150 protein-coding genes, 4 tRNA genes and 1 pseudogene (1 of these 155 cut by a window edge) are annotated in these 169,116 nt (G+C 73.8%); 124 read left to right on the top strand and 31 right to left on the bottom strand.

What is annotated here, in order from left to right:
- The 7 genes from G8D98_RS05890 to hemB form a co-directional block, all read left to right on the top strand.
- The coding region (locus G8D98_RS05890; RefSeq protein ID WP_338088740.1) for a lysophospholipid acyltransferase family protein at window positions 1-1,056 on the top strand (1,056 nt) is incomplete at its 5' end.
- 8 nt (window positions 1,057-1,064) lie between these two features.
- Window positions 1,065-1,325, top strand: coding sequence for a glutaredoxin family protein (locus G8D98_RS05885; RefSeq protein ID WP_166100276.1), 261 nt, complete (start codon window positions 1,065-1,067; stop codon window positions 1,323-1,325).
- A 180-nt stretch (window positions 1,326-1,505) separates the two neighbouring features.
- Window positions 1,506-2,171, top strand: a complete 666-nt coding sequence (locus G8D98_RS05880) for a redox-sensing transcriptional repressor Rex (protein ID WP_166100273.1) — start codon at window positions 1,506-1,508, stop codon at window positions 2,169-2,171.
- A complete protein-coding gene (locus G8D98_RS05875) occupies window positions 2,168-3,478 on the top strand; it encodes a glutamyl-tRNA reductase (RefSeq protein WP_166100270.1) in 1,311 nt (436 codons plus the stop codon). The genes G8D98_RS05880 and G8D98_RS05875 overlap by 4 nt, the downstream gene beginning before the upstream one ends.
- Complete coding sequence (hemC, locus tag G8D98_RS05870) at window positions 3,475-4,425, top strand: hydroxymethylbilane synthase (protein WP_166100268.1); 951 nt, start codon at window positions 3,475-3,477, stop codon at window positions 4,423-4,425. Before G8D98_RS05875 ends, hemC begins: the two co-directional genes overlap by 4 nt.
- Window positions 4,422-6,044, top strand: coding sequence for a bifunctional uroporphyrinogen-III C-methyltransferase/uroporphyrinogen-III synthase (locus G8D98_RS05865; protein ID WP_166100265.1), 1,623 nt, complete (start codon window positions 4,422-4,424; stop codon window positions 6,042-6,044). The genes hemC and G8D98_RS05865 overlap by 4 nt, the downstream gene beginning before the upstream one ends.
- Window positions 6,041-7,039, top strand: a complete 999-nt coding sequence (gene hemB, locus G8D98_RS05860) for a porphobilinogen synthase (RefSeq protein ID WP_229661816.1) — start codon at window positions 6,041-6,043, stop codon at window positions 7,037-7,039. Before G8D98_RS05865 ends, hemB begins: the two co-directional genes overlap by 4 nt.
- Before the next feature lie 187 nt (window positions 7,040-7,226).
- Here the strand turns inward: hemB and G8D98_RS05855 are convergent, their stop codons facing one another.
- Window positions 7,227-7,766 (bottom strand): YceI family protein, encoded by a 540-nt coding sequence (locus G8D98_RS05855; protein WP_166100263.1) that lies wholly within the window; start codon window positions 7,764-7,766, stop codon window positions 7,227-7,229.
- A gap of 112 nt (window positions 7,767-7,878) precedes the next feature.
- On the opposite strand from G8D98_RS05855, the gene G8D98_RS05850 reads away from it, so the two are divergent.
- From G8D98_RS05850 to G8D98_RS05815, 8 genes are read left to right on the top strand one after another with little or no spacing between them, the layout of a single operon-like run.
- Entirely contained in the window at window positions 7,879-8,370 is a 492-nt protein-coding gene (locus tag G8D98_RS05850; RefSeq protein ID WP_166100261.1) for a MarR family winged helix-turn-helix transcriptional regulator, read from the top strand.
- A 34-nt stretch (window positions 8,371-8,404) separates the two neighbouring features.
- Window positions 8,405-9,730: a glutamate-1-semialdehyde 2,1-aminomutase gene (gene hemL, locus G8D98_RS05845; RefSeq protein ID WP_166100258.1), complete on the top strand. Its 1,326-nt coding sequence runs from the start codon at window positions 8,405-8,407 to the stop codon at window positions 9,728-9,730.
- Window positions 9,731-9,790: 60 nt separating this feature from the next.
- Window positions 9,791-10,465: a histidine phosphatase family protein gene (locus G8D98_RS05840; protein ID WP_166100255.1), complete on the top strand. Its 675-nt coding sequence runs from the start codon at window positions 9,791-9,793 to the stop codon at window positions 10,463-10,465.
- Window positions 10,462-11,055: a TlpA family protein disulfide reductase gene (locus G8D98_RS05835; RefSeq protein ID WP_166100253.1), complete on the top strand. Its 594-nt coding sequence runs from the start codon at window positions 10,462-10,464 to the stop codon at window positions 11,053-11,055. Before G8D98_RS05840 ends, G8D98_RS05835 begins: the two co-directional genes overlap by 4 nt.
- The gene (locus tag G8D98_RS05830; RefSeq protein ID WP_166100251.1) at window positions 11,052-11,813 is read left to right on the top strand and encodes a cytochrome c biogenesis CcdA family protein; all 762 of its coding nucleotides are present in this window, start codon (window positions 11,052-11,054) and stop codon (window positions 11,811-11,813) included. The genes G8D98_RS05835 and G8D98_RS05830 overlap by 4 nt, the downstream gene beginning before the upstream one ends.
- Window positions 11,810-13,420: a cytochrome c biogenesis protein ResB gene (resB, locus tag G8D98_RS05825; protein WP_229661815.1), complete on the top strand. Its 1,611-nt coding sequence runs from the start codon at window positions 11,810-11,812 to the stop codon at window positions 13,418-13,420. The genes G8D98_RS05830 and resB overlap by 4 nt, the downstream gene beginning before the upstream one ends.
- Complete coding sequence (gene ccsB, locus G8D98_RS05820; protein WP_166100248.1) at window positions 13,417-14,457, top strand: c-type cytochrome biogenesis protein CcsB; 1,041 nt, start codon at window positions 13,417-13,419, stop codon at window positions 14,455-14,457. Before resB ends, ccsB begins: the two co-directional genes overlap by 4 nt.
- Entirely contained in the window at window positions 14,454-14,783 is a 330-nt protein-coding gene (locus G8D98_RS05815) for a DUF4229 domain-containing protein (RefSeq protein ID WP_166100245.1), read from the top strand. The genes ccsB and G8D98_RS05815 overlap by 4 nt, the downstream gene beginning before the upstream one ends.
- Before the next feature lie 37 nt (window positions 14,784-14,820).
- Here G8D98_RS05815 and G8D98_RS05810 read toward each other — a convergent pair whose 3' ends face one another.
- The 3 genes from G8D98_RS05810 to menE are packed head-to-tail and all read right to left on the bottom strand — an operon-like array spanning window position 14,821 to window position 17,192.
- On the bottom strand, window positions 14,821-15,705 hold the full coding sequence (locus G8D98_RS05810) for a 1,4-dihydroxy-2-naphthoate polyprenyltransferase (RefSeq protein ID WP_166100242.1): 885 nt from the start codon (window positions 15,703-15,705) through the stop codon (window positions 14,821-14,823).
- 7 nt (window positions 15,706-15,712) lie between these two features.
- Window positions 15,713-16,024 (bottom strand): PLDc N-terminal domain-containing protein, encoded by a 312-nt coding sequence (locus tag G8D98_RS05805; RefSeq protein ID WP_166100239.1) that lies wholly within the window; start codon window positions 16,022-16,024, stop codon window positions 15,713-15,715.
- A gap of 4 nt (window positions 16,025-16,028) precedes the next feature.
- Entirely contained in the window at window positions 16,029-17,192 is a 1,164-nt protein-coding gene (menE, locus tag G8D98_RS05800; protein WP_166100237.1) for an o-succinylbenzoate--CoA ligase, read from the bottom strand.
- 89 nt (window positions 17,193-17,281) lie between these two features.
- Here menE and G8D98_RS05795 point away from each other — a divergent pair, with 89 nt between their 5' ends.
- Entirely contained in the window at window positions 17,282-17,737 is a 456-nt protein-coding gene (locus G8D98_RS05795) for a hypothetical protein (protein ID WP_166100235.1), read from the top strand.
- 80 nt (window positions 17,738-17,817) lie between these two features.
- Here G8D98_RS05795 and G8D98_RS05790 read toward each other — a convergent pair whose 3' ends face one another.
- Complete coding sequence (locus G8D98_RS05790; RefSeq protein WP_166100232.1) at window positions 17,818-18,759, bottom strand: 1,4-dihydroxy-2-naphthoyl-CoA synthase; 942 nt, start codon at window positions 18,757-18,759, stop codon at window positions 17,818-17,820.
- 95 nt (window positions 18,760-18,854) lie between these two features.
- On the opposite strand from G8D98_RS05790, the gene G8D98_RS05785 reads away from it, so the two are divergent.
- Window positions 18,855-19,853: an o-succinylbenzoate synthase gene (locus G8D98_RS05785; protein ID WP_166100229.1), complete on the top strand. Its 999-nt coding sequence runs from the start codon at window positions 18,855-18,857 to the stop codon at window positions 19,851-19,853.
- 49 nt (window positions 19,854-19,902) lie between these two features.
- On the opposite strand, the gene G8D98_RS05780 is transcribed toward G8D98_RS05785, so the two are convergent.
- Window positions 19,903-21,300 (bottom strand): mycothione reductase, encoded by a 1,398-nt coding sequence (locus G8D98_RS05780; protein WP_166100227.1) that lies wholly within the window; start codon window positions 21,298-21,300, stop codon window positions 19,903-19,905.
- A 152-nt stretch (window positions 21,301-21,452) separates the two neighbouring features.
- On the opposite strand from G8D98_RS05780, the gene G8D98_RS05775 reads away from it, so the two are divergent.
- The 4 genes from G8D98_RS05775 to G8D98_RS05760 all read left to right on the top strand — a co-directional run bounded on the left by G8D98_RS05775 (window position 21,453) and on the right by G8D98_RS05760 (window position 25,926).
- Window positions 21,453-21,716 carry a hypothetical protein gene (locus G8D98_RS05775; protein ID WP_166100224.1) on the top strand — a complete coding sequence of 88 codons (264 nt, stop codon included), beginning with the start codon at window positions 21,453-21,455 and terminating at the stop codon, window positions 21,714-21,716.
- Window positions 21,713-22,861, top strand: a complete 1,149-nt coding sequence (locus tag G8D98_RS05770) for a hypothetical protein (RefSeq protein WP_166100222.1) — start codon at window positions 21,713-21,715, stop codon at window positions 22,859-22,861. Before G8D98_RS05775 ends, G8D98_RS05770 begins: the two co-directional genes overlap by 4 nt.
- Window positions 22,858-24,573 carry a 2-succinyl-5-enolpyruvyl-6-hydroxy-3-cyclohexene-1-carboxylic-acid synthase gene (menD, locus tag G8D98_RS05765; RefSeq protein WP_166100219.1) on the top strand — a complete coding sequence of 572 codons (1,716 nt, stop codon included), beginning with the start codon at window positions 22,858-22,860 and terminating at the stop codon, window positions 24,571-24,573. The genes G8D98_RS05770 and menD overlap by 4 nt, the downstream gene beginning before the upstream one ends.
- A gap of 117 nt (window positions 24,574-24,690) precedes the next feature.
- Window positions 24,691-25,926, top strand: coding sequence for a geranylgeranyl reductase family protein (locus G8D98_RS05760; protein ID WP_166100217.1), 1,236 nt, complete (start codon window positions 24,691-24,693; stop codon window positions 25,924-25,926).
- A 420-nt stretch (window positions 25,927-26,346) separates the two neighbouring features.
- Here G8D98_RS05760 and G8D98_RS05755 read toward each other — a convergent pair whose 3' ends face one another.
- The gene (locus G8D98_RS05755) at window positions 26,347-27,657 is read right to left on the bottom strand and encodes an isochorismate synthase (protein WP_166100215.1); all 1,311 of its coding nucleotides are present in this window, start codon (window positions 27,655-27,657) and stop codon (window positions 26,347-26,349) included.
- A gap of 90 nt (window positions 27,658-27,747) precedes the next feature.
- Between G8D98_RS05755 and G8D98_RS05750 the strand changes: the two genes are divergently transcribed.
- From G8D98_RS05750 to G8D98_RS05665, 18 genes and pseudogenes are all read left to right on the top strand, one after another.
- On the top strand, window positions 27,748-28,452 hold the full coding sequence (locus tag G8D98_RS05750) for a demethylmenaquinone methyltransferase (RefSeq protein WP_166100213.1): 705 nt from the start codon (window positions 27,748-27,750) through the stop codon (window positions 28,450-28,452).
- A 244-nt stretch (window positions 28,453-28,696) separates the two neighbouring features.
- Window positions 28,697-29,059: an NADH-quinone oxidoreductase subunit A gene (locus G8D98_RS05745; protein ID WP_166100210.1), complete on the top strand. Its 363-nt coding sequence runs from the start codon at window positions 28,697-28,699 to the stop codon at window positions 29,057-29,059.
- Window positions 29,060-29,099: 40 nt separating this feature from the next.
- On the top strand, window positions 29,100-29,699 hold the full coding sequence (locus G8D98_RS05740) for a NuoB/complex I 20 kDa subunit family protein (protein WP_166100207.1): 600 nt from the start codon (window positions 29,100-29,102) through the stop codon (window positions 29,697-29,699).
- Window positions 29,696-30,532 (top strand): NADH-quinone oxidoreductase subunit C, encoded by an 837-nt coding sequence (locus G8D98_RS05735; protein ID WP_166100205.1) that lies wholly within the window; start codon window positions 29,696-29,698, stop codon window positions 30,530-30,532. Before G8D98_RS05740 ends, G8D98_RS05735 begins: the two co-directional genes overlap by 4 nt.
- The gene (locus G8D98_RS05730; protein ID WP_166100202.1) at window positions 30,532-31,938 is read left to right on the top strand and encodes an NADH-quinone oxidoreductase subunit D; all 1,407 of its coding nucleotides are present in this window, start codon (window positions 30,532-30,534) and stop codon (window positions 31,936-31,938) included. Before G8D98_RS05735 ends, G8D98_RS05730 begins: the two co-directional genes overlap by 1 nt.
- Window positions 31,938-32,792: pseudogene (gene nuoE, locus G8D98_RS05725) on the top strand (NADH-quinone oxidoreductase subunit NuoE); the annotation flags it as partial. The gene G8D98_RS05730 and the pseudogene nuoE, both read left to right, overlap by 1 nt.
- Window positions 32,793-33,124: 332 nt before the next feature.
- Window positions 33,125-34,450 carry an NADH-quinone oxidoreductase subunit NuoF gene (nuoF, locus tag G8D98_RS05720; RefSeq protein ID WP_166100199.1) on the top strand — a complete coding sequence of 442 codons (1,326 nt, stop codon included), beginning with the start codon at window positions 33,125-33,127 and terminating at the stop codon, window positions 34,448-34,450.
- Window positions 34,447-36,921, top strand: a complete 2,475-nt coding sequence (locus G8D98_RS05715; protein WP_166100196.1) for an NADH-quinone oxidoreductase subunit G — start codon at window positions 34,447-34,449, stop codon at window positions 36,919-36,921. Before nuoF ends, G8D98_RS05715 begins: the two co-directional genes overlap by 4 nt.
- Window positions 36,918-38,297 (top strand): NADH-quinone oxidoreductase subunit NuoH, encoded by a 1,380-nt coding sequence (gene nuoH / locus G8D98_RS05710; RefSeq protein WP_166100194.1) that lies wholly within the window; start codon window positions 36,918-36,920, stop codon window positions 38,295-38,297. Before G8D98_RS05715 ends, nuoH begins: the two co-directional genes overlap by 4 nt.
- Entirely contained in the window at window positions 38,290-38,907 is a 618-nt protein-coding gene (gene nuoI / locus G8D98_RS05705; RefSeq protein WP_166100191.1) for an NADH-quinone oxidoreductase subunit NuoI, read from the top strand. Before nuoH ends, nuoI begins: the two co-directional genes overlap by 8 nt.
- Complete coding sequence (locus G8D98_RS05700) at window positions 38,904-39,674, top strand: NADH-quinone oxidoreductase subunit J (protein WP_166100189.1); 771 nt, start codon at window positions 38,904-38,906, stop codon at window positions 39,672-39,674. Before nuoI ends, G8D98_RS05700 begins: the two co-directional genes overlap by 4 nt.
- Entirely contained in the window at window positions 39,671-39,970 is a 300-nt protein-coding gene (gene nuoK, locus G8D98_RS05695; RefSeq protein ID WP_166100186.1) for an NADH-quinone oxidoreductase subunit NuoK, read from the top strand. Before G8D98_RS05700 ends, nuoK (G8D98_RS05695) begins: the two co-directional genes overlap by 4 nt.
- A gap of 39 nt (window positions 39,971-40,009) precedes the next feature.
- On the top strand, window positions 40,010-41,923 hold the full coding sequence (gene nuoL, locus G8D98_RS05690) for an NADH-quinone oxidoreductase subunit L (protein ID WP_166100332.1): 1,914 nt from the start codon (window positions 40,010-40,012) through the stop codon (window positions 41,921-41,923).
- Window positions 41,920-43,458: an NADH-quinone oxidoreductase subunit M gene (locus G8D98_RS05685; RefSeq protein WP_166100184.1), complete on the top strand. Its 1,539-nt coding sequence runs from the start codon at window positions 41,920-41,922 to the stop codon at window positions 43,456-43,458. Before nuoL ends, G8D98_RS05685 begins: the two co-directional genes overlap by 4 nt.
- 11 nt (window positions 43,459-43,469) lie before the next feature.
- Entirely contained in the window at window positions 43,470-45,029 is a 1,560-nt protein-coding gene (nuoN, locus tag G8D98_RS05680; RefSeq protein ID WP_229661814.1) for an NADH-quinone oxidoreductase subunit NuoN, read from the top strand.
- A complete protein-coding gene (locus tag G8D98_RS05675) occupies window positions 45,026-46,054 on the top strand; it encodes a polyprenyl synthetase family protein (protein WP_229661813.1) in 1,029 nt (342 codons plus the stop codon). The genes nuoN and G8D98_RS05675 overlap by 4 nt, the downstream gene beginning before the upstream one ends.
- A 130-nt stretch (window positions 46,055-46,184) precedes the next feature.
- Window positions 46,185-47,348 carry an alanine racemase gene (locus G8D98_RS05670; RefSeq protein WP_166100180.1) on the top strand — a complete coding sequence of 388 codons (1,164 nt, stop codon included), beginning with the start codon at window positions 46,185-46,187 and terminating at the stop codon, window positions 47,346-47,348.
- Window positions 47,345-48,649: a D-arabinono-1,4-lactone oxidase gene (locus tag G8D98_RS05665; protein ID WP_166100177.1), complete on the top strand. Its 1,305-nt coding sequence runs from the start codon at window positions 47,345-47,347 to the stop codon at window positions 48,647-48,649. Before G8D98_RS05670 ends, G8D98_RS05665 begins: the two co-directional genes overlap by 4 nt.
- A gap of 23 nt (window positions 48,650-48,672) precedes the next feature.
- On the opposite strand, the gene rarD is transcribed toward G8D98_RS05665, so the two are convergent.
- From rarD to G8D98_RS05650, 3 genes are read right to left on the bottom strand one after another with little or no spacing between them, the layout of a single operon-like run.
- A complete protein-coding gene (rarD, locus tag G8D98_RS05660) occupies window positions 48,673-49,608 on the bottom strand; it encodes an EamA family transporter RarD (RefSeq protein WP_166100174.1) in 936 nt (311 codons plus the stop codon).
- Window positions 49,605-50,672 carry a 2-oxoacid:ferredoxin oxidoreductase subunit beta gene (locus tag G8D98_RS05655; protein WP_187566835.1) on the bottom strand — a complete coding sequence of 356 codons (1,068 nt, stop codon included), beginning with the start codon at window positions 50,670-50,672 and terminating at the stop codon, window positions 49,605-49,607. The genes rarD and G8D98_RS05655 overlap by 4 nt, the downstream gene beginning before the upstream one ends.
- Before the next feature lie 17 nt (window positions 50,673-50,689).
- Entirely contained in the window at window positions 50,690-52,555 is a 1,866-nt protein-coding gene (locus G8D98_RS05650; protein ID WP_166100170.1) for a 2-oxoacid:acceptor oxidoreductase subunit alpha, read from the bottom strand.
- Window positions 52,556-52,737: 182 nt separating this feature from the next.
- On the opposite strand from G8D98_RS05650, the gene G8D98_RS05645 reads away from it, so the two are divergent.
- The 7 genes from G8D98_RS05645 to G8D98_RS15600 all read left to right on the top strand — a co-directional run bounded on the left by G8D98_RS05645 (window position 52,738) and on the right by G8D98_RS15600 (window position 66,821).
- Complete coding sequence (locus G8D98_RS05645) at window positions 52,738-53,103, top strand: NADH-quinone oxidoreductase subunit A (protein WP_166100168.1); 366 nt, start codon at window positions 52,738-52,740, stop codon at window positions 53,101-53,103.
- Window positions 53,100-53,705, top strand: coding sequence for an NADH-quinone oxidoreductase subunit B (locus G8D98_RS05640; RefSeq protein ID WP_166100165.1), 606 nt, complete (start codon window positions 53,100-53,102; stop codon window positions 53,703-53,705). Before G8D98_RS05645 ends, G8D98_RS05640 begins: the two co-directional genes overlap by 4 nt.
- A 143-nt stretch (window positions 53,706-53,848) precedes the next feature.
- A complete protein-coding gene (locus G8D98_RS05635) occupies window positions 53,849-55,915 on the top strand; it encodes a PhoX family protein (protein WP_166100163.1) in 2,067 nt (688 codons plus the stop codon).
- 141 nt (window positions 55,916-56,056) lie between these two features.
- A complete protein-coding gene (locus G8D98_RS05630; RefSeq protein ID WP_166100161.1) occupies window positions 56,057-62,269 on the top strand; it encodes an Ig-like domain-containing protein in 6,213 nt (2,070 codons plus the stop codon).
- A 49-nt stretch (window positions 62,270-62,318) separates the two neighbouring features.
- Window positions 62,319-63,296: an AAA family ATPase gene (locus tag G8D98_RS05625; RefSeq protein ID WP_166100157.1), complete on the top strand. Its 978-nt coding sequence runs from the start codon at window positions 62,319-62,321 to the stop codon at window positions 63,294-63,296.
- Between the two features lie 13 nt (window positions 63,297-63,309).
- Complete coding sequence (locus tag G8D98_RS05620; protein ID WP_166100154.1) at window positions 63,310-64,509, top strand: DUF58 domain-containing protein; 1,200 nt, start codon at window positions 63,310-63,312, stop codon at window positions 64,507-64,509.
- A 20-nt stretch (window positions 64,510-64,529) separates the two neighbouring features.
- The gene (locus tag G8D98_RS15600; protein WP_166100151.1) at window positions 64,530-66,821 is read left to right on the top strand and encodes a transglutaminase domain-containing protein; all 2,292 of its coding nucleotides are present in this window, start codon (window positions 64,530-64,532) and stop codon (window positions 66,819-66,821) included.
- Here the strand turns inward: G8D98_RS15600 and G8D98_RS05610 are convergent.
- Entirely contained in the window at window positions 66,810-67,244 is a 435-nt protein-coding gene (locus tag G8D98_RS05610) for a hypothetical protein (protein ID WP_166100149.1), read from the bottom strand. The genes G8D98_RS15600 and G8D98_RS05610 overlap by 12 nt on opposite strands.
- 107 nt (window positions 67,245-67,351) lie before the next feature.
- Between G8D98_RS05610 and G8D98_RS05605 the strand changes: the two genes are divergently transcribed.
- The 9 genes from G8D98_RS05605 to htpX are packed head-to-tail and all read left to right on the top strand — an operon-like array spanning window position 67,352 to window position 76,009.
- On the top strand, window positions 67,352-67,873 hold the full coding sequence (locus tag G8D98_RS05605; protein ID WP_229661812.1) for an NADH-quinone oxidoreductase subunit C: 522 nt from the start codon (window positions 67,352-67,354) through the stop codon (window positions 67,871-67,873).
- Window positions 67,870-68,826, top strand: coding sequence for a complex I subunit 1/NuoH family protein (locus G8D98_RS05600; protein WP_166100147.1), 957 nt, complete (start codon window positions 67,870-67,872; stop codon window positions 68,824-68,826). Before G8D98_RS05605 ends, G8D98_RS05600 begins: the two co-directional genes overlap by 4 nt.
- Window positions 68,823-69,440, top strand: a complete 618-nt coding sequence (locus G8D98_RS05595) for a NuoI/complex I 23 kDa subunit family protein (RefSeq protein WP_229661811.1) — start codon at window positions 68,823-68,825, stop codon at window positions 69,438-69,440. Before G8D98_RS05600 ends, G8D98_RS05595 begins: the two co-directional genes overlap by 4 nt.
- A complete protein-coding gene (locus G8D98_RS05590) occupies window positions 69,437-69,955 on the top strand; it encodes an NADH-quinone oxidoreductase subunit J family protein (RefSeq protein WP_166100141.1) in 519 nt (172 codons plus the stop codon). Before G8D98_RS05595 ends, G8D98_RS05590 begins: the two co-directional genes overlap by 4 nt.
- Complete coding sequence (gene nuoK, locus G8D98_RS05585; RefSeq protein ID WP_166100139.1) at window positions 69,952-70,266, top strand: NADH-quinone oxidoreductase subunit NuoK; 315 nt, start codon at window positions 69,952-69,954, stop codon at window positions 70,264-70,266. Before G8D98_RS05590 ends, nuoK (G8D98_RS05585) begins: the two co-directional genes overlap by 4 nt.
- On the top strand, window positions 70,263-72,140 hold the full coding sequence (locus G8D98_RS05580; protein ID WP_166100135.1) for an NADH-quinone oxidoreductase subunit 5 family protein: 1,878 nt from the start codon (window positions 70,263-70,265) through the stop codon (window positions 72,138-72,140). Before nuoK (G8D98_RS05585) ends, G8D98_RS05580 begins: the two co-directional genes overlap by 4 nt.
- Window positions 72,131-73,612, top strand: a complete 1,482-nt coding sequence (locus G8D98_RS05575) for a complex I subunit 4 family protein (protein ID WP_166100133.1) — start codon at window positions 72,131-72,133, stop codon at window positions 73,610-73,612. Before G8D98_RS05580 ends, G8D98_RS05575 begins: the two co-directional genes overlap by 10 nt.
- Window positions 73,609-75,069 (top strand): proton-conducting transporter transmembrane domain-containing protein, encoded by a 1,461-nt coding sequence (locus G8D98_RS05570; protein WP_229661810.1) that lies wholly within the window; start codon window positions 73,609-73,611, stop codon window positions 75,067-75,069. Before G8D98_RS05575 ends, G8D98_RS05570 begins: the two co-directional genes overlap by 4 nt.
- Window positions 75,070-75,127: 58 nt before the next feature.
- A complete protein-coding gene (gene htpX, locus G8D98_RS05565; protein WP_166100131.1) occupies window positions 75,128-76,009 on the top strand; it encodes a zinc metalloprotease HtpX in 882 nt (293 codons plus the stop codon).
- A gap of 21 nt (window positions 76,010-76,030) precedes the next feature.
- Here the strand turns inward: htpX and G8D98_RS05560 are convergent, their stop codons facing one another.
- The 6 genes from G8D98_RS05560 to G8D98_RS05535 form a co-directional block, all read right to left on the bottom strand.
- On the bottom strand, window positions 76,031-76,819 hold the full coding sequence (locus G8D98_RS05560; RefSeq protein WP_166100128.1) for a glucosamine-6-phosphate deaminase: 789 nt from the start codon (window positions 76,817-76,819) through the stop codon (window positions 76,031-76,033).
- Window positions 76,820-76,915: 96 nt separating this feature from the next.
- A complete protein-coding gene (locus tag G8D98_RS05555; protein WP_166100125.1) occupies window positions 76,916-78,307 on the bottom strand; it encodes a glycoside hydrolase family 3 protein in 1,392 nt (463 codons plus the stop codon).
- Window positions 78,304-79,143 (bottom strand): carbohydrate ABC transporter permease, encoded by an 840-nt coding sequence (locus G8D98_RS05550; protein ID WP_166100122.1) that lies wholly within the window; start codon window positions 79,141-79,143, stop codon window positions 78,304-78,306. The genes G8D98_RS05555 and G8D98_RS05550 overlap by 4 nt, the downstream gene beginning before the upstream one ends.
- Complete coding sequence (locus G8D98_RS05545) at window positions 79,143-80,123, bottom strand: carbohydrate ABC transporter permease (RefSeq protein WP_166100120.1); 981 nt, start codon at window positions 80,121-80,123, stop codon at window positions 79,143-79,145. Before G8D98_RS05545 ends, G8D98_RS05550 begins: the two co-directional genes overlap by 1 nt.
- Before the next feature lie 81 nt (window positions 80,124-80,204).
- The gene (locus G8D98_RS05540; protein ID WP_166100117.1) at window positions 80,205-81,554 is read right to left on the bottom strand and encodes an extracellular solute-binding protein; all 1,350 of its coding nucleotides are present in this window, start codon (window positions 81,552-81,554) and stop codon (window positions 80,205-80,207) included.
- 30 nt (window positions 81,555-81,584) lie between these two features.
- A complete protein-coding gene (locus G8D98_RS05535; protein ID WP_166100114.1) occupies window positions 81,585-82,721 on the bottom strand; it encodes an ROK family protein in 1,137 nt (378 codons plus the stop codon).
- A gap of 106 nt (window positions 82,722-82,827) precedes the next feature.
- On the opposite strand from G8D98_RS05535, the gene pepN reads away from it, so the two are divergent.
- On the top strand, window positions 82,828-85,308 hold the full coding sequence (gene pepN / locus G8D98_RS05530) for an aminopeptidase N (RefSeq protein WP_166100111.1): 2,481 nt from the start codon (window positions 82,828-82,830) through the stop codon (window positions 85,306-85,308).
- 4 nt (window positions 85,309-85,312) lie between these two features.
- Here the strand turns inward: pepN and G8D98_RS05525 are convergent, their stop codons facing one another.
- From G8D98_RS05525 to G8D98_RS05515, 3 genes are all read right to left on the bottom strand, one after another.
- Window positions 85,313-87,343, bottom strand: coding sequence for a VWA domain-containing protein (locus G8D98_RS05525; protein ID WP_166100109.1), 2,031 nt, complete (start codon window positions 87,341-87,343; stop codon window positions 85,313-85,315).
- Window positions 87,336-88,760: a magnesium chelatase ATPase subunit I gene (locus tag G8D98_RS05520; RefSeq protein ID WP_166100107.1), complete on the bottom strand. Its 1,425-nt coding sequence runs from the start codon at window positions 88,758-88,760 to the stop codon at window positions 87,336-87,338. Before G8D98_RS05520 ends, G8D98_RS05525 begins: the two co-directional genes overlap by 8 nt.
- 202 nt (window positions 88,761-88,962) lie before the next feature.
- Window positions 88,963-89,457 carry a YajQ family cyclic di-GMP-binding protein gene (locus tag G8D98_RS05515; protein WP_166100104.1) on the bottom strand — a complete coding sequence of 165 codons (495 nt, stop codon included), beginning with the start codon at window positions 89,455-89,457 and terminating at the stop codon, window positions 88,963-88,965.
- Window positions 89,458-89,519: 62 nt separating this feature from the next.
- Between G8D98_RS05515 and G8D98_RS05510 the strand changes: the two genes are divergently transcribed.
- A tRNA-Tyr gene (locus G8D98_RS05510) sits at window positions 89,520-89,603 on the top strand.
- Between the two features lie 58 nt (window positions 89,604-89,661).
- Here the strand turns inward: G8D98_RS05510 and G8D98_RS05505 are convergent.
- Window positions 89,662-90,261: a TetR/AcrR family transcriptional regulator gene (locus tag G8D98_RS05505; protein ID WP_166100102.1), complete on the bottom strand. Its 600-nt coding sequence runs from the start codon at window positions 90,259-90,261 to the stop codon at window positions 89,662-89,664.
- A 47-nt stretch (window positions 90,262-90,308) separates the two neighbouring features.
- Between G8D98_RS05505 and G8D98_RS05500 the strand changes: the two genes are divergently transcribed.
- Window positions 90,309-91,481, top strand: a complete 1,173-nt coding sequence (locus G8D98_RS05500) for an MFS transporter (protein ID WP_166100099.1) — start codon at window positions 90,309-90,311, stop codon at window positions 91,479-91,481.
- A gap of 37 nt (window positions 91,482-91,518) precedes the next feature.
- On the opposite strand, the gene G8D98_RS05495 is transcribed toward G8D98_RS05500, so the two are convergent.
- Window positions 91,519-92,454 carry a LysR family transcriptional regulator gene (locus G8D98_RS05495; protein ID WP_166100096.1) on the bottom strand — a complete coding sequence of 312 codons (936 nt, stop codon included), beginning with the start codon at window positions 92,452-92,454 and terminating at the stop codon, window positions 91,519-91,521.
- A 109-nt stretch (window positions 92,455-92,563) separates the two neighbouring features.
- Between G8D98_RS05495 and G8D98_RS05490 the strand changes: the two genes are divergently transcribed.
- From G8D98_RS05490 to G8D98_RS05410, 17 genes are all read left to right on the top strand, one after another.
- Window positions 92,564-93,718 carry an acyl-CoA dehydrogenase family protein gene (locus G8D98_RS05490; RefSeq protein WP_205859710.1) on the top strand — a complete coding sequence of 385 codons (1,155 nt, stop codon included), beginning with the start codon at window positions 92,564-92,566 and terminating at the stop codon, window positions 93,716-93,718.
- Window positions 93,715-94,506 carry an HpcH/HpaI aldolase/citrate lyase family protein gene (locus G8D98_RS05485; RefSeq protein ID WP_166100093.1) on the top strand — a complete coding sequence of 264 codons (792 nt, stop codon included), beginning with the start codon at window positions 93,715-93,717 and terminating at the stop codon, window positions 94,504-94,506. The genes G8D98_RS05490 and G8D98_RS05485 overlap by 4 nt, the downstream gene beginning before the upstream one ends.
- Window positions 94,503-95,660, top strand: coding sequence for a CaiB/BaiF CoA transferase family protein (locus G8D98_RS05480; protein WP_166100090.1), 1,158 nt, complete (start codon window positions 94,503-94,505; stop codon window positions 95,658-95,660). Before G8D98_RS05485 ends, G8D98_RS05480 begins: the two co-directional genes overlap by 4 nt.
- Window positions 95,657-96,496, top strand: a complete 840-nt coding sequence (locus G8D98_RS05475) for an HTD2 family dehydratase (RefSeq protein WP_166100087.1) — start codon at window positions 95,657-95,659, stop codon at window positions 96,494-96,496. The genes G8D98_RS05480 and G8D98_RS05475 overlap by 4 nt, the downstream gene beginning before the upstream one ends.
- 80 nt (window positions 96,497-96,576) lie before the next feature.
- Window positions 96,577-98,040, top strand: a complete 1,464-nt coding sequence (locus G8D98_RS05470) for an aldehyde dehydrogenase (protein ID WP_166100084.1) — start codon at window positions 96,577-96,579, stop codon at window positions 98,038-98,040.
- Window positions 98,041-98,047: 7 nt separating this feature from the next.
- Window positions 98,048-99,283, top strand: a complete 1,236-nt coding sequence (locus tag G8D98_RS05465; RefSeq protein WP_187566545.1) for an alpha/beta fold hydrolase — start codon at window positions 98,048-98,050, stop codon at window positions 99,281-99,283.
- Entirely contained in the window at window positions 99,280-100,059 is a 780-nt protein-coding gene (locus tag G8D98_RS05460) for an ABC transporter ATP-binding protein (protein WP_166100081.1), read from the top strand. The genes G8D98_RS05465 and G8D98_RS05460 overlap by 4 nt, the downstream gene beginning before the upstream one ends.
- Window positions 100,060-100,132: 73 nt before the next feature.
- Window positions 100,133-101,368 (top strand): ABC transporter substrate-binding protein, encoded by a 1,236-nt coding sequence (locus tag G8D98_RS05455; protein WP_166100078.1) that lies wholly within the window; start codon window positions 100,133-100,135, stop codon window positions 101,366-101,368.
- A 43-nt stretch (window positions 101,369-101,411) separates the two neighbouring features.
- Window positions 101,412-102,155, top strand: coding sequence for an ABC transporter ATP-binding protein (locus G8D98_RS05450; RefSeq protein ID WP_205859709.1), 744 nt, complete (start codon window positions 101,412-101,414; stop codon window positions 102,153-102,155).
- Window positions 102,152-103,009: a branched-chain amino acid ABC transporter permease gene (locus G8D98_RS05445; protein ID WP_166100075.1), complete on the top strand. Its 858-nt coding sequence runs from the start codon at window positions 102,152-102,154 to the stop codon at window positions 103,007-103,009. Before G8D98_RS05450 ends, G8D98_RS05445 begins: the two co-directional genes overlap by 4 nt.
- The gene (locus G8D98_RS05440; protein ID WP_166100073.1) at window positions 103,009-104,148 is read left to right on the top strand and encodes a branched-chain amino acid ABC transporter permease; all 1,140 of its coding nucleotides are present in this window, start codon (window positions 103,009-103,011) and stop codon (window positions 104,146-104,148) included. The genes G8D98_RS05445 and G8D98_RS05440 overlap by 1 nt, the downstream gene beginning before the upstream one ends.
- Window positions 104,145-104,942 (top strand): N-acyl homoserine lactonase family protein, encoded by a 798-nt coding sequence (locus tag G8D98_RS05435; RefSeq protein WP_166100070.1) that lies wholly within the window; start codon window positions 104,145-104,147, stop codon window positions 104,940-104,942. Before G8D98_RS05440 ends, G8D98_RS05435 begins: the two co-directional genes overlap by 4 nt.
- Window positions 104,939-105,859: an NAD(P)-dependent oxidoreductase gene (locus G8D98_RS05430; protein WP_166100067.1), complete on the top strand. Its 921-nt coding sequence runs from the start codon at window positions 104,939-104,941 to the stop codon at window positions 105,857-105,859. Before G8D98_RS05435 ends, G8D98_RS05430 begins: the two co-directional genes overlap by 4 nt.
- A complete protein-coding gene (locus G8D98_RS05425; protein WP_166100065.1) occupies window positions 105,856-106,263 on the top strand; it encodes a cupin domain-containing protein in 408 nt (135 codons plus the stop codon). Before G8D98_RS05430 ends, G8D98_RS05425 begins: the two co-directional genes overlap by 4 nt.
- A complete protein-coding gene (locus G8D98_RS05420; RefSeq protein WP_166100062.1) occupies window positions 106,256-107,179 on the top strand; it encodes an NAD(P)-dependent oxidoreductase in 924 nt (307 codons plus the stop codon). Before G8D98_RS05425 ends, G8D98_RS05420 begins: the two co-directional genes overlap by 8 nt.
- 186 nt (window positions 107,180-107,365) lie before the next feature.
- Window positions 107,366-108,079, top strand: a complete 714-nt coding sequence (locus G8D98_RS05415; protein WP_229661809.1) for a GntR family transcriptional regulator — start codon at window positions 107,366-107,368, stop codon at window positions 108,077-108,079.
- A gap of 14 nt (window positions 108,080-108,093) precedes the next feature.
- Entirely contained in the window at window positions 108,094-108,480 is a 387-nt protein-coding gene (locus G8D98_RS05410; protein WP_166100061.1) for a carboxymuconolactone decarboxylase family protein, read from the top strand.
- Between the two features lie 61 nt (window positions 108,481-108,541).
- Here the strand turns inward: G8D98_RS05410 and G8D98_RS05405 are convergent, their stop codons facing one another.
- Complete coding sequence (locus G8D98_RS05405; RefSeq protein WP_166100059.1) at window positions 108,542-109,480, bottom strand: D-2-hydroxyacid dehydrogenase family protein; 939 nt, start codon at window positions 109,478-109,480, stop codon at window positions 108,542-108,544.
- Window positions 109,481-109,631: 151 nt separating this feature from the next.
- Here G8D98_RS05405 and G8D98_RS05400 point away from each other — a divergent pair, with 151 nt between their 5' ends.
- Window positions 109,632-115,139, top strand: a complete 5,508-nt coding sequence (locus G8D98_RS05400) for an ATP-binding protein (RefSeq protein ID WP_166100056.1) — start codon at window positions 109,632-109,634, stop codon at window positions 115,137-115,139.
- A gap of 67 nt (window positions 115,140-115,206) precedes the next feature.
- On the opposite strand, the gene G8D98_RS05395 is transcribed toward G8D98_RS05400, so the two are convergent.
- On the bottom strand, window positions 115,207-116,934 hold the full coding sequence (locus tag G8D98_RS05395; RefSeq protein ID WP_166100053.1) for a sodium:solute symporter family protein: 1,728 nt from the start codon (window positions 116,932-116,934) through the stop codon (window positions 115,207-115,209).
- Window positions 116,931-117,209: a DUF4212 domain-containing protein gene (locus G8D98_RS05390; protein WP_166100049.1), complete on the bottom strand. Its 279-nt coding sequence runs from the start codon at window positions 117,207-117,209 to the stop codon at window positions 116,931-116,933. The genes G8D98_RS05395 and G8D98_RS05390 overlap by 4 nt, the downstream gene beginning before the upstream one ends.
- Before the next feature lie 288 nt (window positions 117,210-117,497).
- Here G8D98_RS05390 and G8D98_RS05385 point away from each other — a divergent pair, with 288 nt between their 5' ends.
- Window positions 117,498-118,016 (top strand): hypothetical protein, encoded by a 519-nt coding sequence (locus tag G8D98_RS05385; RefSeq protein WP_187566543.1) that lies wholly within the window; start codon window positions 117,498-117,500, stop codon window positions 118,014-118,016.
- On the opposite strand, the gene G8D98_RS05380 is transcribed toward G8D98_RS05385, so the two are convergent.
- Both G8D98_RS05380 and G8D98_RS05375 read right to left on the bottom strand, forming a co-directional pair.
- Window positions 117,953-118,930: a permease gene (locus G8D98_RS05380; protein ID WP_166100047.1), complete on the bottom strand. Its 978-nt coding sequence runs from the start codon at window positions 118,928-118,930 to the stop codon at window positions 117,953-117,955. The genes G8D98_RS05385 and G8D98_RS05380 overlap by 64 nt on opposite strands.
- A gap of 46 nt (window positions 118,931-118,976) precedes the next feature.
- Window positions 118,977-119,330, bottom strand: a complete 354-nt coding sequence (locus G8D98_RS05375; RefSeq protein ID WP_205859708.1) for an ArsR/SmtB family transcription factor — start codon at window positions 119,328-119,330, stop codon at window positions 118,977-118,979.
- A 67-nt stretch (window positions 119,331-119,397) separates the two neighbouring features.
- Here G8D98_RS05375 and G8D98_RS05370 point away from each other — a divergent pair, with 67 nt between their 5' ends.
- The 10 genes from G8D98_RS05370 (at window position 119,398) to G8D98_RS05325 (ending at window position 128,643) form a co-directional block, all read left to right on the top strand.
- Window positions 119,398-119,997 (top strand): nucleotidyltransferase family protein, encoded by a 600-nt coding sequence (locus tag G8D98_RS05370; RefSeq protein WP_166100045.1) that lies wholly within the window; start codon window positions 119,398-119,400, stop codon window positions 119,995-119,997.
- Window positions 119,998-120,004: 7 nt separating this feature from the next.
- Window positions 120,005-120,382: a YidH family protein gene (locus G8D98_RS05365; protein WP_229661808.1), complete on the top strand. Its 378-nt coding sequence runs from the start codon at window positions 120,005-120,007 to the stop codon at window positions 120,380-120,382.
- Window positions 120,379-120,717: a DUF202 domain-containing protein gene (locus G8D98_RS05360; protein ID WP_166100040.1), complete on the top strand. Its 339-nt coding sequence runs from the start codon at window positions 120,379-120,381 to the stop codon at window positions 120,715-120,717. The genes G8D98_RS05365 and G8D98_RS05360 overlap by 4 nt, the downstream gene beginning before the upstream one ends.
- A gap of 45 nt (window positions 120,718-120,762) precedes the next feature.
- Window positions 120,763-121,653 carry an AAA family ATPase gene (locus G8D98_RS05355; RefSeq protein WP_166100038.1) on the top strand — a complete coding sequence of 297 codons (891 nt, stop codon included), beginning with the start codon at window positions 120,763-120,765 and terminating at the stop codon, window positions 121,651-121,653.
- The gene (locus tag G8D98_RS05350; protein WP_166100035.1) at window positions 121,650-122,777 is read left to right on the top strand and encodes a vWA domain-containing protein; all 1,128 of its coding nucleotides are present in this window, start codon (window positions 121,650-121,652) and stop codon (window positions 122,775-122,777) included. Before G8D98_RS05355 ends, G8D98_RS05350 begins: the two co-directional genes overlap by 4 nt.
- A complete protein-coding gene (locus tag G8D98_RS05345; protein ID WP_166100033.1) occupies window positions 122,770-123,912 on the top strand; it encodes an XdhC family protein in 1,143 nt (380 codons plus the stop codon). Before G8D98_RS05350 ends, G8D98_RS05345 begins: the two co-directional genes overlap by 8 nt.
- Before the next feature lie 148 nt (window positions 123,913-124,060).
- Window positions 124,061-124,546: a (2Fe-2S)-binding protein gene (locus G8D98_RS05340; RefSeq protein ID WP_166100030.1), complete on the top strand. Its 486-nt coding sequence runs from the start codon at window positions 124,061-124,063 to the stop codon at window positions 124,544-124,546.
- Entirely contained in the window at window positions 124,543-127,026 is a 2,484-nt protein-coding gene (locus G8D98_RS05335; protein WP_166100028.1) for a xanthine dehydrogenase family protein molybdopterin-binding subunit, read from the top strand. Before G8D98_RS05340 ends, G8D98_RS05335 begins: the two co-directional genes overlap by 4 nt.
- Entirely contained in the window at window positions 127,023-127,871 is an 849-nt protein-coding gene (locus G8D98_RS05330; RefSeq protein WP_166100026.1) for an FAD binding domain-containing protein, read from the top strand. The genes G8D98_RS05335 and G8D98_RS05330 overlap by 4 nt, the downstream gene beginning before the upstream one ends.
- A gap of 7 nt (window positions 127,872-127,878) precedes the next feature.
- Window positions 127,879-128,643, top strand: coding sequence for an SRPBCC family protein (locus tag G8D98_RS05325; protein WP_166100023.1), 765 nt, complete (start codon window positions 127,879-127,881; stop codon window positions 128,641-128,643).
- Here the strand turns inward: G8D98_RS05325 and G8D98_RS05320 are convergent.
- Window positions 128,627-128,887: a hypothetical protein gene (locus G8D98_RS05320; RefSeq protein WP_166100020.1), complete on the bottom strand. Its 261-nt coding sequence runs from the start codon at window positions 128,885-128,887 to the stop codon at window positions 128,627-128,629. The genes G8D98_RS05325 and G8D98_RS05320 overlap by 17 nt on opposite strands.
- A gap of 83 nt (window positions 128,888-128,970) precedes the next feature.
- Here G8D98_RS05320 and G8D98_RS05315 point away from each other — a divergent pair, with 83 nt between their 5' ends.
- From G8D98_RS05315 to G8D98_RS05240, 16 genes are all read left to right on the top strand, one after another.
- Window positions 128,971-129,918, top strand: coding sequence for a GlxA family transcriptional regulator (locus G8D98_RS05315; RefSeq protein WP_166100018.1), 948 nt, complete (start codon window positions 128,971-128,973; stop codon window positions 129,916-129,918).
- Between the two features lie 62 nt (window positions 129,919-129,980).
- Window positions 129,981-130,664, top strand: coding sequence for an NADPH-dependent F420 reductase (locus tag G8D98_RS05310; protein WP_166100015.1), 684 nt, complete (start codon window positions 129,981-129,983; stop codon window positions 130,662-130,664).
- Between the two features lie 84 nt (window positions 130,665-130,748).
- Window positions 130,749-131,444, top strand: coding sequence for a response regulator transcription factor (locus tag G8D98_RS05305; protein ID WP_166100012.1), 696 nt, complete (start codon window positions 130,749-130,751; stop codon window positions 131,442-131,444).
- A complete protein-coding gene (locus G8D98_RS05300; protein ID WP_166100010.1) occupies window positions 131,441-134,059 on the top strand; it encodes a DUF4153 domain-containing protein in 2,619 nt (872 codons plus the stop codon). Before G8D98_RS05305 ends, G8D98_RS05300 begins: the two co-directional genes overlap by 4 nt.
- 43 nt (window positions 134,060-134,102) lie before the next feature.
- A complete protein-coding gene (aroQ, locus tag G8D98_RS05295; protein WP_166100007.1) occupies window positions 134,103-134,549 on the top strand; it encodes a type II 3-dehydroquinate dehydratase in 447 nt (148 codons plus the stop codon).
- Window positions 134,542-135,549 carry a phosphotransferase gene (locus tag G8D98_RS05290; protein ID WP_166100004.1) on the top strand — a complete coding sequence of 336 codons (1,008 nt, stop codon included), beginning with the start codon at window positions 134,542-134,544 and terminating at the stop codon, window positions 135,547-135,549. The genes aroQ and G8D98_RS05290 overlap by 8 nt, the downstream gene beginning before the upstream one ends.
- Before the next feature lie 55 nt (window positions 135,550-135,604).
- Entirely contained in the window at window positions 135,605-138,850 is a 3,246-nt protein-coding gene (icmF, locus tag G8D98_RS05285; RefSeq protein ID WP_166100002.1) for a fused isobutyryl-CoA mutase/GTPase IcmF, read from the top strand.
- A 109-nt stretch (window positions 138,851-138,959) separates the two neighbouring features.
- A complete protein-coding gene (locus tag G8D98_RS05280; RefSeq protein ID WP_166099999.1) occupies window positions 138,960-140,000 on the top strand; it encodes a P1 family peptidase in 1,041 nt (346 codons plus the stop codon).
- A gap of 26 nt (window positions 140,001-140,026) precedes the next feature.
- On the top strand, window positions 140,027-140,788 hold the full coding sequence (locus G8D98_RS05275; protein WP_166099996.1) for an SDR family NAD(P)-dependent oxidoreductase: 762 nt from the start codon (window positions 140,027-140,029) through the stop codon (window positions 140,786-140,788).
- A 5-nt stretch (window positions 140,789-140,793) separates the two neighbouring features.
- Window positions 140,794-141,546, top strand: coding sequence for a helical backbone metal receptor (locus G8D98_RS05270; protein ID WP_262500207.1), 753 nt, complete (start codon window positions 140,794-140,796; stop codon window positions 141,544-141,546).
- Window positions 141,547-141,597: 51 nt separating this feature from the next.
- Window positions 141,598-141,670 (top strand) — tRNA-Thr (locus G8D98_RS05265).
- 40 nt (window positions 141,671-141,710) lie between these two features.
- Window positions 141,711-141,784, top strand: a tRNA-Met gene (locus tag G8D98_RS05260).
- A 130-nt stretch (window positions 141,785-141,914) separates the two neighbouring features.
- Window positions 141,915-142,085: a 50S ribosomal protein L33 gene (gene rpmG, locus G8D98_RS05255; RefSeq protein WP_166099994.1), complete on the top strand. Its 171-nt coding sequence runs from the start codon at window positions 141,915-141,917 to the stop codon at window positions 142,083-142,085.
- A 139-nt stretch (window positions 142,086-142,224) separates the two neighbouring features.
- The gene (locus tag G8D98_RS05250; protein ID WP_166099991.1) at window positions 142,225-142,677 is read left to right on the top strand and encodes an FAS1-like dehydratase domain-containing protein; all 453 of its coding nucleotides are present in this window, start codon (window positions 142,225-142,227) and stop codon (window positions 142,675-142,677) included.
- Window positions 142,674-143,105, top strand: coding sequence for a MaoC family dehydratase (locus G8D98_RS05245; RefSeq protein WP_166099989.1), 432 nt, complete (start codon window positions 142,674-142,676; stop codon window positions 143,103-143,105). The genes G8D98_RS05250 and G8D98_RS05245 overlap by 4 nt, the downstream gene beginning before the upstream one ends.
- The gene (locus tag G8D98_RS05240) at window positions 143,102-144,175 is read left to right on the top strand and encodes a UDP-N-acetylmuramate dehydrogenase (RefSeq protein WP_166099986.1); all 1,074 of its coding nucleotides are present in this window, start codon (window positions 143,102-143,104) and stop codon (window positions 144,173-144,175) included. Before G8D98_RS05245 ends, G8D98_RS05240 begins: the two co-directional genes overlap by 4 nt.
- 101 nt (window positions 144,176-144,276) lie before the next feature.
- Here the strand turns inward: G8D98_RS05240 and G8D98_RS05235 are convergent, their stop codons facing one another.
- The 3 genes from G8D98_RS05235 to G8D98_RS05225 are packed head-to-tail and all read right to left on the bottom strand — an operon-like array spanning window position 144,277 to window position 147,138.
- The gene (locus tag G8D98_RS05235; protein ID WP_268238613.1) at window positions 144,277-145,338 is read right to left on the bottom strand and encodes an adenosine deaminase; all 1,062 of its coding nucleotides are present in this window, start codon (window positions 145,336-145,338) and stop codon (window positions 144,277-144,279) included.
- Window positions 145,335-145,835, bottom strand: coding sequence for a DUF5709 domain-containing protein (locus G8D98_RS05230; RefSeq protein ID WP_166099984.1), 501 nt, complete (start codon window positions 145,833-145,835; stop codon window positions 145,335-145,337). The genes G8D98_RS05235 and G8D98_RS05230 overlap by 4 nt, the downstream gene beginning before the upstream one ends.
- A gap of 4 nt (window positions 145,836-145,839) precedes the next feature.
- Window positions 145,840-147,138, bottom strand: a complete 1,299-nt coding sequence (locus G8D98_RS05225) for an aspartate aminotransferase type Ic (RefSeq protein WP_166099982.1) — start codon at window positions 147,136-147,138, stop codon at window positions 145,840-145,842.
- 174 nt (window positions 147,139-147,312) lie between these two features.
- Here G8D98_RS05225 and G8D98_RS05220 point away from each other — a divergent pair.
- The 21 genes from G8D98_RS05220 to rplB all read left to right on the top strand — a co-directional run.
- Window positions 147,313-147,385: transfer RNA gene (locus G8D98_RS05220), tRNA-Trp, on the top strand.
- 110 nt (window positions 147,386-147,495) lie between these two features.
- Window positions 147,496-147,762: a preprotein translocase subunit SecE gene (secE, locus tag G8D98_RS05215; protein WP_166099980.1), complete on the top strand. Its 267-nt coding sequence runs from the start codon at window positions 147,496-147,498 to the stop codon at window positions 147,760-147,762.
- 56 nt (window positions 147,763-147,818) lie between these two features.
- On the top strand, window positions 147,819-148,694 hold the full coding sequence (gene nusG, locus G8D98_RS05210; protein WP_229661807.1) for a transcription termination/antitermination protein NusG: 876 nt from the start codon (window positions 147,819-147,821) through the stop codon (window positions 148,692-148,694).
- 86 nt (window positions 148,695-148,780) lie between these two features.
- Complete coding sequence (gene rplK, locus G8D98_RS05205; protein ID WP_166099978.1) at window positions 148,781-149,212, top strand: 50S ribosomal protein L11; 432 nt, start codon at window positions 148,781-148,783, stop codon at window positions 149,210-149,212.
- A 79-nt stretch (window positions 149,213-149,291) separates the two neighbouring features.
- Complete coding sequence (gene rplA / locus G8D98_RS05200; RefSeq protein ID WP_166099976.1) at window positions 149,292-150,008, top strand: 50S ribosomal protein L1; 717 nt, start codon at window positions 149,292-149,294, stop codon at window positions 150,006-150,008.
- 182 nt (window positions 150,009-150,190) lie between these two features.
- Window positions 150,191-151,003 (top strand): SCO4651 family lipoprotein, encoded by an 813-nt coding sequence (locus tag G8D98_RS05195; RefSeq protein WP_166099973.1) that lies wholly within the window; start codon window positions 150,191-150,193, stop codon window positions 151,001-151,003.
- Window positions 151,004-151,278: 275 nt separating this feature from the next.
- Window positions 151,279-151,836: a 50S ribosomal protein L10 gene (rplJ, locus tag G8D98_RS05190; protein ID WP_166099971.1), complete on the top strand. Its 558-nt coding sequence runs from the start codon at window positions 151,279-151,281 to the stop codon at window positions 151,834-151,836.
- A gap of 65 nt (window positions 151,837-151,901) precedes the next feature.
- Window positions 151,902-152,297: a 50S ribosomal protein L7/L12 gene (gene rplL, locus G8D98_RS05185; RefSeq protein ID WP_166099967.1), complete on the top strand. Its 396-nt coding sequence runs from the start codon at window positions 151,902-151,904 to the stop codon at window positions 152,295-152,297.
- 389 nt (window positions 152,298-152,686) lie between these two features.
- Complete coding sequence (rpoB, locus tag G8D98_RS05180) at window positions 152,687-156,175, top strand: DNA-directed RNA polymerase subunit beta (protein ID WP_166099964.1); 3,489 nt, start codon at window positions 152,687-152,689, stop codon at window positions 156,173-156,175.
- 94 nt (window positions 156,176-156,269) lie between these two features.
- A complete protein-coding gene (locus G8D98_RS05175; protein ID WP_166099962.1) occupies window positions 156,270-160,157 on the top strand; it encodes a DNA-directed RNA polymerase subunit beta' in 3,888 nt (1,295 codons plus the stop codon).
- A gap of 93 nt (window positions 160,158-160,250) precedes the next feature.
- The gene (locus tag G8D98_RS05170; protein WP_166099960.1) at window positions 160,251-160,946 is read left to right on the top strand and encodes a spermidine synthase; all 696 of its coding nucleotides are present in this window, start codon (window positions 160,251-160,253) and stop codon (window positions 160,944-160,946) included.
- Window positions 160,943-161,434, top strand: coding sequence for a mycothiol transferase (locus tag G8D98_RS05165; protein WP_166099958.1), 492 nt, complete (start codon window positions 160,943-160,945; stop codon window positions 161,432-161,434). Before G8D98_RS05170 ends, G8D98_RS05165 begins: the two co-directional genes overlap by 4 nt.
- A 351-nt stretch (window positions 161,435-161,785) precedes the next feature.
- Window positions 161,786-162,160: a 30S ribosomal protein S12 gene (rpsL, locus tag G8D98_RS05160; protein WP_128365668.1), complete on the top strand. Its 375-nt coding sequence runs from the start codon at window positions 161,786-161,788 to the stop codon at window positions 162,158-162,160.
- Window positions 162,160-162,630: a 30S ribosomal protein S7 gene (gene rpsG / locus G8D98_RS05155; RefSeq protein ID WP_166099956.1), complete on the top strand. Its 471-nt coding sequence runs from the start codon at window positions 162,160-162,162 to the stop codon at window positions 162,628-162,630. Before rpsL ends, rpsG begins: the two co-directional genes overlap by 1 nt.
- A 111-nt stretch (window positions 162,631-162,741) precedes the next feature.
- Window positions 162,742-164,856, top strand: coding sequence for an elongation factor G (fusA, locus tag G8D98_RS05150; protein WP_166099953.1), 2,115 nt, complete (start codon window positions 162,742-162,744; stop codon window positions 164,854-164,856).
- A 118-nt stretch (window positions 164,857-164,974) separates the two neighbouring features.
- The gene (gene tuf / locus G8D98_RS05145; RefSeq protein ID WP_166099950.1) at window positions 164,975-166,171 is read left to right on the top strand and encodes an elongation factor Tu; all 1,197 of its coding nucleotides are present in this window, start codon (window positions 164,975-164,977) and stop codon (window positions 166,169-166,171) included.
- Window positions 166,172-166,797: 626 nt separating this feature from the next.
- Entirely contained in the window at window positions 166,798-167,106 is a 309-nt protein-coding gene (rpsJ, locus tag G8D98_RS05140) for a 30S ribosomal protein S10 (RefSeq protein ID WP_012867945.1), read from the top strand.
- Window positions 167,107-167,114: 8 nt separating this feature from the next.
- Window positions 167,115-167,771 (top strand): 50S ribosomal protein L3, encoded by a 657-nt coding sequence (rplC, locus tag G8D98_RS05135; RefSeq protein ID WP_187566541.1) that lies wholly within the window; start codon window positions 167,115-167,117, stop codon window positions 167,769-167,771.
- Window position 167,772: 1 nt separating this feature from the next.
- Entirely contained in the window at window positions 167,773-168,441 is a 669-nt protein-coding gene (gene rplD, locus G8D98_RS05130; protein ID WP_166099948.1) for a 50S ribosomal protein L4, read from the top strand.
- Window positions 168,438-168,737, top strand: coding sequence for a 50S ribosomal protein L23 (rplW, locus tag G8D98_RS05125; RefSeq protein ID WP_166099946.1), 300 nt, complete (start codon window positions 168,438-168,440; stop codon window positions 168,735-168,737). Before rplD ends, rplW begins: the two co-directional genes overlap by 4 nt.
- A gap of 23 nt (window positions 168,738-168,760) precedes the next feature.
- Window positions 168,761-169,116: the beginning of a 50S ribosomal protein L2 gene (rplB, locus tag G8D98_RS05120; RefSeq protein ID WP_166099943.1), read on the top strand. The gene runs 481 nt beyond the window's last position; the window shows 356 of its 837 coding nt (coding positions 1-356); the start codon lies at window positions 168,761-168,763; its stop codon lies beyond the right edge, outside the window.

The following is a 169,116-nucleotide window of genomic DNA, read 5'->3' as shown; positions in this document are numbered from 1 at the left end:
GAGGCGGCGGCCCGGCCCCGCCTGCGCCTGGCCGAGCCCGCCGCGCCGGCCCCGGGGGAGTCCGGGCCGTCCGGGGCCGAGGCCGCGCCCCCGTTGGACCCGACGGTGACCGGCGCACCGGGCCGCTCCGGGCTGCCCGTGCCCGACCTCGCCGACCTCGTGGAGGCCCTCGTCGGGGCGCTGCGGCTCGCCGCCGAGGCGGCCGGGGTCGAGCCCGAGGACGTGGAGCGCCGGGTCGCGCAGGTCCTGGCCTACCTGCGCCGGCGGGTCGAGGGTGACTACACCGTCGACGACTTCGGCTTCGACGAGGACTTCACCGAGCACGTCTTCTACCCGCTGCTCCGGCCCCTGTACCGGCACTGGTTCCGCGTCGAGGTGCGCGGCATCGAGAACATCCCCGCCGAGGGCCCCGCCCTCGTGGTCTCCAACCACTCCGGCACGGTGGCCCTGGACTCGCTCATGGTGCAGCTGGCCATCCACGACGAGCACCCGGCGCACCGGACCATGCGGGCGCTCGGGGCCGACCTGCTCTTCCAGACCCCGGTCGTCAGTGCCGTCGCGCGCCGTTCGGGGTCGACCCTGGCCGCCCACGAGGACGCCGAGCGGCTCTTCCGCGGGGGTGAGCTCGTCGGGGTCTTCCCCGAGGGGTTCAAGGGCATCGGCAAGCCGTTCAGCGAGCGCTACAAGCTGCAGCGGTTCGGCCGGGGCGGGTTCGTCTCGGTCGCCCTGGGCGCCGGGGTGCCGATCGTGCCCTGCTCGGTCGTCGGGGCCGAGGAGATCGCCCCCATCCTCGGCAACATGGGCTCGCTCGCGCGGCTGTTCGGGCTGCCCTACGCCCCGGTGACGCCGACCTTCCCGTGGCTCGGCCCGCTCGGGCTCGTGCCGCTGCCGAGCAAGTGGATCATCGAGTTCGGGACGCCGGTCGAGACGGCGGGGCACGAGCCGGGCGCCGCCGAGGACCCGATGGTCGTCTTCGACCTGACCGACCAGGTCCGCGAGACCATCCAGCAGACCCTGTACGCGCTGCTCACCCAGCGCCGGTCGGTCTTCTTCTGAGGCCGGCGATGAGCGAACCTCCCGTCCGGGTCACCCTCGTCGGCCGCGCCGGCTGCCACCTGTGCGACGTCGCCCGCGAGGTCGTGGCCCGCGTCTGCGCCGACGTCGGTACGGGGTGGGAGGAGGTCGACGTCGACACCGACCCGCAGCTCCTCGCCCGCTGGTCCGAGGAGGTCCCCGTCACCCTCGTCGACGGCCGGCAGCACGACTTCTGGCGGGTCGACGAGGCTCGGCTGCGGGCCGCGCTCGCCACCCCACCGCCCCGCTGAGGCCGGTACCGGCGGGGGCTTCTAGCACACCGTGCCGGTGGAGCATCTCGCAGGGTCGTGCGCAACTTTGTGCCTCCCTTCACAAAGTCGTACGCTGTCGGGGTTCCGCGGTCCTGTGGCCGGCACCGCCCTGCCCGCCGCCCCGCGACCGCAACCTGGGAAAGGAGCCGGTGACCGCTCGTGTCCACCGCAGCAGCCACCCGCCGGGGGGTCCCGGAGGCATCGGTGGCCCGTCTGCCGGTCTACCTGCGGGCCCTGGCCGCCCTCGCCGACGAGGGCACCGAGTCGGTCAGCTCCGAGGAGCTCGCCGCCGCGGCCGGCGTCAGCTCGGCCAAGCTGCGCAAGGACCTCTCCCACCTCGGTAGCTACGGCGTCCGGGGCGTCGGCTACGACGTGGAGCGGCTCGCCTCCGAGATCGCGACCGCGCTCGGGCTCACCCAGGACTGGCCGGTCGCCATCGTCGGGATGGGCAACCTCGGGCGGGCGCTCGCCGCCTACCGCGGCTTCGCCGAACGGGGCTTTCGGGTCATCGCCCTCCTCGACCGCGACCCGCGCGTCGTCGGTGAGCGGGTCTCCGGCTCCCGGGTACGCCCGATGGCCGACCTCGCCGCGCTCGTCGAGGGCGAGGGCCTGGCCATCGGCGTCATCGCGACCCCGCCGGAGAGCGCCCAGGAGGCCTGCGACGCGCTCGTCGCCGCCGGGGTCCGCTCCGTGCTGAACTTCGCCCCCGTCGTCCTCACCGTGCCCGACGCCGTCGTCGTCCGGAAGGTCGACCTCTCGACCGAGCTGCAGATCCTCGCCTTCCACGGGCAGCGGCTCGCCGTCGCCGAGGCGGTGGCGCCGTGAGCCTCGTCGTCCTCGGCCTCTCCCACCACCAGGCCCCGCTCTCGCTCCTGGAGTCGGTCGCCCTCGACGGCTCGGCCGCGACGGCGCTCGAGGCCGACATCCTGCGCTCGGAGCACGTCACCGAGGCGGTCGTGCTCTCCACGTGCAACCGCACCGAGGTCTACGCCGAGTCCCTGACCTTCCACGGTGCGCTGGTCGACGTGACCAACGCCCTGGCCGAGGCCTGCGGGGTCGAACGGGCCGAGCTGCAGCCGCACCTGTACGTGCACTACGAGGACCGCGGCATCTGCCACGCGTTCACCGTCGCCTCCGGGCTGGACTCGATGGCCGTCGGCGAGGCCCAGATCCTCGGGCAGGTGCGCCGCAGCCTCTCGCGGGCCCAGAAGCACGGCCACGTCGGTCCGGCGCTCAACGCGCTGCTCCAGCAGGCCCTGCGGGTCGCCAAGCGGGTGCACTCCGAGACCGAGATCGACCTCGTGAGCGGCTCGCTCGTCCTCGCCGGGCTGACCCGGGCCGAGGCCGTCCTCGGGGGGCTCGGCGCGCGGTCGGTCCTCGTCGTGGGGGCCGGCGGGATGGGCGCCCTCGCCGCGGCGACCGCCGCACGGCACGGCGTCGGAGGGCTCGTCGTCGCCAACCGCGACCCGGACCGCGCCCGCACGGTGGCCGAGCGGGTCGGGGGACGGGCCCGCCCGCTCACCGAGCTGCGCGCGGCCCTCGCCGAGGCCGACGTCGTCCTCGCCTCGACCGGTGCCCGGGGGCGGGTCGTCACCGCCGCCGACGCCGGCGCGGCGCTGGCGGCCCGCGACGGGCGCCCGCAGGTGTACGTCGACCTCGCTCTGCCGCACGACGTCGACGTCGACGTCGCCGCGCTGGCGGGCGCCACCCGCGTCGGCCTCGCCGAGCTCGGGGAGGACCTCGCCGAGGCCGGTTCGGCGCCTCAGGTCGCGGTCGCCAACGAGCTCGTGACCGCCGAGGTCGCGGCCTACCTCGTCGAGCGCTCCGCACAGGCGGTCGCCCCGACGGTCACCGCGCTGCGCGCCCGGGCCGGCGAGCTCGTCGCCGCCGAGCTGGCGCGCCTCGAGCGGCGGACCCCGGGGCTGGACGCGGCGGAGCGCGCCGAGGTGCGCCGGGCGGTCGAGCGGGTCGTCGACAAGCTGCTGCACACCCCGACGGTGCGGGTCAAAGAGCTCGCCCAGGAGGGCCAGGGCGGCAGCTACGCCCGGGCGCTCTCGGAGCTGTTCGACCTCGACCCGCGCGACGTCTCGCTCGTCAGCGCCCCGCCCACCCTCCCGGGGGAGGAGCGATGAGCGCCCTGCGGCTCGGCACCCGGCGCTCGGCCCTGGCCCGCACCCAGTCGACGTGGGTGGCCGAGCGGCTGCGCGCGCTCGGGCACGACGTGGAGCTCGTCGAGGTCACCACCGACGGGGACCGTGACCGCACCACCCCCCTCGCCAGCCTCGGCGGCACCGGCGTCTTCGTCTCGGCGCTGCGCGAGGCGCTGGCCGCCGGGGAGGTCGACCTCGCGGTGCACTCGCTCAAGGACCTGCCCACCGCCGCCGACCCGCGGGTCGAGGTCGCCGCCGTCCCCGTGCGCGAGGACGTGCGCGACGCCCTCGTCGCCCGGGACGGGCTCACCCTCGGCCAGCTGCCCGCCGGGGCCACCGTCGGCACCGGGTCGCCGCGCCGGCGCGCCCAGCTCGCGGCGCTCGGCCTGGGGCTGCAGCTCACCGAGCTGCGCGGCAACGTCGACACCCGGCTCCGTGCCGTGAGCGAGGGCCGGCTCGACGCCGTCGTCCTCGCGGCGGCCGGGCTGCGCCGCCTCGGCCGCGCCGCCGAGGTGACCGAGCTGCTCGACCCCCTCCAGGTGCTGCCGGCCCCCGGGCAGGGCGCCCTGGCCGTCGAGGTCCGCCGCGGCACCGAGGACGTCCGCGCCGCCGTGGCGACCCTCGAGGACGCCGAGGCCCGCGCCTGCGTCACCGCCGAGCGTGCCCTGCTCGGCGAGCTCGAGGCCGGCTGCTCGGCACCCGTCGGCGCCCTCGCCGAGGTCGTCGAGGGGGTGGACGGCCCCGAGCTGTCGCTGCGAGCGGTCGTCGCCGCCCCCGACGGCTCGGCCGACCTGCGCCGGTCCCTGACCGGCGACCCGGCCGCCGCGGCCGAGCTCGGCCGCCGGCTGGCCCGCCTCCTCCTCGAGGACGGCGCCGCAGAACTCATGCCCACGTCCACCGACCGACTTCTCACGGAGCGTGCCCAGTGAGCACCACGCGCTCGACCACCCCGTCCACCTCCCGCGTCCCCGCGCGCGTCGCCTTCGTCGGCGGCGGCCCCGGCGACCCCGGGCTGCTCACGGTCCGTGCGGCCGAGCTGCTCGCGGCGGCCGACGCCGTCGTCATCGACCAGGTCGCCCGCGAGGAGCTCGCCCTGCGGCACGCCCGCCCGGACGTCGAGGTCATCGACGCCGGCCACGGTGACCACGGGGAGCGGCTGACCCAGGCCTCCCGGGCCAAGCTCGTCGTGCGGGCCGCCAAGGCCCACCCCGGCGGGCTCGTCGTCCGGCTCATGGACGGTGACCCGGCGGTGTTCAACGGGCTCGCCGAGGAGGCCCAGGCGCTCACCAAGGCGGGGATCGCGCTCGAGATGGTCCCCGGCGTCAGCAGCCTCACCGCGGTACCGGCCTACGCGGGCGTGCCGCTGACGACCAAGTCCACCTCGGCCGTCCACGTCCTCGCCGCCGGTGCGGCGTCCCCGGACGTCTCCGGTGGCCTCGACCCCGCGGCCACCGTCGTCGTCCTCGGGGCTCCCGACCGGGCCGCCCGCACCCTCGCCGCCCTGCTCGAAGCCGGGCGGGAGGCCTCCACCCCGGTGGCCGTGACCGAGCGCGGGACGAGCACCGAGCAGCGGACGGTCGTCACGACCCTCGGCGAGGCGCCGGAGGTGATGGCGTCCGGGCGGTTCCCCGTGCTCGCCGTCGTCGGCGACACCGTGCCGCTGCGCGAGACCCTCTCGTGGTTCGAGACCAAGCCGCTGTACGGCTGGTCGGTCCTCGTCCCGCGGACCAAGGAGCAGTCCGGGTCGATGACCGCGCGCCTGGAGCACCACGGCGCGCACGCCGAGATCGTCCCGACGATCTCGGTCGAGCCGCCGAGGACCCCGCAGCAGCTCGAGCGGGCGGTCAAGGGCATGGTCACCGGCCGGTACGAGTGGGTCGGCTTCACGTCGGTCAACGCCGTGCGGGCCATCCGCGAGAAGTTCGACGAGTTCGGTCTGGACGCCCGCTCCTTCGCCGGGCTCAAGGTCGCCGCCGTCGGCGGCGTCACGGCCGAGGCGCTGCGCGAGTGGGGCATCAACCCCGACCTCGTCCCGGTCGAGGAGCAGTCCGCCCGCGGGCTGCTCGAGGTCTGGCCGCCGTTCGACGCCGACCTCGACCCGATCAACCGGGTCTTCCTGCCCCGGGCCGACATCGCGACCGACACCCTCGTCGCGGGGCTGCAGGAGACCGGCTGGGAGGTCGACGACGTCACCGCGTACCGGACGGTGCGGGCCGCCCCGCCCGCCGCGCCGGTGCGGGACGCCATCAAGGCCGGTGCCTTCGACGCCGTCCTGTTCACCTCGAGCTCGACGGTGCGCAACCTCGTCGGGATCGCCGGCAAGCCGCACCCGAGCACCGTCATCGCCTGCATCGGCCCGGCGACCGCCAAGACCGCCGAGGAGCACGGCCTGCGGGTCGACGTCCTCGCGCCGGAGCCGAGCGCGGTCGCCCTCGTCGACGCGCTCGCCGACCACGGGCGATCGCTCGCGCTCGACGCCGCCGAGGCGGGCGAGCAGGTGGTCCGGCCGAGCCAGCGCCGCAGCGGCGGCCGGAAGCGCGCGACGTGACCGGGGCGCTCCCGCTGCCGGGCGCCCCCTTCCCGGCCGGCCGGCCGCGCCGGCTGCGGCGGACGCCTGCGCTGCGCCGGCTCGTCACCGAGACCCGGCTGCACCCCGCCGAGCTCGTCCTGCCCGTCTTCGTCCGCGAGGGCGTCGAGCAGCCCGTGCCCGTCGAGGCGATGCCGGGGGTGGTCCAGCACACCCTGGACTCCGTCGTCAAGGAGGCCCGGCGGTGCGTCGCGGCCGGGCTCGGCGGCATCATGCTCTTCGGGGTGCCCGAGGCCAAGGACGCCTGCGGGTCGGGGGCCGACGCCGAGGACGGCATCCTCAACCTCGCCCTGCGGCGGGTCGTCGAGGCCGTGGGCGAGGACCTCGTCGTCATGGCCGACCTGTGCCTCGACGAGTTCACCGACCACGGGCACTGCGGGGTGCTCGCCGCCGACGGCACGGTCGACAACGACGCGACCCTGGAGCGGTACGCCTCGATGGCGCTGGCCCAGGCCGCGACCGGCGCCGCGGTGCTCGGCCTGTCCGGGATGATGGACGGCCAGGTGGGACACGTCCGGACGGCCCTGGACGACGCCGGGTTCCGGGACACGGCGATCCTCGCCTACGCGGCGAAGTACACCTCGGGGCTCTACGGGCCCTTCCGGGAGGCGGTGCGCTCCTCGCTCGTCGGCGACCGGGCCAGCTACCAGCAGGACCCGGCCAACGGCCGTGAGGCCCTGCGCGAGCTCGAGGCCGACGTCGCCGAGGGCGCCGACATCGTCATGGTCAAGCCCGCCGGCCCGCACCTCGACGTGGTCGCCGCCGCTGCTGCGCTCTCGCCCGTGCCCGTCGCGGCCTACCAGATCTCGGGGGAGTACTCGCAGATCGTCGCGGCGGCCGAGCGCGGCTGGGTCGAGCGCGACCGGGTCGTCGACGAGTCGGTGCTCGGCATCCGCCGGGCCGGGGCGAGCATCGTCCTCACGTACTTCGCCCTCGAGGTCGCCGCCCGCCTCTGAGCGCGCGCCCCCTTACCCCCTACCCACCCCCCCAACCCACCCCCCCATCCCGCCTCGAGTGCGCAGGTGGTCGCCAGAGCGACCACCTGCGCACTCGAGGCGGGAAATAGAGGGGGGGAGAGACGTCGAGGCCGGCGTCGCACCCCCCTACGGGGCGACGCCGGCCTCGACGGGTCCGGGGGGTTGCTCAGGCCTGCTTGGCGAGCTGGAGGTCGATGACGACCTTGACCTTCTCGGAGACGAGGACGCCGCCCTTCTCCAGCGGGGCGTTCCAGGTCAGGCCCCAGTCGGTGCGGTCGATCTCGCCCTCGGCCTCGAAGGCGGCCTTCTCGTTGCCCCACGGGTCGGTGGCGACGCCGCCGAAGTCGACCTCGAGGGTGACCGGCTTGGTCACGCCCTTGATCGTCAGGTCACCGGTGAGGGTCGTGCCGTCGAAGGACGTCGAGCGGAAGGTCATGTGGGGGTGGTTGTCGACGTCGAAGAAGTCGCCGCCGCGCAGGTGGGCGTCACGGTCGGGCGTGCCGGTGGAGACCGAGCCGGTCCCGATGGTGACCTCGGCGGTGGAGTCGGCGAGGTTCTCCCCGACGACGACGGTGCCGCTGACGTCGGTGAACGAGCCACGCACCTTGCTCACCATGAGGTGACGCGCGACGAAGCCGACCTCGGTGTGCGTCGGGTCGATGGTCCAGGTGCCGGCGCTCAGGCCGGTCAGGGTGTCGGTGCTCATGTGCTGCTCCTTCGATGAGGGGGTCTAGTTGACGCTTCAACTATGCACGACGCGGATCTGTTCCGCACCCCGGGGCCACGAGGGCGGGCCAGGCGCGTGGGACGATGGCCGGATGGACGAGGGCGTGCGCTGGCTCAGCGCGCAGGAGCAGCAGTGGTGGCGCGCCTACCTGCGAGCCACCCGCGAGCTCGACCTCGCCCTCGACCGCGACCTGCAGTGCCTCGGGCTCAGCCTCTCGGAGTACGAGCTGCTCTCCATGCTCTCCGAGGCGGAGGGCGCGCGGCTACGGATGTCGGCGCTCGCCGCGCTCATCGTCCAGTCCCGCAGCCGGGTCACGCACACCGCGGCTCGGCTCGAGCGCCGGGGCTGGGTACGCCGCTCGCCGGCACCCGACGACGGCCGAGGCGTGCTGCTGGAGCTGACCGAGCAGGGCCGCGACGCGCTCGAGGGCTTCGCCGTGGCCCACGTGGCGAGCGTGCGCCGGCATCTCGTCGACGTGCTCACCCCGCAGCAGCTGCGTGGCCTCGGCGAGGCGATGCAGGCCGTCCGGGACGCGTACGCGCAGGACCCCACCACCCCGGCCGAGCCGGCGGGACCCTGCTGAGCCCCCGGGACCCCGCCGCACCGACAATGGAGGGGTGACCGACCACCCTGCCGCCCCGTCCGCCGGTGACGACGCCCCCGCCTCCGCCGCACTCCTCGCCCGTGCCCGGGCGGTGACCCCGGGAGGGGTGAACAGCCCGGTCCGCGCCTTCCGGTCGGTCGGCGGCACGCCCCGGTTCATGGCCCGAGGGTCCGGACCCCTGCTCACCGACGCCGACGGGCGCGAGTACGTCGACCTCGTCGGCAGCTGGGGGCCGATGATCCTCGGGCACGCCCACCCGGCGGTCCTCGAGGCCGTCCACGACGCGGCGTCCCGGGGGACCTCCTTCGGCACCCCGAGCGAGAACGAGGTCGCCCTCGCCGAGGAGATCGTGCGTCGGGTCCCCCCGGTGGACCAGGTGCGGCTCGTCTCGAGCGGGACGGAGGCCACGATGAGCGCGATCCGGCTGGCCCGGGGGTTCACCGGACGCTCCCTCGTCGTGAAGTTCGCCGGTCACTACCACGGGCACGTCGACTCCCTCCTCGTCGCGGCGGGGTCGGGGGTCGCGACCCTGGCCCTGCCCGACTCCGCCGGCGTGCCCTCCGAGATGGCGGCCGAGACCCTCGTCCTGCCCTACAACGACGTCGCCGCCCTCGAGCAGGCCTTCGCCGAGCGGGGCGAGCAGGTCGCGTGCGTCATCACCGAGGCCGCCGCGGGCAACATGGGGGCGGTCCCCCCGGCGCCCGGGTTCACCGAGGCGCTGCGCCGGGTGACCGCCGAGCACGGCGCGCTGCTCGTGTCCGACGAGGTGATGACCGGCTTCCGGTGCAGCCGCGCCGGCTGGTGGGGGTACGAGGACGTCGACGTGCGGCCGGACCTGCTCACCTTCGGCAAGGTGATGGGCGGAGGCTTCCCCGCCGCGGCGTTCGGCGGGCGCGCCGACGTCATGGCCCTGCTCGCACCCGACGGGCCGGTCTACCAGGCGGGCACGCTCTCGGGGAACCCGGTGGCCACGGCCGCCGGGCTGGCCACCCTGCAGCACTGCGACGAGGCGGTGTACGCCCGGCTCGCCGAGGTGGCCGGCACCCTCGGCGGGGCGGTCTCCGAGGCCCTCTCGAGCGCCGGGGTCGCGCACCGGGTGCAGTCCGCGTCCTCGATGTTCTCGGTCTTCTTCCGCGAGGGCGAGGTGCGCGACTACGACGACGCCCGGGACCAGGACACCGCGGCCTTCGCCCGGTTCTTCCACGCCATGCTCGACGCCGGGGTCTACCTGCCACCGAGCGCCTACGAGTGCTGGTTCGTCTCCGCCGCCCACGACGACGCAGCGGTCGAGCGGATCCTGGCGGCCCTGCCCGCCGCGGCGGCCGCCGCGGCCGGCTGAGGGCGCCGGGAAGCGCCACCCGGTCCGCGGCACTCAGGCGGGTTTGCGACAATCCCGGCCATGACCTCCTCCCCGGGCGGCGCCGCGCCGACCGAGCCGCGGCGCACGACGGTGCACCTGCTGCGGCACGGGGAGGTGCACAACCCCGGGCACGTCCTCTACGGCCGGCTGCCCGGCTACCACCTCTCCGAGCTCGGGCGCCGGATGGCAGACCTGGCCGCCGAGCACCTCGCGGACCACGACGTCGTCCACGTCGTCTCGAGCCCGCTCGAGCGCGCCCAGGAGACCGCAGCCCCGGTCGCGGCCGCCCACGGCCTCGAGACGACCCTCGACGAACGGCTGATCGAGGCCGAGAACGCCTTCGAGGGCCTGCCCGTGGCCGGCGGGCGGGGGCTGTTGCGCCATCCCAGGCTCTGGCCGCGGATGCTCAACCCGCTGCGCCCGTCGTGGGGGGAGCCCTACCCGGCCGTCGTCGAGCGGATGCGCGACGCGGTCCTCGACGCGCGGGCGGCGGCCTACGGCCACGAGGCGGTCCTCGTGAGCCACCAGGCGCCGATCTGGATGATCCGGCTGGCCACCGAAGGCCGCTCCCTCGTGCACAACCCCGGGCGGCGGGAGTGCTCGCTGGCCAGCCTGACCTCGCTGACCTTCCTCGGCGAGGAGCTGCTCTCGCTCGCCTACTGCGAGCCCGCTGCGGCGCTCCTGCCGCTGGCGCACAAGGGAGCCGGCGCGTGACCCCCTCCCGCCGGGTGCTCGTCGGCCTCGCCGGCCTCGCCGCGCTCGCGCTCGCCGGCTGCACGGAGGACCCGAACTCCGTCGCGGCCCAGGCCAAGGCGGGCGACCAGAAGGGCTACGTCTCCGGTGACGGCACCGTCGAGACCATCCCCGAGGCACAGCGCGACGAGCCGGTGACGATGTCGGGCAGCCTGCTCGACGGCACCTCCTGGGACATCGCCTCCACGCGCGGTGAGGTGCTCGTGCTCAACGTGTGGGGCTCGTGGTGCGCGCCGTGCGTCGCCGAGGCCCCCGACCTGCAGAAGGCGTGGGAGCAGGTCCAGCAGGAGAAGGTGCCCGCGCAGTTCGTCGGCATCGACTTCCGCGAGGAGGCCGAGCGGGGCGCGGCGTTCGCCCAGAAGGCCGGTGTCACCTACCCCAGCCTCACCGACGAGTCGGGCGTGCTCGTCCTCAGGCTCCAGGGCAAGGCGCCGACGGTGCCGACGACCCTCGTCCTCGACCCGAAGGGGCGCATCGCCGCCCGCGTCAACGGCCCGGTCGACACGAGCACCCTCACCGGGCTCGTCGACGACGTGGTCGCGCAGTCGTGACGGCCGCCCTCGCGAGCGCCGCCGGGGACGCGGTGACCAGCGGTGCCCTGCCGCTCGCGGTGGGGGTCGCCGCCCTCGCCGGGCTCGTGTCGTTCGCGAGCCCCTGCGTGCTGCCGCTCGTCCCCGGGTTCCTCGGCTACGTCACGGGCCTCACCGGGGAGGCAGCGGACGAGCGTGCGCGCGGCCGCACCCTCGCCGGCGCGTTGCTGTTCGTCGCCGGGTTCACCGCCGTCTTCGTCCTCGGGTCGCTGTTCGTCACCGGCGCCGGGCGGGTCCTCGTCGAGCAGCGGGGGGTGCTCATGCGCGTCGGTGGGGCGCTCGTCGTGCTCATGGGCCTGGTCTTCGTCGGCCTCGGCACCCAGCGGGAGGTCCGCCTCCACTGGCGCCCGCGGGCCGGGCTGCTCGGTGCACCCCTCCTCGGCGCGGTCTTCGCGCTCGGCTGGGCCCCGTGCACCGGGCCGACCCTCGCCGCCGTCCTCGTCATGGCCACGGCGACCACCGACCCGCAGCTGGCGCGCGGCGTCACCCTCGCGGTCGCCTACGGCCTGGGTCTCGGGGTGCCCTTCCTCCTCGTCGCCGCCGGCCTGGACCGGGCCGGCCGGGCCTCGGGGTGGCTGCGGCGGCACACCCGCACCATCCAGGTGCTCGGCGGGGCACTCCTCATGGCCGTCGGGCTGCTCCTGCTCACCGGCGTCTGGGAGGACCTCAACCGCTGGGTGCAGACCGAGCTGGTCTCCGGGTTCGAGGTGTCGCTGTGAGCACGACGCGTGACACGCCCCTGAGCACCCAGCCGCTGCCGGACGACGGAGGCCGGGGGCCGGGGGCGCCGCTCGCCCAGCCCCGTCTCGGGCCGCGCGGCTGGCTGCGCTTCCTGTGGCGCCAGCTGACGAGCATGCGCACGGCGCTCTTCCTCCTCCTCCTGCTCGCCGTCGCCGCGATCCCCGGCTCGACCTTCCCGCAGCGCTCCATCGACGCGACGCGCACCGCCCAGTGGATCACCGAGCACCCGAGCGCCGGGCCCCTGCTCGACCGGCTCGGCTTCTTCGAGGTCTACGCCTCGCCGTGGTTCGCCGCGGTCTACCTCCTGCTGTTCGTCTCGCTCATCGGCTGTGTCGTGCCGCGCACCCGGATCCACTGGCACCAGCTGCGGTCGCGCCCGCCGCGTGCCCCGCGACGCCTCGAGCGGCTGCCGGCGCACGCCGAGGAGACCCTCGACGGGACGCCGGAGGAGGTGCGCGAGCGTCTCCGCGAGAGCCTGCGCCGCCGTCGCTACCGGGTGCACGCCCACGACGACACGACGCTCTCGGCGGAGAAGGGCTACGCCCGGGAGACCGGCAACCTCGTCTTCCACCTCGCGCTCGTCGGGGTCCTCGTCGGCGTCGCCTGGGGGCACCTGCTCGGCTGGAAGGGCGACGTCATCGTCCCCGTCGGGCAGACCTTCGCGAACACGCTCTCGCGCTACGACACGTTCAGCCCGGGGCCCTGGGTCGACCCGAACGACCTGGCGCCCTACACGATCCGGCTCGACGCGATGGACGTGACCTTCGAGACCGAGGACACCGGGCGGGGCCAGTTCGGGATGCCCCGCGACTTCCGGGCGAGCACGACCTTCACCGACGCGGACGGGAGCTCCTCGAGGCGCGAGATCTCCGTCAACCACCCGCTGGAGACGGGCGCGGGGTCGGTCTTCCTCCTCGGCAACGGGTACGCCCCGCACATCACGGTCAAGGACGCCGACGGCACGGTCGTGTACTCCGACGCCACCCCCTTTCTCGCGCAGGACAACAACTACACCTCGGTGGGCGCGGTCAAGGTGCCCGGCGCCGAGCCCGACGACCTCGGGTTCGCGGGGTTCTTCCTGCCGACGGGGGTCATCGACGACGAGAGCGGCCCGCACTCGGTCTTTCCCGACACCCTCGACCCGCAGCTCGTGCTCACCGCCTTCAGCGGCGAGCTGTTCCCGGACGGCACACCCCAGTCGGTCTACACCCTCGACACGACCGCGATGACGCCGCTGAAGGGCAAGGACGGCGCGGACCAGCTGCGCATCCTCCTGCGTCCCGGCGAGTCCTACGAGCTGCCCGGCAACCGGGGCACGGTCACCTTCGACGGCGTCGAGCGTTTCGCGGGCCTGTCGATCCGTACCGACCCGGGCAAGACCCTCACCCTCGTCTCGGCGCTGCTCGCGCTCGCCGGGCTCGTCCTCAGCCTCGTCGTCCGGCGGCGGCGGGTCTTCGTGCGGGTTGGGCCGGCCGAGGCCCCAGGCCGTACGGTGGTCTCCGTCGGCGGCCTGGCCAAGGACGACGACGAGGGGATGGCCGACGAGGTCGCCGCCGTCCTCACCGCACCCGAAGGAACCCGATGACCGACACCACGTACGCCCAGCTGTCGAACGACGCCGTGTACTCGGCGATCCTCGTCCTCTTCCTCGCCCTCGTCGGGTACGTCGTCTACCTCGCGAAGGTGGCACCGGCACGCGCCCGCGGCGATGCGTCCAGGGCGCCCGCACGCGAGCTGGTCGCCGCCGGTGGCGCCCTCTCGAGCACTGACGGCGCGCCTGCGTCCGGAACCGCTGACGGCGCCGGGGCGGCGGCAGGCCGGGCCGCCGGCCCCGCGGCGTCCGGCGCGGACGAGGCGGGGGAGGAGTCGCTCGGCGCGCGCAAGGCCGCCGGCATCGCCCGCTCGTTGACCGTCCTCGGGACGCTGCTCCTCGTCGCCGGGGTGGTCCTGCGGGCGGCCGAGGTGCACCGCTGGCCGCTGGGGAACATGTACGAGTTCGCCCTCGCCGGCGCGATGTTCACCCTCCTCGGCTACGTCGCCTGGTCCACGCGGCGCGACCTACGGTGGATGGGCGCCTTCGTCATGGCTCCGGTCCTCGCCGTGCTCGGCTCGGCGGTGAGCGTCTGGTACACCGACGCCTCCGCCCTCATGCCCTCCTTGCGCTCGTACTGGCTGGCCGTGCACGTGACGATCGCGACGCTCTCGGTCGCGGTCTTCACCCTCGGCGCGGTCGCCGGGGTGCTCTACCTCCTCCAGGACCGCATCGAGTCCCGGGCCGGGGCGGGCGGCTCGTTCATGACCCGGCTGCCCCCCGGCCGGGGCCTGGAGCGGATGGCGTACTCGGCGCACGTCGTGGCCTTCCCGCTGTGGACCTTCACCGTCATCGCCGGGGCGATCTGGGCCCGCCAGGCCTGGGGCTCGTACTGGAACTGGGACCCCAAGGAGGTGTGGAGCTTCGTCATCTGGGTCGTCTACGCGGCCTACCTCCACGCCCGCGCGACGAGCGGCTGGAAGCGCCAGAACGCGACGTGGATCGCGCTGGCCGGCTTCGTCTGCCTCATCCTCAACTTCGCCGTGGTCAACGTCTTCGTCGTCGGCCAGCACTCCTACTCCGGGCTGTGAGGGCGCCCGCCACGATGAACGCCGTGCTGCGCTACTCCGTCCTGCGCCTGCTCGTCTTCCTCGGGTGCCTCCTGCTCCTCTGGCTGCTCGGGCTGCGCGACCCCGAGGACTACCTCCTCCTCGTCGTCCTCGCGGCGCTGCTGTCCATGGCCATCTCCTACGTCGCCCTGCGCCGCTTCCGCCAGGACTACTCCGCGCAGCTGGCGGAGTCGCTCGAGCGCCGCTCGGTCGCGCGCCGGGAGCACCAGGCGAGCCACCCGAGCGACGAGGACGTCGAGGACGCCGAGACCGAGGCCGGAACGCCGGACGAGGACGACTTCCGCTGAGGCTCCACCGGGTGAGGCTGCGCCCCCGGGGCGGCGCTCAGCCCAGGGCGGTGCCCACTGCCACGCCGGCGAGCACGAGCACCGCGTAGGCCACCTCGTACAGGCTCGTCGAGGCGATCACCGGGACGAGGGCGGGCCCCGTCGTCCCGGAGCGCACGACGCGCACGCCGCGGGCGGCCAGGGGCGCTGCCACCAGGCCGAGCAGCGCCCACGGCTGCCAGGCGGCCATCACGGCGAGCGCGAGCACCGAGGCGCCGAGCAGCTCGACGTAGAGCGAGCGGGTGCGCTCGTCCCCGAGGCGCACCGCGAGCGTGCGCTTGCCGTGCTCGGTGTCGGTCGGGATGTCGCGCAGGTTGTTCCCGACGAGGATCGCCGAGGCGACCGCACCGACACCGACCGCGCCGGCGAGCCCGAACCACGACACCGCGCCCGCCTGGGTGTACTCGGTCCCGAGCGTGGCCATGAGCCCGAAGAAGACGAAGACGTACACCTCGCCGAGGCCGCGGTAGCCGTAGGGGTTCGTGCCCCCCGTGTAGCGCCAGGCGGCGAGGACGGCGAGCGCGCCGAGAGGCAGCATCACCCAGGCCGACGAGAGCACGACGAGGGCGAGCCCCGCCACGCCGGCGACCCCGAAGGCCGCGAAGGCCGCGCGCTTGACGACCCGCGGCTCGGCGAGCCGCTGGCCGACGAGCCGGACCGGCCCGGCCCGCACCTCGTCGGTGCCGCGGACGCCGTCGGAGTAGTCGTTGGCGTAGTTGACCGCCACCTGGAGGGCGAGCGCGACGAGCAGCGCGAGCACGGCGAGGCCGACGTGCGCGGCCCCGACGCGCACGGCTGCGGCGGTCCCGAGGACCACAGGGGCGACGGCGGCGGGCAGGGTGCGCGGGCGGGCGCCCGCCACCCACTGGGAGGGGGTGGCCATCGCTCGCTCAGAGTCCCTTGAGGAAGTCGGGGTCGTCGTCGGGGCCCCGCGGTGGCCGCTGCGGCGGCTGCTGCCGGTCGCGGGAGCGGCGGTGGTCCTCCCAACGCTGCTGCTGGCCGGCGGCGGGGGCCGAGGCCGAGCGCTCCGGCCGGCCGGCGACGAGCCAGGCGACCGGGCCGACGACCGGGAAGAGCAGGACGAGCAGCACCCAGGCGATCTTCGGCAGGTTGCGGATGACGAGCTCGTCGCTCTGGAGGGCGTCGACGAGGCAGTAGACCGTCAGCGCGAGGCTGAGGAGGTAGGGCAGGTACCGCAGCACGGCGTCATCCTCCCACGGCGAAGAGCGCGGCGACGGCGGCGCGGTCCGGCTTGCCGGGGCCCCGCAGGGGTACCGCGGGGGCGCTGACCACCCGCCGGGGCAGGGCGTGGTCGGGCAGGTGGCCCCGCAGGCGCTCGCGCACCTCGGGCAGGGGGAGCGGCCGGGCCCCGGGCGCCGGGACGAGGAGCAGGCTGACCGCCTGGCCCCACTCGGCGTCGGGGGTGGCGACAGCCACCGCCTCGAGCACCCCGGGCAGGTGCTCGAGCGCGGCCTCCTCGACGCCGCGGGGCGCGACCTTCATCCCGCCGGTGTTGACCAGGTCGTCCAGCCGGCCCTCGACGTGCAGCCGACCGGCGTCGTCGACGTGGCCCGCGTCGTCGGTGCGGAACCAGCGTGAGCCGTCGGGGTCGGTCGTGAAGGAGCGTGCCGTGAGCTCGGGACGGCCGAGGTAGCCGTGCGCGAGCGTCGCACCGCCGAGGTGCACGCGCCCCTCGTCGTCGGTCCGCACGCGAGCCCCGGTCAGGGGGAGGCCGTCGTAGACGCAGCCGCCGGCGGTCTCGCTCATCCCGTAGGTCAGGTGCAGGGTCACCCCGGCCTGTTCGGCCCGTCGCCGCAGGGCCGGCGGCGTGGCCGCACCGCCGACGAGCACCCCCTGCAGCGCCCTGAGCGCCCGGGTCGCCGCGGCGTCGGCGAGCAGGCGGACCAGCTGGGTGGGGACGAGCGAGGTGTAGCCCCGCAGGCCGGGGTCGAGCCGGCCGACCGCGGCGGTGAACGCCGCCGGGGTGAAGCCGTCGCTGAGGTCGGTGGTGACCGGCTCGCTGCCGGCGTCGAGGCTGCGCAGGAGGACCTGGATGCCGGCGACGTGGTGGGCCGGAAGGGTGAGCAGCCACTGCCCGGGGCCCCCGAGCCGCTCGTGGGTGGCACGGGCGCTCGACGCGAGCGCCTGCGAGCCGAGCAGGGCGAGCTTGGGCGACCCGGTCGATCCGGAGGTCCCGACGACGACGGCGAGGTCCTCGGGCAGGGCGCCGACGGGCTCGGGCACGGCCGGGGGAGGCGAGTCGGGCGGGTGGGGGAGCACGGCGCCCTCACCGGCCAGGGCGCGCCGGAGCCGCTCCAGGACGCCGACGGCGGCCCGCCCGGCGGGGACGGGCAGCGGCTCGAGGTCCATGCCGCCACTGTAGGAGCCGGACACCGGCACCCGCGGGCTGGCCACCACCGTCGATCGGCGCGAGGATGGCGGGGTCGCGAGGAGGCGCCATGGACGAGTCCTTCGCCCGCCACCTGGAGCGCGTGCGCGCCCACCGGGCCGAGCTCGGGGAGTCGATGGCGGCGCTCGACGCGGCCCTCGCCCTGCCGGTCGGGCTCGGGTCGGTCTGGCGCCGACGGGTCAGGGCCGCCCTCACCGAGCTCGCCCACGACCTGCGCGACCACGTCGACCTCACCGAGGCTCCCGACGGCCTCTACGCCGACCTGCGGGAGCGGGAACCACGGCTGTCGGCGGGGGTGCAGGCGCAGCTCACCGACCACGCCGAGCTGCTCGCCGAGGTCGACCGGCTGCTCGGCGAGCGGGACGAGGGGGTGCCGGGGGCGACGGCGGTCCAGGAGCACCGGGAGGCGGCGACCCGGCTCATCGGGCGGCTGGTGCGGCACCGGCAGCGCGGGTCCGACCTCATCCACGCCGCGTACGACGTCGACATCGGCGGCTCGGGCTGAGCCGCCGGCCGGGTCCCCGAGGCCGGCTCACGCGCCGACGGCTCGGCGGGCCGGGCGCGGGCTCCGACGGGGGTGCGCGCTCAGAAGTACCAGGGGAACGGTGACCAGTCGGGGTCGCGCTTCTCGAGGAACTGGTCGCGCCCCTCGACGGCCTCGTCGGTCATGTACGCCAGCCGGGTGGCCTCGCCGGCGAAGACCTGCTGACCCATGAGCCCGTCGTCGACGAGGTTGAAGGCGAACTTGAGCATCCGCTGCGCCTGCGGCGACTTGCCCATGACCTCACGCGCCACGGTGAGCGCCTCCGCCTCGAGGGTGGCGTGGTCGGCGACGAGGTTGACCGCGCCCATCCGCGCCATGTCCTCGGCGGAGTACGTCCGCCCGAGGAAGAAGATCTCGCGGGCCCGCTTCTGGCCGACCATCCGGGCGAGGTAGGCCGACCCGTAACCGCCGTCGAAGGACCCGACGTCGGCGTCGGTCTGCTTGAACCGGGCCTGCTCGCGGGAGGCGATGGTCAGGTCGCACACGACGTGGAGGCTGTGCCCGCCACCGGCCGCCCAGCCGCCGACCACGGCGACGACGACCTTGGGCATCGTGCGGATGAGGCGCTGGACCTCGAGGATGTGCAGCCGCCCGCCCTCGGCCTTGGTGCGCAGGGCGTCGACGGTGTCGGCCGTCTCGTCCTCGGCGTACTGGTAGCCCGAGCGCCCGCGGATGCGCTGGTCGCCGCCGGAGCAGAAGGCCCACGCCCCCTCGGCGCCGGTCCCTGCGGGCCCGGGGCCGTTGCCGGTGAGCAGCACGACGCCGACGTCCGGGGTGCGGCGGGCGTGGTCGAGGACGCGGTAGAGCTCGTCGACGGTGTGCGGGCGGAAGGCGTTGAGCACCTCGGGCCGGTCGAAGGCCACCCGGACGCAGCCGAGGCCGACCGCGCGGTGGTAGGTGACGTCGGTGAGGTCCTCGAAGCCGGGGACCTCCTGCCACGCCGAGGGGTCGAAGGTCTCGCTCACGCCGTCGATCGCCGTCACGCCGCAAGGCTAACGGCCGGGCGCTCGGCCCCGGAGCGGGGTGAAGACGGTCACCGGCGAGCGACGTGCCGGACGGGCCCGCCTACGGTGGACGCGTGACCGCACCGCCGCTGGAGGAGATCCTCGCCGGGCTGCGTGTCGTCGCCATCCCGATGCGGGTGCCCTTCCGCGGCGTGCGGGTGCGCGAGGCCGCGCTCGTGCAGGGGCCGGCCGGGTGGGGGGAGTTCGCCCCTTTCCTCGAGTACGGCGCTCCCGAGGCATCCCGGTGGCTGGCCGCGGCGCTCGAGGCCGCGTACGACGGCCTCCCGACGCCGGTGCGCGACGTGGTGCCGGTCAACGCCACCGTGCCCGCGGTGCCCGCCGATGAGGTCCCGGCGGTCCTCGGGCGCTTCCCCGGCTGCACGACGGCCAAGGTCAAGGTGGCCGAGCGCGGGCAGGGGCTCGCGGACGACCTCGCCCGGGTCGCGGCCGTCCGGGCGGGCCTGGGCCGCGGTGGCCGGGTCCGGGTCGACGCCAACGGGGCCTGGTCGGTCGAGGACGCTGCCGATGCGCTCGGCAGGCTGGCGCGCTACGACCTGGAGTACGCCGAGCAGCCGTGCAACACGGCCGTCGAGCTGCGCGACCTGCGGAGGCTGCTGGCCCGGCGGGGCCTGGAGGTCCGGGTGGCGGCCGACGAGTCCATCCGCAAGGCCGCCGACCCGCTGCGGGTGCGCGAGCTCGGCGCCGCCGACGTCGTCGTCGTCAAGGTCTCCCCCCTAGGCGGCGTCCGTGCGGCCCTCGGCATCGTCGAGCAGTGCGGGCTGCCCGCGGTCGTCTCCTCGGCGCTCGACACGAGCGTGGGCATCGCCGGCGGCGTGGCCCTCGCCGCGGCCCTTCCCGACCTCGAGTTCGCCTGTGGGCTGGGGACGGTGGCCCTGCTCGGCGGGGACGTCGCAACCGACCCGATGGTGCCCGCCTCCGGCTCGCTGCCGGTCCGCCGGGTCGGCGCCGACGAGGGCCTGCTGCAGCGATGGGCCGCCGCACCCGAGCGCGACGCGTGGTGGCGCGAGCGGGTCGCCGCCGCCTACGAGCACCTGCCCGACCGCGGTCGCTGACCAAGACCCCGTGCGGGCTCCGGCCCGGCCCGCGCTCGCGGCGGCGTCCTCAGGAGCCGAGGGGCAGCCCGAGCAGGGCGTTCTCGACGACCTCGGCGAGCGCCGGGTGGATCCAGTACTGGCCCCGGGCGACCTCGTGGGCGTGCTGGCCGAGGCTCACCGCCTGGATGAGGGGCTGGATGACGGTGGACGCGTGCGGGCCGGCCATGTGCGCCGCGAGGATGCGGCCGTCCGGGCTGGCGTGCACCGTGAGGACGCCGGTGGTGTCCTCGAGGGCCCACCCGTACGCGACGTCGCCGACCTTCTGGGTGTAGGTGACGAACTCGGTTCCCGCCGAATGCAGCTGGGCGGCAGTCGGGCCGAAGGAGGCCACCTGGGGGTGCCCGAAGACGGCGTGCGGCACGGGGCGCCCGTCCTCCTCCCACGGGGCCCCTTCGACCCGGCCGAGGTCGACGGCCAGGTTGTGCGCGACCCTGCGCGCCTCGTGGTTGGCGACGTGCTTGAGCTGGTGCGCCGAGCTGACGTCCCCGAGCGCCCACACCTTCGGCACGCTCGTGCGCTGCTGGGCGTCGACGACGAGCCGACCGTCGGGGTGGGTGTCCAGGCCGCCCGCGGCGGCGTCGACGAGGTCGCTGTTCGGGCGTCGCCCGACGGCCAGGAGCACCGCCTCGGCCTCGACGTGCGCGTGCCCCTCGGGTTCCTCGGTCTCCAGGCGCCACACCCCGGCCACGTGCTCGGCCCGGGTCACCGTGCTCGACAGGCGCAGGTCGTAGCGGTGGCGGGCGGCCTCGGTGTACCGCTCGGAGACCTCGTACTCCTCGGCCATGAGCAGCCGGGGGGAGCGCTGCACCTGGGTGACGTGGACGCCGAGGCCGGCGAGGACGTGGGCCATCTCGCACGCGACGAAGCCGCCGCCGACCACCGCCATCCGCGTCGGCAGGGACGCCATGCGCATCACGGTGTCCGAGGTGTGCACGCCGCGGTCCGGGTCGGGGCCGGTCAGCCCCTCGACGGCCAGACCCACCGCGCGGCTGCCCGCGGCGACGACCATGCGCTCGGCGGTCAGCTCCTCGCCGGTGTCCAGCACGAGCCTCCGCGGGCCGGTGAACCGGGCCCGGGTGCGGTAGAGGGTGACGCCGTCCTGGCCCTGCCGGTACTCCTCACCGCCGCGGGAGATCGGGTCGATCCGAGCGAAGATCCGGTCGCGGATGGCCGGCCAGTCGACGGACGGCGGGTCGAAGGTGACCCCGAGGCGGTGGGCGTCCTGGGCGTCGACCACCCGGTCGGCCGGCACGACGAACATCTTCGTCGGGATGCACCCGACGTTGAGGCAGGTGCCCCCGAAGGTGCCCTTCTCGACGATGGCGACGTCCAAGCCCTCGAGCTGCGGCGTGAGCAGGGAGTTGCCCGAGCCGCTGCCGATGATGACGAGGTCGTGGTGGGGCATGGGGCTCAGGGTAGGTCGCCGGGGGTGCGTCCACAGGCGCCGGCTCCGGTGCCGTCCGTCCACATCCGCGTTGCCCGCCCTGGTGGCCGGGCGCGGCCGGGGGTGGCATGGAGCCCTCGGCGGGAGCGCCGTCGACGTCGGAGGGAGGGCCCGTGGAGGCCGTGGAGCTGGAGCGCCTCGCCGCGCGGGTCGAGGCCGCGGCGGAGGTCGTCGCGCTGCGCCGGGCCTCCCTCGGGCGGGCCGCGACCGCCTGGTGGGAGGGGCCCGCGGCGGACCGGTACCGCGCCGCCGTCGAGGACCGCTCGGCCCGGCTGGCCGCCCTGCAGGACGAGCTCGGCTGGCTCGGTGCGTCGGTGCGCGCGCTGGCTCGGGCGGTGGCGGAGGCCTCCGGCGACGAGGTCGGGCGGGCGTCGTGACCCGGGTGGCGGTCCGCTCGGCGGCGCTGCTCGCGGCGGCCCAGCGGCTGTCTCTCGGGGCGGAGGAGCTGCGCGCGCAGGGGGAGAGCGTCGGCGGGGCGCTCACCCGGTGCCGCTCACCGGGCGTGGCCACCGTCGGGGACCTCGGCCTGCTCGCGGCCTGGGTGCGGCTCGAAGGCGACGGGCTGCGCCTCGTCGGGCCGGCCGGGCTGTGGGGTGAGGCCCTGGCGCTCGACGCCCTCGCGGTGCGGCTGCGGGTGGCGGCGCGGGCCTACGCCGAGGTCGAGGAGGCGGCCGCGTCGGTCCTCGCCGGCGTGCACTCGGGGGCCGACGCCGCCGGTCGCGCCGGGCTGTTCGAGGAGTCCGGGGCGCACCCGGTGCTGCGCCGGGTTGCTCCGACGTGGTCACCCGCCCCGGTGCAGCGGCCGGCCGACCTCGTGGCCCTCGGTGAGGGGCTGGACGGCGGCCGGGTGCGGGTCGTCGAGGTCGCCGACCCGGGGGGTGGGTCGGCCTGGGTGGTCGCCGTCCCCGGCACCCAGACGTGGTCCCCGCGGGCGGGGGCCAACCCCTTCGACCTGACGGCCGACGTCCGGTCGGTCACCGGGGACGCGACGCTGGCCGCCGCAGGGGTCACGGCGGCGCTCGACGCGGCGATGCGGGCATCGGCCCGGCGCCGGGGAGTCGGTGCCGCGCGTGTCGCCGGCGAGCCGGTGCTGCTCGTCGGGCACAGCCAGGGCGGCATCCACGCGGCCGCCATCGCCGCCGACCCCGACTTCGGCTCGACACACCGGGTGACCCACGTCCTGACGACGGGAGCGCCCGTCGGGGTCTTCGCCGTCCCGGAGCGCGTCCGGGTGCTCTCGGTCGAGCACGCGGACGACCCGGTGCCGACGCTCGACCTCACGCCCAACCCCGCCCGCGCCTCGTGGCTGACCCTGCGGGTCGGCGACGGGCCGGCCACCGACCCCGGCCGGCACGCCCTGGGCGAGTACGAGTCCACGGTGCGGGCGGCGCAGGACGCGCCGCGGGGGACGGTGCCCGGTCTCGCGGGCTGGGAGGTGTCGGCGGCGGCCTTCCTGCGCCGCCCGGTGCGCTCGGTCAACGAGGTCGCGATCGAGAGGGGGTGGCAGAATCCACGGCCGTGACCCCCTCCTCGGCGCTCGCGAGCGTGCTCGTCGACGAGCTCGTCCGCGGCGGGGTCACCGACGTCGTCCTCTCCCCGGGCTCGCGCTCGGCCCCCCTCGCGTACGCCGTCCTCGCGGTCGAGCGCACGGGCCGGCTGCGCCTGCACGTCCGGGTCGACGAGCGCTCCGCGGGGTTCCTCGCCCTCGGCCTCGCCCGGGGCAGCGGGCGCCCGGCGGTCCTCGTCACGACGTCCGGGACGGCGGTGGCCAACCTGCACCCGGCCGTGCTCGAGGCCCACCACGGGGGCGTCCCCCTCGTCGTGCTCTCCGCCGACCGACCGCACGAGCTGCGTGGCAGCGGTGCCAACCAGACGACCTCGCAGCCGGGGATCTTCGGGCCGGCGGTGCGCTTCGAGGCCGACCTGCCGGCCGTCGCCGCGGTGCCGGCCTCCGGTGAGCCCGTCGGCGCGTGGTGGCGCTCGAGCGTCTGCCGGGCGCTCGTGGCCGCGCGCGGTGACCTCGGGGCGGCCCCCGGCCCGGTGCACCTCGACGTCGCCTTCCGCGAGCCGCTCGTGCCCGAGGAGGACCGAGCACTGCCGGAGCACCTCGCCGGCCGGCCCGGCGGGCAGCCGTGGGTCGCGGTGGCGCCGGTGACGAGCCCGGCCGCGCCGGCACTGGAGGACCTCGAGCGCACACTCGTCGTCGTCGGCGACGGCGTGGACGGCGACGCGGCCCTGGCCTGGGCGACGGCCCGCGGCTACCCCGTCGTCGCCGAGCCGTTCGCCGGCCCGGCGGCGCGCGCGGCCAGCCTGCCCCACGGGCCGCTGCTGCTCAGCGCCACCGACTGGCTGGTCGACCACGCCCCCGAGCGGGTCGTCGTCGTCGGTCGGGTCACCCTGGCGCGCCCGGTCGCCGCGCTGCTGCGTCGTCCCGGGGTGCGGGTGGAGGTGGTCACCCGCGGTAGCACCTGGCCGGACCCCTCGCACCTGGCGGCACAGGTCCACCCCTGGAGCGCGCTCGCGGCCCACGACGAGCCCGCGGCCCGGCCGGCGCCGCGAGGGCCGTGGGCGCGGGCCTGGGACGAGGCCGGCCGGCGGGTGGCCGAGGCGGTCGCGGCGCGAGGGTTCCCCTGGCCGAGCGGGCTGGCCGTGGCCGCCACCGTCGACGCGGCCCTGCCCGACGACGGCGTCCTCGTCGTCGGCTCGTCCAACCCCGTGCGCGACCTCGACCTCGCGAGCGCGGGCCGGCCCGGGAGCACGACGCGGGTCCTCGCCAACCGCGGCCTCGCCGGCATCGACGGCATCGTCTCGACCGCCACGGGGGTGGCCCTGGGGGCCGGGCGACCGACGCACGCGCTGCTCGGCGACCTCACCTTCCTCCACGACGCGGGGGGCCTGCTGGTCGGTCCGGACGAGCCGCGCCCCGACCTCACCCTCGTCGTGGTCAACGACGACGGGGGAGGCATCTTCACCACGCTCGAGCCGGGCGCGCCGCAGCGGTCCGACGCCTTCGAGCGGGTCTTCGCCACCCCGACCGGCACCGACCTGGCCGCGCTCTGCCGGGCCCACGGGGCTGACCACGAGGTGGTGCGCTCCGCGCAGGACCTGGCCCGGCTCGTCGGCGCCACGCCGCGCGGGGTGCGGGTCCTCGAGGTGCCCGTCGAGCGATCGAGCCACCGGCAGGCGCACGCCGACCTGCGGGACCTCGCCGTGCGGGCCGTCTCCACCGGCTGAGGGTCGCGGTCCTCCGGCGCGTCCCGGGCCGGGGGCTCGAGGGCGGCCCCGGAGCCTGCGGCCGCTCCGCCGCACCCCGGCGCCCCACCGTCCGGGTGGCGTTGGGAGAATCCTCGTGTGCCGACCACCCCCACCCGTACCGACGTCCTCGTCGTGGGCGCCGGTCCCGCGGGGTCCGCCGCCGCTGCCTGGGCCGCGCGCGCCGGCCGCGAGGTCGTCCTCGCCGACGCCGCGACCTTCCCTCGGGACAAGACCTGCGGCGACGGGCTGACGCCCCGCGCGGTCGCGGAGCTGGACCGCCTGGGGCTCGGCGACTGGGTGCGTGGGCACACGGTCAACCACGGCCTGCGTGCCCACGGCTTCGGCCAGACCCTGCACCTGCCGTGGCCGGGTGGGACGCTGCCCGACCACGGCTCGGCCGTCCCGCGGACCGAGCTCGACGCCGGCATCCGCGCCTGCGCGCTCGAGGCGGGGGCCACCGGGCTCGAGGGTGCCAAGGCGGTCGACGCGAGGGTCGAGGGCGGACGGGTTCGGGCGGTCACCTTCCGCGGCGCCGACGACACGACCTTCGAGGTGGCCTGCGAGCGGCTCGTCGTCGCCGACGGCGTCCGCTCCGGGCTCGGCAAGGTCCTCGGGCGGGAGTGGCATCAGGACACCGTCTACGCCGTCGCCGGCCGGTGCTACGTCGACTCCGAGCGCTCCGAGGACCCGTGGATCAGCAGCCACCTCGAGCTGCGCGGCGAGCACGGCGAGGCCCTGCCGGGGTACGGGTGGATCTTCCCGCTGGGCGGCGGCCAGGTGAACGTCGGCGTCGGCACCCTCGCGACGACGAGGCGGCCCGCCGAGGTGGCGATCAAGCCGCTGATGCGGCACTACACGCAGGAGCGTCGAGCCGAGTTCGCGCTCGTCGGAGAGGCGCGCCGGCCGACCAGCGCGCTGCTGCCGATGGGCGGCGCGGTGAGTAACGTCGCCGGCCCGAACTGGGCGCTCGTCGGCGATGCCGCGGCGTGCGTCAACCCGCTCAACGGCGAGGGCATCGACTACGGGCTGGAGACCGGTCGGCTCATCGCCGGTCATCTCGAGGAGGATCTCGCGTCCGCATGGCCCGCGCTGCTGCGCGAGCACTACGGCGAGGCGTTCTCCATCGCCCGCAGGCTCGCCGGCGTCTTCACCGTGCCGCGCACGCTCGCCGCGCTCGGCCCGGCCGGGATGCGCAGCGACTGGCTGATGACGCTCGCGCTGCGCTGGATGGGCAACCTCGTCACCGACGAGGACCGCGACCGGGCCGCCCGCGTCTGGCGCTGGGCCGGCCGGCGTTCGGTGGCCCTCGATGCCCGCCCCCCCTTCACCTGACCCACCCCCCTTCACCCGACCCACCCCCGTCATCACCTGACCCACCCCCGTCCCCGAATCGACCAATAGGTCACGTCAGGCACACCGACCCGTGTGCCTGAATCGACCAATAGGTCACGAGAAGTACGTGGATGGTTGTCGCTGACGTGACCTATTGGTCGATCTGGCGACAGGTGGGCTGGGTGGGGCGCCGGTGGGTGTCGCTGACGTGACCTATTGGTCGATCTGGCGACAGGTGGGCTGGGTGGGGCGCCGGCGGGTGTCGCTGACGTGACCTATTGGTCGATCTGGCGACAGGTGGGCTGGGTGGGCGCCGGCGGGTGTCGCTGACGTGACCTATTGGTCGATCTGGCGACAGGTGGGCTGGGTGGGGCGCCGGCGGGTGTCGCTGGCGTGACCTATTGGTCGATTCGGGGACGGTCAGGGGGTGGCGGTCAGGGCGTCGCGCATCGGGACGAGCTTGGCGGAGGACTCGGCGAGCTCGTCGTCCGGGTCGGAGCCGGCGACGATGCCGCACCCGGCGAACAGCCGCATCCGCGTCGGGTCCCGAGGGTCCACCGCCCCGCACCGCAGCGCGATGCCCCACTCGCCGTCGCCGTCGGCGTCGATCCAGCCGACCGGCCCGGCGTAGCGCCCACGGTCCATGTGCTCCAGCTCGGCGATGACCGCGTCGGCCGCCGCCCGGGGCGTGCCGCAGACCGCCGCCGACGGATGGAGCGAGGCCGCCAGGGCCAGCGAGGAGGCGTCGTCGACGAGCACCCCGGCGACGTCGGTCGCGAGGTGCATGACGTTGGAGAGGTGCAGGACGAACGGGGCCTCGGGCACGTTCATCGACGAGCAGTGCGGAGCGAGCGACTCGGCCACCGAGCGCACGGCGTACTCGTGCTCCTCGAGGTCCTTGCTCGAGCGTGCCAGCGACGCGGCGAGCGCGAGGTCGTGGGCGTCGTCGCCGGTCGGGCGGATGGTGCCGGCGAGGACGCGCGAGGTGACCAGGCCCTTCTCACGGCGCACGAGCAGCTCCGGGGTGGCGCCGACGAGACCGTCGACGGCGAAGACCCACGTCGTGTCGTAGCGCTCGGCGAGACGGTGCAGCAGCCACCGGACGTCGAGCGGGGCGCGCGTGGTCACCTCGAGGTCGCGGGCGAGCACGACCTTGTCGAGCTCCCCGCCGGTGATCCGCCCCAGGGCCGTCGCGACGGCGGCCGACCAGCCCGACGGCGTGAGCGCGCCGTCGGAGAAGGCGACCCCGTCGGGCCGCTCGGGCTGCGGGTGCGCCTCCACCTCGGCGGGCCCGGGCACGGCGGCCACCGCCGGCCCGGCGCTCACCGTCGTCAGCCACGCGTGCTCACCGCGCCGCCCGACGAGCACCTCGGGGACCACGAGCGTGCCGCCGGCGGCGGACCCGTCGGCGTAGGCCACCGACCCGAAGGCCACCGGGCCGCTCCCGGGCTGGCGGACCTCGTCGCGGACGACGGCCGAGGCGACGAGCTCGCGCCACCACCGCTCGAGCTCGGCGAAGCGCTGCGGCCCGGACGCGACGTGCGAGGCGGCCCGCCCCCACCCCACGAGCCCTTCGCCGCGGCGCACCCACGAGCACGGGTCGGTCGCCGGGCCGGGGGGCAGGACGCGCAGCAGGTCCTCCGCCAGCGACGGGTCGACGGGCACCGTCCGGGCGACGAGGGGGGCGGCCGACGCCGACGCGTCCGGCCGGCCCGCGGGGAGGGAGGTCATCAGGTCGCCACGATACGGCGGCGACCCGGCCCGTCCGGCCACCGGGCCCGTGGCGGCGCAGCGCCGTGCCGCGGTGGGAGGATGGCGCGCATGTCCCGCGCCTCCCTCGAGAAGGACCCCCGCGACGTCGCCACGATGTTCGACGACGTCGCCTCCCGCTACGACGTCACGAACGACGTGCTCTCCCTCGGCCAGGACCGGCTGTGGCGACGGGCCGTCGTCGCGGCGTGCGACGCCCGACCGGGCCAGCGCGTCCTCGACATCGCCGCGGGCACGGGGACGAGCAGCGAGCCGTTCGCCGACTCCGGCGTCGACGTCGTCCCCGCGGACTTCTCGCTCGGCATGCTCCGGGTCGGGCACCGGCGCCGCTCGGACCTGGGGTTCACCGCCGCCGACGCGATGCACCTGCCGTTCGCCGACGACTCCTTCGACGTCGTGACGATGAGCTTCGGCCTGCGCAACGTCGCCGACCCCCCGGCGGCGCTGCGCGAGTTCCACCGGGTGACCCGCCCCGGCGGCCGGCTCGTCGTGTGCGAGTTCAGCACGCCGACCAACCCGGTCCTGCGGCGCGTGTACTCGACCTACCTCATGGGCCAGCTCCCGCGCATCGCGCGCCGGGTCAGCTCCAACCCGGAGTCCTACGTCTACCTCGCCGAGTCCATCCAGGCCTGGCCCGACCAGCGCGGCCTCGCCGAGCAGGTCGCGGCGGCCGGCTGGAGCGAGGTGCAGTGGCGCAACCTCACCGGCGGCATCGTGGCCCTCCACCGCGCGACGAAGGCCCCGGTCGAGGGTTAGGCCAGCCTTAGTGCACGGCCCCCGGGGCGCGGCCTAGACTGCCGACGTTCGTGAAGGCGTTCACAAGCAGCAGAGGACCCGTGACCAGCACGCCGCGCGCGGTGACCCGCGCCGAGACCGGGGGCGCGACGCCCCCGAGTGCGACGTACCTCACGCGGCCTAGGATGGCCCGGACGCCGCACGCGGCCCCGGCACCCGTCGACCACCCGACGCACCCGAGCAGCGAAAGGGGAGTTCTCCCGCGATGAGCAACCCCTACGTCCCCCTCCTGATCCTCCTCGCGTTCGGCTTCGGCTTCGCGGTGCTCTCGGTGGGGACGAGCCTCGTCGTCGGGCCCCGGCGCTACAACCGCGCCAAGCTCGAGGCCTACGAGTGCGGCATCCAGCCGACCCCCCGGGCGGAGGGCGGCGGCCGGGTGCCGATCAAGTACTTCCTCACGGCGATGCTCTTCATCATCTTCGACGTCGAGTCGGTCTTCCTCTACCCGTTCGCCGTCGCCTTCGACCAGCTCGGCCTGTTCGCGCTCGTCGAGATGTTCCTGTTCGTCCTCACGGTCTTCGTCGCGTACGCCTACGTCTGGAAGCGGGGCGGCCTGGAGTGGGACTGAGCACCGCACGCACACCCGCCAACCCCGCCGAGGAGGCGTGATGGGACTCGAGGAGAAGCTGCCCGCCGGCTTCGCGCTCACGACGCTCGAGAGCGTCGTCGGCTACATGCGCAAGGCCTCGATCTGGCCGGCGACTTTCGGGCTCGCCTGCTGCGCCATCGAGATGATGGCCGTCGGCACCCCGGACTACGACATCGCCCGGTTCGGGATGGAGCGGTTCTCCGCGACGCCCCGGCAGGCGGACCTGATGATCGTCGCCGGCCGGGTCAGCCAGAAGATGGCCCCGGTCGTGCGCCAGGTCTACGACCAGATGCCCAACCCCAAGTGGGTCATCTCGATGGGCGTGTGCGCCTCCTCGGGCGGCATGTTCAACAACTACGCGATCGTCCAGGGGGTCGACCACGTGATCCCCGTCGACGTCTACCTGCCCGGCTGTCCGCCGCGGCCGGAGATGCTCCTCAACGCGATCATCGAGCTGCACGAGCAGATCCAGCACAGCAAGCTCGGCGTCAACCGGGTCGCCGCGGCACGCGCCGCCGAGCAGGCCGCGCTCCGGGCCGTCCCGACCTCGCAGATGCCCGCCACGCACGACCACCTCGCGCACCTCGCTGCGCCGGCCGGGAAGAACCTCCTCGGATGAGCGACGACGAGACCACCGACCCCAAGCACCTCGAGAGCGGCGAGGGGGCGCCGGTGCCCGACAAGGCCGCCGACACCCCGGCCACCCGCACCGACGACGACCCTCGCTCGGCCGACCTGGCCCAGCACACCGGCGGTGGCCGGGTACCCGAGCTGTCCGCCGCCGACGCCGAGCCGGTGCAGATCGGCGAGCGGCGTGGCATGTTCGGTGCCACCCGCGGCCAGGACACCACCGGCTACGGGGGGCTCGTCACCCCGACCCTGATGCCGGGCGCGAGCCCGCGCCCCTACGGCTCCTTCTTCGACGAGGTCGCCGACACCCTGGCGGTGGCGCTCGCCGACGGCACCGGCTACGAGAGCGCCGTCGAGCGGGTGGTCGTCGACCGCGGTGAGATGACCCTCTTCGTGCGCCGGGAGCACCTGCTCGAGGTCGCCCACGCGCTGCGCGACCACCCCGGCCTGCGCTTCGAGATGTGCCTGGGCGTCAGCGGGGTGCACTACCCCGGGGAGGCCGGTCGTGAGCTGCACGCCGCCTACCCGCTGCTGTCGATCACCCACGGCAGCCGGCGGATCCGGGTCGAGGTCACCTGCCCCGACAGCGACCCGCACATCCCCTCGGTCGTCGAGGTCTGGCCCGGCAACGACTGGCACGAGCGCGAGACCTGGGACATGTTCGGCATCGAGTTCGACGGTCACCCGGCGCTGACCCGCGTCCTCATGCCCGACGACTGGCCCGGCCACCCGCAGCGCAAGGACTACCCGCTCGGCGGCATCCCCGTCGAGTACAAGGGCGGCACCGTCCCGCCGCCGGACGAGCGGAGGGCGTACACCTGATGACGACCCAGGACGAGACGACCTACGACGACTCCGCGCCGAGCCCCGGCCTCGACCCGAGCCTGCCCGGCGCCGACCCCTACGGCGCGTCGGTCGACGACGACACCGAGGGCGCGCGTGTCTTCACCGCGTCCGGCGGTGACTGGAACGACCTCGTCGACGAGGCCACCGCCCTCCACGAGGAGCGGATCGTCGTCAACATGGGTCCGCAGCACCCGTCCACGCACGGCGTGCTCCGGCTCATCCTCGAGCTCGACGGCGAGACCGTCACCGAGGCGCGGGCCGGGGTCGGCTACCTGCACACCGGGATCGAGAAGACGATGGAGTTCCGGACGTGGACGCAGGGCGTGACGTTCTGCACCCGGATGGACTACCTCACCCCGATGTTCCAGGAGGCCGCGTACTGCCTGGCGGTCGAGCGGCTCCTCGGGGTCACCGACCGCATCCCCGAGCGGGCCTCGATCATCCGGGTGATGATGATGGAGCTCACCCGGGTCAGCTCCCACCTCATCGCCCTCGGCACCGGTGGCATGGAGATGGGCGCGACCACGGTGATGACCGTCGGCTTCCGTGAGCGCGAGCGCATCCTGCGGGTGTTCGAGGCGATCACCGGCCTGCGGATGAACAACGCCTACATCCGCCCCGGCGGTGTCGCGCAGGACGTCCCGCACGGCGCGGTCGACATGATCCGCGGCGTCGTCGGTGAGCTGCGCACGGGCATCGGCGAGCTCGAGAAGCTGCTCGTGGAGAACCCCCTCCTCAAGGGCCGCACCGTCGGCGTCGGGTACCTCGACCTCACCGGGTGCGTCGCCCTCGGTGTCACCGGCCCGATCCTGCGCTCCACCGGCCTGCCGCACGACCTGCGCAAGTCGGCGCCGTACTGCGGCTACGAGACCTACGACTTCGAGGTCGTCACCCGCACCAGCTGCGACGCCTACGACCGGCTGCGGATCCGGATCGACGAGATGTACGAGTCGCTGAAGATCGTCGAGCAGTGCCTCGACCGGCTGCAGCGCACCGAGGGGCAGCCGGTCATGGTCGAGGACAAGAAGATCGCCTGGCCGGCCCAGCTGGCCATCGGCGGCGACGGCCAGGGCAACAGCCTCGACCACATCCGCGAGATCATGGGCACCTCGATGGAGGCCCTCATCCACCACTTCAAGCTCGTCACCGAGGGCTTCCGGGTGCCCCCGGGGCAGGCGTACGTCGCCGTGGAGTCGGCCAAGGGCGAGCTCGGCTGCCACGCCGTCTCCGACGGGGGCACCCGCCCCTACCGGGCACACTTCCGCGACCCGAGCTTCAACAACCTCCAGGCCGTGGCCGCGATGTGCGAGGGCGGCCAGGTCGCCGACGTCATCGTCGCCGTGGCCTCCATCGACCCCGTCATGGGAGGTGTCGACCGCTGATGACCGACGACTTCGGTCTGCAGTCCGCTTCCGGTCACCTCACGGTGCCCGAGGAGTCCAAGCAGCCCTACCCCGCCGACGTCGAGGCGACCTTCCGCGCCGACGCCGCGCAGGTGATCGCGCGCTACCCGCACAAGCGCTCGGCGCTGCTCCCGCTGCTCCACCTCGTGCAGTCCGTCGACGGCTACGTCACCGGCCGCGGCATCGACCTGTGCGCCGAGCTGCTCGACCTGACCACCGCCGAGGTCTCCGGCGTCGCGACCTTCTACACCCAGTACAAGCGCCACCCCAACGGCGAGTACACGGTCGGGGTCTGCACGAACACGCTGTGCGCGATCATGGGCGGCGACGAGATCTGGGAGTCGGTCTCCGAGCACCTGGGCGTCGGCCACGACGAGACGACCGACGACGGCAAGATCACCCTCGAGCGGGTCGAGTGCAACGCGGCGTGCGACTACGCCCCGGTCGTCATGGCCAACTGGGAGTTCTTCGACAACCAGACCCCGGAGTCGACCAGGCAGCTCGTCGACGACCTGCGCGAGGGCCGTGAGGTCCGCCCGACCCGCGGCCCGAACCGCGTCTGCACCTTCAAGCAGGTCAGCCGCACCCTCGCCGGCTTCGGTGACGGCCTGGCCGACGAGGGCGTCGGTGCCGGGCCGGCGTCGCTCGCCGGGCTCGAGCTGGCGCGGCGCAACGGCTGGACCGCCCCGGAGGGTGAGGGCGCGCGCTCGGGCTCGGCGCCGAGCGCCGACGCCCCGGGCAGCACCGAGGTCACCCCGGGCCACGACGAGGCCCAGGCCGACAAGGCCGAGCCGGCCGCCGAGCGGGACGAGTCCGACGACGCGCCGGGGGAGAAGCACGAGTCCGACGCCGGCAGCAAGTCCCCGACGGGCGGGACGCCCAAGAGCGAGCCGGCCGCCGGGCCCCCGGTGGTCTCCACCGGCGACGGCGTCTCCGGTGTCGCGCGCCAGGCCGAGGGCCGCGCCGACACCGTCGACGTCGCCCCGACCCAGGAGGCCGACCCCGCGAGCGCGCAGGGGCGGGCGAGCAACGTCTCGGCGCAGAGCGCCAACGTGCCGGTCGGCCACGACGCCTCCCCCGAGGCCACCCTCTTCGACGCCGACGACCCCGCGGACGGCGACGCCGCCGACGACCCCGACGACCCCCGTGACGGGAAGGGCCAGCGATGACGACGCTCACCCCCATCCTCACCCGGACCTGGGACCACCCACGCTCCTGGACCCTCCAGGCCTACCGGGAGGCCGGCGGCTACCGGGCGCTGGACAAGGCCCTCGGCATGGAGGCCGGCGAGATCCTCACCATGGTCAAGGACGCCTCGCTGCGTGGCCGTGGGGGCGCGGGCTTCCCGACCGGGCTGAAGTGGTCCTTCATGGCCCCGCCGGACGGCGGGCCCCGCTACCTCGTCGTCAACGCCGACGAGTCCGAGCCGGGCACGTGCAAGGACATCCCGCTGATGATGGCCAACCCGCACGCTCTCATCGAGGGTGTCGTCATCTCCTCGTACGCCATCGGCTGCGAGCACGCGTTCATCTACCTGCGCGGCGAGGTCGTCCACGTCTACCGCCGGCTGCTGCAGGCGGTCGAGGAGGCCCGCGCGGCCGGGCTGCTCGGCGACGACATCGGCGGCTCGGGGGTCACGGTCGACATCACCGTGCACGCCGGGGCCGGCGCCTACATCTGCGGCGAGGAGACCGCGCTGCTGGACAGCCTCGAGGGGCGACGTGGCCAGCCGCGCAGCAAGCCGCCGTTCCCCGGTGCGGCCGGCCTCTACGCCCGCCCCACCTCGGTGAACAACGTCGAGTCCATCGCCTCGGTCCCCGGCATCGTCCTCGAGGGCGTCGACTGGTTCACCGGGATGGGCACCGAGAAGTCCGCCGGCTTCGGCATCTTCAGCCTCTCCGGCCACGTCCGCACCCCCGGCCAGTACGAGGCCCCGCTCGGCATCACGATGCGCGAGCTGGTCGACATGGCCGGCGGGATGCGCGACCCGGACAAGGAGCTGAAGTTCTGGACACCGGGCGGGTCCTCGACGCCGATCTTCACCGCCGAGCACCTCGACGTGCCGCTCGACTTCGAGTCGGTCGCGGCAGCGGGGTCGATGCTCGGCACCCGTGCCCTGCAGGTCTTCGACGAGACGGTGTGCGTCGTGCGGGCGGTCGACCGGTGGACCGAGTTCTACAAGCACGAGTCCTGCGGCAAGTGCACGCCGTGCCGCGAGGGCACCTGGTGGCTCAAGCAGATCCTCGGCCGGCTCGAGCGGGGCGAGGGGTCCGAGGAGGACCTCGACAAGCTGCTCGACATCAGCGACAACATCCTCGGGCGCAGCTTCTGCGCGCTCGGTGACGGCGCGACGAGCCCGATCACGAGCTCGATCCAGTACTTCCGCGACGAGTACGTCGCCCACCTGACCCACGGCGGCTGCCCCTTCGACCCGGCCGCGTCGACGCTGTGGGCCAAGGACGGCGGCACGAAGGAGACCGTCTCCGCATGACTGCCACGCCCGAGATCCAGGCCCCGGTCGAGCTCGTCACGCTGACCATCGACGACGTCGAGGTGTCGGTGCCCAAGGGCACCCTGATCATCCGCGCCGCCGAGCAGGCCGGGATCGACATCCCGCGGTTCTGCGACCACCCGGGCCTGGACCCGGTGGGTGCCTGCCGCCAGTGCCTCGTCGAGGTGTGGATGCCCGGGCGCCCCGGCCCCGACGGCACCCCCGGCGAGCCGACCCAGATGCAGGGCCCGCCCGGCCGGATGAAGCCGCAGGCCTCGTGCACGATGACCGTCGCCCCGGGGATGGTCGTCAAGACGCAGTACACGTCCGAGGGCGCCGCCAAGGCGCAGAAGGGCGTCATGGAGCTGCTGCTCATCAACCACCCGCTCGACTGCCCGGTCTGCGACAAGGGCGGCGAGTGCCCGCTGCAGAACCAGGCGCTGAGCAACGGGCGCGGCGGCTCGCGCTTCGAGGACGTCAAGCGCACCTACCCCAAGCCGGTCAAGATCAGCAGCCAGGTCCTCCTCGACCGCGAGCGCTGCGTCCTGTGCGCCCGGTGCACCCGCTTCTCCGAGCAGGTCGCCGGCGACCCGTTCATCGCCCTCGTCGAGCGCGGGGCGCTGCAGCAGGTCGGCATCTACGAGGAGAAGCCGTTCGAGTCCTACTTCTCCGGCAACACCGTCCAGATCTGCCCGGTCGGGGCGCTCACCGGCGCCGCCTACCGCTTCCGCTCGCGCCCGTTCGACCTGGTCTCCACCCCGAGCGTCTGCGAGCACTGCGCCAGCGGCTGCTCCCAGCGCACCGACCACCGGCGCGGCACCGTGCTGCGCCGGATGGCCCAGGCCGACCCCGCGGTCAACGAGGAGTGGAACTGCGACAAGGGGCGGTGGGCGTTCGCCTACACCCAGGTCGGTGACCGTCTCGAGCTGCCGATGGTGCGCGACGACGACGGCGAGCTGCGGGTCGCCTCGTGGCCCGAGGCCCTCTCCCGTGCGGCCGCCGGGCTGCGCTCGAGCGCGGCCGGCGTGCTCGTCGGCGGACGGGTCAGCGCCGAGGACGCCTACGCGTACGGCAAGTTCGCCCGCACCGTCCTCGGTACCAACGACGTCGACTTCCGCGCCCGGCCGCACTCGGCCGAGGAGGCCGACTTCCTCGCCTCGAGCGTCGTCGGGACCGGCCCCCAGGGCGGCGGCGTGACCTACGCCGACCTCCAGGGCGCCTCGAGCGTCCTGCTCGTCGGCCTCGAGCCCGAGGACGAGAGCCCGATCGTCTTCCTGCGGCTGCGCAAGGCCTACCGACGGTCCAAGACGCGCGTCTTCGCCGTGTCGCCGGTCGCCACCCGCGGCCTGGCCAAGATGGGCGGCACGCTCATCCCGACCGCCCCGGGCACCGAGCCCGAGATCCTGGCCGCCCTCGGCTCCGGCTCCGGCTCCGAGGTCGTCACCGAGGCGGCGCAGGCCCTGCGCGACGGCGGCGTCATCCTCGTCGGTGAGCGCCTGGCCATGGTCCCGGGCGCGCTGAGCGCCGCCCTGGCCCTCGCCGAGTCCACCGGTGCCCGCCTGGCGTGGGTGCCGCGACGGGCCGGTGAGCGCGGCGCCCTCGAGGCCGGCGCCCTGCCGACCCTGCTGCCCGGTGGCCGCCCGGCCGCCGACCCGCAGGCCCGCGCGGAGGTCGCCGCCGCGTGGCAGGTCGACTCGCTGCCGACGACCCCCGGCCGCGACACCGCCGGGATGCTCGCCGCGGCCGCCTCCGGCGAGCTCGGCGCGCTCGTCGTCGCCGGCGTCGACCCGGCCGACCTCGGCATCGAGGACGCCATGGCGGCACTCGCCGCGCCGTTCGTCGTCTCGTTCGAGATCCGGCGCTCGGCCGTCACCGAGGTCGCCGACGTCGTCCTGCCGGTCGCCGCGCACGCCGAGAAGGGCGGCTCGTTCCTCGACTGGGAGGGGCGCGTGCGTCCCTTCGAGGCGGCGCTCGAGACCTCCTACGTCAGCGACTACCGCGCCGTCGAGATGCTCGCCGACGAGATGGGCGTCTTCCTCGGCACCCGCACGCTGCGCGAGGTCCGCGCGGAGATGCAGCAGCTCGGCCCGTGGTCGGGCGCGCGCGCCGCGGCTCCGAGCGCCGAGCCGGGCGACGTGCCCGAGCTCACCGAGGGGACCCTGGTCCTGGCGACCTGGCGGCACCTGCTCGACCGGGGCAGCCTCCAGGACGGCGAACCGTTCCTCGCCGGGACCGCCCCGGCGCCGGTGGCCCGGCTCTCCGGGCCGACCGCCTCCGCCCTCGGGGTGGCCGACGGCGACCTGCTCACGGTCCGGGCCGCGCAGACCACCGTCACCGCGCCCGTCCTGGTCAGCGAGATGGCCGACCACGTCGTCTGGCTGCCGACGAACTCGCAGGGCTGTGACCTGCGGGCCACCCTCGCGGGCGCACCCGGTGCGCTCGTCACCGTCACCAAGGAGGGTGCGGCATGAGCACCGTCAGCGCGCTGCCCGACCTCGCGGCACTCCTCGCCGCGGGAACCGACAACCCGCGGGCCGACTTCAGCGACACCCCGGTCTGGCTCAGCCTCGTCAAGGCCGCCATCATCTTCGTCTACCTGCTCATCTCGACGCTCATCGTCATCTGGTTCGAGCGCCGGGTCATCGGCCGGATGCAGCAGCGCCCGGGCCCGAACCGCAACGGGCCGTTCGGCCTGCTGCAGACCCTCGCCGACGGCATGAAGTCGATGCTCAAGGAGGACGTGCGGCCCAAGGCCGCCGACGCGTTCGTCTTCACCCTCGCGCCGCTGATCACCGCGACGATGTGCTTCGTCTCGTTCTCGATCATGCCGCTCGCCGGCGAGGTGTCGATGTTCGGCCACCGCACCCCGTTCCAGCTGACCGACACCCCCGTCGCGGTGCTCCTCGTGCTCGCCGTCGCCGGCGTCGGCATCTACGGCGTCGTCCTCGCCGGGTGGTCCTCGGGCTCGACCTACCCGCTCATGGGTGGGCTGCGCTCCTCGGCCCAGATGATCTCCTACGAGATCGCGATGGGGCTCTCGCTCGTCGCGGTCTTCCTCTACGCCGGCTCGATGTCGACCTCGCAGATCGTGGGCGCCCAGCAGGACCTCTGGTTCGTCATCCCCGCCTTCTTCAGCTTCTTCGTCTACGTCATCACGATGGTCGGCGAGACCAACCGCCTCCCGTTCGACCTCGCCGAGGGCGAGGGCGAGCTCACCGGTGGCTTCCACACCGAGTACGGCGCCATGCGCTTCGCGATGTTCTTCCTCGGGGAGTACATCAACATGTTCAGCGTCGCCGCCCTCGCCACGACGATGTTCCTCGGCGGGTACCAGGCTCCTCCCGGCATCGCCGCGATCGGCGACGGCATGTTCAACGAGGGCTGGTGGGGCATCCTCTGGTTCACCGTCAAGCTGTGGATGTTCATGTTCGTCTTCGTGTGGCTGCGCGGCTCGCTGCCCCGGGTGCGCTACGACCAGTTCATGCGCTTCGGCTGGAAGTTCCTCATCCCCTCGACCTTGGCCTGGGTCGTGCTCGTCGCCTTCTTCCGCGCCGCGCGCAACGGCTGGCTCGGGGGGACCGTCGACGTCGCCGGTCGCAGCTTCCCGGCCATCTCGCTCGCCCTCGTCGGGATCATCGCCGTCGGCGCCCTCGTGGCCGGGTGGATGTGGGACACCCGGGCCGAGCGTCGCGAGGCGGCCGCTCGCGCCGGCGCCCCGGACGAGGTCGACCCGTACGCCGGTGGCCACCCGGTGCCCCCGCTGCCCGGCCAGCGGCTGCGCGAGCCCTCGCTCGCCGCCCCCGCCCTGTCCTCGACCGCCGAGACCAAGGAGGCCTCCCGTGGCTGACGAGCAGAGGAGCTCCGGCTTCCTCTCCGACCTGTTCGCCCCGGTCGCCGGCTTCGGGGTCACCTTCTCGACGATGTTCCGCAAGGTCATCACCGAGGAGTACCCGGAGGAGAAGCGCCCGACCCAGCCGCGCTTCCACGGCCGCCACCAGCTCAACCGTCACCCCGACGGCCTGGAGAAGTGCGTCGGCTGCGAGCTGTGCGCCTGGGCGTGCCCGGCCGACGCGATCATGGTCGAGGGCGCGGACAACGACGACTCCGAGGGCGGGACCGGCCGGTTCAGCCCGGGAGAGCGGTTCGGGCGCGTCTACCAGATCAACTACCTGCGGTGCATCTTCTGCGGCCTGTGCATCGAGGCCTGCCCGACGCGCGCGCTGACGATGACCAACATCTACGAGCTCGCCGACGACAACCGCGCCGACCTGATCTACACCAAGGAGCAGCTGCTCGCGCCGCTGCAGCCCGGGATGCTGCGACCCCCCTTCCCCATGGCCGACGGCATGGAGGAGCGCGACTACTACCTCGGGAAGGTGACCGAGGCGACCGACAGCCAGCGCGAGTACGTCGCCGCGCGCACCCGCACCGAGGACGACGCGGAGGTGACCTCGTGACCGGCACCGGTGAGGAGGTGATGTTCTGGATCCTCGGCCCGCTGGCCGTGGTCGGCGCGCTCGGGCTCGTCTTCGCCCGCAAGGCGGTCCACGCCGCGCTCGGGATGGCGATGACGATGATCATCCTCGGCGTGTTCTACATCGCCCAGGACGCCGAGTTCCTCGGGGTCATCCAGATCTTCGTCTACACCGGCGCCGTGATCATGCTCTTCCTCTTCGTGCTCATGCTCGTCGGGGTGGACTCCAGCGACAGCCTCGTCGAGACCCTGCCCGGTCAGCGCTGGGCGACCCTCGTGCTCGTCCTCGGCCTCGGCGGCCTCCTCGGCTTCTCGGTCGGGCACGTCGCCTGGGGCGACCCGGTCGGGGTGGCCTCGGTCAACGCCGACACCGGGAACGTCTCCGGCGTGGCCCAGCTGATCTTCGGGCGCTACGTGTGGGTCTTCGAGATCACCAGCGCCCTGCTCATCACCGCGGCCCTCGGCGCGATGGTCCTCGCCCACCGGGAGCGTCTCGGGAAGGGCCCGGACCAGAAGGAGTGGAGCACGCGGCGGTTCAAGGAGGGGCGCTACCTCGCGGGCCTGCCCGCCCCCGGCGTCTACGCGCGGCACAACGCCGTCGACACCCCGGCCCTCCTGCCCGACGGCACGCCCTCGCAGCTGTCGGTCTCCCGGGTCCTCACCGCCCGCGAGCAGAACGTCTCCCCCGAGCTGTGGGTCGAGGGCGAGCGCGAGATCGAGCACGACGTCACCGAGGGGAGCGAGCGATGAGCCTCGTCAACTACGTCTACCTGGCGACGATCCTCTTCGCGATCGGCGGCGCGACGGTGCTCACCCGCCGCAACGCGATCATCGTCTTCATGGGCGTGGAGCTGATGCTCAACGCGGCGAACCTCGTCTTCGTGACGTTCGCGCGGATGCACGGCACGCTCGACGGCCAGGTCCTCGCCCTCTTCGTCATGGTCGTCGCCGCCGCCGAGGTCGTGGTCGGCCTCGCGATCATCATGGCGATCTTCCGGTCCCGCCGCTCGGCCTCGGTCGACGACGCGAACCTGCTGAAGCTGTAAGGAGCGAACGTGCACTCACTGATCACCGAGGGCGACGCGATGACCGCGGGCGCCGCGACCGGCGCCGCGTCGGTCGCGTGGCTGCTCGTCGCGCTGCCCCTGCTCGGTGCCGCCATCCTCCTGCTCGGCGGGCGGCGGACCGACCGGTTCGGCCCGGTCCTCGCGACCGGGCTGTCCTGGGGGAGCTTCGTCGTGGGCGCCGCCGTCCTCGTCCAGATGCTCGGCCAGGACGCCGGGGAGCGCGCGCACCACATCGCGCTGTGGAGCTGGGTGCCGGCAGGGTCCTTCGACCTCGACCTCGGGCTGCTCGTCGACCCGCTGTCGCTGGCGTTCGTCCTGCTCGTGACGTTCGTCGGCTCGCTCATCCACGTGTACTCGCTGGGGTACATGGAGCACGACCCCGACAAGCGGCGCTTCTTCGCCTACCTCAACCTGTTCGTCGCCTCGATGCTCCTGCTCGTGCTCGCCGACAGCTACCTGCTGCTCTTCGTCGGCTGGGAGGGCGTGGGCCTGGCCTCCTACCTGCTCATCGGGTTCTGGAACTGGAACCCCGCCTTCGCGGCCGCCGCGAACAAGGCCTTCTTCGTCAACCGGGTCGGCGACCTCGGGCTGTCCATCGCGATCATGACGATGTTCGTGTCCTTCGGCGGCGTCGACTACGCGACGGTCAACGAGGGCGTCGGCACCGCCGGCCAGGGCACGCTCGTGGCCATCGGCCTGCTCCTGCTCGTCGGAGCCACCGGCAAGTCCGCGCAGTTCCCCCTGCAGTCCTGGCTCGGCGACGCGATGGCCGGCCCGACCCCCGTCTCGGCGCTCATCCACGCGGCGACGATGGTCACCGCGGGCGTCTACCTCGTCGTGCGCTCGCACGTGGTCTACGACGCCGCGCCGGACGCCGCGCTCGCCGTCGCCATCGTCGGGGCGATCACCCTGCTGTTCGGGGCGATCGTCGGCTGCGCCAAGGACGACATCAAGAAGGCGCTCGCGGCCTCGACGATGAGCCAGATCGGGTACATGATGCTCGCCGCCGGGCTCGGTCCGGTCGGGTACGCCTTCGCGATCTTCCACCTGCTCACCCACGGCTTCTTCAAGGCCGGGATGTTCCTCGGCGCCGGCTCGGTCATGCACGGCATGGACGACCAGGTCAACATGCGCCGCTTCGGCGGGCTGTCCACGGCGATGCGGGTCACCTGGGCCACCTTCGGCCTGGGCTACCTCGCGATCATCGGCTTCCCGTTCCTGTCCGGCTACTGGTCCAAGGACGCCATCATCGAGGCCGCCTTCGTCGGCGACGGCTGGCGCCCGTGGGTCCTCGGCGGGGCGGCGATGCTCGGTGCCGGGGTCACCGCGTTCTACATGTCGCGGCTGTTCTTCATGACCTTCCACGGCGAGCGGCGCTGGACCGAGGAGGTCCACCCGCACGAGTCGCCGCTCGTGATGACCGTGCCGATGATGGTGCTCGCGCTGGGCTCCGGGCTGCTCGGTCTCCTGCTCGCCTGGCCGTTCTCGGACGAGAAGCCGATCGTCTCCTGGCTCGCGCCGGTCGTCGGCGAGCACGCCGAGGAGCACCCGGTGCTGCCGGTGTGGGTCATCACGGTCACCACCCTCGTCCTCGTCGCGGCCGGCGCCTTCCTCGCCTGGCAGCGGTACTGGCGGGAGGAGGTGCCGGAGGTCGCGCCCCGCGCCTCGGCGCTCACCCGGGCCGCGCGGGTGGACCTCTACCAGGACGCCGTCAACGAGGGCCTGTTCATGCGCCCGGGCGTCCACCTGACCCGCTCGCTCGTCTTCGCCGACGCCAAGGGGGTCGACGGCGCCGCGGGCGGCCTGGCCGCTCTCGTCGGCGGGGTGTCCTCGAGGCTGCGTCGCCTCCAGAACGGCTACGCACGCTCCTATGCCCTGACGATGCTCACCGGCGTCGTCGCCGTCCTCGGTGCTCTGTGGGTGATCCAGTGAACTCCCTGCCCCTGCTCACGCTCATGATGGTCGTGCCGGTCCTCGGCGCGCTCGTCGTCGCGGTGCTGCCCGCGGGGTCGGCCCGGCTGGCCCGCCCGGTGGCGCTCGGGGCCTCGCTGCTCACCCTCGCGCTCGCGGTCGCGGCCTGGGTCGCCTTCGACACCGGCAGCGACGCGGTGTTCCAGCTCACCGAGACCCACTCGTGGATCCCGCAGTTCGGGGTGTCCTACGGGCTCGGCGTCGACGGGATCGCCCTGGCGCTCATCGTCATGGCCGCCGTGCTCACGCCGGTGTGCCTCCTCGCGGCGTGGAACGACGTGCCGGCGCAGGAGACCGGCTCGCTCAAGCGCTACTTCGCCCTCATGCTCGTCCTCGAGGCGTTCATGGTCGGGGTCTTCGCCGCCACGGACGTCTTCCTCTTCTACGTCTTCTTCGAGGCGATGCTCATCCCGGTCTACTTCCTCATCGGGCTCTACGGTGGCCCGCAGCGGCAGTACGCGGCGATGAAGTTCCTCCTGTTCAGCCTGGCCGGCGGGCTCGTCATGCTCGTGTCGGTCATCGCGGTGTACTTCGCCGGCCCCGGTGGCTCGGACGGCTTCCTCGTGCAGAACCTCATGGGCAACCTCGACGGCTCGACGGGCGCGCTGCGCTGGATGTTCGTCGGCTTCTTCGTCGCCTTCGCCGTCAAGGCCCCGATGTGGCCGGTCCACACCTGGCTGCCGGACGCCGCGACCGAGTCCCGCCCGGCGACCGCGGTGCTGCTCGTCGGGGTGCTGGACAAGGTCGGGACCTACGGGATGATCCGGTTCTGCCTCCAGCTCTTCCCCGAGGCCTCGCACTGGGCGACGCCGGTCGTCATCACCCTCGCCGTGGTCTCCGTCGTCTACGGCGCGCTGCTCGCCATCGGCCAGACCGACATGATGCGGCTCATCGCGTTCACCTCGGTGAGCCACTTCGGGTTCATCGTCCTCGGCATCTTCGCGATGACGAGCGTCGGCGGTGCGGGCTCGACCCTGTACATGGTCAACCACGGGTTCTCCACAGCGGGCCTCTTCCTCGTCGCGGGCTTCCTCGTGGCCCGCCACGGCAGCAAGCGCATCCCGGACTACGGCGGCTGGCAGCGGGTCACCCCGGTGCTCGCCGGCACCTTCCTCGTCGCCGGCCTGTCCTCGCTCGCCCTGCCCGGGCTCTCCTCGTTCGTCTCGGAGTTCCTCGTCCTGCAGGGCACGTTCATGCGCTACAAGGTGGCCGCCGTCATCGCCGCGCTCGGCATCGTCCTGGCGGCCCTCTACGTCCTGCTCATGTACCAGCGGGTCATGACCGGGCCCAAGCCCGCGTTCGTCGACGGCGAGTCGCCGCATGACCTCTCCGCGCGCGAGCGCTGGGTCGTGGCGCCGATCATCGTCTCCTTCCTCGTCCTCGGGGTCTTCCCCAAGCCGGTCCTCGACCTCGTCAACCCGGCCGTCGACAAGACGCTGCAGATCGTCGGCGTCACCGACCCGGCCCCGACCGAAGCCTCCGGGAGTGCCCAGTGATGCCCGCCCTGATGCCCGCCGCAGTGCCCGCCGCGTTCGAGGCGGTCACGGTCGACTACGTCGCCGTGCTGCCGATGCTCATCGTGGTCGGCGGCGCCCTGGTCGGCGTCCTCGTCGAGGCGTTCGCGCCCCGGGCCCACCGGCACACGATCCAGGTGTGGCTGACGCCGCTCACCCTCCTCGCGGCCCTGGTCAGCCTCGTGCTGTGGAGCCGCGAGCACCAGGCGGTCACCCTCGGCGGCTCGGTGGCCATCGACCCGGTCGCGCTCTTCCTCCAGGGCACCCTGCTCGGCCTCGCGGTCATCGGGGTGCTCGTCATGGCCGAGCGCTTCGGCGGGGTCGGCTCGGACGCCTTCACCCCGATGGGCGCCTCGACCCCCGGGTCGAGCCAGGAGGACGCGGCGACCCGTGCCGGGTACGCGACCTCCGAGGTCTTCCCGCTGAGCCTTTTCGCGGTGCTCGGGATGATGGTCTTCGTCGCGGCGAACGACCTGATCACCCTCTTCGTCGGCCTCGAGGTGCTCTCCCTGCCGCTGTACGTCATGACCGGCCTCGCCCGCCGGCGGCGGCTGCTCTCGCAGGAGGGTGCGCTGAAGTACTTCCTCCTCGGGGCCTTCTCCAGCGCGTTCTTCCTCTTCGGCGCGGCGCTGCTGTTCGGGTACGCCGGGTCCTCGGACCTGAAGGAGATCTCCCGGGCGATCACGACCAACTCCGGCGACCTCGACGGGCTGCTCCTGCCGGGCGTCGTGCTCACCCTCGTCGGCCTGCTCTTCAAGGTCGGCGCCGTGCCCTTCCACTCCTGGACCCCCGACGCCTACCAGGGCGCCCCGACCCCGGTCACCGGGTTCATGGCGGCGTGCACGAAGCTGGCCGCCTTCGGTGCCATCCTCCGGCTGACCTACGTCGGCATCGGCCCGGATCGCTGGGACTGGCAGTTCGGGGTCGTGGCGATCGCGATCCTCACGATGGTCGTCGGCGCCGTGCTCTCGGTGACCCAGACCGACGTCAAGCGCCTGCTCGCCTACTCCTCGGTCGCCCACGCCGGGTTCATCCTCGTCGGTGTCCTCGCCTTCTCGCAGGCCGCCATCGGCGGGGTGATGTTCTACCTGCTCGCCTACGGGGCCGCGACGATCGCCGCGTTCGCCATCGTCACGATGGTCCGCCAGGACGGCTCGGAGGCCTCCCACCTCTCGCAGTGGGCGGGCCTGGGCCGGCGCCACCCGGTGGTCGCCGGCGTCTTCGCCTTCCTCCTGCTCGCCTTCGCCGGCATCCCGCTCACCTCGGGGTTCACGGCGAAGTTCGCCGCCTTCGCCCCGGCCGTGCAGTCGGGGACGACGGGGGTCGTCATGGTGGTCGTCGGTGTGCTGGCCTCCGCGGTCACCGCGTTCGTCTACGTCCGGCTCATCGTCCTCATGTACTTCACCGACCCGGTGGAGGGGGTCGTGGCCCTCCAGCCGTCGGTGCCCTCGACCATCGCGATCACCCTCGGTGTCCTCGTGACGCTCGTCGCCGGCGTCGCGCCGGCCTGGATCCTCCAGCTCGCGGGTGACGCCTCGACCTTCCTCCTGTGAGCCGGGCAGCGAACGTGCCGGCACAGCAGGGGACGCCGTCGGTCCTCGCCCTCCCGGGGGCGAGCGACGGGCTGCGTGAGCGGCTCGTCGAGGGGCTGCGCCGGGTCGAGGACCTCATCGCCGAGCGGGTCGACCACGAGGACCCGTTCATCGCCGGCGCGAGCTCGCACCTGACGCTCGCCGGTGGCAAGCGCTTCCGGCCCCTGCTCACCCTCCTCGCGGCCGAGCTGGGTGCCGGCGCGAGCGAGGAGGTCGTCGCGGCGGCCGCGGGGGTCGAGCTGACGCACCTGGCCTCGCTCTACCACGACGACGTCATGGACGAGGCCGACGTGCGCCGCGGTGCCCCGTCGGCGAACGCGCGCTACGACAACTCGACCGCCATCCTCGTCGGGGACCTGCTCTTCGGGACGGCGTCGGACATCGTCGCCGACCTCGGCCCGGAGGCGGTCAAGATCCAGGCGCAGACCTTCGTGCGGCTGTGCGCCGGGCAGATCCGCGACGAGCGGCCCTGCCCGGAGGGGGAGGACCCCGTCGAGTACTACCTGCGGGTCCTCGAGGACAAGACCGGCGTGCTCATCGCGACCGCCGCCCGCTACGGGGCGATGTTCGCCGGCTGCCCGGCGCCCGTCGTGGAGACGATGCGCGAGTACGGCGAGCGGCTCGGCATGGCCTTCCAGCTCGCGGACGACCTCATCGACATCGCCTCGCAGGCCGACGAGACCGGCAAGACCCCCGGGACCGACCTGCGCGAGGGCAAGCGCACCCTCCCGGTGCTCCACGTGCTCGCCTCGAGCGACCCCGCGGACGGCCGGCTGCGCTCGCTGCTGCTCGGGGACCTCTCCGACGACGACCGTCTCGAGGAGACCCTCACCCTGCTGCGGGCCCACCCCGCGATGGAGCGGGCCCGGGAGCAGGCGCTCGAGGTGGCCGCCCGCGCCCAGGAGGTGCTCTCCACCCTGCCGGCCGGTGAGGCCCGCGAGGCGCTGCACGCCCTCGCCAGCGGCGTCGTCACCCGCGTCGGCTGACCGGCGCCCTCCCGCCGGGTGCCGCAGACCCCGAATTCGAGGGCGGAGCGCCCGATGCGGCCCGAGGGTTCTCCGGGACGCTGCACCCAGCTCCCGGGCCGCGCCCGGGTGGCGCACTAGGGTCGGCGTCGTGAGCTCGAGGCCGGAGGACGTGACCGCGCGGTGGGACGCCGCGACCGCGGGGCTGCCCGTGCCGCTCGTCGTCCTCGACCTGGACGCCTACGAGGCCAACGCCGCCGACCTCGTGCGTCGCGCGGGCGGTCGCCCCGTGCGGGTGGCCTCGAAGTCGCTGCGCTGCCGCTGGGTGCTCGAGGACGTCCTGGCCCGCCCGGGCTTCGCCGGGGTCATGGCCTACGCGGCGGCGGAGGCGGTGTGGCTGGCGCGCGAGGGCGTCCGCGACGTGTTCCTCGCCTACCCCTCGGTCGACCTCGACGCGCTGCGCGCGGTGGCCGCCGACGACGACCTGCGCCGCGAGGTGACCGTGACGGTCGACTCCGTCGAGCACGTGCGCTGGCTGCGGGACACGCTCGGTGCGGGCCTGCACGGGGTGGGGGTGGCGGTCGACGTCGACTGCTCGGTCCGGGTGGGGCGCCTGCACCTCGGGGTGCGGCGCTCGCCCACCCGGACGCCGGCGCAGGCGCTCGCGGTGGCGCGTGCCGCCCTCGGGGTCGGGCTCGAGGTGCGCGGGCTGATGTTCTACGACGCCCAGGTCGCAGGCCTCCCGGACTCGCCGGCCGTGCGGGTGCTCAAGCGCCGCTCGGTCGCCGAGCTGCTCGAGCGGCGCGCCGCCGTCGTCGCCGCCGTCAGCGCGGAGGCCGACCTGCGGTTCGTCAACGGCGGGGGGACGGGGAGCCTGCACCGGTTCGTCGACGACGCGGCGGTCACCGAGCTCGCCGCCGGCTCGGGCCTGTACGCCCCGACGCTCTTCGACGGCTACGACGACTTCACGCCGCGTCCGGCGATGGCCTACGCCGTCCCCGTCGTCCGGCGCCCGGCCCGCGGCATCGTCACGACGTTCGCAGGGGGGTACGTCGCGAGCGGCCAGCCCGGGTGGTCCCGGGTACCGCGCCCCGTCCGGCCCGGCTGGTCCCTGGTGCGCAGCGAGGCCGCGGGCGAGGTGCAGACGCCGGTCAGCGGGGACGTCGACGGGCTGGCCCTCGGCGACCGCGTCTGGCTGCGCGGCGCCAAGGCCGGCGAGCTGCTCGAGCGTTTCGACCGGCTCCATCTCGTCCGGGGCGAGGAGCTGGTCGCCTCGGTGCCCACCTACCGCGGAGAGGGACGGAACTTCGGATGAGCGCGACCTGGCGCAACTGGGGCGGCAACGTCAGCGCCCGCCCCGGACTGGTCACCGAGGTCTCGAGCATCGAGGGCGTGCGCGGCGCCGTCCGGACGGCGCGCGAGCGCGGTGTCCCGCTGCGGGTCGCCGGCAGCGGGCACTCCTTCACCCCGCTCGTCGCCACCGACGGCGTGCTCCTGCGGGTGGACGGCCTGCGTGGCGTGCTCGACGTCGACCGCGAACGCGCCCGGGTGCGCGTCGCGGCGGGCACCCCGCTGCACGAGCTGAACCCGGCGCTGCAGGCCCTCGGGCTCGCCCTGCCCAACCTCGGAGACATCGACCGCCAGACGCTCAGCGGTGCCGTCGCCACCGGGACGCACGGAACCGGGGTGCGGCTGCAGGGCATCGCCGCGGCGGTCTGCGGGCTGACCCTCGTCCTCGCCGACGGCTCCCTGTTGCGCTGCTCGGCCGAGGAGGAGCCGGAGGTCTTCCAGGCGGCCCGCGTCGGGCTCGGGGCCCTCGGGGTGGTCGTCGAGCTCGAGCTGCAGTGCGTGCCCGCCTTCCGGCTGCACGCCCGCGAGTCGGGGGAGTCCTTCGCCGGCGTGCTCGCGAGCATCCACGACCTCGCCGACTCCCACGACCACGTCGACATGCACTGGTTCCCACACACCGACCGGGTCCTCGTCAAGCGCAACGACCGGGTGGGCCCGGGCGAAGGGCCGGGGCCCCTGCCGGCGTGGCGGCGCCGGCTCGACGACGACCTGCTCGCCAACCGGGTCTACGAAGGGGTCAACCGGCTGCTCTCCCGGGTCCCGGCCGCCACCGCGCGGGCCAACCAGCTGAGCGCCCGCGCGCTCGGGGCCCGCGAGTTCGCCGACGACTCCTGGCGGGTGTTCTGCTCCTCACGCGAGGTGCGCTTCGTCGAGTCGGAGTACGCCGTGCCCCGCCGGGCCGTCGTGCCGGTCCTCACCGAGCTGCGCGCGTGGTTCGAGCGCAGCCGCGAGCCGGTGCCGTTCCCCGTCGAGGTCCGGTTCGTCGGGGCCGACGACGTCTGGCTCTCGACCGCCTACGAGCGGGACAACGCCTACGTCGCCGTCCACCAGTACCACCGGATGGACCCCAGCCGTCTGTTCGCCGCCTTCGAGGCGATCGTCGCCGAGCACGCCGGCCGGCCGCACTGGGGCAAGGTGCACACGCTCGGCGCCGAGCGGCTGGGCGAGCTCTACCCCCGCTTCGCCGACGTCCTCGCCGTGCGCGACCGGGTCGACCCCGACCGGCGCTTCACCAACGACCACGTGCGCCACCTCCTCGGCGACTGACCCGGGGCGCGCGTCCTGGCGGGTCAGGGTAGGGCGGGGGAGGCCCGGCGGGCGGCCCGGGCAGCCCGGGCGGCGGTGAGCGAGTCGACCGAGAGCAGGACCAGGGCGACCCACACGATGCCGAAGCCCACCCACAGCCGGCCCGAGACGTGCTCGCCGAGGAGGAGGACCCCGACGAGCAGCTGGAGGACCGGCGTGACGAACTGGATGAGCCCGATCGTCACGAGCGGGACCCGTCGAGCGGCGGCGGCGAAGAGGAGCAGGGGGCCCGCGGTGACGACGCCGGAGAGCACGAGCAGCACCGTGTGCACGGGCCCCTCGGCGGTGAACGTCGTCGCGCCGTGGGCTCCGAGGACGAGCAGGACCCCCACGGCGACCGGCGCGAGCGCGGTGGTCTCCGCGGTGAGCGAGCGCAACGCCGTCAGGGAGGCCCCCAGCCGCTTCTTCGTCAGCCCGTAGAGCCCGAACGAGAAGGCGAGCACCAGCGGGATCCACGGCACCACGCCGCCGGCCACCGCGAGCCACACCGAGGCCACCGCGCCGACGGCCACGGCCGCCCACTGCAGCGGGCGCAGCCGCTCCCGCAGCACGAGGACCCCGAGGGCCACCGTGACGATCGGGTTGAGGAAGTACCCGAGGGCGGCCTCGTAGGTCCGCCCGGTGAGGACGGCCAGCACGTACGTCGTCCAGTTGCCGGCGATGAGGAGCCCGGCCACACCGATGCCGGCGGCCAGCCGAGGCCGGGCCACGACCTCCCGCATCCAGGCCAGGTCCCGGCGCGCGAGCAGGATGAGCAGGCACAGGGCCAGCGTCCACAGGATGCGGTGCCCGAGGATCTCGAACGCGCCGGCCGGGGCGAGCGCGGCGAAGTACAGGGGGAACAGGCCCCAGATGCCGTAGGCGAGGAACCCGTAGCCGGTCCCGACGCGCCGGGCCTCCTCGCCCGGCCCGTCGCTCACCCCACGGTCCAGGTGTCGCGCCCGCGCAGCAGCTCGCCGAGGTCGGCGTCGGTGGCCGGCCCCCCTGCCGCGTCGACCGCGCCCTCGACCTGGGCCCGCACGAGGTCGTCGTAGGTCGGCCGGGAGACCTGGCGGAAGACCCCCATCGGCACGTGGGTCATCTCCGGGGAGTCCAGCCGGGAGAGGGCGAACGCGGCGGACGGGTCCGGCGCGGCGGCGTCGTGGACGACGACCTCACGCGCGCCGACCTCGGCCTCCGGCACGAACTCGCCGTGCCCGCCGGCGACCCGCACGAGGACCCGGCGGTCGTCCTCCGGGCCCACGGTGACCGGCTCGCCGGAGCGCAGCCGGACGATCCGCGCCGCCTGCTGCGTGCGGTCCTTGAGGACCTCGAAGGCGCCGTCGTTGAAGATCGGGCAGTTCTGGTAGATCTCGACGAGCGCGGCCCCGCGGTGCTCGGCCGCCGCCCGCAGCACCTCCTTGAGCTCGGCGCGGTCGGACTCCATGGCCCGCGCGACGAAGGTCGCCTCGGCGCCGAGGGCGAGCGAGACCGGGTTGAAGGGCGCGTCGACCGAGCCGAGCGGGCTGGACTTGGTGACCGAGCCGGTGCGGGAGGTGGGCGAGTACTGGCCCTTGGTCAGCCCGTAGATCTGGTTGTTGAACAGCAGGATGGTCAGGTTGACGTTGCGGCGCAGGGCGTGGATGAGGTGGTTGCCGCCGATGGAGAGGGCGTCGCCGTCGCCGGTGACGACCCAGACGGACAGGTCGGGGCGGGAGGTGGCCAGGCCGGTGGCGATCGCCGGGGCACGGCCGTGGATGGAGTGCATCCCGTAGGTGTCCAGGTAGTACGGGAAGCGCGAGGAGCAGCCGATGCCGGAGACGAAGACGATGTTCTCGCGGCGCAGCCCGAGCTCGGGCAGGAAGGACTGCACGGCGGCGAGGATGACGTAGTCGCCGCAGCCGGGGCACCAGCGCACCTCCTGGTCGGAGGTGAAGTCCCGCTTGCTCTGTCCGGGTGCGTCGTCGGGCAGGTGGGGGACGTGCTGCAGACCGGTGACGGGCATGCCCAGGTCGGTGAGGGTCACGAGACCTCCTCGAGGATGGTGGAGACGACGTCGGCGAGCTCGACCGTCGTGAACGGCAGCCCCCGGACCGCCGTGTGCGAGCGGACGTCGACGAGGTAGGTGCCGCGCAGCAGCAGGGCGAGCTGGCCGGTGTTCATCTCCGGCACGAGCACCCGCTCGTAGCGGCGCAGGACGTCGTCGAGGTTGGCGGGGAAGGGGTTGAGGTGGCGCAGGTGCGCCCGGGCGACGGCGTGCCCGGCGTTGCGCAGCACCCGGGTGGCGGCGGCGACCGGACCGTAGGTCGACCCCCACCCGAGGACGAGGACCTTCGCGTCACCGCTCGGGTCGTCGACCTCGAGGTCGGGGACGGCGATGCCGTCGACCTTGGCCTGGCGCAGCCGGACCATCGTGTCGTGGTTGTCCGGGTCGTAGCTGATGTCACCGGTGACGTCGGCCTTCTCGATCCCCCCGATCCGGTGCTCGAGCCCGGGCGTGCCCGGAACGGCCCACGGGCGCGCGAGCGTCTCGGGGTCGCGCAGGTAGGGCCGGAAGACCGGCTCGCCGGCGTCGTCGACGGCGTTGGGAGCGCTCGCGAGCTCGACGGCCAGGTCGGGCAGCTCGTCGACCTCGGGGACGGCCCACGGCTCGGAGCCGTTGGCGAGGTAGCCGTCGGAGAGCAGGACCACCGGGGTGCGGTAGGTCGTCGCGATGCGGACCGCGTCGAGGGCGGCGTCGAAGCAGTCGGCCGGGGTCTGCGCGGCGAGGACCGGCACGGGTGACTCCCCGTTGCGGCCGTACATGACCTGGAGCAGGTCGGCCTGCTCGGTCTTGGTCGGCAGCCCCGTCGAGGGCCCGCCGCGCTGGATGTCGACGACGACGAGCGGCAGCTCGAGCGACACGGCGAGCCCGATCGTCTCCGACTTCAGGGCGATCCCCGGGCCCGAGGTCGAGGTGACGCCGATCGCGCCGCCGTACGAGGCGCCGAGGGCGATGCCGACGCCGGCGATCTCGTCCTCGGCCTGGATGGTCGTCACACCGTGCCGCTTCATCCCGGAGAGGGCGTGCAGCACGTCGGAGGCCGGCGTGATCGGGTAGGAGCCGAGGACGAGCGGGCGGCCGGCACGGTGCGCGGCCGCGGCCAGGCCGAGGGCGAGGGCGGTGTTCCCGGTGACGTTCCGGTAGCGCCCGGGAGCCATCGGGGCGGCCTGGACGACGAACGAGGAGGCGAAGTCCTCGGTGGTCTCGCCGTAGTTCCAGCCGGCGCGCAGCGCCGCGAGGTTGGCCTCGAGGATCTCCGGCCGGCCGCCGAACTTCTTGGCGAGGAAGTCCTCGGTGCCGGTCGTCGGGCGGGTGTACATCCACGAGAGAAGGCCGAGGGCGAACATGTTCTTCGCCCGCTCCTTCTCCTTGCGCGTCAGGCCCTCGAACGGCGCGAGCGCCTCGACCGTGATCGAGGTCAGGGCGACGGCGTGCACGTGCCACGACTCGAGGCTGCCGTCCTCGAGCGGGCTGGTCTCGTACCCCACCTTGGCGAGGTTGCGCGTGGTGAACTCGTCGGTGTTCGCGACGATCGTCGCGCCGCGGGGCAGGTCGGCGAGGTTGGCCTTGAGCGCCGCCGGGTTCATCGCGACGAGGACGTCGGGGGCGTCGCCGGGGGTGAGGACGTCGTGGTCGGCGAAGTGCAGCTGGAAGCTGGAGACGCCGGGCAGCGTGCCCTGGGGGGCGCGGATCTCGGCCGGGAAGTTCGGCAGCGTGGACAGGTCGTTGCCGAGCGCTGCCGTCTCGGAGGTGAACCGGTCGCCCGTCAGCTGCATCCCGTCGCCGGAGTCGCCGGCGAACCGGATGACGACGCGGTCGAGGGTCTGGACGGTCTTGCTGGTCACGGTGGTCCCTGGGGTGTCGGGAGTGTGGTCGGGCGCCCCGGCGGGCCGGAAGGCGCACCGTCGTCCATCGTACGTCCCGGGTGAGGCTGCCCTCACCGCCGTCCACGTCCGGGCCCCGGTGGGCCGGCCGGCCGGGATCGGGAGGTCCTCCGCTCCTCGGTACGGGGCTAGGCTCGCTCGGCATGGAGGGCTACCTCGTCGTCGCGGCGGTCGTGCTCGCCGGCGTGCTCCTCGTGACCGCGGCGATGGCCGTCCGCCGGCTGCTCGCCCCGCGCGCGGCCACCGAGGCCGGCCTGCGGACCTACGAGTCCGGTGTCGACCCGGTCGGTGCCGGCTGGGCGCAGTCGCAGGTGCGCTACCTCTCCTTCGCCTTCCTCTACGTCGTCTTCGCCGTCGACGCCGTCTACCTCTTCCCGTGGGCGCTCGTGCTGCGGGACGCCCACCTGGGGGCGGCCTCGCTCGTCGAGGTCGGGATCTTCGTCGGCGTCCTGCTCCTCGGCCTCGTGCACGCGGGTCGGCGCGGCCTCCTGCGCTGGGAGACCGGATGAGCGTGGACCTGCCGACGCCGCGGGTCGGGCCGGTCGCCGAGCACGCCCCCAAGCCCGTCCGGGTCGTCCTCAACTGGGGCCGTCGCTACTCGCTGTGGGTGTTCAACTTCGGGCTGGCGTGCTGTGCCATCGAGTTCATCGCCGCCTCGATGGGTCGGCACGACTTCATCCGTCTCGGCGTCATCCCGTTCGCGCCCGGGCCCCGGCAGGCCGACCTCATGGTCGTCTCCGGGACGGTGACCGACAAGATGGCGCCCTCGATCCGGCGCCTCTACGACCAGATGCCCGAGCCGAAGTACGTCATCTCCTTCGGGGCGTGCAGCAACTCCGGTGGCCCCTACTGGGACAGCTACTCGGTGACCAAGGGCGTCGACCAGGTCGTGCCCGTCGACGTCTACGTCCCCGGCTGCCCCCCGCGGCCCGAGGCGCTGCTCCAGGGCATCATCCGGCTGCAGGAGCAGATCGCCGGTGAACGCGTCGGCGGCTCGGCCATCGCCGCCCGCCGGGCGGGCCGGTTCGCGGGCCACCGCACGGCGAGCGCCGGCGACGTGACGCGCTCGCTCCTCGCGCGGCCCGCGGCCGGGGGACCGCGGCCGTCCTGACCCCGCGCTGACCACCCGGTTCCCCAACGGTCACCCAGGGTTCTCGCAGTGGACCCCCGGGCCGTCCCGGCCCGCGCCTAGCGTCGTCCCGCGGGCTCCAGGCCGGGGTCTGCGCCGACCCTTCGCCACCCTCTGGAGCCACCATGACGACCATGCCCGAGCGCCGAGCGGCCCTCCCGCTCCTCTCCCATGCCCGCGGGAAACGCAGCGCGGTGACCTGCGAGCTCAAGTGCGGGAACGCCTGCGCCGACGACGCGCCGAACACCAGCGAGAACGAGTACTTCCGCGACCTCGCCAGCCGGGCGTTCACCCGTCGGAGGATGCTCGGCGGGGTGGGCGGCGGAGCGCTCGCGGTCGCCCTGAGCCCCGCCTCGCCCGCGGCGGCCCACCGACGGCCGGGCCACGGGCACGGCCCGGCCCGGGGTCTCTCCTTCCAGCCGATCGCGCCCGTGGCCGCGGACGTCGACGCCCTCACCGTGCCGCGCGGATGGACCTGGAGACCCGTCATCCGCTGGGGCGACCCGCTCAGCACCCGGGCCCCGGAGTTCGACCCGGAGCACCAGAGCGAGCGCGCGCAGATGCAGCAGTTCGGCTACAACTGCGACTACCTCGACATCATCGAGACGCCCGGCACGCACGGCCGGCGGGCCCTGGCGGTCGTCAACCACGAGTACACGAACGAGAACATCATGTTCCCGCCGAGCGAGGACGCGGACACTCTCGAGGAGTACAAGCGGATCGCCATGGCGGCGCACGGGCTGAGCGTCGTCGAGCTGCGCCGCTCCGGCCCCGGCCGGCCGTGGTCGTACGTGCGCGGCAGCCGCTACAACCGGCGGATCCACCTCAAGACGCGCTTCGCCGTCGACGGTCCGGCCGCGGGGCACCCGCTGCTGCGCACCCGGGAGGACCACCTCGGGCGGACCATCCTCGGGACCCAGAACAACTGCTCCGGGGGGACGACCCCGTGGGGCACCGTCCTGTCCGGGGAGGAGAACTTCAACCAGTACTTCGTCGCCGACGACACCCCGGAGAACCGGCGCTACGGCATCCCGAGCACCGAGGGGGGCCGGGCGTGGTGGACCGTCGAGCCCCGCTTCGACGCCCGCCGGCCAGGCTACGAGAACGAGGTCAACCGCTTCGGGTGGGTGGTCGAGGTCGACCCCGAGGACCCGGACTCGACCCCCGTCAAGCACACCGCGATGGGCCGCTTCAAGCACGAGAGCGCGAACATCCGGCTCGCCCGGGACGGGCGGGCGGTCGCCTACTCCGGCGACGACGAGCGCTTCGACTACCTGTACAAGTTCGTCTCCACCCGGCGGATGGTGCGTGGGAGCAGCCGCTGGGCGAAGGCCCAGAACAAGCGGCTGCTCTCCTCCGGGGACCTCTACGTCGCCCGGTTCAGCGGCGACAGCCCTCCGGCGGAGATCGACGGCACCGGCGCGCTGCCCTCGGACGGGCGGTTCGACGGCACCGGCGAGTGGGTCCCCCTCGTCGAGGACGGCTGCTCGCGGGTGCCGGGTATGAGCGTCGCGGAGGTGCTCGTCTTCACCCGGCTCGCGGCCGACCGGGTCGGGGCGACGAAGATGGACCGGCCCGAGGACGTCCAGCCCAACCCCGTCACCGGCAGGGTCTACGCGGCCCTGACGAACAACACCAACCGCGGCGTCGCCGGCTACCCGGGTGTCGACGAGGCCAACCCGCGGGTGACCAACCGCGAGGGCCACGTCCTCGAGCTGACGGAGTACCACAACGACGCGGGCGCCACCCGTTTCGCGTGGACCCTGCTGCTCGTCTGTGGCGACCCGTCGAGCGCGGGGACGTACTTCGGGGGCTACGAGGGGCCGGTCTCGCCGATCTCGTGCCCGGACAACGTCGCGTTCGACTCCACCGGCGCGCTGTGGATCGCCACGGACGGCCAGCCCGGCACCCTCGGACTCGACGACGCCCTGCACCGGGTGACGCTGACCGGTCGGGAGCGGGGCAAGGTCGAGCAGTTCCTCGCGGTGCCGCGGGAGGCCGAGACGTGTGGGCCCGTGGTCCACGACCGGGACGGGTCCGGGTCGGTCTTCGTCGCGGTGCAGCATCCCGGCGAGGACGGGTCCTGGGCGGACCAGCACTCCTTCTTCCCCGACTACGCCGCGCCGGGCACCCTCTCGCGGGGGCGCTGGGGCGGGCCGCGGCCGAGCGTGGTGCAGGTCTACCGGCGCTGAGCGCGTCCGAGGGGGCCGGCCGGAGGTCCTGGTCGGCCCCCTCGGCTTGTCACAACCGGCACACCCGACCCACGGGTATGGCTCACAATGAGTCCGGGTGCGGCGGCCGGGCCGCGCTCGCCGAGGTCGGACGAGGACGAGATGAGCGAGCCGCGCGGGACGGCACGGCGTGACGGTGCGTCACGCCGTCTGCGGGCCCGCCCGCGCACGGGGGTCGTCGCCGGCGTCGTGGTCGCGCTGGCCCTCGGCGGCTACGGGTGGGCCGCGACCCGCAGCCCCGGGTTTCCGAGCAACCAGCTCGAGCCGAACGACGGCACCGTCTGGGTGACCAACGACCGGGTCGGCCTCTTCGGGCGGCTCAACGCCCCGGCGGCCCGGCTGGACGCCGCGCTCGCCCCCGGTGAGGACGCGGCCCAGACCTACCAGCTCGACGTCGTCCAGTCCGGCTCCGCGGTGCTCGCCCGCGACCGGGTCACGGGCCGGGTGACGGCGGTCGACGTCCGCGAGGGCACGCTCGCCCCGGACCGGAGTGTCACGGTGCCCGCGACGGCCCCCCTCGCGGTGGGCGGTGCCACCTCGGCCGTCGTCGACCCCGAGACGGGCGAGGTGCGCGCCGCCCGCTCCTCGACGGCCGGCGAGGCGGGGGTCGACGGGCTCTCCTCGCGCGACGACGCGCTCGCGAGCGTGCCCGTCGCTCCCGACGTCACCGGCGAGGCGCGTGCCGCGGACGTCGCCGTCGCCGAGGACGGCACGGTCTACGCTGCGGGCTCCGGAGGCGGGCTGGTCACGCTCACCCCGGCCGCCGACGGCGGGTTCACGGCGAGCACCGCCGACCTCGGCGGCGCCCTCCAGGACGTGCACGTCCTGCTCACCGCGGCAGGGCCGGTGGTGCTCGACACCGTCACCGGCGTCCTCGCGTGGCCGGGAGGGGAGCGCACGGCGGTCACCGGCGCGAGCATCCTCGACGGCGTGCCGCAGGGCGGGGTCGCGGGTGACAGCGTCCTCGTCGCCACCCCGCGCGCCCTGGTGTCGGTCGACCTGGCCGGCGGGGTGGCCCGCACGCTCGCGGACGGCGGCACCGGCCCGGCGGCCGAGCCGGTCGTCCTCGACTCGTGCACCTACGCGGTGTGGTCGGGCAGCCCGGGCCGGGCGGTGCGGGTCTGCGGAGGCGGTGGGGCCGAGCAGGTCCCCCTGGAGAACGCGGCGGCGCTGCTCTCACCCCACCTGCGGCTGAACCACCGGTCCGTCGTGCTCAACGACGCGGCGACCGGGGCGGTGTGGTCGCTGGAGTCGGGCCGGCGGCTCGACGACTGGACCGCCGTCGCGCCGCCGAGCACCCGCAGCCGCCCGACGGACACCGACGCGTCGACGACGCTGGACCGCAGCTCCAAGCCGCCCCGGGCCCGCGACGACCGGGTCGGCGCCCGCCCGGGCCGCACGAGCGTCCTCCACGTGCTCGACAACGACAGCAACCCCTCCGGCAGCGTGCTCTCGGTCACCGAGGTCTCCGACCTGCCCGCGGCGACCGGCACCGTGGACATCTCCCCGGACGGGCAGACCGTCCAGGTGACCCTCGAGGCGACGGCGGCGAGCGCCGGCTTCGACTACGTCGTCGACGACGGGCGCGGCAACAGCTCCTCGGCGCACGTCACCGTCACCGTCCGGGGGCCCACCGAGAACGGCCCGCCGGTGCTGCGCCCGGGCTACCGGGCGGAGGTGACCTCGGTCGCCAACCGGGGGACCCTGAACGTCCCCGTCGCCGGCGACTGGCGCGACCCGGACTCCGACCCGGTGGCGGTCACGGCGGCCCACGACGGGCGCACGTCGGTCGCGGTGACCTCCGACGGTCGGCTGCGCTACACCGCACCCGGGGCGGCCGGCCCGCGGACGGTCGAGTACACGGTCTCCGACGGCACCGCCGAGACCACGGGTCGGCTCTCGGTCGACGTGCTCGCGGCGGACTCGGTGTCCACGAGCGCGGCGACCCCCCTGCCGGACATCGGCCGGGGCGAGGTCGGCAAGCCCGTGGTCCTGCGGCCGCTCGAGAACGACGTCCCCGGCACCGACCCGACCTCGCCGGCCGCCCGTCTCCAGCTCGCCGGCGACGTCACCGCCCCGGACGGCGCGACCGTCGAGACGAGCATCGACGCAGGGACGGTGTCGGTGACCGCCGGTGCTCCGGGCACCTACCTGCTCGCGTACGCCGTGCGCTACGGGAACGCACCGTTCGCCCGAGGGACGATCCGGGTGGACGTGCGGGCGGCCGCCGAGCGGTCCGGCAGCATCACCGCGATGCTCGACCAGGCGGTGGTCCACGGCCAGACGGCGACCGTCGTCGACGTGCTCGCCAACGACGTCGACCCCGCCGGTGGCCTGCTCGTCGTCCAGGGCACCGAGACCGAGTCCTCCGACAGCGTCGACGTGGCGGTGCTCCGGGGACGCTGGGTGCGGATCGTCGCGACCCGGCCCGAGCTGCGGCCCAACCCCGTCCTCGTGCGGTACACCGTCACCAACGGCTCCGGGCAGAGCGCGACCGGGGACATCTCGGTGCTCCAGCTGCCGGAGCCGGCCGACGACACGCCGGTGACGAGCGACGACACCGCGACGGTCCGCTCCGGCGACCACGTCTCCGTGCCGGTGCTCGACAACGACCTCGACCCCAGCGGGTCCACGCTGCGGCTCTCCCCCCGGGTCGAGGGCGCGCCCCGCGGCGGGACGCTGCCGGTGTCGGGCCCCGACGGGGCGACCGGCACCGACGAGGTCGGGGCCGCCTACGTCGCCGGGTCGCTCGTGCGCTACCAGGCGCCCCGGGTGAGCTCCCAGCAGACGGTGACGGTCACGTACGTCGTCGAGAACGCCGCGGGTCGCCGGGCCACGGGAACCGCGCGGGTCACCGTCACCCCACCGCCGACGCAGGAGCGACCCGACCGGGCACCCACCCCGCCGGCCCTCGAGGGCCGCGTCGTCGCGGGCGACACCATCACCGTCACCGTCGCCGGGTCCGGGGCGGACCCGGACGGTGACTCGACGACCCTCGTCGGGCTGGCCTCGGCGCCCCGCTTCGGGCGGGTCCTCGCGACGACGCCCTCGTCGATCACCTACCAGGCCTACCCGACGAGCGGGGGCACCGACGACTTCACCTACCTCCTCGGCGACCGGTACGGCAAGGTCGGGGAGGGCACGGCCCGCATCGCCGTCACCCCACCCGGCGACCCCCAGCCGGTGGTCGCGGTCGACGACGAGGTGACCGTGGAGCCGGGCAGCACGGTGGCGGTCGACGTCCTCGCCAACGACATCCAGCCGATCGGTGAGCGGGCGAGCATCCGGCCGCTCGCCGCGCTCAACCCGGAGCTGGACGGGCGGGCGGTGCTCGACGCCGACAGCGGCGCGCTCGTCGTCACCGCGCCCTCCGCTGGCGAGACGCTCGCCGTGCGCTACGCCATCGTCGGGGCCAGCGGGGAGGAGTCGGTCGGGACGGTACGGGTCCGCGCCCGCGAGGGGGTCAACCTCCCCCCGAGCCCCCGCAACGCCCTCGCCCAGCCCGCCGTCGGGGCGACGTCGGTCGAGGTGGACCTGCTCGCCGGCGCCGTCGACCCCGACGACCCGGGCGGTGCGCTGCGCGTGACCAGGGTGTTCAACGCATCCTCGGCACGGCTCGCCGGCGGCGTCGCGACCCTGCCGGTGACGAGCGACCCGCAGGTGCTCACCTTCGAGGTCGTCGACGCCGGTGGGGCGGCGGCGCTCGGGGTGGCCTACGTGCCGGCGGGCGGCTCGGGGGCGCCGAGCGTCCGGCCCGACGCCCTCGTGCGGGTCGAGCGGGACGGCTCGACGGTGGTCGACCTCGACGACATCGTCCTGGACCCCGCCGGGCGGGACGTCACGCTGACGACGAGCGACCGGCTCGCGGCCTCCCCGCCGGGCCAGCTGCGGGTCGAGGCCGAGGGGCCCTCGCAGCTGCGGGTCACCGCGCTCGCCGGGTACGTCGGGCCGGCCGCGGTGTCCTTCGAGGTGACGACGGCCGCGACCCGGGAGGCCGCCGGACGACGGGCCTTCCTGTCGGTGCCGGTCCAGGTGGGGCCGGAGACCCCGGTGCTGCGCTGCCCGCCGACCGCGGTCGACGTCGTCGTCGGTGGCCAGTCGCGCCCGCTGAGCGTACCCGAGCTGTGCCACGTCTGGACCGCCGACCCCGACACCGTCGCCGACCTGCGCTTCGCCGGCAGCCTGGAGTCGCCGGTGGCCGGGCTGTCGGTGCGCACCGAGGACGACGCGACGCTCGTCGTCACCGCCTCGTCGGCGGCCGTGCCCGGCTCGACCGCCCGCCTCGTCGTGACCGTAGAGGGCACCGAGGCGGTGCCCGCCGTCCTCACCGTCCGGGTCGCGGCCGCCGAGCCGCCGTCGATGGCGCCGGTGTCGGTCGAGGGGGTGCGGGCCGGGACGACGACGACGGTGAGCCTCGAGGGCTACCTGCGCTCCCAGCTCGGCACGCCGGAGTACTCGGTCGTCGGGGTCGAGCGCGTGTCCGGCTCGGCCGCCGAGGTCCGACGGGAGGGACCGACGACCCTGTCGGTGACGCCGTCGGTGCAGGCCACCGGGCGCATCGTCTTCGAGGTGACGATCACCGACGTCGAGTCGACGACGCGACGCGACCGCCAGGCCACGGGCACGCTGACCGTCGACGTCCTCGGGGTGCCGGGGGCGCCCGGGACCCCGGCACAGACCGGACCCACGCTCAGCGGGTCGGCGCTGCTCTCCTGGCGTCCGCCGCCGGGCACCGGCCTGCCCGTCGAGGGCTACGAGGTTGCCTGGGAGGGCGGCACCCAGCGCTGTGACGCCTCGCCGTGTCTCGTGACGGGGCTGCGCAACGCCGTCGAGTACCGGTTCACCGTCCGCGCGCGCAACGTCGTCGGCTTCGGCCCGGCGAGCGCACCCTCCGCTCCCGTCGTCCCCGACGAGGTCCCGGGCAGCCCGCTCGCCCCGCGGGTGGTCGAGCCGGCCGACGGCACCGTGACCGTGGCCTGGAACGCCGCGCCCTCCGGCGGCTCGCCCGTCGACCGCTACCTCGTGACCTGGCCGGGTGGCCGGGCGGAGACGGGGTCGACGTCGGTGCGCGCTGCCGGGCTGGACAACACGGTGACCACCCCGTTCACGGTCACGGCGCACAACGAGGCCGGGTGGGGGCCGCCGGTCACTGTCGAGGGCCAGTCCGCCGGGACACCGGCCACTCCCGCGGCACCGACCCTCGAGACGGCAGAGGTCGCGGGGGGCGCCCGCCAGGCGGTCCTCGTGCGTTGGGTGGCCGTGGGCGCCAACGGTCCCGGTGACCCGACCTACCGGGTGACCCGCACCGGCCCGGACGGGAGCGTCACGGTGTGCCGGACGACCGGCACCCGCTGCGAGGCGGCGTCGGTGGAGAACGACGGCTCGACCTACCAGTACCGGGTGACCGCCGCGAACGAGTACTACTCCTCGGCGCCGAGCGAGCCCGTGTCCCGCCGCGCCGTGGGCACGCCGGGAGCGTTCACCGGGGTCTCGGCGACCGCCTCCGGCACGGACCGCGAGGTCGACCTGAGGTTCACCGCGCCGCCCGCGCACGACGACACGCTCACCGTCACCTGCCGGGTCGCCGACACCACCTGCGGCACGTGGAGCGGAGCGGACCTGGACGACGTCGAGGCGGAGGTCCTCGTCCCCGCCAACGGCGCGGCGTACACGCTCACCCTCACCGCGACCAACTCCGCCGGCCTCTCGTCCTCGACGCAGGTGAGCACCGACGTCGTCTACGGCCCGCTCGGTCCGGTCCAGGTCCACGTCGACGCGGTCGTGGGGCCGTACGTCACGGTGACGGTGACGGCCCGGCCCAACGGACGCAGCGCCGACGTCGAGCTGGTGGTCAGCGGAGGCATCGGCGGACCGGAGACGGAGAGCGCCTCGACGGGTCCGGGCGTATGGAGCCACACCTACCCGGTCAAGGTCGGCTACGCCCGCACCCTGGAGATCTCGGCAACCGTGGACGACAGCAGCCGGCACGTCGAGACGGGTCCGGTAGCAGCGACGACCGGGGAGGCGGTGCTCACCCCCGACGACGACCCGGCGAGAGACGGTCTCCAGCTGCGGCTGACCGGCTCCAACCTCCCGCCGAGCGCCACGATGCGCTGCGTCGTCACCCCCACCGGTGGCGGCGAGCCGACGACGGTGACCTTCGGCACCGGGTCCGACGGCACGATCGGCGACGGGGGCTCGGTGACCGTCCCGACGACGGTCCTGCTCCCGGTCGCGGGCGTGACGTACGACCTCGAGTGTGACGACGGCCAGGCCCCTGCGACACCTGTGCAACGATCGTGGACCGCCCCGTGACCCGCGCGCGACCGACCGGACACGACCCGACGACCCCGACGAGGACACGATGACGACGCACACCCTCGCGCACGCCGACGAGATCGCCTGGTTCGGTGAGACGTTCACGACGATCGTCGACGCCGTCGGGGAGGCGCTCGTCGGCAAGGACCGCGTCGTCCGGCTCGCGGTGACCGCCCTCGCGGCCGGTGGGCACCTCCTCGTCGAGGACGTCCCGGGCACGGGCAAGACGAGCCTGGCCCGCTCGCTCGCCGGCGCGGTGCGCGGGAGCCACCAGCGCATCCAGTTCACCCCGGACCTGCTCCCCTCGGACGTCACCGGCGCCTCGATCTACGACCCGCACCAGCAGCGCTTCGAGTTCCGGCCGGGGCCGGTGTTCGCCAACATCGTCCTCGCCGACGAGATCAACCGGGCCTCGCCCAAGACCCAGTCCGCGCTCCTGGAGGTCATGGAGGAGGGCCGGGTCACCGTCGACGGGGTGACCCACGGCGTCCCGGAGCCGTTCATGGTCATCGCCACCCAGAACCCCATCGAGCAGGCCGGGACCTACCGCCTTCCCGAGGCCCAGCTGGACCGGTTCCTCATGAAGACGGCGATCGGCTACCCCGACGCCGCGGCGACCATCGGGGTGCTCTCCGGGCTGGCCGAGCGCGACCGCGCCGCGGCGGTGCGCCCGGTCATCGGCACCGACCAGGTCCTGCGCCTGCGCGAGGTGGCCCGGTCCGTCCACGTCTCCCGGCCCCTGCTGGAGTTCGCCCAGACCCTGGCCGAGCGCTCCCGCGAGCACCGCCACCTCCGCCTCGGGCTCTCGGTGCGCGGCCTGCTCGGCTACGTCCACGCCGCGAAGGCCTGGGCCGCCGGGCACGGGCGCAACTACGTCGTCCCGGACGACCTCAAGGAGCTCGCCGTCCCCGTCATGCAGCACCGGATGCTCCTCGACGCCGACGCCCAGTTCGACGGCGTCACCGTCCCCGACGTCGTCGACGAGCTCTTCGACGCCGTCCCGCTGCCCGCCGCCGACCACTGAGGAGCCCGCCGCCGTGTCCCCGCTGCGCGCGCTCACCCGCTCCCTGCGGGAGCGCTCCGTCGTCACCGGCACCGGCTGGGGCGCCGCGCTCGTGGGCGCGCTGGCGGCGACGGTCGGCTGGGTGCTCGCGTGGGACGAGGCGCGCATCGTCGGGCTCGGCCTGCTCGTCCTCCTCGGGCTCGCCGTCCTCCAGGCCCTCGGGGGCTCGCGGGTCGACCTCGAGCTCGGGGTGCACCCGGTACGCGTCCGGCCCGGGACGAGTGCCGACGGCTCGCTGCGGGCGACCAACGCCCGCAGCCGGCGGGTCGCCCCCGCGGAGCTCGAGGTCCCCGTCGGGGAACGGGTCGAGGCCTTCCGGCTGCCCTCGCTCGGCCCGGGTGGTCGGGTCGACCACGCCTTCACGATCCCGACGACGCGCCGGGGGGTCATCGTCGTCGGACCGGTGACCACCGTTCTCGGCGACCCCTTCGGGCTCGCCCGCCGGACCCTGAACGCCTCGCGGACGCTCGAGCTGTTCGTGCACCCCCGCGTCCTCGCGCTGCCCTCCCTGGACGCCGGGCTCGTCCGGGACCTCGAGGGCCGCCCCACGCCGGACCCGTCCGTCTCCGACCTCGACTTCCACACCCTGCGCGGCTACCTGCCGGGCGACGACCGGCGGCACGTCCACTGGCGTTCCTCGGCCCGGGTCTCGGCCGCGGCCGGGTCGACGGCGCTGATGATGAAGACCTACACCGACACCCGGCGCAGCCACCTGGCGGTGCTGCTCGACGCACGCCCGGGCTCCTACCCCGACGAGGACGCGTTCGAGACCGCCGTGACCGCCGCCGCCTCGGTCGCGGTGCGTGCGCTCCGGGACGAGATGGACGTCACCGTCGTCGCCGGCGAGCACGCCGTCGACCGGGCCGGCGTCGCCCGCACCCTCGACGGGTTCGCCCGGGTCGAGCCCTACGAGGCCGACCTGCCGGGGCTCGCGGCCCGGGTCGCCGGGCTGGCCCCCGGGACGAGCATCGCCGTGGTGGTCACCGGGGCGGAGACTCCGGTCCTCGAGATCCAGCGGGTGGCGAGCCACCTCGGGGGGCACGTGCGCCTCCACGTCCTGCGGGTCGCGCCGGGGCAGCGGAGCACGACCTCGGCGGTCCTCGGGATGTCCTTCCTCACGATGGGGGCGCTCGAGGACCTCCCGCGGCTCGTGCGCGTCGTGGGGGACCTGTGACCCCGCCCCGCGCACCCCGCGTGCCGACCCCGACCCCGGGGCCTGGCGCCCTCGTCGACGCCCTCGCGGTCCTCGTCCTCACCGCGACGGCGCTCGGCGCGTTCTGGGGGACCTTCGAGGGCCTCGCCTGGGTGCTGGGCGCCGGCGTGGCCCTCGTGGCCGGCGTGCTCCTGGCGCTGGCCCTGGACCGTCTGCGGCTGCCGTGGTGGGCGCTCCCGCCCGCCCTCGTCACGGTCACTGCACTCCTGGCGCCGGCGCTCACCCAGCGCGGCACCGATGCCGGCCCCTGGCCCACCCCCGCGGCCTGGGCCGCCCTGGCCGACACCGCGACCGACGGGTGGCGCCGGCTCCTCACGACGCTGCCCCCGGTCGACGGCAGCGGCCCGCTCAGCCTGCTGCCCTTCCTCCTCGCGCTCGCGGGAGCGAGCACCGGGATGCTCCTCGCCCTGCGCGGAGCGGGTGCCTACCGGCCGCTGCTCGGGCCGGCCGTCGTGGCGGTGCTCGCCGCCGCCCTCGGGGTGAGCGACCCGGGCGGCATCGCCGCGCGGGGTGCGCTGCTCCTCGGTGGCGGCGTCGTCTGGGGGACGCTGCGCGCCCGCCGGCGCGTCGTCCTGCACACCGGTCCGTCGAGGGAGCGGCTGGCCACCGCCACGCTCCTGCTCGCCCTGACGGGCATGGTCGTCCTCGGTGCCTTCCCCTGGGTCGGTGCGGGGGAGCGGGAGGTGCTGCGCGAGCACGTGCAGGTGCCGTTCTCGGTGACCGACCGGCCGAGCCCCCTCGCCGCGTTCCGCGCCTTCCGCCCGGCGGTCGGCGACCTCGCCGACCGCGAGCTGTTCACCGTCGCGGGCCTGCCGGAGGGGACGCTCGTGCGGCTCTCGACGCTCGACACCTACTCCGGGACGGTGTGGGCTGCCGGTGGCTCGTCCGCGACGTCGGACGGGGTCCCCGGCGGCTTCCTGCGGGTCGGTGCCCGGATCCCGCGCGCCGGCAGCGGCCCGACGACGCAGGTGCGGGTCACGGTGGCCGCCGGGTGGGCCGACCGCCCCGAGCTGGGCATCTGGGTGCCGACCCTCGGTGACGAGACCCGGGTGGCCTTCGCGGGAGCGGGCGCCCAGGACCGCGACGACGCCCTCCGGTACAACCTCGACACGGGCGCCGCCGTGCTGCCCGGTGGCCTGGAGGCCGGGGAGAGCTACCTCCTCACCGAGCAGCTCGGGGCGAGCGACACCCGCGCCCCGGCCACGCCGCAGGTCGACCCGGACCTCCTGCAGCCGGTCGCGCGCCTCGTCGCGGCGAGTGCCGGCGGGGGTGGCGACCCGATGGCCAGGGTGCGCGCGGTCGCCACCCGGCTGCGCACGACCGGGGCCTACAGCGACGGAGGCGCCGGCGAGGAGGCGATCCTGCCGGGACACTCCCTGGGTCGGCTCGTCGCCTTCGTGGGTGACCGCCAGCCGGCGGGCGACGACGAGCAGTACGCCGCCACGCTCGCGCTCTCGGCCGTCTACCTCGGCCTGCCGGCGCGGGTCGTGCTCGGCGCGGTCCCCGGCGCCGACGGGGTGGTCCGCGGGTCGGACGTGCGCGCCTGGGTCGAGGTCCACGACGGCAGCCGCTGGCAGCTCCTCGCCCCGGAGGAGTTCGTCCCGCCGCGCGACCGGGAGCCCTCGCCGCGCAGCGTGCTCGAGCAGGACCGCACCCGGGCGGCCGCCGTCCCGCCACCGAGCGCCCAGCGCCCGCCGAGCAGCGAGGACGGCTTCACCCTCGACGAGACCGCCAGCGGGCGGGCTCGCAGCGTCGCCCCCGAGGTGCCCCGGTCCTGGCCGCTGTGGGTCTCGGTGTCCCTCGGCGTCGCCGCCGTCCCCGCTCTCGGGCTGCCCCTGTGGACCGCCGTCGTCGTGCTGCTCAAGGCCCTGCGCCGGAGCGTGCGTGCCCGGCGTGGCTCACCCGCGGCTCGGGCGGCGGCGGCGTGGCGGGACGTCGTGGGCACCCTCCACGACGCGGGGTACCCCGTCTCGACGCACGACACGCGGCGCGAGGTCGCCCGGGCCGTGGGCGGCGCGGCCCTGCTCGACACCGCCCGTGCGGTCGACGTCGCCCTCTACGGGCCGGCGGGGGCGAGCGACCCGGCGGCCGAGCGCGCGTGGGAGCTGGCCGCCCGGGTACGCCGCGAGCTCCTCGAGGGTCGCGGCTGGCGGGAGCGGTGGCGGCGCGCCGTCAGCCTGCGTTCGCTCACCCCCGAGCCCGTCCTGGTCCCGGTACGGACGCCGTCGGGCATCCACGCCGGGCGGATGGTGCCGGTGGCCTCAGCGCGCTGACCGCCACCGGAACCATCGCCGGCGCGGCGGGTCGGTGATCGGCGTGGCCCGCTGCGGGGCGAGGTCGACCGCACCCTCGGCGGGCGCGTACACGGCGTGCCGCTCCTCCCTGCGCCGGGTCTGCGCCGGACGGCGCTCGGCCCGGTGACGCCCGGCCCGGCCGGGGTCGGCGGGCGGGGCCGGGGTGGCCGGGGCCGGCCGGTCCGAGGGCACCGCCCAGGGGGCGATGCGCTCCTCGAGAGCCGGCTCGGTGCGGCGCAGGGCGGCACGAGGCCGCTCCGGGGCGTCCCGGACCGGGCGGACCGCCCGAGGCAGCACCGGCCCGGCACCCGCGAGGCGCTCGGCCGGCTGCGGCGGGGTCCAGCCGGCACGCAGCCGCGAGCGCGGCACGGTGCGCGCCTCGAGCTCCTCCGACGTGGTCACCCCGTCATCGTAGGCCGGCCGGGGCAGCCCCCGCGGGGCTTCGGGACGGTCCACACCGCCGTGGTCCGGGCGGCCCGGGAGGCGTCCTGCTCGCTAGGCTGCCGGGCGTGGCGGACGAGACGAGGACGGTCGAGCCGGGTGCCTGGCGCGCCGCGGTGGCCACCGCCCGCGACGAGGGCTATGCCTTCCTCGACTGGCTCAGTGCCGTCGACCGCACCTACGAGGATCCGGGCCCGGGCTTCGACGTCGTGTGCCACCTCTACGACGTGACGAGCCCGGGGGCGCTGCGCGGGCTGCTGCTCGTCACCCGGGTCGCCGACGGGGAGGCCCTGGAGTCGGTCACCGAGGTCTTCGCCGGCGCCGCGTGGCACGAACGGGAGACCCACGAGATGTTCGGCATCGAGTTCGCCGGCTTCGAGGACGGCACCGGGCTCGGCCTGCGACCCCTCCTGCTGCCCGACGGCTTCGAGGGCACCCCGCTGCGCAAGTCCTTCCAGCTGGCCGCCCGGGCGAGCAAGCCGTGGCCCGGTGGGAAGGAGCCGGGGGAGGGGCACGAGTCCGCGCGCTCCCCGAGCCGCCGCCGCGTCCAGGCCGCCGGGGTGCCGCCGCCGGAGTGGGGCCCGCGATGACCCTGCTCGAGGTGGTCGCCCGGGCCGTCGCGGCACTCGCGGCCTTCCTCGTGCTGCCGCTGGTCGTCGGCCAGGCCGAGCACAAGGTCATGGCGCACATGCAGGGCCGGCTCGGGCCCATGTACGCCGGTGGCTTCCACGGCTGGGCGCAGCTGGTCGCCGACGGGGTGAAGTTCGTCCAGAAGGAGGACCTCGTGCCGGCGGCGGCCGACCGTTGGGTCTTCCGGCTGGCGCCGGCCGTCGCCCTCGTGCCCTACCTCGTCGCGCTCGCGGCCCTCCCCGTCCACCCGGGCGTCGCAGCGCTGGAGGTCCCCGGGTCGGTCCTGCTCGTCCTCGCCGCGACGTCCGTCGGCGCGCTCGGCACCCTCATGGCGGGGTGGTCCAGCGGGAACAAGTACTCGCTCATCGGCGGGCTGCGGGCCGCCGCCCAGCTGGTCTCCTACGAGCTGCCGCTCGTGCTCGCGGTGGCCTCGGTGGCGCTCGCCGGGGGCTCGCTCTCGCTGGCCACCCTCGCCGAGCGGTGGAGCCCCTGGTGGCTGCTGTGGCAGCTGCCCGGGGCGCTCGTCTTCCTCCTCGCGGGGGTCGCCGAGCTGCAGCGCCCACCCTTCGACATGCCCGTGGCCGACGCCGAGCTCGTCATGGGCGCCTGGACCGAGTACACGGGGCTGCGCTTCGCGTTCTTCCTGCTCGCCGAGTACGCCGGGATCGTCGTCGTGTCCCTGCTCTTCGCCGTCCTCTGGCTCGGGGGCTGGCACGGCCCGCTCCCCGACGCGCTCGGCTGGTTGTGGACGCTCGGCAAGGGTCTGCTCGTCGCGCTCGCGGTGATCTGGGTGCGGGTGTCGTGGCCCCGGCTGCGCGAGGACCAGCTGCAACGGCTGGCCTGGCTGTGGCTGCTGCCGCTCGCGCTGGCCCAGGTCGTGCTCACCGCGGCCGGGGTGGTGGCCGGGTGGTGAGCGCCAGGGACCGACGCGGCCGCGGTGGCCTGCCGGGCGTGCTCAAGGGGCTGGCCGCCACCGCGCGCACCGCGGTGCGCCCGAGCCACACCGCGGAGTACCCCGACGTCGCACCGACGCTGCCCCCGCGCAGCCGCGGGGTGATCGCCCTGCTCGAGGAGAACTGCACCTCGTGCATGCTCTGCGCCCGGGAGTGCCCCGACTGGTGCATCTACATCGACTCGCACAAGGAGACCCTCCCCGCGGCCACCCCGGGCGGACGGGAACGCCAGCGCAACGTCCTCGACCGCTTCGCCATCGACTTCTCGCTGTGCATGTACTGCGGCATCTGCGTCGAGGTCTGCCCCTTCGACGCCCTCTTCTGGAGCCCCCAGTTCGAGTACGCCGAGACCGACATCCGCGACCTGCTGCACGAGAAGGACCGGCTCGGGGGATGGATGGCCACCGTGCCGCCGCCGCCCGCGCTCGACGAGCGCGCGGCCGAGCCCGGCGAGGTGGCGGCGGCCAACCGCCCGGCCCGCGGCACCGGGCTCGTCGGGGGCGGAGGCACCCGGCCGCCACGGACCGTACGACCGAGGGTCGTGCGCGACCCGCCACCGCAGGAGCCGTCGTGACCGCCCTGGACACCGCCTTCGCGGCGAGCGCGGTGCTCGCGGTCCTCGGCGGCCTGCTCGCGGTCGTCACCCGGCACGTGGTCCACGCCGCGCTGTGGCTCGTCGTGGCGCTGCTCGGGGTCGCCGGGGCCCTCCTCGTCCTCGGCGCCGAGCTCGTCGCCCTCGTCCTCGTCCTCGTCTACGTCGGCGCGGTCGTCGTGCTCGTCCTGTTCGCGCTCATGCTCACCCGCGCACCGGCCGGCCCGGACCTCGCGCACGCCGTGGGACCGTGGCGGGCGGTCGGCGCCGGTCTGCTCGGGCTCGCGAGCGCGGGTCTGCTCGCCAGCGTGCTCGTGCCGCTCGCGGACGGGTCCGTCGACCGGGCGCAGGTCACGACGACGCAGGTCGCCGGCGAGCTCTTCGGGACGTGGGTGTGGCCCTTCGAGCTGCTCTCCCTGCTCCTCCTCGCGGCGCTCGTCGGCGCCCTCGCGGTGGCCCGCGGCCACCGGTCCCGAGACCCGAAGGCCGTGCCGTGATCCACCTGCTCGGGCCGTACCTGCTCGCCGCCGTGCTCGTCGGTCTCGGCGTCGCCGGGGTCGCCGTGCGCCGGAACGCGGTCCTGCTGCTCGTCGGGGTCGAGCTCGTGCTCAGCGGCGGGCTCGTCCTCCTCGTGACGACCCAGGCCGCCGGCGCCGACCGGTGGGCGGCCGGCAGCGTCCTGCCCCTGTTCGTCGTCACGGTCGCCGCCGCCGAGGTCGTCGTCGCGCTCGCCGTCGTCCTCGCCGCATTCCGGGCACGGGGCAGCATCGACCTCGACGCCCCGGCCACCGCGCAGGACGCGCCGTGAGCCCCTGGCTGCTCGTCGCGGTGCCCGCCCTCGCCTCGCTCGTCGGGGTGGTGGTCCGGCGCGAGGACCGGTGGGCCGGTGCGGTGGCCGTGCTCGCCGGCGGTCTGACCCTGCTGCTCGCCGGCATCGCCTGGGTGCTCGAGCCGGGCAGCACCGCCGGGCACGTGCTCGACCTGCCGGTCGGCGGGCTCGATCTGCCCCTCGCCACGGCCACCGACCCCGCCCGGCTCGCGGTCGCCACCGTCGTCGCGCTCGTCGCCCTGGCCGTGCAGGCCTACTCGACGTGGTACCTCGGGGCCGACGACCGCTACGGACAGTTCGCGGCGACCGTCTCGCTCTTCACCGCCGCGATGCTGCTCGTCGTCGTGTCCGCCGACCTCGTCCTGACGCTCGTCGGCTGGGAGGTCATGGGCTGGTGCTCCTACCTGCTCATCGGGCACTGGTCCCGGCGCCCGGAGGCCCGCCGCGCCGCCCTCAAGGCCTTCCTCGTGACCCGGGTGGCCGACATCGGCTTCGTCCTCGGGGTCGTCGGCTTCGTCGCCGGCGCGGGGACGAGCGGGCTGTCCGGGGTGGTCGGGGCCTGGCGGGAGCCGACCGGCTGCCTGCAGGAGCAGCTCGCCGCCGGTGCCCCCCTGCCGGAGGCGCTCGGGGCGTGCGACGCCCCCGACGGCCGCGCGCGGACCGTCCTGCTCGTCCTCCTCGTCGTCGGGGTCCTCGGCAAGTCGGCGCAGGTCCCGTTCCAGGACTGGCTGCCGGACGCCATGGAGGGCCCGACGCCCGCGAGCGCGCTCATCCACGCGGCGACGATGGTCGCGGCCGGCACCGTCGTGCTCGCGGGCCTGCACCCGCTGCTCGCCGACAGCCCGACGGCCCGCTGGGTGCTCGGCGTCGCGGTGTCGGTCTCGATGCTGCTCGCGGCCGTGCTCGCCTTCGCCCAGAGCGACCTGAAGCGGATGCTCGCCTGGTCGACGGTCAGCCAGGTGGGCGTCATGCTCTCGGCGGTCGCCGCCGCGCCACCCGCTGACGGCCCCGACGCCGGCCTGCTGCACCTGTGGTCGCACGCCCTGTTCAAGTCGCTGCTCTTCCTCGCGCTGGGCTGGGCGGCGGTCGCGGCGGGGGGCACCGCCGCGGTCCGGATGCGCGGGAGCGCGAGCGCCACGCCGGTCCTGCGGGCGGCGCTCCTCGTGGGGTTCCTCTCGCTCGCCGGGGTGCCGCTCGTCGTCGGCGGGGTCTCCAAGGAGCACGTGCTCGCAGCGGCCTACGACGGTGCGGTCGCCGGCGACGGGCCGGGGGTGCTCGTGCTCGTCGCCCTCGTGCTCACCTCGGCGGCCACCGCCGCGTACGCCACCCGCGGCTACCTCCTCCTCACGGCCCACCGGCGCGACCGGCCGCGGGCCGGCACGGTCACCCCGGCCGCGCCCGCCGTGCTGTGGGCGCTCACCGGGGCGTCCGTCCTCGGCGGGCTCGTCGTGCTCACCGGGTCCTTCGCCCTGCACCAGGTGTCCCTGCTGTGGCTCGTCCTCACCGTCCTCGTCGTCGGGGTCGGGGTCGCGCTCGCGCTCGTCGGCGGCCTGGACCGCGACCCCGCCGAGGTCCTCGCGCGCCGCCTCGTCCCGTACGCCGACCGCGGCCTCGGCGTCGACGGTCTCTACCGGCGCGTCGTCGCCCGACCGGTCCTCCGCCTGGCCCGGGTCGTCGCCTACGTCGACACCGAGGTCGTCGACGGCTACGTGCGCGGGACGGCGCTCGCCACCCGCGCGGCCGGCTGGCTGGGCTCCCGGTTGCACCGGGGGGAGCGGTCGAGCACCGCGGTGGGGCTCGTCGTCGGTGGTGCACTGCTCCTCGGCGCCGTGGGGGTGCTGGGATGGTCGTGAGCCTGCTGCTCGCCCTCCCCGCGGCGGCCGGGCTGTGGCTCGTCACCGCCGGGCGCGCCACGCCGCCCCGGCTGGCGCGCCCGCTGGCCGCGGCGAGCGCCCTCGGCACCGCGGTGCTCGCGGTCCTTGTGCTCGTCACCGGCTCGCAGGTCGACCGTGCCTGGCTGCCCGAGCTCGGGCTGCGCTGGTCCTTCGCCGCCGACGGCATCTCGGCCCCGCTGCTGCTGCTCACCGCCGGCATCGGGCTTGTCGTCACGGCGCACGCGTGGGTCGAGCTGCCGCCGGGGGGCAGCCCCGCGGGCTACCTCGGCTGCCTCCTGCTCGTCGAGACGGGGGCGCTCGCGACGTTCACCGCCCGGGACGCGGTGCTCTTCCTCGTCGCCTTCGAGGTCGTGCTCGTCCCCATGTGGGTGCTCGTCGGCCGCTACGGCGACCGACGCGACCCGCGCGCCCGCGCCGACGCCGCCGGGCGGTTCGTCCTGTACACGGCGGCGGGCTCGAGCACGCTGCTCGTCGGCATCCTCCTGCTCGTGGTCTCCACCGGCACCGCGGACCTGCGCGAGCTCGCCGACGGTGCCGGCGCGGCCCTCGGCCCCGGCCGGCAGCTCGCCGTCGCACTCCTGCTCGTCCTCGGGCTCGCCGTCAAGGTGCCGGTCCTGCCCCTGCACACGTGGCTGCCGCCGGCCCACACGACGGCGCCGACCGCGGGGTCGGTGCTCCTCGCGGCCGTGCTGCTGAAGATGGGGACCTACGGCCTGGTCCGGCTGCCGCTCGCCACCGTGCCGGACGGGTTCGGCCGCCTGGCGCCGGTGCTCGCCGTCGCCGGGGCGGTCGGTGTCGTCTGGGGCGGGCTCGTGTGCCTCGTCGAGCGCGACCTGAAGCGGCTCGTGGCGTACTCGTCGGTCGCGCACATGGGGTTCGTCGTCCTCGCGCTCGCGAGCGGGTCCGAGACCGGGGTGCAGGCGGCGCTGCTCGCCAACGTCGCCCACGGTCTGGTCGCCGCGCTGTTGTTCGTCCTCGTCGGTGGGCTCAAGCAGCGGTGGGGAAGCGTCGACCTCGCGGTCCGCCGGCCCGCCCTGCGGGAGACCTCGCCGCGGCTCGGGCTGGCTCTCGTCGTCGGCCTCGCGGCGAGCCTCGGGCTGCCCGGCCTGGCGACGTTCTGGGGAGAGCTGCTCGCGCTCTACTCGGCGTGGGCGCCCGCGGGTGACCGCCCGCGCGGAGTGTTCGTCGCCGCCGCGGTCCTCGCCGCCGTCGGCGCGGCGCTCGCGGCCGCGTACGCCCTGCGGGTCGCCGGCCTGGTCTGGGCGGGAGACCGCCCGGCCGCGGACGCCGGCACGGGGACCGACGCGGTCGGCGTCGAGCGGTGGGTCCTCGTGACGCTCGCGGGCGCCGTCGTCGTCCTCGGCGTCGCCCCGATGCTCGTGCTCTCGTCCACTGCCGACGCCGTGGCCGGTCTCGGAGGCCTGCGGTGAGCACGGTCGTGTCGGTGGACCTGCTCGTCCTCGCCCCGGCGCTGGCGCCGGTGCTCGGGGTGGTGCTCCTCCTCGTGGGCGACGCCCTGGCCCCCGGGCGGGCCGGTGGGCGCTGGGCGCTGCCGGTCGCCGCCTGCGTGCTCGTCGGTGGGGCCGTGGCGGCGGTCCGTGCCGCCCTCGTCGCGGCGGAGGACCCGGCGCGGACGCTGTGCCTGCCGGCGCCGGGTGACGCCTGCCTGTGGAGCGCCGGGCCACGTGCCTCGGCACTGCAGGCGGGAGTCCTCCTCGCGGCGGCCGCGGCGCTCGCCCTCGTCCACGAGGCAGCGGCGCTGCGGCGGGACACCGCCGTCACCGCGACCCTGCTGCTCGCCGCGACCACCGGCGGCGTCGCCGTGGCGGCGGCCCGCGACCTCGGCGGCTGGCTCGTGGCGCTCGAGCTGGCCACGGTGCCCGTGGTCGCCCTCGTCGCGCTGCGTGGCACGCGCCCGGCCACCCACGGCGCCCTCGGCCTGCTCGTCACCTCGCTCGCGTCCTTCGCCCTGCTCGTCCTGGGGGCGGGCCTCTGGCTCACCGCGACCGGGGAGCCGACCTTCTCCTCCGCCGCGGCCGCGGGCGCCTGGGAGGACCCGCAGCGCCGGGCGGTCCTCGCCCTGGCGGTGGCGCTGCTCGTCGCGGGGCTCGGGTTCAAGCTCTCCCTCGTCCCCTTCCACGCGTGGACCCCGCAGGTCTACCCCCGGGCCGACCTCGGCACGACGGCGTTCCTCGCCGGCGCCTCCAAGCTCTCGGCCACCGCCGCGCTCCTCGTGCTCGTCTCGGCGCTCGCCGGCGTCGTCGACGGCCCGGGCCCGGCCCTCGTCCTCGGGCTACCGGCCGCTCTCTCCCTCCTGCTCGGCACCGTCCTCGCCCTGCGTCAGGAGGACCCGGCTCGGCTGCTCGCCTGGTCCACGGTGGCCCAGGCCGGGTGGGTGCTGCTGCCCCTGACCGCCCTGAGCGAGGACGGCCTGCGCGCCGCCGCCGCGTACGTGCTCACCTACGCCACCGCGACCCTCGTCGCCTTCGCGGCCGTCTCCCGGGCCGGCGCCCGCTCCCTGGAGCAGACCCGGGGGCTGCTGCGCCGCGACCCGCTCGCCGGTGGCGCGCTGGCCCTGGCCCTGCTCGTCCTCGCCGGCCTGCCACCGGGCGTGGTGGGTCTCGTCGTGAAGATCCTCGCCGTCTCCGCGCCGGTTGCGGCGGGCGTCTGGCCGATGGTCGCCGTCGCCGTCGTCGCGGTCGTCCTCGGGATCGCCGTCTACCTGCGCTGGCTCGTGGTCCTTCCCGGTCCCCGGCGGGAGGGCGACGCCCGCGCCGGCGGGGAACCGCCACGAGGGTGGGCGAGCGCGACCGTCCTCGTGGTCGGGACCGCGCTGCTCGCCGTGGCGAGCGTCCTGCCCCACCTGCTGCTCACGGCCGTCGGCTGAGGCCGCGCGGGCCCCGGCCCCGCGGAACTGTATCGGCGCCCGGAAGCGTTGACCGGACATGCACAACCACTTCAACGGCCTGAAGACCGCCGGGCTCCTCGGCGGCCTGTGGGCCATCCTGCTCGTCATCGGGTGGTTCCTCGCCCAGGGCACCGGCAGCAGTGGCTTCATCCTGCTGTTCGCGCTCATCGGCCTCGCGACGACCGCCTACGGGTACTGGAACTCCGACAAGCTCGCCATCCGGGCGATGCACGCCTACCCGGTCACCGAGGCGCAGGCGCCGCAGATGTACCGGATCGTCCGCGAGCTCTCCACCCGCGCGAGCCAGCCGATGCCCCGGCTGTACGTCTCCCCGACCCAGGCGCCCAACGCCTTCGCGACCGGGCGCAACCCCGAGCACGCCGCCGTGTGCTGCACCGAGGGCATCCTCGGGCTGCTCGACGAGCGCGAGCTGCGTGGCGTCCTCGGGCACGAGCTCATGCACGTGTACAACCGCGACATCCTCACCGGGTCGGTCGCCGCGGCGATCGCCGGCGTGATCTCCTCGATCGGCCAGTTCCTCACCTTCACCGCACTCTTCGGTGGCGACGACGAGGACCGCAACCCGCTCGCCGGGCTGGCCCTGGCCCTCCTCGCGCCGATCGCCGCCGTCGTCGTCCAGATGGCGATCTCGCGGACGCGCGAGTACGACGCCGACGAGGACGGCGCCCGCCTCACCGGCGACCCGCTGGCGCTCGCGGGCGCGCTGCGCAAGCTCGAGCTCGGGGTGGCCCGGGCCCCACTGGCCCCGAGCCGGCAGCTGGTCAACGCGAGCCACATGATGATCGCCAACCCGTTCCGGGCCCAGGACGTCTCGCGGCTGATGTCGACCCACCCGCCGATGGCCGAGCGGATCGCCCGGCTCGAGCAGATGGCCTACGGGCACCGCATCGAGCCCTGAGCCACGGCGCCGGCCGCCGGCTCAGCCCTCGGGGAGCCCCGCGGCGGAGTCGTCGTAGTACTGCCGGTTGCGCAGCCCGGCCGCGGCGGCCTCGTCGAGGCAGACGACGGTGTCGGCGTGCCACTGCAGCACCGAGGCCGGCACCGACGCGGTGAGCGGCCCCTCGATCGCGGCCGCGACGGCGTCGGCCTTGCCGTCGCCGGTGGCGACGAGGACCAGCCGGCGGGCCTCGAGGATGGTGCCGAGGCCCTGGGTCAGGCAGTGCGTCGGCACGTCGTCGAGGCCGGTGAAGAAGCGCGCGTTGTCCCGCCGGGTGCGTGCCGAGAGCCGCTTGACCCGGGTGCGCGAGGTCAGGGCGGACCCGGGCTCGTTGAAGCCGAGATGGCCGTTGGCGCCGATGCCGAGGACCTGGACGTCGACCCCGCCGAGCTCGGCGATGCGCGCCTCGTAGGCAGCCGCGGCCGCCTCGAGCGCGGCGGAGCCAGCGGCCGAGCCGTCGGGCACCTCCAGCCGCTCGGGGGCGAGCCCGATGACGCCGCACACCTCGCGCAGCAGTACCTGCCGGTACCCCTCGGGGTGGCCGGGCGGCAGCCCGACGTACTCGTCGAGGGCGACGCCGTGGGTCGTGCCGAAGTCGGCCCGCCCGGCGTCGACGGCGCGGCCGAGGGCGCGGTAGAGCCCCAGCGGCGAGGAGCCGGTCGCGAGCCCGAGGACGGGGTCGCCGGAGTGCGTGCGGGCGAGGCCGGAGAGCACCGCCTCGGCGGCACGCTCGGCGGTGCGGTCCGGGTCGGGGCTGACGAGGATCTCCATCGCGGTCAGCCTAGGTGCTCAGGCCGCGGGCGGGTCGAGCGGTCCGCCGGTGCCGGAACGTCGGTCGAGCCGGCCGCACCGGCACCACCGCGGACGTCACCGGCGCCCCCCACCGAGCACGTGCAGCAGGGCGGCGGCGACCGCGGGGGAGGACCCCCAGGTCTCGACATCGGCCCCGCCCCGGGGCCACCCGCACTCGACGAGGACCACGTCGTGGCCGCGCGCGGCCAGCCGGCGCCGGACCTCGTGGGCGGGGTGCCCCGGCCCGATGGACCGCCCGACGACGGCGACGCGCGCGCCCGGCGGCACGGCCTCCTCGGCAACGGTCTCGCCGAGGGCCTGCGGGCCCCAGGCGACGCCACCGACGGCCAGGTTGCTCGCACTCGGGACCTGGACGAGCGCGAGCGGCGCGGGGCCGCAGGCGAACCGGCGGGCACGCTCGGTGAGCGTGAAGGCGCGGGCGGCCTCGGCGAGGGGGACCGGCGGCTCCACCGGCCCCGGCGCGGGGCGCAGGGTGCGGTCGGCGAGGACCCGCACGCGGGCCGCGGCCTCGGCCACCCGGGTGCGGGGCAGGCGCCCGGTCTCGACGGCCTCCCGCAGCGCCCGGCGCACGTCGGCGAGGCGCTGCGCTCCGGTGGCGGGTCCGAGGCAGAGCAGGTCCACGCCCGCCGCCAGGGCGCGGACAGCGGCCTCGGGGATGCCGGTCCGCGCGCTCGCCCCTGCCATGTCCAGGGCGTCGCTGACGATGGTGCCCTCGAACCCGAGCCCGTCGCGCAGCAGCGCGAGGACGGCGGGCGAGAACGTCGCCGGGTGCGTCGGGTCCAGCGCCGGCAGGAGGATGTGCGAGGTCATCACGGCGGCGACGCCGGCGTCCACCGCGGCGCGGAAGGGACGCAGCTCGCGGGCCTGCAGCAGCTCGGCCGGGGCGTCCACCCGCGGCAGGTCGTGGTGGGAGTCGGCGACCGTGTCGCCGTGGCCCGGGAAGTGCTTGGCGCACGCGGCGACCCCGGTGCCCTGGAGGCCGGTCACCCACGCGGCGGTGTGCCGTGCCACGGCCTCGGGGTCGGCTCCGAACGAGCGCACGCCGATGACGGGGTTCTCCGGCGAGGAGTTGACGTCGACGACCGGTGCGAGGTCCAGGCCGACGCCCAGGGCCGCGAGCTCGCTCCCGATGCCCCGAGCGGCGGCCCGGGTCACCGCCGGGTCGTCGAGCCGGCCGAGCACGGCGTTGCCGACCGAGGGCGCCCCGTCCGGGTAGTGCAGCCGGGTCACGTCACCGCCCTCCTCGTCGGCCGCGACGAGGACGCCGGGCGTCGCCTCCACCAGCGCCGCACAGACCTCCGCCACCCCGCCGTCGGGGCCGGCGTTGTCCCCGTAGAGGCACACCGAGAGCAGGCCCTGCTCCCGGGCCTGGAGCAGCCACGGCGGGACGTGCGTCCCGGAGAAGCCCGGTTGGAGGACCGCGGTCAGGTCCGTGTCGAGGGTCATCCCTTGACCGCTCCGCCGACGAGGCCGCTGCTCATCCGTCCCTGGACCACGAGGAAGAAGACGATGACCGGGACCGCGACGAGGGTCGAGGCGGCCATGACCTGGCCCCAGTCGGTCTCGCGGCTCGCGCTGGCCTGGACGAAGCCGCGCAGCCACAGCGGGAGGGTGCGCGACTGCTCGTCGGTCATGACGACGAGCGCGACGGTGAACTCGTTCCACGCCTGGAGGAAGGCGTAGACCCCGGAGGCGACCAGGCCGGGGGCCAGCAGCGGGAAGGTGATCCGCAGGAACGCCTGGGTGCGTGAGAGCCCGTCGACCATCGCGGCCTCCTCGAGCTCGGCGGGCACGCCGGCGACGAAGCCGCGCAGCATCCAGATCGTGAACGGCACGACCGCTGCGGTGTAGAGCACGGCGAGGGCGAGCGAGCGGTTGAGCAGCCCGAGCGAGGACATCATCTTGTACTGGGCGATGAACAGCCCCTCGGCGGGCAGCATCTGGATGAGCAGGAGTGCGAGGACGAACGCGGAGCGGCCGCGGAACCGGAAGCGGCTCACGGCCAGGGCACCGAGGAAGGCGACGACGAGTGCCGCGCCCACCGTCGTCAGCGTGACGACGAGCGAGACCGACAGCGCGCGGACGAAGGCCGGGTCGGACACGACGGCGGCGAAGTTGTCCAGGGAACCACCGAAGGGCAGGAACGTCGGTGTCGTGGACTGGAGCACGACGTTGGGCAGGAGCGCCGAGTCGAGCATCCAGTAGACGGGGAAGGCCCACACCGCGGCGACGGCCAGGCCGAGCAGGGCGAGCAGGGCGCGCGAGAGGGGGGAGCGGCGCATCAGGACTCCTGGGCCATGAGGGAGCGGACGTAGTACCAGCTGAGGGCGACCGTGATCAGGAGGATGAGCACGCTCACGGCACTCGCGGTGCCGAAGTCGCCCTTGCCGGTGCCGAGCTGGTAGACGTACGTGCCGAGCAGGTTGGTCTCGTTCGCGACCGACCCCGCGTCCTGGAGCAGCTTGATCTGGGTGAAGACCCGCAGGTCCCAGATGAGCTGGAGCAGCATGACGATCGAGAGGACGGGCGCGACGAGCGGGGCGTAGATGTAGCGCAGGCGCTGCACCCCGCTCGCGCCGTCGAGCATCGCCGCCTCGATGACCTCCTGGCCGACCTGGGTCAGCCCGGCGTAGATGCTCAGGGCGACGAACGGCACGCTCATCCAGACCACGACCACGGAGGCCACGACGAAGAAGGAGAGCGGCTCCGCGAGCCAGTTGTGACCGGCGGCGGAGTCGACCCCGAGGTGAACCAGGGCCCAGTTGAGCAGCCCGCGGCGCCAGTCGACGATCCAGATCCACACCGTCATCGCCGCGACGATCGGCATCGCCCAGGCGAGGAGCAGCGCCACCTGCAGGGCGAGCCGGGTCCACCGGTCGAGGGCGTTCATCAGCACCGCAACGGCCCCTCCGACCGCGACGGTGACGAGCGCGGTGACGACGCAGAAGAGCACCGAGCGCACGACGACGCCCCACAGCGTGGGGTCGCTCACGAGGGCGGCGTAGTTGTCCAGGCCGACCCACTGCGGTGGTGCGCCGAACTGCTGGGCCAGGCCGAAGCGCCGCAGGCTCGTCACGAGCTGCCAGCCGACGGGGTAGCCGAGCGCGGCGAGCAGGAGGAGGACGGTGGGCAGGACGAGCAGGTAGGGCAGCCGGCGGGACGCCCCGGACCCGGGTCGGCGCGGTGCAGCGGAGCGGGTCGGAGCGGGCACCGGGCCGCTGGCGGAGCCCGGGGGGTCGTGGTCGAGAGTCCGCGACGGCATGGCGTGGTCCTCGGGGCAGGCGGATCGGGGTCGGGCGGTCCCCGGCGCCGGCGCGTCTCGCGCCGGCGCCGGGGGAGCGGGTCAGCCGTTGAGCATCGGGGTGATCTTCTCGTCGTACTGCTGGGCGAGCCCGGCGAGGTCGTCGGTGTCCCGGATCTTCCCGAAGAACTCCTCGAGCACCTGCGAGGACTCCACGGCCGCCCAGCCCGGAGCGGCGGGCGTCAGCTTCGAGTTCGACGCGGAGTCGATGAGGGCCTGGGCGAACTCGTCGTCGCCGAGGGAGTCGACGTAGTCGGAGTTGGCCGGGCCGAGGCCGGCGCCACCGAGCATCTTCTGGTACTCCGGCGAGAAGACGATCCGCAGGAGCTCCTCGGACAGCTCGGGGTTCTGCGTCTTGGCCGAGATGGCGATGTTCGAGCCGCCGGCGAAGACCGGGGCCGGCTCACCGTCGGTGCCCGGCAGCGCGAACACCCCGAAGGTGTCGTCGTTCCACTCGCGCACCTGCTTGCCGTCCTTCTTGACCAGGTCGCCGATCGACCAGTGCGCCCACCCGGGGGCCATGATCGTCGCGGCCGCGAGCGAGGTCTTGCTGGTCTGCTTGCCCTCCTCGTCGAGGATGGTGTCGCTGTCGTTGATGTACAGCCACGGCGACTGGTCCTTGGCGTCGGCCGGCGCCTTGCTCGCCTCGCGCTGGATCGTCTGCAGCTGCGTCAGGCCCTCGAGCGAGGCGGGGTCGGAGAGGGTGGAGACCCACTGCCCGTCCTCCTTGGTGGCCAGGTCACCGCCGTTGGCGAAGATCCAGGAGATGCCGTTGCGCCAGTCCTGGCCGCCGATGAAGAACCCGGAGAAGTTCTTGATGTCCTCGGGGTTGTCCTCGGCGATCGTCGCGACCGCGCTGTTGAACTCCTCGAGCGTCGTCGGTACCTCGACGCCCGCCTTCTTCCAGATGTCCTTGCGGTAGAACATGTAGCGCGACCCGAAGTAGTACGGCAGCGCGTACTTCGTGTCGTCGACCGACCCCGCCTCGACGAAGCTCTGGAGCAGCTTGTCGCCGCCGAGCTCGTCGTACATGTCGGAGATGTCCATGAAGGCGCCGACGTTGGTGAAGGTCGGGCTCTGGGTGTTGCCGAGCTCGACGACGTCGGGCGTGTTCGCCGCGTCCGGCAGGGCCGTCGTCAGCTTGGTCACGAGGTCCCCCCAGGCCTGCTCCTCGATCTTCAGGGTCGCGCCGGTCTCGCTGGCGAAGGTGTCCTGCAGGTAGGTGCGCAGCTCGTCGGGGGTGTCGCCGCCGGCCAGCCAGAGGGTGACCGTCTCCCCGGCGTTGTCCGCGGTGCTCGTCGCGGCCGGCTCGTCGCTCCCCCCTCCGCTCGAGCAGGCCGACAGGGCGAGGGCGGCACTCGTCAGGACGACGAGGGGAAGGCGCCGGTTCATCTCGGGTTCCTTTCGTGGGAGGTATGGGGGTCAGACGACCCCGAGGCGGTCCCAGAGGACCGAGGCCGCTGCGCCACGCAGGACGATGTCCTCCGGGGACGTGGCGAGGCGGACGGACAGGGGGGTGTCGAGGCTCGGCAGCAGCCGCTCGGCGAGGCTGCGGGCGACGACGGGGGCGACCGGCTCCAGGAGCGCGGCCGGTCCGGCGAGGACGACCTCGGACAGGTCGAGCGCGGCGACGAGGGGCGCGAGCGCGACGGCGAGCCGGTGGCCGCCCACCGCGACGACGCCCTCGGGGTCGGCCGGGTCGCTCCCGGCCTCGACGGCGGCCCGCAGGCGCGGGGCCGACAGCCAGGTCTCGAGGCATCCCTGCCGGCCACACGAGCAGGTCTGGCCACCGTCGGTCCCGACGGTGACGTGCCCGATCTCACCGGCGGCGTGGTGGGCGCCCCGGACGAGCCGGCCGTCGCTGACGACGCCGCAGCCGACGCCACGACCGACCTGGACGAGCACCATGTCGAGGCTCTCGGGCGAGGCGCTCAGCTCGGCCTGGGTCGCGGCGTCGGAGTCGTTGAGGACGACGACGGGCACCCCCGTCGCGTCGGCCACGAGGTCGCGCAGGGCGACGTCGCGCCACCCGAGGTTCGGCGCGGTGCGCACCCGGCCGTCCGGGTCGACGAGCCCGGGGGTGCCGATGCCGATGCCGAGCACCGGGTGCGGCGCGGACGCCAGGACCGAGCGGACGAGGTCGACGACCACCTGCGGGTCGAGCCCGCGGCCGGCGACGCCCTCGGCGGCGGTGTCGCGCTCCTCCCGGGCGAGGACCTCGCCGGTGACGTCAACGACCGCGGCCTGCGGGCGGGCGGGGACCGACAGGTCCACGGCGAGGGTGAGCAGCCCGCTGCGGTCGAGGTCGACGAGGGTGGCGGGCTTGCCCGGTCCGACCTGCTCGGCGGTCCCGGCATCGCGCACCCTGCCGTCGGCGATGAGCTCGGCGACGAGGTCGGACATCGTCACCTTGGTCACGCCGACCTCGCGGGCCAGCTGGGCGCGCGAGGTCGGCCCGAGCCGCCGCAGCGTCTGCAGGACGAGGCTGAGGTTGGCCCTGCGCCCGTCGGCCGGCAGGACCGCCGTGGGGCTGCCGGCACGGCGAGGACGAGGGCTCATGACAAGTTAGTAAAGTGTACTAACTAAAGCGCGGCAAGAGCCGTGACCGGATCGTGACCTCCGCCCGGGTCGGGGCCGGCGGGCCGGGGTCTGGTTGGCTGGCCCCATGCCCTCCCTCACCCACGACGAGGCCCTCTCCCGCGCTGCGCTCGTTGCCGTCGAGGCCATGGAGGTCGACCTCGACCTCGACCGCGGCCCCGAGGTGTTCGGCTCGCGCACCACCATCACCTTCACCTGCCGGCGCCCCGGGGAGAGCACCGTGGTCGACCTGCGCCCGCAGGCGCTGCACTCGGTGCGGCTCAACGGCCGCGAGCTTCAGGACGTGCTCGTCGACGGGCGTCTCCGGCTGGCCGACCTCGCCGCCGACAACGTGCTCGAGGTCGAGGCCACGATGTCCTACGGCCACGACGGCCAGGGGCTGCACCGCTCGAGCGACCCGGCGGACGGGGAGGACTACGTCTACGGGCATCTCTTCCTCGACGCCGCCCCCCGGGTGTTCGCCTGCTTCGACCAGCCCGACCTCAAGGCCCCGTACACGGTGGGGGTCCGCGCCCCCGAGCACTGGAGCGTCCTCGGCAACGGTGGCGCGACGCAGGTCGCGCCGGGCCGCTGGGAGCTGGCGCGCACCGCCCCGCTCGCGACGTACTTCGTCACCGTGTGCGCCGGCCCGTGGGCGTCGGTCACCGCCGAGCACGACGGCGTCCCGCTCGGCATCCACGCCCGCCGCTCGCTGGAACGCCCCCTGCGCGAGCAGGCCGAGCACATGCTCGCGACCACCCGGACCTGCCTGGACCACTACCACCGCCTCTTCGGCATCCGCTACCCCTTCGGCGAGTACCACCAGGTGTTCGTGCCCGAGTTCAACGCCGGCGCGATGGAGAACCCCGGGTGCGTCACCTTCCGCGACGCCTACGTCTTCCGGGGCGCGGCCTCGCCGGACCAGGTGCTCGAACGCGACAACACCATCGCCCACGAGATGGCCCACATGTGGTTCGGCGACCTCGTGACGATGCGGTGGTGGGACGACCTCTGGCTCAACGAGTCCTTCGCCGAGTACATGGCCTACCGGACCTCGGCCGAGGCGCTCGGCGCGCCGCAGTCGTGGGTGTCCTTCGGCATCGTCCGCAAGCTGTGGGGCTACGCCGCCGAACGCGCGCCGAGCACCCACCCGGTGGCGGGCTCGCCCGCCCCGGACGCCCTCTCGGCCCTGCAGAACTTCGACGGCATCTCCTACGCCAAGGGCGCCTCCGTCCTGCGCCAGCTGATCGCCCACATCGGCGACGAGGCGTTCCTCGCCGGCGTGCGCGACTACCTGCGCGGGCACGCCTACGGCAACGGTGAGCTCGCCGAGTTCCTCGCCGCGATGGCCGCGGCCGCCGGCGAGGACCTCGGGCCGTGGGCCGGTGCCTGGCTGCGGACCGCCGGTGCGGACCGCCTCGAGCTGACCCGCACCGGGACGCTCACCCGGCGCACCCCCGAGGAGCACCCGGCCGACCGCCCGCACACCCTCGACGTCGCCGCCTTCGACCACGGGCGCGAGGCCCTGCGCGAGGACGTGGTCCTCACCGGTGAGCGGGCCGAGGTCCCCGGGGTCGCCGGGCTCCCCGAGGGCGCGCTGGTGGTGCCCAACGCCGGCGACCTCACGTGGGCCGAGGTCGCTCTCGACCCCGGGACGGTCGCCGCCCTCGTCGACGGCCTCGCCGACGTGCCCGACCCGGTCGCCCGCACGGTGGTGTGGACCTCGCTGCTCGGGGGCATGCACCGGGGCGAGGTCGACCCGCGGGTCGTCGTCGACGTCCTCGAGTCGGCCTGGCCGCGGGAGGACGACGCGGCCGTCCTCTCCCGGGTCGCCCTCGTCGTGACGGGCACGGTCGTCCCGCTCTTCCTGCCCCCGGCCGAGCAGGCGGAGGCGATGGAGCGGGTCGCGCACGCTGCCGACGCGCTCGGGCAGCGTGCCCGTGGCGCCTCCGGGCCCGCGGCGCGGGCGTGGGGCCTCCTCGCCGCGCGGGTGGGTGCCCGCGCGCTGCGCGACGAGGCGCGGCTGCACCGGTGGGCAGCCGGCGCGGACCTGCCGCCGGAGCTCGCCGGCGACGACGACTTCCGCTGGCTCGTCCTGCGCCGGCTCGCGGCGCTGGACGCCCTCGAGGAGGCCGAGCTCGAGGCCGCGCAGGAGGCGGACCGCTCGCTCGCCGGGCGGCTCGCCGCGCTCGGCGTGCGCGCCGCGCGCCCGACGCCGCAGGCCAAGGAGTGGGCGTGGTCGACCCTGGCGAAGGACCCGGAGCTGTCCAACTACGGTGCGCTCGAGGTCGCCCGTGGCTTCTGGGTGGCCGAGGACCCGGCCGTCGTGCGCCCCTACGTCGGGCGGGTGGGGGACCTCCTCGCCCGTCTGGAGCCGCGGATGGGCGAGGACGCCCTCTCCCGGGTCGCGACCGCCCTGCACCCGAAGTGGCTCGTGGAGCCGGCGACCCTCGCGGCCTCGAGCGAGCTGCTCGCCCGCGAGGACCTCTCACCGGGGGTGCACCGCGCGCTCCTCGACGAGGACCACGTACTGCGCGAGGTCCTCGAGAGCCGGCGCCGCTTCGGGTGAGCGCTCAGCCGGCCCAGAAACCCCGGTCGCCGAAGAGGTCGCGGTAGGAGCCGAAGGCGGCCTGACCCGGTGCGCGGCCGTCGAGGTAGGACCCGACGACCGCGGCGCCGAGGTCGCCCAGCTCGGGGGCGACGACCCGCCCGCCGGCGCGGCGGGCCATCGAGTCGACGAACCGGGCCAGGCCGGGGTCCTCGCCGAGCCGGAAGAAGGTGACCTGGGCCCCGAGCCGGGCCGAGGCGTCGAGCTCGTGCACCGCGAGCGCCAGCGTGCGCGGGTGGGGTGGGTAGTCGAAGAACACCGACCCGCCCGGCTCGAGGTGTGACGTCGGCTCGCCGTCGGTGACGACGAGCAGCACGGGCTGGGCGTTCGGGTGCCTGCGGAAGTGCCGGTTCGCCAGGAGCAGGGCGTGGTGGAGGTTGGTGCCCTTGTCCCACTCGGCGTCGAGCGCCGTCAGCGTCTCGATGTCCATGGTCTGGGCGTAGCGGGCGAAGGACACCAGCTGGAGGTGGTCGCCGCGGAAGCGCGTCGAGACCAGCTGGTGGAGTGCGAGGGCGGTGCGCTTCATCGGTACCCAGCGCCCGTCCATGGCCATCGAGAACGAGGTGTCGACGAGCAGCGCGACCGCCGCCTGGGTGCGCGCCTCGGTCTCGGTGACCTCGACGTCGCGGATGTCGAGGCGCATCCCGCCGCGCGGGTCACCGCCCTCGGCGGCCACCCGGGTGATCGCGTTGGTCATCGTGCGGGTCGTGTCCCACGGCTCGGTGTCGCCGAACTCCCACGCGCGGGTCGCGCCGCTCGGCTCGCCCGCGGCGCCGGCCAGGCGGGTGTCGCGCTGGCCACCGCGGTTCGACAGCCGCGCGGCGACGTCCCGCAGCAGTGACCTGCCGAGCTCGCGCATGGCCTTGGGCGACAGCCGCAGCGACCCGTCGGCGGAGCGGGTGAGCATCCCGCTCTCGCGCAGCGCCTTCTCGAGCTCCGCGAGCGCGCGGGCCTCGACGGCGGAGTCGTCACCGAGCTGGCGGGTCAGGGCGTCCAGGTCGACGTCGTCCATCCGCGCCCCGGGGTGGGACTGGGCGAGCTGCTCGGCGAGCGAGTCCAGCTCGGCGAGGTCCTGGAGCACCCCCGTGCCGTCACCGAGGCCGAGCCCCTGCTCACCCTCGAACCGCTCCGAGCCGCCCCAGTCCTCCCCGGGGCGCAGGCCCTGGAGCAGGCCGTCGATCCGGGAGAGCTGCTCCATCAGCTGCGGTGACCCGAAGGCCTGCTGCGAGAGCTCCATGAGCTCCTGACGCTGCTCGGGGGTCATCGAGCTCATCATCCGCTGGGCGGCGGCGGCCCGCTGGGCGAGGGCGTCGACGAGCTCCTCGACGGTCTCGGGGCGTTCGGGGAAGAAGTCACCGTGCTGGTCCATGAACTCGCGGAACTGCTCGTCGGTGTCCTCGCCGCGCGCGTGGGCGTCGAGGAGGTCGCCGAGGTCGCTCAGCATCTCCTGCACGGCGGCGCGGTCCTCGTCGGTCGCGTTCTCCAGGGCCTGTTTCATCCCGGCGAAGCGCTGGTCGAGCAGCTCGCGCCCGAGGAGGTCCTTGATCTGCTCGTACCTCTCCCGTCCCTCCGACGAGCGCCACCCGTAGTCGGAGAGCTCGGTGACGGCGGCGGCCGGGGTCGGGGGCAGGTTCTCGATGCGCATCTCCGCGAAACGGGCGTCGTCGTCGAGGTCGCGCGCCAGCTGTTTGCGCTCGGCGAGCACGGCCTCGTCGAGCAGCCGCCGGACCTCCTCCATCGTCCCGTCGAGATGGTGCCGCTGGAGGGTCTCGCGGCGCTTCTCGGCGACCCGTCGGGCCAGCTCGTCGAGGCCGGTGCGCTCGCGGGTGCCCTGACGGAGCAGCTCGCGCATCGCGCGCTCGGGGGAGTACCCCGCCATGACGTCCTCGCCGATGGCGTCGAGGGCCTCGCGCAGGTCGACCGGCGGCGCGAGCGGGTCACCGCCGCCGTACCGGGTGAACCGGGAGCGCCGGTGGCCGCGCGCCCGCTCAGCCATACACGGTCTCCGTGCCGTCGCTGTCCTTCCCGATCCGCCGGGCGAGGTAGAGGCCCTCGAGGGCGAGCTCGAGGGCGCTGGCGCGCTCACCCTCGCTGCCCGCCTCGAGCCGGCCGGCCACCTCGTCGTAGAGGTCGGACTCGCCGAGCACCGGGAGGGAGTCGAGGAAGGCTCGAGCGCCGACCTGCTCCCCCGTGGTCACCATCGCCCCGTCCTCGATGGCCTCGACGAGCAGGGCCAGGTCGACACCGCCCAGGCGGCGGCGTGCGGTCTCGGCGGTGGCCGTGCGCAGGAGGTGGCCGAGCACCTCGCGCTCGCGTCCCTCCTCGCCCGTCTCGAGCTCGACCTTGCCGCGCAGCACCTCGAGGGCGGCCTCGAGGTCGACGACCCGGGCGACCGCCTCCGGCTCGTCCTGGGTGGTCGCCCGGTGCAGCGCGGCGGCGGCGACGGTCTCGGCGGCGGCGATGGCGAAGCGGGCCGAGACCCCGGAGCGCTGGTCGACCGAGCTGGACTCGCGCAGGGCCCGGGTGAAGCGGGCGACGACCTCGACGAGGTGGTCGGGGACGGTGGCGACGAGGTCGGCCTCCTGGCGGATGACGGCGACCTCGTCGTCGAGCTCGCGCGGGTAGTGGGTGCGGATCTCGGCGCCGAAGCGGTCCTTGAGGGGGGTGATGATCCGCCCGCGGTTCGTGTAGTCCTCGGGGTTGGCCGAGGCGACGACGAGGACGTCGAGCGGCAGCCGCAGGACGTACCCGCGGATCTGGATGTCGCGCTCCTCCATGACGTTGAGCATCGCGACCTGGATCCGCTCGGCGAGGTCGGGCAGCTCGTTGACGGCGACGATGCCGCGGTGGCTGCGGGGGATCAGGCCGAAGTGGATGGTCTCGGGGTCGCCGAGCCGGCGGCCCTCGGCGACGCGCATCGGGTCGACGTCGCCGATGAGGTCGGCCACGCTCGTGTCGGGCGTCGCGAGCTTCTCCGCGTAGCGCTCGTCGCGGTGGCGCCAGGCCACGGGCAGCTCGTCGCCGAGCTCGGCGGCCCGGCGGCGGGACTCTGCGGTGACCGGCTCCTGCGGGTGCTCGCCGAGCTCGGAGCCCGCGATGACGGGGGTCCACTCGTCGAGGAGGCCGACGAGGCTGCGCAGCAGGCGGGTCTTGCCCTGGCCGCGCTCGCCGAGCAGGACGATGTCGTGCCCGGCGATCAGGGCCCGCTCGAGCTGGGGGATGACGGTCTGGCCGAACCCGTGCATCCCCGGCCAGGGGTCGCGGCCCTCGCGCAGGGCGGCGAGCAGGTTGGCCCGGATCTCGGCGTGCACCGAGCGGGCCCGGTGGCCCGAGGCGCGCAGCTCGCCGAGCGTGCTGGCGGTGGGAGGTGCGGTGCGCGGCGCGGTGGCCGTGGGGACCGTGAGGTCGCTCATCGCCTCACGCTACGTCAGCTTCCGCCCCCACGGGACCCCCGAGCCCCCTTTCCCACCGGAAGACCTCTCCGGGTCACGTCGACCCCGCTGGCCCCTGGCGATCTCGCTCGTTCGAGGTGTCATGGCGCCATGGTTCGACGAGCTGGCCGGTGCTGCGCGACATCGGCGTGGTCGGGAGAGGTCTTCCGGTGGGCGGGGCGGGTCAGCGGTAGTTGGTGTAGGTCAGCGCGATGTCGAGGTCCTGGTCGGCGAGCAGCCGCTGGACGGCCTGGAGGTCGTCGCGCGACTTGCTCGTGACGCGCACCTCGTCGCCCTGGATCTGGGTCTTGACGCTGCGCGGGCCCTCGTCGCGGACGAGCTTGGTGATCTTCTTGGCGTTCTCGCTCGAGATGCCTTCCCTGAGCGGGACCTCGAGCTTGTACTCCTTCCCGGACAGCCGCGGCCCGGCCTCGGGCACGTCGAGGTGCTTGAGGGAGACCTTGCGGCGCACGAGCCAGGTCTGGAGCACGTCGAGGACGGCCGAGCAGCGCTCCTCGGTCTCGGCCTCCATCCGGATGACCTCACCGGTCAGCTCCACCCGCGCGCCGACGTTCTTGAAGTCGTAGCGGGTGGCGATCTCCTTGGCGGCGTTGTTCACCGCGTTGGCGACCTCCTGCCGGTCGTAGGTGCTGACGATGTCGAAGCTGCTGTCGGCCATCGGTCCCTCCTGGCGTCGATTCGGCGGCTCGGATGCGGCTTGCTATCCTTCCATGCGCACCAGGCGGGTTGCCCGAGCGGCCAATGGGAGCGGACTGTAAATCCGTCGCGAAAGCTACGAAGGTTCGAATCCTTCACCCGCCACCAGTGCCATGAGGCCCCCCGACCAGCGGAGACGACGGTCGGGGGGCCTCGTCGTGTCCGCTCAGTCGCCGCGCAGGGCCCGCCTGGCCAGCCGCCGGGCGTCCTTCGCGACCGCCCCGGCATCGGCGGTCAGGGCGAGGGTGGCGAGCGCCCCCTCGTAGGCGAGGACCACCTCGGCCGCGACCTTCTCGCGCTCGGCTGCGCCCCGTCCGGGCAGCTCGTCGACGAGCCGCCGGAGCCGCTCGTGCACGGCGTGCTTGTGGGTGAGCGCGACCGCGCGGCCCGGATGCTCGGCGGGCAGCTGGGCCACGGCGGCCAGCAGGGCGCAGCCGTGCCGGGCGCCGAGCTCCTGGGTGCTCCACCGCTCCAGCGCGTCGAACACTGCGAGGACCCGGCCCTCGGGGTCGGTCGTGGCGGCGAGCGACTGCGCCCAGCAGGCCTCCCATCGGTCGGCGCGGTCCTGGAGGTAGGCGACGACGAGCCCCTCCTTGCCCCGGTAGTGGGTGTACAGCGAGCCGATGGCGACGTCGGCCTCGGCGAGGAGCCGGTCGACCCCCGTGCCGTCGATCCCCCGGTCGTAGAAGAGCCGGTTGGCCGCGACGAGCAGCCGCTCCCGCGGGGGTGTGCGGTTGCGGCCCCGGCGGCTGGTGTCGGCGCCCATGCCGCCACGATAGATCATAATAGAACGATCGCTCTATAGTCTCCTCCGTGTCCCACAGCACCCCGCGTCCCCTCTCGCGCCCGGGGGAGGCCCAGCTCGTGGCCGCGGGCGTCGCGCTCGTCGGCGTCTGCTACGGCTTCGCCCGCTTCGCCTACGGCCTCCTCGCGCCCCGGATGGCCGCGGACCTGGGCATCCCGGCGGGTCTCCAGGGGGTCATCGCCGCGGGGTCCTACCTCGGCTACTGCATCGCCATCGCCGGGGCCGTGCTGGCCACGGCCCGCTGGGGAGCGCGTCGGGCGGGCGTCGTCGCCGGGCTGTGCGCGAGCATCGGGACCCTGACCGTCGCGCTCGCGCCCGGGCCCGCGGTCCTCGCCCTCGGGGTCCTGCTCGCCGGGGCGAGCACCGGCCTGGCCTCGCCGCCGCTCGCGGACGCCGTCGCCCGATGGGTCCGGGCCGAGCGCCGCGACCGTGCCCAGACGCTCGTCAACGCCGGGACGGGCTGGGGGATCCTCGTCTCCGGTCCGGTGGCGATGCTCGTCGCCGGGCAGTGGCGCCTGGCCTGGCTGGTCTTCGCGGTCGCGGCGGCCGCGGTCACCCTCTGGCTGTGGCGCGTCGTCCCCGGGGCGCCGCCGCGGGCGCCGGCGCCCCGCCCGCGGCTGCTGCCGGGCCCGGCGCCCGGGGGAGCGCGCCTGCTCGTGCTCGCCCTCGCCGCCGGTGCGGCGAGTGTGACGGTCTGGACCTTCGGGAGGGACCTCGTGGAGCGCGAGGGCGGCATGGGGCCGCAGTCCTCCGGGGTGCTCTGGGTCGTCATCGGCGTCGCCGGGCTCGCCGGGGGCGCGGCCGGCGACCTCGGTCGACGGCTCGGTGTCACCGCCCTCTGGCGCCTGCTCCTGCTCGCCGTGGCCGCGTCGACCGCGACCCTGGCGAGCACGCCCCAGGGCCTGCTCGCCTACGGTGCGGGGGCGCTCTTCGGTGCGGGGTACATCGGGCTCACGGGCGCCGTGCTCGTGGCCGCCACGAGAGTCTGGCCGGAGGCGGTCGAGGCCGGCGTCGGGGCCGGGTTCTTCGCGATCGCCGCGGGGCAGGCGCTCGCGGCACCGGTCGCCGGGCTGCTCGTCGGCCACCTCGGGCTGCGGGGGGCCTTCGCCGTGTTCGCCGGCGTCGGTGCGGTGGCCGTGCTGCTGCCGTCACCGGTCCCGGCGGACGACGGTGCCGGCTGAGCCGCACCTGGTGCGCCGACGACCGGGCGCCTCGGGGTCACCGTCGCGTGCGGCCGTCGATCAGCTGCGCCGACGGCCAGGCGCCCCGGCCGATGACCCTCTCGACGACCTCGCGCAGGGCGTCCGCGACCGTCGTGACCGCACGCGAGGGGTGCAGCGCGGTGTGGGCGATGACCAGGGTGCGCTCGACCGGAGGGTGGATCTCGGCGGACGCGAGCCGGCCGCTCGCCACGTCCTGGGCGATGCAGCTCGCCGGCAGCACCGTCCACCCGAGCGCCCGGTGCGCCAGCGTCTTCTGCATGTCGACGGTGTTCGTCTCCAGCGCGACCCGCGCCGTCGCGCCGGCGGCGGCGAACGCCTCGTCGACGAGGATGCGCAGGGCGTGCTCCTGGGCGGGCAGGACGAACGGGCCCGGCAGTGCGGCGATGTCGACCTGGTCCTGTTGCGCCAGAACCGAGTCCGCCGGGCCGGCGACCACGAGGCGCTCACGCACGAGCGGGTCGCTGTGGATCCCCGGGCGGTCCCCGAGCTCGTAGAGGACCGCCACGTCGACCGCGCCCGCCTCGAGCCACTGCCGGACGTGCCCGGAGTAGCCGATGTCCACGCGCAGCCGGACCGCCGGGTGCGCCGAGCGGACGGCCTCGGCGAGGTCGGGCCCGAGGAGCTCGCTGATGCTCGCGAGCAGCCCGACCGACACCTGGCCGGCGACCTCCCCGGCGCCGTGGCCCGCCTCGACCCGGGCCCGCTCGGCGTCCCGCAGGATGAGCCGGGCCCGGGCGAGGAACGCCTCGCCGGTGGCGGTCGGCCGCATGCCGCTCGGCGTGCGGTCGAAGATGCTCACGCCGAGGTCCTTCTCCAGGGCCTGGATCCGTCGGGTGAGCGCCGGCTGGGCGAGGTGCAGCCGGCGGGCGGCGTTGCTCACGCTCCCGACGTCCGCGACGGTCACCGCGGCGACGAGCTGGCGCAGCTCCATCGGCTCCTCTCCGGGGCATGGGGGATATGCGAAGTAGGCATTTGAACCTTGGGGTAATGCGTCTACAGAATATAGCCGCTCGCCACTCACCGTCGAGAGGAGACCCACCGTGAGCGACCTGTCCCCCGAGGAGTCGGCCATCGTCGCGGTCGTGCGCGACTGGGTCGACGCCGAGGTCCGGCCGGTGGTGCGCGAGCTCGAGCACGGCAACACCTACCCCGAGGCGCTCATCGAGCAGATGAAGCAGCTGGGGATCTACGGCCTCGCCGTGCCCGAGCCCTGGGGGGAGGTCTCGGTGAGCCTCGCGTGCTTCGCCGCGGTGACCGAGGAGCTGGCGCGTGGCTGGATGTCCCTCGCCGGCGCCATGGGCGGGCACACCGTGGTCGTCTCGCTGCTCGCGCAGTACGGGACGCCGGAGCAGAAGGACCGCTACCTGCCCCGGCTGGCCACCGGTGAGCTGCGGGCGACGATGGCGCTCACCGAGCCCGGTGGAGGCTCGGACCTACAGGCCATGCGCACGCTCGCCCGCCCGACCGAGGACGGGTACCTCCTGCGGGGGACCAAGACCTGGATCTCCAACGCCCGACGCTCGGGGCTCGTCGCGGTGCTGTGCAAGACCGACCCCGAGGCCCGGCCGCGCCACCGGGGGATGAGCATCCTCCTCGTCGAGCACGGGGACGGGGTCGAGGTCTCCAAGGACCTGCCGAAGCTCGGGTACAAGGGCGTCGAGAGCTGCGAGGTCGTCTTCGACGACGTGCGTCTGCGCCGCGACGCGCTGCTCGGGTCCGAGGAGGGGCGCGGCTTCGCCCAGATGATGCGTGGCCTGGAGGTCGGCCGAATCCAGGTGGCCTCCCGCGCGCTCGGGGTGGGCCGGGCGGCCCTGGAGGACTCGCTGCGCTACGCCCAGGAGCGCACGACCTTCGGCAAGCCGATCTGGCAGCACCAGAGCATCGGCAACTACCTCGCCGACATGGCCACCGAGCTGGAGGCCGCCCGTCAGCTGACCCGCTACGCCGCCCGGCGCTACGACGAGGGGGCCCGGGCCGACCTCGAGGCCGGGATGGCCAAGCTCTACGCCTCGGAGGCGGCCATGCGCATCGCGCTCAACGCGGTCCGCATCCACGGCGGCTACGGGTACTCCACGGAGTTCGACGTCGAGCGCTACTTCCGCGACGCCCCGCTGATGATCGTCGGCGAGGGGACCAACGAGATCCAGCGCAACGTCATCGCCAAGGCGCTCGTCGAGCGGGGGGTCGGCGGGTGAGCGCCTGGCTGTTCGTGCCGGGCACGCGCCCGGACCGGTTCGCCACGGCGCACGCGGCGGGCGCCACCGCGGTCGTCCTCGACCTCGAGGACGCGGTCGCACCCGGCGAGAAGGAGACGGCCCGCCGCCACGTCGCCGAGGCCGTGGCCGCGCCGGACGCGCCCGCGGCCTGGGTCAGGGTCAACGGGGCGGGGACTGCCTGGCACGCGGCCGACCTCGAGGCGCTCGCCGGCCGTCCCGCGCTCGCCGGTGTGCTCCTGCCCAAGGCCGAGCGGGCGGAGGACGTCGCGGCCGTCGTCCGGCGCCTCGAGGCTCCCGTCGTCCCCCTCGTCGAGTCCGCCCGCGGGGTCCGGGACTGCGAGGAGCTCGCGCACGGGGTGGGCGTGGTCACCCTGGCCTTCGGGAGCCTCGACTACGCCGTCGACATCGGGGCGGAGCCGGGCGGGCACGCCTGCCGCCAGGCGCGGTGGGAGGTGGTGCAGGCGGCACGGCTCGCCGGGGTGTCGGCGCCGGTCGACGGCGTCACGCCCGACTTCACCGACGACGACGTGGTCACGGCGGACGCCCTGGAGGCCCGCGCCGAGGGATGCGGGGGGAAGCTGTGCATCCACCCTCGCCAGGTCCCGCTCGTCGAGGCCGCCTTCGCCCCGAGCGACGCGGACCTCTCCTGGGCCCGCCGGGTGGTCGAGGCCGCCGGCTCCGGCGCCGCGGTCGCGCTCGACGGGCAGATGGTCGACGCGCCGGTCCTCGCCCGCGCCCGGCGGATCCTCGCGGCGAGGACGTCGTGAGCCCCCACCTGCCCCTCGACGGGGTCACCGTGCTCGCCCTCGAGCAGGCTGTGGCCGGGCCCCTGGCGACGCGTCACCTCGCCGACCACGGTGCGCGTGTGCTCAAGGTCGAGCGCCCGGGCGTCGGTGACTTCGCGCGCGAGTACGACCACAGCGTCGGGGGTGAGTCCAGCTACTTCGTGTGGCTCAACCGCGGCAAGGAGAGCCTCGCGCTCGACCTGCGCGCCGCCGAGGACCTCCGGCTGCTCGAGTCGGTCGCGGCCGACTGCGACGTCCTGCTGCAGAACCTCCGGCCCGGGGCCGTCGAACGCCTCGGCCTGGGCGCCGACCGGCTGCGCGAGCTCAACCCCCGCCTCGTCCACGTCTCGATCAGCGGCTACGGGCCGGACGGGCCGTACGCCGGGCGCAAGGCCTACGACCTGCTCATCCAGTGCGAGACCGGGGTCCTCGACGTCACGGGGACGGCGCAGGACCCGTGCAAGGTCGGGTTCTCGGTGGCCGACATCGCCACCGGGATGTACGCCTACTCCGCCGTGCTCACCGCCCTCTACGACCGCGAGCGCACGGGGAGGGGGTGCGCGGTCCACGTGCCGATGATCGGGGCCATGGCGGAGTGGATGAGCCAGCCGGCCTACCGCAGCGCGGCCGAGGGCCGCCCCTTCACCCGCACCGGCGCCTCGCACGCGTCGATCTCCCCGTACGGCCCCTACCGCTGTGCCGACGGCGTCGTCTTCCTCGGGATCCAGAGCGACCGGGAGTGGCGGGTGTTCGCGCAGGACGTCCTGGGCCGGCCGGAGCTCGGCGGCGACGAGCGCTTCGCGACGAACGTCGCGCGGGTCCGCCACGACGCCCTGATCCGCGTCGTCGTCGAGGAGCGCTTCGCGTCGCTCTCGCGCCTCGAGGCCACGCGGCTGCTCGAGCGCCTCGGCATCGCCAACGCCGTCGCCCGCCCGGCCGCCGAGCTCGTCGAGCACCCCCAGCTCGTGGCCCGGCACCGGCTCGTCCCCGTGGAGACCCCCTCGGGGCCGATGACCGCGGTCATGCCGCCGGTCGAGTCCGCGGACTGGACCGTGACGATGGGTGCCGTTCCCCGGCTCGGCGAGCACACCGAGGCCGTCCGGGCCGCGCACGCACGCTCGGGGGCCCGGTCGTGACCGCCACGAGCAGCACCGAGCGCCTGGACCCGTGGCGGGCGGCCGCACTGCGGGACCTGCTCGGCGTCGAGGCCGACGTCACCCCGGGTGCGGCGCTCCCGCTGCTGTGGCACTGGGTCTACCTCCTGGACCATCCGCGGCACGCCGACCTCGGCGTCGACGGCCACCGGGCCCGCCCCGAGGCCGAACGGCACCTGCGACGGATGTGGGCCGGTGGGCGGGTCAGCCAGCGGGGCCCCCTGCGCACCGACCGGGTCGCGTCCCGGGTGAGCCGGGAGACCGGGCGGGTGACCAAGCACGGGTCCAGCGGCGACTTCGTCGTCGTCACCGTCGGTCACACCATCAGCCAGGACGGCGCCGTGGTCGTCGACGAGGAGCAGCACCTCGTCCTGCGCGAGCCCACCCCGGGTCCGGCCGGCACCGCGGGCGACGGCGGCCCGCCTGCGGGCGTGGTCACCCCGCCCGAGGAGGGTGAGCGGTCCTGGGCGGCCGACGAGCGCCTGCTCTTCCGGTACTCGGCGCTGACGTACAACGGCCACCGCATCCACTACGACCAGCCGTACGCGACCGGGGTCGAGGGCTACCGCGGCCTCGTCGTCCACGGCCCGTTGCAGGCCCTGCTCATGGCCGAGCACGCGAGCGCGCGGACCAACCCGCAGCGGGCCGCCTGCGAGCTGTCCTACCGGCTGGTCGCCCCGCTGACCGTCGGCCAGGGCCTGGTCACCGGGGGCCGCGAGGAGGCCGGCGGCACCAGCGCGTACGTCCGCGACGACTCCGGCCGCACGACCGCGACGGGCCGCTACCGGCTGCTCGGGCGACGTGGCGCGGACGAGTAGCCCACAGGTCTAGCCAACTCCATAGAACATAGGATATTTTCCATATGGCACTCAATGACGACTGTTGAAGGGACGAGCGCATGGCCCAGGAGCTGCAGCTGCGGATCGGGTCGCAGTGGCGAGACGGCGAGAGCAGGTTCGACAGCCTCGAGCCCTTCACCCGCGAGCCGTGGACGACCGTCCCGGAGGCCTCCGAGGCCGACGTCCGGGACGCCCTGACCGCGGCGCGCACCGCCTTCGACGAGGGGCCCTGGCCCCGGCTCGGAGCCGAGGAGCGGGCCCGCCACCTGCGCCGGCTGGCCGATCTGGTCGACCGGGACGCCGAGCTCCTCGCGACGATGGAGAGCCGCGACAACGGCAAGGGCATCCGCGAGGTCCACGGCCAGATCACCGCGGTGGGCGGCTGGTACCGCTACTACGGGGAGGTCGCGAGCAACCTCGCCGGCCGGGTCGTCGACACCCGCAAGCCGAACTTCCTCGGCTTCGTGCTCGAGGAGCCGGTGGGCGTCGTCGCCGCGATCCTCCCGTGGAACTCGCCGCTGTTCCTCCTGGCCTTCAAGGTCGCCCCCGCGCTCGCGGCCGGGTGCACGGTCGTCGTCAAGCCCTCCGAGGTCGCCCCCGCCTCGATTCTGCACTTCGCCCGGCTCGTCGAGGAGGCCGGCATCCCCGAGGGGGTGTTCAACACGGTCGCCGGCAGCTCCCCGGCCGTCGGCCAGTGGCTCGTCGGGTCGCCGCTCGTCGACAAGGTGACCTTCACCGGCTCCGAGCGGGTCGGGGCGCTCGTGGCCCAGTCCGCGTCGGCCAACCTCACCCCGGTGGCACTGGAGCTCGGGGGCAAGTCGCCGAACATCGTCTTCGACGACGCGAGCATCGAGGAGGCGGTGCCGGGCCTCGTCGCGGGCATCTTCGCGGCGGGCGGCCAGACGTGCATCGCCGGCTCACGAGCGCTCATCCACGAGGCGGTCTACGACGAGGTGCTCGAGCGGGTCACCGACCGAGCCCGCACGATCCGGCTCGGCGACCCCGCGGACCGGAGCACCGACATGGGGCCGCTCGCGAGCGAGGCCCAGTTCGAGAAGGTGCGCACCTTCGTCGGCGCGGCGCTCGACGCCGGGCTCGACATCCGCCACGGCGGGCGGCCGGCCGAGCTGGGCGGGTGGTTCTTCGAGCCGACGATCATCGCCGACGTCCCGGACGACCACGAGGTGTGGGCGAACGAGATCTTCGGCCCGGTGCTCGCCTGCCGCTCCTTCGCCGACGAGGAGGAGGCGTTCGCCCTGGCCAACGACTCGAGCTACGGCCTGGCCGCCGGGGTGTGGACCACCGACATCCGCCGGGCGATCCGGGCCACCCGGCGGCTGCGGGCCGGGACGGTCTGGGTCAACACCTACCGGACGATGGGCATGACGATGCCCTTCGGTGGGGTCAAGAGCAGCGGCTTCGGGCGGGAGAACGGCCTCGAGGGCATCCGGGAGTTCCTCGTCCCCAAGGCCGTGTGGGTCGAGACCGACGGGGTCGTCCGCGACCCGTTCACGGTGGGGTGAGCGCGCGATGAGCCCGACCACCGAGTCCGCCCTCGACGTCCTGCGCACCGCGCAGCTGACCGCCGGCCTACCCGCCCTCGGCGAGGTCGTCTTCGAGCTCGCCCTCGGCGAGAGCACCCGCCTGCGGGTGGCCGTCGACGGCGACGACGTCCGGGTCCGCGCGGCAGACGCCGACGAGCCGTCCCCCGTCTTCACCTTCGCCGTCGGCGAGGAGGACTGGGCCCGCTTCGCCGCCGAGCCCCCGCCGCGGGGCTACACCTCGGCCCAGGCCATCCGGGCCACCCTCGGGTGGGGCGCGGTCCGCGGCGACACCGGCCGGTGGGCCCAGTACGCACCCCTGGTGGACCGGGTTCTCGAGGCGCTGCGGCGCGCCGAGAACGCCCGCCCCCCGCGCAACCCCGACCCCACGCCGCCCTCGGGCCCCAGCGCGGTGCGGGGGCGCTACCTCGACCTGGGCGGGCAGCGGGTGTACTGCGAGGAGGGTGGCGAGGGTCCCGTCCCCGTCCTGTGCCTGCACACCGCCGGCGCCGACTCCCGGCAGTTCCGCCACCTGCTCGAGGACGCCGAGCTCGGTGCCCGGTTCCGGTTCATCGCCTTCGACCTGCCCTGGCACGGGCGCTCCGACCCGCCGACCGACTGGCAGGAGCGCACCTACCGGCTGACGACCACCGACTACGCCGAGGTGATCCGGGCGGTCTCGGGGGCGCTCGGCCTCGAGCGGCCGGTGCTCCTCGGGTGCTCCATGGGCGGCGCGATCGTCCTGTACATGGCCGCGGTGCACGGCGAGGAGTTCCGTGCCTGCCTCTCGCTCGAGGGAGGGCTCGGCAACCCCAGCCGGTTCGTCGAGTGGACCAACCACCTCGAGGTCGACCACTCGCACTTCCTCACCAGCTGGGTCGGGGGGCTGGTCGCCCCCTCGAGCCCGGCCGCGGCCCGAGCCCAGACCCTCTGGGGGTACGCCCAGTCCGGGCCGGGCGTGTACCAGGGCGACACCTACTTCTACTCCGAGGACTTCCCGGCCATCGCCGCCGGCCTGGGCCGCGCCACCTGCCCGCTGTGGGTCTTCAACGGCGAGTACGACTACTCCGCGACGTCGGCGATGAGCCGCGAGGCCGCCGACGCCCTCGGTGGCACCTACGTGGACATGCCCGGGTGCGGCCACTTCCCGATGAGCGAGGACCCCGTGCGGTTCCGCGACTACCTCCTGCCGGTCCTGGAGCAGGTCGAGGAGGCCGGCTCATGACCGACCTGGCACGTCACCGGGCCGAGGCCACCCAGCACGACGGTGCCCTCGTCTCCCTCGAGGGCGTCACGGTGGCCTTCGGCGGCGTCCTCGCCCTCAACGACGTCTCCTTCACCATCGCCGCCGAGGACGGGATCGTCGGGATCATCGGCCCCAACGGAGCCGGCAAGTCGACCTGCCTGAGCGTCATCGCGGGCGCCCGCCCGGCGACCTCGGGCGCGGTCACCGCCCTCGGCCGGCCGCTCGGGCGCCGGCCGAACGCCACCCGGCTCGCTCGGGCGGGCGTCGTGCGGACCTTCCAGATCCCGCGGCCCTTCGCGGAGATGACCATCCGGGAGAACGTCGTCGTCGCGCTCGCCTCGAGCCGGCGGGCCCGCACCGCCGAGCTCGTCACGCAGGCCGACGAGCTGCTCGAGCGGCTCGGGCTCGCGGCGATGGCGGGCAGCCCGGCCGGGTCCCTGCCGCTGGCGATGCGCAAGAAGCTCGAGGTGGGCCGCGCCGTCGCCTCCTCCCCGAAGCTGCTGCTGCTCGACGAGGTCTTCGAGGGACTCAGCGACACCGAGATCGACGACATGGTCCGGATCCTGCGGGAGCTGCACGCCGACGGCATCCACCTCGTGCTCGTCGAGCACGTCCTGCGGGCCCTGCGGCAGCTCGCCCAGACGCTCATCGTCTTCGAGAAGGGCCAGGTCCTGGCCCAGGGAGACGTCGAGACGGTTCTCAGCTCGGCGGAGGTGAAGGAGGCCTACCTCGGCGACGGCGGCGGCGAGGCGTAGACGACCCACCGCGTTCCCCCGGAACGCACCACGACACAAGAGCACGAGCACGTTTCTCAACGAGGAGAAGATCATGAGCAAGGCATGGCGTCGCACCCTGGTGTGCACGGTCGGAGTCACGACGATGAGCCTGGCGGTCGCCGCCTGTGGCAGCGGTTCGGGGGACGGAGGTGACTCCTCGGACCCGGTGCAGATCGGGCTCATCGAGCCGATGTCGGGGCCCTTCGCCGACAACGGAACCCAAGCCGACCGCGGTGCCTCGCTGTGCGTGGACCAGATCAACGCCGACGGCGGCATCAAGGCGCTCGACGGGGCCAAGCTCGAGCTGCGCAAGCAGGACACCGGTGCCGCGCAGCCGGCGCAGGTCGCCAACCAGGCGCAGAGCCTCATCGACTCCAACGACCTCTCGGCGATGATCGGCGCCTGGGCCAGCTCGTACACCCTCGCGGTCGCGCCGGTGACCGAGCAGAACCAGGTGCCTCTCGTCACGGAGTCCTTCGCCGACGACATCGTCGCCCAGGGCTACACGTACGTCTTCAAGATCCCGGCCCCCGCGAGCGAGATGGGCAAGCAGGGCGTCATCGAGGTCCTCAACCTCGCCGACGCCAGCGACTACCCGATCGAGCGGGCGGCGGTCGTCGCCGAGAACACCTCCTCGGCCCAGGTCTCCGCGAAGGCGGCCGTGGCCCAGCTCGAGGAGAACGGGGTCTCGGTGACCAACGAGGAGTACTTCGCCCCCGGGCTCACCGACGCCAACTCGCTGGCGATCAAGGTGCTCTCGGGCAAGCCCCAGTTCCTCTTCGCGCAGGCCGGCCTGGCGGACATGAAGATCCTCCAGGAGGCACTCGTGCGGCAGGGCTACACCGGCCCGATCCTCGGGTCCGGGTCGGCCCTGGTCAACCCCCGGTACGCCGAGACCGTCGGCAAGCCCGCCGACGGCGTCTTCACGAGCGCCGGCTGGAACTGGGACCTTCCCGGAGCCGAGCAGTTCGTCGAGGACTTCGTCGCGAAGAACTCCGAGTTCGACTTCCCGGGCCAGGAGGCGGGTGAGGACTGCGTCGCCGTCTACGCGATCGCCGCGGCCCTCGAGGCGGCCGGCTCTCGCGACCCCAGCGACGTGCGGGACGCCCTCGCACAGGTCGACATCAGCGACGGCACCGGCTCCATGGTCGCCACCGGCCGGACCAAGTTCGAGGAGAACGGCCAGCTCGTCGACGCCACCCCGGTGATCGTGCAGTGGCAGGACGGCAAGCCGCGGACGGTCTTCCCCAAGGACGTCGCGACCGCCGAGCCCGCCTTCGTGAAGTGACCCCGGCCTGAGACGGCCCACGACGAGAAGAGGAGAACCGCTCGTGGACGACCACCTGCTGCGCGTCAGGTCCATCCGCGCCGGGTACGGCGACCTCACCGCCATCGACGACGTGTCGATGGCGGTGGGGGAGCGGGAGATCGTGGGCGTCATCGGCCCCAACGGCGCCGGGAAGAGCACGCTGCTGCGGGCGATCACCGGCGTCGTGCCCCTCACGGCGGGCTCGGTGACGTGGTGCGGCGAGCCGATCGACCGGCTGCCGACGGACGCCCGGGCCCGCCGTGGCATCGCCATGGTCCAGGAGGGGCGCCGGCTGTTCGCGTCGCTGAGCGTGCGGGACAACCTCGTCCTCGGCGCCTACCACGCCGACCGCGCGACCCGGCAGGCGGCCGAGGACGACGTCCTGGAGCTCTTCCCGGCGCTGCGGGACATCCGCGGCCGCACCGCGGGTGTGCTCAGCGGCGGCGAGCAGCAGATGGTCGCCATCGGCCGGGCGCTGATGTCCCGGCCGCGATGCCTGCTCATCGACGAGCCCTCCCTCGGGCTGGCGCCGTTCATCGTCGACGAGATCTACCGGACGCTGCCGACGCTCGTCGAGCTCGGCGTGGCGGTGGTCGTCGTCGAGCAGGAGGTCGGCCGGGTCCTCAAGGTCGTCGACCGGGTCATGGTGCTCCACGAAGGGCGTTCGGTCTACGAGGGCAGCGGGGAGCGCTTCCGCACCGACCCCGACGCCCTGGCGTCGGTCTACCTCGGCCACGAGCTGGCCGACCAGGGAGGAGCCGCATGAACACCCTGCTCAACGTCCTGCTCTCGTCGGTGCTGCTCGCCGGGGTGTACTTCATCCTCTCGCTGGGCCTGAACATCATCCTCGGGGTCCTCGACATCGTGAACTTCGCCCACGGGGCGCTGATCATCCTCGGGGCGTACTCGACCTACGTCCTGCACACCCATCTCAGCCTCGACCCGTTCCTCGCTGTCCTCGCGGACATGGTGGTCGTCGGCGTCATCGGGGCGGTCGTCTATCTCGGCTACCTCCGGTTCACCGTCAACAGCCCTCTGGTACGGATGTTCGCGCTCATCGGCTTCTCGAGCGTCGTCAGCGCCCTGCTGCTCATGGCCTTCGGGTCCGACTACCGCACCATCCCGGTCGACCTCGGGACGTGGTACCTCGGCTCCATCCCGGTCCGGGTGTCCCAGGTCGTCGCCTTCGTCTTCGCCGCGGCCCTCGGCGGGGCGACGATGCTCGTGCTCTACCGGACCACGCTCGGCAAGGCCGTCCGGGCCGTCACCGACGACCGCACGTCGGTGCAGCTCGTCGGCATCAACGACCGCCGGCTCTCGCTGCTGGCCTTCACCGTCGGTGCGGGCCTGGCCGGGGCGGCCGGCGGGATCATCGCCACCTACGTGACGTTCGCCTCCGACAGCGGGCTCGCCTTCGCGATCATCGCCTTCGCCATCGTCATCATCGGCGGGCTCGGCGACATCTGGGGCGGGGCGATCGCCTCCTTCCTCGTCGCCCTGCTCCTCACGGCGGTCACCGTCTACCTCAGCTCGGCGCTCGTCAACACCGCCCTCTTCCTCCTCGTGCTCATGGTGCTGCTCCTGCGACCCCGCGGCGTCCTGAACAGGGGGCGGGTGTGATGGCCTCCACCAACACGACCGAGACCACCACCGCAACCGGGCGGCGCTCTGCCGGGCGCGCGGCCGCCGCGGGATGGTCGGCGCTCGAGGAGCGCGTCGGCCGGCTCCCCGGTGGCCCGTCCCTCGGCATGGTGCTCAGCGTGACGGCGTTCCTCGTGCTCGCCGTGGCCGGCCTGGCGATCCAGGAGAACTTCTGGCTGCGGGTGCTCACCCTCGGCTTCCTCTTCACCGCCGTGGCCCAGAGCTGGAACCTCATGGCCGGGTACGCGGGGCAGTGGTCCCTCGCCCAGCTCGCCTTCTTCGGGGTCGGTGCCTACTCGGCCGGCATCCTCCAGCAGGAGCTCGACGTCCCCCTGCTGCTCGGGATCGTCCCCGCCATGGTGGTCACCGTCTTCTTCGCCGTCGTCGTGGGCTACGTGACCCTGCGCCTGCGGGGCCACTACTTCTCGGTCCTCACCTTCTTCCTCGTCGTGGCCCTCTACGAGCTCGTGCGCTACTTCGCCGACTACACCGGCGGCCAGTACGGCCTCACCATCCCGTTCAGCGCCGAGGTCGACATCCTGCGCCTGCAGCTCGGCAGCGTGCGGGCCTACTACTTCCTCGGTCTGCTCGTCGCGGTGCTCTCGACGGGCGCGCTGTGGCTCGTCGCCCGCTCCCAGTTCGGCCTCAAGCTGCGCGCGATCCGTGACGACCAGGACGCCGCGGCAGCGGTCGGGGTGGCGGTGCACAAGCTCAAGGTCGTCGCGATGGCGATCAGCGCCGCGATGGCCGGCTTCGCCGGGGTGGTCTACCTCGCGACGTACAAGCTCATGGACTCCGACACCGCGTTCGGGGTGCACGCCACGCTCGACCCGGTCGTCGCCGGGATCCTCGGCGGCGCGGGCCAGCTCATGGGCGGTGCCCTCGGCGAGCTCGTCCTCCAGCCCGTCGTGGGCCAGGTCAGCCGCAGCGCGGGATCGGTCCCCGGGCTCACCTCGCTGGTCTACGGGCTCATCCTCATGCTCGTCATCCTCTTCCTGCCCAAGGGCCTGCTCGGCCTCGGCGCCCGTCGCTTCGCCCGCCGGGGCCGGGTCGCACGGGCGCCCGTGCGGGCCACCACCACCGACCCCACGACACACCCCGAGGAGCCCACACCGTGACCACGCCCGAGTACGAGGTGCTCGCCCTGCGCTACGCGACCCGCGAGACGACCACGTCCCAGGTCTACCTCAACCACCACATGTACCCGGGTGCCGCCGACGAGCCGGTCGTCATGGACTACTTCGTGTGGGTCGTCCGCCACGGCGAGCGGTGCATCGTCGTCGACACCGGCTTCACCCCCGAGGTCGGTGAGGCCCGGGGCCGGAGGACGACCACCTCCGTGCCGGACGGGTTGCGGCAGGTGGGCGTGGACCCGGAGGCGGTCGACACGGTCGTCATCACCCACGGGCACTACGACCACACCGGGCACACCCACCTCTTCCCGCGGGCGACCTTCGTCATCTCCGGTCGCGAGCTCGACTTCTGGACCGGGCCGGTGGCTCGGCGCCCGCTCTTCGCCGGCTCGGCGCAGTGGGGAGACATCGAGGCCCTGGCGACGCTCGAGGCGCAGGGCCGGGTGGCGCGGATGGCCGGGGTCAAGGACGTCGCGCCGGGCGTGACCGTCCTCGAGGTCGGTGGTCACACGGTGGGCCAGCTCGTCGTGCTCGTCAGCGGCGGCGACGGCGAGGTCCTGCTCGCGTCCGACGCGGCGCACTACTACGACGAGGTGACCCTCGACCGGCCGTTCGTCATCGTCCACGACCTCGAGCGCATGTACCAGGCGTTCGACGTGCTCTCCGACCTCGGTCGGCGCCAGGGGCTCTCGCTCGTCGCGGGTCACGACCCGGCGGTGCTCGAGCGCTTCCCGGCGATCTCCCCGACCGACCCCGGGCTGGGGGTGCGGGTCGGATGAGCACGACGGTCGGGTTCGTCGGCGTGGGCCACATGGGCTCGCGGATGATCCGCTGCCTCGCCGCCGCGGGGTTCGACGTGGTCGCCTACGACCGCTCGGCGGAGGCTCTCGCGTCGCTGCCCGTGACGGCGCTCGAGAGCCCCGAGCAGGTCGCCGCCACCGGGGTGGACGTGGTCCTGCTCTCCCTTCCGGACAGCCGGGCTGTCGAGGACGTCGTCCGCGGCCCGCAGGGACTCGCCGGCGGGCTCGCCGAGGGCGCGGTCGTCGTGGACCTCACGACGAGCGCGCCGGAGACGACGGTGGCGCTGCACGAGCACCTCGGGCGCCAGGGCGTCCGCTTCCTCGACGCCGGCGTCTCCGGCGGGGCCGCTGCGGCGGCCAAGGGCACCCTGACCCTCATGGTCGGCGCGGCCGCCGACGACGAGGTCCTCACCCGGCTCGCGCCGGTCTTCGACGCCATCGCACGCGCCGTCTTCCCGCTCGGGCGGCCCGGCGCCGGCCACGCCGCGAAGATCCTCAACAACTTCCTCAACGCGGTCAACCTCTCGGCGAGCGCCGAGGTGTTCGTCGCGGCCGCCCGCAGCGGCCTGGACCTGCACGTCTTCCTCGAGGCGGTCAACGCCTCCAGCGGTGCCAACTGGGCCACGCTCAACCGGTTCCCGGCCCTCCTCACCGGCGACTACCTCGAGGGCGGGCTGTCCTCGGCGCTGATGATGAAGGACCTGTTGCTCTATGCGGAGCACGTGGGCCGGGTCGGGGTGCCCTCGCTGCACCTCTCGGGGCCGGTCGCCGCCTTCGGCACCGCGCTGCAGACCGGGCGTGCGGACCAGATCAGCAACCGGGTGGTCGACGCCCTCGGGGACCTCGCGGACGGTGTCCGCCTGTCGCAAGCAACGAGTGAGGAGAGCACACGATGAAGGTCATCCACGCGCGGGACGAGGCCACCAGGGCGGAGGCACGCACCGCGACGTTCACCGGGACGGTGTGGGGCGACCCCCTCATGCCGGCCACCGACGGCGTCCTGGTGAACACCGTCTACTTCGCCCCCTGCAGCCGCACGTTCTGGCACCGGCACGAGCGGGGGCAGCTGCTGCAGGTGGTCAGCGGACGGGGGTGGGTCGCCACCCGCGAGGACGGCGCGGTGAGCGTCGAGAAGGGCGACACGATCTGGACCCCGCCGGGGCAGGAGCACTGGCACGGCTCGGCCGAGGAGTCGATGTTCGCGCACGTCGCGACGAGCCTCGGTCAGACCGAGTGGTTCGGCGAGGTCGACGCCGAGGAGTTCGCCCGCTTCGTCCGGGAGGGGCGCACCGATGGCTGACGCCCACCGCCTCGCCCCCGGCGACGTCGTCGGCTTCGTCGGGCTCGGCAACATGGGCGAGCCCATGGTCCGCCGGCTGCTCGGCGGGGGGTTCCGCGTCGACGGCTACGACGTCGACGCCGCGCACGGGGCCGGCCTCGCCGACCTCGAGGGCTTCCGCCGGGCCGAGTCCCTCGAGGCGCTGGCCCGGGACGCGGCGGCGGTCGTCCTCATGCTGCCCAACTCGGCCGTCGTCGAGCAGGTCCTCCTCGCCGGTGGGCTGCTCGAGGCCATGGCCTCTGCCGGCCACGACGCAGTCCTGGTCGACATGGGCTCCTCGCAGCCGCGGGAGACCGTGCGGATGCACGCCGCCGCCGCCGAGCGCGGCGTCCCGCTCGTCGACGCCCCCGTCTCCGGCGGGGTGCCCGCGGCGCGCGAGGGAACCCTCGCGGTCATGGTCGGGGGGAGCGAGGAGCTCTTCGAGCGGGTGCGGCCGGCCCTGGAGCTCATCGGCTCGCACGTCGGGCTCGTCGGGGGCATCGGCGCCGGTCACGCGCTCAAGGCGATCAACAACCTGCTCTCGGCCTCCACCCTCGTCGCGAGCGCGGAGGCGATGACCATCGGCAAGGCCTTCGGGCTCACGCCGGAGACGATGATGGACGTCATCAACGAGTCCAGCGGGCGCAGCTGGTCGACGCTGACCAAGTGGCCCCGCTACATCATCCCGGGCAACTACGACTCGGGGTTCGCGATGGCCCTCCTGCTCAAGGACATCCGCATCGCGGCAGGCCTCGCGGAGGACCTCGGCGTGGCCGCACCGCACGCCGACCTGACGGTCGAGCTCTACCGGCGGGCGCTCGAGGAGCTCCCCCCCGACGCGGACCACACGGACATCCACCGGTGGGTCGAGCAGCGCGCCGGGTCGGGAACGTCGTGACGCCGCCCCCTGCCGCCGACGGGGCCTCGCGCCCGGTCGGCGGCAGCACACCGCGGGGTCCCCCGAGGGGAGCCCCGTGACACGCTGAGCGAGGTCGAGTCCCGGTGGCGCACGCAGCGTCCCGCTACGCGTCGGACCAGCATCGGAGCACACTCTAAGGTGAGGACGACGAAGGGAGCAGCGACAGTGGGGAACCCCGACACCGCTCACTGGTCCAAGCGGCCTCAGCTGAGTGACGAGGCGGCGGACTACCTGCGGGCCCTCATCATGTCCGGTGAGCTGGCTCCCGGGGAGTCGGTGCGGGCGGAGCTGATCGCCGAGATGCTCGGCATGTCGGCGACCCCGGTGCGGGAGGCGCTCAAGGCGCTGCGGGTCGAGGGCTTCCTCACCCTGCAGCCCCGGCGTGGCTTCCAGGTCGCGGACCTCACTGCCCAGGACATCCAGGACCTGTTCACCGTGCAGGCGCTCGTGGCCGGCGAGCTCGTCGCCCGCGCCGCCCGCAACTGCACCCCGGACGACGTCGCCGACCTGCAGGCCATCCACGCCGACCTGGCCAAGGCGGCCGCCGGCGGGGACACCGAGGCGCTGGAGAGCCTGAACCACCGGTTCCACAAGGAGATCAACCGCCTCGGGCGCTCACCGAAGATCCTCTGGGTCCTCGGCCTGCTCACCCGCTACGTCCCCCGCATGTTCTACGGCACCATCCCCGGCTGGCCGCAGTCGACCATCGACGGGCACGGGGCCATCCTCGAGGCCGTCGTCGCCGGCGACCCGGAGGCGGCCCGGGCCGCGATGAACGCCCACCTCATGAAGTCCGGGTCCCTCCTGGCGAGCCACTTCGCCGAGCGCACGCGCGCGACGGCGCCGGCCGCGGAGGGACCCACCGTCCTCAACGCGTAAAGGAAGCCACACCGATGACCACAGAATCGTTCGACAAGGGCCTGCAGATCCGCAAGGAGGTCGTCGGGCACGAGTACGTCGAGCGCTCGATGGCCGCGGCCGACGACTTCAACCGCCCCTTCCAGGAGCTCGTCACGGCCTACTGCTGGGGCGAGGTCTGGGGCCGCGAGGGCCTGACCCGTCGGGAGCGCAGCCTGCTCAACCTGGCGATGCTCGCCGCGATGCCCCGTCCGCACGAGCTCAAGCTGCACGTCATGGGTGCGCTGCGCAACGGCGTCACCCGCGAGGAGGTCCGCGAGGTGCTCCTCCAGGTCTCGATCTACGCCGGCGTACCCACGGGCATCGACGGGTTCCGGATCGCCCGCGAGGCCATCGAGGAGTTCGAGGCCGCGGCCTCCTGAGCGAGCCCGGGAGGCGTCGGCCGGGCCCGCAGCACGGGCCCGGCCGACGCACCTGCGGCCCTCAGGTGAGCACACGCACCGGCGCACCGGCGGACCACGCCGCGATGTCCTCGACCACGCCCCGGTAGAAGGTGGCATAGGTGTCGGCGGTGACGTACCCGATGTGCGGGGTCAGCAGGGCGTTGTCCAGACCGCGCAGCGGGTGGTCCGCCGGCAGCGGCTCCTCGTCGAACACGTCGAGCGCGGCCGCGCCGATGGCTCCGGTGCGCAGCGCGTGCACGAGTGCCGCCTCGTCCACGATCGGCCCACGCGAGGTGTTGACGAGCAGCGCGGTGGGCTTCATCGCGGCCAGCTCGGCCGGCCCGACCAGGCCTCGGGTCCGATCGCTGAGGACCAGGTGGACCGACAGCACGTCGGCCCGGGCGAACAGCTCCTCGCGGGGGACCGCCTGCACGCCGACGGCGGCGGCCCGCTCCACGGTGAGGTTCTCGCTCCAGGCGAGCGTCGTCATCCCGAAGGCCTGCCCGACCGCGGCCACCCGGGCACCCAGCCGGCCGAGCCCGAGCAGGCCGAGGGTGTGACCCTCGAGGTCGCCGCCCACCGTCGTCTGCCAGCCCCCGGCACGCACCGACCCCGCCTCCGTGAGCAACCGTCTCGTGGCCGCGAGGATGAGCGCCCAGGTCAGCTCCGCGGCCCGGGACCTGCTCTCGGTCCCGCACACCGTCACCCCCTGCTCGCGGGCGGCGCCGAGGTCGATCGACCGGTTGACCGCCCCCGTGGTCACGACGAGACGGAGGGTGGGCAGCCGGCGCAGGACGGTGGCCGGCAGCGGGGTGCGCTCGCGCATGACGACGACGACCTCGAAGGGGCGCAGCCGTCGCACCACGGCGTCCTCGTCCCCGAGTGGCTCGTGGAAGACCTCGATGTCCGCATCGAGGTCCGACCAGTCGGCCGCCTCCAGGGCGACGTGCTGGTAGTCGTCCAGGACCGCGACCCTCATCCTCGACATCCTAGGGAGGACGGGCCGGCCGCTCACCCGCCGTCCGCTGCGCGGCACCGGGACGCTCGGGCTGCCCGGGGGGAGGCGCACGCGCCACGTCGGTCGACGCGTTACTCGCGAGTCACCGAAGTCAGGTGGCAGGCTCGGGCGCATGTTCTCGCGGATCGCCGTCGTCAACCGAGGAGAGGCGGCGATGCGGCTCGTGCACGCCGTGCGCGACCTCAACGCCGAGCTCGGCCCCGGCGAGCCGCGCACGGAGGTCGTCGCGCTGCACACCGAGGAGGAGCGCACCGCGATGTTCGTCCGGGAGGCCGACATCGCCTACGACCTCGGCCCCGCGTCCGCGCGGCCCTACCTCGACCACGACCGGCTGGCGACGGCGCTGCGTGAGACCGCGGCGGACGCGGTCTGGGTGGGCTGGGGGTTCGTCGCCGAGGACCCGGCGTTCGCGCAGCGCTGCGGCGACCTCGGGGTGACCTTCATCGGCCCGAGCCCGCAGGCCATGCGCCGGCTCGGCGACAAGATCGGCTCCAAGCTCATCGCCGAGGAGGTCGGCGTCCCGGTCGCGCCGTGGAGCAAGGGCGGCGTCGACACCCTGGAGGAGGCCACCGCGGCCGCCGCGGGGATCGGCTACCCGCTGATGCTCAAGGCCACGGCGGGTGGAGGTGGCCGGGGCATCCGCAAGGTCGGCTCGGACGCCGAGCTGGCCCAGGCCTACCAGCGCACCCGGGAGGAGGCCGAGCGGGCCTTCGGCTCGGGGGTGGTCTTCCTCGAGAAGCTCGTGACGGGAGCGCGGCACGTCGAGGTGCAGGTCATCGCCGACGGCCAGGGCACCGCCTGGGCGATCGGGGTGCGCGACTGCTCCGTGCAGCGCCGCAACCAGAAGGTCATCGAGGAGTCGGCCTCGCCTCTGCTCGATGCCCAGCAGGTGGGCGAGCTCAAGGCGGCCGCGGAGCGGCTCGCGGTCGCCGTCGGGTACGCCGGCGCCGGGACCGTGGAGTTCCTCTACCACCCGGGGGAGCGCTTCTTCGCCTTCCTCGAGGTCAACACCCGCCTCCAGGTCGAGCACCCGATCACCGAGGTGGTCACCCGCACCGACCTGGTGCGCCTGCAGATCCACGTCGCCGCGGGAGGCCGGCTCGAGGGCGAGCGCCCGGACGAGCTCGGCCACGCCGTCGAGGCCCGCCTCAACGCCGAGGACCCCGACCGCGACTTCGCTCCCGCGCCGGGACGGATCGCCCACCTCGAGCTGCCCGCAGGCCCCGGCGTGCGGGTGGACACCGGCGTGGCCGAGGGCGACACGATCCCCGCCGACTTCGACTCGATGATCGCCAAGGTCATCGCCTTCGGCCACGACCGCGACGAGGCGCTCGCCCGGCTGCGCCGCGCGATGCGCGAGACGACGGTCGTCATCGAGGGCGGCGCGACGAACAAGTCCTTCGTCCTCGAGCTGCTCGACCAGCCCGAGGTGCTCGACGGCAGCGCCGACACCGGCTGGATCGACCGGGTGCGTGCCGAGGGCCGGCTCGTCGCGACCGAGCACTCCGGGGTCGCCCTCGTCGCCGCCGGCATCGAGTCCTACCTCGAGGCCGAGACGATCGAGCGCGCGCGGCTGCTCGAGACCGCCCGGGGCGGCCGCCCGCAGGTGCAGCACACCGTGGGCCGCGCCGTCGACCTCACGCTGCGCGGCACGGCCTACCGGGTGACGGTGCTGCGGACCGGTCCCGCACGTTTCCGGGTCACCGTCGTCGACCCGGCCGGCCCCGTCCACGCCGTCGAGGCCGAGCTGGAGCGGACCGGGCAGTACGCGAGCCGGCTGCGCGTCGGTGGGCGCAGCCACCGGCTCGTCACGGCGGCCCACGGGCCGGTCCAGCTCGTCGAGGTCGACGGTGTGGCCCACCGGGTGAGCCGCGACGAGGGTGGCGTCCTGCGCTCTCCGGCACCGGCACTCGTCGTCGCCACACCCGTCCCGGTCGGCAGCGAGGTCGCCGCCGGTGCTCCCGTGCTCGTCCTGGAGTCGATGAAGATGGAGACGGTGCTCCCGGCGCCGTTCGCCGCCGTCGTCAAGGAGCTGCTCGTCGCGACCGGCAGCCAGGTCGAGACCGGCGCGCCGCTCGTGCGTCTCGAGCCGACGGGCGAGACGGCCGACGCCGCCACGGAGGTCGCCGAGCCCGTCGAGCTGGACCTGCCGGAGACCTCGACCGACGGCGACGCCCGGGTCCGGGCAGCACGGGCCAGGGCGGACCTGTCCGCGATGCTCCTCGGGTACGACGTCGACCCCTCCCACGAGGGCCGCGCCCTCGAGGCCTACCTCGGAGCGCGCGAGGAGCTCGTCGGTGCGGGGACCGGCGTCGTGTGCGACGAGATCGACCTGCTCACGGTGTTCGCCGACCTCGCCGAGCTGGCCCGCAACCGCCCCGTCGGGGAGGAGACGCACGTCGAGAACCGCGTGCACAGCCCCCGGGAGCACTTCCGCACCTTCCTGCAGACCCTCGACACCGAGCGCGGCGGGCTGCCCGCCGACTTCGTCACCCGGCTCCAGCGGGTCCTGCGGCACTACGGCGTCGAGGACGTCGAGCGCAGCCCGCAGCTCGAGGGCGCGGTCTTCCGGGTCTTCCTCTCCCAGCAGCGCTCGGCCCCCGAGGTGACGATGGCGACCTCGATCCTCCAGCGCTGGCTGGCCGAGCCCGCGCCCGGCGAGCAGGCCGAGTCCGCGGCGCGGGACCTGCTGGACCGGCTCGTCGTCGCGACCCAGCTGCGCTTTCCGATCGTCGGGGACCTCGCCCGCAGCGTGCGCTTCCGCTGGTTCGACCAGCCGCTCGTCGACGCCGACCGGCGCAGTGTGCTCGGCGCCGTCGGCGACGAGCTCGAGCGCATCGACGCCCTCCCCCCGGGGCAGGAGCGCACCGCGCGGGTCGACGAGCTCGCGGCCATCCCCGAGCGGATCGTCCGCTTCCTCGGGGAGCGGCTGCGGCGCGGGGTCCGCTCGCGCGAGCCCATGCTCGAGGTCCTCGTCAAGCGGCACTACCGGGGCTTCGGCCTCGCCGGGCTGGAGGAGCGCACCGAGGACGAGCGGGCCGTCGCCGTCGCGGACTACCGTCTCGACGAGCGCGACTCGCACCTCGTGAGCACCATCGGGCGGGTCGACGAGCTCGCGCCGGCCTCCGCGCTGACCGCCCTGGTGGGCCGGCTCGTCGCCGACCGGGCGGCCGGGCAGCAGGCCGTCGTCGACCTCTACCTGCACTGGCCCGACCTGCCGAGCGACCCCGACGAGGCATCCAGCGCACTCCGGGAGCGGGTCGCCTCCCTGCCCTTCGTGCGGGAGTGCCGGCGGGTCGCGGTCGGCGTCGTGCCGGACGACGAGCGCGAGGTCGGCTACTTCACCTACCGCCCGCTCCAGGACGGTTCGGTCGTCGAGGACACCGCGGTCCGGGGCGTGCACCCGATGGTGGGTCGGCGGCTGAACCTGTGGCGGCTGCGGGACTTCACGTTGACCCGGCTCGAGGCGCCCGAGGACGTGCTGCTCCTGCATGCGGTCTCCCGGGACAACCCCCGCGACCAGCGGCTCGTCGCCACGGCCCAGGTGCGCCAGCTCGTCGTCGTCCGTGACGAGGAGGGCCGGGTCACGGCCCTGCCGCACGTCGAGCGGGCACTCGCGAACTGCCTCGAGGCCGTCCGCCGGGCCCGTGGTGCGCTCGGGGGCGACGCCCGGCTGGACATGAACCACGTGTGGCTGCACATCTGGCCGGCCATCGAGGCCGACCTGGACCAGCTCACCGCCCTCCAGGGCAAGGTCGCCCCGATCACCGCCGGCGCCGGCATCGACGAGGTGCGCATCGAGGGGGAGATCGCCGGCGAGCACGGGCACACCGTCCCGATCTGCGCGCGGTTCACCTACCAGCCCGGCTCGGGCGTGACCTTCACCGTGGAGCAGCCGCCGACGGAGAGGCTCGCCCCGCTGGACTCCTACGCCGAGAAGGTCGTGCGGGCGCGCCGTCGCGGCCTGGTCTACCCCTACGAGCTGGTCTCCATGGTCGCCGGCGCGGAGGGCGAGGCCCACGAGTACGACCTCGACGACGCCGGCCGGCTCGTGCCGGTCGAGCGGCCGTACGGCGAGAACACCGCCGGGATGATCTGCGGGGTCGTGACGACCCCGACGCCGCTGCACCCCGAGGGCGTCACCCGCGTCCTGCTCTGCGGCGACCCGCTGCGCGCGCTCGGCGCGGTCGCCGAGCCGGAGTGCCGCCGGGTCATCGCCGCGCTCGACCTCGCCGAGGAGCGGGGCCTGCCGGTCGAGTGGTTCGCCCTGTCGGCCGGCGCCCGCATCTCGATGGACTCCGGCACCGAGAACATGGACTGGGTGGCCCGGGCACTGAAGCGGATCGTCGAGTTCACCCAGGCCGGCGGCGAGATCAACGTCGTCGTGGCGGGGATCAACGTCGGCGCCCAGCCGTACTGGAACGCCGAGGCGACGATGCTCATGCACACGCGGGGCATCCTCGTCATGACGCCCGACTCGGCGATGGTGCTCACCGGCAAGCAGTCCCTGGACTTCTCGGGCGGGGTCAGCGCCGAGGACAACTTCGGCATCGGCGGGTACGACCGGGTCATGGGTCCCAACGGCCAGGCCCAGTACTGGGCCAAGGACCTCGCGGACGCCTACGGCATCCTGCTCGCCCACTACGAGTCGACGTGGGTCGCGCCCGGCGAGGCCGGACCACGCCGGGCGGCGACGTCCGACCCGGTCGACCGTGACGTCACGACGTTCCCGCACGCGCTCGAGGGCAGCGACTTCACGACCGTCGGCGACATCTTCTCGGCGCGGACCAACCCCGACCGCAAGAAGGCCTTCGACATCCGCACCGTGATGCGTGCGGTGGCCGACCAGGACCACGCGACCCTCGAGCGCTGGGCCGGGATGGCCGACGCCGAGACCGCGGTGGTCTACGACGCGCGCGTCGGCGGGATCCCCGTGGCCCTGCTCGGGATCGAGTCGCGCAGCATCCCACGGCGTGGCTTCCCGCCCACCGACGGCCCGGACACCTACACCGCGGGCACGCTCTTCCCGCGCTCGTCCAAGAAGGTCGCCCGGGCGATCAACGCCGCCTCGGGCAACCGGCCGCTCGTCGTGCTCGCCAACCTCTCGGGGTTCGACGGGTCACCGGAGTCGATGCGCGGGCTCCAGCTCGAGTACGGCGCCGAGATCGGGCGGGCCGTGGTCAACTTCGAGGGACCGATCGTCTTCGTCGTCGTCTCGCGCTACCACGGCGGGGCGTTCGTCGTCTTCTCCAAGGCGCTCAACCCGCGGATGACGGTGCTCGCCGTCGAGGGCTCCTACGCCTCGGTCATCGGTGGCGCCCCGGCCGCGGCGGTCGTCTTCGCCCGGGAGGTCGACGCCCGCACGGCCGCCGACCCGCGCGTCGCCGAGCTCGCGGACCGACTGCGAGAGGCCGACCCGGCGCACCGCCCGGTCCTCGCGACCGAGCTCGAGAGTGTCCGCCAGTCCGTTCGTGCCGAGATGCTCGGGGCCGTCGCGGCCGAGTTCGACCGGGTGCACGACATCCACCGGGCGGTCGACGTGGGCTCGGTGGACGCGGTCATCGCGCCCGAGGAGCTGCGCCCGCGGATCGTCGCCGCGCTGTCCGGCGCCACCGGCTGACCCGCGGGACGGCACGAGGCCGGCGACCTGTGCGGTCGCCGGCCTCGCGCCGTCGGTCAGGAGCGGGTCACCCGAGGTCCGTGCCCTCGGCGTGCGCCGCGACGAGCGCGGTGCGACCGGGGTAGCGGATCTCCTCGACGAGCTCCTGCATCTGCGGGGAGGGCTTCTCGGTGACCAACGAGACGAGGACCGTCACGACGAAGTTGATGACCATGCCGACGGTGCCGAACCCGGTCTCCGGGATGCCCCAGATGCCCTCGGAGTTGCCGTAGATGTCGATCGTCCAGAGCATGTAGGCCATCGTCGTCAGCAGGCCGACGATCATGCCCCACATGGCGCCCTTGGCCGTACATCGCTTCCAGAAGATCCCCAGGACGAGGATCGGGAAGAAGCTGGCGGCGGCGAGCCCGAAGGCGAGGGCCACGACCTGGGCGACGAACCCGGGCGGGTTGATGCCGAGGTAGCCGGCGACGACGATCGCCGCGGCCATCGCGACCCGTCCGACGAGCAGCTGCTGCTTCTCGCTCGCCCGCGGGTTGATCTTCTTGTAGTACACGTCGTTGGCGACCGACGAGGAGATGACGAGCAGCAGCCCGGACGCCGTCGAGAGCGCCGCGGCCAGGGCCCCGGCCGCGACGAGGCCGACGATGGGGGCCGGCAGCCCGCCGATCTCCGGGCTGGCCAGCACGATGATGTCGTTGTTGATCGTCACCTCGTTGGCGACGTCCGAGGCCGCGCCGGTGATGTCGATGACGCCGTTGCCGTTGAGGTCGGCGACGGCGGGCATCGTGCCGTCGGCCGCTGCCGGCCCGGTGATCAGCCCGACCGAGGCCCACGTCGTGAACCAGCTCGGCATGTCCGCGAGGGAGGTGCCGCTGACGTCCTTGAAGATCTGCAGCTTGGAGAAGGCGGCCACCGACGGCGCGGTCGTGTAGAGCAGCGCGATGAAGAACAGCGCCCACAGGGCCGAGAAGCGCGCCGCCCGTACCGACTTGGCGGTGTAGAAGCGCACGATGACGTGCGGCAGCCCGGCGGTGCCGAACATCAGGGCCGCGGTGATGAGCACCATGTTGGCCCGTGAGGTCTGGGTGAAGGCCTCGGTGTACTGCGCGATGCCCAGGTCGGTCTGCAGGGCGTTGAGCTCCTCGAGGATGCGACCGAACCCGATCTGCGGCAGCGGGACCCCGGTGACCTTCTGGGAGACCGCGACCGCGGGGATGAGATAGGCGACGATGAGCACGGAGTACTGGGTCACCTGGGTCCAGGTGATGCCCTTCATGCCGCCGAGCACCGCGTAGAAGAACACGATCGCCATGCCGATGACGACCCCGGTCGTCGTGTTGACGTTGAGGAAGCGGGTGAAGACCACCCCGACGCCGGCCATCTGGCCCGCGACGTAGACGAACGAGACGACGATGGCCGCGACGACGGCGACGAGACGGGCGGTCTCGTTGTACCGGTCGCCGACGAAGTCGGGGATCGTGTACTTGCCGAACTTGCGCAGGTAGGGCGCGAGCAGGAGCGCCAGGAGGACGTAGCCGCCCGTCCACCCCATGAGGTAGACCGACCCGGCGTAGCCGTTGCCCGCGAAGGCCACGATGCCGGCGAGCGAGATGAACGACGCGGCACTCATCCAGTCCGCGGCGATGGCCGCGCCGTTGGCGGGGGCCGGGATGCCACCGCCGGCGACGTAGAAGCCGGCGGTGTCGCTGACCCGGCTGCGGTAGGCGATGTAGATGTACAGGCTGAAGGTGAGGACGACGAAGACGAGCGTCCAGGTCTGGATGTCGCTCACGAGTGGTGCACCTCGCCCTCGTACTCCTCGACGCCGTACTCCGCGTCGAGCCGGTCCATCCGCCACACGTAGACCGCGATGAGGATGACGAAGACGATGATCGAGCCCTGCTGGGCGAACCAGAACCCGAGCGGGAAGCCGAGGAAGGTCACCTCGTTGAGTGCGTCGACGAAGAGGATCCCGGCGCCGAACGACACCAGGGCCCAGATCACGAGCAGGACGGCCATGAGGGTGAGGTTCTTGCGCCAGTACTCCCGGCGCGCGTTGTCGTCCATCCGGATGTCGCCTCCTTGCGAGTCCTCCGGGGCCGGTCGCCGGCCCGCGGTGGTCGGCCATCCAACCGGCTCTCTCAGGTACTTCTCAACCGTCTGGGCGACTGTGGCGTGGGTCACGCGGTGAGTGGTGGGCGGGGGAGGGACGAGTGGCCGTCCGGCGCGGACGAGCGGTCCTGCGACCGGGCCCGAGCGTGCGGGGTGACCGTTCGTCGTCCGAGGGTGGCCGTTCGTCGGGGTGGTCCCGGCCGGCGGGGACAGCCGGGCACGGGGTCCCTACCATCGGCGGGCATGGGCCAGACGTCGCCGATGACCGCCCCGTCCGCTCGCCCCCGCCGCCGCCAGCGGATGGAGCAGGGCCGGCGACGGCTGCTGCTCGCGTCCGGGATGGCCCTGGTCGGGGCCTTCCTGCCGTGGATGCTCACCGGGCTCGGCACGGTCTCGGGTGCGCGCGGCGCGGGGCTGTGGGTGGCCTACGCCGCGATGCTCGGGCTCGCCGGGGCCCTGCTGCCGGCGCGCCGGGTCGCCGCCGTCCAGGGCGGCGTCCTCGCCGTCGTCGCGGTGGCCCTGCCGGTGTGGCAGGTGCTCCACCTCTACGCGCTCGTCCGGTTCGAGGGCTGGATGCCCGGCCCGGGCCTGGTCATGAGCCTCGGGGCCGGCGTGCTCGCCGCCCTCGGCGCCGCACAGCTGTGGCGGTCCCCGTCGTGGCCTGAGGCGGCTGGTCCCCGGCCGCGGCGCGCCGAGGCTCACAGCAGCGGCCGGACCGCGAGGCCGACGAGGGTGCTGCCGACGAGGCCGACCCCGAGGTAGACGGCGAAGGCCCGCCAGCGCACGACGGCGCGGACCGCGACCATGGCCGGCACCGTCGTGACGGCGCCGGCCAGGAGGAAGGTGACCGCCGCGCCGGCGGTCATCCCGTGGGAGAGCAGGCCGGCCGCCACGGGGATGGCGCCGACTCCGTTGAGGTAGAGAGGCACCCCGACGAGGGCGGCGAGCGGCACGGCCCACCAGGCGGTCGTGCCGAGCGACGAGGTGACCCACTCCTGCGGGACGTGACGGACGATGACGGCCTGTGCGAGGACCGCCAGGAGCAGCCACCGACCGAGGCCGGTGAGGTCGCGGACCACGTCGCGGGCGAACCTCCCGCCGTCGATGGCGCGGGCGTTGGTCCGCAGGACCACCGGCCAGGGCCGGGCGTCGTCGGGCGGTGCCGCAGAGGAGGCGGCGCAGCCGGTGCCGGGGGTGAGCGGTGGCCGCCCGGTGGCGGCCCCCTCGGACGACCGGACGAGGACGTCGCGCAAGCGGCCTCGTCGTTCGGCGACGAGCACGAGGAACCCGGCCCCGACGCTCAGGGCGACGGCCCCGAGCAGCCGCGCCGTGGCGACGTCGGTGCCGAGCGCGGCCGCGGAGAGCGCGAAGATCTCCGGGTCCATCGCCGGCGAGGCGACCCAGAACGCCATGATGACCGACAGCGGGACACCCGCACGCAGCAGGCGGGCGACCAGCGGGATGACGGTGAAGGAGCAGAAGGGGCTGAGCGCGCCGACCGCGGCCGAGAGGACGACGCCGAGCACCCCGTGCCTGCTCAGCGCCCGCTTGGCGAGGACGTCGAGGTCGAGGTGCTGGACGAGGACGCCGAGGACGATGGCCACGAGGAACCACGGCAGCAGCTCGAGGACCGCCTCGAGGGTGAACCGGACGAACCACCAGGTCTCACCGAGCATGGGTCTCCTTGCGTCGCTCCCGCGCCCGGGGACGGCGCGGAACGGGTCAGGCCGGTTCGGCGACCCACCCGGGGGCCGTCGGCGCCGCGTCGACCCGCAGCCGGCCCATCACCAGGTCGGCAGCGGAGGGGAAGCGCTCGAGGCAGTTGGCGTTGACGCGGTAGAGCACGCTGGTGCCGTGCCGACGGCGGCGGAGGAACCCGACGTCGTGGAGCACCTTGAGGTGGTGCGAGGCGGTCGACTGGCGCAGGGCCAGGGTGTCGACGATCGTCCCGACCCCGAGCTCGTCGCCGGTGGTCGAGAGGAGGTTGAGGATCCGGATGCGCGTCGGGTCGGACAGGGCGTGGAACCACGAGGCGAAGAGGGTCGCCTCGTCGTCGGTGAGCGGCATTCGATCCATTGATCTAGTTTAGTCGATGAATGGACGGCGGTCGAGCCCCCGAGGCTGCCGTGACAGGCTGGCCGTCATGACGACGGTCGGGCTGCTTCTCGCCGCGGGGGCCGGGCGCCGGATGGGCGGCCCGAAGGCGCTCGTGCGGGCGGCTCCGGGGGAGCCGACCCTGCTCGAGACGACGCTCGACCGCCTGCTGCACGCCGGTCTCGAGCGCGTCGTCGTCGTCCTCGGTGCGGGCGCCGAGGAGGCCGGCCCGCTCGCCGAGCAGGCCGGCGGCGAGCTCGTCCTCGCCCCGGACTGGCGCGAGGGGATGGGAGCCTCGCTGCGCACCGGTCTCGGGCATCTCTCGCAGACCTCACCGGGCGAGGTCGAGGCGGCCCTGGTCACCCTCGTGGACCTGCCCGACGTCGGCACCCGCGTCTACCGACGGGTGCTCTCGGCCGGCCGGGGCCGCGGTCCCTCGATGCTCCTGCGGGCCGAGTTCGCCGGCGTTCCGGGGCACCCCGTCCTCCTGGGGCGGGAGCACTGGGAGGAGCTGCGTCACTCGGTCCGCGGCGACCGCGGGGCCCGTGACCACCTGGGCACGCACCCGCCGACGGTGGTCGAGTGCGGCGACCTGGCGACGGGCAAGGACGCCGACACCCCGCAGGACCTCGATGGCGCTCCGGGATGATGGCCACGTGAGCGAGAGCAGACGACGCTGGCCCCGGCAGGTCTACGACCACGGGAGCGACCCGGACCCGCGCTTCTCGCTGGCCAACGAGCGCACCTTCCTCGCGTGGGCCCGCACCGGCCTGGCCCTGCTCGCCGGTGCCGCCGCCCTGGACGCGCTCGACCTGCCCCTCCACCACGTCGTGCAGTCCCTCCTCGCCGCGCTGCTCGCCCTCGCCGGGATGCTCACCGCCGGCTCCGCGTGGTGGAACTGGGCACGCACCGAACGCGCGATGCGTGAGGACGCCGCCCTTCCCGGGAACCCGGCGATGGTCGTCGTCGTCGCCGCGGCAGGCGTCGTCGGGCTGGTCCTCGGCATCGCGAGCATCACCCGGGCCCTCACGTGAGGGAGGAGCTGGTCCGCGACCCGGGGATGCAGCAGGAGCGCACGACGCTCGCCTGGCGGCGCACCGGCCTCGCGCTGCTCGTCGGGTCGCTGACCATCGGCCGGCTCACCCTGGACTCGCTCGGGCCGGCGGTGCTCGCGCCCACCGCCCTGACCGCCGCCATGGCGCTCTACGTCGTCCTCGGCACGCTGCGGCAACGGCGGCTCGGGCAGGACCACCCGCAGGACCCCCGCTTCTCGGTGCTCAGCGACGGCCGGCTCGTCGCCGTGGTGGCCGCGGTGATCGGCGCCCTGTCCGTCGGCGAGCTGGCCGCCGCCGTCGCGACCCTGCTGTGAGCGTCCTCCTTCCCTGAGCGCCGCTCCTGGGTGATGCTGTCGGCCATGGACCCCAGGACGAGCTTCGCCAGCGCCGCCGACCTCGCGAGCGGCCTGGCCGGCACCGGGTACCTCGCCGACGACGCGCTCGCGACCGTCGCCTGGCTCGCACTGCGGCTCGGGCGACCGCTGCTCACCGAGGGCGAGCCCGGCACCGGCAAGACCGCCCTCGCCGAGGCGCTGGCCGAGACGCTGGCGCTGCCGCTGGTCCGCCTCCAGTGCTACGAGGGGATCGACGCCACCCAGGCCCTCTACGACTGGGACTTCCCCCGCCAGATCCTGCACGTGCGGGCCCTCGAGGCGACCACGGGCGGGGTCACGGACGTCGACGCGGTCGAGGCCGACCTCTTCGACGAGCGCTTCCTCCTGGCCCGCCCGGTGCTGCGCGCCCTGCGGGAGGCCCCCGCCGTGCTCCTCGTCGACGAGGTCGACCGGGCGGACGACGAGTTCGAGGCCTTCCTGCTCGAGGTGCTCTCGACGTGGCAGGTGACCATCCCCGAGCTCGGCACGGTCACCGCCGCCACGCCCCCGGTCGTCCTGCTCACCTCGAACCGCACCCGCGAGCTGCACGACGCCCTCAAGCGCCGCTGCCTCTACCACTGGCTCGAGCACCCCGGCATCGAGCGCGAGCTGGCGATCCTGCGGGCCCGCGCCCCCGAGGTGCCCGAGGCGCTGGCGGGTCAGGTGGTCCGCCTCGTCCACGGCATCCGCGCCGACGGCGAGCTGCTCAAGCCGCCCGGCGTCGCGGAGACCCTGGACTGGGCCCGTGCCCTCCACGAGCTCGGGACCCGCAACCTCGACACCGAGACCGCCGCGGCCACCCTCGGGGTCGCCGTGAAGTACCGGGAGGACGCCGAGCGGGTCAAGCGAGCGCTCGACGTCATGCTCACGCCGTGAGCACCACCCAGCCGGTCACCGCGGGGGACCGCCACCCGCCGGAGGAGGTGCTCCTCGGGTTCGCCCGGGCGCTGCGCGCGGCCGGCGTCCACGTCACCGCCGACCGGGAGCGCACCTACCTCGAGGCGGTGGCGGCGCTCGGGCTGGGGTCCGCCGCCGGCGCCTACCACGCCGGCCGGGCGACCCTGTGCACCTCTCCGGCGGACCTCGAGCGGCACGACCTCGTCTTCGCCGAGTGGTTCGGCGGGACCCGTGCCGGCTGGGCGCGGCGCGACCCCCCGCCCCGGGTCTCGGCCCAGGCGCCGCTCGCCTCGAGCGGGTCGGTGGACGGGGGCCCGCCCGAGTCCGAGGACGTCCGTGCCCGGGCGTCGGGGACCGAGGTGCTGCGCCGGCGCGACGTCGCCACCCTCTCGCGCGACGAACGCGAGGAGCTGGCCCGGCTGTTCGCGCGGCTGCGTCCCCGCGCACCGCGCCGCCGGGCGCACCGCTGGCAGGTCGCGGCGCGCGGCGGCGTGGACGCCCGCCGCACGCTGCGCGCCACCCTGCGCCGCATGGGCGAGCCGGGCGAGGTCGCGTGGCGCCGCCGCGGCAGCCGGGCCCGCCGGGTGGTCCTGCTCGTCGACGTCTCCGGGTCGATGAGCGCCTACGCCGACGCGCTGGTCCGGCTGGCGCACGCGTACTGCACGGCCGGCGTGCCGACCGAGGTGTTCACCCTCGGGACCCGGCTGACGCACATCACCCGGCCCCTGCACGTGCGCGACCCCGACCGCGCGATCGTGGCCGCGGGTGAGGCCATCCCGGACTGGTCGGGTGGGACCCGGCTGGCCGAGGGCGTCAAGGTCTTCCTCGACCGCTGGGGCCGGCGCGGCATGGCTCGGGGAGCCGTCGTCGTCGTGTTCAGCGACGGCTGGGAGCGGGACGACCCGCAGGCCCTCGGTGAGCAGGTCCGCCGGCTCGCCGCGGTCGCCCACCGGGTCGTCTGGGTCAACCCCCATCGCGGCAAGGCGGGGTACGCACCGGTCCAGGGGGGCATCATGGCGGTGCTGCCGCACGTCGACGCCCTCGTCGCCGGGCACTCGATGGCGGCCTTCGAGGAGCTGACGGAGGTGGTCGCGCATGCGTGACGTCCTGGACGACCTCGTGCGGTGGTGGCGCGCGGGGGAACGCGTCGGTGTCGCCACCGTCGTCGCGACCTTCCGCTCGGCTCCCCGGCCGGCCGGCGCCTCGATGCTCCTCGGCCCGGCCGGTGAGGCGGTCGGGTCGGTCTCCGGGGGGTGCGTCGAGGGGGCCGTGTACGAGCTCTCCGGCGAGGTCCTGACGACCGGCGCCCCGGTGCTGCAGCGCTACGGGGTGTCCGACGACGACGCCTTCGCCGTCGGGCTGACCTGCGGCGGAATCCTCGACGTCTTCGTCGAGCCGGTCTCGCAGGAGACCTTCCCCGAGCTGGGTGCGGTCGCCGACGACGTCGCCGCCGGGCGGCCGGTCGCCGTGGCCACGACGATCGAGCACCCGGACCCGGCATGGGTCGGCAGACGCCTCGTCGTGCGCCCCGAGGACGCCGACGAGCCGGTGACCGGAGCCCTGGGCTCGGCACGTGCCGACGCGGCGGTCCTCGACGACGCACGCGGCCTGCTCGCCGCCGGGCGTACCGAGACCCTGACCTACGGCCCCGACGGTGAGCGGCGCGGCGAGGGGATGCGCGTGTTCGTCTCCGCTTTCGCCCCCCGGCCCCGGATGCTCGTCTTCGGGGCGATCGACTTCGCGGCCGCCGTCGCGCACGTCGGCTCCTTCCTCGGCTACCGGGTAACGGTGTGCGACGCGCGCCCGGTCTTCGCCACGACGAGCCGCTTCCCGGCGGCCGACGAGGTCGTCGTCGAGTGGCCGCACCGCTACCTGGCGCGCGAGGCGGAGCAGGGGCGGGTCGACGGGCGCACCGTCGTGTGCGTCCTCACCCACGACCCGAAGTTCGACGTCCCGGTGCTCGAGCTGGCGCTGCGGCTTCCCGAGGTCGCCTACGTCGGCGCGATGGGCAGCCGGCGCACCCACGAGGACCGCCTCGAGCGGCTGCGGGCGGCCGGGGTCTCCGCTGACGAGCTCACCCGGCTCTCCAGCCCGATCGGCCTCGACCTCGGCGCCCGCACCCCGCAGGAGACGGCGGTGTCCATCGCCGCCGAGATCGTCGCCCGCCAGTGGGGCGGCCACGGACGGCGCCTCCAGGACGTCAGCGGGCCGATCCACCACTCGGGCGCGGCCCGCTGAGCCGGCGGGCACCGGGGAGGGTTTTCCCGTCGGGAAAGGGGCCGAGGCGGCGTGCGGGGACCTTCGGTGGGCGGAAGTGCTTGTCACCGGGGCGCCGGTGAAGCAAGATCACGCTCACGACCCCCGGTCCCTCGTGAAGGAGTCAACGATGACTCGGATCACCGTCTCGGTCGACGGCGCCTCGTACGCCGACGACGTCGAACCCCGGATGCTGCTCGTCCACTACCTGCGCGAGGTGCTCGGCAAGGTCGGCACCGTCGTCGGGTGCGACACGAGCAACTGCGGAGCCTGCACCGTCCATCTCGACGGTCGCAGCGTGAAGTCCTGCACCGTGCTCGCCGTCCAGGCCGACGGCCACGAGGTGACGACGATCGAGGGCCTGGCCACCGGAGGCGGGCTGCACCCGATGCAGGCCGCCTTCCACGACAACCACGCCCTCCAGTGCGGCTACTGCACCCCCGGGATGATCATGCAGGCGGTCGACCTGCTGCGCGAGAACCCGCACCCCTCGGAGGAGGAGATCCGCACCGGGCTCGAGGGCAACCTGTGCCGGTGCACCGGCTACCACAACATCGTCAAGGCGGTGGCCGCGGCCGCGGAGTCGATGGCCGGCGAGGGGAGCGTGGCGCGATGACCGCCATCGAGGACCGCCCTCGCACCCCGGAGATCGGCGCCGCCCGCCGCCGCAAGGAGGACGAGCGGCTCGTCACCGGGCGCACCCGGTGGACCGACAACATCCAGCTGCCCGGCATGCTCCACCTGGCGATGGTGCGCAGCCCGTTCGCGCACGCGCGGATCACCTCGGTCGAGACCGAGCAGGCGCGCGCGCTGCCGGGCGTCGTCGCGGTCTTCACCGGCCACGACATCGCCGACATCCAGGGCGTCAACATCACGGCCTGGCCGATCACGCCGGACCAGAAGAGCCCCGACCACCTGCCGATGCCGCTGGAGCGGGTGTCGCACTCGGGCGAGATCGTGGCCGTCGTCGCCGCTCGCAGTGCGGCCGTCGCCCGCGACGCCGCCGAGCTCGTCGACGTCGACTACGAGGAGCTCCCGGCCGTGCTCGACCTCAAGGCGGCCACGACCGACGAGGTGCTCGCCCACCCCGACCTCGGGACGAACAAGAGCGCGTTCTGGCAGCTGGACTCCCAAGAGGCGGGCACCGGCGGCGACGTCGAGGAGGCCATCGCCAGGGCGCGCGAGGGTGGCATCGTCATCGAGCGCGAGTACCGCCAGCAGCGGCTCATCCCGGCCTTCATGGAGCCCCGCTCCACGGTCGTCGACCCGACCGGGGAGCAGGTCGTCATGTGGTCGGCGACCCAGGTGCCGCACATCCTGCGCTTCTGCATCGCCGCGACCACCGGGCTGCCCGAGTCCAAGATCCGGGTCATCGCCCCGGACGTCGGCGGCGGCTTCGGCGGCAAGCTGCAGTCGACGCCGGAGGAGTTCGTCACCCTCGCTGTCGCCCGCAAGCTCGGCAAGCCGGTCAAGTACACCGAGACCCGCTCCGAGACGATGGTCTCGGCCCACCACGGCCGTGACCAGTGGCAGAAGCTCACGCTGTGCGCCGAGCGGGACGGCACGGTCACCGGCCTCAAGGTGGAGCTGACCTGCGACCTCGGCGCGTACGCGGCGATCGTCGGCGGCGGCGTGCCCGTCCTGGGCGCCTGGATGTTCAACTCGATCTACAAGTTCCCCGCCTACCAGTTCAACTGCACGAACTACTACACGAACAAGACGTGGGTCGACGCCTACCGCGGCGCCGGTCGCCCGGAGGCGACCTTCGCCATCGAGCGGCTCATGGACGAGCTCGCCGCGGAGGTCGGGGTCGACCCGCTGCAGATCCGCGAGAAGAACTGGATCAGGCACGAGGAGTTCCCCTTCACGACCGTGGCCGGGATGACCTACGACTCGGGCAACTACGAGGCGGCGACGGCCAAGGCCACCGAGCTCTTCGGGTACGACGAGCTGCGCGCCGAGCAGCAGCGCCGCCGCGACGCCGGGGACCCGGTCCAGCTGGGCATCGGCGTCTCCACCTTCACCGAGATGTGCGGCCTGGCCCCCTCCCGGGTGCTCGGCTCGCTCAACTACGGCGCGGGTGGCTGGGAGACCGCGAGCATCCGGATGCTCGCCACCGGCACCGTCGAGGTCATCACCGGGGTGTCCGCCCACGGCCAGGGGCACGAGACGGCGTGGAGCCAGATCGTCGCCGACCGGCTCGGCGTGCCCTTCGAGAGCGTCGAGGTCCTCCACGGCGACACCCAGATCGCACCGAAGGGGATGGACACCTACGGCTCCCGGTCGCTCGTCGTCGGGGGTGAGGCCCTCGTGCGCGCCGCCGACAAGGTCATCGAGAAGGCGCGGCCGCTGGCGGCGCACATGCTCGAGGCCAGCGTCGACGACCTCGAGTTCGCCGGCGGCAGGTTCACCGTCAAGGGCACCGACAAGGGCGTCGGCATCTCGGACGTCGCGCTGTCGGTCTGGACGGGACACGACTACCCGGAGGGCCTCGAGCCGAGCATCGACGCCGACGCCACCTTCGACCCGGTGAACTTCTCCTTCCCGCACGGCACCCACCTGTGCGCCATGGAGGTCGACACCGAGACCGGCCAGAGCACGATGCGCAAGTACGTCTGCGTCGACGACATCGGCAACATCATCAACCCGCTCATCGTCGAGGGGCAGGTGCACGGCGGGCTGGTCCAGGGGATCGCCCAGGCCCTGTGGGAGGGCGCGGAGTACGACGAGCAGGGAACCCTGGTCTCCGGCTCGTTCGTCGACTACACCCTGCCGACGGCGGCCGACACGATCAGCTTCGTCACCGACCACACGACCTCCCCGGCGACCTCCAACAGCCTCGGCACCAAGGGGGTCGGCGAGGCCGGCACGATCGCCTCGACCCCCGCGGTGGTCAACGCGATCGTCGACGCCGTGCGGCCGCTCGGCATCGACGACATCCAGATGCCGTGCACCCCCGAACGGGTCTGGAAGGCCATCCGCAGCGCCGGTGGCACCCAGGACGCGGGGCCCACCCCCACCCAGCAGGCGCACTTCGACGAGGGCACCCCCAACCAGGACCCCGCGGCCGGCACGACGGACGGAGCAGCCCAGTGATCCCCGCAGCCTTCGACTATGTGGCCCCGACGAGCGTCGAGGAGGCGCTCTCGGCCCTGGCCGAGGCGGGCGAGGACGCCAAGGTCCTCGCCGGCGGCCAGTCCCTCCTGCCGATCCTGCGGATGCGGCTCAACGCCCCCGAGACGGTCGTCGACCTCGGCCGGGTCGAGGCCCTGCGCGGGGTCCGCGACGCCGGCGACCACCTCGCCATCGGGGCGATGACCCCGTACAGCGACATCGTCGAGGACGCGCTCGTCCGCGAGCACGCCCGGCTGCTCGCCGTCGCCGTCGAGACCGTCGCCGACCCGCAGATCCGCCACCGCGGCACCCTCGGTGGGGCCCTCGTGCACGCCGACCCGGCCGGCGACGTCGGGGCGCCCGTCCTCGCGCTCGAGGCGACGATGGTGGTCGTCGGCCCCGGGGGCGAGCGGACGGTGGCGGCCGGCGACTTCTTCCAGGACCTGTTCGAGACCGCGGTCGGCGACGGTGAGCTGCTCACCGAGGTCCGCATCCCCAAGCACACCGGCTGGGGGTGCGCCTACGAGAAGTTCGTCCGGGTCGCCCACCAGTGGTCGATCGTCGGGGTCGCCGCAACCGTCCGCGTCGAGAGCGGCTCGGTCGCCGAGGCCCGGGTGGGGCTGACGAACATGGGCTCGACCCCGCTGCGGGCGACCGCCGTCGAGCGTGCGCTCGTCGGCGCCTCCGCGGACGACCTCGAGGCGGCCTGCGCCGCCGCCGCCGAGGGCACCCACCCACCGAGCGACCTCAACGGGGACGCCGACTACCGCCGGCACCTGGCGACCGTGCTCACCCGGCGTGCGGTCCGTTCGGCGATGGCGGGCTGAGCGGCCCATGGAGCTCAGGCACGACTTCACCGTTCCCGCCGACGTCGACACCGCGTGGGCCACGTTCACCGACCTCGAGCAGGTCGGCGGCTGCTTCCCGGGGGCGACGGTGACCGAGGTGACCGACGAGGGCTTCTCCGGCACCGTCAAGGTCAAGCTCGGCCCGATCGCCCTGCAGTACGCCGGGACCGGCCGGTTCCTCGAGCGGGACGACGCGGCCCACCACGCGGTCATCGAGGCCAAGGGAAAGGACAAGCGGGGCAACGGCACGGCCGGTGCCACGGTCACCGTCCGGCTCGAGCCGGCGGGCGAGGGCACCCGCGTCGACGTCGTCACCGACCTCGCGGTCACCGGCAAGCCGGCCCAGTTCGGCCGGGGCGTCATGCAGGACGTCTCCGACAAGCTGCTCGGCCAGTTCGTCGCGTGCATCGAGGGTCGGCTGGCCGGCCCCGCCGCGCCGCCCTCGACCGCGCCGGTGGCGGCGCCGGCCCCGGAAGGGGAGAGCGCACCGGTGTCGCCGGCCGTCGGGGCCCCCGCGCCCGATGCCGCGTCCGCCGAGCCCGAGCCGGCACCCACCCCGGAGCCGCCGCCCTCGGGTGCCGCGGAGCCGGCCACGGCCGCGCCGAGCGCGCCGCGAGCGGAGCCCCCCCGCTCCGAGGACGCGATCGACCTCGGCACCACCGTGCTGCCCGTGCTGCTGCGGACCTACGCCCCCTACGTCGTCGTCGGGGTCGTCGGCATCCTCATCGGGTGGCTCATCGGTCGCGGCTGACCCACACGTGACGGCGGCCTCGAAGCTTCGGCACCGGGGCCGCCGCCGCGTGGAGGGCACGCAGCTCGGCGGCCACCCGGCGGGCGTCGGCGTCGCGGTCGTCGGTGGGGAAGGAGCGGACCGAGCGGCCCTCGGCCTCGGACCGCAGGTGGGCCATCTCGACGAGGACGACGAGCGGGCCGAAGACGACGACGAACGCGCCGAGCTGCAGGAGGAAGCGGAGAAGGTCGGTGAGCGTGTCCATGACTCGATCTTGACGCCCGTGCAACACCTGCCACCAGTGGCAGGTTTGCCGCCTTCCGACCATTTCCTGCCATACTGACCGCCATGGCCCTTCGCTCGGTCGCCGTCGTCCTCCAGGAGCCGGTCGGCCTCTTCGAGTACGCCGTCCTCGACGAGGTCTTCGCCACCGACCGCTCCGGCGACGGCATCGAGCCCTTCGACTACCGGGTGTGCGCCGAGCCTGCCGGCCTCCTCGCGGCGGAGCACGGCACGAGCCTCACCGCGACCCACGGGCTCGAGGCCGCCGCCGACGCCGACCTCCTCGCCGTGCCCGGCACGTCCGCGACCCCCTCGCCCGCTGTCGTCCGGTTGCTGCGGGACGCCGTCGACCGGGGTGCCTGGGTGCTGTCGGTGTGCTCGGGAGCCTTCACCCTGGCGGCCGCCGGCATCCTCGACGGCAGGCGCTGCACGACCCACTGGATGCACGCCGCCGACCTCGCCGAGCGGTACCCGCGGGCCACCGTGGACCCCGACGTGCTCTACGTCCAGGACGGCACCGTCATCACCTCGGCCGGGACCGCCGCCGGCATCGACGCCTGCCTCCACCTGGTCCGCACCGAGCTCGGGGCCGGGGCCGCGTCGCGCATCGCCCGCCGGATGGTCGTCCCCCCGCACCGGGACGGTGGCCAGCGGCAGTTCATCGACCGCCCGGTGCCGACCACCGACGCCGAGTCGCTCGGGGGCGTCCTCGCCTTCATGGCCGAGCACCTCGGCGAGCAGCACAGCGTCGCCGACCTCGCCCGGAGGGCCTCGATGTCGCCGCGTACCTTCGCCCGCCGCTTCGGCGCCGAGACCGGGACGACGCCGCACCAGTGGCTCACCGACCAGCGCGTCCTGCGCGCGCGTGAGCTGCTCGAGGAGAGCGACCTGCCGGTCGAACAGGTGGCGGGGGAGGCCGGCTTCGGGAGCGCCGCCCTGCTGCGCCACCACTTCACCCGCTCGACCGGGCTGTCCCCGACGGCGTTCCGCAGCCAGCACCGCAGCCCGGCCTGAGCCACCACCCGGCCCGGCCACCGCCCGGAATGGGGGAGGTGCGCGCCGGTGTTGGCCCCCGCATGACCACCATCGGACTCATCGGAGCAGGGAACATCGGCGGCACCCTCGCCCGGCTCGCCACCGGCGCCGGGTACGACGTCGTGCTCAGCAACTCGCGCGGCCCGCAGACCCTGGCCGACCTCGTCGGTGACCTCGGCCCCCGCGCCCGGGCCGCGACCCGGGAGGAGGCCGCCGCGGCCGCGGACCTCGCCGTCGTCACGGTGCCGCTGAAGGCTCTCGGCGACCTCCCCGCCGGGCCGCTCGCCGGCAAGGTTGTCATGGACACCATCAACTACTACCCCGAGCGCGACGGCCGGGTGCCGGCGCTCGAGGACGAGAGCACGACGACGAGCGAGCTCGTCCAGGGCCAGCTCCCGGACAGCCGGGTCGTCAAGGTGTTCAACAACATCTTCTTCCGGCACCTGGCCGAGCTCGCGCGCCCCGCAGGGGCCCCGGACCGGGCGACGCTCACCATGGCGGGCGACGACCCGGACGCCAAGGGCCAGGTGGTCACCTTCCTCGACGCCATCGGCTACGACGCCTACGACGTCGGCCCCCTCGCCGAGGGCTGGCGCACCCAGCGCGACACCGCGGCGTACGCCGGCATGTACATCGACGGCGACGACTGGGACCACCCGGTCGCCGCCGGCGCGGACCGCGTGCGCGAGCTGCTCGCCGCGGCCCGGCGCTACCGCGACATGTGATCCTCGGGCCGCCGGGCGGACCTTCACGAGATCTCCACACCGGCTGCGAGCGGCGTCCACCCCGCCCTCCCTACGCTCGTCGGCATGAGTGAGGGGAGCGAACCGACGGTCGTGCTCGTCGTCGAGGACGAGCCGACGATCAACCAGGCCGTCACCGACCGGCTGCGGGCCGAGGGGTTCACCGTCCACCAGGCCACCGACGGGCCGGCCGCGGTCGCGGCGTTCGAGACGCACGAGCCGGACGCCGTCCTCCTCGACGTCATGCTCCCTGGCTTCGACGGTCTCGAGGTCTGCCGGCGGATCCAGGCACTGCGTCCGGTGCCCGTCCTCATGCTCACCGCGCGCGACGAGGAGACCGACGTCCTCGTCGGGCTCGGCGTGGGCGCTGACGACTACGTGACCAAGCCCTTCTCGATGCGCGAGGTGGTCGCCCGGCTGCGGGCGCTGCTGCGGCGCGTCGAACGGGCCGAGCAGCTCGCCCGCAGCACCGGGCGCCTCGACCTCGCGGGCCTGGTCGTCGACCCCGCCGCCCGCCGGGTCGAGGCCGACGGCGCTGCCGTGCACCTGACGCCCCTGGAGTTCGACCTGCTCTGTGCCCTCGCCGCCGCCCCCGGCACGGTCCGCACCCGCGAGGAGCTGATGCGTGAGGTGTGGGGCTGGAGCGACGCCTCCGGCACCCGCACCCTCGACAGCCACGTCAAGGCCCTGCGCGCCAAGATCGGCCCGGACCGCGTCCGCACCGTTCACGGGGTGGGCTACGCCCTCGAGGTCTCGCCGTGAACCCCGAGCGCCCGCTCGACGGGGTCACCTCCTTGAAGGTCAAGCTCGGGCTGCTCGTCGGCTCGAGCGTCGTCGCCGCGGTGCTCGTGGCCGGCCTGGCCGACCGGGCCGGAGTCCCGTGGTGGACGAGCGTGCCGGTGACGATCGCGGCCGCTCTCGGGGTGACCCAGTGGCTCGCCCGGGGGATGACCTCACCGCTGCGCGAGATGACCGCCGCGGCCGCCCGGATGGCCGCCGGGGACTACGGGCAGCGGGTGACGGCGACCTCGTCGGACGAGGTGGGTCGGCTCGCCCGGGCGTTCACGGCGATGGCCGCCGACCTCGCGGGCGCCGACGTCGAGCGCCGGCGGCTCGTCGCCACCGTCTCGCACGAGCTGCGCACGCCGCTGGCCGCCCAGCGGGCACTGCTCGAGAACCTCGTCGACGGGGTCGCGGCGCCCGACCAGGCGGCTCTCGAGGCGGCGCTGGGGCAGGCCGAGCGGCTGAGTGCGCTCGTCGAGGACCTGCTCGACCTCTCCCGGGTCGACGCGGGGGTGGCGCCGCTGGTCCTGGCCTCCGTGCAGGTCGAGGACCTGCTGCGCCGCGCGGCCGAGGAGGCCCGGGTGGCCCAGCGCGGGGTGCGCGTCCTGCCGCGGGTCGAGCCGCCGGGGCTGACCGTCTCCGCCGACGCCCAGCGGCTCGCCCAGCTCGTCGCCAACCTCGTGGACAACGCGGTGCGGCACAGCCCCCCGGGCGGGAAGGTCGGCGTGCAGGCGCGCCGCGAGGACGAGGACCACTGGGTGCTCGAGGTGCGCGACGAGGGGCCGGGCATCCCGGCGCAGGACGCCGAGCGCGTGTTCGAGCGGTTCGGCACCGGTGCCGACGCCGCCGGCGGGACCGGCCTGGGGCTGGCGATCGTGCGCTGGGTCAGCGACCTGCACGGCGGCTCCGTCGAGGTCGTCCCGACCCCTCCCGGGGGCACCGGTGCCCACCTGCGCGTCCGGCTCCCGACGGCCCCGCGGGCCGACCGCCCCGGCCACCTGCTCGTCCCCACCCGACCGACCGCCCCGGACCAGGAGGATCCCGTGCCCACGACCGCTCCACCCACCACGCCCGCGCCCGCCGCCGGCCCGGCCCCCGCGCCCGCCGGGCCGTCCGGCCCCTCGGACGACGTCGTCGAGCGCTTCTGGCCCGAGCGCGACGGCCGTCCCCGGCCGGGAGTGCTCCTGGCCTCGCTCGGCATCGGCGCGTTCGCGGCCGCCACCTGGGTCGACCGCGGCATCGGCCTGGCGACCTCGATCGTGCTGCTCGCGGCCGGGGGGCTGATGTGGAGCGTCGCGCGTCATCGGAGCCACCCGTGGACCGTGGCCTGTGCGGCGCTCGCCGCGGTCCTCGCGACGACCGCCACCGTCCGTGACGCCGACGGCGTGGTCGTGCTGTCGGTGCTCACCGCCGTGGTCGTCGCGGCCACGGGCATGACCCACGCCCACGGCGTCCTCGCGATGGTCGCCGGCGCCGCGGCCTGGCCGCTGGCGGGGCTGCGGGGGTTGCCCCTGCTCGGCCGGACGATCACCGCGACGAGCCGGGCCCGCCTGCTCTGGCCGGTCGTGCGGACCGCGGCGGTCACCCTCGTCCTGCTCGTCGTCTTCGGCGCGCTCTTCGCCAGCGGGGACGCGGTCTTCGGCGCGTGGGCGTCGGCCCTCGTGCCCGACCTCGGCTGGGACAGCCTCGTCGCCCGCGGTTTCGTCCTCGTCCTCGTCGGCGGGGTGACTCTCGCGGGGTCCTACCTCGCGCTCAACCCGCCGCCGGTCGACGACCTCGCGCTGCCCCCGGCGACCCGGGCGCGCCCGGTGTGGGAGTGGGCGGTCCCGGTAGGCGTCGTCGTCGCGCTCTTCGCCGGCTTCCTCCTCGCCCAGGCGACCGCCATGTTCGGCGGTCACGAGTACCTGCGGGAGAGCACCGGGCTCACCTACGCCGAGTACGTGCACCAGGGCTTCGGCCAGCTGACCGCCGCCACGGCCCTCACCGTGCTCGTCATCGCCACCACGCTGCGCGCGGCCGGCCGCACCAGCGCGCGCGGGAGGGTCCTGACCCGGGTCCTCCTCGGGCTCCTCGGCGTGCTCACCCTGGCCGTCGTCGCCTCCGCCCTGTACCGGATGGACCTCTACCAGGACGCCTACGGCTTCACCGTCCTGCGGCTGTTCGTCGACGGTGTCGAGCTGTGGCTCGGCCTCGTCGTGCTCCTGCTGCTCACCGCCGTGGTGCGGCTCTCGTGGCGCGGCGTGGCCCGGACGGTCCTCGTCTCCGGAGCCGTCTTCACCCTCGGCTTCGTCGCGATGAACCCCGACGGCTGGGTGGCCGCCCGCAACCTCGACCGGTACGCCGAGACCGGCCGGGTCGACACCCTCTACCTCTCGACTCTCTCCGCGGACGCGACGCCGGTCATCGCCGAGCGCCTCCCCGCCGAGGTCGCGCAGTGCGTCGAGGCCGCCCGCACCCGCACCGGCGAGCGGGACGACTGGCTCTCCTGGAACGTCGGGCGCTCCCGGGCCGAGGACGCGACGCTCGGGCCTGCCGCCCAGCCCGGTCTCGCCCCCGAGTGCATCGGGGTCGTCACCGACGACTACCGAGGCTGAGCACCCGCCCACGGCCGCGCGGCTCGTGGCATGCTCCGGAGCCATGGACGCCCGCACCGTGCTCGTGCTCAACGGCCCCAACCTCAACCTCCTCGGGGAGCGCGAGCCGGAGCTCTACGGGCGGGAGACCCTCGCGGACGTCGAGCGGCTGTGTGTCACGGCCGCCGACCGGCACGGTCTGGGTGTCGACTTCCGCCAGAGCAACCACGAGGGCACCCTCGTGGACTGGGTCCAGGAGGGGCGGGCCGGCATCGCCGGGATCGTGCTCAACGCCGCCGGCTACACGCACACCTCGGTCGCGCTGCGCGACGCGCTCGCTGCCTGCCGCGTCCCCCGGGTGGAGGTGCACATCAGCGACATCCACGCGCGGGAGGACTTCCGGCGGCACTCCTACCTCGCCGACGTGTGCGACCACCACGTCGTCGGGCACGGCGTGGCCGGCTACGCCGAGGCCGTCGACTGGCTCGCCGGGCGCGCCGGCGGTGCGTGACCTCCCGGCGCTCTGGCGCAGCGACGGCTGGCGTGCCGGCCTCGAGGCGTGGCTGCGGCCCGCCCTGGAGGCGGCCGGGCGCACGCCGACCGGCCCGCTCGTCCAGGAGCGGATTCGCTTCTGGTCCACCGTCCTGCGCGTCGACACCGACGGCGGGACCGTCTGGGTCAAGGAGAACGCGCCCTCGCAGGCCTTCGAGGCCGGGCTCGTCTCCCGGGCCGCCCGGCTCTCCCCGCAGCGGCTGCCCCCCGTGCTCGCCGTCGACACCACCCGGGGATGGCTGGCGACGGCCGACCTCGGGGCACCGCTCGGGGCGGGCGCCGACCTGTCCGAGAGCGCCTGGGCCGAGCTCGTGGCGGCCTGGGGCGACCTGCAACGCACCCTCGTGCCGCACGCCGACGCCGTCCTCGCGAGCGGGGTCCCGCCGATGCCCGAGGAGGAGGCGCCGGACTGGGCCGCCGCGTTCGCCGAGGAGCTGGCTGGTCTGCCGCGGGAGGACCCGCGGCGGCTGGAGGATGCAGAGCGCCGGCACGTGGAGGGCGGGCTCGCGATGCTGGGGCGCGCGGCCGACGAGCTCGTCGCGAGCGGTCTGCCGGCGACCCTGCAGCACAACGACCTCCACCTCGACAACGCCCTGCGGGCACCCGGTGGGTCGATGGCCTTCATCGACCTCGGCGACGCGGTCTGGGCACATCCGCTGACCGCCCTGCGCGCCCCGCTGTGGGCGCTCGAGGCCCGCGGCCGGGGGAGCGTGGCCGCGCCGGAGCGGGTGCTCGACGCCGCCCTCGAGCCGTGGACCGACCACCTCCCACGGCGCGGGCTGCGCGCACTGCTCCCCGCCGCGGACCGGGTCTCGGCCCTGCACCGTTCGGTCTCGTGGCGGCGGCTCCTCGACGACGTGCCGCTGGCGGCGGTCGACCCCGCGCACCGTCGGGCGGCCGTGTCGTGGCTGCTCGTGGCCACGGCCGCCGACCCCGCCGGGCAGGCGGCTTCCGCGTAGGTACTTGGACGTCCTAGTATCGGGGGGACCACCCGGCGACCCCGGAAGGACCACGATGGCAGCGCAGCCGAGCACCACGGGGCTCCACGTCCCGACCCACCCCGTGCGGATCGTCACGGCCTCGAGCCTGTTCGACGGGCACGACGCCTCGATCAACATCATGCGGCGGATCATGCAGAGCCAGGGTGCCGAGGTCATCCACCTCGGGCACAACCGCTCGGTCCAGGAGGTCGTCGACGCCGCGGTCGAGGAGGACGCCCAGGGGGTGGCGGTCAGCTCCTACCAGGGCGGGCACGTCGAGTACTTCGAGTACCTCGTGCAGCTGCTCGCGCAGGCCGGTGCGGGCCACGTGCGGGTCGTCGGTGGCGGTGGCGGGGTCATCGTCCCCGCGGAGGTCGCCCGGCTGCGCGAGGCCGGGGTGACGATCTTCAGCCCCGAGGACGGCCAGCGGCTCGGGCTGCCCGGCATGGTCAACGAGGTCGTCGCCGCGTGCGACACCGACCTGTGGGCGAGCGGGCCGACGACCCCCGAGGCCGTGGTCTCGGGCGACCGGGCGGCCGTGGCGCGGGCAATCACCGGTGCCGAGGCGGGCCAGCTCGAGGACCGCTTCCGGGACGCGCTGCGGCAGGCCGCGGCCACCCGGCAGGTCCCGGTCCTCGGCATCACGGGCACCGGGGGGTCGGGCAAGTCGAGCCTCACCGACGAGCTGGTGCGCCGGCTGCGGGTGGACCAGCAGGACAAGCTGCGGGTGGCGTGCGTCGCCATCGACCCGACGCGCCGCAAGGGTGGCGGTGCCCTGCTCGGGGACCGGATCCGGATGAACAGCCTCGACGGCGACCGGGTCTACTACCGTTCCCTGGCGACCCGGGGCGGGCACGAGGTGCCCGAGGCGCTCCCGGACGTGCTCACCGTCCTGCGCGCGGCCGGCTTCGACCTCGTCGTCGTCGAGACACCGGGCATCGGGCAGGGCGATGCCGCCATCACCTCCTACGCGGACGTCAACCTCTACGTCATGACCCCGGAGTTTGGCGCCGCGAGCCAGCTCGAGAAGATCGACATGCTCGACTTCGCCGACGTCGTGGCGATCAACAAGTTCGAGCGCCGGGGCGCCATGGACGCCCTGCGGGACGTCGGGCGGCAGCTCGTGCGCAACCGGTCGGCCTTCGGGAGCCGCCCGGAGGACATGCCGGTGTACGGCACGTCCGCCGCGACGTTCAACGACGACGGCGTGACCGCCCTCTACCAGGAGCTGCGCGGCCTGCTCGCCGCCCAGGGCCTGCCCGTCGAGGAGGGCGCGCTCGCGCCGGTGGACACCCGCCACTCGACCGCGATCCGCCAGGTCCTGCCACCGGAACGGGTGCGCTACCTCTCCGAGATCGCCGAGACCGTCCGCGGCTACCACGCGGACACCCGGCGATGGGCGCAGGTCGCCCGCCGGGTGCAGCGCCTCGGGTCGGCGCGCGCGGCCCTGGCCGAGGCCGGGAAGGACACCGGTGACCTCGACGCCCTGCTCGAGCGGGCCCGGCAGGACCTGCCGACGGCACTCGCCGAGCAGCTGGCGGGCTGGCCCCAGGTCGTGCAGGACTACAGCGGCCAGGAGCAGGTCGTCACCGTCCGCGACCGCGAGATCCACACCAGCCTCGTCAAGGAGTCCCTCTCCGGCAGTGAGATCCGGCGGGTCTCGCTGCCGCGCTACACCGACGACGGCGACCTCCTGTCGTTCCTGCGCCGCGAGCACCTGCCCGGGTGGTTCCCCTTCACGGCCGGTGTCTTCCGGTTCAAGCGCGACACCGAGGACCCGGCGCGGATGTTCGCCGGCGAGGGCGACCCGTTCCGCACCAACCGCCGGTTCAGGCTGCTGTCCGAGGGCCAGCCAGCCACCCGCCTGTCGACCGCCTTCGACTCGGTGACCCTCTACGGGCGCGACCCCGACCCGAGGCCCGACGTCTACGGCAAGGTCGGCACCTCCGGGGTGTCGGTCGCGACGCTGGAGGACATGAAGGCGCTCTACGACGGCTTCGACCTCACCGCGCCGACGACGAGCGTGTCGATGACGATCAACGGCCCGGCGCCGACGATCCTCGCCTTCTTCCTCAACACCGTGACCGACCGCGCGCTCGAGCGCTGGGCGCAGGAGCAGGGGCGCGAGCCGAGCGACACCGAGCGCGAGCAGGTGCAGGCCCGGGCGCTCGCGACCGTCCGCGGCACGGTGCAGGCCGACATCCTCAAGGAGGACCAGGGCCAGAACACCTGCCTGTTCTCCACGGAGTTCAGCCTGCGGATGATGGCCGACATCCAGGAGTGGTTCATCGCCCACGAGGTGCGCAACTTCTACTCGGTCTCGATCAGCGGCTACCACATCGCCGAGGCCGGGGCGAACCCCATCAGCCAGCTGGCCTTCACCCTGGCCAACGGGTTCACCTACGTCGAGGCCTATCTGGCGCGCGGCATGGACATCGACGACTTCGCCCCGAACCTGTCGTTCTTCTTCAGCAACGGGATGGACCCCGAGTACACCGTGATCGGCCGGGTCGCCCGGCGCATCTGGGCGGTCGCGATGCGCGAGAAGTACGGCGCCGGTGAGCGCAGCCAGAAGCTGAAGTACCACGTGCAGACCTCGGGGCGCTCCCTGCACGCCCAGGAGATGGCCTTCAACGACGTCCGCACCACCCTCCAGGCGCTCTGCGCGGTCTACGACAACGCCAACAGCCTGCACACCAACGCCTACGACGAGGCGGTGACGACCCCGTCCGAGGAGTCGGTGCGCCGGGCCCTGGCCATCCAGCTCGTCATCGGCAAGGAGTGGGGGCTCGCGACGAACGAGAACCCCCTCCAGGGCTCGTTCGTCGTCGACGAGCTGACCGACCTCGTCGAGGAGGCCGTCCTCGCCGAGTTCGACCGGATCTCCGAGCGGGGCGGGGTGCTCGGCGCGATGGAGACCGGCTACCAGCGCGGCCGCATCCAGGACGAGTCGATGCTCTACGAGCACCGCAAGCACGACGGCTCGCTGCCGATCGTCGGGGTCAACACCTTCGTGCGCCCGGACGCCGAGGTCTCCCCGGCCGAGGTGGTCCTCGCCCGCGCCACCGAGGAGGAGAAGGAGAGCCAGCTACGGCGGGTCGAGAGCTTCCGGGCGACCCACCGCGAGGAGGCCGAGCGGGCGCTCGCCCGCCTGCGCGCGGCGGCGACGAGCGGCGAGAACGTCTTCGCCGTGCTCATGGACGCCGCGCGGGTGTGTTCTCTGCAGCAGGTCACCGAGGCCTTCTTCGAGGTCGGCGGCCAGTACCGTCGCAACGTCTGACCCGCGCTCGCGTCAGGCCAGGCCGTCACGGACCACCCGCCCCTCGGCGCCGATCTCGGCGGCGGCCGCTAGCGTGGCCACCGTGGGTCACCAGCCGAGGATCGGGACCATGCCCTCGGGGCCTTGGGACGCCATCACCGACGTCCCCGGGGTGCTCGTCGGGTGCACGACCCTCGTCGAGGGTGACGACGTCCGGACCGGGGTCACGGTCGTCCGGCCGCACGACGGCGACATCGGCCGCGAGCCCTACTTCGCCGGCTCGGACGTGCTCAACGGCAACGGCGAGGTGACCGGGCTCGCATGGGTCCGCGAGAGCGGGATGCTGACGACGCCCGTCGCGATCACCAACACGCACTCCGTCGGCGTCGTGCGCGACGCCATCTGCGGGCTGGGGACGCTGGGCGAGGACCGCTGGTCGCTGCCCGTCGTCGGCGAGACGTACGACGGCGTGCTCAACGACATCGGCGGTCAGCACGTGACCGCCGAGCACCTGCGGGCGGCGTTCGAGTCGGCCGCGAGCGGGCCGGTCGCGCAGGGCTGTGTCGGCGGCGGCACCGGGATGATCTGCCACGGGTTCAAGGGCGGCACCGGGACCGCGTCCCGCGTCGTGCCGGACGAGGACGGCGGCTTCACCGTCGGGGTCCTCGTCCAGGCCAACCACGGCCGCCGCGACCGGCTGCGCGTCGAGGGCGTCGACGTGGGCTCCCGGATCGGCCCGGACGTCGTGCCCGTGCCACCGCGGGGCACTCCCGGCGCAGGCTCGATCGTCGTCGTCGTCGCCACGGACGCGCCGCTGCTGCCGGGGCAGTGCGACCGGCTGGCGCGCCGTGCCTCGCTCGGCATCGGCCGGACCGGCGGCCTGGGCGAGCACTCCAGCGGCGACTTCACCGTGGCGTTCGCCACGGGGAACCGCGGCATGTCGAGCGACAAGGGCGGCCGGCACGGGCTGACGCACGCGGTGACGATGCTCGGCCACGACGCGATGAACCCGCTCTTCGCCGCTGTCGTCGAGGCCACCGAGGCCGCCATCGTGGGCGCGCTCCTCGCGGCCGAGACGATGACCGGCCGGGGCGGCACGACCGTCCACGCCCTGCCGCACGACCTGCTCGGGGCAGCGCTGCAGGGGGGCGGACCTCCGGGTTCGGCGTGAGGGCTGCCACACGGCAGGATGAGGGGATGCAGACCGCAGACATCTCCGCCATCGTCACCGGGGGAGCCTCCGGCCTCGGCGCGGCCACCGCCGCCGCCCTCGCCGACAGCGGCGCCCGCGTGTACGCCCTCGACCTGCCCGACGCCTGTGCCGCCGCCCCCGCGGTCGAGGGCGTCGAGCACGTCCCGACCGACGTGACCTCCGAGGCCGAGGTCCGAGCCGCGGTCCAGCGGGCCGCGGGCGACCCCGACCGTCCGCTGCGCGTCGTCGTCAGCTGCGCCGGCATCGGTCCGTCCCAGCGCATCCTCGGGCGCAAGGGCACCCACGCGATCGACCTCTACCGCAAGGTCGTCGAGGTCAACCTCGTCGGCACCTTCGTCGTCATGGCGCTCGCGGCCGAGGCCATCGCGGCGACCGAGCCGGACGCCGACGGCCAGCGCGGCGTCGTCGTCAACACCGCGAGCGTCGCCGCCTACGACGGCCAGGTCGGGCAGGCCGCCTACAGCTCCTCCAAGGGAGGCATCGTCGGGCTCACCCTGCCGGCCGCTCGTGACCTGGCCCAGTACGGCATCCGGGTCATGACCATCGCGCCGGGCATCGTCGAGACCCCGATGCTCGCGACGGTCTCCGAGGAGTTCCGTGCCGGCCTCGCGGCCGGGGTCCCCTTCCCGCACCGCCTCGCCCGGCCCGAGGAGTACGCCCAGCTCGTCCTCGCCATCGTCGGCCACGACTACCTCAACGGCGAGGTCATCCGGATGGACGGCGCCCTGCGGATGGCCCCGCGCTGACGGCGGTGAGCCTGCGCGACGACCTCGGCGCGCCGGTGCCCCTCGAGGCGCCGGCGCGCCGGGTCGTCTCGCTCGTCCCCTCGCTCACCGAGGCGCTCGCCGCGACCTGCCCCGACCGGCTCGTCGGCGCCACCGACTGGTGCACCCGGCCGGCGGGCCTGCACGTCGCGCGCGTGCGGGGGACGAAGAACCCGGACCTCGCGGCGGTCGCCGGCCTCGAGCCCGACCTCGTCGTCGCGAACAAGGAGGAGAACCGCGAGCTCGACGTGCGGCGGCTGCGCGAGCGGGGGGTGGCCGTCTGGGTCACCGACATCGAGAGCGTGCCCCAGGCGCTGGCGTCGATGCGGCGGCTGTTCGCCGAGGGGCTCGACGTGCCGGGGCCGCCGTGGCTGCGCGAGGCGAGCGAGGCCTGGGCCGGGCCGGTCCCCGCACCGACGACGCGGGCCGTCGTCCCGGTCTGGCGGGACCCGTGGATGGTCGTCGGCCGGCCGACGTTCACCGCCGACCTGCTCGCCCGGCTCGGCTACGAGGTCGTCGGCGGGCGGGGGAGCGGGCGCTACCCGGGCGCCACCCTCGAGGCCCTCGACGACCCCGGGCTGGCCGACGTGGTCCTCCTCCCGGACGAGCCGTACGAGTTCACCACGACGGACGGGCCGGAGGCCTTCGTCCGGGTGCCCACCCGGCTGGTCTCGGGCCGGCTGCTCACGTGGTACGGACCGGCGCTGACGGAGTCGCGGATTTCGCTCGACCGAGCGTGAGCGTGTACTGTTTCCGACGGCCTGCCGGGTGGTCGAGACCCCCGCGGACCCGCCCCCTTAGCTCAGTCGGCAGAGCGTTTCCATGGTAAGGAAAAGGTCGTCGGTTCGATTCCGACAGGGGGCTCGGACCGGCCGGACCGGCCTCGCCGGGCACGGTCGGACACGGCGGGATAGCTCAGCTGGTTAGAGCGCACGACTCATAATCGTGAGGTCGCGGGATCGAGCCCCGCTCCCGCTACGCGAGGTCGCGATTTCCGGGGAATGCCCGGGGTCGCGTACCCTGTTGTGCTGATGTCCGTGCGTGGGGCCCACCCCTGCGCCACCGACGCCCCCAGATCCACCACCGTTTTCCGAGAGCAGGTTGCCCCGTGGCCAGCAAGAGCGCCGACGTCCGCCCGAAGATCACCATGGCGTGCACGGAGTGCAAGGAGCGCAACTACATCACGAAGAAGAACCGCCGCAACGACCCCGACCGGCTCGAGCTGGCGAAGTTCTGCCCGCGCTGCAAGAAGCACACCGCGCACCGCGAGACCCGCTGACCCCACGCGCCCGCACGGGCGCGTCCGCGTCGCCGAGAGGCCGCCCGCACCACCGGTGCCGGCGGCCTCTCGCGTCCCCGCAGCGAGCGGTCTCGCCGGGGTTGGGGCCCGGATGCCGCGCGCCCCTAGAGTGGGCCGCATGGCAGTCAACGCCGACTTCGTCGGACGCACCTACCCGCCGAGCGGGCCCTACCCCGTCGACGCCGCGCTCATCGCCGCCTTCGCCGCGGCCGTCGGCTCGAGCGACCCGGTCCACACCGACCCCGGCGCGGCCCGGGCGGCCGGCTACGCCGACGTCGTCGCGCCGCCGACGATGGCGGTGCGCTTCGCCCAAGCGGCCGACCGGGCCTACGTCGCCGACCCGGAGGCCGGCATCGACTACAGCCGGGTCGTCCACGGCGAGCAGCGCTTCGTCCACCACCGGCCGATCACCGCGGGCGACGAGGTGCTCGGGGTGCTCACCGTCGACCAGATCCGCCACGCCGGTGGCCACGCGATGGTCACGACCCGCACCGAGCTGGCCACCGGCGGGGGCGAGGCGCTGGCGACGTGCACCTCGACCATCGTGGTCCGGGGCGGTGAGGAGGGATGAGCGCCCGCAGCCTCGCCTCGGTGGCGGTCGGGGACGCCGTCGGCCCGGTCACCGTGCCGGTCACCCGGGAGACCCTCGTGGCCTACGCGAACGCCTCGGGGGACCAGAACCCGATCCACCAGGACGAGGAGTTCGCCCGCTCGGTCGGGCTGCCCGACGTCATCGCCCACGGGATGTGGACGATGGGCGCCGCCGGCACGGTCGTGTCCGAGTGGGCCGGTGACGCGGGCCGGGTGGTCGAGTACGGCACCCGGTTCACCCAGCCCGTGGTCGTCCCGGCCTCCGGCGGCGAGGTCGTGGTCTCGGGCACGGTCCGGGCCGTCGAGGCCGAGACCGGGCGGGTCACGGTCGACCTCACCGCGACGAGCGAGGGGCGCAAGGTGCTGGGGCGCTGCGTCGCGGTCGTGCGCCTCGACGTCGACGGATGACAGAGCTGGTCGGCGAGCCGCTCGCGGGGCACACGACGATGCGCGTCGGGGGCCCCGCGGCCCGGATGGTGGTCGCGGAGACGACCGACGAGCTCGTCGACGCCGTCCGCGAGGTCGACGACGCCGAGGAGCCGCTGCTCGTCCTCGGCGGCGGGTCCAACCTCGTGCTCCCGGACGACGGGTTCCCCGGCACGGTCGTCAAGGTGGCCACCCGGGGGGTCGAGGTGGACTCGGCCGACTCGTGCGGGGGAGCCAACGTCGTCGTCGCCGCGGGGGAGCCGTGGGACCCGTTCGTCGAGCGGGCGGTCGCCGAGGGCTGGTCGGGGGTCGAGGCGCTCTCCGGCATCCCGGGCTCGACCGGCGCGACCCCCGTGCAGAACGTCGGGGCGTACGGCCAGGAGGTCGCGCAGACGATCGCGCGGGTGCGGGTCTGGGACCGGGTGGACCAGCGGGTGCGGACGATGACCTCGGCACAGTGCCGGTTCACCTACCGCCACTCGCTCTTGAAGGGCACCGACCGGTACGTCGTCCTCGAGGTGATGTTCCAGCTCGTGCTGGCCGACCTGTCGCGGCCGGTCGCCTACGCCGACCTCGCGCGCCAGCTCGGGGTCGCGGTGGGAGACCGGGTGCCACTGCCCCAGGCCCGCGAGGCGGTGCTCGCCCAGCGGCGGCGGCGCGGCATGGTGCTCGACGAGGCCGACCACGACACGTGGTCGTGCGGGTCGTTCTTCACCAACCCGCTGCTGACGGCCGAGGAGTACGCCGACCTCGAGGCCCGGGCGACCGCGCGGCTCGGTGCCGATGCCGGCCCGCCGCCTCGGTACCCCGAGCCGGACGGGAGGGTGAAGACCTCGGCGGCCTGGCTCATCGAGCGGGCGGGGTTCGGCAAGGGGTTCGGGCTGCCCGGCCCGGTGGCGCTCTCGAGCAAGCACGCGCTGGCGCTGACCAACCGCGGCGAGGCCCGGGCCGAGGACGTCGTGGCACTCGCCCGCGAGATCCGCGACGGGGTGCAGGCGGCGTTCGGGGTGCGGCTGGTCAACGAGCCGGTGCTCGTCGGCGCGAGCCTGTAGGCGGGCCGGCCCGGTCGGCGCGGTCGGCGCGGGCATCCGGCGCGCCGGATGCTGTCCACGGTGCCTCGACGGCCGCACGGGGACGGGAGCGGAGCCGGTCGTCAGCCGGGTGAACCGAGCCAGCCCTCGATGTCCCGCTCGGCCGCAGCGCGCACCTCGGCCGGCGCGCGGCTCGCCGCGAAGGAGGCGCGCGCCAGCCCGGCGAGCTCGGCGTCGGAGAGACCGTGCACCGTGCGCGCCGTCTCGTACTGGTCGGCCAGCCGCGACCCGAAGATCAACGGGTCGTCCGCCCCGAGCGCCACGACGGCGCCCGCGTCGAGCAGCCGGCGCAGCGGCACCTCCTCGGGCACGTCGTACACCCCGAGGGAGACGTTCGAGGCCGGGCACACCTCCAGGGCCACCCCGGCGGCGACGACCCGCTCGAGCACCCGCGGGTCCTCCACCGAGCGCACGCCGTGCCCGAGCCGGTCGGGTGCCATCGCCTCGAGGGTCTCGCTCACCGCCTGCGGCCCGAGCAGCTCGCCGGCGTGCGGCACCGACGCCAGCCCAGCCCGCCGGGCGATGCGGAACGCCGGCTCGAACTCGGCGGCATGGCCCCGCCGCTCGTCGTTCGACAGGCCGAACCCGACGACCGCACCGGGCCCGTCACCGGCGTACCGGGCGGCCAGCCGGGCCAGCGTCCGGGCCTCGAGGGGGTGGCGCATCCGGGAGGCGGCGACGACGACCGCGACCTGGGCGGCCCCCGCGACGCGCGAGACCGCCGCGGCCTCGTCGAGCACGATCTCCAGCGCGGGGGTGATGCCCCCGACGAACGGCGCGTACGAGGTCGGGTCGACCTGCAGCTCGAGCCACCGCGACCCCTCGGCGCCGTCCTCGAGCGCCCCCTCCCGCACGATGCGCCGCATGTCGCCCTCCCCGCGCACGCAGGCCCGGGCCACGTCGTAGAGGCGCTGGAAGCGGAACCAGCCTCGGGAGTCGGAGATGTCGAACCGCGTCGCAGCCCCGTCGGTCAGCGTCGCGGGCAGGGGCAGCCCGTGCTCGAGGGCCATCTCGCGCACGGTCCGCACGCTCATCGAGCCCGTGAAGTGGAGATGGAGGTGGGCCTTCGGCAGCGCGCCCACCGGACGCGGCCCGGGGGCCGCCCCGGCGGGAGCCTCGCTCACTCCTGCGCGGTCTCCCCGTCGACGACGTGCACCGCGGCCTCCTCGGCGGAGGCGGCGGCGCCGTCGATGCCGACGTCCTCACCGACGAGGTCGGCCTCCTCGTCCTCACCCAGGCCCTCGTCCGGAGCCACGAGCCGGCCCGAGCGCTCGTCCCCGACCTCTCCGTCCCCGAGCCAGTCCTGCGTGGCGTCGATGGCGTCCGGGTCGTCGCCGCCCACGCGGGGCTCGTCGAGCCCGGACTCGTTCTCGGGAGCGCCGTACGCGGACGTGGGGTCGGCCACCTCCTGGTGGATGCGCTCCTCGATGGTCTCCTCCCTGCCCTGCTCCTCGACGGTGACGCCGTGGGCGATCGAGCCGCGCAGCCGCTCCGGCGGCGAGTACCCGCGGTCGAGGACGTCGTCGACCCCGTCCTGCTCGAGGGTGTCCTCGGGCTGGAGCTGGTCCTCGTCGCCGTACGTGACGCCGGCGTCGGTCTCGTCGTGGGGCTGGTCGCTCATCCGTTCACCCTACGTCGGCGAGCAGCTGCTCGGCCGCGGCGAGGGCCACGCACGTCGCGACCCCGGCCATCGCGGTCTCGACCTCGGCGAGGGAGGGGAAGGAGGGCGCCAGCCGGATGTTCCGGTCGCGGGGGTCCACGCCGTGCGGGAAGGAGGCGCCGGCCGGGGTCAGCGCGATGCCGGCCTCCCGGGCGAGCTGGACGACCCGCGACGCGCAGCCGTCCGGCACGTCGACGCTGACGAAGTACCCACCCCGGGGGCGCGTCCACTCGGCCACCCCGAGCCCGTCCAGCTCGGCCGTCAGCGCCGCGTCGACGGCGGCGAACTTCGGGGCGAGGATGGCGCGGTGGCGCGCCATGTGCTGGCGGACCCCGTCGGGCGACCCGAAGAACTGCACGTGGCGCAGCTGGTTGACCTTGTCCGGCCCGATCGACGCGAACTTCAGGTGGGACAGGTACCACTGGACCGTCTCGCGCGAACCGGCGAGGAAGGCCACGCCGGCCCCGGCGAAGGTGATCTTGCTCGTCGAGGCGAAGACCACCGGACGGTGCGGGTTCCCGGCGGCCGAGGCGAGGGAGAGGATGTCCGCCGACTTGGCCTCGTCCTCGGTGAGGTGGTGCAGCGCGTAGGCGTTGTCCCAGAACAGCCGGAAGTCCGGTGCCGCTGCCGGCATGGCCGCGAGCCGCGCGGCCACCTCCTGGGTGACGACCGAGCCGACCGGGTTGGCGTAGGTCGGCACGATCCACATGCCCTTGACGCTCGGGTCGTCCTTGACGAGCGCCTCGACGGCCTCGACGTCCGGGCCGTCCTCGCGCATCGGGACGGTGACCATCTCGATGCCGTAGGACTCGAGCATCGTGTAGTGCCGGTCGTAGCCGGGGACCGGGCAGATGAAGGTCACCTTCTCCTCCTCGCGCCAGGGGCGCGGCGAGCCCAGGCCGCCGTGGAGGAGGTGGTCCACGAGGACCTCGTGCATCATCGTGAGGCTGGCGTTGCCGCCCGCGACGACCTGGTCGGGGTCGACGCCGAGCAGGTCGGCGAACATCTCGCGCAGTTCCGGCAGCCCCTGCAGGCCCCCGTAGTTGCGCACGTCGGTACCCGCGCGGTCCAGGTGGCCCTCGGGCAGGTGCAGGAGGGCCTCGGCCAGGTCGAGCTGCTCCGGGCTCGGCTTCCCCCGGGTCAGGTCGAGGGAGAGGCCGCGGGCGGTGAGGGCCGCGTAGGCGGCCCGCTGCTCGTCGACGAACGAGGCCAGCTCGGCGGGCGAGCGGTCGGCTAGGGGGGTGCGGGGGGCGGCGGTGCTCACGGGTCCATCGTGGCAGAGGCGCCGGGCCCGCGGCGGGGGTGACCGGCCCCCGGGCGGGCCGCCGGTTCGCGCCCACGGCCCGCCCTCACGTATGCTGTCTCCTCGGTGTGACTGCCATCTCGGCCTGCCCGGGAGCGGTCGCGCCGCCCGGGTCCCCACCCCATGGGGTCCCACAGGGCAGTGGCTCAACTGGTAGAGCACCGGTCTCCAAAACCGGCGGTTGGGGGTTCGAGTCCCTCCTGCCCTGCGTCGCACGTGTGGTACGTCCACGATCAGCGGCCCGGTCACCGGGCTGCCTTCGCGGGCGTCTCGCGCGGAAGGCAACCGGACCGAGCAAGCTCGACGTGAAGAGGCACCGTGACCGACCTGGGTCAGACGAGGACCGGCTCCCGCCCCGCCAAGGGCCGGGAGTCCGGGGGCAACCCCATCTCGCGCCTCTTCGGTGCCGTCGGCCTGTTCGTCAGCCAGATCCTCGACGAGCTGCGCAAGGTCGTGCGGCCGACCCGGAACGAGCTGTGGAACTACACACTCGTCGTCATCGTCTTCGTGACGGTGATGATGGCGCTCGTCTCCGCGCTCGACCTCGGCTTCAGCAAGCTCGTCGCCCTGGTCCTCGGTTCCTGACGCGCGCCGCACGCGCCCGCTACCTGGCACTCCGCGAACGAAGGAAGAGGTCACCCGTGTCCGACCAGTGGACCGACAACGCCGACGCGGCGCCCGAGAGCGCCGAGCCGGTGTCCGAGGACGCCCCCGAGGTGCTGCCCGAGCCCGTCGTCGAGGACGAGGCCGCCCCGGCACCCGCGGAGGAGACCCCGGCCGCGCAGGCCCCCGCAGACGAGGTCGCCGCCGCGGACACCCCGGTGGAGGACACCCCGGTGGAGGAGGCACCGGTCGAGGCCGGCGCCGCCGACGAGGACGGCGACCTCCTCGAGGGCCTCGACCCGGTCCAGGCGTTCAAGGACGACCTCGCGGGCAAGTTCGGCGAGTGGTACGTCGTCCACAGCTACGCCGGCTACGAGAACCGGGTCAAGGCCAACCTCGAGAACCGCACCCAGTCCCTGAACATGGAGGACTACATCTTCGAGGTGCAGGTCCCCATGGAGGAGGTCACCGAGATCAAGGGCGGGCAGCGCAAGCTCGTCCGGCGGGTCCGGATGCCCGGCTACGTCCTGGTCCGGATGGACCTCACCGACGAGTCGTGGGGCGCCGTCCGGCACACCCCCGGGGTCACCGGTTTCGTCGGCAACGCCCACCAGCCGGTCCCGCTGACCCTCGAGGAGGTCTTCACCATGCTCAAGCCGGCCGACCTCGAGCAGCCGGTGGCGGCCTCCGCGGCCTCCGGCGCCCCGGCCGCCGCCGGGTCCGGCACCTCCGAGGCGACCGTCGTCGACTTCGAGGTCGGCGAGTCGGTCACCGTCATGGACGGGCCCTTCGAGACGCTGCCGGCGACGATCTCCGAGATCAACGCCGACACCCAGAAGCTCAAGGTGCTCGTGTCGATCTTCGGCCGGGAGACCCCGGTCGAGCTCTCCTTCGGCCAGGTCGCCAAGATCTGACGCAGGAGAACCTGCCCCGGGGACCCGGGGCTGCAAAGGGGTCATCGCCCACGGCGTCGGCCCACCACCACCGATCAAGGACAGACATGCCCCCCAAGAAGAAGGTCTCCGGGTACATCAACCTGCAGATCCAGGCCGGTGCCGCGACGCCGGCGCCGCCCGTCGGCCCCGCCCTCGGTCAGCACGGCGTCAACATCATGGAGTTCGTCAAGGCGTACAACGCGGCGACCGAGCACCAGCGCGGCAACATCATCCCGGTCGTCATCACGGTCTACGAAGACCGTTCGTTCACCTTCGTCACCAAGACCCCGCCGGCCAGCGAGCTGATCAAGAAGGCCGCGGGCGTCCAGAAGGGCTCCGGCGAGCCGCACAAGACCAAGGCCGGCAAGCTGAGCAAGGACCAGCTCCGCGAGATCGCGGAGACCAAGATGCCCGACCTCAACGCCAACGACGTCGACGCCGCGATGAAGATCATCGCCGGCACCGCCCGACAGATGGGCATCGAGACCGAGCTCTGAGCCCGGTCCACCCCCTGTGGCAGGGCCCGCGCTGGCCCGACGACCACGACTCCACCTCACTGATCACCAGGAGCAGCACATGAAGCGCAGCAAGGCCTACCGGGCCGCCGCCGAGCGGATCGACGGCGAGGCTCTCTACGGCCCGCTCGAGGCCATCCGTCTCGCCAAGAGCACGGCGTCGGCCAAGTACGACGAGACCGTCGAGGTCGCCATGCGGCTCGGCGTCGACCCCCGCAAGGCCGACCAGATGGTCCGCGGCACGGTCAACCTCCCCCACGGCACGGGCAAGACCGCCCGCGTCCTCGTCTTCGCCACCGGCGAGCGTGCGGAGGCCGCGACCGCGGCCGGCGCCGACTACGTCGGGTCCGACGACCTCCTCGAGAAGGTCTCCGGCGGCTGGCTGGACTTCGACGCGGTCGTCGCGACGCCCGACCTCATGGGCAAGGTCGGGCGGCTCGGCAAGGTCCTCGGCCCCCGCGGGCTCATGCCGAACCCGAAGACCGGCACCGTGACGATGGACACCGCCAAGGCGGTCTCGGACATCAAGGGCGGCAAGATCGAGTTCCGCGTCGACAAGCACGCCAACCTCCACTTCATCATCGGCAAGGCGTCCTTCGACGAGAAGGCGCTCGTGGAGAACTACGCCGCCGCGCTCGAGGAGGTCCTGCGGCTCAAGCCGTCGGCCGCCAAGGGGCGCTACATCATCAAGGCCACCCTCTCGACGACGATGGGTCCGGGGATCCCGCTCGACGCGAGCAAGACCCGGGGCCTCGTGGACGAGGCCGTCGAGGTCTGACCCGGCACCGACCGGAGCCCGCCGCCCTCCCGGGGTGGCGGGCTCCGTGCGTCGTGCGGGCCGAGCCGGCCGCGGGTAGGGGAACGCCGGAGGCGCGCGCCGCGTCCGAGCCGTACGCTGTCCTCACGGGAGCTCCCGGCCGAGGGCGGCTCCGTCCGCCACCTTCTCAGGGGGAAGCACCGATGAAGCGCACGATCGTCTCCGCTGTCGCCGTCGCGGGGGCCCTGGCCCTCGGGGCCTGCGGCTCGACCGCCACCGAGACCGCGGGGGAGGCCTCGACGAGCGCCGCGGCGCCCGCGGCCGCCGGCGGATCGGTCGGTGACACCGTCACCCTCGCCGACCTCGCCGCGTCGATGTCCGCCGCCGTCAAGGACAAGGGCAGCGCCCACGTCCAGGTGGAGGTGCCGGACCAGGGCGCCATGGAGGCCGACGTCGACTACAGCGGTGACGCCCCGGCGATGTCGATGAGCACGACGCAGTCGGGGGAGTCGGTCCAGGTGCTCTACGTCGACAAGGTCCTCTACCTGTCCAGCGACTCGATGTCCGAGGTCGCCCAGGGCAAGAAGTGGCTCAAGATCGTCCCCGACGGCGAGGACATGATGTCCCAGATGATGGGCTCCACGCTCGAGCAGATGGAGTCCTCCATGGGCAACCCGGCCGACCAGCTCGGGGCGCTGCAGGACACCCCGGCCACGGTGACCGACGTCGACGGCGACAGCGTGACGTACACGGTGACCCTGACCAAGGCCCAGCTGAAGAAGCAGCTCCAGAGCAAGGCTGAGACGATCCCCGGGCTGAGCGAGGACAGCATCGAGCAGCTCCCGGATGGCGTGAGCTACGAGCTGACGGTCGACGGCGAGAGCCTGCCGACCGCACTGTCGATGGACGTCGGCGGCCAGACGATGACGATGACGTACTCCAAGTGGGGGGAGCCGGTCGAGGTCTCCGCGCCCCCGGCGGCCGAGGTGGGCAGCTTCGAGATGCCCACGAGCTGAGCCCCCGCCCGGGTCGCGGCGGCCGCGCGTGCGGGCCGCCGCGATTTGGGCCCCGGCGGTGCTGTCCCGTACCCTGGGAGGGACCGAAGACCGCCGGCTGTCGCGTGCATCCCGCACGAGACCGAAGGTCCCGCCGAGAGCGGGCGACCAGCGCAGGCCACGACGTTCCGCAGTGCGGCCCCTCGCCGCGCCCGCCGAAGCCCCGTGCCCTGTGCCGGGGCCCTTTCTCGTTCCGGGGCCTTCCCGTCGGTCCGACCCGACGGAAGGAGGCCCGAATGTCACGTGCCGACAAGGCTGCGGCGATCGCCGAGCTCTCGCAGAAGTTCCAGAGCTCGACCGCTGCCGTCCTCACGGAGTACCGCGGGCTCTCGGTGGCGCAGATCACCGAGCTGCGCAGCTCTCTGCGTGGCACCGCGACCTACGCCGTGGTCAAGAACACGCTGACCCAGCTCGCCGCGAAGGACGCCGGTGTCACGGCGTTCGACGGCCAGCTCGTCGGCCCGTCCGCGATCGCCTTCGTCGAGGGTGACGCGGTCGAGGCCGCCAAGGGGCTGCGCGACTTCGCCAAGGCCAACCCCCACCTGGTGATCAAGGGCGGCGTGCTCGAGGGCAAGGCCCTCTCCGCCGAGGAGATCACCAAGCTCGCGGACCTCGAGTCCCGCGAGGTGCTTCTCGCCAAGCTGGCGGGCGCGATGAACGCCTCGCTCAGCCAGGCCGTCCGCCTCTTCGCCGCACCGCTGTCCCAGGCCGTCCGCACGGTCGACGCGCTGCGGACCAAGGTCGAGGCAGAGGGCTCCACCACCGACGTCGCCGCGGGTGGCGACGCGAGCTGACCCCATCGGGGCGGCTCACCACCGAAAACGCCACTCACGGCAGCAGCAGAGAAAGGACGCCAGACATGGCAAAGCTCAGCACCGACGAGCTCCTTGACGCCTTCAAGGAGATGACCCTGATCGAGCTCTCCGAGTTCGTCAAGCAGTTCGAGGACACCTTCAACGTCACCGCCGCCGCGCCCGTCGCGGTCGCCGGTGCGGCCGCCCCGGCCGCCGGTGGCGAGGGCGGCGGCGAGGCCGCCGCCGAGCAGGAGGAGTTCGACGTGGTCCTCGAGGCCGCCGGCGACAAGAAGATCGCCGTCATCAAGGAGGTCCGCGCGCTGACCTCCCTCGGCCTGAAGGAGGCCAAGGACCTCGTCGACGGCGCTCCCAAGCCCGTCCTGGAGAAGGTCGACAAGGCCGCGGCCGACAAGGCCAAGGAGCAGCTCGAGGGCGCCGGCGCCACCGTCACCCTCAAGTGAGCCCGTCCCCCTCGGGGGACGCCGCCGCGCAACCGGGGCCCGACCGTCGTGGTCGGGCCCCGGTTGGCGTCTGCGGGCGGCGCGGGACGCGCCCGGGATGCGCGTTTCGCTTGACGGGCGGGGGCCTGGGGGCCATTCTGTTGCGCGTCGCCCCGCTGCGGGTGGCCGCACCGGGAGCCTGGGGCTTGACACGGTTGGACGGTGCTGTGTTCATGGGGTATGCTGTCTCTTTGCGCTGCCCCTAACCTTCCCTCGCTCGTCGACGAGCCGTTCCACCGCCATGCTCCCGGCTGTCCCGGGAGACCCGCGGGCGGAGCGGACCGCGGCGGACGGTGGGGTCGGGAGCGGCCAGCCCGCACGTTCGACCAGGCCCGTGGAAGGAACCCTCCTTGGCTGCCTCGCGCACCACGTCCAAGCATGTGAACACCGCCCGGACGGCTTCGGGCCGTCTGTCCTTCGCCAAGATCCGTGAGCCCCTGGAGGTCCCCGACCTCCTCGCCCTCCAGACCGAGAGCTTCGACTGGCTCCTCGGCAACGAGCGCTGGCAGGAGCGCGTCGCCCAGGCCCGCGCGGCCGGGCGCGACGACGTCCCCGAGCGCTCCGGTCTCGAGGAGATCTTCGAGGAGATCTCCCCGATCGAGGACTTCAGCGGCTCGATGTCGCTCAGCTTCCGCGACCACCGCTTCGAGGAGGTCAAGTACTCCATCGAGGAGTGCAAGGAGCGCGACCAGACCTACTCCGCCCCGCTGTTCGTCACCGCGGAGTTCATGAACAACACCACCGGCGAGATCAAGAGCCAGACGGTGTTCATGGGCGACTTCCCGCTGATGACCGACCGCGGCACCTTCATCATCAACGGCACCGAGCGGGTCGTCGTCTCCCAGCTCGTCCGCAGCCCGGGCGTCTACTTCGAGCGCACCCCCGACAAGACCTCCGACAAGGACGTCTTCAGCGCCAAGGTCATCCCGAGCCGTGGCGCCTGGCTGGAGTTCGAGGTCGACAAGCGCGACATGGTCGGCGTGCGCGTCGACCGCAAGCGCAAGCAGTCGGTGACCGTGCTGCTCAAGGCGCTCGGCATGACCGAGGCCGAGATCCTCGAGCAGTTCGGCGAGTACGAGTCGATGCGGGCCACCCTGGAGAAGGACAACACGACCGACCAGGACGACGCCCTCCTCGACATCTACCGCAAGCTGCGTCCGGGTGAGCCGCCGACCCGCGAGGCCGCGCAGACGCTGCTGGAGAACCTCTACTTCAACGGCAAGCGCTACGACCTGGCCAAGGTCGGCCGCTACAAGATCGACAAGAAGCTCGGGGTCGACGCCGAGCTGTCCCAGTCGACCCTCTCGCTCGAGGACATCGTCGCGACGATCCACTACCTCGTGGCGCTGCACGCCGGCGAGGAGACCCTGGCCGGCCACCGCCGCGGTGCCGACGTCGAGGTCCGGGTCGAGACCGACGACATCGACCACTTCGGCAACCGCCGGCTGCGCAACGTCGGCGAGCTCATCCAGAACCAGGTCCGCACCGGCCTGTCGCGGATGGAGCGGGTGGTCCGCGAGCGGATGACGACCCAGGACGTCGAGGCGATCACGCCGCAGACGCTCATCAACATCCGGCCGGTCGTCGCCTCCATCAAGGAGTTCTTCGGCACCAGCCAGCTCTCGCAGTTCATGGACCAGAACAACCCGCTCGCGGGCCTGACGCACAAGCGGCGTCTGTCGGCCCTCGGGCCGGGCGGGCTCTCGCGCGACCGGGCCGGCATGGAGGTCCGTGACGTCCACCCGAGCCACTACGGCCGGATGTGCCCGATCGAGACCCCTGAGGGCCCGAACATCGGCCTCATCGGCTCGCTCGCCTCCTACGGCCGGATCAACTCCTTCGGGTTCATCGAGACCCCCTACCGCAGGGTCGACAAGGGCCGGGTCACCGACGAGGTCGTCTACCTCTCGGCCGACGAGGAGGACGAGCACGTCATCGCCCAGGCGAACGCCACGCTGACCGAGGACGGCAGCCGGTTCGTCCACGAGCGCGTCCTCGTGCGCGTCAAGGGCGGCGAGGTCGAGTACGTCCCGGCCGAGGAGATCGACTACATCGACGTCTCGCCGCGGCAGATGGTCTCGGCGGCGACCGCGCTCATCCCGTTCCTCGAGCACGACGACGCCAACCGCGCGCTCATGGGCTCGAACATGCAGCGCCAGGCCGTGCCGCTCGTGCGGGCCGAGGCCCCGCTCGTCGGCACCGGCATGGAGTACCGGGCCGCCGTCGACTCCGGTGACGTCGTCGTCGCCGAGAAGGCCGGCGTCGTCACCGAGGTCTCCGCCGACCTGGTCACCGTGGCCGCCGACGACGGCACGCAGCGCACCTACCGGATCGCGAAGTTCGACCGGTCCAACCAGGGCAACAGCTACAACCAGGTCGTCCGGGTCGACGAGGGCCAGCGGGTCGAGGCCGGCGGTCTCATCGCCGACGGTCCCGCGACCGAGGGCGGCGAGATGGCGCTCGGGCGCAACCTGCTCGTCGCGTTCATGCCGTGGGAGGGCCACAACTACGAGGACGCGATCATCCTCTCCCAGCGCCTCGTCCAGGACGACGTCCTGTCCTCGATCCACATCGAGGAGCACGAGGTCGACGCCCGCGACACCAAGCTCGGCCCGGAGGAGATCACCCGCGACATCCCGAACGTCAGCGAGGACGTCCTCGCCGACCTCGACGAGCGCGGCATCATCCGGATCGGTGCCGAGGTCCGCGACGGCGACCTGCTCGTCGGCAAGGTCACGCCCAAGGGCGAGACCGAGCTGACCCCGGAGGAGCGCCTGCTGCGCGCGATCTTCGGCGAGAAGGCCCGCGAGGTCCGCGACACCTCCCTCAAGGTGCCCCACGGCGAGACCGGCACCGTCATCGGCGTCAAGGTCTTCGACAAGGACGAGGGCGACGAGCTCCCGCCCGGGGTCAACCAGCTGGTGCGCGTCTACGTGGCGAACAAGCGCAAGATCACCGACGGCGACAAGCTCGCCGGTCGCCACGGCAACAAGGGCGTCATCTCCAAGATCCTCCCGGTCGAGGACATGCCCTTCCTCGAGGACGGCACGCCGGTCGACGTCGTGCTCAACCCGCTCGGTGTCCCGGGCCGGATGAACGTCGGGCAGATCCTCGAGCTCCACCTGGGCTGGGCCGCCAGCCGGGGCTGGAACATCGAGGGCACCCCGGAGTGGGCCGAGCTCATCCCGGACGACGCCCGCGAGGCGCCGGCCGGCACGCGCGTGGCCTCCCCGGTGTTCGACGGCGTCCGTGAGAACGAGATCGTCGGCCTGCTCGACAGCACCAACCCCACCCGGGACGGTGACCGGCTGATCGACGGCTCGGGCAAGGCCCGGCTCTTCGACGGCCGCTCCGGCGAGCCCTTCCCGCACGAGGTGTCGGTCGGCTACATGTACATCCTCAAGCTGCACCACCTCGTGGACGACAAGATCCACGCGCGCAGCACGGGTCCGTACTCGATGATCACCCAGCAGCCGCTCGGCGGGAAGGCCCAGTTCGGTGGCCAGCGCTTCGGTGAGATGGAGGTCTGGGCCCTCGAGGCGTACGGCGCGGCCTACGCGCTGCAGGAGCTCCTGACGATCAAGTCCGACGACGTCAACGGCCGGGTCAAGGTCTACGAGGCCATCGTCAAGGGCGACAACATCCCCGAGCCCGGCATCCCGGAGTCCTTCAAGGTGCTCATCAAGGAGATGCAGAGCCTCTGCCTCAACGTGGAGGTGCTGTCGAGTGACGGCTCCACCATCGAGATGCACGACGCCGAGGACGATGTCTTCCGCGCCGCCGAGGAGCTCGGTATCGACCTGTCCCGGCGGGAGCCGAGCAGCGTCGAAGAGGTCTGACAGGTGACCCGGCCCGGGCACGCGCCCGGGCCGGGGAGCCCGCCCGACTCACATCAGTCAGACCAGAGATTTCAGCAACGAGAGAAGGAACCACGTGCTCGACGTCAACTTCTTCGACGAGCTCCGGATCGGCCTCGCGACGGCCGACTCCATCCGTGCCTGGAGCCACGGCGAGGTCAAGAAGCCCGAGACGATCAACTACCGCACCCTCAAGCCCGAGAAGGACGGCCTCTTCTGCGAGAAGATCTTCGGCCCGACCCGGGACTGGGAGTGCGCCTGCGGCAAGTACAAGCGGGTCCGCTTCAAGGGCATCATCTGCGAGCGTTGCGGCGTCGAGGTCACCCGCGCCGCCGTCCGGCGTGAGCGGATGGGCCACATCGAGCTGGCCGCCCCCGTCACCCACATCTGGTACTTCAAGGGTGTCCCGAGCCGCCTCGGGTACCTGCTCGACCTCGCTCCGAAGGACCTCGAGAAGGTCATCTACTTCGCGGCGTACATGATCACCCACGTCGACGAGGACCAGCGGCACGCCGACCTGCCCTCGCTCGAGGCCCAGATCCAGGTCGAGAAGAAGGAGATCGAGAACCGGCGCGACGCCGACGTCGAGACCCGGGCCAAGAAGCTCGAGAACGACATCGCCGCCCTCGAGGCCGAGGGTGCCAAGTCCGACGCCAAGCGCAAGGTGCGCGACTCCGCCGAGCGCGAGATGAACGCCATCCGCCGCCGTGCCGACCAGCAGCTCGAGCGGCTCGAGCAGGTCTGGGACCGCTTCAAGAACCTCAAGGTCCAAGACCTCGAGGGCGACGAGGTCCTCTACCGCGAGATGCGCGACCGGTTCGGCCTGTACTTCGAGGGCGGCATGGGCGCCGCGGCCATCCAGAAGCGCCTGGAGTCCTTCGACCTCGAGGCCGAGGCCGAGGCGCTGCGCGAGGTCATCGCCACCGGCAAGGGCCAGCGCAAGACCCGCGCCCTCAAGCGCCTCAAGGTCGTGTCCGCGTTCCAGACGACGACCAACCAGCCCGCGGGCATGGTGCTCGACGCGATCCCGGTCATCCCGCCGGACCTGCGTCCGATGGTCCAGCTCGACGGTGGCCGCTTCGCGACCTCCGACCTCAACGACCTCTACCGCCGGGTCATCAACCGGAACAACCGCCTCAAGCGGCTGCTCGACCTCGGCGCCCCCGAGATCATCGTCAACAACGAGAAGCGGATGCTCCAGGAGGCCGTCGACAGCCTCTTCGACAACGGCCGCCGCGGCCGCCCCGTCACGGGCCCGGGCAACCGCCCGCTGAAGTCGCTCTCGGACATGCTCAAGGGCAAGCAGGGCCGCTTCCGCCAGAACCTGCTCGGCAAGCGCGTCGACTACTCGGGCCGTTCGGTCATCGTCGTCGGCCCCCAGCTGAAGCTGCACCAGTGCGGTCTGCCCAAGCAGATGGCGCTCGAGCTGTTCAAGCCGTTCGTCATGAAGCGGCTCGTCGACCTCGACCACGCCCAGAACATCAAGTCGGCCAAGCGCATGGTCGAGCGCCAGCGCTCGGTCGTCTGGGACGTGCTCGAGGAGGTCATCACCGAGCACCCGGTCCTGCTCAACCGGGCGCCCACGCTGCACCGTCTCGGCATCCAGGCCTTCGAGCCGCAGCTCGTCGAGGGCAAGGCCATCCAGATCCACCCGCTCGTGTGCACCGCGTTCAACGCGGACTTCGACGGTGACCAGATGGCCGTGCACGTGCCCCTGTCGGCGGAGGCCCAGGCCGAGGCCCGCATCCTCATGCTGTCCTCGAACAACATCCTCAAGCCGGCCGACGGGCGCCCGGTGACCATGCCCACCCAGGACATGATCATCGGCCTGTACCACCTCACCTCCGAGGTGGAGGACGGCCCCGGTGCCGGGCGGGTCTTCAACGGCCCCGCCGAGGCCCGGATGGCCTTCGACGCCGGCGAGATCGAGCTGGGCAGCCCGGTGCGCATCCGGCTGAACCACTTCGTCCCGACCCCGATGACCGAGGTGCCCGAGGGCGTCACGGTCGACGAAGACGGCTTCGTGGAGTCGATGACCCTCGAGACGACCCTCGGCCGGGCGCTGTTCAACGAGACGCTCCCGGAGAACTACCCGTACGTCAACGACCAGGTCGACAAGAAGCGTCTCTCGACGATCGTCAACGACCTCGCCGAGCGCTACAGCAAGGTCGAGGTCGCGGCGAGCCTGGACGCCCTCAAGGAGTACGGCTTCCACTGGGCGACCCGCTCCGGGACGACGGTGGCCATCTCCGACGTCGTCACCCCCTCCCGCAAGGGTGAGATCCTCGAGGGCTACGAGGAGAAGGCGACCAAGGTCCAGACGCAGTACGAGCGCGGCCTGATCACCGACGACGAGCGCCGCCAGGAGCTCATCGAGATCTGGACCCAGGCCACGAACGAGGTCGCCAAGGAGATGGAAGCCAACATCCCGCGGACGAACACCATCTTCCGGATGGTCAGCTCCGGGGCGCGAGGCAACTGGATGCAGCTGCGGCAGATCGCCGGCATGCGTGGTCTGGTGTCCAACCCGCGCGGCGACATCATCCCGCGTCCGATCCGGGCGAACTTCCGCGAGGGCCTGTCGGTGCTGGAGTTCTTCATCTCCACGCACGGCTCCCGCAAGGGGCTGGCCGACACCGCGCTGCGGACCGCCGACTCCGGGTACCTCACCCGGCGCCTCGTCGACGTCTCCCAGGACGTCATCATCCGCGAGGACGACTGCGGCACCGAGCGTGGGCTGACCATGCCGATCGCGACGACCGACGAGCGCACCGGGACCCGCGCGGTCCACGACGACGTCGAGACCGCGGTCTACGCCCGCACGCTGGCCGAGGACGTCGTCCAGGACGGGGAGGTCCTCGCCCAGGCGGGGATCGACCTCGGCGACGTGGTCATCGGCGCGCTCTTCGCGGCCGGGGTCGACCAGGTCAAGGTCCGCTCGGTCCTCACCTGTGACTCCCGGGTCGGCACCTGCGCCAAGTGCTACGGCCGCTCGCTGGCGACGGGCAAGCTCGTCGACATCGGCGAGGCCGTCGGCATCATCGCCGCGCAGTCCATCGGCGAGCCGGGCACGCAGCTGACGATGCGGACCTTCCACACCGGTGGTGTGGCCGGTGACGACATCACCCAGGGTCTGCCGCGTGTGGTCGAGCTGTTCGAGGCGCGCACCCCCAAGGGTGTCGCCCCGATCACCGAGGCCTCCGGCCGGGTGAGCATCGAGGAGACCGACAAGGCGCGGCGGATCGTCGTCACGCCGGACGACGGCTCCGAGGAGCACGCCTACCCGGTGACCAAGCGGGCCCGCCTGCTCGTCCAGGACGGCCAGCACGTCGACGTCGGCGCGCAGCTGACGCAGGGGTCGATCGACCCCAAGCAGGTGCTGCGCATCCTCGGCCCGCGCGCGGTGCAGATGCACCTCGTCGACGAGGTGCAGAACGTCTACCGCCAGCAGGGTGTGTCGATCCACGACAAGCACATCGAGGTCATCGTCCGGCAGATGCTGCGCCGGATCACGATCATCGAGTCGGGCAACGCCGACCTGCTGCCGGGCATGCTCGCCGAGCGTGGCCGCTTCGAGGAGGAGAACCGCCGGGTCGTCGCCGAGGGCGGGACCCCGGCCTCGGGTCGCCCCGAGCTCATGGGGATCACCAAGGCCTCGCTGGCGACCGAGTCGTGGCTGTCGGCCGCGTCCTTCCAGGAGACCACCCGTGTCCTCACGGAGGCGGCGATGGAGGGCAAGTCCGACCCGCTGCTCGGCCTCAAGGAGAACGTCATCCTCGGCAAGCTCATCCCGGCCGGCACGGGCCTGACCCGCTACCGGAACATCACGGTGGAGCCGACCGAGGAGGCCAAGGCCGCGATGTACTCGATGCCGAACTACGAGGACTACGCGTTCTCGTTCGGCCCGGGCACCGGCGAGGCGGTCCGCCTCGACGACTCCGAGCTGGGTCTCGACCGCCTCTGACGGGAGGCACCGCTCGCCCGTCGAGCGCACCGGACACGCCGTGTGGGCACTGGCCCGCACGGCGTGTCCTGTTCCGTCGACGAGACTGACCCGATGGACCCCGCCCGGCCCGAGACCCTCGCGCGGGAAAAGACCCCCGACGGCGAGGTCGCCCTGCGGCGCCGCGGCGACGTCCTCGAGCTCGTCGTCGACGGCACCTTCGCGATGGACACGGTCGACACCTCGACCGAGGTTCTCCTCGCGACGGAGGCGCTGCATCGCCACCCCGCACCGGCCCACGTCCTCGTCGGCGGGCTCGGTCTCGGGTTCACGGCCCGGGCGGTCCTCGACGACCCGCGGGTGCGCCACCTCGACGTCGTCGAGCTCGCCGCCCCGCTCGTCGCCTGGGCGCGCGACGGCCTCGTCCCCGAGCTCGCCGGACTCGAGGACGGGCGCTGCCGACTGCACGTCGCCGACGTGGCGCAGGTGCTCCGGGGCGCCGCGGGCCCGGCCGGCCCGTGGGACGTGGTGCTACTCGACGTCGACAACGGGCCGGGCTTCCTCGTCCACAGCCGGAACGCCGGCCTCTACGCGGCCGCGGGCCTGGCGGCGGCCCGGGAGGTCCTGGCCCCGGGCGGGCTGCTCGTCGTGTGGTCCTCGCACCGGGCGCCCGACCTGCTCGCCGACCTACGCGCGGTGGCCGAGCCCACCGACGCGGTCGCCGAGGTCGCCCTCCCCGTGCACCGCGAGGGACGCGACCTCGACTACGCCCTCTACCTGCTGCGTCGGTCGGGCATGGTGGGGGGATGAGCGAACCCGACCGCGAGGTCCTCCTTCGCCGGCTCAGCGGCGCCCGCCGGCACATCCTCGACCAGCTCGAGGGTCTCGACGACGGGCAGCTGCGCCGTGCTGTCCTGCCGTCCGGCTGGAGCTGCCTGGGCCTCGTGCGTCACCTCACCCTCTCCGACGAGCGGTACTGGTTCGAGGTGGTCGTCGCCGGCCGGGAGGTGGACCTGCCGGAGGACGGCCTGTCCGACTGGGTCGTCGGTGAGCACGAGCAGGCCGCAGAGGTCGTCGGTGCCTACCGGGCCGCCGTCGCGGCGGCCGACGACGTGCTCGCCGTGAGCGACCTCGGCGCCCCGCCGGCCCGGACCGAGCCGTGGTGGGAGCAGGTGGGGCTGGCCTTCCCGGACGTCCGATCGGTCGTGCTCCACGTCCTCGTCGAGACCGCCACGCACGCCGGCCACCTCGACGCCGCCCGCGAGCTGCTCGACGGTCGCCGGTACATCGTGCTCTGAGGACGCGATGCCGGGGAACACGCGCCGCCCTCGCGGTGTTTGCCCACATGAGGCCGTGTCGAGGCCGGACTCGAACCGATTTGGGTGGCCGCGCGCGGGCCGGTACGCTTGAGTGCTGTGTCTGGCTAGGTCCAGACCGTGGAGCCGGGCCCGACGCCGCGAGGCGGCGGGTGCGGCCTCGCCCACCTCCTGCCGGGCGCCCCACCGACCCTCTCCTCGAGGGTGGCGCATGGGGAGTGCAGGGAGGAGCAGCCGGTGCGACACACCCGAGTGCGGGGGTCGAGCAGCGGCCATGACAAGGAGTGTCGGCGGAGATGCCGACACTTGACCAGACAAGACGAAGGACTCAGGTTGCCGACCATCAACCAGCTGGTGCGCAAGGGCCGGCAGGACAAGACCACCAAGGTCAAGACTCCTGCGCTCAAGGGCTCCCCGCAGCGCCGTGGCGTGTGCACCCGTGTGTACACCACCACCCCGAAGAAGCCGAACTCCGCCCTTCGCAAGGTCGCCCGTGTGCGCCTGACGAGCGGCATCGAGGTCACCGCCTACATCCCCGGTGTCGGCCACAACCTCCAGGAGCACTCGATGGTGCTCGTCCGCGGCGGCCGCGTGAAGGACCTGCCCGGCGTGCGCTACAAGATCATCCGCGGCGCGCTCGACACCCAGGGCGTCCGCGACCGCAAGCAGGCCCGCAGCCGCTACGGCGCGAAGAAGGTGAAGGGCTGATGCCACGCAAGGGACCCGCCCCGAAGCGGCCGCTGGTCGTCGACCCGGTCTACGCCTCCCCGCTCGTGACCGCGCTGGTCAACAAGGTCCTGCTCGACGGCAAGAAGTCGACCGCCGAGCGGATCGTCTACGGCGCCCTCGAGGGCTGCCGCGACAAGACCGGCACCGACCCGGTCCAGACCCTCAAGCGCGCGCTGGACAACATCAAGCCGACCCTCGAGGTCAAGTCCCGCCGCGTCGGCGGTGCGACCTACCAGGTCCCGGTCGAGGTCAAGCCCAACCGGGCGACCGCCCTGTCGCTGCGCTGGCTCGTCGGCTACTCGCGCCAGCGTCGCGAGAAGACGATGACCGAGCGGCTGATGAACGAGATCCTCGACGCCTCCAACGGCCTCGGTGCCGCGGTCAAGCGCCGTGAGGACACGCACAAGATGGCCGAGTCCAACAAGGCCTTCGCCCACTACCGCTGGTGACCACCTCCCGGGGCCCGGCCGCCCACCCCGCGGCCGGCCCCGGGGCACCGGTGAGCAGCACCGACGCGCACCTTCCCGCACACACCTAGCGACGAGACGAGAGCACAGAACGTGGCACAGGACGTCCTGACGGACCTCAACCAGGTCCGCAACATCGGCATCATGGCGCACATCGACGCCGGCAAGACGACGGCGACGGAGCGCATCCTCTTCTACACCGGTGTCAACCGGAAGATGGGCGAGACGCACGACGGTGCCTCGACCACGGACTGGATGGAGCAGGAGAAGGAGCGGGGGATCACGATCACCTCCGCGGCGGTCACCTCCTTCTGGGAGGGCCACCAGATCAACATCATCGACACCCCCGGCCACGTCGACTTCACCGTCGAGGTCGAGCGCTCCCTGCGCGTCCTCGACGGCGCCGTCGCGGTGTTCGACGGCAAGGAGGGCGTCGAGCCCCAGTCGGAGACGGTGTGGCGCCAGGCCGACAAGTACGGCGTGCCGCGCATCTGCTTCGTCAACAAGATGGACAAGCTCGGCGCAGACTTCTACTTCACCGTCGACACCATCAAGGACCGCCTCGGTGCGGAGCCGCTCGTGCTCCAGCTGCCGATCGGTGCCGAGTCCGACTTCGTCGGCGTCGTCGACCTGATCTACATGCGCGCCCTCGTCTGGGAGGGCGACGCCAAGGGCGACGTCACGCTCGGGGCGAAGTACGAGATCCAGCAGATCCCGGCCGACCTGCAGGCGCGGGCCGAGGAGTACCGCCAGCACCTCGTCGAGCGGGTCGCCGAGTCCGACGACACGCTCATGGAGAAGTACCTCGAGGGTGGCGAGCTGACCCCCGAGGAGCTCAAGGCCGGGATCCGCCGGCTGACGATCGCCTCCGAGGTCTACCCGGTCCTGTGCGGCTCGGCCTTCAAGAACCGCGGTGTGCAGCCGATGCTCGACGCCGTCGTCGACTACCTGCCCTCGCCGGTCGACGTCCCCCCGATGCACGGGCACGCCCCGGGCGCGGAGGACGAGGAGGTCACCCGCAAGCCGAGCAAGGACGAGCCGTTCTCGGCGCTGGCCTTCAAGGTCGCCGCGCACCCGTTCTTCGGCACGCTCACCTTCATCCGGGTCTACTCGGGGCACATCTCCTCCGGGACCCAGGTGCTCAACAGCACGAAGATGAAGAAGGAGCGCATCGGGAAGCTCTTCCAGATGCACGCCAACAAGGAGAACCCCGTCGATGAGGCCATGGCCGGGCACATCTACGCCGCCATCGGGCTGAAGTCGACGACCACCGGCGACACCCTGAGCAACATCGACCACCCGGTCGTCCTGGAGTCGATGAGCTTCCCGGAGCCGGTCATCCAGGTCGCGATCGAGCCCAAGACCAAGGGCGACCAGGAGAAGCTCTCCACCGCGATCCAGAAGCTCGCCGAGGAGGACCCGACCTTCCAGGTCACCCTCGACGAGGAGACCGGCCAGACGATCATCGCCGGGATGGGCGAGCTCCACCTCGACATCCTCGTGGACCGGATGAAGCGCGAGTTCAAGGTCGAGGCGAACGTCGGCAAGCCGCAGGTGGCCTACCGCGAGACGATCCGCCGCGGCATCGACCGGTACGACTACACCCACAAGAAGCAGACCGGTGGGTCGGGCCAGTTCGCGAAGGTGCAGATCGCGCTCGAGCCGCTGGACACCACCGAGGGCGACCTGTACGAGTTCCAGAACAAGGTCACCGGTGGGCGCGTGCCGCGCGAGTACATCCCCTCGGTCGACGCCGGCATCCAGGACGCCATGCAGTACGGCATCCTCGCCGGCTACCCGATGGTTGGCGTCAAGGCGACCCTGCTGGACGGCCAGGCGCACGACGTCGACTCCTCGGAGATGGCGTTCAAGATCGCCGGGTCGATGGCGTTCAAGGAGGCCGTGCGCAAGTGTGAGCCGGTCCTCCTCGAGCCGATGATGGCCGTCGAGGTGCGCACGCCCGAGGACTACATGGGCGACGTCATCGGCGACATCAACTCCCGCCGTGGCCAGATCCAGGCCATGGAGGACATCAGCGGCGCCAAGGTCGTCCGCGGCGTCGTCCCGCTCTCGGAGATGTTCGGCTACGTCGGCGACCTGCGCTCCAAGACGCAGGGCCGGGCGAACTACTCGATGGAGTTCGACTCCTACGCCGAGGTGCCCAAGTCCGTGGCCGAGGAGATCATCAAGAAGACCAGGGGCGAGTGACCGCTAGAGTGGTCGCTGGTCTCCGTTGAGAGAAGCATCCATCAACCCCCCGACGACGCCACGTCCTGCCCGGTCGTTTCGGCGTTACCCGTAAGAAGAGTCCTAGGAGGACAAGCAAGTGGCGAAGGCAAAGTTCGAGCGGTCCAAGCCGCACGTCAACATCGGCACCATCGGTCACATCGACCATGGCAAGACGACGCTGACGGCCGCCATCTCCAAGGTGCTGCACGACAAGTACCCGGAGCTGAACGAGGAGTCGCCCTTCGACTCGATCGACAAGGCGCCCGAGGAGAAGCAGCGCGGCATCACCATCTCCATCGCGCACATCGAGTACCAGACCGAGCAGCGCCACTACGCGCACGTCGACTGCCCGGGCCACGCCGACTACGTGAAGAACATGATCACGGGTGCGGCCCAGATGGACGGCGCGATCCTCGTCGTGGCGGCGACCGACGGTCCGATGCCGCAGACCAAGGAGCACGTCCTCCTGGCCCGCCAGGTCGGCGTCCCCTACATCGTCGTCGCGCTCAACAAGGCCGACATGGTCGACGACGAGGAGATCCTCGAGCTCGTCGAGATGGAGGTGCGTGAGCTCCTCACGTCCTACGAGTTCCCCGGTGACGACCTGCCGGTCGTCAAGGTCTCGGCCCTGAAGGCCCTCGAGGGCGACGAGGAGTGGGCGCAGTCCGTCCTCGAGCTCATGGACGCGGTCGACACCTACATCCCCGAGCCGGAGCGCGAGACGGACAAGCCGTTCCTCATGCCCGTCGAGGACGTCTTCACGATCACCGGTCGCGGCACCGTCGTCACCGGCCGTGTCGAGCGCGGTGTCCTCAACGTCAACGAGGAGGTCGAGATTGTCGGCATCCACGAGGGTCCGGCCACCAAGACGACGGTCACCGGCATCGAGATGTTCCGCAAGCTCCTCGACGAGGCGCGTGCGGGCGAGAACGTCGGTCTGCTCCTGCGCGGCATCAAGCGCGAGGACGTCGAGCGCGGCCAGGTCGTCGTCAAGCCGGGCTCGATCACCCCGCACACCGAGTTCGAGGCGAACGTCTACATCCTCGGCAAGGACGAGGGTGGCCGGCACACGCCGTTCTACGACAACTACCGTCCGCAGTTCTACTTCCGGACCACGGACGTCACCGGTGTCGTGCACCTGCCCGAGGGCACCGAGATGGTCATGCCCGGCGACAACACCGAGATGAGCGTCGAGCTCATCCAGCCGATCGCCATGGAGGAGGGCCTGCGCTTCGCCATCCGCGAGGGCGGCCGCACCGTCGGCGCCGGCCGGGTCACCAAGATCAACAAGTGACCTGACGCCGGTCAGCCGCCGGCGGCTCGTCGACGGGCCCCGTTCCACCGACAGGTGGGGCGGGGCCCGTCGCCGTGCCGGCCCCCTCGCTCGCTGCCGGTCGCGTCCTGTCGACCGGGCGTCCTGCTGCCCGCCGGGCAGGACCGGGTACGAGGCTGCGCAGCAGGCGGAGCGAGGACGCGGCACAGCCACCTCCACAGGTCATGGCGGCGTCTACGTGAGACCCCGACACGCGCAGCAGCCACCGTCAGGCACGTGGTGGCCGACGGTCGACGCGCCACGGTCCCCGAGGTGCCGGGGGAGGGGGCCCCTCGGGTGTAGCGGCCGATTTGGCCGTGCACCGGCGCTCTGGCACACTGGACGGGTTGCTTGGCGTGCACGAGCGACCCGCGAGGGTCGGACGTGCCCACCGCGACGAGGTCTCGAACCGCCGGGTCGGCGGGGCGGCTCGTCGGCGAAGAGCCAGGCCCGGTACCACCGGAGCGCCGAACCCCACGGACGAGGCGCGGGAGACCGCGCAAGGCCTCGTGCTGCGGAGCGAGGGCGACACGCCCGACCTCGGGGGTCGCAGGTCCGGTGACCGGCACACAGACAGTTCGGACGGCGAGAGAGAGACGGAACATCAGATGGCGGGACAGAAGATCCGCATCCGGTTGAAGTCGTATGACCACGAGGTCATCGACAGCTCGGCGCGCAAGATCGTCGACACCGTGACCCGCGCGGGTGCGACCGTGGTCGGCCCCGTGCCGCTCCCGACGGAGAAGAACGTCTTCTGCGTCATCCGGTCCCCGCACAAGTACAAGGACAGCCGCGAGCACTTCGAGATGCGCACCCACAAGCGCCTCATCGACATCATCGACCCGACGCCCAAGGCCGTCGACTCGCTGATGCGCCTCGACCTCCCGGCTGACGTCAACATCGAGATCAAGCTCTGAGGCTCGCGATGACCACCACTGCCACGAAGACCCAGAAGGGTCTGCTGGGCACCAAGCTCGGCATGACCCAGGTGTGGGACGAGACCAACCGTCTCGTGCCCGTCACCGTGATCCAGGCCGGCCCGAACGTCGTGACCCAGGTCCGCGCCGACGACACCGACGGCTACGCCGCCGTCCAGCTCGGCTACGGCGCCATCGACCCGCGCAAGGTCACCAAGCCGCTCACCGGCCACTTCGAGAAGGCCGGTGTCACGCCGCGCCGCCACCTCGTCGAGCTGCGCACCGCCGACGCCGGCGAGTACAGCCTCGGCCAGGAGGTCGGCGCCGACACCTTCGAGGCCGGCCAGGCCGTCGACGTCAGCGCGACGACCAAGGGCAAGGGGTTCGCCGGTGTCATGAAGCGGCACGGCTTCTCCGGCGTCTCCGCCTCCCACGGTGCCCACCGCAACCACCGCAAGCCCGGCTCGATCGGTGGCTGCGCCACCCCGGGCCGCGTGTTCAAGGGCATGCGGATGGCCGGCCGGATGGGCGGCGTGCGGCACACCACCCAGAACCTGACGGTCCACGCCGTGGACGCCGAGAAGGGGCTCCTGCTCGTCAAGGGCGCCGTCCCCGGCCCGCGCGGCGCGGTCGTCCTCGTCCGCTCGGCTGCGAAGGGGGCCTGACATGGCAACCACGACGCTCGACGTCACCCTCCCCGCGGAGATCTTCGACGTCCAGACCAACGTCCCGCTGATCCACCAGGTCGTCGTCGCCCAGCTCGCGGCCGCCCGCCAGGGCTCGCACGCGACGAAGACCCGCGGCGAGGTGCGCGGTGGTGGGCGCAAGCCCTACCGCCAGAAGGGCACCGGCCGGGCCCGCCAGGGCTCGACCCGGGCGCCGCAGTTCGCCGGCGGTGGCACCGTCCACGGCCCGCAGCCGCGTGACTATGCCCAGCGGACCCCGAAGAAGATGAAGGCCGCCGCGCTGCGCGGTGCGCTCTCGGACCGCGCCCGTCACGGCCGCATCCACGTCGTGGAGTCGATCGCCACCGGCGAGACCCCCTCGACCAAGGACGCGCTCGCCGTGTTCGCCGGGCTCACCGAGCGCCCGAACCTGCTCGTCGTGCTCGACCGGGCCGACACCGTCTCGCTGAAGTCGGTGCGCAACCTCCCGGACGTCCACGTCCTCGCGGTCGACCAGCTCAACACCTACGACGTGCTGTGCGCCGACGACGTCGTCTTCACCAAGGCCGCCTACGAGGCGTTCACCGGTGAGACCGTCGCCGCCGCCAAGCCGGCCCGCAAGGCCGCGGCCAAGAAGACCGCCGCGCCGGCCGAAGAGGAGCAGAAGTGAGCCAGGCCAAGAACCCCCGCGACATCCTCATCTCCCCGGTCGTGTCCGAGAAGTCCTACGGGCTGCTCGACGAGGGCAAGTACACCTTCCTCGTCGACCCGCGCTCGAACAAGACCGAGATCAAGATCGCCGTCGAGCAGGTCTTCGGCGTCAAGGTCGACTCCGTGCACACGATGAACCGCCCGGGCAAGGCCCGTCGCACGCGGTTCGGCATCGGCAAGCGCAAGGACACCAAGCGCGCGATCGTCACCCTCCGCGAGGGCTCGATCGACATCTTCGGCAGCGCCGGCGCCTGAGGAAGCTGAAGGACTGAACAGACATGGGTATCCGTAAGTACAAGCCGACGACGCCGGGGCGTCGTGGGTCGAGCGTGGCCGACTTCGTCGAGGTCACCCGCACGACCCCCGAGAAGTCCCTCGTCCGTCCGCTGACCAAGAGCGGCGGCCGTAACAACAACGGCCGGATCACCACGCGCCACATCGGTGGTGGCCACAAGCGCGCCTACCGCGTCGTCGACTTCCGTCGGCACGACAAGGACGGCGTGCCGGCGAAGGTCGCGCACATCGAGTACGACCCCAACCGCACCGCCCGGATCGCGCTGCTGCACTACGCCGACGGCGAGAAGCGCTACATCCTCGCGCCGCGTGGCCTCGAGCAGGGCATGAGCATCGAGAA

Origin of the sequence: Phycicoccus endophyticus, from assembly GCF_011326735.1 — a bacterium.
Classification (GTDB): Bacteria; Actinomycetota; Actinomycetes; order Actinomycetales; family Dermatophilaceae; genus Phycicoccus; species Phycicoccus endophyticus.
This window is presented reverse-complemented; position numbering and strand designations above follow the sequence as displayed.

What these genes read in the sequence shown, in the direction of transcription:
- ccsB (WP_166100248.1), top strand. Translation starts at nt 13,417, where the DNA reads ATGACCGACACCACGTACGCCCAGCTGTCGAACGACGCCGTGTACTCG.
- rplC (WP_187566541.1), top strand. Translation starts at nt 167,115, where the DNA reads ATGACCACCACTGCCACGAAGACCCAGAAGGGTCTGCTGGGCACCAAG.
- G8D98_RS05630 (WP_166100161.1), top strand. Translation starts at nt 56,057, where the DNA reads ATGAGCGAGCCGCGCGGGACGGCACGGCGTGACGGTGCGTCACGCCGT.
- htpX (WP_166100131.1), top strand. Translation starts at nt 75,128, where the DNA reads ATGCACAACCACTTCAACGGCCTGAAGACCGCCGGGCTCCTCGGCGGC.
- G8D98_RS05520 (WP_166100107.1), bottom strand. Translation starts at nt 88,760, where the DNA reads ATGAGCGACCTCACGGTCCCCACGGCCACCGCGCCGCGCACCGCACCT.
- G8D98_RS05780 (WP_166100227.1), bottom strand. Translation starts at nt 21,300, where the DNA reads ATGCCCCACCACGACCTCGTCATCATCGGCAGCGGCTCGGGCAACTCC.
- G8D98_RS05335 (WP_166100028.1), top strand. Translation starts at nt 124,543, where the DNA reads ATGACCGCCATCGAGGACCGCCCTCGCACCCCGGAGATCGGCGCCGCC.
- G8D98_RS05305 (WP_166100012.1), top strand. Translation starts at nt 130,749, where the DNA reads ATGAGTGAGGGGAGCGAACCGACGGTCGTGCTCGTCGTCGAGGACGAG.
- G8D98_RS05560 (WP_166100128.1), bottom strand. Translation starts at nt 76,819, where the DNA reads ATGGAGATCCTCGTCAGCCCCGACCCGGACCGCACCGCCGAGCGTGCC.
- G8D98_RS05850 (WP_166100261.1), top strand. Translation starts at nt 7,879, where the DNA reads ATGGACGAGGGCGTGCGCTGGCTCAGCGCGCAGGAGCAGCAGTGGTGG.
- G8D98_RS05495 (WP_166100096.1), bottom strand. Translation starts at nt 92,454, where the DNA reads ATGGAGCTGCGCCAGCTCGTCGCCGCGGTGACCGTCGCGGACGTCGGG.
- G8D98_RS05325 (WP_166100023.1), top strand. Translation starts at nt 127,879, where the DNA reads ATGGAGCTCAGGCACGACTTCACCGTTCCCGCCGACGTCGACACCGCG.
- G8D98_RS05280 (WP_166099999.1), top strand. Translation starts at nt 138,960, where the DNA reads ATGCCCTCGGGGCCTTGGGACGCCATCACCGACGTCCCCGGGGTGCTC.
- G8D98_RS05315 (WP_166100018.1), top strand. Translation starts at nt 128,971, where the DNA reads ATGGCCCTTCGCTCGGTCGCCGTCGTCCTCCAGGAGCCGGTCGGCCTC.
- G8D98_RS05320 (WP_166100020.1), bottom strand. Translation starts at nt 128,887, where the DNA reads ATGGACACGCTCACCGACCTTCTCCGCTTCCTCCTGCAGCTCGGCGCG.
- aroQ (WP_166100007.1), top strand. Translation starts at nt 134,103, where the DNA reads ATGGACGCCCGCACCGTGCTCGTGCTCAACGGCCCCAACCTCAACCTC.
- G8D98_RS05745 (WP_166100210.1), top strand. Translation starts at nt 28,697, where the DNA reads ATGAGCAACCCCTACGTCCCCCTCCTGATCCTCCTCGCGTTCGGCTTC.
- G8D98_RS05340 (WP_166100030.1), top strand. Translation starts at nt 124,061, where the DNA reads ATGACTCGGATCACCGTCTCGGTCGACGGCGCCTCGTACGCCGACGAC.
- G8D98_RS05380 (WP_166100047.1), bottom strand. Translation starts at nt 118,930, where the DNA reads ATGCTCGGTGAGACCTGGTGGTTCGTCCGGTTCACCCTCGAGGCGGTC.
- G8D98_RS05555 (WP_166100125.1), bottom strand. Translation starts at nt 78,307, where the DNA reads ATGACCCTCGACACGGACCTGACCGCGGTCCTCCAACCGGGCTTCTCC.
- G8D98_RS05470 (WP_166100084.1), top strand. Translation starts at nt 96,577, where the DNA reads ATGGCCCAGGAGCTGCAGCTGCGGATCGGGTCGCAGTGGCGAGACGGC.
- G8D98_RS05385 (WP_187566543.1), top strand. Translation starts at nt 117,498, where the DNA reads ATGGGCCAGACGTCGCCGATGACCGCCCCGTCCGCTCGCCCCCGCCGC.
- G8D98_RS05715 (WP_166100196.1), top strand. Translation starts at nt 34,447, where the DNA reads ATGACTGCCACGCCCGAGATCCAGGCCCCGGTCGAGCTCGTCACGCTG.
- G8D98_RS05425 (WP_166100065.1), top strand. Translation starts at nt 105,856, where the DNA reads ATGAAGGTCATCCACGCGCGGGACGAGGCCACCAGGGCGGAGGCACGC.
- G8D98_RS05390 (WP_166100049.1), bottom strand. Translation starts at nt 117,209, where the DNA reads ATGGACGACAACGCGCGCCGGGAGTACTGGCGCAAGAACCTCACCCTC.
- G8D98_RS05165 (WP_166099958.1), top strand. Translation starts at nt 160,943, where the DNA reads ATGAGCGAACCCGACCGCGAGGTCCTCCTTCGCCGGCTCAGCGGCGCC.
- G8D98_RS05625 (WP_166100157.1), top strand. Translation starts at nt 62,319, where the DNA reads ATGACGACGCACACCCTCGCGCACGCCGACGAGATCGCCTGGTTCGGT.
- G8D98_RS05540 (WP_166100117.1), bottom strand. Translation starts at nt 81,554, where the DNA reads ATGAACCGGCGCCTTCCCCTCGTCGTCCTGACGAGTGCCGCCCTCGCC.
- nuoF (WP_166100199.1), top strand. Translation starts at nt 33,125, where the DNA reads ATGACGACGCTCACCCCCATCCTCACCCGGACCTGGGACCACCCACGC.
- G8D98_RS05170 (WP_166099960.1), top strand. Translation starts at nt 160,251, where the DNA reads ATGGACCCCGCCCGGCCCGAGACCCTCGCGCGGGAAAAGACCCCCGAC.
- nuoH (WP_166100194.1), top strand. Translation starts at nt 36,918, where the DNA reads ATGAGCACCGTCAGCGCGCTGCCCGACCTCGCGGCACTCCTCGCCGCG.
- G8D98_RS05405 (WP_166100059.1), bottom strand. Translation starts at nt 109,480, where the DNA reads ATGAGGGTCGCGGTCCTGGACGACTACCAGCACGTCGCCCTGGAGGCG.
- G8D98_RS05250 (WP_166099991.1), top strand. Translation starts at nt 142,225, where the DNA reads ATGGCAGTCAACGCCGACTTCGTCGGACGCACCTACCCGCCGAGCGGG.
- G8D98_RS05355 (WP_166100038.1), top strand. Translation starts at nt 120,763, where the DNA reads ATGGACCCCAGGACGAGCTTCGCCAGCGCCGCCGACCTCGCGAGCGGC.
- G8D98_RS05655 (WP_187566835.1), bottom strand. Translation starts at nt 50,672, where the DNA reads ATGCCCGTCACCGGTCTGCAGCACGTCCCCCACCTGCCCGACGACGCA.
- menE (WP_166100237.1), bottom strand. Translation starts at nt 17,192, where the DNA reads ATGGACCTCGAGCCGCTGCCCGTCCCCGCCGGGCGGGCCGCCGTCGGC.
- icmF (WP_166100002.1), top strand. Translation starts at nt 135,605, where the DNA reads ATGGCAGCGCAGCCGAGCACCACGGGGCTCCACGTCCCGACCCACCCC.
- nuoK (WP_166100186.1), top strand. Translation starts at nt 39,671, where the DNA reads ATGAGCCTCGTCAACTACGTCTACCTGGCGACGATCCTCTTCGCGATC.
- G8D98_RS05460 (WP_166100081.1), top strand. Translation starts at nt 99,280, where the DNA reads ATGACCGACCTGGCACGTCACCGGGCCGAGGCCACCCAGCACGACGGT.
- G8D98_RS05730 (WP_166100202.1), top strand. Translation starts at nt 30,532, where the DNA reads ATGACGACCCAGGACGAGACGACCTACGACGACTCCGCGCCGAGCCCC.
- G8D98_RS05240 (WP_166099986.1), top strand. Translation starts at nt 143,102, where the DNA reads ATGACAGAGCTGGTCGGCGAGCCGCTCGCGGGGCACACGACGATGCGC.
- G8D98_RS05370 (WP_166100045.1), top strand. Translation starts at nt 119,398, where the DNA reads ATGACGACGGTCGGGCTGCTTCTCGCCGCGGGGGCCGGGCGCCGGATG.
- G8D98_RS05230 (WP_166099984.1), bottom strand. Translation starts at nt 145,835, where the DNA reads ATGAGCGACCAGCCCCACGACGAGACCGACGCCGGCGTCACGTACGGC.
- nuoL (WP_166100332.1), top strand. Translation starts at nt 40,010, where the DNA reads ATGACCGCGGGCGCCGCGACCGGCGCCGCGTCGGTCGCGTGGCTGCTC.
- G8D98_RS05755 (WP_166100215.1), bottom strand. Translation starts at nt 27,657, where the DNA reads ATGACCTCCCTCCCCGCGGGCCGGCCGGACGCGTCGGCGTCGGCCGCC.
- G8D98_RS05545 (WP_166100120.1), bottom strand. Translation starts at nt 80,123, where the DNA reads ATGCCGTCGCGGACTCTCGACCACGACCCCCCGGGCTCCGCCAGCGGC.
- G8D98_RS05600 (WP_166100147.1), top strand. Translation starts at nt 67,870, where the DNA reads ATGACCCTGCTCGAGGTGGTCGCCCGGGCCGTCGCGGCACTCGCGGCC.
- G8D98_RS05885 (WP_166100276.1), top strand. Translation starts at nt 1,065, where the DNA reads ATGAGCGAACCTCCCGTCCGGGTCACCCTCGTCGGCCGCGCCGGCTGC.
- nuoN (WP_229661814.1), top strand. Translation starts at nt 43,470, where the DNA reads ATGCCCGCCGCAGTGCCCGCCGCGTTCGAGGCGGTCACGGTCGACTAC.
- G8D98_RS05420 (WP_166100062.1), top strand. Translation starts at nt 106,256, where the DNA reads ATGGCTGACGCCCACCGCCTCGCCCCCGGCGACGTCGTCGGCTTCGTC.
- pepN (WP_166100111.1), top strand. Translation starts at nt 82,828, where the DNA reads ATGCCCTCCCTCACCCACGACGAGGCCCTCTCCCGCGCTGCGCTCGTT.
- G8D98_RS05840 (WP_166100255.1), top strand. Translation starts at nt 9,791, where the DNA reads ATGACCTCCTCCCCGGGCGGCGCCGCGCCGACCGAGCCGCGGCGCACG.
- G8D98_RS05635 (WP_166100163.1), top strand. Translation starts at nt 53,849, where the DNA reads ATGACGACCATGCCCGAGCGCCGAGCGGCCCTCCCGCTCCTCTCCCAT.
- G8D98_RS05275 (WP_166099996.1), top strand. Translation starts at nt 140,027, where the DNA reads ATGCAGACCGCAGACATCTCCGCCATCGTCACCGGGGGAGCCTCCGGC.
- G8D98_RS05245 (WP_166099989.1), top strand. Translation starts at nt 142,674, where the DNA reads ATGAGCGCCCGCAGCCTCGCCTCGGTGGCGGTCGGGGACGCCGTCGGC.
- rplA (WP_166099976.1), top strand. Translation starts at nt 149,292, where the DNA reads ATGAAGCGCAGCAAGGCCTACCGGGCCGCCGCCGAGCGGATCGACGGC.
- G8D98_RS05750 (WP_166100213.1), top strand. Translation starts at nt 27,748, where the DNA reads ATGTCCCGCGCCTCCCTCGAGAAGGACCCCCGCGACGTCGCCACGATG.
- rpsJ (WP_012867945.1), top strand. Translation starts at nt 166,798, where the DNA reads ATGGCGGGACAGAAGATCCGCATCCGGTTGAAGTCGTATGACCACGAG.
- G8D98_RS05465 (WP_187566545.1), top strand. Translation starts at nt 98,048, where the DNA reads ATGAGCCCGACCACCGAGTCCGCCCTCGACGTCCTGCGCACCGCGCAG.
- G8D98_RS05310 (WP_166100015.1), top strand. Translation starts at nt 129,981, where the DNA reads ATGACCACCATCGGACTCATCGGAGCAGGGAACATCGGCGGCACCCTC.
- G8D98_RS05795 (WP_166100235.1), top strand. Translation starts at nt 17,282, where the DNA reads ATGGACGAGTCCTTCGCCCGCCACCTGGAGCGCGTGCGCGCCCACCGG.
- G8D98_RS05855 (WP_166100263.1), bottom strand. Translation starts at nt 7,766, where the DNA reads ATGAGCACCGACACCCTGACCGGCCTGAGCGCCGGCACCTGGACCATC.
- G8D98_RS05735 (WP_166100205.1), top strand. Translation starts at nt 29,696, where the DNA reads ATGAGCGACGACGAGACCACCGACCCCAAGCACCTCGAGAGCGGCGAG.
- G8D98_RS05645 (WP_166100168.1), top strand. Translation starts at nt 52,738, where the DNA reads ATGGAGGGCTACCTCGTCGTCGCGGCGGTCGTGCTCGCCGGCGTGCTC.
- G8D98_RS05525 (WP_166100109.1), bottom strand. Translation starts at nt 87,343, where the DNA reads ATGGCTGAGCGGGCGCGCGGCCACCGGCGCTCCCGGTTCACCCGGTAC.
- G8D98_RS05430 (WP_166100067.1), top strand. Translation starts at nt 104,939, where the DNA reads ATGAGCACGACGGTCGGGTTCGTCGGCGTGGGCCACATGGGCTCGCGG.
- G8D98_RS05740 (WP_166100207.1), top strand. Translation starts at nt 29,100, where the DNA reads ATGGGACTCGAGGAGAAGCTGCCCGCCGGCTTCGCGCTCACGACGCTC.
- G8D98_RS05810 (WP_166100242.1), bottom strand. Translation starts at nt 15,705, where the DNA reads ATGGCCACCCCCTCCCAGTGGGTGGCGGGCGCCCGCCCGCGCACCCTG.
- G8D98_RS05345 (WP_166100033.1), top strand. Translation starts at nt 122,770, where the DNA reads ATGCGTGACGTCCTGGACGACCTCGTGCGGTGGTGGCGCGCGGGGGAA.
- G8D98_RS05640 (WP_166100165.1), top strand. Translation starts at nt 53,100, where the DNA reads ATGAGCGTGGACCTGCCGACGCCGCGGGTCGGGCCGGTCGCCGAGCAC.
- G8D98_RS05505 (WP_166100102.1), bottom strand. Translation starts at nt 90,261, where the DNA reads ATGGGCGCCGACACCAGCCGCCGGGGCCGCAACCGCACACCCCCGCGG.
- G8D98_RS05515 (WP_166100104.1), bottom strand. Translation starts at nt 89,457, where the DNA reads ATGGCCGACAGCAGCTTCGACATCGTCAGCACCTACGACCGGCAGGAG.
- G8D98_RS05535 (WP_166100114.1), bottom strand. Translation starts at nt 82,721, where the DNA reads ATGAGCCCTCGTCCTCGCCGTGCCGGCAGCCCCACGGCGGTCCTGCCG.
- rplK (WP_166099978.1), top strand. Translation starts at nt 148,781, where the DNA reads ATGCCCCCCAAGAAGAAGGTCTCCGGGTACATCAACCTGCAGATCCAG.
- G8D98_RS05445 (WP_166100075.1), top strand. Translation starts at nt 102,152, where the DNA reads ATGAACACCCTGCTCAACGTCCTGCTCTCGTCGGTGCTGCTCGCCGGG.
- G8D98_RS05400 (WP_166100056.1), top strand. Translation starts at nt 109,632, where the DNA reads ATGTTCTCGCGGATCGCCGTCGTCAACCGAGGAGAGGCGGCGATGCGG.
- G8D98_RS05455 (WP_166100078.1), top strand. Translation starts at nt 100,133, where the DNA reads ATGAGCAAGGCATGGCGTCGCACCCTGGTGTGCACGGTCGGAGTCACG.
- rpsG (WP_166099956.1), top strand. Translation starts at nt 162,160, where the DNA reads ATGCCACGCAAGGGACCCGCCCCGAAGCGGCCGCTGGTCGTCGACCCG.
- G8D98_RS05440 (WP_166100073.1), top strand. Translation starts at nt 103,009, where the DNA reads ATGGCCTCCACCAACACGACCGAGACCACCACCGCAACCGGGCGGCGC.
- hemC (WP_166100268.1), top strand. Translation starts at nt 3,475, where the DNA reads ATGAGCGCCCTGCGGCTCGGCACCCGGCGCTCGGCCCTGGCCCGCACC.
- rplJ (WP_166099971.1), top strand. Translation starts at nt 151,279, where the DNA reads ATGTCACGTGCCGACAAGGCTGCGGCGATCGCCGAGCTCTCGCAGAAG.
- G8D98_RS05665 (WP_166100177.1), top strand. Translation starts at nt 47,345, where the DNA reads ATGAGCGCGACCTGGCGCAACTGGGGCGGCAACGTCAGCGCCCGCCCC.
- G8D98_RS05195 (WP_166099973.1), top strand. Translation starts at nt 150,191, where the DNA reads ATGAAGCGCACGATCGTCTCCGCTGTCGCCGTCGCGGGGGCCCTGGCC.
- G8D98_RS05550 (WP_166100122.1), bottom strand. Translation starts at nt 79,143, where the DNA reads ATGCGCCGCTCCCCCCTCTCGCGCGCCCTGCTCGCCCTGCTCGGCCTG.
- G8D98_RS05410 (WP_166100061.1), top strand. Translation starts at nt 108,094, where the DNA reads ATGACCACAGAATCGTTCGACAAGGGCCTGCAGATCCGCAAGGAGGTC.
- G8D98_RS05375 (WP_205859708.1), bottom strand. Translation starts at nt 119,330, where the DNA reads ATGGATCGAATGCCGCTCACCGACGACGAGGCGACCCTCTTCGCCTCG.
- G8D98_RS05575 (WP_166100133.1), top strand. Translation starts at nt 72,131, where the DNA reads ATGGTCGTGAGCCTGCTGCTCGCCCTCCCCGCGGCGGCCGGGCTGTGG.
- rplD (WP_166099948.1), top strand. Translation starts at nt 167,773, where the DNA reads ATGGCAACCACGACGCTCGACGTCACCCTCCCCGCGGAGATCTTCGAC.
- rplL (WP_166099967.1), top strand. Translation starts at nt 151,902, where the DNA reads ATGGCAAAGCTCAGCACCGACGAGCTCCTTGACGCCTTCAAGGAGATG.